Annotated in this window: 190 protein-coding genes, 1 tRNA gene and 3 pseudogenes; 95 read left to right on the forward strand and 99 right to left on the reverse strand. The window is 73.8% G+C overall.

Annotated features, from left to right (window positions below; translation table 11 throughout):
- Positions 1 to 168 precede the first annotated feature (168 nt).
- Positions 169 to 1089 (reverse strand): SDR family oxidoreductase, encoded by a 921-nt coding sequence (locus ABZ128_RS04420; protein WP_356845983.1) that lies wholly within the window; start codon positions 1087 to 1089, stop codon positions 169 to 171.
- Positions 1090 to 1355: 266 nt separating this feature from the next.
- Complete coding sequence (locus ABZ128_RS04425) at positions 1356 to 2600, reverse strand: hypothetical protein (RefSeq protein ID WP_356845984.1); 1245 nt, start codon at positions 2598 to 2600, stop codon at positions 1356 to 1358.
- Positions 2601 to 2809: 209 nt separating this feature from the next.
- Between ABZ128_RS04425 and ABZ128_RS04430 the strand changes: the two genes are divergently transcribed.
- The 6 genes from ABZ128_RS04430 (at position 2810) to ABZ128_RS04455 (ending at position 8124) form a co-directional block, all read left to right on the forward strand.
- Positions 2810 to 3892 carry an NADPH:quinone oxidoreductase family protein gene (locus ABZ128_RS04430; protein WP_356845985.1) on the forward strand — a complete coding sequence of 361 codons (1083 nt, stop codon included), beginning with the start codon at positions 2810 to 2812 and terminating at the stop codon, positions 3890 to 3892.
- Positions 3889 to 5085 (forward strand): acyl-CoA dehydrogenase family protein, encoded by a 1197-nt coding sequence (locus tag ABZ128_RS04435; protein ID WP_356845986.1) that lies wholly within the window; start codon positions 3889 to 3891, stop codon positions 5083 to 5085. Before ABZ128_RS04430 ends, ABZ128_RS04435 begins: the two co-directional genes overlap by 4 nt.
- Positions 5082 to 6206, forward strand: a complete 1125-nt coding sequence (locus tag ABZ128_RS04440) for an acyl-CoA dehydrogenase family protein (RefSeq protein ID WP_356845987.1) — start codon at positions 5082 to 5084, stop codon at positions 6204 to 6206. Before ABZ128_RS04435 ends, ABZ128_RS04440 begins: the two co-directional genes overlap by 4 nt.
- 68 nt (positions 6207 to 6274) lie before the next feature.
- Positions 6275 to 6811 carry a GNAT family N-acetyltransferase gene (locus tag ABZ128_RS04445; RefSeq protein ID WP_356845988.1) on the forward strand — a complete coding sequence of 179 codons (537 nt, stop codon included), beginning with the start codon at positions 6275 to 6277 and terminating at the stop codon, positions 6809 to 6811.
- Between the two features lie 59 nt (positions 6812 to 6870).
- On the forward strand, positions 6871 to 7236 hold the full coding sequence (locus ABZ128_RS04450; RefSeq protein ID WP_356845989.1) for a tyrosinase family oxidase copper chaperone: 366 nt from the start codon (positions 6871 to 6873) through the stop codon (positions 7234 to 7236).
- A 24-nt stretch (positions 7237 to 7260) separates the two neighbouring features.
- Entirely contained in the window at positions 7261 to 8124 is an 864-nt protein-coding gene (locus tag ABZ128_RS04455; protein WP_356845990.1) for a tyrosinase family protein, read from the forward strand.
- A 90-nt stretch (positions 8125 to 8214) separates the two neighbouring features.
- Here ABZ128_RS04455 and ABZ128_RS04460 read toward each other — a convergent pair whose 3' ends face one another.
- Complete coding sequence (locus ABZ128_RS04460) at positions 8215 to 8499, reverse strand: chaplin (RefSeq protein ID WP_356845991.1); 285 nt, start codon at positions 8497 to 8499, stop codon at positions 8215 to 8217.
- Between the two features lie 98 nt (positions 8500 to 8597).
- Positions 8598 to 8933 carry a hypothetical protein gene (locus ABZ128_RS04465; protein WP_356845992.1) on the reverse strand — a complete coding sequence of 112 codons (336 nt, stop codon included), beginning with the start codon at positions 8931 to 8933 and terminating at the stop codon, positions 8598 to 8600.
- Positions 8934 to 9079: 146 nt separating this feature from the next.
- Between ABZ128_RS04465 and ABZ128_RS04470 the strand changes: the two genes are divergently transcribed.
- Complete coding sequence (locus ABZ128_RS04470; RefSeq protein WP_356845993.1) at positions 9080 to 10531, forward strand: carboxylesterase family protein; 1452 nt, start codon at positions 9080 to 9082, stop codon at positions 10529 to 10531.
- Here the strand turns inward: ABZ128_RS04470 and ABZ128_RS04475 are convergent.
- Positions 10509 to 11744: an alpha/beta hydrolase-fold protein gene (locus ABZ128_RS04475; protein ID WP_356845994.1), complete on the reverse strand. Its 1236-nt coding sequence runs from the start codon at positions 11742 to 11744 to the stop codon at positions 10509 to 10511. The two genes, ABZ128_RS04470 and ABZ128_RS04475, sit on opposite strands and share 23 nt — an antisense overlap.
- Positions 11745 to 12009: 265 nt before the next feature.
- Here ABZ128_RS04475 and ABZ128_RS04480 point away from each other — a divergent pair, with 265 nt between their 5' ends.
- The 3 genes from ABZ128_RS04480 to ABZ128_RS04490 are packed head-to-tail and all read left to right on the forward strand — an operon-like array spanning position 12010 to position 15307.
- Positions 12010 to 12891, forward strand: coding sequence for an alkaline phosphatase family protein (locus ABZ128_RS04480; RefSeq protein ID WP_356845995.1), 882 nt, complete (start codon positions 12010 to 12012; stop codon positions 12889 to 12891).
- Positions 12892 to 12893: 2 nt separating this feature from the next.
- A complete protein-coding gene (locus tag ABZ128_RS04485; RefSeq protein ID WP_356845996.1) occupies positions 12894 to 14231 on the forward strand; it encodes an MFS transporter in 1338 nt (445 codons plus the stop codon).
- A gap of 47 nt (positions 14232 to 14278) precedes the next feature.
- Complete coding sequence (locus ABZ128_RS04490; RefSeq protein WP_356845997.1) at positions 14279 to 15307, forward strand: hypothetical protein; 1029 nt, start codon at positions 14279 to 14281, stop codon at positions 15305 to 15307.
- A gap of 62 nt (positions 15308 to 15369) precedes the next feature.
- On the opposite strand, the gene ABZ128_RS04495 is transcribed toward ABZ128_RS04490, so the two are convergent.
- Positions 15370 to 16056, reverse strand: coding sequence for a GNAT family protein (locus tag ABZ128_RS04495; RefSeq protein WP_356845998.1), 687 nt, complete (start codon positions 16054 to 16056; stop codon positions 15370 to 15372).
- A gap of 638 nt (positions 16057 to 16694) precedes the next feature.
- Between ABZ128_RS04495 and ABZ128_RS04500 the strand changes: the two genes are divergently transcribed.
- Positions 16695 to 17372 (forward strand): (2Fe-2S)-binding protein, encoded by a 678-nt coding sequence (locus tag ABZ128_RS04500; RefSeq protein WP_356845999.1) that lies wholly within the window; start codon positions 16695 to 16697, stop codon positions 17370 to 17372.
- Positions 17373 to 17472: 100 nt separating this feature from the next.
- On the opposite strand, the gene ABZ128_RS04505 is transcribed toward ABZ128_RS04500, so the two are convergent.
- Together ABZ128_RS04505 and ABZ128_RS04510 are read right to left on the reverse strand one after the other, a co-directional pair.
- Positions 17473 to 19269 (reverse strand): S8 family serine peptidase, encoded by a 1797-nt coding sequence (locus ABZ128_RS04505; protein ID WP_356846000.1) that lies wholly within the window; start codon positions 19267 to 19269, stop codon positions 17473 to 17475.
- 229 nt (positions 19270 to 19498) lie between these two features.
- Positions 19499 to 20857 carry a cation:dicarboxylase symporter family transporter gene (locus ABZ128_RS04510; protein ID WP_356846001.1) on the reverse strand — a complete coding sequence of 453 codons (1359 nt, stop codon included), beginning with the start codon at positions 20855 to 20857 and terminating at the stop codon, positions 19499 to 19501.
- 105 nt (positions 20858 to 20962) lie between these two features.
- On the opposite strand from ABZ128_RS04510, the gene ABZ128_RS04515 reads away from it, so the two are divergent.
- A complete protein-coding gene (locus tag ABZ128_RS04515; protein ID WP_356846002.1) occupies positions 20963 to 22567 on the forward strand; it encodes a sensor histidine kinase in 1605 nt (534 codons plus the stop codon).
- The gene (locus ABZ128_RS04520; RefSeq protein ID WP_356846003.1) at positions 22564 to 23304 is read left to right on the forward strand and encodes a response regulator; all 741 of its coding nucleotides are present in this window, start codon (positions 22564 to 22566) and stop codon (positions 23302 to 23304) included. Before ABZ128_RS04515 ends, ABZ128_RS04520 begins: the two co-directional genes overlap by 4 nt.
- On the opposite strand, the gene ABZ128_RS04525 is transcribed toward ABZ128_RS04520, so the two are convergent.
- Both ABZ128_RS04525 and ABZ128_RS04530 read right to left on the reverse strand, forming a co-directional pair.
- Positions 23256 to 24107 (reverse strand): tyrosinase family protein, encoded by an 852-nt coding sequence (locus ABZ128_RS04525; protein ID WP_356846004.1) that lies wholly within the window; start codon positions 24105 to 24107, stop codon positions 23256 to 23258. The genes ABZ128_RS04520 and ABZ128_RS04525 overlap by 49 nt on opposite strands.
- Positions 24104 to 24493, reverse strand: a complete 390-nt coding sequence (locus tag ABZ128_RS04530; protein ID WP_356846005.1) for a tyrosinase cofactor — start codon at positions 24491 to 24493, stop codon at positions 24104 to 24106. The genes ABZ128_RS04525 and ABZ128_RS04530 overlap by 4 nt, the downstream gene beginning before the upstream one ends.
- Positions 24494 to 24750: 257 nt before the next feature.
- On the opposite strand from ABZ128_RS04530, the gene ABZ128_RS04535 reads away from it, so the two are divergent.
- Positions 24751 to 26142 carry a glutamate decarboxylase gene (locus ABZ128_RS04535; protein ID WP_356846006.1) on the forward strand — a complete coding sequence of 464 codons (1392 nt, stop codon included), beginning with the start codon at positions 24751 to 24753 and terminating at the stop codon, positions 26140 to 26142.
- A 70-nt stretch (positions 26143 to 26212) separates the two neighbouring features.
- Here ABZ128_RS04535 and ABZ128_RS04540 read toward each other — a convergent pair whose 3' ends face one another.
- Positions 26213 to 26956 carry a DUF2182 domain-containing protein gene (locus tag ABZ128_RS04540; protein WP_356846188.1) on the reverse strand — a complete coding sequence of 248 codons (744 nt, stop codon included), beginning with the start codon at positions 26954 to 26956 and terminating at the stop codon, positions 26213 to 26215.
- A 245-nt stretch (positions 26957 to 27201) separates the two neighbouring features.
- Here ABZ128_RS04540 and ABZ128_RS04545 point away from each other — a divergent pair, with 245 nt between their 5' ends.
- Positions 27202 to 27852, forward strand: coding sequence for a DUF1326 domain-containing protein (locus tag ABZ128_RS04545; protein ID WP_356846007.1), 651 nt, complete (start codon positions 27202 to 27204; stop codon positions 27850 to 27852).
- 210 nt (positions 27853 to 28062) lie between these two features.
- Here ABZ128_RS04545 and ABZ128_RS04550 read toward each other — a convergent pair whose 3' ends face one another.
- The 4 genes from ABZ128_RS04550 to ABZ128_RS04565 all read right to left on the reverse strand — a co-directional run bounded on the left by ABZ128_RS04550 (position 28063) and on the right by ABZ128_RS04565 (position 34034).
- Positions 28063 to 30489: a Helicase associated domain protein gene (locus ABZ128_RS04550; protein WP_356846008.1), complete on the reverse strand. Its 2427-nt coding sequence runs from the start codon at positions 30487 to 30489 to the stop codon at positions 28063 to 28065.
- A gap of 120 nt (positions 30490 to 30609) precedes the next feature.
- Positions 30610 to 32400 carry a sigma-70 family RNA polymerase sigma factor gene (locus ABZ128_RS04555; RefSeq protein ID WP_356846009.1) on the reverse strand — a complete coding sequence of 597 codons (1791 nt, stop codon included), beginning with the start codon at positions 32398 to 32400 and terminating at the stop codon, positions 30610 to 30612.
- 411 nt (positions 32401 to 32811) lie between these two features.
- Entirely contained in the window at positions 32812 to 33498 is a 687-nt protein-coding gene (locus ABZ128_RS04560) for a hypothetical protein (protein WP_356846010.1), read from the reverse strand.
- The gene (locus ABZ128_RS04565) at positions 33456 to 34034 is read right to left on the reverse strand and encodes a serpin family protein (protein WP_356846011.1); all 579 of its coding nucleotides are present in this window, start codon (positions 34032 to 34034) and stop codon (positions 33456 to 33458) included. The genes ABZ128_RS04560 and ABZ128_RS04565 overlap by 43 nt, the downstream gene beginning before the upstream one ends.
- A 273-nt stretch (positions 34035 to 34307) precedes the next feature.
- Here ABZ128_RS04565 and ABZ128_RS04570 point away from each other — a divergent pair.
- Positions 34308 to 34381: transfer RNA gene (locus ABZ128_RS04570), tRNA-Trp, on the forward strand.
- 148 nt (positions 34382 to 34529) lie between these two features.
- Here the strand turns inward: ABZ128_RS04570 and ABZ128_RS04575 are convergent.
- The 7 genes from ABZ128_RS04575 to ABZ128_RS04605 form a co-directional block, all read right to left on the reverse strand.
- On the reverse strand, positions 34530 to 34688 hold the full coding sequence (locus ABZ128_RS04575) for a hypothetical protein (protein WP_356846012.1): 159 nt from the start codon (positions 34686 to 34688) through the stop codon (positions 34530 to 34532).
- Positions 34685 to 35242: a DinB family protein gene (locus ABZ128_RS04580; RefSeq protein WP_356846013.1), complete on the reverse strand. Its 558-nt coding sequence runs from the start codon at positions 35240 to 35242 to the stop codon at positions 34685 to 34687. The genes ABZ128_RS04575 and ABZ128_RS04580 overlap by 4 nt, the downstream gene beginning before the upstream one ends.
- A 130-nt stretch (positions 35243 to 35372) precedes the next feature.
- The gene (locus ABZ128_RS04585; protein ID WP_356846014.1) at positions 35373 to 35768 is read right to left on the reverse strand and encodes a VOC family protein; all 396 of its coding nucleotides are present in this window, start codon (positions 35766 to 35768) and stop codon (positions 35373 to 35375) included.
- Between the two features lie 150 nt (positions 35769 to 35918).
- The gene (locus ABZ128_RS04590) at positions 35919 to 37538 is read right to left on the reverse strand and encodes a N,N-dimethylformamidase beta subunit family domain-containing protein (RefSeq protein WP_356846015.1); all 1620 of its coding nucleotides are present in this window, start codon (positions 37536 to 37538) and stop codon (positions 35919 to 35921) included.
- 125 nt (positions 37539 to 37663) lie between these two features.
- Positions 37664 to 39544 (reverse strand): ABC transporter ATP-binding protein, encoded by a 1881-nt coding sequence (locus ABZ128_RS04595; protein ID WP_356846016.1) that lies wholly within the window; start codon positions 39542 to 39544, stop codon positions 37664 to 37666.
- A gap of 350 nt (positions 39545 to 39894) precedes the next feature.
- Positions 39895 to 40236, reverse strand: a complete 342-nt coding sequence (locus tag ABZ128_RS04600) for a hypothetical protein (RefSeq protein WP_356846017.1) — start codon at positions 40234 to 40236, stop codon at positions 39895 to 39897.
- Positions 40237 to 40363: 127 nt separating this feature from the next.
- On the reverse strand, positions 40364 to 40702 hold the full coding sequence (locus tag ABZ128_RS04605; RefSeq protein ID WP_356846018.1) for a hypothetical protein: 339 nt from the start codon (positions 40700 to 40702) through the stop codon (positions 40364 to 40366).
- A gap of 192 nt (positions 40703 to 40894) precedes the next feature.
- Here ABZ128_RS04605 and galT point away from each other — a divergent pair, with 192 nt between their 5' ends.
- The 3 genes from galT to ABZ128_RS04620 all read left to right on the forward strand — a co-directional run bounded on the left by galT (position 40895) and on the right by ABZ128_RS04620 (position 44128).
- On the forward strand, positions 40895 to 41935 hold the full coding sequence (gene galT, locus ABZ128_RS04610) for a galactose-1-phosphate uridylyltransferase (protein ID WP_356846019.1): 1041 nt from the start codon (positions 40895 to 40897) through the stop codon (positions 41933 to 41935).
- Positions 41932 to 43089, forward strand: coding sequence for a galactokinase (gene galK, locus ABZ128_RS04615; RefSeq protein WP_356846020.1), 1158 nt, complete (start codon positions 41932 to 41934; stop codon positions 43087 to 43089). The genes galT and galK overlap by 4 nt, the downstream gene beginning before the upstream one ends.
- A 91-nt stretch (positions 43090 to 43180) precedes the next feature.
- The gene (locus tag ABZ128_RS04620) at positions 43181 to 44128 is read left to right on the forward strand and encodes an aldo/keto reductase (protein WP_356846021.1); all 948 of its coding nucleotides are present in this window, start codon (positions 43181 to 43183) and stop codon (positions 44126 to 44128) included.
- Between the two features lie 55 nt (positions 44129 to 44183).
- On the opposite strand, the gene ABZ128_RS04625 is transcribed toward ABZ128_RS04620, so the two are convergent.
- The 3 genes from ABZ128_RS04625 to ABZ128_RS04635 form a co-directional block, all read right to left on the reverse strand.
- Entirely contained in the window at positions 44184 to 44915 is a 732-nt protein-coding gene (locus ABZ128_RS04625; RefSeq protein WP_356846022.1) for a carbonic anhydrase, read from the reverse strand.
- 153 nt (positions 44916 to 45068) lie between these two features.
- Positions 45069 to 45932 carry an ABC transporter permease subunit gene (locus tag ABZ128_RS04630; protein WP_356846023.1) on the reverse strand — a complete coding sequence of 288 codons (864 nt, stop codon included), beginning with the start codon at positions 45930 to 45932 and terminating at the stop codon, positions 45069 to 45071.
- Positions 45929 to 48664, reverse strand: coding sequence for an alpha/beta fold hydrolase (locus ABZ128_RS04635; protein WP_356846024.1), 2736 nt, complete (start codon positions 48662 to 48664; stop codon positions 45929 to 45931). The genes ABZ128_RS04630 and ABZ128_RS04635 overlap by 4 nt, the downstream gene beginning before the upstream one ends.
- Before the next feature lie 177 nt (positions 48665 to 48841).
- On the opposite strand from ABZ128_RS04635, the gene ABZ128_RS04640 reads away from it, so the two are divergent.
- From ABZ128_RS04640 to ABZ128_RS04660, 5 genes are all read left to right on the forward strand, one after another.
- Positions 48842 to 50389: an ATP-dependent DNA ligase gene (locus tag ABZ128_RS04640; protein ID WP_356846025.1), complete on the forward strand. Its 1548-nt coding sequence runs from the start codon at positions 48842 to 48844 to the stop codon at positions 50387 to 50389.
- Between the two features lie 57 nt (positions 50390 to 50446).
- Positions 50447 to 51118: an XRE family transcriptional regulator gene (locus ABZ128_RS04645; protein WP_356846026.1), complete on the forward strand. Its 672-nt coding sequence runs from the start codon at positions 50447 to 50449 to the stop codon at positions 51116 to 51118.
- A 24-nt stretch (positions 51119 to 51142) separates the two neighbouring features.
- Positions 51143 to 51259 carry a DUF6126 family protein gene (locus tag ABZ128_RS04650; RefSeq protein WP_356846189.1) on the forward strand — a complete coding sequence of 39 codons (117 nt, stop codon included), beginning with the start codon at positions 51143 to 51145 and terminating at the stop codon, positions 51257 to 51259.
- 66 nt (positions 51260 to 51325) lie between these two features.
- Positions 51326 to 52408 (forward strand): dihydrodipicolinate reductase, encoded by a 1083-nt coding sequence (locus tag ABZ128_RS04655; RefSeq protein WP_356846027.1) that lies wholly within the window; start codon positions 51326 to 51328, stop codon positions 52406 to 52408.
- A complete protein-coding gene (locus ABZ128_RS04660; RefSeq protein WP_356846028.1) occupies positions 52405 to 52884 on the forward strand; it encodes a carboxymuconolactone decarboxylase family protein in 480 nt (159 codons plus the stop codon). The genes ABZ128_RS04655 and ABZ128_RS04660 overlap by 4 nt, the downstream gene beginning before the upstream one ends.
- A gap of 97 nt (positions 52885 to 52981) precedes the next feature.
- Here the strand turns inward: ABZ128_RS04660 and ABZ128_RS04665 are convergent, their stop codons facing one another.
- The 3 genes from ABZ128_RS04665 to ABZ128_RS04675 form a co-directional block, all read right to left on the reverse strand.
- Positions 52982 to 54631, reverse strand: a complete 1650-nt coding sequence (locus tag ABZ128_RS04665; RefSeq protein ID WP_356846029.1) for a GMC oxidoreductase — start codon at positions 54629 to 54631, stop codon at positions 52982 to 52984.
- A gap of 91 nt (positions 54632 to 54722) precedes the next feature.
- Positions 54723 to 55349, reverse strand: a complete 627-nt coding sequence (locus tag ABZ128_RS04670) for a DUF6629 family protein (RefSeq protein WP_356846030.1) — start codon at positions 55347 to 55349, stop codon at positions 54723 to 54725.
- Between the two features lie 17 nt (positions 55350 to 55366).
- Positions 55367 to 56890 (reverse strand): MFS transporter, encoded by a 1524-nt coding sequence (locus ABZ128_RS04675; RefSeq protein WP_356846031.1) that lies wholly within the window; start codon positions 56888 to 56890, stop codon positions 55367 to 55369.
- A 175-nt stretch (positions 56891 to 57065) separates the two neighbouring features.
- On the opposite strand from ABZ128_RS04675, the gene ABZ128_RS04680 reads away from it, so the two are divergent.
- The 5 genes from ABZ128_RS04680 (at position 57066) to ABZ128_RS04700 (ending at position 63939) form a co-directional block, all read left to right on the forward strand.
- Positions 57066 to 60650, forward strand: coding sequence for a S8 family serine peptidase (locus tag ABZ128_RS04680; RefSeq protein ID WP_356846032.1), 3585 nt, complete (start codon positions 57066 to 57068; stop codon positions 60648 to 60650).
- A gap of 120 nt (positions 60651 to 60770) precedes the next feature.
- Positions 60771 to 61505 carry a hypothetical protein gene (locus ABZ128_RS04685; RefSeq protein WP_356846033.1) on the forward strand — a complete coding sequence of 245 codons (735 nt, stop codon included), beginning with the start codon at positions 60771 to 60773 and terminating at the stop codon, positions 61503 to 61505.
- Positions 61506 to 61615: 110 nt separating this feature from the next.
- Positions 61616 to 62878 (forward strand): cytochrome P450, encoded by a 1263-nt coding sequence (locus ABZ128_RS04690; protein ID WP_356846034.1) that lies wholly within the window; start codon positions 61616 to 61618, stop codon positions 62876 to 62878.
- Between the two features lie 39 nt (positions 62879 to 62917).
- Positions 62918 to 63697, forward strand: a complete 780-nt coding sequence (locus tag ABZ128_RS04695) for a hypothetical protein (RefSeq protein WP_356846035.1) — start codon at positions 62918 to 62920, stop codon at positions 63695 to 63697.
- Positions 63694 to 63939, forward strand: coding sequence for a hypothetical protein (locus tag ABZ128_RS04700; protein WP_356846036.1), 246 nt, complete (start codon positions 63694 to 63696; stop codon positions 63937 to 63939). Before ABZ128_RS04695 ends, ABZ128_RS04700 begins: the two co-directional genes overlap by 4 nt.
- 3 nt (positions 63940 to 63942) lie before the next feature.
- Here the strand turns inward: ABZ128_RS04700 and ABZ128_RS04705 are convergent, their stop codons facing one another.
- From ABZ128_RS04705 to ABZ128_RS04720, 4 genes and pseudogenes are all read right to left on the reverse strand, one after another.
- A complete protein-coding gene (locus ABZ128_RS04705; protein WP_356846190.1) occupies positions 63943 to 64437 on the reverse strand; it encodes a gluconokinase in 495 nt (164 codons plus the stop codon).
- Positions 64438 to 64457: 20 nt separating this feature from the next.
- A complete protein-coding gene (locus ABZ128_RS04710; RefSeq protein ID WP_356846037.1) occupies positions 64458 to 65555 on the reverse strand; it encodes a MerR family transcriptional regulator in 1098 nt (365 codons plus the stop codon).
- 47 nt (positions 65556 to 65602) lie between these two features.
- Positions 65603 to 65984: pseudogene (locus ABZ128_RS04715) on the reverse strand (VOC family protein).
- A 49-nt stretch (positions 65985 to 66033) separates the two neighbouring features.
- On the reverse strand, positions 66034 to 67950 hold the full coding sequence (locus ABZ128_RS04720; protein WP_356846038.1) for an ABC transporter ATP-binding protein: 1917 nt from the start codon (positions 67948 to 67950) through the stop codon (positions 66034 to 66036).
- A 241-nt stretch (positions 67951 to 68191) separates the two neighbouring features.
- On the opposite strand from ABZ128_RS04720, the gene ABZ128_RS04725 reads away from it, so the two are divergent.
- The 3 genes from ABZ128_RS04725 to ABZ128_RS04735 all read left to right on the forward strand — a co-directional run bounded on the left by ABZ128_RS04725 (position 68192) and on the right by ABZ128_RS04735 (position 72278).
- The gene (locus tag ABZ128_RS04725; protein ID WP_356846039.1) at positions 68192 to 68503 is read left to right on the forward strand and encodes a trypco2 family protein; all 312 of its coding nucleotides are present in this window, start codon (positions 68192 to 68194) and stop codon (positions 68501 to 68503) included.
- On the forward strand, positions 68493 to 71465 hold the full coding sequence (locus tag ABZ128_RS04730) for a trypsin-like peptidase domain-containing protein (protein ID WP_356846040.1): 2973 nt from the start codon (positions 68493 to 68495) through the stop codon (positions 71463 to 71465). Before ABZ128_RS04725 ends, ABZ128_RS04730 begins: the two co-directional genes overlap by 11 nt.
- 390 nt (positions 71466 to 71855) lie before the next feature.
- Entirely contained in the window at positions 71856 to 72278 is a 423-nt protein-coding gene (locus ABZ128_RS04735; protein ID WP_356846041.1) for a DUF350 domain-containing protein, read from the forward strand.
- A gap of 45 nt (positions 72279 to 72323) precedes the next feature.
- Here the strand turns inward: ABZ128_RS04735 and ABZ128_RS04740 are convergent, their stop codons facing one another.
- From ABZ128_RS04740 to ABZ128_RS04755, 4 genes are all read right to left on the reverse strand, one after another.
- Positions 72324 to 73541, reverse strand: coding sequence for an acyltransferase (locus tag ABZ128_RS04740; protein WP_356846042.1), 1218 nt, complete (start codon positions 73539 to 73541; stop codon positions 72324 to 72326).
- Entirely contained in the window at positions 73538 to 74578 is a 1041-nt protein-coding gene (locus tag ABZ128_RS04745; RefSeq protein WP_356846043.1) for an alpha/beta hydrolase, read from the reverse strand. Before ABZ128_RS04745 ends, ABZ128_RS04740 begins: the two co-directional genes overlap by 4 nt.
- 172 nt (positions 74579 to 74750) lie before the next feature.
- Positions 74751 to 75431 (reverse strand): response regulator transcription factor, encoded by a 681-nt coding sequence (locus tag ABZ128_RS04750; RefSeq protein WP_356846044.1) that lies wholly within the window; start codon positions 75429 to 75431, stop codon positions 74751 to 74753.
- Positions 75428 to 76738, reverse strand: a complete 1311-nt coding sequence (locus tag ABZ128_RS04755) for a sensor histidine kinase (RefSeq protein WP_356846045.1) — start codon at positions 76736 to 76738, stop codon at positions 75428 to 75430. Before ABZ128_RS04755 ends, ABZ128_RS04750 begins: the two co-directional genes overlap by 4 nt.
- 123 nt (positions 76739 to 76861) lie before the next feature.
- On the opposite strand from ABZ128_RS04755, the gene ABZ128_RS04760 reads away from it, so the two are divergent.
- Positions 76862 to 77806 (forward strand): AEC family transporter, encoded by a 945-nt coding sequence (locus ABZ128_RS04760; protein ID WP_356846046.1) that lies wholly within the window; start codon positions 76862 to 76864, stop codon positions 77804 to 77806.
- A 54-nt stretch (positions 77807 to 77860) separates the two neighbouring features.
- Positions 77861 to 78256 carry a hypothetical protein gene (locus ABZ128_RS04765; protein ID WP_356846047.1) on the forward strand — a complete coding sequence of 132 codons (396 nt, stop codon included), beginning with the start codon at positions 77861 to 77863 and terminating at the stop codon, positions 78254 to 78256.
- Here ABZ128_RS04765 and ABZ128_RS04770 read toward each other — a convergent pair.
- The 4 genes from ABZ128_RS04770 to ABZ128_RS04785 form a co-directional block, all read right to left on the reverse strand.
- A complete protein-coding gene (locus ABZ128_RS04770) occupies positions 78210 to 79130 on the reverse strand; it encodes a trypsin-like peptidase domain-containing protein (RefSeq protein ID WP_356846048.1) in 921 nt (306 codons plus the stop codon). The genes ABZ128_RS04765 and ABZ128_RS04770 overlap by 47 nt on opposite strands.
- 51 nt (positions 79131 to 79181) lie before the next feature.
- A complete protein-coding gene (locus ABZ128_RS04775) occupies positions 79182 to 80720 on the reverse strand; it encodes an FAD-binding oxidoreductase (RefSeq protein ID WP_356846049.1) in 1539 nt (512 codons plus the stop codon).
- 176 nt (positions 80721 to 80896) lie between these two features.
- The gene (locus ABZ128_RS04780; protein WP_356846050.1) at positions 80897 to 81547 is read right to left on the reverse strand and encodes a class I SAM-dependent methyltransferase; all 651 of its coding nucleotides are present in this window, start codon (positions 81545 to 81547) and stop codon (positions 80897 to 80899) included.
- A complete protein-coding gene (locus ABZ128_RS04785) occupies positions 81544 to 83121 on the reverse strand; it encodes an IucA/IucC family siderophore biosynthesis protein (protein ID WP_356846051.1) in 1578 nt (525 codons plus the stop codon). Before ABZ128_RS04785 ends, ABZ128_RS04780 begins: the two co-directional genes overlap by 4 nt.
- A 129-nt stretch (positions 83122 to 83250) precedes the next feature.
- On the opposite strand from ABZ128_RS04785, the gene ABZ128_RS04790 reads away from it, so the two are divergent.
- From ABZ128_RS04790 to ABZ128_RS04815, 6 genes are all read left to right on the forward strand, one after another.
- Positions 83251 to 84792: an IucA/IucC family protein gene (locus ABZ128_RS04790; RefSeq protein ID WP_356846052.1), complete on the forward strand. Its 1542-nt coding sequence runs from the start codon at positions 83251 to 83253 to the stop codon at positions 84790 to 84792.
- Between the two features lie 137 nt (positions 84793 to 84929).
- Positions 84930 to 85730 (forward strand): GntR family transcriptional regulator, encoded by an 801-nt coding sequence (locus ABZ128_RS04795; protein ID WP_356846053.1) that lies wholly within the window; start codon positions 84930 to 84932, stop codon positions 85728 to 85730.
- 143 nt (positions 85731 to 85873) lie between these two features.
- Positions 85874 to 86794 carry a SigB/SigF/SigG family RNA polymerase sigma factor gene (locus tag ABZ128_RS04800; protein WP_356846054.1) on the forward strand — a complete coding sequence of 307 codons (921 nt, stop codon included), beginning with the start codon at positions 85874 to 85876 and terminating at the stop codon, positions 86792 to 86794.
- Between the two features lie 190 nt (positions 86795 to 86984).
- Positions 86985 to 88037 carry a glycine betaine/L-proline ABC transporter ATP-binding protein gene (locus ABZ128_RS04805; RefSeq protein WP_356846055.1) on the forward strand — a complete coding sequence of 351 codons (1053 nt, stop codon included), beginning with the start codon at positions 86985 to 86987 and terminating at the stop codon, positions 88035 to 88037.
- Complete coding sequence (locus ABZ128_RS04810; RefSeq protein ID WP_356846056.1) at positions 88037 to 89833, forward strand: ABC transporter permease/substrate binding protein; 1797 nt, start codon at positions 88037 to 88039, stop codon at positions 89831 to 89833. Before ABZ128_RS04805 ends, ABZ128_RS04810 begins: the two co-directional genes overlap by 1 nt.
- Positions 89834 to 90114: 281 nt before the next feature.
- Positions 90115 to 90912 carry a maleylpyruvate isomerase family mycothiol-dependent enzyme gene (locus tag ABZ128_RS04815; RefSeq protein ID WP_356846057.1) on the forward strand — a complete coding sequence of 266 codons (798 nt, stop codon included), beginning with the start codon at positions 90115 to 90117 and terminating at the stop codon, positions 90910 to 90912.
- Positions 90913 to 91110: 198 nt separating this feature from the next.
- On the opposite strand, the gene ABZ128_RS04820 is transcribed toward ABZ128_RS04815, so the two are convergent.
- Entirely contained in the window at positions 91111 to 91512 is a 402-nt protein-coding gene (locus ABZ128_RS04820; RefSeq protein ID WP_356846058.1) for a hypothetical protein, read from the reverse strand.
- 170 nt (positions 91513 to 91682) lie between these two features.
- Between ABZ128_RS04820 and ABZ128_RS04825 the strand changes: the two genes are divergently transcribed.
- The 8 genes from ABZ128_RS04825 to ABZ128_RS04860 all read left to right on the forward strand — a co-directional run bounded on the left by ABZ128_RS04825 (position 91683) and on the right by ABZ128_RS04860 (position 103414).
- Positions 91683 to 92027 (forward strand): hypothetical protein, encoded by a 345-nt coding sequence (locus ABZ128_RS04825; RefSeq protein ID WP_356846059.1) that lies wholly within the window; start codon positions 91683 to 91685, stop codon positions 92025 to 92027.
- 4 nt (positions 92028 to 92031) lie between these two features.
- The gene (locus ABZ128_RS04830) at positions 92032 to 94860 is read left to right on the forward strand and encodes a substrate-binding domain-containing protein (protein WP_356846060.1); all 2829 of its coding nucleotides are present in this window, start codon (positions 92032 to 92034) and stop codon (positions 94858 to 94860) included.
- Complete coding sequence (locus ABZ128_RS04835; protein ID WP_356846061.1) at positions 94857 to 96284, forward strand: extracellular solute-binding protein; 1428 nt, start codon at positions 94857 to 94859, stop codon at positions 96282 to 96284. Before ABZ128_RS04830 ends, ABZ128_RS04835 begins: the two co-directional genes overlap by 4 nt.
- Positions 96285 to 96507: 223 nt before the next feature.
- Entirely contained in the window at positions 96508 to 99702 is a 3195-nt protein-coding gene (locus ABZ128_RS04840) for a TIM-barrel domain-containing protein (RefSeq protein ID WP_356846062.1), read from the forward strand.
- A 202-nt stretch (positions 99703 to 99904) separates the two neighbouring features.
- Complete coding sequence (locus ABZ128_RS04845) at positions 99905 to 100819, forward strand: LysR family transcriptional regulator (protein WP_356846063.1); 915 nt, start codon at positions 99905 to 99907, stop codon at positions 100817 to 100819.
- A gap of 76 nt (positions 100820 to 100895) precedes the next feature.
- Positions 100896 to 101138, forward strand: coding sequence for a DUF6158 family protein (locus ABZ128_RS04850; RefSeq protein ID WP_356846064.1), 243 nt, complete (start codon positions 100896 to 100898; stop codon positions 101136 to 101138).
- Positions 101139 to 101266: 128 nt separating this feature from the next.
- The gene (locus ABZ128_RS04855; RefSeq protein WP_356846065.1) at positions 101267 to 101836 is read left to right on the forward strand and encodes a TetR/AcrR family transcriptional regulator; all 570 of its coding nucleotides are present in this window, start codon (positions 101267 to 101269) and stop codon (positions 101834 to 101836) included.
- 12 nt (positions 101837 to 101848) lie between these two features.
- Positions 101849 to 103414, forward strand: coding sequence for an MFS transporter (locus ABZ128_RS04860; protein WP_356846066.1), 1566 nt, complete (start codon positions 101849 to 101851; stop codon positions 103412 to 103414).
- A gap of 42 nt (positions 103415 to 103456) precedes the next feature.
- On the opposite strand, the gene ABZ128_RS04865 is transcribed toward ABZ128_RS04860, so the two are convergent.
- The gene (locus ABZ128_RS04865; RefSeq protein WP_356846067.1) at positions 103457 to 104791 is read right to left on the reverse strand and encodes a tetratricopeptide repeat protein; all 1335 of its coding nucleotides are present in this window, start codon (positions 104789 to 104791) and stop codon (positions 103457 to 103459) included.
- Positions 104792 to 104932: 141 nt separating this feature from the next.
- Here ABZ128_RS04865 and ABZ128_RS04870 point away from each other — a divergent pair, with 141 nt between their 5' ends.
- Positions 104933 to 106294, forward strand: coding sequence for a M64 family metallopeptidase (locus tag ABZ128_RS04870; protein WP_356846068.1), 1362 nt, complete (start codon positions 104933 to 104935; stop codon positions 106292 to 106294).
- A 38-nt stretch (positions 106295 to 106332) separates the two neighbouring features.
- On the opposite strand, the gene ABZ128_RS04875 is transcribed toward ABZ128_RS04870, so the two are convergent.
- Complete coding sequence (locus ABZ128_RS04875) at positions 106333 to 107487, reverse strand: serine hydrolase domain-containing protein (RefSeq protein ID WP_356846069.1); 1155 nt, start codon at positions 107485 to 107487, stop codon at positions 106333 to 106335.
- Between the two features lie 173 nt (positions 107488 to 107660).
- Here ABZ128_RS04875 and ABZ128_RS04880 point away from each other — a divergent pair, with 173 nt between their 5' ends.
- Complete coding sequence (locus ABZ128_RS04880) at positions 107661 to 108731, forward strand: GNAT family N-acetyltransferase (RefSeq protein WP_356846070.1); 1071 nt, start codon at positions 107661 to 107663, stop codon at positions 108729 to 108731.
- A gap of 31 nt (positions 108732 to 108762) precedes the next feature.
- Here the strand turns inward: ABZ128_RS04880 and ABZ128_RS04885 are convergent, their stop codons facing one another.
- Positions 108763 to 109176: a peptidase inhibitor family I36 protein gene (locus tag ABZ128_RS04885; RefSeq protein ID WP_356846071.1), complete on the reverse strand. Its 414-nt coding sequence runs from the start codon at positions 109174 to 109176 to the stop codon at positions 108763 to 108765.
- Entirely contained in the window at positions 109169 to 110185 is a 1017-nt protein-coding gene (locus ABZ128_RS04890) for a hypothetical protein (RefSeq protein WP_356846072.1), read from the reverse strand. Before ABZ128_RS04890 ends, ABZ128_RS04885 begins: the two co-directional genes overlap by 8 nt.
- A gap of 217 nt (positions 110186 to 110402) precedes the next feature.
- On the opposite strand from ABZ128_RS04890, the gene ABZ128_RS04895 reads away from it, so the two are divergent.
- From ABZ128_RS04895 to ABZ128_RS04910, 4 genes are all read left to right on the forward strand, one after another.
- The gene (locus ABZ128_RS04895; RefSeq protein ID WP_356846073.1) at positions 110403 to 113285 is read left to right on the forward strand and encodes a hypothetical protein; all 2883 of its coding nucleotides are present in this window, start codon (positions 110403 to 110405) and stop codon (positions 113283 to 113285) included.
- 35 nt (positions 113286 to 113320) lie between these two features.
- Entirely contained in the window at positions 113321 to 114286 is a 966-nt protein-coding gene (locus ABZ128_RS04900; RefSeq protein WP_356846074.1) for a 2-oxoglutarate and iron-dependent oxygenase domain-containing protein, read from the forward strand.
- 108 nt (positions 114287 to 114394) lie between these two features.
- Positions 114395 to 115615 (forward strand): alpha/beta hydrolase, encoded by a 1221-nt coding sequence (locus ABZ128_RS04905; protein WP_356846075.1) that lies wholly within the window; start codon positions 114395 to 114397, stop codon positions 115613 to 115615.
- Between the two features lie 46 nt (positions 115616 to 115661).
- Positions 115662 to 116195, forward strand: a complete 534-nt coding sequence (locus ABZ128_RS04910) for a GNAT family N-acetyltransferase (RefSeq protein ID WP_356846076.1) — start codon at positions 115662 to 115664, stop codon at positions 116193 to 116195.
- Between the two features lie 48 nt (positions 116196 to 116243).
- On the opposite strand, the gene ABZ128_RS04915 is transcribed toward ABZ128_RS04910, so the two are convergent.
- Together ABZ128_RS04915 and ABZ128_RS04920 are read right to left on the reverse strand one after the other, a co-directional pair.
- Positions 116244 to 116537: a hypothetical protein gene (locus ABZ128_RS04915; protein WP_356846077.1), complete on the reverse strand. Its 294-nt coding sequence runs from the start codon at positions 116535 to 116537 to the stop codon at positions 116244 to 116246.
- Positions 116534 to 117259, reverse strand: a complete 726-nt coding sequence (locus tag ABZ128_RS04920) for an HNH endonuclease family protein (protein WP_356846078.1) — start codon at positions 117257 to 117259, stop codon at positions 116534 to 116536. The genes ABZ128_RS04915 and ABZ128_RS04920 overlap by 4 nt, the downstream gene beginning before the upstream one ends.
- 201 nt (positions 117260 to 117460) lie before the next feature.
- On the opposite strand from ABZ128_RS04920, the gene ABZ128_RS04925 reads away from it, so the two are divergent.
- The 5 genes from ABZ128_RS04925 (at position 117461) to ABZ128_RS04945 (ending at position 130329) form a co-directional block, all read left to right on the forward strand.
- Positions 117461 to 118330 (forward strand): DUF4132 domain-containing protein, encoded by an 870-nt coding sequence (locus tag ABZ128_RS04925; protein ID WP_356846079.1) that lies wholly within the window; start codon positions 117461 to 117463, stop codon positions 118328 to 118330.
- Positions 118327 to 123291, forward strand: a complete 4965-nt coding sequence (locus ABZ128_RS04930) for a DNA-binding protein (protein WP_356846080.1) — start codon at positions 118327 to 118329, stop codon at positions 123289 to 123291. Before ABZ128_RS04925 ends, ABZ128_RS04930 begins: the two co-directional genes overlap by 4 nt.
- Before the next feature lie 134 nt (positions 123292 to 123425).
- Positions 123426 to 124610, forward strand: coding sequence for an AAA family ATPase (locus ABZ128_RS04935; RefSeq protein ID WP_356846081.1), 1185 nt, complete (start codon positions 123426 to 123428; stop codon positions 124608 to 124610).
- A 56-nt stretch (positions 124611 to 124666) separates the two neighbouring features.
- Positions 124667 to 128362, forward strand: a complete 3696-nt coding sequence (locus ABZ128_RS04940; RefSeq protein WP_356846191.1) for a DUF5682 family protein — start codon at positions 124667 to 124669, stop codon at positions 128360 to 128362.
- Complete coding sequence (locus ABZ128_RS04945; RefSeq protein ID WP_356846082.1) at positions 128359 to 130329, forward strand: hypothetical protein; 1971 nt, start codon at positions 128359 to 128361, stop codon at positions 130327 to 130329. Before ABZ128_RS04940 ends, ABZ128_RS04945 begins: the two co-directional genes overlap by 4 nt.
- A 53-nt stretch (positions 130330 to 130382) precedes the next feature.
- Here ABZ128_RS04945 and ABZ128_RS04950 read toward each other — a convergent pair whose 3' ends face one another.
- Positions 130383 to 130940, reverse strand: a complete 558-nt coding sequence (locus ABZ128_RS04950) for a hypothetical protein (protein ID WP_356846083.1) — start codon at positions 130938 to 130940, stop codon at positions 130383 to 130385.
- Positions 130941 to 131018: 78 nt separating this feature from the next.
- Here ABZ128_RS04950 and ABZ128_RS04955 point away from each other — a divergent pair, with 78 nt between their 5' ends.
- Positions 131019 to 131741, forward strand: coding sequence for a hypothetical protein (locus tag ABZ128_RS04955; protein WP_356846084.1), 723 nt, complete (start codon positions 131019 to 131021; stop codon positions 131739 to 131741).
- A gap of 43 nt (positions 131742 to 131784) precedes the next feature.
- On the opposite strand, the gene ABZ128_RS04960 is transcribed toward ABZ128_RS04955, so the two are convergent.
- Positions 131785 to 133470 carry a carboxylesterase family protein gene (locus ABZ128_RS04960; protein WP_356846085.1) on the reverse strand — a complete coding sequence of 562 codons (1686 nt, stop codon included), beginning with the start codon at positions 133468 to 133470 and terminating at the stop codon, positions 131785 to 131787.
- 189 nt (positions 133471 to 133659) lie between these two features.
- Here ABZ128_RS04960 and ABZ128_RS04965 point away from each other — a divergent pair, with 189 nt between their 5' ends.
- Entirely contained in the window at positions 133660 to 134772 is a 1113-nt protein-coding gene (locus ABZ128_RS04965; protein ID WP_356846086.1) for an agmatine deiminase family protein, read from the forward strand.
- Here ABZ128_RS04965 and ABZ128_RS04970 read toward each other — a convergent pair.
- The 5 genes from ABZ128_RS04970 to ABZ128_RS04990 form a co-directional block, all read right to left on the reverse strand.
- On the reverse strand, positions 134769 to 135305 hold the full coding sequence (locus ABZ128_RS04970; protein ID WP_356846087.1) for a DinB family protein: 537 nt from the start codon (positions 135303 to 135305) through the stop codon (positions 134769 to 134771). The two genes, ABZ128_RS04965 and ABZ128_RS04970, sit on opposite strands and share 4 nt — an antisense overlap.
- Before the next feature lie 102 nt (positions 135306 to 135407).
- A complete protein-coding gene (locus ABZ128_RS04975) occupies positions 135408 to 135596 on the reverse strand; it encodes a DUF6381 family protein (RefSeq protein ID WP_356846088.1) in 189 nt (62 codons plus the stop codon).
- A gap of 214 nt (positions 135597 to 135810) precedes the next feature.
- On the reverse strand, positions 135811 to 136836 hold the full coding sequence (locus ABZ128_RS04980; RefSeq protein WP_356846089.1) for an NAD(P)/FAD-dependent oxidoreductase: 1026 nt from the start codon (positions 136834 to 136836) through the stop codon (positions 135811 to 135813).
- A complete protein-coding gene (locus ABZ128_RS04985) occupies positions 136833 to 137384 on the reverse strand; it encodes an isoprenylcysteine carboxylmethyltransferase family protein (protein ID WP_356846192.1) in 552 nt (183 codons plus the stop codon). The genes ABZ128_RS04980 and ABZ128_RS04985 overlap by 4 nt, the downstream gene beginning before the upstream one ends.
- A gap of 83 nt (positions 137385 to 137467) precedes the next feature.
- On the reverse strand, positions 137468 to 138529 hold the full coding sequence (locus ABZ128_RS04990) for a 3-oxoacyl-[acyl-carrier-protein] synthase III C-terminal domain-containing protein (RefSeq protein WP_356846090.1): 1062 nt from the start codon (positions 138527 to 138529) through the stop codon (positions 137468 to 137470).
- 89 nt (positions 138530 to 138618) lie between these two features.
- On the opposite strand from ABZ128_RS04990, the gene ABZ128_RS04995 reads away from it, so the two are divergent.
- Entirely contained in the window at positions 138619 to 139506 is an 888-nt protein-coding gene (locus tag ABZ128_RS04995) for a UbiA family prenyltransferase (protein WP_356846091.1), read from the forward strand.
- A 33-nt stretch (positions 139507 to 139539) separates the two neighbouring features.
- Here the strand turns inward: ABZ128_RS04995 and ABZ128_RS05000 are convergent, their stop codons facing one another.
- A complete protein-coding gene (locus tag ABZ128_RS05000) occupies positions 139540 to 140592 on the reverse strand; it encodes a PHP domain-containing protein (protein ID WP_356846092.1) in 1053 nt (350 codons plus the stop codon).
- A 189-nt stretch (positions 140593 to 140781) separates the two neighbouring features.
- Between ABZ128_RS05000 and ABZ128_RS05005 the strand changes: the two genes are divergently transcribed.
- From ABZ128_RS05005 to ABZ128_RS05020, 4 genes are all read left to right on the forward strand, one after another.
- Positions 140782 to 142143 (forward strand): FAD-dependent oxidoreductase, encoded by a 1362-nt coding sequence (locus ABZ128_RS05005; protein WP_356846093.1) that lies wholly within the window; start codon positions 140782 to 140784, stop codon positions 142141 to 142143.
- A 191-nt stretch (positions 142144 to 142334) separates the two neighbouring features.
- The gene (locus ABZ128_RS05010) at positions 142335 to 142997 is read left to right on the forward strand and encodes an NAD(P)-binding domain-containing protein (RefSeq protein ID WP_356846094.1); all 663 of its coding nucleotides are present in this window, start codon (positions 142335 to 142337) and stop codon (positions 142995 to 142997) included.
- A gap of 487 nt (positions 142998 to 143484) precedes the next feature.
- Positions 143485 to 144201: a hypothetical protein gene (locus tag ABZ128_RS05015; RefSeq protein WP_356846095.1), complete on the forward strand. Its 717-nt coding sequence runs from the start codon at positions 143485 to 143487 to the stop codon at positions 144199 to 144201.
- A gap of 53 nt (positions 144202 to 144254) precedes the next feature.
- Complete coding sequence (locus tag ABZ128_RS05020; RefSeq protein WP_356846096.1) at positions 144255 to 144830, forward strand: HutD family protein; 576 nt, start codon at positions 144255 to 144257, stop codon at positions 144828 to 144830.
- Here the strand turns inward: ABZ128_RS05020 and ABZ128_RS05025 are convergent.
- The 8 genes from ABZ128_RS05025 to ABZ128_RS05060 form a co-directional block, all read right to left on the reverse strand.
- Positions 144799 to 146265: a GH1 family beta-glucosidase gene (locus ABZ128_RS05025; RefSeq protein ID WP_356846097.1), complete on the reverse strand. Its 1467-nt coding sequence runs from the start codon at positions 146263 to 146265 to the stop codon at positions 144799 to 144801. The genes ABZ128_RS05020 and ABZ128_RS05025 overlap by 32 nt on opposite strands.
- 55 nt (positions 146266 to 146320) lie before the next feature.
- On the reverse strand, positions 146321 to 147157 hold the full coding sequence (locus ABZ128_RS05030) for a carbohydrate ABC transporter permease (RefSeq protein WP_356846098.1): 837 nt from the start codon (positions 147155 to 147157) through the stop codon (positions 146321 to 146323).
- Positions 147154 to 148038 carry a sugar ABC transporter permease gene (locus ABZ128_RS05035; RefSeq protein ID WP_356846099.1) on the reverse strand — a complete coding sequence of 295 codons (885 nt, stop codon included), beginning with the start codon at positions 148036 to 148038 and terminating at the stop codon, positions 147154 to 147156. Before ABZ128_RS05035 ends, ABZ128_RS05030 begins: the two co-directional genes overlap by 4 nt.
- A gap of 65 nt (positions 148039 to 148103) precedes the next feature.
- On the reverse strand, positions 148104 to 149402 hold the full coding sequence (locus tag ABZ128_RS05040) for an extracellular solute-binding protein (RefSeq protein WP_356846100.1): 1299 nt from the start codon (positions 149400 to 149402) through the stop codon (positions 148104 to 148106).
- A 216-nt stretch (positions 149403 to 149618) separates the two neighbouring features.
- Entirely contained in the window at positions 149619 to 150665 is a 1047-nt protein-coding gene (locus ABZ128_RS05045; RefSeq protein WP_356846101.1) for a LacI family DNA-binding transcriptional regulator, read from the reverse strand.
- A 106-nt stretch (positions 150666 to 150771) separates the two neighbouring features.
- Complete coding sequence (locus ABZ128_RS05050) at positions 150772 to 152199, reverse strand: glycoside hydrolase family 16 protein (protein ID WP_356846102.1); 1428 nt, start codon at positions 152197 to 152199, stop codon at positions 150772 to 150774.
- Positions 152200 to 152425: 226 nt separating this feature from the next.
- Complete coding sequence (locus tag ABZ128_RS05055; protein WP_356846103.1) at positions 152426 to 153817, reverse strand: hypothetical protein; 1392 nt, start codon at positions 153815 to 153817, stop codon at positions 152426 to 152428.
- A 146-nt stretch (positions 153818 to 153963) separates the two neighbouring features.
- Entirely contained in the window at positions 153964 to 154404 is a 441-nt protein-coding gene (locus ABZ128_RS05060; RefSeq protein ID WP_356846104.1) for a MarR family transcriptional regulator, read from the reverse strand.
- Positions 154405 to 154541: 137 nt separating this feature from the next.
- On the opposite strand from ABZ128_RS05060, the gene ABZ128_RS05065 reads away from it, so the two are divergent.
- Both ABZ128_RS05065 and ABZ128_RS05070 read left to right on the forward strand, forming a co-directional pair.
- Complete coding sequence (locus ABZ128_RS05065) at positions 154542 to 156029, forward strand: MFS transporter (RefSeq protein WP_356846105.1); 1488 nt, start codon at positions 154542 to 154544, stop codon at positions 156027 to 156029.
- A gap of 41 nt (positions 156030 to 156070) precedes the next feature.
- Positions 156071 to 156241: a hypothetical protein gene (locus ABZ128_RS05070; RefSeq protein WP_356846106.1), complete on the forward strand. Its 171-nt coding sequence runs from the start codon at positions 156071 to 156073 to the stop codon at positions 156239 to 156241.
- 14 nt (positions 156242 to 156255) lie between these two features.
- On the opposite strand, the gene ABZ128_RS05075 is transcribed toward ABZ128_RS05070, so the two are convergent.
- From ABZ128_RS05075 to ABZ128_RS05100, 6 genes are all read right to left on the reverse strand, one after another.
- A complete protein-coding gene (locus ABZ128_RS05075) occupies positions 156256 to 156405 on the reverse strand; it encodes a hypothetical protein (protein ID WP_356846107.1) in 150 nt (49 codons plus the stop codon).
- 267 nt (positions 156406 to 156672) lie between these two features.
- Positions 156673 to 157038, reverse strand: a complete 366-nt coding sequence (locus ABZ128_RS05080; protein WP_356846108.1) for a DUF6204 family protein — start codon at positions 157036 to 157038, stop codon at positions 156673 to 156675.
- Between the two features lie 433 nt (positions 157039 to 157471).
- Positions 157472 to 158353, reverse strand: coding sequence for a pirin family protein (locus tag ABZ128_RS05085; RefSeq protein ID WP_356846109.1), 882 nt, complete (start codon positions 158351 to 158353; stop codon positions 157472 to 157474).
- Positions 158354 to 158416: 63 nt separating this feature from the next.
- Positions 158417 to 159055 (reverse strand): hypothetical protein, encoded by a 639-nt coding sequence (locus ABZ128_RS05090; protein ID WP_356846110.1) that lies wholly within the window; start codon positions 159053 to 159055, stop codon positions 158417 to 158419.
- A 107-nt stretch (positions 159056 to 159162) separates the two neighbouring features.
- Positions 159163 to 161223, reverse strand: coding sequence for an RICIN domain-containing protein (locus tag ABZ128_RS05095; RefSeq protein WP_356846111.1), 2061 nt, complete (start codon positions 161221 to 161223; stop codon positions 159163 to 159165).
- A 262-nt stretch (positions 161224 to 161485) separates the two neighbouring features.
- Positions 161486 to 162373 carry an EamA family transporter gene (locus ABZ128_RS05100; RefSeq protein WP_356846112.1) on the reverse strand — a complete coding sequence of 296 codons (888 nt, stop codon included), beginning with the start codon at positions 162371 to 162373 and terminating at the stop codon, positions 161486 to 161488.
- A gap of 47 nt (positions 162374 to 162420) precedes the next feature.
- Here ABZ128_RS05100 and ABZ128_RS05105 point away from each other — a divergent pair, with 47 nt between their 5' ends.
- Positions 162421 to 162945, forward strand: a complete 525-nt coding sequence (locus tag ABZ128_RS05105; protein WP_356846113.1) for a MarR family transcriptional regulator — start codon at positions 162421 to 162423, stop codon at positions 162943 to 162945.
- Positions 162946 to 162963: 18 nt separating this feature from the next.
- On the opposite strand, the gene ABZ128_RS05110 is transcribed toward ABZ128_RS05105, so the two are convergent.
- Positions 162964 to 164838: a galactose oxidase-like domain-containing protein gene (locus ABZ128_RS05110; RefSeq protein ID WP_356846114.1), complete on the reverse strand. Its 1875-nt coding sequence runs from the start codon at positions 164836 to 164838 to the stop codon at positions 162964 to 162966.
- Positions 164839 to 165036: 198 nt separating this feature from the next.
- Here ABZ128_RS05110 and ABZ128_RS05115 point away from each other — a divergent pair, with 198 nt between their 5' ends.
- On the forward strand, positions 165037 to 165702 hold the full coding sequence (locus ABZ128_RS05115; protein WP_356846115.1) for a DUF4360 domain-containing protein: 666 nt from the start codon (positions 165037 to 165039) through the stop codon (positions 165700 to 165702).
- A 10-nt stretch (positions 165703 to 165712) separates the two neighbouring features.
- Here ABZ128_RS05115 and ABZ128_RS05120 read toward each other — a convergent pair whose 3' ends face one another.
- Entirely contained in the window at positions 165713 to 166741 is a 1029-nt protein-coding gene (locus ABZ128_RS05120; protein WP_356846116.1) for an AraC family transcriptional regulator, read from the reverse strand.
- 99 nt (positions 166742 to 166840) lie between these two features.
- Here ABZ128_RS05120 and ABZ128_RS05125 point away from each other — a divergent pair, with 99 nt between their 5' ends.
- Positions 166841 to 167746, forward strand: coding sequence for an MBL fold metallo-hydrolase (locus ABZ128_RS05125; RefSeq protein WP_356846117.1), 906 nt, complete (start codon positions 166841 to 166843; stop codon positions 167744 to 167746).
- Here the strand turns inward: ABZ128_RS05125 and ABZ128_RS05130 are convergent.
- Positions 167721 to 169709: a GAF domain-containing protein gene (locus ABZ128_RS05130; RefSeq protein WP_356846118.1), complete on the reverse strand. Its 1989-nt coding sequence runs from the start codon at positions 169707 to 169709 to the stop codon at positions 167721 to 167723. The genes ABZ128_RS05125 and ABZ128_RS05130 overlap by 26 nt on opposite strands.
- Positions 169710 to 169741: 32 nt before the next feature.
- Positions 169742 to 171109 (reverse strand): MFS transporter, encoded by a 1368-nt coding sequence (locus ABZ128_RS05135; protein WP_356846193.1) that lies wholly within the window; start codon positions 171107 to 171109, stop codon positions 169742 to 169744.
- 377 nt (positions 171110 to 171486) lie between these two features.
- Between ABZ128_RS05135 and ABZ128_RS05140 the strand changes: the two genes are divergently transcribed.
- From ABZ128_RS05140 to ABZ128_RS05150, 3 genes are all read left to right on the forward strand, one after another.
- A complete protein-coding gene (locus tag ABZ128_RS05140) occupies positions 171487 to 172500 on the forward strand; it encodes an SPFH domain-containing protein (RefSeq protein ID WP_356846119.1) in 1014 nt (337 codons plus the stop codon).
- Positions 172497 to 173393: a hypothetical protein gene (locus tag ABZ128_RS05145; RefSeq protein ID WP_356846120.1), complete on the forward strand. Its 897-nt coding sequence runs from the start codon at positions 172497 to 172499 to the stop codon at positions 173391 to 173393. Before ABZ128_RS05140 ends, ABZ128_RS05145 begins: the two co-directional genes overlap by 4 nt.
- Before the next feature lie 160 nt (positions 173394 to 173553).
- On the forward strand, positions 173554 to 174972 hold the full coding sequence (locus ABZ128_RS05150; RefSeq protein ID WP_356846121.1) for a cellulase family glycosylhydrolase: 1419 nt from the start codon (positions 173554 to 173556) through the stop codon (positions 174970 to 174972).
- Between the two features lie 13 nt (positions 174973 to 174985).
- Here the strand turns inward: ABZ128_RS05150 and ABZ128_RS05155 are convergent, their stop codons facing one another.
- Complete coding sequence (locus ABZ128_RS05155) at positions 174986 to 175804, reverse strand: SGNH/GDSL hydrolase family protein (protein WP_356846122.1); 819 nt, start codon at positions 175802 to 175804, stop codon at positions 174986 to 174988.
- Between the two features lie 5 nt (positions 175805 to 175809).
- A complete protein-coding gene (locus ABZ128_RS05160) occupies positions 175810 to 176274 on the reverse strand; it encodes a hypothetical protein (protein WP_356846123.1) in 465 nt (154 codons plus the stop codon).
- Between ABZ128_RS05160 and ABZ128_RS05165 the strand changes: the two genes are divergently transcribed.
- The 4 genes from ABZ128_RS05165 to ABZ128_RS05180 all read left to right on the forward strand — a co-directional run bounded on the left by ABZ128_RS05165 (position 176230) and on the right by ABZ128_RS05180 (position 178523).
- Positions 176230 to 176589: a hypothetical protein gene (locus ABZ128_RS05165; protein ID WP_356846124.1), complete on the forward strand. Its 360-nt coding sequence runs from the start codon at positions 176230 to 176232 to the stop codon at positions 176587 to 176589. The genes ABZ128_RS05160 and ABZ128_RS05165 overlap by 45 nt on opposite strands.
- 231 nt (positions 176590 to 176820) lie before the next feature.
- The gene (locus ABZ128_RS05170) at positions 176821 to 177570 is read left to right on the forward strand and encodes an NADP-dependent oxidoreductase (RefSeq protein ID WP_356846125.1); all 750 of its coding nucleotides are present in this window, start codon (positions 176821 to 176823) and stop codon (positions 177568 to 177570) included.
- Positions 177525 to 177755, forward strand: a complete 231-nt coding sequence (locus ABZ128_RS05175) for a zinc-binding dehydrogenase (RefSeq protein WP_356846126.1) — start codon at positions 177525 to 177527, stop codon at positions 177753 to 177755. Before ABZ128_RS05170 ends, ABZ128_RS05175 begins: the two co-directional genes overlap by 46 nt.
- A 162-nt stretch (positions 177756 to 177917) precedes the next feature.
- The gene (locus ABZ128_RS05180; protein WP_356846127.1) at positions 177918 to 178523 is read left to right on the forward strand and encodes a GPP34 family phosphoprotein; all 606 of its coding nucleotides are present in this window, start codon (positions 177918 to 177920) and stop codon (positions 178521 to 178523) included.
- A 340-nt stretch (positions 178524 to 178863) separates the two neighbouring features.
- On the opposite strand, the gene ABZ128_RS05185 is transcribed toward ABZ128_RS05180, so the two are convergent.
- The 3 genes and pseudogenes from ABZ128_RS05185 to ABZ128_RS05195 form a co-directional block, all read right to left on the reverse strand.
- Positions 178864 to 179043 carry a hypothetical protein gene (locus ABZ128_RS05185; RefSeq protein ID WP_356846195.1) on the reverse strand — a complete coding sequence of 60 codons (180 nt, stop codon included), beginning with the start codon at positions 179041 to 179043 and terminating at the stop codon, positions 178864 to 178866.
- 98 nt (positions 179044 to 179141) lie between these two features.
- Positions 179142 to 179240: pseudogene (locus ABZ128_RS05190) on the reverse strand (NADP-dependent oxidoreductase); the annotation flags it as partial.
- Positions 179212 to 179547 carry a nitroreductase/quinone reductase family protein gene (locus tag ABZ128_RS05195; RefSeq protein WP_356846128.1) on the reverse strand — a complete coding sequence of 112 codons (336 nt, stop codon included), beginning with the start codon at positions 179545 to 179547 and terminating at the stop codon, positions 179212 to 179214. The pseudogene ABZ128_RS05190 and the gene ABZ128_RS05195, both read right to left, overlap by 29 nt.
- A gap of 364 nt (positions 179548 to 179911) precedes the next feature.
- On the opposite strand from ABZ128_RS05195, the gene ABZ128_RS05200 reads away from it, so the two are divergent.
- The gene (locus ABZ128_RS05200) at positions 179912 to 181744 is read left to right on the forward strand and encodes a glycoside hydrolase family 15 protein (RefSeq protein WP_356846129.1); all 1833 of its coding nucleotides are present in this window, start codon (positions 179912 to 179914) and stop codon (positions 181742 to 181744) included.
- On the opposite strand, the gene ABZ128_RS05205 is transcribed toward ABZ128_RS05200, so the two are convergent.
- Positions 181633 to 182421: a hypothetical protein gene (locus tag ABZ128_RS05205; RefSeq protein ID WP_356846130.1), complete on the reverse strand. Its 789-nt coding sequence runs from the start codon at positions 182419 to 182421 to the stop codon at positions 181633 to 181635. The genes ABZ128_RS05200 and ABZ128_RS05205 overlap by 112 nt on opposite strands.
- 8 nt (positions 182422 to 182429) lie before the next feature.
- Here ABZ128_RS05205 and ABZ128_RS05210 point away from each other — a divergent pair.
- The 5 genes and pseudogenes from ABZ128_RS05210 to ABZ128_RS05230 form a co-directional block, all read left to right on the forward strand.
- Positions 182430 to 183188: pseudogene (locus ABZ128_RS05210) on the forward strand (bacterial transcriptional activator domain-containing protein); the annotation flags it as partial.
- A gap of 574 nt (positions 183189 to 183762) precedes the next feature.
- Positions 183763 to 185880 carry a hypothetical protein gene (locus tag ABZ128_RS05215; protein WP_356846196.1) on the forward strand — a complete coding sequence of 706 codons (2118 nt, stop codon included), beginning with the start codon at positions 183763 to 183765 and terminating at the stop codon, positions 185878 to 185880.
- A gap of 352 nt (positions 185881 to 186232) precedes the next feature.
- Complete coding sequence (locus tag ABZ128_RS05220) at positions 186233 to 186709, forward strand: cupin domain-containing protein (RefSeq protein WP_356846131.1); 477 nt, start codon at positions 186233 to 186235, stop codon at positions 186707 to 186709.
- 655 nt (positions 186710 to 187364) lie between these two features.
- On the forward strand, positions 187365 to 188627 hold the full coding sequence (locus ABZ128_RS05225) for an NACHT domain-containing protein (protein ID WP_356846132.1): 1263 nt from the start codon (positions 187365 to 187367) through the stop codon (positions 188625 to 188627).
- A 13-nt stretch (positions 188628 to 188640) separates the two neighbouring features.
- Positions 188641 to 190761 carry a hypothetical protein gene (locus tag ABZ128_RS05230; RefSeq protein WP_356846133.1) on the forward strand — a complete coding sequence of 707 codons (2121 nt, stop codon included), beginning with the start codon at positions 188641 to 188643 and terminating at the stop codon, positions 190759 to 190761.
- A 231-nt stretch (positions 190762 to 190992) separates the two neighbouring features.
- Here the strand turns inward: ABZ128_RS05230 and ABZ128_RS05235 are convergent, their stop codons facing one another.
- Positions 190993 to 191214, reverse strand: coding sequence for a helix-turn-helix transcriptional regulator (locus ABZ128_RS05235; RefSeq protein WP_048579793.1), 222 nt, complete (start codon positions 191212 to 191214; stop codon positions 190993 to 190995).
- Positions 191214 to 191699 (reverse strand): DUF2975 domain-containing protein, encoded by a 486-nt coding sequence (locus tag ABZ128_RS05240; protein WP_356846134.1) that lies wholly within the window; start codon positions 191697 to 191699, stop codon positions 191214 to 191216. Before ABZ128_RS05240 ends, ABZ128_RS05235 begins: the two co-directional genes overlap by 1 nt.
- A 141-nt stretch (positions 191700 to 191840) precedes the next feature.
- Here ABZ128_RS05240 and ABZ128_RS05245 point away from each other — a divergent pair, with 141 nt between their 5' ends.
- Positions 191841 to 192473 carry a class I SAM-dependent methyltransferase gene (locus ABZ128_RS05245; RefSeq protein ID WP_356846135.1) on the forward strand — a complete coding sequence of 211 codons (633 nt, stop codon included), beginning with the start codon at positions 191841 to 191843 and terminating at the stop codon, positions 192471 to 192473.
- Between the two features lie 265 nt (positions 192474 to 192738).
- On the opposite strand, the gene ABZ128_RS05250 is transcribed toward ABZ128_RS05245, so the two are convergent.
- Positions 192739 to 193044 carry a hypothetical protein gene (locus tag ABZ128_RS05250; RefSeq protein ID WP_356846136.1) on the reverse strand — a complete coding sequence of 102 codons (306 nt, stop codon included), beginning with the start codon at positions 193042 to 193044 and terminating at the stop codon, positions 192739 to 192741.
- A gap of 688 nt (positions 193045 to 193732) precedes the next feature.
- Between ABZ128_RS05250 and ABZ128_RS05255 the strand changes: the two genes are divergently transcribed.
- Complete coding sequence (locus ABZ128_RS05255) at positions 193733 to 194899, forward strand: hypothetical protein (RefSeq protein WP_356846137.1); 1167 nt, start codon at positions 193733 to 193735, stop codon at positions 194897 to 194899.
- A 73-nt stretch (positions 194900 to 194972) separates the two neighbouring features.
- Here ABZ128_RS05255 and ABZ128_RS05260 read toward each other — a convergent pair whose 3' ends face one another.
- The 3 genes from ABZ128_RS05260 to ABZ128_RS05270 all read right to left on the reverse strand — a co-directional run bounded on the left by ABZ128_RS05260 (position 194973) and on the right by ABZ128_RS05270 (position 197078).
- Positions 194973 to 196226, reverse strand: a complete 1254-nt coding sequence (locus ABZ128_RS05260) for a serine hydrolase domain-containing protein (RefSeq protein WP_356846138.1) — start codon at positions 196224 to 196226, stop codon at positions 194973 to 194975.
- A 63-nt stretch (positions 196227 to 196289) separates the two neighbouring features.
- Positions 196290 to 196526, reverse strand: coding sequence for a hypothetical protein (locus tag ABZ128_RS05265; RefSeq protein ID WP_356846139.1), 237 nt, complete (start codon positions 196524 to 196526; stop codon positions 196290 to 196292).
- Positions 196527 to 196673: 147 nt separating this feature from the next.
- Positions 196674 to 197078: a hypothetical protein gene (locus ABZ128_RS05270; protein WP_356846140.1), complete on the reverse strand. Its 405-nt coding sequence runs from the start codon at positions 197076 to 197078 to the stop codon at positions 196674 to 196676.
- Positions 197079 to 197248: 170 nt separating this feature from the next.
- Here ABZ128_RS05270 and sigJ point away from each other — a divergent pair, with 170 nt between their 5' ends.
- Complete coding sequence (sigJ, locus tag ABZ128_RS05275) at positions 197249 to 198202, forward strand: RNA polymerase sigma factor SigJ (protein WP_356846141.1); 954 nt, start codon at positions 197249 to 197251, stop codon at positions 198200 to 198202.
- Positions 198203 to 198220: 18 nt separating this feature from the next.
- Here the strand turns inward: sigJ and ABZ128_RS05280 are convergent, their stop codons facing one another.
- The 5 genes from ABZ128_RS05280 to ABZ128_RS05300 form a co-directional block, all read right to left on the reverse strand.
- Positions 198221 to 198574, reverse strand: a complete 354-nt coding sequence (locus ABZ128_RS05280; protein ID WP_356846142.1) for a UBP-type zinc finger domain-containing protein — start codon at positions 198572 to 198574, stop codon at positions 198221 to 198223.
- Complete coding sequence (locus tag ABZ128_RS05285) at positions 198571 to 200130, reverse strand: ATP-binding protein (RefSeq protein WP_356846143.1); 1560 nt, start codon at positions 200128 to 200130, stop codon at positions 198571 to 198573. Before ABZ128_RS05285 ends, ABZ128_RS05280 begins: the two co-directional genes overlap by 4 nt.
- Positions 200127 to 201803: an FAD-dependent oxidoreductase gene (locus ABZ128_RS05290; protein WP_356846144.1), complete on the reverse strand. Its 1677-nt coding sequence runs from the start codon at positions 201801 to 201803 to the stop codon at positions 200127 to 200129. The genes ABZ128_RS05285 and ABZ128_RS05290 overlap by 4 nt, the downstream gene beginning before the upstream one ends.
- A gap of 179 nt (positions 201804 to 201982) precedes the next feature.
- On the reverse strand, positions 201983 to 203545 hold the full coding sequence (locus ABZ128_RS05295; RefSeq protein ID WP_356846145.1) for a DUF4139 domain-containing protein: 1563 nt from the start codon (positions 203543 to 203545) through the stop codon (positions 201983 to 201985).
- Positions 203546 to 203551: 6 nt separating this feature from the next.
- Positions 203552 to 205624 carry a DUF4139 domain-containing protein gene (locus ABZ128_RS05300; protein ID WP_356846146.1) on the reverse strand — a complete coding sequence of 691 codons (2073 nt, stop codon included), beginning with the start codon at positions 205622 to 205624 and terminating at the stop codon, positions 203552 to 203554.
- 106 nt (positions 205625 to 205730) lie between these two features.
- Here ABZ128_RS05300 and ABZ128_RS05305 point away from each other — a divergent pair, with 106 nt between their 5' ends.
- Entirely contained in the window at positions 205731 to 206084 is a 354-nt protein-coding gene (locus tag ABZ128_RS05305) for an MmcQ/YjbR family DNA-binding protein (protein ID WP_356846147.1), read from the forward strand.
- Between the two features lie 247 nt (positions 206085 to 206331).
- Here ABZ128_RS05305 and ABZ128_RS05310 read toward each other — a convergent pair whose 3' ends face one another.
- From ABZ128_RS05310 to ABZ128_RS05340, 7 genes are all read right to left on the reverse strand, one after another.
- Positions 206332 to 206943, reverse strand: a complete 612-nt coding sequence (locus ABZ128_RS05310) for a TetR/AcrR family transcriptional regulator (RefSeq protein ID WP_356846148.1) — start codon at positions 206941 to 206943, stop codon at positions 206332 to 206334.
- Positions 206944 to 207093: 150 nt separating this feature from the next.
- Positions 207094 to 208266, reverse strand: coding sequence for an acyl-CoA dehydrogenase family protein (locus tag ABZ128_RS05315; RefSeq protein WP_356846149.1), 1173 nt, complete (start codon positions 208264 to 208266; stop codon positions 207094 to 207096).
- A 78-nt stretch (positions 208267 to 208344) separates the two neighbouring features.
- Positions 208345 to 209517 (reverse strand): acyl-CoA dehydrogenase family protein, encoded by a 1173-nt coding sequence (locus ABZ128_RS05320; RefSeq protein WP_356846150.1) that lies wholly within the window; start codon positions 209515 to 209517, stop codon positions 208345 to 208347.
- A 57-nt stretch (positions 209518 to 209574) separates the two neighbouring features.
- The gene (locus ABZ128_RS05325) at positions 209575 to 211653 is read right to left on the reverse strand and encodes an acetate--CoA ligase family protein (protein ID WP_356846151.1); all 2079 of its coding nucleotides are present in this window, start codon (positions 211651 to 211653) and stop codon (positions 209575 to 209577) included.
- Position 211654: 1 nt separating this feature from the next.
- Entirely contained in the window at positions 211655 to 211846 is a 192-nt protein-coding gene (locus ABZ128_RS05330) for a ferredoxin (protein WP_356846152.1), read from the reverse strand.
- Positions 211847 to 211856: 10 nt separating this feature from the next.
- A complete protein-coding gene (locus tag ABZ128_RS05335; protein WP_356846153.1) occupies positions 211857 to 213194 on the reverse strand; it encodes an NADH-ubiquinone oxidoreductase-F iron-sulfur binding region domain-containing protein in 1338 nt (445 codons plus the stop codon).
- Positions 213191 to 213610 carry a hypothetical protein gene (locus ABZ128_RS05340; protein ID WP_356846154.1) on the reverse strand — a complete coding sequence of 140 codons (420 nt, stop codon included), beginning with the start codon at positions 213608 to 213610 and terminating at the stop codon, positions 213191 to 213193. Before ABZ128_RS05340 ends, ABZ128_RS05335 begins: the two co-directional genes overlap by 4 nt.
- 442 nt (positions 213611 to 214052) lie before the next feature.
- On the opposite strand from ABZ128_RS05340, the gene ABZ128_RS05345 reads away from it, so the two are divergent.
- From ABZ128_RS05345 to ABZ128_RS05375, 7 genes are all read left to right on the forward strand, one after another.
- Positions 214053 to 215213: an aromatic ring-hydroxylating dioxygenase subunit alpha gene (locus ABZ128_RS05345; RefSeq protein WP_356846155.1), complete on the forward strand. Its 1161-nt coding sequence runs from the start codon at positions 214053 to 214055 to the stop codon at positions 215211 to 215213.
- 184 nt (positions 215214 to 215397) lie between these two features.
- Positions 215398 to 216537 carry a spermidine/putrescine ABC transporter substrate-binding protein gene (locus tag ABZ128_RS05350; RefSeq protein ID WP_356846156.1) on the forward strand — a complete coding sequence of 380 codons (1140 nt, stop codon included), beginning with the start codon at positions 215398 to 215400 and terminating at the stop codon, positions 216535 to 216537.
- The gene (locus ABZ128_RS05355) at positions 216537 to 217403 is read left to right on the forward strand and encodes an ABC transporter permease (protein WP_356846157.1); all 867 of its coding nucleotides are present in this window, start codon (positions 216537 to 216539) and stop codon (positions 217401 to 217403) included. Before ABZ128_RS05350 ends, ABZ128_RS05355 begins: the two co-directional genes overlap by 1 nt.
- A complete protein-coding gene (locus tag ABZ128_RS05360; RefSeq protein ID WP_356846158.1) occupies positions 217400 to 218248 on the forward strand; it encodes an ABC transporter permease in 849 nt (282 codons plus the stop codon). Before ABZ128_RS05355 ends, ABZ128_RS05360 begins: the two co-directional genes overlap by 4 nt.
- A complete protein-coding gene (locus ABZ128_RS05365; RefSeq protein WP_356846159.1) occupies positions 218245 to 219336 on the forward strand; it encodes an ABC transporter ATP-binding protein in 1092 nt (363 codons plus the stop codon). The genes ABZ128_RS05360 and ABZ128_RS05365 overlap by 4 nt, the downstream gene beginning before the upstream one ends.
- 34 nt (positions 219337 to 219370) lie before the next feature.
- Complete coding sequence (locus ABZ128_RS05370; protein ID WP_356846160.1) at positions 219371 to 220687, forward strand: NAD(P)/FAD-dependent oxidoreductase; 1317 nt, start codon at positions 219371 to 219373, stop codon at positions 220685 to 220687.
- Entirely contained in the window at positions 220680 to 222083 is a 1404-nt protein-coding gene (locus ABZ128_RS05375) for an aminobutyraldehyde dehydrogenase (RefSeq protein ID WP_356846161.1), read from the forward strand. The genes ABZ128_RS05370 and ABZ128_RS05375 overlap by 8 nt, the downstream gene beginning before the upstream one ends.
- A gap of 53 nt (positions 222084 to 222136) precedes the next feature.
- Here the strand turns inward: ABZ128_RS05375 and ABZ128_RS05380 are convergent, their stop codons facing one another.
- Positions 222137 to 225043: an NHLP bacteriocin export ABC transporter permease/ATPase subunit gene (locus ABZ128_RS05380; protein WP_356846162.1), complete on the reverse strand. Its 2907-nt coding sequence runs from the start codon at positions 225041 to 225043 to the stop codon at positions 222137 to 222139.
- Between the two features lies 1 nt (position 225044).
- Positions 225045 to 227162, reverse strand: a complete 2118-nt coding sequence (locus ABZ128_RS05385) for an NHLP family bacteriocin export ABC transporter peptidase/permease/ATPase subunit (RefSeq protein WP_356846194.1) — start codon at positions 227160 to 227162, stop codon at positions 225045 to 225047.
- Between the last annotated feature and the right edge of the window lie 83 nt (positions 227163 to 227245).

Here is a 227245-nt window from a genome sequence, read left to right on the forward strand (position 1 = left end):
GGGCCGGGCGGTCAGGGGTGGCCGAAGGCCATCGCGAAGCGACGCGAACGAAGAGAGCGCCCTTGACGGCCCGGCCCACCCCGGAAGGACAGTGGACTGACGGGACGCCCCCGAACTCCACCGACCCCGGACGCGGGTTCCCCGACCCCCGATCCGCTCGCGCGGGATTCACGGCGCGAACGGCCCACGCCCCAATTGCTCCCGCAGCGGGGTGACCTCCGGGCTGACCAGGGAGCGGCGCTGCCAGTTCGCGCCGTCCACCACCAGGGTGTGGCCCGTGACAAAGCGGGCGTACGGGGAGGCCAGGAAGGTCGCCGCCCAGCCGAGCTCACGGGGAACACCGACCCGCAGGGCGGGCTGGCGGGCGTCCCGGCCGCCGGGCGCCGCCCGGTCGAGGCCGCCGCGGATGTCCCCGGTCATATCGGCGTGCGGGAACAGGCCGGGGACGAGCCCGTTGATCTGGATGCCGTACGGACCCCACTCCACGGCGAGCGTCTCCACCAGGTTCTTCACCCCAGCCTTCGCCGCGGCGCTGTGGGCGAATCCGGGCCCGCCCGTCCAGGCGTAGGAGGCGCCGATGTTCACGATCGACCCGGGGGTGCCGGCCGCCAGATGGCGGCGGCCGAACTCGCGGGTCATGAACCAGGTGCCGGTCAGGGTGGTGTCGACGACGGCCCGCCAGGCGTTGGGGGACAAGTCCTCCGCCGGACAGGGGAAATTGGCGGCCGCATTGTTGACCAGCACGTCCGGCGTCCCGAGCGCCACCTCCGCCGCGTCGAAGACCTCCGCCACCCGCTCAGGGTCCCGGATGTCACAGACGGCGGCCGACACCCGGCCCGCGCCCGGAACGGCCGCCAGCTCGTCCCGGGCCGCCGCCAGCAGTTCGGGCCGCCGTCCGGCGATGACCAGGTCCGCGCCGAGCCGTGCGAACTCGGCGGCTATGGCCTTGCCGAGCCCGGTACCCCCGCCGGTCACGAGGACCACCTGCCCGGCGTACGTACCGGCGGGCAGGGCGGCGGCACCGGGCGGCGGCGGCGCGGGCAGACCCGGCGAGGGATGCCGCGCAGGACGGTGCGAGGGGTTCTCCATGGGCCCATCGATAGCGTGCGGGCGCTCAGATCACCATGCCCGTGCGGCGGCGCCCGCCCCACAGCGAGGCAAGGCCGCACGGCAACGCACCAGATCCCACCAGATCCGCACGGCAACCCACCAGATCCGCACCGCAACCCACCACATCCCCACCCGGACCCACCAGATCCGCACCGCAACCCACCACATCCCCACCCGGACCCACCAGATCCCCACCGCAACCCACCACATCCCCACCGCACTCAGCCGAGGCCCCCACCTCAGCCCTACCCCTTCGGCACGTAAGCCTGCTTGCTCGCGCACGCCCACACGACGGCGCTGGTCTTCGCGGCCTCCCAGTCGAAGAAAGTGCCGCCCACCCGGTCGTCGTCCGAGGCCGCGAAGGCCTCGCTGCGCGAGTCCGGACTCGTCCCGGCGGGGTGCGGGAGGGCCATCGGGGCGCCCTTGCCCGGCCAGTACGCGGCACGCAGGAAGTTGGGGTAGCCGTCCACGAACGTGACGGCCGACCCGACGGTCACGTTCGTGGTCGGACTGACGGCGTCGAGCGTGAGGTGCTCGTAGCCCGCGACCCGGCCGGGATCGTTCGGGAGGGCGTCGTACGGCTTCTGCCAGACGGCCGGCTTGCGCTCCTGCCAGTCGCGGTAGCTGCGGTCCTCGTGCCCGACGACCCGGCCCCGGTCGTCGATGCCGGCCGCATCGGTGGCGACCGTCCAGTCGTTCTCGGTCCACACCGGCAGGCTGTACGGCGGGTACCCGCCCCCCGCGGGCCAGACCACCGGGAAGCTCTTGCTCCAGACGCCGTCGGCATCCTCATAAGAAGTGCGAGCCGTTCCGACGATGTCGCCGCGCTTGTTGATCCCGTCGACGGAGGCGATCCGTGTGCTCGGGTGCGCGTCCGCGGGCACGGGCAGCTCGCGCACCACCGTCCCGTTCAGCCATTCCTTGGCGACACCGCCCTCCATGCCCACGTATCGGCCCGCGTCGTTCACGTCCGCCACATAGCTGGAGCCGGAACCGAAACCGGAACCCGAACCGAAACCGGAACCCGAACCGAAACCGGAACCCGAACCGAAACCCGAACCGGAACCCGAACCGAAACCCGAACCGAAACCCGAACCGGCCCCGCCGCCGACCAGCCGAACCGCCGCCGCGCCCTGCTGGTAGGTGAAGGCGACGGCGCTGTCGAAGTCGTTGGTGCGCCGCAGTGCACCCACCATCAGGCCCTTGACGTTCACGGCCGCGACCCAGCCGGACGCGAAGCCCTCCGGCAGCGGGACGGCGTGGACTTCGCGGTCGGCGGTCCAGTACACGGGCACCCCCGCGCTCTCGCCGGCCACCAGACCGCCGGCTCCGAAGGCGCGTACGGACCCGCCCGCCGCGGATCCCCCCAGGGCGGGCAGCCTGACGATGTCGGGCGTACAGGCGCTCTCGGCGGCCACGGCCGGTCCCGCGGCCGTGATCAGGCCCGCGAGGACGACGCCGGCCACGGCCGCGGACGTGCTTCTCATCATCTTGTGCTCCCCCGTACAGCTGCTGTTCCCCGTTGTGCCATGCCATGCCGACGCTCGCCATGACACGTGCACGCCACATCCTGCCTGCTCCACCCCACCAAGGAGGCTGAATTCCCCCCGGTAACGGTTCCCCCGCACCCAAGCGACTGCTTAGTATGCCCGCGGAGCATGGTTAGCGCGGTTCCCCTCGACGGCGGCTGGAGGCCCCGATGCAGGCATGGCGAGTACACACCCCAGGCGAGCCCCGAGAGGCGATGCGTCTCGAAGAGGTCCCCGAACCCGTGCCCGGCGAGGGCGAGGTGAGGCTCAAGGTGCTCGCCGCGAACGTCAACTTCCCCGACGCCCTGCTCGTGCGCGGGCAGTACCAGATCCGCCCGCCGCTGCCCTTCACCCCCGGCGTGGAGATCTGCGGCGAGACCGACGACGGCCGCCGCGTCATCGCCAACCCGAGCCTGCCCCACGGCGGCTTCGCCGAGTACGTCACCGCGCCCGCGCGTGCCCTGCTCCCCGCCCCCGAGAGCCTCGACGACGCCCAGGCGGCCGCCCTCCACATCGGCTACCAGACGGGCTGGTTCGGCCTGCACCGCCGCGCCCGGCTCCAGCCCGGCGAGACCCTCCTCGTGCACGCCGCGGCCGGCGGTGTCGGCAGCGCCGCGGTCCAGCTCGGCAAGGCCGCCGGCGCCACCGTCATCGGCGTCGTCGGGGGCAAGGCGAAGGCGCGCACCGCCGAGGAGCTCGGCTGCGACCTGGTGATCGACCGGACGGGCGAGGACCTGGTCGCCCGGGTCAAGGAGTTCACCGGCGGGCGCGGGGCCGACGTGGTCTACGACCCGGTCGGCGGCGACGCCTACACCGCCTCCGCCAAGTGCGTGGCCTTCGAGGGCCGCATCGTGGTCGTCGGCTTCGCGAGCGGCACCATCCCCACCCCCGCCCTCAACCACGCCCTGGTCAAGAACTACGCGATCCTCGGCCTGCACTGGGGCCTCTACGCCGCCAAGGACCCGGCCGCGATCCTCGCCTGCCACACCGAACTCACCCGCCTCGCCGCCCAGGGCGCCATCACACCCCTGGTCAGCGAACGCGTCCCGCTCGCGGCGGCCGCCGATGCCGTGCAGCGCCTCGCCGACGGCAGCACCACCGGCCGGCTGGTGGTCGTACCGTCCCTGAACCCAGACGCCTCCACCGGCCCCACCACCTCCACCACCTCCACCGGCCCCACCCCCTCCACCGGCCCCACCCCCTCCACCGGCCCCACCACCCCCTCCACCAGCCCCACCGGAGCCGCCCGATGACCGCCCCCACCACCGCCGACGCACTGCGCCTGCGCGTACGCGACCTGCTCGCCGCCCACCCGCCCGCGGCCACCGGCCGCACGGACTTCCTGTGCGCCCGCTTCGACGCCGGCCTCGCCTGGGTCCACTACCCGCAGGGCCTCGGCGGACTCGGCGCGCCCCGCTCCCTCCAGGCCGTCGTCGACGCCGAACTGGAGGCGGCCGGGGCCCCCGACAACGACCCGCGCCGGATCGGCATCGGCCTCGGCATGGCCGCGCCCACGATCCTCGCCTACGGGACCGAGGAGCAGAAGCGGCGTTTCCTGCGCCCCCTGTGGGTCGGCGAGGAGGTCTGGTGCCAGCTGTTCAGCGAGCCGGGCGCCGGTTCCGACCTCGCCGCGCTCGCCACCCGGGCCGTCCTCGACGAGTCCGCCGGCGAATGGGTCGTGGACGGCCAGAAGGTGTGGACCTCCAGCGCCCACACCGCCCGCTGGGCCATCCTGATCGCCCGCACCGACCCCGCCCTGCCCAAGCACCGCGGCATCACCTACTTCCTGTGCGACATGCACGCCCCCGGCGTCGAGGTCCGGCCGCTGCGCCAGATCACCGGCGAGGCCGAGTTCAACGAGGTCTTCCTGACCGGCGTCCGGATCCCCGACCGCCACCGCCTCGGCGCCGTGGGCCAGGGCTGGGAGGTCGCCCGCACCACCCTCATGAACGAGCGGGTCTCCATCGGCGGGATGCGGATCCCCCGCGAGGGCGGCATGATCGCCCCTGTCGCCGCGGCCTGGCGCGAGCGCCCCGCGCTGCGGACCCACGCCCTGCACCAGCGCCTGCTGGAGCTGTGGGTCGAGGCCGAGGTCGCCCGGCTCACCGGCGAACGGCTGCGCCAGCAGCTCGCCGCCGGGCAGCCCGGCCCCGAGGGATCGGGGATGAAGCTCACCTTCGCCCGGCTCAACCAGGAGATCAGCGGCCTGGAGGTGGAACTCCTCGGCGAGGAGGGTCTGCTGTACGAGGACTGGACGATGCGCCGGCCCGAGCTGGTCGACTTCACCGGCCGGGACGCCGGCTACCGCTACCTGCGCGCCAAGGGCAACAGCATCGAGGGCGGCACCAGCGAAATCCTCCTCAACATCGTCGCCGAACGCGTCCTCGGCCTGCCCGCCGAACCGCGCGACGACAAGGACCTCCCCTGGAAGGACCTGGCCCGATGACGTTCCCGCGCGAAGGCTACGACCTGCTGTACTCGCAGACCGAGGAGGAACTCCGGTCCGCCGTACGGGCCCTGCTCGCCGACCGGTGCCCGCCGTCGGCCGTGCTGGCCGGGGCCGAGAGCGGCCGCCCGCACGACCCCGGTCTCTGGCACACCCTCGCCGCGGAGATCGGCACCGCCGGACTGCTCGTGCCGGAGAAGTTCGGCGGGCAGGGCGCGGGCCACCGCGAGGCGGCCGTGGTCCTGGAGGAGCTGGGGCGGGCCGTGGCGCCGGTCCCGTACCTGACGAGCGCGGTGCTCGCGGCGGAGATCCTGCTCGGCTGCGATCCGGCCGGCTCCGCCCCGACGGCCGCCCTGCTGCGGGAGCTGGCCTCCGGACGGCAGGTGTGCGTACCGGCCGTGCCGCTGACACTGGCGCCCGGCGCCCCGCTGCCGGCCGCCGTCCGGGACACTGGGGGAGGGCGGCTGACCGGCACCGTCACCTCGGTGGCGGACGCGGTGGCCGCCGACGTCCTGCTCGTGCTCGCGGACACCGGCCTGTACGCCGTCCCGGCCGCCGCCGTGTCCCTCACGCCGCTGGTCCCGCTGGACCTGACCCGGCCGCTCGCCACCGTCACGCTGGACGGGGCCGCCGGGACCCGGCTCGCCGACCCGGCCACCGCTCGCGCGGCCGTGGCCGGGGCCCTGCTGTCCGGGGCCGGACTGCTGGCCGGCGAACAACTGGGGCTCGCCGAATGGTGCCTGACCCAGACGGTGGCCCACGTCCGGGGCCGCCACCAGTTCAACCGGCCCGTCGGCTCCTTCCAGGCCCTCAAGCACCGGCTCGCCCGGCTCTGGCTGGACGTGGCCTCCGCTCGGGCGGCGGCCCGCGCCGCGGCCGACGCCCTCGCCACCGGCGCTCCGGACGCCCCGCTCACGGTGGCCGTCGCCCAGGCCCACTGCTCGGGCGTCGCGGTCCGCGCCGCCGAGGAGTGCGTACAGCTGCACGGCGGCATCGGCATGACCTGGGAGCACCCGGCGCACCTGTACCTCAAGCGGGCCAAGGCCGACTCCCTGGCCCTGGGCACCTCCGGCCACCACCGCGCCCTGGTGGCCGACTTCGCGGAACTCCCCGCGCCCTGAGGCCCCGCCGGGGCCGGGGCGCCGCCCCCGGCCCCGGCGGGCGCGCGGCGGGTCCTTATCCTCGGGGGATGGCTCCCGTCATCACCCGGCTCGACACCGCCGGGCTCACCCTGCACCGCGACGAGCTGGCCGACCTCCTTCTCGCGGTGGTACGCGGCGGTTCCTCGCTCGGCTTCCTCGCCGACCTCGGTCACCGCCAGGCCGCCTCCTGGTGGGACTCCCTGCGCCCCGCCGTCGAGGACGGCTCGCTCGCACTCTGGATCTCCCGCCCCGCCGACGGCGCCCCGCTCGACGGCACGGTGAGCTGGCGGCGGGAGTCCAAGCCCAACGGCCGCCACCGCGCCGAGCTGCGCAAGCTCATGGTCCACCCCGCGGCACGCGGCCGCGGCACGGCCCGCGCCCTGCTCGCCGAGGCCGAGGCGGCGGCCGCCCGGGCCGGAGTGCTGCTGCTGTTCCTCGACACCGAGACCGGGAGCGGCGCCGAGCGCGTCTACCGCTCCGCGGGCTGGACCGAAGCCGGCACCATCCCCGACTTCGCCGCCGACCCGGCAGGCCGCCTGCACCCCACCACGCTCTTCTACAAGCACCCCGCCCGGCCGGTGTGACCTCGCCCGCCGCGCTGCGTTAGACCCCGTAGCGCGGACCACCGAGCGAGGGAGACCGCATGTACGCAGCACCCGCCGCCGCACCACTCAGCCGCCGCACGCTCCTGCGCACGGCCTTCACCGCCGCGGTGTTCGCCGGCACCGCCGCGGCCCTGGCCCCCGTGCTGCGCGCCCGGCGGCCCCGGCAGACGGTCACGCCCGCGCCGCTGACCGAGGAGACGTACCGCGGCCGGCACATCGCCGTCCACGCCGCCGAGGTCCGCATCGACGGCCGCCCCCTGCACGTGATGCGGCGCGCGGACGGCAGCTACCTGAGCGGGATCAACCACTTCCAGTCCTTCGAGACCCCGCTGGAGCTCGCCCGCGCCGCCGTCGACGAACTCGGCACCAACCAGCTGGCGCTCGCGGTCCCGCACCACGGCTGACGGACGGAACGGGAGGAGCCCCGCATGTACACCCGGCAGAACCAGAAGGACCTGACCACCGCGCAGAAGAAGCGGTTCACGGCGGCCGTGCTGGAGCTCAAGCGCAACGGCGCGTACGACGACCTGGTCCGCACCCACGACAAGTACTTCGTCCCCGACCGGGACCGCAAGCTGCGCGTCGGGCACATGTCGCCGTCGTTCTTCCCCTGGCACCGGCGCTACCTGCTTGAATTCGAGCGGCTGCTCCAGGGCGTCGACCCGGGCGTCTCGGTCCCGTACTGGGACTGGACCACCGACAACAGCCCCGTCTCCTCCCTGTGGGCCGACGACTTCCTGGGTGGCACCGGCCGCGCCGACGACCGCCAGGTGATGACCGGCCCCTTCGCCTACGAGAAGGGCAACTGGGTGATCACGGTGGGCTTCACGGCGGAGCGGTTCCTCACCCGGAACCTCGGCCGCCCCCAGAACCCCATCACACTGCCCACCGCGGCCGAACTGCAGTGGGCGCTCGACGATCCGACGTACGACACCTCGCCGTGGGACTCCACGGCCGCAGCCGGTGGCTTCCGCAACAAGCTGGAGGGCTGGGCCGCCCCCAAGAGCGAACGCTGGCGCAACCACAACAAGGTGCACCAGTGGATCGGCGGGCACATGACGGGCGGTACGGCGCCCAACGACCCGGCGTTCTGGCTGCACCACGCCTTCGTGGACCTCGTCTGGGACCGCTGGCAGCTCAAGCACCCGGATTCCGGCTATCTGCCCGCCGCCCCGCTGCCTCCGGGCGACCTCCAGCGCAGGCGGGTGATCGCCCTCGACGAGCCGATGCCGCCGTGGAACCTCACCCCGCGCGACATGCTCAGCCACGAGGGCGTCTACCGCTACGAGTGAGTCCGCCACCGTGACCGGTCCGGGCGCACGGGAAGGGCCCCCGCGCTACGGCGGGGGCCCTCGGCCTGGGTCAGGTCAGGCGGGCTGGGATCAGCCGCCGTAGCCGCCCTTGTCCTCGGTGTGGTGCTCGCCGCCCGACTCGTTGATGCAGGTGTTGCCGAACGCGGGGTTCAGCAGGCCGATCACGCTCACGGAGTTGCCGCAGACGTTGATCGGGATGTGCACCGGAACCTGAACGACGTTGCCCGACAGGACACCGGGGGAGCCGACCGCCGCACCGTGCGCTCCGGCATCGGCGACGGCCAGCCCGGCACCGGCGGCCAGGGCGCTACCGGCGGCAGCGGTGACGGCGACTGCCTTCGCGATACGCGACATCAAGATCTCCTCGTGAGATGTGGGGCGCCGCAGCAGTACGTGCGGCATTTGACATGGCATACAACGCAGCGGAGGCCAAGGGGTCACGGGCGCTGCGCCTACCTGGTGACGGAAAACCGCACGGACGCGAAATAGGGCCGGATCTGGCCCACCCGGCCCGGCTCCAGGACCGCCAACGGGCGGCCCGAGCAGTCCGGCTCCCGGTAGAACGTGGCCGTGCCGCGGGTGGAGTTCGTGGCCGCCCGGGAGCCGCCGCCCAGGGCGCGGACGCAGCCCTTCGGGGCGGTCAGCCCGTGGACCTGGTCGTCCTGGCCGACGTACTGGAAATCGGGCCCCGCGGCCTGCGCCGTTCCGGCGGCCGCGAGCAGGAAGAAGGGGACCGAGCAGGCCCGGACGAGGCTCCGGGCGCCGGGGTGGTTACGCATGGATCGCATGCCCGCCCAACCCGGCCCGACCCCGGCCGGGTCACGCCTTGTCACCCGTTCGAGGCGTGTGCGACCGTGCGGGGGAGGTGGGACGCACCACGCGGAACATCTGATGCACCTGTTCCACGGCAGGCACCGTTTCCATGAAGGGCGCGATGAGCACAGCAGGCAGCAGCGGCCGGCCCCGGGTCCGCACCGGGCAGGGCGTGGTCGAGGGACGCACCGGACCGGAAGGGGTCGCCGCCTTCCGGGGCATCCCGTACGCGGCGGCACCGGTCGGAGCCCTCCGCTTCGCCGCCCCCGCGGCCCCGGCCGCCTGGGACGGCGTACGCGATGCCGGTGCGTTCGGGCCCACCGCGCCCAAGGCCGCCTACCCCAGGACCTTCGCCGCGCTGCTGAGCGACCCGGAGATCCCCGGCGAGGACTGCCTCAACCTCAACGTGTGGACGCCCCAGCCGGCCGCCGGAGCCGGGCTGCCGGTCATGGTGTGGCTCCACGGCGGGGCGCTGACCCGCGGCTCCTCGGCCGTGCCCGTCTACGACGGATCCGCCTTCGCCCGCGACGGCGTGGTGTTCGTCTCTCTCAACTACCGCCTCGGCGTCCTCGGCTACGGACTCTTCCCCGACGCCCCCGCCAACCGCGGCCTGCTCGACCAGATGGCCGCCCTCAGGTGGGTCCGCGAGAACATCACGGCCTTCGGCGGGGACCCGGCCCGCGTCACGGTCTTCGGTGAGTCGGCGGGCGCCATCAGCGTCGGCGCCCTGCTCGCCGCCCCCGGCGCCGCCGGGCTGTTCGCGCAGGCCGCCCTGCAGAGCGGCGCGCCCGAGGTGCTGCCGCCCGACCATGTGCGCACCATGGTCCGGCGGATGGCCTCCCTGCTCAAGGTGCCCGCGACCGCGGAGGCCTTCGCCGCCGTGCCCCTGCCCGACCTGATCGCCGCCCAGCGGGCGGTCCTGCGCCGTTCCGGAGCGCTGCTCGGCGGCCCCGCCTTCGGTCTCGTCATCGATCCCGACACCCTTCCCGAGGAGCCGCTCGAAGCGGCCGCGCGGGGCCGCGTACCGCTGCTGATGGGCTGGACCACCGAGGAGTACCGGCTCTGGTTCGCCCCGACCGGCCTGATGCGGCTGCTGGACCGGTTCGGTCCGCTCGCGGTGGCGCTGGCCCGGGTCCGGACCGGCAAGGACCGGGCCGCCGTACGGGCGCTGCGCGCCGCCCTGCCCGGGGCGGGCCCGGCCGAGCTCGCGGGCCAGCTGCTGACCGACCGGCTGCTGCGGGATCCGCTGCGCCGGCTCGCCGGGGCGCGGACGGCCCCGAGCTTCCTCTACGAGTTCGGCTGGCCCTCCGGCGTGCCGGGCCTGGGCGCCTGCCACGCCCTGGAGCTGGGCTTCGTGTTCGACACGCTGCACGTGCCGGAGGCCCACTGGCTGGCCGGGCCCGAGGCCCCGCAGGAGCTGGCGGACCGGATGCACGCGGCCTGGGTGCGTTTCGCCGTGACCGGGGAGCCCGGCTGGGAGCCCTGGGACGGCTGCGGCCCGCCGATGGTGTTCGGCGGGCCGCAGGACCAGGAGGCGTTCGGGCCGGTGGTTACTCCACCGGTCCTTCCATGACCTTGCTGATGAACTGGATCGGGCCCTCGCCCATGTTCGGCACGTAGGTCTTGGCGTTGTGCTGGCCGCCCGGGATGACCCTCAGGCTGGTGTGGATCGGCCCCTTGCCGTAGGTGGCGATGAACTTCTGCACGTCGGGCAGGGTCTTCTTGTTGCTCTCGTTGTCGCCGACCTGGAAGGCGAGGTAGACGTCCGGGCTGCCCTTCTTGTCGATCAGGGCCTTCGCCAGCAGCTCGGGGTTGTTCTCGGCCTTCTCCTTCTCGTGCCCCTTCCACAGGGGGGAGTCCGGGACGACGTCCGGGCCGGAGCAGATGGCGGCCTTGAACTTGTCCGGGTGCTGGAGGACGGCCTTCAGGCTGGCGAAGCCGCCGGTGGAGGAGCCCATGTAGGCCCAGCCGTCACGGGACTTGACGGTGCGGAAGTTGGCCTTCATCAGGTCCGGGACGTCCTCGGTCAGCCAGGTGCCCATCTTGGGCTGGCCGGGGATGTCGGAGCCGTCCCAGTAGATGCCCTTGTCGTCCGGGGCCGGGTTCAGCACCGGCATGGCGAGGATGAAGGGCTTGCTCTTGCCCTCGGTGTACCACTTGCTGATGCTGGTCTGGAGGCCCAGGTCGGTGCCCATCCAGTAGTTGCTGGGGTAGCCGGCTCCGCCCGGCAGGGCTATGAGGACCGGGAAGCCGCTCTTGGCGAACTTGGGGTCGTTGTACTCCTTGGGCGCCCACACCCAGACTTTGCCCTTGAAGCCGGACTTCTTGCCGTCCAGCGTGGTGACGGCCACGTGCGTGCCGTCGGCCAGGGTCATGGAGTTCTTGAACTCGGCCTTGGGGCCGGTCGGCATCAGTGCCTTGGAGTTGGCCGGCGGCTTCGCCGCGCCGCCGCCGTCCCCGCCCGTCTTGGCCCCGGCGGCGGGCTGGCCGAAGGTGACGTCCTTGCCCTTGTCGGTGAAGGGGGGTATCTCGAAGTGGTACATCACGCCGGCGGCGATGCCCGCGAGGGCCAGCACGGTGACACCCGCGATGAGCCAGCGACGTCCCCGGCGCCGCCGTGGTTCGGGTTCGGGTTCCGGCTCGCCGTACGGCGGGTGGGGCTGGCCGTACGGCGGGTACGGGTCCTGGGGTTCGTACGTCTGTGCGTACGAAGTGCCGTAGGGCTGCTGCTGGTACTGCCCTTCCGACCGGTACGGCTGGTGCTGTCCGTCGGGTGAGTACGACATGTGCGGTGGCTCTCCGGCTGGTGCTGCCCCGGGCGGGGGCGGGGTGGTCGCTATATGTTCGAAGGATGAGCCTACGTGGTCCGGGGTTCCCTTTTTTTCCAGCTCTTGGGTTGCTCTGGGGCAGGCCGTTGCCGAACACCTGGACGGCTACCGGAGTTCCCGCTCCGTTCGCCGTCTGTCCCTGGCCCATGCACATGCCCCTGGGTATGGTGCGTCCGCGCCGCCACCAGACCCCCTCTGCCCGGAGGTATCCCCCGTGTTTGGCATGACCTTTTCATGGTCCCGCCGCAAGACCGCCCTTGCCACCGCCTTCGGCGTCACCGCCGCCGGCACGGCCCTGTGGGCCGGTATCGGCGCCGCCCAGCCTGCACACGCAGCCGGGCTCCCGGCCCCCGACCACGTCGTCGTCGTGGTCTTCGAGAACCACGCCTACAGCCAGGTCATCGGCAGCTCCAGCGCCCCGTACATCAACTCCCTCAAGACCGGCGGAGCCAACCTCACGCAGTCGTACGGCGTCACGCACCCCAGCCAGCCCAACTACCTCCAGCTGTTCTCCGGCTCCCACCAGGGTGTCACCGACGACAGCTGTTACACCCCGGGCTTCAGCTCCGCGCCCAACCTCGCCTCCGAGCTCATAGCCGCGGGCAAGAGCTGGGCCAGCTACAACGAGACCCTCCCCAGCCAGGGCTCCACCACCTGCAGCAGCGGCAAGTACGCCCGCAAGCACAACCCCTGGTTCGCGTTCTCCAACGTGCCGACCAGCAGCGCCAAGACCATGACCCAGTTCCCCACGGACTACACCACCCTCCCCAAGGTGTCCTTCGTCGTCCCGAACCTGTGCAGCGACATGCACGACTGCTCCGTCGGCACCGGTGACACCTGGCTCAAGAACAACCTCAAGGCCTACGCGGACTGGGCCAAGACGCACAACAGCCTCCTCGTCGTCACCTTCGACGAGGACAACCGGCTCTCCGGCAACAAGATCCCGACCGTGTTCTACGGCCAGTCCGTCACCCCCGGCAGCACCTCGGCCACCACGTACAACCACTACGACGTGCTGCGCACCCTGGAGGGCCTGGCCGGCCTGACCACCCATGCCGGGAACGCCGCCACCGCCAAGGACATCACGGGTATCTGGACGTCCTGACCATGTACGTTGCGGACAGTCGCGGCACCCCCGCGCCCGCCGTGACCCCCGAGCAGCAGGCCGTCGCCCCGGGCACCAGCCCGGGGCGGCGCGCCGCGCTCGCCCCCACGGTGCTCGCCTTCGGCACGGTCAGCCTGATCACCGACGTCTCCTCCGAGATGGTCACGGCCGTGCTCCCGCTCTACCTCGTCGCCGGTCTCGGCCTGACCCCGCTCGGCTTCGGGCTGCTCGACGGGCTCTACAACGGCGTCAGCGCCCTCGTCCGGCTCACCGGCGGCCACCTCGGCGACCGCTTCGGCCGCCACAAGGCCCTCGCCGGCCTCGGCTACGGCCTCTCCGCCCTGTGCAAACCGCTGCTGCTGCTCGTGCACACGCTGCCCGCCATCGGGGCCGTCCTCGCCCTGGACCGCACGGGCAAGGGCCTGCGCACGGCTCCGCGCGACGCGCTGATCTCACTGGCGGCGGCACCCGAGGAGCGCGGCCGGGCGTTCGGCGTGCACCGGGCCATGGACACCGCGGGCGCCCTCATCGGGCCGGTCCTCGCCTTCCTGATCCTGCGGGCCGCCGCCGACGGCTACGACGCCGTCTTCACGGTCAGCGCCTGCGTCGCAGCCCTCGGCGTGCTCGTCCTCGTCCTCTTCGTGCCCGGCCGACGCACCAGGCGCCCCGGAGCAACCCCCGCCGAACCGGTCTCCCTCAAGGCCTCCCTCGGGCTGCTGGGCCGCCGAGACCTGCGCCGGATCGGACTGTGCGCGCTGCTGCTGGGCCTGTGCACCGTCAGCGACGGCTTCGTCTTCCTGCTGCTGCAGCACGCCACCGGACTCGCCGACCGCTGGTTCGCCCTGCTGCCGCTGGGCACCGCGGGCGCCTTCTTCCTGCTCGCGCTGCCGCTGGGCCGGCTCGCCGACCGGATCGGCCGCTGGCGCGTCTTCCTCGGCGGCCACCTCGCCCTGCTCCTCGCGTACGGGCTCCTGCTCACCGGCGGGACACCGCACGGTGTGGATGCCGCCCTGCCGTACGCCGTGCTCCTGCTGCACGGCGGTTTCTACGCCGCCACCGACGGCGTCCTGATGGCCGCGGCCGCCGGAGCCGTGCCCGAGGAGCACCGCGGCGGCGGGCTCGCCCTCGTCCAGACCGGCCAGGCCCTCGCCCGGTTCGCCGCCTCGCTGGGCTTCGGCGCCGCCTGGACCGTGTGGGGCGCCCGGCCCGCCCTGGCCGTCGCCGCCGTACTCCTCGCCGGGGCCGCCGCCGTGTGCGCCCGGCTGCGTCCCGTGGAAGCCGGACCCGGAGCCGGGGCCGAGGCGGAGGAACCCGCCGCCGGTCCGGCTTCCGGCGCCTGACCGCCTCTCCCACCCCCACCCCCGGCCCCGCTCCCCGAAAGGCCCCGATGACCGTCCAACGCCGGATCCTGATCCTCGTCTGCTCCGTCGTCCTGCTCGCCGCCGTGGGGGTGCTCGCCGTCGTCCGGGCCTCCTCCCGGGCCGACCAGAAGGACCAGACCCAGGCCGGCGGCCCGCAGGTCACCCGGGGCGAGGTGTCCCTGGCCCCGGCGGACGGCGGCCGGCGCATCGTGTTCCGGAACATGGCGTGGGGCCCGCACCGCGACGAGCTCGCCACCGTCCCCGCCGACGCGCCCGCGGGCCCCCGTACCGCCTCCGGGGTGAGCTGCCTGCGCTTCCACTCGGCGGCCGGCACCGGGATCTGCCTCCAGGCCGACAAGGGCGGTGTCCAGGAGAGCTACCGGGCCGTGGTCCTCGACTCCCGGCTGCGGCAGGTCTCCGCGCATCCGCTGGCCGGCATCCCCACCCGGGCCCGGGTCTCGCCCGGCGGCCACCTGGTCGCCTGGACGGTCTTCGTCGGCGGGGACTCGTACGCCGGGACGAACTTCTCCACCCGTACCTCCCTGCTCGACCTGCGCACCGGCAGGCTCGACGCCTCCCTGGAGGACTTCGCCATCCGCAAGGACGGCAAGGCGTACCGCAATGCCGACGTGAACTTCTGGGGCGTGACCTTCGCCGCCGACGAGCGGACCTTCTACGCGACGCTCGCCACCGGCGGCCAGACCCACCTGGTCCGCGGCGACCTCGCCGAACGCACCGTGACCACGCTCCGCGAGAACGTGGAATGCCCGTCGCTGTCCCCCGACGGGACCCGGCTCGTCTTCAAGAAGCGGGTGCCCGGCCTGCCGGCCGACGCCCCGTGGCGGCTCTACGTCCTGGACCTCGCCTCCCTGCAGGAGACCCCGCTCGCGGAGGCGCGCAGCGTGGACGACCAGGTGGTGTGGACCGACGACCGGACCGTCGTCTACTCCCTGCCCGGCGACTTCGGCGCCGACCTGTACCGGGTGCCGGCCGACGGAAGCGGCGAGCCCGTCACGCTCATGGCCTCGGCCCTCGCCCCGGCCTTCCTCGGCTGACGCCGGAGGGGAAGGACCGGGGCGGAGCCGCCGAGGGGGCCGTTACGCCGTTTGCAGGACCGTTACGCCGGGATCAGCGTCTTGCGGCGGCGCTTGCGCGGCGCCCCCGCGGACAGCCTCAGCTCGATGATCGACCGTACGGCCGGCCACTCCTCGTCGAGGATCGAGTAGAAGGCGGTGCTGCGCACGGCGCCGTCGAGCCCCCGGGAATGGGCCCGGCGGACCCCCTCGCAGGTGAACCCGAGCTTTTCCATCGCCGCACGCGAGCGCACGTTGCGGGCGTCGGCACGCAGCGAGATGCGGCGCACGCCCCAGGTCTCGAAGGCGTGGCGGAGCAAGAGGAGCTTCGCCTCGGTGTTGATGCCGGTTCCCTGGGCGCCCGGGGACAGCCAGGTATTGCCGATCTCGGCGGCATCGGGGATCGCCGTCGCCGGATCACCGAAGGGGACGCCCGTGACGGCGGGCCACACCAGAGGTCCCTGCCAGTAATCGAGTTCGAGGAAGCGGGTCGAACCGACGACCCGGCCGTCGGTGGCTCTGACCACCGCGAAGGAGAGCGATCGACCCGCCGCCTGGTCGGCGAGGGCGCGGTCGATGTACTCGTGGGACGCCTGCACCCCATGGGGTACGGGGGTGAAGGCGTAAGTCGTACGATCCTCGGCCCCGGCCACGGCCAAGGCCTCGGTGTGGTGGGGGGCGAGGGGCTCCAGCCGCACGGTGCGGCCGGCGAGGAGTACGGGTACGGGCACGGAGCCTTCGGTCCTTCTGGGCGGTGGGGTGGTTGCACAGTGTGCGCTCCTGACGTCACCCCCCGCGCAAAACGCGGGTGAAAGGCAACGGGCTGTCAGGTGAACGCGAGTGGCTCAATGTAGCCCCTAAATGTGCTCTCATGAACCCCCAAAATGGCAACGCCGCGGCCATGTTTTCCGATGACGTCGATCCCCGGATCCCGGGGCCCGTAATCCTGATCCACGGACAACCGTTCTTGTGCCGCGAAAACCGCTCTGACCTGCGAAGATGCAGGGGGCGTCCGGTGCGGCCGGACGGCGGTGGGCCCGGCCGCCGCGGGGGCCTCGCCGAGGCCCTCCGGGGCCGTCCCCGCGCCGCGCTCGCGCCCGCCCCGCGGGCAGGGCCGCGCAGCTGCCCGCCGGGCCCTGCCCGCAGGGGGAAGTGGCCCGCCCGACCGGTCCCCGAACGGACCAGTGCGCTGGGCCATCCGACTGGTCGGACCACCGGGTGGCGGTACGGATCCTGCCCCACTGCGTGTGATCGCCTTCTGCTCCACCCGCGTGGCCGGCCTCACACCCGCCCGCACCGGCCGGTACCAGGGATTCCTCGGGGCCGGGGTCCGTGGGGGGATCTGCAGCCGCCTGAGATCATCGTGCCCATGGACATGGACGACGTACTGCGGCGCCTGGCGGCCGTGGGGCCGTTCTTCGAGGTGCCGTACGGCCCGCAGCCGCCCGGGGAGGGGTTCCGGCCCCTGACCCGGCTGTACGGGGAGCAACTCGGGGAGTACGTCGGCGAGGTGGGTCGGCGGATCGGCAGCGGGAGCGGGCGGGTGGCGGCGTCGACCGCGCAGTTCGGGATCGCCTCGCGGCTGTGGTCGCTCGGGCTGGGCTGCGCCGCGCTGGCCGGGCGGGTGCCGGACCTCGCGGCGGACCGGGTGTGGTGGCGGATGCCGGCCGGGGGCTCGCTCCAGCTGTGGCTTCCCTCCCCGGGGGACGGGGCCCTGCCCGCCGAGGAGCTCGGCGCGAGCGTGCTGGGCCACCTCGCGGTCCTCGACGCGGCACTGCGGGAGCGGTTCGGGGTATCGCCCAGGGTCCTGCGCGGGAACACCGCGTCGGGGCTGGTGGGCGCCTTGCGGGTGCTGATCGACCGGGTGCCCGGCGGGGCGGCGGTGGACCTCGCGGCCGCCCTGCTGGCCGAGGGCGGGGCGCTCGGCGGAGCCGGTACCTTCCTGCACGAGGAGGGCCTGGGGGTGGCTTTCGTACGGCGCAGCTGCTGCCTCTACTACAAGGTGCCGGGCGGCGGCTTCTGCGGGGACTGCGTCCTGCGCCGGTGAAACCCGCCCCCGGGTGCATCCGGCGGGGCCGCGGGGCCCGAAGGACGCAGGAGAGCCCCCGCTCCGTCGGCGGAGCGGGGGCTCGTGTGCTGCGGCGCGACTAGAACGTGAGGTTCCAGGCGTCGATCTTGCCGGTGTCGGCGTTCGCGTTGTCGTTCACGCGGAGCTTCCAGAGGCCGTTCGCCACCTCGGAGGAGGCGTTGACGGTGAAGGTCTGGATGATGTTGTCGGTGCCGCCGCCTGCCCGGTTGCTCAGGGTGTAGACGGAGCCGTCCGGGGCCACCAGGTCGACCTTCAGGTCCCCGATGTAGGTGTGCTTGATGTCCACGCCCACCTTGAGGGTCGCGGGCGCGTTGCCGCTCACCCCGCTGACCGTGATGGGGCTCTCCACGGTGGCGTTGTCGTTGATGGCGAAGTCACCGAGGTTCTCGAAGTACTTGCCGGGCGGCGGGGTGGAACCGACCGCCTTCAGCGCGTCGACCTGGCCCTCGCCGAAGAAGGCGTTGTTCGCCGTGGTGCCGGTGCAGCGGCTGTCCGAGGGGCAGGCGATGTCGTTGGCCTGGGTGGCCAGCTTGTCGCGGATCTGCGCCGGGGTGATGCCGGGGTTGGTGCTGGCGATGAGCGCGGCGACGCCCACGACGTGCGGGGTGGCCATCGAGGTGCCGCTCTTGGAGCCGTACGTGCCGCCCGGCAGCGTGGAGTACACGTTGCTGCCCGGCGCCGCTACGTCGATGACGCCCTGGCCGTAGTTGGAGAAGGAGGCCTTGGTGACGCCGGTGCCGTTCGCCGCGACCGTGACCACGCCCGGCAGCTCGGTCGGGATGTCCAGGCAGGCGTTGGTGATGGTGCGGGTGACCGGCGTCGAGTCGTTCGGGCTCGCGGAGTCGGTCGTCTTGTGGGCGAGGTCGTAGTCCTCGTTGCCCGCGGCGGCGATCTGGAGCGAGCCCTTGCTCTCCGCGTACTGCTGGGCGCGCTTGACGCCCTCGATGATGGCGGCCTGGTCGATGTTGTCCGGGCAGTTGAACTGCCACGGGTCCGTGTAGTAGCTGTTGTTGGTGACCTTGAAGCCGTGGTCACCGGCCCACACGAAACCGCAGATGGTGTTCTCGGCGAAGAAGAACGAGTTCCCCGGCTCGGCGACGCGGACCGCGGAGATCTTCACGCCCGGGGCCACGCCGATGACGCCCTTGCCGTTCTTGGCCGCCGCGATGGTGCCCGCGACGTGCGTGCCGTGGGTGTCCACGTCCCGCCAGGCGCCCGCACGGGTGTCGGGCTTTCCGTAGGCGCAGGAGACGGAGTCGGCCGCATTGAAGTTCGGCGCCAGGTCCTGGTGCTGGTCGTCGACGCCGGTGTCGAGGATGCCGACCTTGACGGAGGAGGAGCCGGTGGTGACGGCCCACGCCTGGTCCGCCTTGATCTGGCTCATGTCGGCGCGGACGGGCTCGCCCGCGGGGGTGCTTGCCTGGCTCGGGTTGGCGGGCAGCGCCGGGTTGTAGGCGTCGGCCGGTACGTCCGAGGTGCGGGTCGCCCCGACCTGCTGGACGCCGCTGACCCCGCGCATGGTGGCGGCGAAGCCGGCCGAGGCGGAGTGGGCGACGATCACGCCGATGGAGTCGAAGTTCGAGAAGACCGTGCCGCCGTTGGCGGCGATGGCCGAGCGCACCGCAGAGCTGTCACCGGGGGCGGTGATCACCAGGTAGGCACGGGTGCCGGCAACCCAGGTCGCACTCTGGGAAGTCGGCGCCGCGGCCGGGGCCATGGCACGGGCGGACGGGGCGGAGGGGCCGACCGGAGCCGTGCCGGCGAGAGCGGCCGGGGCGCCGAAGGCCAGTGCGGCGCCGAGGGTGGCGGCCAGTACGAGCGTACGTCGAGGTCGGCTGGATATGTGGGGTATCAATGCGTCCTCCGAAGACGGCCCGGCGGTGCGGGTGGCACCGGTCGGGCCGTACGAAACGAGTGGTGGACGCAAGATGTCAGACGCGTGCCCGGGTACGGAAGTACCTTTTACAGCAGGACACTTTGCAAGACGGTGGCTGAAAATCGCCCATGGGTACGGGTGTGTGGGCCGACCGGGCTGGGCACCGTGGGGGCGAGCCCTGCCCGGTCGGCCCTTCGGGGCGTCCCGGTCAGGCCGGTACGCCGTCCTTGGCGCCGGCCGGCTGGCCCGGCACGGGGGCCGCGGGCTCGGCGGCGTGGGGGTCGTCGACCAGACTGGCCTCGTCGAACTCCAGCCTCCCGGCCAGGACTTCGGTGGCGCGCCCGCGGTCGAACTCCTTCGTCCAGGTGCCGATGAGGACCGTCGCCACCGCGTTGCCCGCGAAGTTCGTCAGGGCCCGGGCCTCGCTCATGAAGCGGTCGATGCCCACGATCAGCCCGACGCCGTCGACGAGTTCCGGCCGGTGCGTCTGCAGGCCGCCCGCCAGCGTCGCGAGGCCGGCCCCGGTGACCCCGGCCGCGCCCTTCGAAGCCACGATCATGAACAGCAGCAGGGAGATCTGCTCGCCCAGGGCGAGCGGCTTGCCCATCGCCTCCGCGATGAACAGCGAGGACATCGTCAGGTAGATCGCGGTCCCGTCCAGGTTGAACGAGTAGCCCGTCGGCACCGTGATGCCGACGACCGGCTTGGCCACGCCCAGGTGTTCCATCTTCGCGATCAGCCGCGGCAGCGCCGACTCCGAGGAGGAGGTCGACAGGATCAGCAGGAACTCCCGGCCCAGATAGCGCAGCAGCGAGAAGACGCTGATCCCCGCGCACACCCGCAGCAGGGTCCCCAGGACGACGAACACGAACAGCAGGCAGGTCGTGTAGAAGCCGATCATGATGACGGCCAGGGACTTCAGGGCGTCGATGCCGGTCGCACCGACCACCGCCGCGATGGCCCCGAACGCGCCCACCGGCGCCGCCCACATGATCATCGCGAGGACCCGGAACACCAGTGTCTGCACGTGTCCGATCCCGCGCAGCAGCGGCTCGCCCGCCGCGCCCATCGCCTGGATCGCGAACCCGCACAGCAGCGCCACGAGCAGGGTCTGCAGCACCTGTCCGCCGGTGAAGGCGGACACCAGGGTGGTCGGGATGATCCCCAGCAGGAAGTCCGGTGTGCTCTGCGCGGCGCCCGCCTTGGCCTGGGCCTCACCTGCGTGGCGCGCCGCCTCCGTGAGGTGCAGGCCGCTGCCGGGCTCCAGCAGGTTCCCCACGAGCAGGCCGATCGCCAGCGCCACCGTGGACATGATCATGAAGTAGCCGAGGGCGAGACCGCCCACCGCACCCACCTTGGCGGCCTTGCGCACCGACCCGATGCCCAGCACGATCGTGCAGAAGATCACGGGCGAGATCATCATCTTGATGAGGTTCACGAAGCCGGTGCCCAGCGGCTTGAGCTCCACGGCCGCGCCGGGCGCGGCGAAGCCGACGGCGATGCCGAGCAGCACCGCGGCGATCACCGCGATGTAGAGATAGTGGGTCTTGTCGGCTCTGGCGGCCACGTCGCCTCCTGGTGGTGATTGCGTTCCGGGAGACCATCGCCCACCGCTGTGACCCCGGTCACCCTTGCGTTCATTGAGTTCACGGCGGAAGGCAGACTGAGCGGCATGTTCCGCTTCCTCCGGCCGCCGCGCAGCCTCGCCGGCCAGCTGTTCGCCATGCAGGTGCTGCTGGTCGCCGTCGTCGTCGCCGGCTGCGCTGTCTTCGCGTACGCCTCGGCCCGCGGCCAGGCGGAGGAGGCGGCCCGGCGCCAGGCGGGGTCCGTGGCCCGCGCCGTCGCCGACTCCCCGTCCGTCATCGGGGCCGTACGCGCCGCCGGCCCGGCCGGCAGCCCCTCGTCCGCGCTCCAGCCCTACGCCGAGCGGGTCCGGGTCGACTCCGGGGTGGACTTCGTGACGATCATGGCCCCGGACGGGCGGCGCTGGACCCACCCCGACCCGCGGCGCATCGGCGAACCCTTCATGGGCAACACCGCCCGGGCCCTGCGCGGCGAGACCTTCAGCGAGACCTACACCGGCACCCTCGGACCCTCGATCCGGGTGGTCACCCCGCTCCTGGACCAGGGCCGGATCGTCGGCATGGTCAGCGCCGGCATCACCGTCCGCGCGATCAGCGCCCGGCTCGCCGAGCAGCTCACCGCCCTCGCCTGGGTCGCGGCCGGGGCCCTGGCCCTCGGCGGCGTCGGCACGTACGTCGTCAACGCACGGCTGCGGCGGCACACCCACGGCATGAACGCGGCCGAGCTCAGCCGGATGTACGACTACCACCAGGCGGCCCTCCACGGGGTCCGCGAGGGGCTGCTCCTGCTCGACGGACAGCGCAGGATCACCCTGGTCAACGACGCCGGACGGGAACTGCTCGGGGTCCACGGGGAGATCAGGGGCACCGGGGTCGCCGACCTCGGGCTGCCCGCACCGCTCACCGGCGCCCTGCTGGCCGACCGGCCCCGGGTCGACGAGGTCCACCTGACCGCCGACCGGGTCCTGGTGGTCAACAGCGCACCGGTGGCGGGCGGCGGCCGCCGCGGCACCGTCGTGACCCTGCGCGACCACACCGAACTCCAGTCGCTGACCGGCGAGCTGGACCAGGAGCGCGGGTTCACCCGGGCGCTGCGCTCCCAGGCCCACGAGGCCGCGAACCGGCTGCACACCGTGGTCTCCCTCATCGAGCTCGGCCGGGCGGACGAGGCCGTGGAATTCGCCACCGCCGAACTGGAGCTGGCCCAGGCGCTCACCGACGAGGTGGTCACCGCCGTGGGGGAACCGGTCCTGGTGGCCCTGCTGCTCGGAAAGGCCGCCCAGGCCCACGAGCGGGGCGTCCAGCTGGTGGTCACTCCCGACAGCCGGGCCGCCGTCGGGCGGACCGCCGCGCTCCCGGCCCGGGACCTCGTCACCGTCCTCGGCAACCTCCTGGACAACGCGGTCGACGCCGTGACGGGGGTGCCGGGCGCCAGGATCGCCGTCACGGTCCGGCCCGACGAGGACGGGCTGCTGCTGCGCGTCACCGACAACGGCCCCGGTCTGCCCGAGGGCGCTGCGGCCGACGTGTTCCGGCGCGGCTGGTCGGGCAAGGGTGAAGGGCGCGGCCTCGGCCTCGCCCTGGTCCGGCAGGTGGCCCACCGGCACGGAGGCAGCGCGGAGGCCGCCGAAGTGCCGGGCGGAGGCGCTCAGTTCACCGTACGACTGCCCACGGGAAGGGAGCCGAAGGCGTGAGCGGGCCGCGCGGGCACGGAGCGGGCGGCCCGGAGGCCGCCGAGGTACGGGTGCTGGTGGTCGAGGACGATCCGGTCGCCGCCGACGCGCACGCCCTGTACGTGGGTCGGGTGCCCGGTTTCACGGCCGTGGGCGCCGTCCACTCCCTCGCGGAGGCCACCCGGGTCCTGGAGCGGACCCCGGTCGACCTGCTGCTGCTAGACCTCGGCCTGCCCGACGGCCACGGGTTGCGCTTCGCGCGCCGGCTCCGGGCCTCCGGGCATCCCGTCGACGTGATCGTCGTGACCTCGGCGCGGGACCTGGCCGTGGTCCGCGAGAGCGTCTCGCTCGGCGTCGTCCAGTACGTACTGAAACCCTTCGCCTTCCCCACGCTGCGCGAACGGCTGCTGCGCTACGCCGAGTTCCGCGCGACGGCCGGGGAGGCGGCCGGTCAGGACGACGTGGACCGGGCCCTGGCCGCCCTGCGTGCCCCGAGCCCCGCCGAGCTGCCCAAAGGCCTCAGCGCGCCGACCCTGGAGCGGGTCGCCGCGCTGCTGCGGGCGGCGCCCGAGGGTCTGACCGCCGCCGGGGCGGCCGAGGCGGCCGGGACCTCGCGGATCACCGCCCGGCGCTATCTGGAGTACCTGGTGGACACCGGACGCGCGGACCGCACCCCCCGCTACGGCCAGGTCGGCCGCCCCGAACTGCACTACCGCTGGCTGGCGGCGGCCGCTGCCGGCTCGGTGTCGAAGGTGTAGAACTTCCGGTGGTCGAGCATGTCGGCCGGGGTCACGTCGTTCCAGGGCCGCATGGTGTCGTGCAGGTCCACGACGTTCGCGGTGCCGGCGGCGGGCAGGTAGGGCGACTGCGGGTGCCGGGCCTGCCACTCGGCCCACAGCTTGTCGACGTAGGCGTGGTGCATCCAGAACACCGGGTCGTTGGGGGAGACCCCGGTGGCCATCTGGCCGCCGACCCAGACGTGCACCCGGTTGTGCAGGTTGGCGCCGCGCCAGCCCTCCAGGTGGTTGCGGAAGCCGTTCGAAGAGCTGTTCCAGGGCGCCGCGTCGTAGACCGGCATGTTCAGCACGGCGTCGACCTCGGCCTTGGTGGGCAGCTCGGCCGCGCCGGTGCCGAGGGCGCGCCGCAGGTAGCCGCGTCCGTCCACGCGTACGGCTATGTTCCACTTGCCGGCGGCGTACGCGAACGGCCCGTCGAGGACCTGCCCGTCCCGGGCGCGTCCGGTGCCGCCGAGGAAGTCCGCGGCCCAGAGGGAGGAGCGGGTGGTGCGGTCGACCGTCCAGTCCCAGTACGGAAGCGAAACCTTCGCATCCACTTTCTGCAGCTGCGCCTCGAATTCGAGCAGAAACCGGCGGTGCCAGGGCAGGAAGGAGGGGGAGCGGTGGCCGACCCGGTCGCCGGCGTCGGTGTCCGCCATGATGAAGCCGTTGTGGGTGGTGACGAACCGGTCGTAGACGCCGGTGCGCTTGAGTTCGAGCAGTGCGTTGGTGAAGGCGCGCTTCTCCTCGGGGGTGAGCGCGGCCTGGTTCTTGCGGACGGTCATGCCGTGCCTCCCGCGGGCGCGAGCGGGAGGAGCGCGGCGCCCTGGAGCTCGCGTACGGCGGCGCGGGCGAGGGACGCGGGGTCGGAGAACGTCTCGTAGTGGTTGACCACGCTGATCCAGGTGCCGTCGGCGTTGCGCATCACGTGCAGTTCGCGGCCGTCTATCCGTACGGTCGGCAGGCCGGGGGAGTGGTGGCCGCCGTGGTGGCCGCCCCCGCCCGGGGTGATCTGGATGCGCCGGCCCTGGTAGACCTCGTCGACCGTGCCGGAGGCCGAGGGGGCGCGGGAGTCGGCGGCGGCCGCGTGCGCGGTGACGCCGGCGAGGCCGAGGGCGGTGAGTGCGCCGGCGGTGGTGCCCATGGCCTGCCGGCGAGTGATCTTGTTCATGGCCCGAAGAGGTATCAGCAGCCCCTGAACCCCGAGCCGTTATCCGGACATCTGCGGATAAGTTGCACATAGAACCAGTTGGTCAGATCTTCCCGTCCGAGCCGATTCCAGCGGTCCGGACGGGAAGATCTGTGGGGATCATCTTACTGGACAGTAATTTTTTCTGTCGGGGTGGCGCCCTATGGAGGGGATCACATCGCAGAGTCGGCCGGAACCTGAAGCCGGATTTACCGCTATCCGTCACCTATAGTCCGGATATGCCGCTCCATGAGACGAAGCACGCCCGCACCCGCGACGCCGACACGGACGTGTTCACGTCCGCCCTGAGCAGCCAGGTCCTCCCCAAGTACCGGATGCCCGAGGACCAGTCGTCCTCGCAGGCGGTCTACGAGCTGCTCCACAACGAGCTCCTCCTCGACGGCAACGCAGCCCAGAACCTGGCCACTTTCTGCACCACCTGGTCCGACGACGGCGTCCGCCGCCTCATGGCCGAATGCCTCGACAAGAACATGATCGACAAGGACGAGTACCCGCAGACCGCCGAGATCGAGGCCCGCTGCGTCAACATCCTGGCCGACCTGTGGCACGCGCCGGCGGGCGCCCCGGCCACCGGCTGCTCCACCACCGGCTCCAGCGAGGCCGCCATGCTCGGCGGCCTCGCCCTCAAGTGGCGCTGGCGTGCCCGCCGCCACGCCCAGGGCCTGCCCGCGGACCGGCCCAACCTGGTGTGCGGACCGGTCCAGGTCTGCTGGGAGAAGTTCGCCCGGTACTTCGACGTCGAGCTGCGCCAAGTCCCCCTGGAGGAGGGCGCCACCGGCCTGCGCCCCCACCAACTCGGCAGCCACGTCGACGAGAACACCATCGGCGTCGTCGCCATCCTCGGTGTCACCTACACCTGCGACTACGAACCCGTCGCCGACCTCGCCGCCGAACTCGACCTGATCCAGAGCGCGCACGGCTGGGACGTCCCGATCCACGTGGACGCGGCCAGCGGCGGCTTCGTCGCCCCCTTCCTCCACCCCGACGTGATGTGGGACTTCCGGCTGCCGCGGGTCGCCTCGATCAACACCTCCGGCCACAAGTACGGGCTCGCCCCGCTCGGCGTCGGCTGGATCGTCTGGCGCACCGCCGACCTGCTGCCGCCCGAACTCGTCTTCCACGTGGACTACCTGGGCGGCGACATGCCGACCTTCGCCCTCAACTTCTCGCGCCCCGGCGGCGAGGTCATCGCCCAGTACTATCTGTTCCTGCGCCTCGGCCGCAGCGGCTACCGGCGCGTCCAGCAGTCCTGCGCCGACACCGCCCGCCACCTGGCCGCCGCCATCGCCGCGATGGGCCCCTTCACCCTCCTGTACGACGGCCAAGGCGCCCTCCCCGCCGTCTGCTACCGGCTCACCGACCCGGCCGCGGCGGGCTTCAGCCTCTACGACCTCTCCGACCGGCTCCGGATGCGCGGCTGGCAGGTGCCCTCGTACCCGCTGCCCGCCGACCGCGCCGACACGGTCGTCCAGCGCGTGCTCGTCCGGCACGGGGTGACCCGCGACCAGATCGCCCTGCTGGCCGCGGACGTGCGCCGGGCCGTGGACCACCTGACGGCCAACCCCCAGCCCCTCCCGGCCACCGCACCCCGCTCGGGCTTCCACCACTAGGGCCGTGTCGTGTGGATCAGGCCGGATCGGCCCGCGGCGCCGCTCGCCCGCCCGATCCGGAAGACACGGCCTACGGCCCGGGCATCCCCATGTCCGTCATCGGGGTCTGTGCCGGTTCCAGGCCGGGCAGGAGCCAGCTCTGGAACGGGGCCAGGACGGCGAGGACCAGGAAGGCGATGCCGACCGCCGTCGAGACGACCGGGCCCAGGCGCCAGAGTTTCTCCACGAAGATCACGACGGCCACCGCCGCCATCGCCGCGATGTTCATGACGCCGAGCGGAACGAGGACGATCATCAGCCCCCAGCAGCAGCCGACGCAGTACAGGCCGTGGTGCAGTCCCACCCGCAGGTCACGGGCCCGGGGGCGGAAGCCCGCGTAGCGGACGAGCTGGCCCATGGGACTGCGGCAGTGGCGCAGGCAGACGTCCTTGAGCGGCCCGAGCTGCTGGAGCCCGGCGAGCAGGAAGGCCGCGGCGCCGATCCAGCGGCCGGCGGTGGGGTGGCGGTCCACCAGGGGCCCGGTCGCGGCGAGGATCCCGTACGTGACCAGGCCGAAGGCCGTCCAGGCCAGCAGGTAGCCGGCCACGAACTGGGCCGTCCGGGCGGCGCGGGCCGGTCCCGTCGACCGGCGGCCGATGGCCCGTGCCCAGGTCAGGGCCACCGGCGCCACGGACGGGAACATCATGGCGGTCATCATGACCAGCCAGAAGACCAGGAAGAGCGCGATGCCCAGGCCCATGGTGCCCGGCTCCGCGCCCATGCCGCGGGCCTGGTCCACGACCAGGACCCAGGCGAGCACCGCGAGGAGCACCATCAGGGACCAGGCCAGGGCCAGCTCCCGTACCGACAGCAGGTTCGCCGGCCGCAGGGGCGGGGGGTAGGCCTTCGGGTCGAGGCGTCGCACGGTTCCAGCACAGCACAGCGCCCGGACAGGGGCACGCGTTACCCGGCACGGGGGACAATGGGGGGACGAGACCTGTGCGACCGGGCGCGTGCCGGTGAGGGCCCACAGGGGCTTCGCCGACCTCGTCCCGCGCTGGGGCACGAGGAGGCGGTCAGATGTCCGAGACGACAGCGGCGGTTCCGAAGTGGCACGTCGCCGGGGACTGGTTCGACACCTGCAAGTGCAACGTGCCGTGCCCGTGCTCCTTCGCGCAGCCGCCCACCTTTGGTGAGTGCGACGGCGTCCTGGCCTGGCACATCCGCGAAGGGCGCTACGGGGACGTGAGGCTCGACGGCCTCAACGTGCTGATGCTCGGGTCGTTCACCGGCAACCTGTGGGACGAGCACACCGACGCCTACGGGGCGGTGTTCCTCGACGAGCGTGCCGACGACGCCCAGCGCGAGGCCCTCATGATGATCTTCGGTGGTCAGGCGGGCAGCTGGCCGGCCGAGATGATGACGATGTTCGGCGCCGAGGTGCGGGGCATGGACTACGCCCCCGTCGAGATCGAGGTCGCGGCCGACCTGTCCGGCTGGCGGGCCACCGTGCCCGGACGGGTCGAGGCGAGTGCCGAGGCGCTCACCGGCACCACGACGCCGGAGGGCGCGCGCTGCCAGTCGACCAACCTGCCGGGATGCGAGACCGGGCCCGGCCAGACCGCGACCTGGGGCCGCTCGACCGCGGACCGGGCCGACGCCTTCGGCTTCCAGTGGAGCCGGGAAGGGCAGTCGAGCAAGCACATCACCTTCGACTGGACCGGCCCGTGACGCGGTGACCCGGTGAGCCCGCGGTCGCGGTGACCCGCGCCCCCGCGACTTCTGTCCTTCGGCGCAGCGTCCCTGTTGTCGGGCCCCGGCTGCGACGACCCCTCAGCTGCGTGCGGCGGCCCGTTCCGCAGCCGGTTGGGGCCCCCTTCCAGGAGCCGAAGCGTCCGGGCAGGGCCGTCCACGGCGTGCCGGTGCGGTGCTGCGGCGGCCTCAGGGCCGGGGGGTGGACCACTGCATGTCGAGGGCGGTCAGGGCCGCCACCCGGTCCTCCGTCAGCAGGCCCGCCCGGGCGCGCTGGTTGGCGATCCACGAACCCAGCCGGAAGTCCTGGCCGCCGACCCGCTCCACGTGCGTGCGCGGCACCCGCAGATGGCCCTCGCGGGCGCGGAACTCCCGGGCCGCCTCCAGGTGCGCCGCCCACTTCTCGGCCTGGCTGCGCCGCGGCGGCGGGAGTTCCGGCCCCGTCGCCGGGGTCACCCCGAGGGTGTGCTCCAGCAGCCAGCGCTGCGCCCAGGTCAGCCGCTCCCAGGCCGACCGCTGGGCCCGTACCCACACCCCCAGGTCCTCACCCTGGACGACCACCTCGCCCCGGACCAGCGGCAGCCGGCCGCCCGCATCCAGGTGGACCCGCGTCAGGTGGAAGGCCCGCTGCCAGGAGATGTCCCACGCCGGACACCACGACGCGTCGACGGCCTCCAGCGCCTCCCGGCGCTCCTGAGACAACGCCCCCGGCCCCACGCGGCGGGCCGCCGCCCGCTGGTTCTTCACCCAGACGCCGACCGGCGCGCCGCGCCAGGTGGCGTCCACCGGGGGCAGCAGGTGCCCGTGCTCGGCCGCCCAGCCGCGGGCCGCCGCCAGACCCTCCTCGAAGGCCACGTCGAAGTGGCTCCACACCATCCCGAGCGCATCCAGCTGCGCGACCCGCTCCCGGCCGAGCGCACCCCGCCGGTGCGTACGCCGCGCGTCCGCGATCCACTGCCCGAGCGGGAACCCGGCCAGAGCCGGCGGCCACGCCGGATCACCGGCCGGCACCTTGAAGCCGTAGGGCACCTTCAGGTCCCCGGCCGCCTCCGCGTAGAGCCGGGCCGCCTCAACCCCCCGCCGCCAGTTCCCGTGCTCGGGATGCAGCACGCGCAGCCGGATGAAGGCGGCCAGCAGCGCCGGATCCCGCGGAGTGGAGAAGCTCAGCAGCGACTCGACCGCGGACCGGGACGCCGCGGCCTCCACCGGCTCCGAGGGCCGCCCCGGCACCTGCGGCTGCGCCAGCGCCTCCACCAGCCGGGTGTCGTGGGCCCGCAACGCCTCCAGGAGCCGCGCCAGGTCCCCGTACGCCCGGGAGGTCAGCATCGTCTGCGGGCCCTCGCCCGGCCCCAGCAGGACCGGCACCACCAGTGAGGCGACCTTGCCCTCGCCGGGCCGGATCCGCAGCGCCCGCCCCACCGCCTGTACGAGGTCGGGCATGGACCCCCGCACGTCGGCCCAGAAGACGGAGTCGCACTCCTTGGTGTCCACGCCCTCGCCGAGGACCCGGACGCTCCCGAGGAAGGCCTTCTCCGCTCCCCGGTCCGCGGCGAACGCCTCCAGCACCTGCCGCCGGTGCGCCGCCGAGTGCTGCCCGCACAGCCAGTCCGCCCGGACGGTACGGGGATACCCCGGCCGCCTGCCGCTGCCCGACGCCCTCAGCCGCTCCGCCACCGCCGGCAGTCCGGCAGCGAAGGCCTCGGCCTCCCGGGTCAGGTGATGGAACACCAGAGTCCGCCGGAAGCCCTGTTCGGCCGAGGCCTTCACCAGGGCCGCCTGCAGCGCCGCCAGCCGCGCCCCGCGCACCGCGTCCGAGCGGCCGTCCCGGCCCAGCAGCACGGCCGCCTGGAACGCAGGGTCGGTGACGTCCACGCAGACGACCCGGTACGGGGCGCAGATGCCCCGGTCGATGGCCTCGGCGAGGGTCAGGGTGTGGCAGCGGGCGCCGAACGGGCCCTGCGGGTCGTCCTCCATCGACGCGACGAGCTCGCCCCGCCCCGGCGAAGCCGAGCCCCCGGCGCCGCCCCCCTCGCCCTCCTCGGCGTCCTGCCAGACCCGGGGCGTGGCGGTCATGTAGAGCCGTCGCACGGAGGGGATACGGGCGTTGTCGTGCACCACCGCCCAGGGTTTGCCGAGCCGCCCGGAGGTGCGGTGCGCCTCGTCGACCACGATCAGGTCCCAGCCGGGCAGCCCGGCGAGGTGCGCGCGCTCGATGGTGCCGAGGCCGAGGGAGGCGTACGTGGCGTACACCGTCACCCGTTCCCCGGCACGGCCGCCCCGGGAGGCCAGTTCCGCCGGATCGGTGGTGGTGGGCAGGCCAGCCTCCTCGGGGCGCAGCGAGCACACGGCGAGGGAACGGCCGGTGCGGCCGCCCTCCCGCCAGGCCGTCACCGTCTGGACGAGCAGGTCCAGCGAGGGCACCAGGACCAGCACCCGGGCCGCCCGCAGCTCCTCGGCGGAGCGCACGGCGACGAGGGACTTGCCCGCACCGGTCGCCATGACCACCTGGGTGCGCAGCCCGGCTCCCGGCACCCGGCCGCCGGCGGGCAGCTGCAGGGCCCGCACCACGGCGTCGACCGCCTCCCGCTGGTGCGGACGCAGTTCCATCCTCGGCATGCGCGCCACCCCGCCCACTCTGATCTGCCCGTTCGGCTCCAGGTCCTATCTTGCCCTTTTCTTTGAAGCAACCGTGCAAGCACGCCCGGGGAGGCACGGACAGTCGAAAGCCCGGCGGAGCTACATGCGGGCCCCGAAGTTCTGCGTCCACCAGGGGCCGCCGGGCCCCTGGTGCATGCCCACGCCGATGTCCTTGAAGGAGCAGTTGAGGATGTTGGCCCGGTGGCCGGGGCTCTTCATCCACGCGTCCATCACGGAGGCCGCCGTCTGCTGGCCCTTCGCGATGTTCTCCCCGTACGTGGACCAGCGGTATCCGGCGGCGGTCGTCCGCTTGCCCGGGTCGGCGCCGTCGGGGTTGGTGTGGGAGAAGAAGTCCCGGTTCGCCATGTCGTCGGAGTGCCCCTGGGCGGCGGAGCGCAGCTGCGGGTCCTCCTTGAGGGGGCCACAGCCGGCCGCGGCGCGCTCGTCGTTGACCAGGGCGATGACCTGGCCCGCGATCCCCTGCGGGGCGGGTGCCGGAGCGGGCGCGGAAGTGCGCGGCGAGGCCGTCTTCGAGGGGGTCGGCGTCGGACTCGGGCTGGGGCTCTCGGCGGACGGGCTCGGGGAGGCCGACGCCGACGGGGAGGGCGAGGGGGACGGCGGGGCGGAGTCCGAGGGCGAGGCGCTCGCGGACTCGGGCGCCGACAGCGCGGCCAGCGGGGAGGGCGCGGCGCCCTCCGCCTCGGTATCGGCCGAACCGGGGAAACCGCCCAGGTAGGCGAGCCCGCCACCCGCGACGCAGGCGGCGATCACCGCACCGCCGATGGCCCGCCGGCGGCTGCGGCGGCGCTTGCGCAGTACGCTGCGGCCGCCGCCGGGGGTGCCGGCCGCGGCGCCGCCCTGTGCTGAGACGGTCGGGGTGAGCTGCGTCGCGTGGTCCGCGGACTGGCCGGGTATCGGAGAGCCGGAGCTCGGGCCCGCGGCCGTGCCGGGTATCGGGGCCGTGTCCCCGCCGCCGTCGAACCCGTACGCGCCCGCGCCACCGTCGAATCCGTACGCCCCTGCGCCGCCGTCGGGCCCGTATGCAGCCGCCGCGCCGCCGTCGGTCCCGTACGCCGCGCCCGCGGGGACGAAACCGCCCGCCGCCGCCGACCGTACGCCTGCCAGCAGCGCCGCCGACACCGGCACCAGGGCGAGGCCGGCGAGCAGTCCCTCCGCCGGGAGCAGGCCGTTCCACAGGCCCGCGCAGCGCAGGCACTCCCGCGCGTGCCGGGCTATTCGCTTGCGCCACAGCGTCGACGCCACCCCGTCCCAGCCGGCCGTCACCGTCCTCAGCGCCTCGCACGGCGGCTGGGCCTCCAGCGCCCGCTCCACCACCCGGGCGGACTCCAGCTGCGCCTTCATCCGCTGCACCCGCACCGCCGTGTGCTGCGGGGAGAGTTCGAGGGCCGAGGCCATCTCGGCGCGGGTCAGCTCACCGGCGCACTCCAGCCACCACAGCGACAGCAGCGCCCGGTCCTCGGGCTCCAGCCAGCGGGTGGCGCGGGCGGTTTCCCGCCGCTGGCCCTCCAACTGGAGCCGTACGACGGTCAGGTCCACGAAGTCGGCGCCGGGATCGGCCAGCTCCCAGGCGGCTTCCAGGCCGCTCTCACCGGGGGCGCTGTGCCGGGCCTGCCAGTGCGCACGCACCCGGTTCATGGCGATCGCGACCAGCCAGGACCGGAAGCTCTCGTCCGAGCGCAGGCCGCCCAGCCCGTCGAGCGCGCGGAGCATCGTGTCCTGCACCACGTCGTCCACGTCGCAGGACCCGTTCAGGGCCCGCCCGACGATGTTGTAGACGAGCGGCAGATAGGTGCCGACGAGCTCGTCCTGCGCGCGGGGATCGCCCGCGCGGGCCGCTGCCACCAGCGCTGCCGTGTGCTCAGTAGTCATGTGATGTTCCCTGTCCGTACCGGCCGTCGATGATGCCCAATACCTGGGAGACCGTCGAGCGCGGCCCTGATAACACTTATCGCGGAAATCCGGAGGACGAGTTCGCGGCCGGTGCGCAACGGGGCCGTACGGACGCGTCCACCCGGGTGGTGCCGCCTCGGCGCCGCAAGCATCGCATCCGCCCGGACAGCGCCGTCCGGCGCCCTCCGGGGCCGCTGCAGGAGGGAGCAGGAGCCTGCGCTGCCGCGCGGACCCCAGGGCCTACGACTCGGCCCCGCGCGCGGGATCGAGTCGGGCGAGCGCGGTGGCGCGGACACCGCCGACCGGGTGTCCCGGAGCGACGGGAACAGCAGGGCACGCCGACGGAGCGGACGGCACCTCGGCCGCGGCCCGCCGCGGCTGGACGCCCGGTCAGTCGTGGTCCGGGGAGTCGTACGCGAGGGGCTCCGTGACCCAGCCCGCGGCGAGCACGAGCCGGGAGGTGCGGTGCACGGCGAGGAAGCCGAACGGGCGGTGGAATCGGACGCAGACCCGCCGTGTGCGGTACGGCAGGCAGGGCACACCAGCCGCGGCGAAAGCGACTGCGTTCACCGCGGCGGCTTCGAAGCCCTCCGCGTGGAAGCGGGCCAGCGCCGATTGCCGGGCCGAGCCCAGGGTCAGGGGCACGGAGCTGATCCCCGGGAAGTGGTCCCCGTCCGGGGCGGAGGCGGCGCGCAGGCCGAACAGCCGCGCATGCCGGAGGAGATCGTGCTCGCCGCGTACGTCGAACGCCACCGTCCGGACGTCGAGGCGGGGTTCGCGGGTGGCCGACGGGACGGTCTGGACGGTCAGTCCCGGGCCCGGCTCCCCCTCGGGAAGCCGGCTTGCGCCCGTCGCGGTGATCTGCCGGGTGACGGCCGAGATCCCCGCGGTGAGGACGTCGCCCGGAGCTGCGGCCGGCTCGCCCAGCACGAGCCGGACATCGACCCCGCCGTCCCCGACCACCTCCAGCAGGGTCACCGGCCCGGCTGCTCCCTGCGCCACGCCGACCCGGTCCAGGAGCGAGGTGCTGCGGCTCAGCCCGAGCACCGTCCGCCCGGCCCACGGCCCTCCGTCCACCTCGTCCGGCTGGGCCCAGAAGGGTCCGGCTGGGCCCAGAAGGGCTGGATCCACTTCAGCCGGAGCGCGAGCGCCGAGGCCAGGACCAGCTGGACGGCAGCGGGCCCGGAGGGCAGCGCGACCCGCATCCGCTCGATCAGGCCGCCGGTCCGCTCCGCCGCCCACGCGTCCAGCGCCTCGCGGTCGGTGTCCGCCTGCCCGGTCAGCACCCCGCGCGCGCCCGCCGGCAGGGCGTCAGTCCAGCTTGCACACAGCGGGAGATCCGCGCGCGCCCACAGTCCCGTGGCCGCCTGCATGCCCGGTATGCCGGCCAGCCCGGTCAGCAGTTCGCGGGCCGTCTCCGCGGCGGAGTCGGCGGATGTGCCGAGGGCCTCGGCGAGTTCGGTGCGGGCGGGACCGGCCGCACCGTCGGCGAGGAGGGCGAGCAGGGGCCAGACCCCGGCAGCGGTGAGGGCGGTGCCGTGTTCGCGGCCGACCGCATGCCCGGCCCACCGGGCGGTGAGCCGGTTGACCGCCCGTACCGTCGTGTTCTTCATGGCGCGGAGCGTACGGGACCGGGCGTGACGTCGAGCCGCTCGGGACCGCGGTCAACTGTCCACCGTCCCCTACCTCCTGTCTCGGACCGTGGACGCCATCGCACTGGCCGCAGCGGCCCCCACCGCGGCTCGGCGCGGCCCTGACCAGCGGAAACGGGGCGCTCACCGAGGCCGTCGGCCTCCGGCGCCCCCGTGCGGGCAGAAGTTCACTCCACTTGATCCACAAAACAAGTGGATCTCGGGGCCGCGCCATGACATGGTTGGTCTCACCGAAGGGGTGTAGCTCAGCTGGTCAGAGCGCTGGTCTCCAAAACCAGATGCCGCAGGTTCAAATCCTGCCGCCCCTGCAAACAAGAGCAGTACGAACACCCCGAACGCCCGGGCGAGAGTCGACTCCCGCCCGGGCGTTCGGCGTTTGGTCCCCGAAGGGCGCGGCCGTCGGCTGCTCCGCGGTGACGGCGGTGTCCGTTTCAGCGGGCCCGGGCGAGGAAGAGGTCAGCCCGTACCGGAACGCACGCAGGTCGGTGAAGGCGCCCGCTGCTCGACGGCCGCGTCGTAGAGTTCGGCCACCTCCCCGAACACCTGGGCACGTGCCATGTCGACCTGGCCCGGCGCGGTCGTGCGCCTTCCCCCGGCCGGGCCGGCTTCCGTCACTGGCCCACCCTTCCGTCGACGCACTCGCGCAGCAGGTCGGCGTGTCCGCAGTGGCGGGCGTACTCGTCGATCCTGTGCACCATCAGCTCCCGGATCGCGATCCGCTCCCCGCCCACCCGCTCCCCCAGGTCCGGGTGCCCGGCCAGTGCGGCGTCGGTGGCGAGCTGCTCGCGTTCCAGATCGGCGTACGCGGCGTCGACCACGGCCTGTTCGGCGACCGCTCCGGCGAAGTCCGCGTCCTTCTCGCCGTACAGCGTCGGCAACGGGTCGCCTTCGGTGATCCAGTTGCGCCAGTCGCGTTCCACCTCGGCGAGGTGCCGGAGCAGGCCGAGCAGCGACATCGTCGACGGCGGAACCGACCGCCGGGCCAACTGCTCCGGATCCAGGTCCTCGCACTTCATCCGCAAGGTGATGCGGTAGTTCGTCAGGAAGTCCAGCAGGGTCGCCCGTTCCCCGTCCGGACTGTCCTCGTTGTTGCGCGGATCGTCGGCAGGATCGGCCCACATGTCGGGGTAGACGGTCGCCCGGGTCCATCGCGCGGGTTCATCGCTCATGCGTTGCATGGTGGTCTGCGCCAGCCCGGGTCCGCTACCGAGTTCTCACGGGCCCCGGGTGCCCGCGGGGGAGGCGTGCGTACGCCGTCGGGCCCTCCCCCGGCGGGGAGCGGGCCCGACGGCGCGTGCCTCAGCCGGCGTTCTCCGTGTACCCGTACGGACGGGTGATGATCTCCATCCCGTGTCCCGACGGGTCCCGGAAGTACAGTCCGCGGCCGCCGTCGTTGTGGTTGATCTCGCCCGGGTGCTTCATGTACGGGTCGGCGAAGTACGGGATCCCCGCCGATCGGATCTTCTCGAACGACACGTCGAACTCCTCCTCGGAGACGAGGAACGCGTAGTGCTGCACCGCGATGGACCCGGCCGGTGCGGTCGCGAAGTCCAGGGTGACGTCATTGCCGGTGGACACCGGGATGAAGGGGCCCCACTCGGCCCCGACCTCCAGGCCGAGGATGTGCGCCAGGAATTCGGCGGACTCCCGCTTGTCGAGGGAGTGGACGATCGTGTGGTTGAGCTGGACTGACATGGGTGAATGCCTCCGCAAGGCACCTCACGGGCACCTCCATGCCTCACCCGGCCGGTGACCGGCACGCGATGCCGTGATCACGATCCTAGGCGCCCGTTCCGGGAGGAGTCCACCGTGTTCCGGCCATCCGGCACCGGTCGGGCGCCGCCGTCACGAACCCCCGTACACCGCCTTGACGTTGTCCTGCGCGGGATGCGTCCGACCCGCCGGACCTGCCGCGAAGACCCGCAGCATGTTCTCCGTCACGCGCGTGGTGAGCGCTCCCGACCGCGCGTCCAGCCCGTGGTTGGCCCCGCTGCGGCCGTCGCCGGTGGCGTCCAGGGCCTCCACCCACCGCATCGTCCCGGTGGCGAACACGCCCGCGCCGCTCGGCGCCGTGTAGTACGCCGTGTCCTGGTGGCTCGGCCGGCCTTCGCACACCACGGGGGAGTGGGCCAGGATCTCGATCGGCCGGGGCGTCGGGAAACCGGTGTTGACCTTGTCGTACTCCACCCCCACCAGGTGCGGGAACTGGTCGCCGGCCTTCACTCCGGTCCCTTCGAACAGCCAGTGCCCCGGATGCGTCACCACGTAGGGGGCGTCCACCGGGTACCCGTCGTAGATCACGCCGAGCAGCGAGCTCTCGGGGTCGGCCCCGGGGGCCGAGCGGAAGTCGACGGTGGCCGGCCCGCCCCGTTTGAACCCCGGGTCCTGGTCGTAGGAGGACTTGTAGCAGACCACGGTGCGGTCCGGCCCGAGGTCGGAGGACTCCAGGCGGATCCTGCGGAAGCAGCAGTTGGCGCCGAGGATCGCGAGGTTGGTCCCGGCGTCCCGGGCCGCCGTGAAGTGGGCCCGCTGCTCGGGCGACCAGTACTCGTCGTGGCCGAGGGACAGCACCGCGGCGGCCCCTTCCAGCAGCCGCTTCTCGCGCGCCACGTCGGTGGTCGTCGCGTAGGCCAGCGGTATGCCGAGCCGTTCGGCGAGCGCCAGCAGCGGCGCCTCGTACACCAGGAACAGCCCCGCGCCGTCGTCGTACTCGTACGGCCGGTCGAAGGTCACGGCGAGGGACCGCGAGGCGTAGCCGCCGCTCGGGCCGTCGTAGCTGCCGTAACCGCCCCACCGGTTGTACGCCTGCCAGGTCGCCACCGCGTTCACCACGACCGTGCGTCCCGCCGTGGCCGCCGACCGGACGGTGACGGGCACGAACCGCTGCCCCTCGCCGCCCTGCGCGTCGAGCCGCAGCAGGTAGCAGCCCTCCGGCCAGCCCTTGGTGTCGATCGTGGCCGTACGGGGCCACCGGGTGCGGACCATGCGCGTCGCCGGGTCCACGGTGTGCTCGGGCTGCCGGACGCCGGGCAGCGCCTCGGAGCGCCACACCAGCCGGGCGCGGGCGCCGCCGTACCAGCCCATCCGGTAGGCGGAGACCGTGAACCGGGGCGCGGTGGTGGACACGTGCAGCCCGAACGGCTCGCCGGGCAGGACGCTGACCCGGTCGGCGAAGCCCTCGATGGCCCGCGCGGGCCCGGCCTTGGTGACGTGCCAGTCGGCGTTCCCGGGACGGGCGTTCTCGGCCTTGACGTCGAAGGCGCCCGGCCCGGTCGTCTTCCCTGCGGAGCCACTGGGGGCGGGGCCCTTCCCGGCTCCCCCCAGATCCGCCCGGCCGGCCCCGCCCGGGCGCGCGCAGCCGCCCACGGCTCCCAGCCCGGCTGCGGTGGCCGCCCCCGTCGCGATGGCGAGGAAGCGCCGCCTGCCCGCCCCTTCGCCGTCCCCGGCTATGTGCTCCTGATCCATGGAGGGCACGTTATGTCACCCTTCAGGCCCCCTCGCTGCCGGGTTCGGGCAGGCCGTCCCACCGGCTCCGCCGGACCGGTGCACGGCGGGGCGCGCCGGCGCCCGCGCCGTGCGGCGGACCCCGCCTAGCGGTCCTGGGAGAGGCGGACCAGTTCGGCGAAGGGGCCGCCCCGGCGGACGAGTTCCTCGTAGGTGCCCTGTTCGGCGATCCGGCCGGCGTCGAGGACGATGACGCGGTCGGCCAGGCGGCAGTTCTCCATGCGGTGGGTGACGATCACCGTGATGCGGTCGTCCTTCATGGCGCGCAGCCCGGAGAAGACCATGTGCTCGCCGCGCGGGTCCATGGCGGACGTCGGCTCGTCCATGACCAGCAGGCCGGGCTTGCGGTGGAAGGCCCGCGCGCAGGCGATCCGCTGCCACTGGCCGCCGGAGGGCTCGTGGCCGCCCCACAGGGAGCGGGCCAGCAGCGTGTCCAGGCCCTGCGGGAAGGCGGCGACGGCGTCCTTCAGGCCGACGGCGGCGAGGGCGTCCCAGACGGCGTCCTCGCCGCGGGGGTCGGACTGCCCGAGCGTGACGTTCTCGCGGGCCGAGAAGGGCCACCACCCGTAGGACTGGGTGACCAGGCCGACGTGCCGCCACGCGGAGCGCTGGTCGGCGTCGGAGGTCGGCACGCCGTCCCAGGTGACCGTGCCGGTGGTGGGAGTGGTGAGGCTGGTCAGGAGGCGGATGAAGGTGGACTTGCCCGCGCCGTTCTCGCCGACGAGGGCGACGACCTCGCCGCGGTGGAGGGTGAGGTCGACCGGACCGAGCGCGGGGTCGTCCTTGCCCGGGTAGGTGTACGTGGCCGCCTCAAGGCGGATCTTGCCCGGGGCCTCCAGCTCCTGCGGGCCGCGCGGCCCGGACTGCTCGGCGGCCTGGCGGATGAAGGTGGCGTAGTCGCCGAGGTAGAGGGCGTGCTGGAACATGGCGGCGCCGTACACCACGAGCTGCGACAGCGCGGCGGTGGAGGTGCGCATGGCGACGATGGCGGTGCCGGCGGCGCCGAGTGCCAGGTAACCGCCGATCACGAGGGCGCCGAGACAGGCCCACGTCAGGACGGTGAAGAGGCCGGAGACGACCGCGGCGGTGAGGTGGACGGCCAGGTAGCGGGGAGCGGAGCCCACCATGGTGGAGTCGATGCGTGCGCAGACGGCGGCGTACCAGTGGTGGGCGTACGGGCGCATGCTGTTGCCGCGCAGCTCGTCCGCGAGCTTGGGGGTGGTGAGGTGCCAGCGCATCATGTGGCGGATGTTGCGGGAGGCGATCGTCTCGTTGTGGAGACGGTAGTCGAGGCGGGCGGCGAAGACTGAGCCCAGGCCGCGGGGGATGACCGACAGCAGGAGCAGGGGCAGCAGCACGGGGTGGACGACGGACAGGACCGACGCGACGGCGACCATGTCGATCAGGCCGCCGGTGAGGCCGAGCGCGTCCTGCAGCAGCATCGCGGAGCGGGCGGATCCGGTTTCGGCGGCCTCCGAGCGCTCGGTGAAGTCGGGGGCGTCGTAGGCGGACAGCTCGACGTCCATGTGGGCGTCGACCATCGCCAGGTCGGCGATGGTCGACATACCCGGGTTCAGGCGCCGGGCGGCACTCCCCGAAGCGAGGGAGGCCAGCGCCCCCAGGGCCGCCATCGCCGCTGCGGCGGCGAGCGGCCAGGCGGCGCCCGTGACGCGCTCTTCGACGGTGCCGTCGGCGAGCAGCGGGCCCATGGCCCGGGAGACGGCCGTGAGAGCGGCGGCCGTGCAGATGCCGCCGAGCACCTGGGCGCAGACGAGCCAGACGAACGCGGTCCGGTTCACCGCCCAGGCCAGCCGGGCGGTCTGGGCGAGCGCGGCCGGCACCCGGCGGGCCATGTCGGCCAGCGAGAGCTGCTCCATGGACTTGTTGTGCTGTCCCCAGGTGTACGTGAACTCCGGGGGCGCGGGCAGGACAGCGGCTTTCGGTTCCTCGGCTTGTTTCCGGGCCACGGTGTTCCTCCTCCAACTCGTCGGTGAGGGAAGTCGCTCCGCTCCCTCGGACGACGGCATGGCGAGGAAACCCCAGCCTCCGGGTGCGGAGGCGGGGGGCGGGTGCGCCGGGGGAGCGGAGCAGTGAGTACACAGCAGCCCGGAGGGTGGAGCAGCGCGATCCGGCCGACCTGGCGGGGGTGGGGGCGCCGGTGTGCCGACGGGGCGGGTCGGGGTCCGGCCGCAGCGCGGGGGAGGCGATTGGCCGGAACCGGCCGGTGGCAGGGGCGCCCGCCGGAAACCGCTTGCGGGGGCGGGGTCGGCCCGGCTGCGCCCGCGGGGCGGCCCGGATCCGCTGCGGGTCCGCGGCCTCAGTCCGAAGGCTGCTCGACGACGCTGGTGCCGCTGCCCTCCTGGGACTCCCACGTCCACGTCTCCTCCAGGCGGAGCCGGCCGTCGGGGAGTTCCCTCACCAGCGAGGTGCAGTGCCCGGAGGCGGTGGTGCCGTCGCGTCGGAGCTGGACGTAGCGGAAGTCGAGCCCGTCGCCCGAGCGGGTTCCGACCAGGTGGCCCCTGACCACGTCCCCGCCGGAGTACTCGGCCCAGATCCGGTCCTCCTGCTCGTGGTACACGAACCGGGTCTCCCGGCCGACCTGGCCCGGCGCCTGGTCGGCGACCGGGACGAAGACGAGGCCGTCGAGCGAGCGCGCCATGGATGACTCCTGGGGGAACCGGGCCGGGCCAGGACCGCCCGGCGACACGTACGAGGTGCCTCCTCACCCTAAGCGGCAGGCCCAGGACGGCCGGCGGCCGGTGCCGAAGCCGGTGAACGAGGCGCCGTCAGGGCTCGAACGGGGTGTCGCTCCACCGGAACCGTGCCTCGTCGCCGTCGATGTGCAGCAGGAACTCTGCGACCGGACCGGTCGGAGAGACCAGGGTGAGCCGCCGGGCGATCGAATCGTGGACCTCGTCGAACCGCTCGAAGTCCTCCTGCGCGAGTACGGCGCGGGCCTCGTCGAACCAGGGCTTGAACACCGCGAAAGCCGGCTGCGGGGTGAAACGACCGCTCAACCACGGGAAGTCGAACCCCTCGATCGCGATCTCGCCCACGAGCTCCCGCCCGTCTTCCTGCCCCCACCGTCGTTCCAGCCGCCATACCCGGCCGTCTTCACGTTCCATGCGCCCCGCCCCTTGCGTCTCCGGCACCTGTGGGCCCCTGCGTGGAAGGGCCGGCCGCCCTGGTGAAGCCCAGGTCCTCCGTCAAGGTAGCGCCGGCCGGGCCCCCGCGACGCCCGGGGGCGGGCCGACCGCCCCGCCCGGCGTCCACACCCGCCAGTGACCCGGGCCGCTCCGGTGAGAGAAGCTCTCCCCGTGAAGCGAACGAGCACCCGCCTGGCCGACGGCCGCGAGATCCTCTACTACGACACCGACGACGGAGCGGCCCGCGCCGTCCCCGACACCCGCCCCCTCGAAGCCTGCGCCACCGCCTCCGAGGTGCGCCGCGACCCCCTGCTCGGCGACGCCGTGGTCATCGCCTCCCACCGCCAGGGCCGCACCCACCTGCCGCCGGCCGACGCCTGCCCGCTCTGCCCCTCGACCGAGGGCCGGTCGGGCGAGGTCCCGGCGCCCGACTACGAGGTCGTCGTCTTCGAGAACCGCTTCCCCTCCCTCGCAGGGGACACCGGCCGCTGCGAGGTCATCTGCTTCACTCCCGACCACCGGACCTCCTTCGCCGAGCTCGACGAGGAGCGCGCCGCGCTGGTGCTGGCCGCCTGGACCGACCGCACCGCCGAACTCTCCGCCCGCGCGGGCGTCCGGCAGGTCTACTGCTTCGAGAACCGGGGCGCCGAGATCGGGGTCACCCTCAGCCACCCGCACGGCCAGATCTACGCCTTCCCCTTCGTCACCCCGCGCACCACCCGCATGCTCGCCACCGTCGCCGCCCACCGCGCGGCCACCGGCGGCAACCTCTTCGACGAGGTGCTCGCCGCCGAGCGGGCCGAGGGCACCCGCGTCGTCCTCGAAGCCGAGCACTGGACCGCCTTCGTGCCCTACGCCGCGCGCTGGCCGTACGAGGTGCACCTCTACCCGCACCGCCGGGCGGCCGACCTGACCGCCCTGGACGGCCCGGCCCGCGCCGAGTTCCCCCGCGTCTACCTGGAACTGCTGCGCCGCTTCGACCGGCTCTTCGGGCGGCCCGACCCCACCCCGTACGTCTCCGCCTGGCACCAGGCGCCGACCACGGGCGAGGGCCGGGCCGACTTCGCGCTCCACCTGGAGCTCTTCACCGTCCGCCGCACCGCCGACAAGCTCAAGTACCTGGCGGGGACCGAATCCGGGATGGAGGCCTACATGAACGACGTGCGGCCCGAGGACGCGGCCGCGCGGCTGCGGGAGGTGGCGAGCCGGTGAGCGGGACGGCCCAGGGGTTCAGGGAGCTGTATGGGTACCCGCCCGAAGGGGTCTGGGCGGCGCCCGGCCGGGTCAACCTGATCGGCGAGCACACCGACTACAACGACGGCTTCGCCCTGCCCTTCGCCCTCCCGCAGCGCACCGAGGCGGCCGCCGCCCGGCGCACCGACGGGATGCTCAGGCTCCACTCCGCCGACACCCCGTCCGGCGTGGTGACCCTCGACCCCGCCCGGCTCGACCCCGCGCACCCGCCGAAGGGCTCCGACAGCTGGGCCGCGTACCCGGCCGGCGTCCTGTGGGCCCTGCGGGAGGCCGGCCTTCCGGTCGGCGGCGCCGACCTGCACGTACGGTCCGAGGTGCCGACGGGCGCCGGGCTGTCCTCCTCCGCCGCCCTGGAGGTGGCCACCGCCCTGGCCCTCACCGACCTGTACGGGATCCCGCTCGGCCGCCCCGAACTGGCCGCGCTGGCCCGCCGCGCCGAGAACGCCTACGTCGGCGTGCCGTGCGGGGTGATGGACCAGATGGCCTCGGCGTGCGCCACCGACGGCCACGCCCTCCACCTGGACACCCGCAGTCTCCGGCAGGACCACATTCCCTTCGACTGCGCGGCCGCGGGGCTGCGCCTGCTGGTGATCGACACCCGGGTCAAGCACGACCTGGCCGACGGGGCGTATGCCGAGCGCCGTGCCTCCTGCCACGGGGCGGCCGCCGCCCTGGGCCTGCCCGCGCTGCGCGACCTCCCCTACGGTGAGCTGGAGCAGGCGCTCGCCCGCCTGCCGGACCCCGTCGCCCGCAGCCGGGTCCGGCACGTCGTCACCGAGAACGAACGCGTCGTGCGGGTCGAGGAGTTGCTGCGGGCCGGGCGGCTGCGCGAGACGGGACCGCTGCTGACCGAGGGACACCGCTCGCTCCGCGAGGACTACGCGGTCTCCTGCCCGGAGCTCGACCTCGCGGTGGCCACCGCGAACGCGGCGGGCGCGTACGGGGCGCGGATGACCGGCGGAGGTTTCGGCGGCTCCGCACTGGCCCTCGTCGACGCGGAGGCCGAGCCGGTGGTGACGCGGGCGGTGACGGAGGCCTTCGCCCGCGCGGGGTACGGGCCACCGCGGATCACGGCGGCCGCACCCTCCGCCGGCGCGGCCCGGATCCTGTGAACGGAGGCGGAGCGGTGCCTAGACCGGCGCCCGGTTCATCGTGATCCGGGCGCCCGCCGTGGTCCGGACGAGTGTGGAGGGCACCCCCGGCATGCACCATCTCCCCCTGGGCCGTTCAGGACTCCGGGTCTCCGCCGTCGGTCTCGGCTGCAACAACTTCGGCGGCCGCCTCGACGCCCGGGCCACCCGCGCCGTCGTCGACGCCGCCCTCGACGCGGGGGTCACCCTGTTCGACACCGCCGACATCTACGGCGGTCGCGGCGGCTCCGAGCGGCACCTCGGCCAGGCCCTCAAGGGCCGCCGCGACCAGGTGGTCCTCGCCACCAAGTTCGGTTTCGCGGGCATGGACATGGAGTACGGGCCCGCGGCCGGCTCCCGGGGCGGGCGCGCCTACATCCGGCGCGCCGTGGAGGAGTCCCTGCGCCGCCTGGACACCGATCACATCGACCTCTACCAGCTGCACAGCCCCGATCCCGCCACCCCGGTGGCCGAGACCCTGGCCGCGCTCACCGAGCTCGTCGCCGAGGGCAAGGTCCGCTACATCGGGCACTCCAACTTCAGCGCCTGGCAGCTCGCCGAGGCCGCGCACGTCGCCCGGGAGACCGGCGCCGCCCCCTTCGTCTCGGCCCAGAACGAATGGTCGCTGCTGGAGCGCTCGGCGGAGGCGGAGCTGCTCCCGGCCGCCCGGCACTACGGGGTCGGCGTGCTGCCGTACTTCCCCCTCGCCAACGGCCTGCTGACCGGCAAGATCCGCCGGGGAGCGCCGGTCCCGCCCGGCTCCCGCCTCGAAGGACGCCCCGCGTACCTCACCGAGGAGCGGCTCGACACCGTCGAAGCGCTGGCCGCCCTCGCCGGCCGGCACGGCCGCACCGTCCTCGAACTCGCCATCGGCTGGCTCCTGGCCCAGCCCGGGTGCGCCTCGGTGATCGCGGGCGCCACCTCCGCCGAGCAGGTACGGGCCAACGCCGCCGTCGCCGGCCGGCCGCTGGAGCCGGAACTGCTGGCGGAGATCGACGTGATCGCGCAGGCGCGGGGCTGAGCGCTCGGCGGGGCCGGGTGCGCGTCCGAGCTGAACGCCCCTCGGAGCTGAACGCTCAGGCGGGCGAACCCGTGAGGACCTCCACCTTGCCCGTGTCCAGCGAGTAGTAGGCACCGACGACGGCCAGGGCGCCCTTCTTCACGAGGGGCCCCAGGTCGGCATTGGCCCGCAGATCGTCCGCGGTCACCTTGACCTGGTGGTGGATCATGGTGTCGACGGGGTCGGCGCCCGGGTTCTCGGCCGTCAGCTCGTAGGCGGGCACCAGCGCCTTTGCGATGGCCTGCAGGTTGCCGGGCAACGTCGTGCCGCCCTTCAGCGCCTTGTACGCGGCCTCGATGGCCCCGCAGCGCTGGTGTCCGAGCACCACGACCAGCGGGGTGCCGCCGGTCATGGGCCCGTACTCGACGGAGCCGGTCACCACCGGGCCGACCACCTGCCCGCCCGTGCGCAGGACGTACAGGTCCCCGAGCCCGGTGTCGAAGATGAGCTCGGGCGCCACCCGGGAGTCGATGCACGAGAGCACCACCCCGAAGGGGTCCTGCGCCTCGGCGACCAGTTCCCGCCGCTCGGGATCCCGGTCGGGGTGTTCGAGGTCGCCGCTCACCCAGCGCCCGTTGCCGTCCATCAGCCGGGTGAACGCGGCCCGGGGTGTGGCGGGCCGCGGCGGGGGAGCCGCGGTCGCCACCTTCGCGGTCCTCGGGGACGAACATCCCGAGAGGGCGGCGGCGGTGGCCGCGAGGCCGCCCGTCAGCACGGCCCTGCGGGCCGGAAGTCCTGCTCTGTCCATCGCTGGTGCCCCTCGGTGCCGCGCCGGCGCGTCCGTACGTCGTGACGACCGCGATTGTCCGGCGTGCCCGGGCGATCGGACGGCAGGCGCACGACTAGGGGGACCCCATTGCCACGGACGGCCGACGCCCGGGCCTGCGGCCGGCGGGGCGGGTCAGGACACGATGTCCTTGCGGGAGAAGCCCCGGAACGCGAGTGCGAACAGCACCAGCGCGTACGACACCGACACCGCCGCGCCCTTGACCATCCCGGCCCACTCCAGCTGCGGCTGCAGAGCGTCCGCCCAGGCGAACTGCCAGTGCGCGGGCAGGAACTCCCGCCAGGACCCGAGCGCGGTCACCGCGTCCAGCACGTTGCCGACGATCGTCAGGCCGACCGCCCCGCCCACCGCGCCCAGCGGCGCGTCCGTCCGCGTGGAGAGCCAGAACGCCAGCCCGGCCGTCACCAGCTGCGATACGAAGACGAACGCCACCACCAGCGCGAGCCGCGGCAGGGCCTCCCCGGCCGGAAGCGCGCCGCCGGCCGGGAGTTTCAGCGGCCCCCACCCGTACGCCGCCGTCCCCGCCGCCAGCGCCACCACCGGCAGCAGCACCATCGCCGCCAGGCTGAAGCCGAGCGCCACCACCAGCTTGCTCCACAGCAGCCGCGCCCGGGGCACGGGAGAGGCGAGCAGGTAGCGCAGCGAGGACCAGCTCGCCTCGGAGGCGACCGTGTCCCCGCAGAACAGCGCCACCGGCACCACCAGCAGGAAGCCGGCCGACACGAACAGGCAGGTGGCGGCGAAGTTCGCCCCCGAGGCCGTCGCCGTGTCGATGAGGGTGATCCGGCCGTCCCCGCCGCCCCGGCCGCCGTCCTGGCCGCCGCCCACCGCGAACGCGATGACCATCACGAACGGGAGCGCGGCGAGCACCCCGCCCATGACCAGCGTCCGCCGCCTGCGCCACTGCCGCCGCGCCTCCACGCGCAGCGGCAGGGTGGCGCCGGGCCGGTACCCGGGAGCCGTGTCCAGGGCCGTCATGCCGCACCTCCGATCAGGGTCAGGAACGCGTCCTCCAGCCGCCGGTGCGGCCCCACCGCCGCCACCGGCACCTCCAGCCGCACGAGTTCGGCGATCAGCCCGGCCGGCGTGGCACCGTCCAGCCGTACGAGCAGCCCGTCATCGGCGGCCGCGACGGAGGCGACCCCCTCCAGGGCCGCCACCTTGCCGACGACGCCCTCGTCCACCGGTCCGGCCAGCGACACGAGCAGGGTGTCCCCGCCGCCCGTGATCTCGGCGACCTCGCCGGCCTGCACCAGCCGCCCCCGGTCCATGACCACCAGGTGCGTACAGGACTGTTCCACCTCCGACAGCAGGTGGCTGGAGACGATCACGGTCCGGCCGCCGGCCGCGTACCGGATCATCACGTCCCGCATCTCACGGATCTGCGGCGGGTCCAGACCGTTCGTCGGCTCGTCGAGGATCAGCAGGTCCGGCAGGCCGAGCATGGCCTGCGCGATCGCGAGCCGCTGGCGCATGCCCTGCGAGTACGTGCGCACCGCGCGCTCCAGCGCGTCGCCGAGCCCGGCGATCTCCAGGGCCTCCGCCAGGTGCGCGTCCTCGGCCGGGCGGCCGGTCGCCTGCCAGTAGAGCTCCAGATTGGCCCGGCCCGACAGGTGCGGCAGGAAACCGGCCCCCTCGACGAACGCCCCGACCCGCGACAGCACCGGCGCCCCCGCCCGCACCGGGTGCCCGAACACCCGGATCTCCCCGGCGTCCGGTGAGATCAGCCCCATCAGCATCCGCAGGGTGGTCGTCTTCCCCGCGCCGTTCGGCCCGAGCAGCCCGAGCACCTGCCCCCGTTCCACCCGGAACGAGAGGTCCCGCACCGCGTACCGGTCCTGGGCCCTCGCGTAACGCTTCGTCAGTCCCGTGATCTCCAGCGGTACGCCGGCCAGAGCCGGGTCGGGCTGTGGTCCCCGCCCCCGCGGCCCCGCGTCCTTGCGGCCCGTCCGCCGCAGGCCCAGCAGCGCCGCGGCGAGCGCCGCCGCGCCGAGCGGCAGCCACCAGGTCCACGCGGGCAGCCCCGCGGGGGCCGTCCGCACCCCCTCGGCCACCGGAACGGCGAGCGGGCCCTGTACCGCCACCGTGTAGGTGGCCGGAGCGGCCGGGGTCGCGTAGCCGAGGTCGGTGGCGGCGACGACGAGCCGCAGCCGGTGCCCGGCCTCCACCGCGTGGTCGACGGCGGGCAGCCGCAGCCGCACCGTCGTGCCCTGCCCGGCGTTCTCCACCCGTACCGGGGCGACCAGTTGGCTCGGCAGTACCGCCTGGCGCCCGTCCGGCCCCACGTCGTACACCTTGCCGAACAGGACGGCCGAGCCGTCCGCGGCCGTCGAGCCCACCTTCAGGGTGACGGTCGGGGTCCCCGTGATCCGTACCTCCCCGGTCAGCGGCTCCGACTCGAACCGGGCGTGCTGCCCGGGGAAGTCCAGCGAGAGCCCCGCCCCGAAGGCGGCGAGCTGCCCGCCGATCCCGGGCAGCGAGGACATCGCGGGCGGAGCGCCGCCCGCCGGGTTCGCGAAGCTCTGCTCCCGGCCGGTCAGGGCGAACTCCCGGGGGCCGGCCGTCAGACCGGGATAGGCGTCGCCGCTCGCGCCGCGCAGCCGGACCGCCCCGTCGGTGGAGTCGATGCCGCCGGAGCGCGAGACGCGGAAGGCCGGGCCGGTGCCGGCGCCCTCGTCACCCTTGAGGTAGCGGTCGAACCAGGCCGCAACCCGCCGCTCGATGCGGGCGGACTCGCGCAGGCCGCCGTCGTGGCCGCCCGACGCCCAGTCCACCGAGACCGGGGCGCCGTTCGCCGCGACGGCCTTCGCCATGGCGTCGGCCTGGTCCAGCGGGAAGAGCGAGTCGTCCTGGCCCTGGACGACGAGGGTCGGCACCTTGATCTGCTCCGCCACCGCCGAGGGGCTGCGCCGCTCCAGCAGGGCCCGGGCCTCGGCGTCGGGCTTCCCGGCCGCCGCGACCCGCTCGTACATGGCGCACAGCTCGGGCTGGAAGCGGCCGCAGCCCGGGGCCGCCGGTGCCCGGGGCGGCGCCCCGGCCGACCCGGCGTCCGGCGCCGCCATGGCCGCCGAACCGGTGGTGAAGAAGAGGCCGGACCACAGCTTCTTGAAGACGCCCTGCGGGAAGAGGGAGTCCGCGAGGTTCCAGTACGTGATCTGCGGGGCGATGGCGTCCACCCGCCGGTCGTATCCGGCGGCGAGCAGCGAGGCCGCCCCGCCGTACGAGGCGCCGGCCACCCCGACGCGCGGGTCGCCCTCCGCGTCGAGCCGTACCTCGGGGCGGTCCGCGAGCCAGTCGACGAGCCGGGAGACGTCCTTGACCTCGTACTCCGGGTCGTTCAGCCCGATCTGACCGCCCGAACGGCCGAAGCCGCGCGCCGACCAGGTCAGCACGGCGTACCCGTCCCGGGCCAGCCGCTCCGCCTGTGCGCGGACGTCGTCCTTGCTGCCGCCGAACCCGTGCCCGAGGAGTACGGCGGGACGATTGCGCCCTCCTGCGGAGCCCGAGGTGAAGTACGAGGTGTCGATCCCCGCGCCGGGCATCGGGAGGACCTGGTCCCGGCGGTGCACGGCGGGGCCGTCCGCGGCCCCGGCGGCCGTCCACGTCCCGGCCCCGGCGACCACGGCCAGCGCGGCGGCGCCCGCGAGCAGGCGGGTCCGGTGCCGCCGGGGCGGGCCGGGCTTCGGCAGTCGGAGCAGTCGGAGCTTCATACGGGAACCCTAAACGCCGGGTCCCCGCCTCCTGAGCGCCTCCAGGGGGACCCGGGCACCTCCTCCAGGACTACTCCGGCGGCGCCGCCGTACCGCGCCTGCGGTATCCGCCCGGACCCGTCCCCGGACCCGTCCGCCCGACCTGCGCCCGGCGCCGGGCGGCGGGAGGATGGCGGCATGCTGTTGGCCGAGGTCGCACGCGTGTCCCGGGAGGTCGCCGAGACCTCCGCCCGCTCCCGCAAGACCGCCCTGCTCGCCGAGCTCTTCGCCGCCGCGCCGCCCGACGAGGCCGGGCTCGTGATCGCGTACCTCTCAGGGCGCCTCCCGCAGGGCCGTCCCGGCATCGGCTGGCGCACGCTCAGCCGGGACGTCGAACCCGCCGGGCAGCCCACCCTCGGCGTCCGGGACGTCGACGCGGCGGTGACCGAACTCGCGGCCGTCGCGGGGGCAGGCGCCCAGGCCGCCCGGCAGCGGATCGTGGACGCCCTGTTCGCCGCCGCCACCGCGCCCGAACAGCGGTTCCTGCGCAGCCTGCTCTCGGGGGAGGTACGCCAGGGTGCGCTGGACGCGGTCGCCCTGGAGGCGGTGGCCGCGGCAGCCGGAGTACCCGCCACCGGACTGCGCCGGGCCGTGATGCTGGACGGCTCGCTGCCCCGGGTGGCGGCGGCGGTGCTGGCCCGGGGCGCGGAGGCACTGCGCGGGATCACCCTGCGGGTCGGGCAGCCCGTGCAGCCCATGCTGGCGAACACCGCCCGGTCGGTCGCCGCGGGCCTGGCCGCGCTCGGCCCCTGCGCCGTGGAGGAGAAGCTCGACGGGATCCGGGTCCAGGTGCACCGGGACGGGGACGACGTACGGGTCTACACCCGCTCCCTGGACGAGATCACCGACCGCCTGCCGGAGGTGGCGGAACTGGCGCGGACGTTCGCGGGGGAGCGGTTCATCCTCGACGGCGAGGTGATCGGCCACACGCCGGACGGCCGGCCGGTGCCCTTCCAGGAGATCGCGAGCCGGGTCGGCTCCCGCCTCGACGTCGCCGCCGCCCGGCAGGTCCTGCCTGCCGCCGCGTACTTCTTCGACGTGCTGGCCGTCGGCGAGGGAGCGGTCCTCGACCTGCCCCTGCGCGAACGGTACGCGGAACTCGCCGCGCTCGTGCCGCAGTCCGCGCGGGTCCGCCGGCTGGCGGTCGAGGACCCGGCGGCGCAGGAGGCCGAAGCCGAGGAGTTCCTCGCCGAGAGCCTGCGCCGCGGCCACGAGGGGGTCATGGTCAAGGCGCTCGACTCGGTGTACGCGGCCGGCCGGCGCGGCAGGAACTGGCTCAAGGTCAAACCGGTGCACACCCTGGACCTGGTGGTGCTCGCCGTCGAACGCGGCCACGGCCGGCGCACCGGGCTGCTGTCGAACCTGCACCTCGGAGCGCGCGCCGCGGACGGCACCTTCGCCATGCTCGGCAAGACCTTCAAGGGGCTCACCGACGAGATGCTGCGCTGGCAGACCGAACGGCTGGGGGAGCTCGCGGTGGAGGACGACGGCTTCACCGTGCGGGTGCGGCCCGAACTGGTCGTGGAGATCGCCTACGACGGGCTCCAGCGCTCCCCGCGCTACCCGGCCGGAGTCGCGCTGCGCTTCGCCCGCGTGCTGCGCCACCGCCCGGACAAGAGCGCGGCCGAAGCGGACACGGTGGAGACGGTGCTGGGCCAGGGCGGCGGCCCGTCCGATCCCGGATAGTTTGCCTCAGAGGCAAGATGGGTTGCCTGGCAGGCAAGACTCTGGCTGAATCGGGGTATGACACCCGGTCCTGACCCCGGTCCCGAGGGTCCCGACGCCCCGGCCGAGCCCGACGGCGTCCCCGACGAGCTGCCCGCCGTGGCCCCCCAACTGCGCGAACTGCGCCGCCGCGCCGGACTCACCCTGGAGGCCGCCGCCGCGCGGGCCCGGCTCTCGCCCGCCCACCTGTCCCGTCTGGAGACCGGCCGGCGCCAGCCGTCGCTGCCGCTGCTGCTCGGGCTCGCCCGCACCTACGGTACGACGGTCTCCGAGCTGCTCGGCGAGACCCCCGCCGTCGCCGACCCCGTCGTACGGGCCGGCGGTCCGGGCGCCCGGGAGGCCGGCGGCTGGACGTACTGGCAGGCCGGCGGTTCCGGCCGCGGCATGCAGGCCCTGCGGGTGCACGTGCCCCACGGCCGCCCCCAGGGCGAGCTGGTCCGCGTCCATCCCGGTGAGGAGTGGCTCTACGTGCTCAAGGGGCGGCTGCGGCTGCACCTGGGAGAGAGCGAATACCTGCTGGAGCCCGGGGACAGCGCCCATTTCGACTCACTCACCCCCCACCGGATCGGCGCGGCCACCGCGGCCGGGGCCGACCTGCTGTTCGTCCACACGCTGCTGCAGGCCGGTCTCGCCGGTCTCTGCCTCGGCGGCGGCACCGGCACCGGCACCGGCCCGGCCGCCCGCCCCTGACAGCCAAGGAGTTCTTCCGTGCACATGCAGTCCAAGTTCCCCCGCGGCCTGGTGATCCGGCTGATCGCGTACTTGTTCGTCGGCCACCTCTTCGCCTTCTTCGTGTACCTGCTGTTCGTCCTCGGCGCCCGGAACCAGTGACGCGGGCGGGGGAAGTTTCACCCCGCGGCTCTAGGAACCTGCAGGTCCTGTCGCTACCCTCCGCGCATGATTCCCACGGTTGTCTGGGGTACCGGCAACGTCGGCCGTCTGGCCATCCGTGCCGTAGCCGCCCATCCGGCGCTGGAACTGACCGGCGTCATCGTGCACGATCCGGACAAGGTCGGCCGTGATGCGGGCCGACTCGGCCAACTCGACCACGATGTGGGGGTCCTGGCCACCGACGACGCCGAAGCGGTGCTGAGCGCGCGCCCGCGGGCCGTCGTGTACGCGGCGTCCGGGGACGTCCGCCCCGACGCGGCCCTCGCCGACATCACCCGGGCGGTCCGGGCCGGGGCGGTCGTCGTCAGTCCCGCGCTGTACCCCCTCTACGACCACCGCAACGCCCCGCCGGAGTTCCGCGACCCGGTCGCGGCCGCCGTCGCCGAGGGCGGCGGCTCGCTGTTCGCCTCCGGCGTCGACCCCGGCTGGGGCAACGACGTACTGCCGCTGCTGCTCAGCGGACTGGGCACCACCGTCGACGCCATCCGCTGCCAGGAGATATTCGACTACTCCACCTACGACCAGCCGGACTCGGTCCGCCTCCTCGTCGGCATGGGGCAGCCCATGGAATACGAACCGATGATGCTCCTGCCGTCCGTCCCGTCCATGGTGTGGGGTGGTCAGATCCGGATGATGGCCCGGGCCCTCGGCGCCGAACTCGACGAGATCCGCGAGACGGTGGAGCGCCGCGCGCTCGACACCACCGTGCACACCCGCACCATGGGCGTCTTCGAGGCCGGGACCCAGGGCGCGATCCGCTTCGAGGTGCAGGGCATCGTCGGGGGCGAGCCGCGCATCGTCATCGAGCACGTCACCCGCATCCACGCCTCCTGCGCCCCCGACTGGCCGTCACCGCCCGACGGCGGCGACGGCGCGCACCGCGTGATCATCGAGGGTCGCCCGCACATCGAGGTCACCGTCGAGGCCGTGGACGAGGGCGAGAACCGCTCCGCGGGCGGCAACGCCACCGCGGTCGGCCGGCTCGTCGGCGCCATCGACTGGCTGGCGGAGGCCCCGCCGGGCCTGTACGACGCCCTCGACGTGCCCCTGCGCCCCGCCATCGGCAAACTCGGAAGGAAACCGTCATGAGGATCGACATTCCCGAGGGGCAGCACCCGATCGAGTACGTGTGGGGCGACATGGTCCCCGGGATCGGGATGGCCGCCGCGAACTTCTCGTTGTCCGTCTACGCGCACACCACCCTGGGGCTGCGCGAGTTCGAGGCGGCACGGCTGCGCGTGGCGCAGATCAACGGCTGTGTGTTCTGCCTGGACTGGCGCACGGAGCGGGACGGGGAGAAGGTCGAGGAGGAGTTCTCCGACGCCGTCACCGAGTGGCGCACCACGGACCGCTTCGACGAGCGGACCCGGCTGGCCGCCGAGTACGCGGAGCGCTACACCCTCGACCACCACAACCTCGACGACGCGTTCTGGGACCGGATGACCGCCCACTACAGCCAGTTGGAGATCGTGGAGCTGACGATGAGCATCGGCTCGTGGCTGGCCTTCGGCCGGCTGAACCACGTGCTCGGCCTCGACAGCGTGTGCGTGCTGCCGAGCCACTGAGCGGGATCGCCGGCGACGCTGCGGCAAGGGTTCCGGGGCCGGTCGGTGCGTTCCGACGGCCCCGGCTGCTGTGCGGTTCGCCGCGCCACTGCCACGGCTACAGGTCAGTGGCGATGATCTTCTCGATATTGCGTTCGGCGAGTGCGGTGATGGTGACGAACGGGTTCACGCTGGTGTTCCCGGGGATCAGCGCGCCGTCTATCACGTAGAGGCCGCTGTAGCCGTGCAGGCGGCCGTGGTTGTCGGTGGCCTTGCCGAGGACGGCGCCGCCGAGCGGGTGGTAGGTGAGGTGGTCGCCCCAGATCTTGTTGGTGCCGAAGAGGTCGGTGCGGTAGATCGTGCCCTCCTTCGCGTTGATCTTGTCGAAGATGGTCTTCGCCATGTCGATGGAGGGCTGCTTCCACGCGGTCTGCCAGTTCAGCTCGACGGCGCCCGAGGCCGCGTTGTACGTGAACTCGGCCCGGTGGGGGTTCTTGGTGATGGACAGGTAGAAGGAGGCGTACGTCTCGATGCCGGTCGGGAGCGGTGCCACCTCGGCGAACGCGCCTCCCGCGTCCCAGTTGTCGATGCCGCCGCAGGGGATCGAGGCCTGGACCTTCCCCGTCGGGTCCCACATGTGGTTGGCCCGCCCGCACATGACGTTGCCGTTGTCGCCCCAGCCCTTGCCGATCTCGCCGTTCAGGGCGGGCAGCGCGCCGGTGGCCTTGAGCCGTACGAGCAGCTTGCTGGTGCCGACGCTGCCCGCGGCGAAGAACACCTTGTCCGCGGTCACCGACTTGGTGGCCGTGGTGGTCCCCGAGGTGTCGATCTGGTCGATGACGACCGTGTAGCCGCCCGCCGCCGCGGGCCTGACCGAAGTGACCTTGTGCAGGGGGGAGATGGTGACCCGGCCGGTGGCCCTGGCCTGGGCCAGGTAGGTCTTCTGGAGGGACTTCTTGCCGTGGTTGTTGCCGTAGAGGATCTCTCCGGCCACCGCGGACTTGGGGACCGCTCCGGCCGCCTCCTGCTTCATGTAGTCCCAGTCGTACACGTCGGGGACGAAGACGAACGGGAAGCCGGAGCGCTGCGCGTGCTTGCGGCCGACCCGGGCGAACTGGTAGCAGTCGACGGTGTCGAACCAGGCCGGGTCGACGAGCCCCACGCCGAGCCCGGCGTTGGCGCGCGGATAGTAGGTGGCGTACATCTCCTCGGCGTCCACCGTCGGCAGGACGGCGGCGAAGTTCGCCCGTCTCGGAGTGACGGCCATCCCGCCGTTGACGAGGGAACCGCCGCCGACGCCGCGGCCCTGGTAGACGATGATGCCGCCCATCTCCTCCGCGTCCAGGATCCCGGTGTAGCGCGGGACGTCCTTGTCGATCGGGAAGCCGAGGAAGTTGCTCAGCGGCTGCTTGGTCCTGGTCCGCAGCCAGTACGCCCGCTGGTCCGGGCTGGTGGTGTTGCAGAAGATCTTGCCGTCGGAGCCGGGGGTGTCCCAGGCCATGCCCATCTCGACCATGTGCACGTCCACGCCCGCCTGGGCGAGCCGGAGTGCGGCGACGGATCCGCCGTAGCCGGTGCCGATCACCAGGGCGGGTACGCGCGCGCCGTTCTCGATCGGGCCCGCCGCCGGGGCGGTGGCCGCCCGCGCGGGGCCGGCCGTGACCGTGCCGGCGAGCACGGCGGCCCCGGCAATGGAACTCGTTCTTGCCATGAATCCACGACGGGAGATTCCCTTGGGGCCGTTTTCGTGCAGGGCTTTGTCACTCATGTGACGTTCCTCACTCTCGGCGGAATGGGAACGAGTTCTACTGCTGCCCGCATGTGAAGTCACTACATACGTCTAGGTAACTTCCGGCCGGTCACGTCACAGGAGGACGGCCCTGCGGACGCCGTACCCAACCCAGTACGAGCAGGGACGCGACCGCCGCGAAGGCGCACCACGTGGAGGCGAATTCCAGCCGCCACAGCGCTGAGCAGGCCAATGCCCCGACGGCCAGCACACGGCCGAGGAGCCGCAGGCGCCGGTCGCGGGCGAGCAGCAGCGCGCCCAGGGTGGCGGCCAGGTAGCCCGCGAGCACCAGCGGCGTCCACGGAACATTCACGCCGTAGCCGACGGTGTGACCCCGGATCTCGGCGCTCGCGGTCCCGCTCGCGAGGCGGTGCGCGAGCACCGCCGCGGTGGCGAGACCGACGGCGGCGACGGCCCACAGCCGGCGGGGAGCACCCGGCCCGGAGGCGAGCAGCACCCCGAGCGGCACCCACCCGGCCAGGACCGGCAGGGCGATCACCGCCCAGGCGGTGGTGGCCGCACCCCGACCGCCGCCCCCGTGCCACACGGCGGCCTCCACCAGCTGGTGCACCCCGAGCAGGACCGGCAGGGCCGCGAGCGGCAGATCGCGGGGGCGGCGTACGCGCGCCACGCAGACGACGCCGAGCGCGGTGACGGCCGTACCCGCCACCAGATCGGCCGTGGCGCTCCAGCACATGGCGCTGCTCCGCCGGCCTACCGCGCGCCGGGACCGGGTTCGCCCGGGGGCGCGGCGTCTTCCCCCGCCGCCCCTTGCGGGTGCTCCAAGGGCGGAGCGTTCGTCGCGCAGTACGTGTGGCACTGCGGGTGGCACGCCCCGGGCGCGGGCCGGCGCACCGTGGCCCAGGCCAGGCCGGCGCCGAACACCAGGATTCCGGCGCACCAGACCATGGCCCACCCGAAGGCGTCGTCGAACAGGTCGGCCGAGAGGTACGCGTCGCGGCCCATCCCGGCCAGCAGCGGCAGCGCCGCCACCGCCAGCAGGCCGGCGGCCCGTGCGGCCGCGTTGTTGATGCCGCTCGCCAGCCCCGCCCGCCCCGGGTCCACCGAGGCCAGCACGGTCGCCGTCAGGGGCGCCACCAGCGTCACCAGGCCCATGCCCATCACGGACATGGCCGGCAGGACGTCCCGTACGTACGAGGCCCCCGGGCCGACGCGCAGCGTCAGCAGCATCCCGCCCGCGCACAGCAGCGGCCCCACCGTGAGCGGGATCCGCGGCCCGATCCGTTCCCCGAGGGCGCCGGACCGGGCCGACAGCAGCAGCATCAGGACGGTCGTCGGCAGCAGGGCCGCGCCCGCGGCCAGCGCCGAGTACCCGGAGACCACCTGGAGCTGGAGCACCACGAGGAAGAAGAAGCCGCCGAGCGCCGCGTACACGCACAAGGTGACCAGGTTGACGGCGGTGAACAGGCGGGAGGCGAAGATGGAGGGCGGGATCATCGGATCGGCCCGGCGCCGCTCGACCCGGACGAACACCCCGGCCAGCAGGACACCGCCGACCGCCGCGCACACCACGGGCACGGTGGCGGAGCGGGCCTCGATCAGGGCGTAGGTCAGCAGGGCGAGAGCCGCGGCCCCCAAGGCGGCGCCGGCCACGTCGAACCGCCCGTGGGCCTGCGGGTCGCGGGACTCCGGTACGTGCCGCAGGGCGACGGGCACGCACACCGCGGCCAGCGGCACGTTCAGCAGGAACACCCACCGCCAGCCCGGCCCATCCACCAGCCAGCCGCCGAGGAACGGCCCCACGGCCGCGCCCACGCCGCCGAACCCCGACCACAGGCCGACGGCCCGCGCCCGGTCCTCGGACCGGATCGAGGCCTGGATCAGTGCGAGCGACCCGGGGGTCAGCAGGGCGCCGCCGATGCCCTGCAGGGCCCGTGCGGCGATCAGCACCCCGGAGTTCGGGGCGATCCCGCACAGCAGGGAGCCGGCCGCGAACCACACCACCCCGACCACGAAGACCCTGCGCCGCCCGAACCGGTCCCCGAGCGCCCCGCCGACCAGGATCAGCCCGGCGAGGGTGACCAGATAGGCGTTGACCGTCCACTGGAGCGCGGCCATGTCGGCGCCGAGGTCCCGCCCGATCCGGGGGAGCGCCACGTTGACCACGGTGGAGTCCAGCAGCGCCATGCTCGACCCGAGGACGGTGGTCAGCAGGATCCAGCGCCCCCGGGCCGACGCGAGCGGGACGGCGGGCTCGCCGGGCACGGGACGGGTCATGACTTCAGGCTCGCCCGCCCGGCCCGGAAGGGCCACCCCGGGGCCGGCGCACTACGGCTCATTTGGCCCTCTTGTTGTGCCCATGACGACTCCTTCACCATGACCGCGCACGTCACGCACGTCCTGTCCGCACACCCTGCACATGCCCCGCACCCGGCGTACGAGGAGACCACACGTGGCCGCACGCAACAGACGACGACCCTCCCGCTCCTTACGGCCCTTGCGCGCGGCGCTCGCCGCCCTCACCACGGCCCTGCTGCTGCCGCTCGGCGCGGGTGTGGCGGCGGCCGCGCCGGAGCCCGGCCCCGCCCCCACCGCCGCCGAGCGCAAGATCGAGCCGAAACTCCGAGCCCAGCTCGACGCGTCCGCCAAGGCCGTCTTCTGGGTCTACCTCGACAGCGCCGCCGACCTCGGCGCGGCGGCCCGGCAGCAGACCCGCGCCGCCAAGGCCGAAACGGTCCTGCGGACCAAGAAGGAGCACGCCGCACGCACCCAGGCCGGTCTGATCAAGGCCCTGGACGGGGCGAACGCCGAGTACACCTCGTACTGGATCGTCAACGCCGTCCGCGTCGTCGGCAGCGAGAAGCTCGCCGGCACCCTCGCCCAGCGCCCCGAGGTCTCCCGGATCGACGCCGACGACAAGGTCGAACTCCCCAAGCCCGCCGAGGGCAAGCGGGAGCAGACCGGCGCCGACGCCGTCGAGTGGAACATCGACCGGATCAAGGCCCCCCAGGTATGGGACCAGTTCGGCGTCCGCGGCGAGGGCATCGTCGTCGCCAACATCGACAGCGGCGTCGACTACACCCACCCGGCCGTGAGCCGCCAGTACCGGGGCAGGAACGCCGACGGGTCCTACGACCACAACCACAACTGGTTCGACCCGGCCGGCGTCTGCGCCGCCGCGGCCCCCTGCGACAACAACGACCACGGCACCCACACCATGGGCACGATGGTCGGCGACGACGGCGGCGCCAACAAGACGGGCGTCGCGCCCGGCGCCCGGTGGATCGCCGCCAAGGGCTGCGAGACCAACTCCTGCTCCGAGGCCTCCCTCCTCGCGTCCGGCCAGTGGATCGTCGCCCCCACCGACCTGGCCGGGCAGAACCCGCGCCCCGACCTCGCCCCGCACATCGTGAACAACTCCTGGGGCAGTTCCACCCACGACACCTGGTACCAGCAGGTCGTCGACACCTGGCGCGCCGCCGGGATCTTCCCGGCCTTCTCCAACGGAAACGCCGGCCCCGGCTGCGCCACCAGCGGCTCGCCCGGCGACTACCCGAGCTCCTACAGCTCCGGCGCCTTCGACGTCAACGGCGCCATCGCCTCCTTCTCCTCCCGCGGGGCGGGCCCGGGCGGCATCGTCAAGCCGAATATCGCCGCCCCCGGCGTGAACGTCCGCTCCTCCGTCCCCGGCGGCGGGTACGAGGCCTTCTCCGGCACCTCCATGGCCTCCCCGCACACGGCCGCCACCGTGGCGCTCCTGTGGTCGGCCGCGCCCGCCCTCGAAGGCGACGTCGCGCAGACCGAAGCCCTGCTGGGGGGCACCGCCCAGGACACCGACAACGGCCAGTGCGGCGGCAGCGCCGCCGACAACAACGTCTTCGGCGAGGGCAAGCTCGACGCACTCGCCGCCGTGTCGGGCGCCCCGCGCGGCGCGGTCGGCGCGCTCGGCGGCACGGTCCGCTCCGGCGGAACCCCCGTCGCCGGCGCCCAGGTCACCGCCACCGGACCGATCTCCCGTACGACGACCACCGCGGCCGACGGCAGCTACGCCTTCCGCTCCCTCTCGGTGGGCGCGTACACGCTGACCGCCGCCAAATTCGGCTACGGCCAGGAGACGGCCGCCGCGACGGTGAGCGAGAACGCCACCGCCACCGGCGACTTCACCCTCACCCAGGCCCCCTCCGGAAAGGTGACCGGCACCGTATCCTCCGCCGCCGGACCCGCCGCGGGCGCCACCGTCACCGTCACCGGCACACCCGTGACCGCGACCGCCGACGCGCAGGGCCGCTTCGAGGTCACCCTGCCGCACGGCGCCTACGAAGTACGGGCGGCCCACGCCTCCCGCTGCCTCACCGGCGGCAGCGCCCAGGTCACCGTCGCGGGCGACGCCACCGTCGCCGTCACCCTGCCCGAGCGCACCGACGGGTACGGCTACGCCTGCGCCGCCACCGGCGCCGCCCCGTACCCCGCCGGGGACCGGCAGCTCGCGCTGACCGGCGACAACACCACCGAACGCGTCGACCTGCCCTTCCCGCTGCCGCTGTACGGGAAGACCTACGGGCAGGCCTGGATCGGGACGAACGGCACGGTCAGCTTCGGCGGCGCCCACACCGGCGACATCAACGGCGCCCTGCCGAGCGCGGCCACCCCGAACGCGGCCCTCTACCCCTTCTGGGACGACCTGGTCGTCGGCGCCCCCGGCAGCGGCTCGGGCGTCTTCACCGCCGTCACCGGCACCGCCCCGCACCGGCAGTACGTCATCGAGTGGCGCGCGGTGGCCCACTGGTCGGCGCAGGGCGACACGTTCTCGTTCTCCGCGGCGATCGGCGAGGACGGCACGGTGACGTACGCCTACAAGGGGACGGGCGGGACCGGCATCAAGGGCGGCTCCTCGGCCACGATCGGCGTGGAGAACGCGACCGGCACGGACGCCTTCGCCTACTCCTTCAACACCGCCGTCCTCAGCGACGGGCTGACCGTCTCCTTCCGCACCACCAGGAGCGGAGTGGTCGCGGGCCGGGTGCTCGACGCGAACGACGGCAAGGGCGTCGCGGGCGCCACCGTCACGGTCGGCACGGGCGACACCGCCGTGGCGGCGACCACGGCGGCGGACGGCGGCTACGTCGTCCAAAGTCCGGCCGGCGCCCGCACGGTGTCGCTGACCGCCCCCTCGTACGAGTCCGCGCAGCTGGCGGTCGACGTCGCACCGGCCGCCGTCACCGTGGCCGACCGGGCGCTGCGCACGGGCAAGGTCACGGCGTCCAGGAACGCGCTGGAGGTGGTCCTCCCGGCGGACCAGAAGCGCGCCCGCACCCTCGACCTCACCAACCCGGGCCTGGGCACGGACTTCACGGTGTCCGAGGACGCGGCCTGGCTGACGGCCACCCCCGGCACGGGGAACCTCCCCACCGGCGGGAAGAGCGCGCTCACGCTGAACGTGGACGCGGCGGGCCTGACCCCCGGCACGGTCCTGACGGCCGATCTGAGGATCACCTCGGCGAGCGGGCGGACACCGGTGCTCAAGGTGACGGTCAAGATCGTGGTCCCCCGCTACCAGGTCGCCCTCGACGCGGGCTCCGCCTCCCCGTCCACGGACACCCTGGGCGACGGCTGGTCCGCGGACCGGAAGTACACCGCCGGCTCCTACGGCTACCAGGGCAGCTCCTCGGTGGAGTCCACCGGCCGCACGATCGCGGGCACGGACGACCAGCGGCTGTTCCGCAGCGCCCGCGAGGGCATGTACGCCTACCGCTTCGACAACGTCCCGAACGGCACGTACACCGTGGAGCTCGGCTTCGCGGAGCTGTCCTCGACCAAACCGAACAAGCGCGTCTTCGACGTCCTGGCCGAGGGCGCACAGGTCCTGCCCTCCCTGGACATCGCCTACGAGACGGGCACGTACGCCGCGCTGACCCGCACCTACACGGTCACGGTCACGGACGGGGCGCTCGACCTCCGCTTCGTGACGCACACCGGCTTCGGCAAACCGCTGCTGAACAGCCTCCGGGTGACCGACCGCCCCGACCGGACCACCTGACCGACCCCTGACCGGACCCGCTGACCGCAGCGTCGGGGCCGGGGCATTCGAGTGGCCCCGGTCCCGGCGCGCGGCGGGGTGGGCCCGGCGGGCGGCACGAGGCGGTTAGCGTCGGGAACCATGACGCTGGAGAGCGGCCGGGCCGACCGGATCGAGGCCGTACTGCGGTCCGCGGACCCCGGCGCGGTATGGGCCGTCGGGGGCCCGGAGGGGATCCGCGCCGGGCCGGGGAACCGCACGGACGGGGCCATGCCCTTCGACGTCGGCGCGCTGACCGCGGTCCTCGCGCTGTGGCCCGTGATCGGCAGCCTCGTCGCCGAGGAGACCCTGCGCCTGCACACCCCCCTCACCGCCTACGGGGCCGAAGCCGCCTGCGGCGCCGCCGGCACCACCGCCCACCACCTGCTCACCCGTACCGGCGGCCCCGCCGACCACACCGCCGCCCTCACCCGCCTCGCCGAACACCTCGGCGGCACCCCCCTCGCCGAACTCGCCGCCACCCGGATCTGGCACCCCCTCGGCATGACCGGCACCCGCTTCGCCGGCGCCGCCCTGCACGCACCCCTCGCCGACCTCGTGCGCTTCCTGAGCCACCTCCTCTCCCCGGCCGACCACCCCGTCACCCGCGCCTGGACCGCCGAGTCCCTGCGCATCCGCACCGGCGAACTCACGCCCGCCCGCGGCCTCCTGTGGCACCCCGCCCCGCAGGGCGTCTGGTACCACGGCGACTCCTCCCGCGTCTGGGTCTCGCCCCGCCTGCGCCGCTGGGCGCTCCTGCTGCCGACCACCCGCCCCCCGGGCCCCCTGCGCACCGCCTTCCGCGAGGCGGCCTTCGCCTGCACGGCCGCTTCCTGAACGGGCGCCCGACCCGGTTGGGCCGTTCCCGCAGGGCGCTCGCCGCGGGGCCGACGTACGGTGAGCTGGAAGTCACCGACCGTTGGTCCCGGCTGCGCGGAGGGATACGGATGCGCACGCTTCACGAGGCCGCCCTCGGCGTACTCAGACGCCCCGGCGGGCACGGCCGCGAGCCGTCCCGGGCCGGGCCCGCAGTCACGGCCGGTCCCCGCGCGTCGGGGGCGGCACGGGCCGGCCGCGCCGAAACCGTACGGTTCGCCGCCGCACGCGCCCTCCCCCTCCTCGGCCGCGGCTTCGCCGGCCCCCGGCCGGTGTTCTCTCCGGACACCCTGCGCTCCCTGCGCGCCCGCCACGGCGGAGCCCCCGTCCTCGTCCGCGGGCTGACCGGGAACGTGCTCGTCCTCCTCGACCCGCAGGAGCTGCGGCAGTTCTACGCCGAACCCGCCGGTGCGGGAGCCGGGCCGGTCCCGCCCGTGTGCCCGACCCTCCAGGCCGTCCTCGTGGAGGAGGCCCGGCGGCTGAGCGTCGACGCAGTCCTCGACCTCGGACGGGTACGGGAGGCCGTGGCCCGGACCGCCCGCCGGATCGCACTCGGTGACCGGGCCGGGGCAGCCGAGGAGCCCGTCGCCCGGCCGGGTCCGCTGCGGCGGCGGGACCGGGCACGGGCGGCCCTGGCCGATGTGCACGATCTGCCCGCCCGGGCCGCCCGGCGGCTCGCCGCGCCGGGCGCCGCCGGTGCGGTCGGCCCCGCCGCCGCCCGGGTCGGCCCGTCTCCTGCGGGCACGGCCGGGGCAGGTGCCGCGGTCGCGGACGCTGCGGGCCGTTGCTGGGTGCGGGCCATGGACGCCATCCCCGCGACCCTGCTGCGCACCCTGCTCCTGCTCGGCAGCCACCCCGCGGAGCAGGACGCCGCGGCGGCCGAAGCCGCCGCGGGCGGCGCCCCGGGCGAACTGCCCCGGCTGCGTGCCTGCGTCCAGGAGACCCTGCGCCTGTACCCGGCGGTGCCCGACCTGATCCGGGTCACCCGCACGGAGACCGAGTGGCGGGGGGTGCGCCACCCCGCGGGCACCGCGGTCCTGCTGCCCGCCCACTTCCACCAGCGCGACCCCGCGCACGTGCCCGCCGCGCACGTCTTCGTACCCGGCCGGTGGAAGAGCCCGGACGCCGACCAGGACCTCCGGATGTCCCCCTTCGGACACGGCCCCGGCCGCTGCCCGGGTGACCGGCTCGGACTGCTCGTCACCACCGCCCTGTGCGCCGAGATCCTGCGCCGCACGCGCATCCGTGCCGTCCGGCCGGTGCTGGACCCGCCGGGACCACTGCCGACGGCACTGGACCCGCGCGGGATCCGGCTCGCCCTCAGCCGCCGCTGACGCCGCTCCCGTCCCCACTACCGCCCCGCGAGGATTCCCATGTCCGACGCCGCGACCTCCCCGTCCGCCGACCCGGACGTCGAACTGCTGGACGCCTTGTGCCGCGAGCTCGCCGAGGCCGCCGACGCCGTCGGCGAAGCCGCCCGCTACGCCTCGCGGCTGGCCCTCGGGCCCGGCCTGCGGACCCACCGGGGCCGCCACGGCCGCAGCCGCCCTCCCGGCCGCCGACCGGCCTGGCGCACCCTGCTGCGCCTCCTCACCGATCCCGCCGGCCTGGGCTGGGCCCCCCGCGGCCGGGGCGTGGCGCGGGCCGGGTGGCTCGCGGGGGTGCTCACGGGCCGGGAGAACCTGGCCGTCAGCCTCGCCGTCTGCGGGCTGAAGGCCAGGATCCGGGCAGCGCGCGCGGACCACCCCGAACTGCTGGACGACCCCGAGGCGGCGGCCATCCTCAGGGCGGTCGAGCAGGACGGACAGGCCGCGGCCGCCCGCCTGTTCCGCAAGGTCCTGCGGGAGCGGGGCACCGAGCGCGCCTTCGCGCTGCTGGCGTCCTCCTTCGCCGACCTGCTGGCCTGGAACGCGCTGACGGACACGAACCCCTTCAACGACCATGCGGGCTGGCAGGTGGCCACCGGCCGGGCCATGACCGCGGAGCCGCTCCTCGGCCTCGGCGCCGCCCTGCGGTCCCTCTTCGACCGGGACCGCGGCACCGGCGGGCACACGATCCCCGCCCGCACCGCCGGGCACTCCGGATGCGTCCACACCATGGGCCTCATCGGCACCGGCGGCATCCTCCTCGTCCAGCCGTGGCGGAACCGGTGAGCCCCGCGCCCCGGCTGCGTCCGCGCCCGCCGGACCCGTCCCTCGGCCTGCGCACCCACAGCGCCGTCCTGCGCGCCCACGCGGAACGGCTGCGCGCGGCCGCCGAGGAGCTGGGCGGCCGGGCCCCGCAGGGCGACGCCCTGCGGGCCGAGGTCAACGCCCTCGCCGACCGCTGCACGACCGCCGCGAACGGCTTCGCCCTGGCGGCGGCGCAACTGGAAGCGGGCCGCCGGCGGCGCTGACGGTCACTCCCGCGCGGGGGGCAGCGCCGCCAGTGCGGCCAGGGCCCGTGCGGTGATCTCCTGCGGGGATCCGGACACGTCGACGACGATCCCGCGTTCGTCCTCCTGGAGCGGCTCCAGCGCGGCGAACTGCGAATCCAGCAGCGCAGCGGGCATGAAGTGGCCCGTCCGCGCGGCCATGCGCCGTTGGATCAGCGGGCGTTCCCCGGACAGGTGGACGAACACCGCGCCGGGCGCGGCGGCGCGCAGCCGGTCCCGGTAGGCGCGCCGCAGCGCGGAACAGGCCACGACCGCGCCCTGCCGGTCCGGCCGCGCCCGGATCCAGTCGCCGATGGCATCCAGCCACGGCCGGCGGTCGGCGTCGTCCAGGGGGATCCCGGCGGTCATCTTGGCGACGTTGGCCGCCGGATGGAAGGTGTCACCCTCTGCGTAGGGAACGCCGAGCGCCTGCGCGAGCAGGCGTCCCACGGTCGTCTTGCCCGTACCGGACACCCCCATCACCACCGCCACCCGCCCCGTCACCGCACGCCCCCGGACACGGCGGCCGGGGCGACGGGCATGACCAGTGTGGTGAAGCTGCCCTGGTCGGCCGAGCGGACCAGGACCGGGCGGCCCGGTTCCCGGGTGATCTCCAGCAGGACGTCCGGGCCGACGGCCGCGTGCAGGGCCGGCCCGAGCACGGCGGGGTCGAAGGCGGCCCGGACCGGTTCGGCCTCCTCCCGTACGGCGGCCAGTGCGGCGGTCGCCCCGTCCGGCGTGCCCACCAGGAGCCGGTCGCGGCCCAGCTCCACCGCCACGGCGGGGGCGTCACCGCAGGCGTCGAGCGCAGCGAGCAGGGCCGTGCGGTCCACGGCGACCCGGTGCACCGGGCCGTCCAGGCCCGCGAGCATGTCCCGGTAGGCGGGGAAGTCGCCCTCGGCCACGGGTACTTCCCGCGTACCGCCCGGGGAGCGGGCCACGAGCGGCGCGCCGGGCGGACCCGCGGTCAGGGTCACCGCGGCGGACCGGGCCGCCCAGGCGCCGAGCGAGGCCAGCGCGTCCGCCTCGATCAGGAGCCGGCCCGCCGGTCCGTTCACGGCCGACGGACGCAGGGTGCGCAGGCAGAACCGGTAGCGGTCGGTGGCCACGAACCGGATCTCCTCCTCCTCGAACTCCACCAGGACGCAGCCCAGAACGGGATGCGCGGGATCCCGCCCGGCGGCCGGCGCCACCTGACGGGCCGCGCTCGCCAACTCCGGCCCGCCGACGGTGATCCCGGTGGCCGTCGGCCCGCCGGACAGCCCGCCCAGCACCGCCCCGAGCGCCGCGTCGGCGGCCCGTCCGTGCTCGCGGACCGCCGCCCGGTGCCGCTCCAGCACCTCCCGGGCCCGTCCGGGGGGCCCGTCGAGCACGGCGACCACGTCCACCAGCGCCAGCCCGGCCGCGCGCAGGTCGCGCAGCAGGGCCGCCCTCGGCTCCTGGGCGGCGGTGTAGGAGCGGTAGCCGGTGCGCGGGTCCACGTGCGCGGGCAGCAGCACGCGGCAGTCGTCGTAGAAGCGCAGGGCGCTCGGCGCGAGCGCGACCCTTCGGGCGAACGCGCTGATGCTCATCAGGTCGGGCGGGGTGTCGTCGTCCATGGCGCCGATTGTCGGCTTTCACCCCGCTTGAAGGTCAACCGTGCCGATCAGCCACCGGCCGCCGTGCGGGGCGTGGTCTGCTGGACCGACCAGCGGTTGCCGTCCGGATCGGTGAAGTACACGAACGAGCCCCAGGGCATGTCCTGGATCCCGCTCACCTCGACGCCCCGGCCGCGCAGGTCCGCATGGGCCTCCTCGATGTCGGTGACGACGACCTGGAGGTTGTCCAGGGAGCCCGGGGCCATCCGGGTGAGGCCCCGGCCCAGCGCGATGGAGCAGGCCGACCCCGGCGGGGGTCAGCTGCACGAAGCGGAGGTCCTCGCTCACGGTGACGTCGTGATCGGCGTGGAAGCCGACCCGCTCGTAGAAGGCCTTGGCCCGGTCGACATCGGTGACGGGGACGGTGACCAGTTCCAGTTTGATGTCCATCGGCTGCTCCACGGTCGGCGGCTGCCCGGCGCGCGCGGGCCTGTCGGCATCATGCGCCCGCAGCCGGGACCGCGCCGTCCGGCGCGGCGTCGGCCGCCGCCTCCTCGGCCGCCGCGAACTGGGTCCGGTACAGCTCCTCGTAGCGCCCGCCCGCGGCCAGCAGCTCGGGGTGCGTCCCGCGTTCCACGATCCGGCCGTCCTCGACCACCAGGATCAGATCGGCCGCCTGCACGGTCGACAGCCGGTGCGCGATCACCACCGCGGTGCGCCCCGCCAGCGCCTCGCCGAGGGCCTCCTGCACCGCCGCCTCCGAGGTGGAGTCCAGGTGCGCGGTGGCCTCGTCCAGGATCACCACCCGCTGCCGGGCCAGCAGCAGCCGGGCGATGGTCAGCCGCTGCCGCTCGCCGCCCGACAGGCGGTATCCGCGTTCGCCGACGACGGTGTCCAGCCCGTCGGGCAGCGAGGCGACCAGCCCGTCCAGCCGGGCCCGGCGCAGGGCCTCCCAGAGCTCCTCCTCCGTCGCGCCGGGCCGCGCCAGCAGCAGGTTCGCCCGTACCGACTCGTGGAAGAGGTGCCCGTCCTGGGTGACCATGCCGAGCGTCTCGCGGATCGAGTCGGCCGTGAGCTCGCGTACGTCGATCCCGCCCAGCCGGACCGCGCCCGCGTCGGCGTCGTACAGCCGCGGCAGCAGCTGGGCGATGGTCGACTTGCCGGCGCCGGAGGAGCCGACCAGCGCGATCATCCGGCCGGGTTCGGCGCGGAACGACACCTCGTGCAGTACCTGCGTGCCGCCCCGGGCGTCAAGGGTCGCGACCTCCTCCAGGGAGGCGAGCGAGACCTTGTCCGGAGAGGGGTAGCCGAAGGAGACCCGGTCGAACTCCACCGCCACCGGCCCGTCCGGCACCCGCCGGGCATCCGGCCGCTCCTCGATCAGCGGCTTGAGGTCGAGGATCTCGAAGACCCGCTCGAAGCTCACCAGGGCGCTCATCACCTCGACCCGGGCGCCGGCGAGCGCCGTCAGCGGCGCGTACAACCGGGTCAGCAGCAGCGCGAGGGCCACCACGTTCCCGGCGTCCAGGGTCCCGCGCAGCGCGTAGTACCCGCCCAGCCCGTAGACGAGCGCGAGGGCGAGGGCCGAGACCAGGGTGAGCGCGGTGATGAACGCCGACTGGGCCATCGCCGTACGGATGCCGATGTCGCGCACCCGGGCGGCGCGGGCCGCGAACTCCGCCGACTCGTCCGCGGGGCGCCCGAAGAGCTTGACCAGGGTGGCGCCGGGCGCGGAGAAGCGCTCGGTCATCTGCGTTCCCATGGAGGCGTTGAGTACGGACGCCTCCCGCTGCATCGCGGCCATCCGCGCTCCCATCCGGCGGGCCGGCAGCACGAACACCGGCAGCAGGACGAGGGCCAGCAGGGTGATCTGCCAGGAGATGCCGAGCATCACCGCCAGCGTCAGCAGCAGGGTGACCGTGTTCGCGACGACCCCCGACAGCGTGTTGCTGAACGCCCGCTGCGCGCCGATCACGTCGTTGTTCAGACGGCTGACCAGCGCCCCGGTCCGGGTGCGGGTGAAGAAGGCGACCGGCATCCGCTGCACGTGGTCGAAGACGGCGGTCCGCAGGTCCAGGATCAGCCCTTCGCCGAGGGTGGCGGAAAGCTTGCGGGTGAGCAGCCCGAGCCCGGCCTCCACGACCGCGATCAACGCGATGAGCAGGGCGAGCCGCGTGACCACGGAACCGTCCCGGCCGTCCACGATCGCCGTCACGACCCGGCTTGCGAGGACCGGGGTGGCCACCGCGAGCAGCGCGGTCACCACGCTCAGCAGGAGGAACAGCGTCAGCCCGCGGCGGTGCGGGCGGGCGAAGCCGGCGACCCGGCGCAGGCTCGCCCGGGAGACCGGCCGCCGGTCCTGCTGGGCGTTGATCGCGCTGTGCAGCGATGTCCAAGCGGTGACTTCCATGTCCATGGTCCGAACGCTAGGACCTCGACCGGGGTTGAGGTCAATGGCCGGTCGGGGGCCGAGTGGTCCGGGTCCGCGCCGTCGGCGGGGTGCCCTCCCCGGCGGATGGTGCAGGGACCGGAGCCCGGGCGCCCCGACCGGCCGGCCGGCGACGGCGGGAGCGGCCGGTCCTCCAGATGGATGCGCGATGATGTTGCCTACTATCGTGGGTAGTTGACGTACGGATCCGGTCTGGGGGGCCTTGCCTGTGAACGATGCGGTCGAGTTGGCGGACATGATCACGCAGTTGCGCCGTGAGCTGAGCCGGGCGATGTCCGACGGCGAGGACTCCGACCTGAAGTTCAAGGCGGAGCGCGTGGAACTGGAACTGACCGTGGGAGTGGAGCGGACCCGTGAACCGGGCGTGAAGGTGAGGTTCTGGGTGTTCGACGCCGGCGCCTCGGCGAAGCGCTCGGCCACGGTCACGCAGAAGCTCACGCTGACGCTCCAGCCCGTACGGGCGGACGCGCCGGAGCAGATGGCCCTGATCTCCGGGGACGAGCTGCTCGGTGAGGACTGACGCGCCCGCCGGGCGCGGCGGACTGGACCCGCACCGCATCGCCGAGGTCATCGTCACCACCTCCGCCGGAGGCGGGCGGCGCGGCTCGGGGTACCGGGTCGGTGAGGCGGTGGTGCTGACCGCCTTCCACGTGGTGGCCGGGGCCTCGGCGGTGCGGGTGCGTTTCGACGCCGACCGGCCGGGACAGTGGGCCGCCGAGGCGGAGCTCGCCTGGTCGGATCCGGCCACCGACGTGGCGGTGCTGACCTTCACACCCCCGGCGGGCGCCACGCCCGTTCCGCCCGCGCGGTTCGGCCGCATCGGCGACGACCGCCACGCCGTCATCGACGTCCACGCCGCCGGCTTCCCCCTCTGGAAGCGCCGGCGCGGCGCCGACGGCAGGCAGTTCCGGGAACTGCACCAGGCCGACGGGACCGTGGCGGCCTTGTCCAACCTGCGCACCGGCACCCTGGAGATCACCGTGCCGGTGGCGGCCGCGGACCCCGACCCCGCCGTATCGCCGTGGTCCGGCATGTCCGGGGCCGCCGTGTGGGCCGGGCCGTACCTCGTCGGGGTGGTCGCCGAACACCACCGCGGAGAAGGGCTGGGCCGGCTGACCGCGGTCCGCGTCGACCACACGCTGCACGGGGTCTGCGAAGCCCGGCGGGCGGAGCTGGCCGCGCTCCTGGCGATCCCCGACCCGGCGGCGCTGCCGGACGTGGGCGCCGGGCCGCCCGGCCCTCACGAGCCGCCCCCGCCGGCCACGTCGAAGGTCATCGGGCTGCCGGTCGCACACGGACTGGAGCTGTTCAAGGACCGGGCCGAGGCCCGGGACCTGATCGGCCGCCACCTCGCCGACCCCGCCATCCGCATGGTGACCGTCACGGGCCGCCGCGGCATCGGCAAGAGCGCCGTCGCCGCCAAGGTCATGGAGATGCTGGAACGCGGCGAGTGGCCGGGACACGCGAAGGCGCCGCTTCCGGCGGGCCTCGTCAACCTGAGCACCCGCACCTCCGGGGTCTCCCTCGAACGCCTCTACTTCGACTGCGCCCGCGCCCTCGGCCCCGCACACGAAGCACGGCTGCTGGAGGTCTGGGCCGCCGACCGGCCCGTCCCGGACAAGATCGGCGAACTGTTCGCCGCGATGGGGGACCGGCTCTTCGTCCTCCTGGTCGACAACCTGGAGGACCGGCTCCTGGACGACGGCCGGCTCGACGACGAGGAGCTCGACGCCTTCTTCGACTGCCTCTTCAGGGCGCGGGCCACACCGCGGCTGCTGATCACCTCACAGCTGCCGCTGCGACTCCCGCCCGAGCTGCGCCGGTTCACCGCCGAGGTCGAGCTGTCCGACGGGCTGCCGCCCGCCGAGTCCGTCGCGCTGCTGCGCGAACTCGACCAGGACGGCAGCCTCGGAGTGGCGCAGCTGTCGGACGAGCAGCTGCTCCGGGCGGCGGTCCGTGTCCACGGGGTGCCGCGCGCACTGGAGCTGCTGGTGGGCGCGATGGCCGACGACACGCTGATGCTGCCGACCCTGGAGGACGTGCTGGAGGACTTCACCCTGCGCGGTGACGTGGTCGCCGGCCTCGCCCAGGACCGCCACCGGCGCCTGGACGCCGACAGCCGCAGCGTGCTGAACGTCCTCGCGGTGCTGCGCACCCCCGTCCCGCGGGAGGCGGTCGAGTGGATCACCGGGGGCCCCGCTCCCGCCCTCGATGTGGCGGCCGCCCTGTCCCGCCTGCTGAGGATGCGCATGGTGTCCGTGGACCGGGGAACCCGCACGTATGCGCTGCACCCGATGGACGCCGACCTCGCGTACGGCGCCCTTCCCGACGAAGGGGCGCTGGGGCGGAGGGCGTTGGAGCTGCGGGCGGCCGAGTGGTACGCGCGGACCGCCCCGCCGCGCCGCGACTGGCGCACGCTGGACGACATACAGGCGCACCGGCGGGCGTTCGACCACCGGGTGCGGGCCGGGGACATGGACGGTGCCGCGCTGGTCCTCGGCGCCATCGGGGAATGGATGGTCTGGCACGGCTCCGTGCTCGCGGCGATCTCGATGCACCTGACTCTGGAGGAACAAGTGACCGACGACCGGGCACGTCTCGCCCATCTCATCGGCTTCGGGCACGCCCGGTTGAGCGGCGGCCCGCTGCCGCACGCCCTCGAACTCTTCACGGAGGCCGCCGAGGTGGCCGAGCGCCTCGAAGACCGCCGGGTGCTCCAGGAAGCCATGTTCGGCCTCGGCGACGCGCACCGGCAGCTGGGCCGCCTGAAGGACGCCACGGGCCCGCTGACCCGGGCCGGCGAGCTGGCCCGGCAGAACGGCGACGCCGAAGCCGAGGCCCACGCCGTCCTCAGCCTCAGCCTCGCCCACAGCACCCTCGGCGACGGCGAAGCCGCCCTGGCGGGCGCCGACCGGCTGGGCGAACTCGCCGCTGCCTCGGGGGACCGGCTCACCGAGGCCCGTTCCTGGAACGCCCGGTTCACGGCCCTGCTCACCCTGGGCCGCTGGGAGGAGACCATCGCGGCGGCCGGCGAGGCCGTACGCGCCTACGCCGCCGCGGGCGTCCCGGAGGCGACGGACTACGCACTGAACGCCCAGGGCGTGGCCTTGCTCGCCCTGGGCCGGCCCGAGGAGGCCCTGGCCTTCCTGGCGGAGGCGCTGACCGCGGCCTCGGGCATGGAGAACCCGCGGACCGAGGGCGTCTGCCTCTACAACACCGCCTGGGCGCACTGGACCCTCGGCCGGTACGGGCAGGCGGCCGAGACGGCCGAGCGCGCGGCCGCCTCCCTGGACCGCGCCGGGGCCGCCGAGGCCGCGGCGGCGCAGGCGCTCGCCGAAGCGGCCCGGGCCAGGGCGGTGCCCGCCCCCCGTGATGCCGCCGACGCCCTCGACCGGGCCGCGCAGGGCGCCGGCCGCAATGTGGAGATGGTCCGTCCGGCCTGGCTCACCGCGCAGGCGCAGCACCTGCGCGAGAACGCCTGAGGGCGTCCGCCGCACTCACCTGCCGGCGGGCCCCCACCGACAACGGCGCTCCCGGCTCCAGGGCCGGGTGCGGCCGCCCCACGCCCCGCCCCGTCGCGCTCCACGAACAGCGGTCCCAGCCGTCCCCGGGGCGGCGCCGGTTCGCCTGCGCGGACCTCCGCTTCGGGGGCATGCGGCCAGGAACGCCGCCCCCTGCCCCGGCACGCCGTGGAGCCCGGCGCCGGCGCGCTCAGCCCACGTGCCTCCGCGGCCCGCGCCGTACCCGGCGCGGCCAGGCCACGGCCTGTGCCGTCCTGCGGACTCCCCATGGTCCGCCGGGATGTCGTGCGATAGATTCGGCCATCCTGACGACACGCCCCGTTGCCACCCGAAGCGGAGACAGCCTTCCCCATGAGCGACATCCTGAGCGGACTCGGCCGCACCAGCGCCTACGGCGCCCTCGGCCTGGTCCTGCTGATCCTCGGCATCGTCCTGGTGGACGTGCTGACCCCGGGGAAGCTGCCGAAGCAGATCTGGGAGGAGCGCAACCGGAACGCGGCCGTGATGCTCAGCTCCGCGCTCCTCGGTGTCGGCGGGATCGTCTTCACCTCGATCTGGACGACGTACGAGGACTTCGGCAAGGGCCTGCTGTCCACCGCGGCGTTCGGCCTCCTGGGCCTGGTCCTGATGGCCGTGGCCTTCCTCGTCCTGGACCTGGTGACCCCCGGCCGGCTCGGCGCCATCGTCGTCGACCCGGAGCCCCACCCGGCGGTCTGGGTCACCGCCTCGTGCAACCTGGCGGTGGCCGCCATCGTGGCCGCCTCCATCGCCTGACCCGCCGGGCGGCAGCAGCCGCCACGCCGGGCCCGGCGCGGCCCGTCACGCCAGGCCCAGCGCGAACACCGCGAACCCTGCGGCCAGCAGCCCCGCGGCCGTCCGCCGCAGGGCGGTGACCCGGGTCCACGGCTCCTCGAACCGTCGCGCGTACCGGGCGATGAGCACCAACAGCGCGGCGAACACCGGCATCCAGGCCACTCGGGCGGCGATCCAGCCGAGGCTGTCCGGAGCCGTCGTCAGCCCGGCCACCGCGCCCGCGAACGAACCGGGCACCGCCGCCGCCAGCATGGCGCTCTGGTGCCAGCACAGGACGGTCATGGCGCACAGGTTGACCACGACCACCGGAGCCCACAGCGCCGGCCGGGACAGCAGCCGCGCCAGCCGGTCCCGCAGCAGGATCGCCGCCCCCGACTGGGCGGCGGCCAGGGCCAGGACGAGCAGCGACGGCGGGTGCGAGTTGGTGCGCGCGGCGCCCGGCACGCCCACCACGGACACCGGGTAGTGGAAGAGCAGCAGCAGCGCCGCGAACAGGACCGTCCCGCCCGCCAGCAGCAGCCGCGCACCGCGCCGGCCGATCCGCCCCTCGCCCCAGGACACGCCGAGCTGATAGGCGAAGAGCCAGCCCGGCAGGATGTTCAGCAGCGCGAGCCAGGACGGTACGGAGTCCGCGAGCGGCCCGTAGCGCAGCAGGTCCACCACCGCCACGAAGCCGATCAGGGGAGCCGCCGCCCAGCCGCCGAGACGGCGCGCCGCCCGCACGCAGTACGGGGTCAGCGCGGTGACCACCGCGTACACGCCCACGAACCACAGCGGTTGGACCACCAGCGTCGCCCCGGTCCGCAGCGTGGTCTCGGGCACCCCCGCCGCGTACAGCACCGGCGCGGCCAGCGCCCACACCGCGGTGACGCCGAGCACCGGCCGCCCCAGCCGGGCGATCCTCCCCTTCAGCCAGGCGTCGGCGGAGCCCTTCCTGCGGTGGTACGAGAGCACCGAGGCGTAGCCGCCGACCAGGAAGAAGATGCCGAGCATCTGCAGGATCCAGCCGGCGGGCGCCAGAGCACCGAACGACGACAGCGGGCTCGCGTTGTGCAGTGCGCCCTGCCCGTCCAGGGTGAACCCGCCGAGCAGCCAGTGCCCCGTCGGCACGGCCAGCAACGCGAGGGCGCGCAGCCCGTCGACGGCCCGGTCGCGGTGCGCGGGGGTCTGCAGGTCGATCCGCTCGGCCGTCCGCCTCAGCCGGGTCAGGGCCGGCCGGCTCATCGGACCTCTCCCTTCGCCAGGGCGGTGAAGGCCGCCAGGGACTGGGTGCCGGGAGCGAAGTAGCCGGTGTGCCCCCGGACATCGGCGGCCGGCACCCTCCGCGCGCCGAAGGCGGGGGAGGCCGGGTCCGTGCCGTGGCCGATCCCGGCGAACTCCACGTTCGGTACGTCCGCGATCCAATCGGAGGGGCCGCGCGCCGCCCAGACCCTGGCGCGGGTGTGCAGAGCGGCGGCGCTGTCCGCGCGCATGCCGGGGGAGCCCAGGACGACGAGGTCGGTGGCGTCGGTGTGCCGGGCCGCCAGCCCGCAGACCACCGACCCGTAGCTGTGGCAGAACAGCACCGGATCGGGCGCGCCGACCGCGTCCAGCCCCTCGGTGAACCGGGCCAGCCGGACCGCGCCCGCCTGAGCGAGCCGCCCGCCCGCCGCATCCAGGCCCACCCCGACCGGTGTGGTGTAGCCGGTCCACGCCACCACGGCGGTGTCCGCGCCGGCCGCGGCCCGCAGCGAACGCGCCATCCCGGCCGGGCCGGTGTGGGCGGTGCGCGATGCGTCGTGGCCGGTGGCGTCGCTGTCGGTACCCGGCACGATCACCGACACGTGCGCCGCCCGCTCCAGGTCCCCGAACACCTCGGCGACCTGCCCGCGTCCCCGCGGATCGAAGGCGAGGATCTGCCGCCCCGGCGAGGCCAGCGAGGCGTAGCGCGCCTCACCGGTCGCGAGGATCGCCTGCCGGTTGGCCTCGTACCGCAGGGCGACCGGTGCCCCGTCCAGATGGCCCACCACCAGCGGATGGCGGCGCAGCAGGTCCCGCTGTCGCGCCCCGTCCAGCCCGGCGAAGAACCGTGCCACCTCGTGCGGGCTCGCGCCCGCCGGATCGGGCAGTGCCGGGCCGGAGGTGTCGGCCCGCCAGGCGGCGGTCCCGGGCGGCGGGCCGGTGACCTCCTGCCGGCTGTCGCCGGCTGCCCAGCCCGCGGTGCCCGCGCCCACGGTCACCGCCAGCGCGGCCGCGACCAGGGTCCTTCCGAAGCGGCGCATGCCCCTTCTCCTCTCCTCGTGACGAGGAGGAAGGTAGGAGGGGGGTGCCGGACCGTACGTCGGACCGTGGTGCCAAGTCCGGTGTCATACCCGGGTAGGGGGTGGAGGAGACGGTCCGCGTCTCCCCGCCCCGAAGACGGACACCAGATCTCTGGCAGGGCGGGGGAGGGGTTCAGGCGCTGTCGCCGGGCCGCACCAGCCCCGCCTCGTACGCGAAGATCACCGCCTGCGCCCGGTCGCGCAGGTCCAGCTTGGCCAGCACCCGCCCGATGTGCGTCTTGACGGTCTGCTCGGCCACCACCAGGTGCCCGGCGATCTCCTGGTTCGACAGCCCCCGCGCGATCAGCTCCAGCACCTCTGTCTCCCGCGGGGTCAACCCGTTCAGCCGCAGCGCCGGGTCCTTGCGCGGGGCCGGGCGCTGCTGGACGAAGTCCGCGATCAGACGCCGGGTCACCGAGGGCGCGAGCAGCGCCTCGCCCGAGGCCACCACGCGGACCGCCGCGATCAGATCGGCCGGCGGGGCGTCCTTCAGCAGGAACCCGGAGGCCCCGGCGCGCAGCGCCTCGTACACGTAGTCGTCGATGTCGAAGGTGGTCAGCATCAGCACCTTCGGGCGGTGGACCACGCCCGGCGGGGGGTCGAGGATCTCCCGGGCCGCGGCGAGCCCGTCCATCTCCGGCATCCGTACGTCCATCAGGACCACGTCCGGGTGGACCGAGCGGGCCACCGCGACGCCCTCGCGGCCGTCGGGGGCCTCACCCACCACGTCGATGTCGGCCTGCGCCGACAGCAGCGCGGCGAACCCCGCCCGCACCATGGCCTGGTCGTCGACGATGATCACGCGGATGGTCAACTGGCGTCCTCGTCCGGAGCGTTCAGGGGCAGGCGGGCGGCGACCCGGAAGCCGCCGTCGGGCAGCGGACCGGTGTCCAGTGTCCCGCCGGTCAACCGTACGCGCTCGCGCATGCCGACCAGGCCGTGCCCCGTCCCCGTGCTCTCCAGTGCCACCACGGCCTCCGGGGCGGGCCCGTTGACCACCAGCACCAGCAGCACCTCCTGCGCGTCCTCGGCGGACCGGCTCACCGAGACCCGCGTCGGCGCACCCGGGGCGTGCCGCACCACGTTGGCGAGGGCCTCCTGCACGATCCGGTACGCCGAGAGGTCCACCGCGGGCGGCACCGCCTCCGCCGCGCCGGCGGGCATCGACAGCTCCACCGGCTGACCGGCCCGTACGGTCGTCTCGACCAGCTGCTGGAGCCGTACCAGCCCGGGCTGCGGGGCCCGCTCGCCGTCCGGCCCGTCCCCGCGCAGCACCGTCAGCAGCCGCCGCATCTCGCCCAGGGACTCGCGGGCACTGGCCGCGATGGCGGCGAACTCCTCCTGCACCGGCTCCGGCATCCCCGGCAGCCGGTACGGCGCCGAATCGGCCTGCACGGTGATCACCGACATGTGGTGGGCCACCACGTCGTGCAACTCCCGGGCGATCCGGGCGCGTTCCTCCAGCAGGGTGCGCCGGGCCCGCTCGGCCTCGCTGATGCCCTCCTGCTCGGCGATCCGCCGCTGGGCCTCGCCGAGCCCGCGCAGGGCGCCCGTGAGGGCGAGGACGGTGCCGCCGAGGACGAACAGCAGGGCGATCGTGTCGGTCACCCCGGCGGGCCGGTAGAAGCCGAGCGCCACCCCGACGCCGCCGCCCACCAGCCACACCGCGACGAGCGTGCGGACGGACTCCCGCAGGCCGAGGCAGACCATCAGCACCAGGTAGCCCACGATGGCCATCGGGGTCCAGGGCCAGGCCTGCCCGGCCACCCCGCCGGCATCGATCAGCAGCACCGCCCCGAGCGTGTCCGCGGCGAGGACCAGCCCCCAGGCGGCCAGCGGCCGGGTCACGGCCAGCAGCAGCGGCACGGCCTGCGCGACGCCCAGCGCGCCGGCCCACCCTCCGCCGAGCCGGTACTGGGAGACCAGCACCGTGATCGTCACCGGCACCAGCGTCGCCACGCAGACGGCGGCGAGCAGGTACGGCAGTCCGCGCTGCCAGGCCCTGGGAGCCTGCGCCAGCAGCGGCTCGGCCGACCCGGGGGGCGTGCGCAGGGCCACGGCGAACCGGGTCAGGGCGCGGGGCGCCCGCGCGGCGGCGGGAGTACGGACGGGGTCGCTCATGACCGGACAGACTAGGTCCTCCGGCGCCGGTGCGACCTGGTGCGGCGGGGTCGGAGCCACAGGCCGGGGCGGCGCCGGGGGCGGGTAGGCTGCACGCAGTCGATCACGGGGGAGCCGGTACGCATGGGCTTGGCAGCCGCACTCGAAAAGCTGGTGCCGGTGTTGCTGGCCTTCGGGGCCGGCGCGCTGCTCGCCCGCCGGAAGATCATCCCCGCCGAGGCCTCGAAGGTCTTCGCCGACTACGCCTTCCTCTTCGCGGTCCCCTGCTACCTGTTCGGCAACATCTACGCCAGCGACCTCGGCGCCCTCTTCGACTGGCGGGCCATCGGCGGCTATGCCGCGGCCGCCGCCCTCGCGGTGCTCGCCGTCGCCCTCGCCGCCGCGGCCTACGGCGTGCGCGAGCCGCGGGCCGTGGCGCTGCGCGTGATGGCCGGTGTCCAGGTGAACACGGCCTACTTCGCCGTCCCCGTCTTCATCACCTTCTTCGGGACGGCCGCGCCGATCTTCCCCGTGCTGCTCTTCCAGGTGTGCGTGCTGTCCCTCGTCGTCATCGCCATCATGGAGCTCGGCCGGACCGGCCCCGCCGCCGGCGGCCCCGGGCAGCGGCTCGCGCGGGCCGTCGGCGCCTCGCTGGTGACCCCGCTGGTCCTCGCCTGCAATGCCGGGATCCTGCTCAACCTGCTGTCGGTGCACCTGCCGAAGGTGCTACTCGACGGGGCCGCCTTCGTCGGCGACAGCGCCTCGCCCGTCGCACTGTTCGCCCTCGGCCTGCACCTCGGCGGCCAGGGTCTGGACGTCCGGGGCACCAGCCGCGAGGAGCTGGCCCTCGTCGCCTTCAAGTGCCTCGGCTTCCCGCTGCTGACCTGGGCGGTGTGCGGGGCGCTCTTCGGGGTCGGCGGCCACTGGCTCACCTACCTCGTCCTGATCGCCGCGATGCCCACCCCGCAGAACCTGTTCATCTTCGCCCAGCGCTACGACGTCGGCGTCGACCTCTCCGCCTCGCTGGTGATCAAGAGCTCGGTGGTCTCGCTCCTGCTGCTCCCGCTGTGGCTCCAGGCCGTGGTCTGACGATCGCCGGCGCCCGCGTCCGTTCCCCGGCGCGGGCCCGCTCGTTGACGAGGCATGGAGCTGCTGCCGATCATCGCGGCGCCGGGCGTCGGTGAACGGGCCGACGCCGCGGCCGATGCCGCCTGCCACCTGTACGACGCCGTCGCCCCCTGGCGCGGCGGCGGGCCCGGCGGCTGGAGCCGCGGCGCGGCCGAGGACGCCGCGGAGACCATCGAGACCACCGCGCACGCGCTGGCCCACATCCACCCGCGCGCCGCGCTCATCCTCGCCCCCGTCCACACGGCCCTCGCGGACCTGCGGCGTCAGCTCGCGCTGGCAGCCGCCGACCCGCTGAGCGCCGACGGCCTGGTGCAGACGCCGCGCACGGTCGGCAACCCGCGCCGGACCCGGCGGGTCCCGGTGCTCACCCCGCCCCCGCCCCGGCAACAGCCGTCTCGTACAGCGCCTTGACCTCCTGGCCGAAGTAGGAGCTGTACGAGGTGTCGGCGGTGTCCCCGCCGGTCTTCCAGCCGCCGATCACCCCCACCACGTCACCGGTCTCGGTGTCCTTGTCGTAGCGGGTCAGGAACGGGCCGCCGCTGGTCCCGCCGGGGTACCCGGTGCAGTCGATCCGCAGGAACGACCCGGGGATGCCCGGATCGGTGCTGGTGAACCTGGTCGTACGGTTCACGCACAGCCGCGGGCGCGCGGCGGACGCCGGGTAGCCGATCAGCGACACCCGCGGGTGCGCGTAGCCGGCGCCGGTGACCAGGCGGTTGCCGCCGACCACGTCCTCCACCGGGAAGCCGTCCGCATCCGGCCCGACCTGCGCGAAGGCCACGTCGAGGGTCGCCCCCTTGTCGGGGCCCAGGCTCTTGTACCGGGGGTCGATCCACACCTTGGAGCGCCCGGCGTTGTCGCGCACCACCGGGAACATGCCGTACGGCTGGGGGGTCTGCGCCGTGTAGAGCGGTACGAAGGCCACCTGGCGGGCATCGGTTCCGAGCAGGCAGTGCGCGGCGCTGAGCACCAGGTTGCGGCCGGGCGAGGCGACGACGCTGGCCGTGCAGAAGTACGCGCCGCCGCCCTTCATCACGAACATCCGGCCCACGACCGGGATCCCGTCGAAGTCCTGGCCGGTGCCGGGGTCGGTGGCGGCCGCCGGCGACCCCGGGGTCATCGGCGCCGCGGAGGCCATGCGGTCCGCCGTCCAGAAGGATTCCGCCTCCCGTGCGGACCACCGGCCCGGGCCCGGCAGGGCGCTGCCCGCCTCGGCCTCGGGCAGCGGGCCGCCGGGCAGCAACAGGGCGGCCGTTGCCGCGGCCACCGTCAACACACGTCGCATTCGGGCTCCTCTGAATCGCCTGCACCGCATCGCCTGCATCGTCTGCATCGCCTAGATCGCCTGGGGGAAGCGGAACAGCCGGTCCGGGTCGTGGAGACGACGGATCCCTTCGAGGCGGGGCAGGTTCGGCCCGTAGTACGCCTCGCGCCAGGTGGACAGCTTCGGGTCGGAGTAGTTCTGGTACGCGCTGCCGCTCGCCCAGGGGCGCAGGTCCTGCCAGAGCCCGTCGAGCCAGGCCTGGTGCCGGGACACCTCGGAGGGCGGGGCGGCCGCGGGCCAGTAGGCGAGGTACTGGGCGAGGAAGGCGCTGTCCCGGTGCACGAAGGCGGTGGCGCCGGCCGGGACCCGGTTGACCGCCCCGCCGCAGACCCCGTCGAACTGCACGACCCCCACACCGCCGCGCGGCGCCGCCTGCGCGTACCGCCCCAGCGCCGCCAGGACCGCGTCGACGGCTGCGTCCGGCAGCCCCGGGCCGGCCCAGAAGTCCGAGCGGGCGGCGTACGCGTCGCGGCCGAGCCGCCCCTGCGGATCATGGCCGGGCAGCGATCCGGGCAGGCGGCACTGGGCCGCGGTCAGCTCCGGGCAGCCCGCCATGGCCCGTACGGTCTCCCCGTAGCCGCGTACGAGCGTCCAGTCGTCCCGGGGCTCCGTGCCGACGAGGCCGGACAGCCGGGACAGCTGCCGGTCCAGCTCGCCGCGCCCGTCGAGGCAGACCACCCGCAGGGCCGGGGCCGGCACCGGCCCGCCGTCGACGGTGAACTCCACCTGGCTCCAGAAAGGTTCCGGCAGGTCGGTCAGCCAGCGTTGCCAGCCGCGCAGCACCGCCCGGGATGCGGCGGCGGACCAGTGGAGTTCGGCGAAGGCGGCGTCGGCGACCGGGTGGGTACGGAAACGGAACCCGGTGACGATCCCGAAGTTCCCGCCCCCGCCCCCGCGCAGGGCCCAGTACAGGCCGGGGTCCCGGTCGGCGTCCACCTCGCGCACCGAGCCGTCGGCGGTGACCACGGTCGCGGCGGTGAGCCGGTCCGAGGTGGTGCCGTACGCCCGGGAGGCCAGGCCCAGTCCGCCGCCGAGGGTCAGTCCGGCGATCCCGACCGAGGGGCACAACCCGGTCGGGATGCCCAGTCCGCGGGCGGCGAGGGCCGCGGCAACGTCCCCGAGCCGGGCCCCCGCGCCGATCCGCACCCCGGGCGCGGACCCGGCGCCGTCGAGCGCCACCTGCGCCATCGCACCGACGTCCACGACGAGCCCGCCGGCGCAGGTCGACCAGCCGGCGTAGCCGTGGCCACCGCCGCGCGGCACCACCGGGACGGCCGAGCGGCGGGCGAAGTCCAGGCAGACGGCGACGTCTCCGGCGTGCGCGGGATAGGCCACCGCACCCGGCGCGACGGTGTCGAAACGGGGCTGGAACAACCGCCGGGCCTCGGCGTAGTCCGGGTCACCCGGCCGTACCACCCGCCCGTCGAGTGCGCGCGCCAGCGCCCCGAAGTCCGGCCCCGACGGGGAGGGCCGCGCGGGCGCCGCCGTACCCACGGCGGCGAGGACGGCGGCGGCCGCGCTCCCCAGGACGCGGCGGCGGTGGAGGCTCATTCCTCCTTCCTGCCATCGCCCGCGCCGATCGCGGCGAAGGCGGGCCCACGGCGTTGGCGTTGCCCCCCGAACGGCCCAGGGCCCACCGGCCCCGCAGGAGCCCCGGCCGCCGCCGCACGGTGAAGCGGCAGCGCCCGGGACCCCCGCCGTCCGAGGTCCGAGGCGGGGACGGAGCCTCAGGCCCTGCGGGCCAGCAGGAAGCCCTGGGCGCCCTTCTCGTCGCCCTCGGGCCGGCGCACCAGGCGGGCCACCTCGGTGAGACCGGCCCCGGCCAGCTGTCCGGCGACCAGATCCGGCGGGGTCCAGTACACGTCGAGGTCGACCGGGTGCCCGTACGCGTGCTCCAGCCGGATCCGCCCGTCACCGGCCTTGAAGGCGACCAGCGCATGGCCGCCCGGCGCGCGCACCCGCCCGAACTCGGCGAATACCGCAGGCAGTTCCCCCGGCGAGGTGTGCACCGTGGAGTACCAGGCCAGGACCCCGCCGAGCACCCCGTCGGCCACGTCCAGCGCCGTCATCGAGCCCACCTCGAAGCGCAGCCCCGGATACGTCCGCCGGGCCACCGCGATCATCGCCGGGGACAGGTCGACGCCGAACGCCCGCAAGCCGAGCCCGTCCAGATGCGCCGTCACGCGCCCCGGACCACAGCCGGCGTCCGCGACCGCCCGGCCCCCGCCGCCGTCCTCACTGCGCACGCATGCGGCGAAGGCGGCCAGCATGGCCCGGTCCAGCGGCTTGCTGCCCAGCTCGGCCCCGAGCAGCCGGGCGTAGTCGACGGCGACGGCGTCGTAGGACGCCCGTACGGAGTTCAGGTACGAGGTCGTCATGCTCCCGGAGCGTAGTGCGCTCCACCGTACGACTCGGCCACGGCCAGCGGATTGTCCAGCTCCGTCCACTGGTCGCCGGGGGTCCCGGGGCTCAGCCGCATCAGCGTCAGGGCCTTGGTGGGCAGCGGCGCGCCCAGCAGCGCGTGGGTGTCGGCGGTGGCCGGCAGGCCGGCGGCCGCGGACAGGTCCTCGCCGAAGGCCGCCGCCGAGCCGGCCGTGGCGCCGAGGGCGCCCGTCAGCAGGGAACCGAACAGCTTGCGCCGCAGCGCCGTCTCGTCGTCGGTGATCAGCCGTCCGGAGAGAGGCGGCACCGGCAGCCCGTGCCGGGCCAGCCGGGCCGGGCTGATCCGGATGTCGGCGAGATCCCGGTAGACCAGCCGCAGCGGAGTCCCGGTGGGGGAGAGCACCACGAGGAGGTTCTGACCGTGCGCCTCCAGCGCCACCCCCAGGTCGAGCACCTGAAGGCACACCCCGAGGGCGAGCCGCGCGAACTCGGCGCGCCAGGGCGCCGAACGCGCGTACGCCGTCCCGGCCAGGGCCGCCACCGGCAGGACCCGCTCGCCCGCCGCCGCATCCGCGTACCGCTCGGGAGGCTCGCGGAGGACCGCCGCGAGGTCGGGGCTGTGTGCGGTGGCGGCGCCCAGGGTGCGCGTGATGTGCAGCCGCCCGTCGAGCCGTTCGCACAGGGTCTGTGCGAAGGCGGAGACCGCGGCGGCCGTCTCGACGGAGTAGGGGGAGATGTCGCGCACGGAGGAGGTCAGCCGGGTGCTCAGCGCCGTCTTCACGTGCGCGTCCGCCACGGGGCCGCCGCCGGCTGCCGGGGCCAGGGTCCGCAGCGACATCAGCGGGTGCGCCGGGAAGCCGTCGCGGACCGCACCCCGCGCCGGATCCGCCTGGGCGAGGACGTGCTCCGCCTGCCACGGGTGCACCGGGAGCAGCAGCCGCGGGCCGTCCCGCAGCGCGTCCGGCCACGCGCCCGTGACCAGGCACTCCCCGGCCGGTACGGCGAGCAGCCCGAGCCCGACCAGCGGCCGGTGCTCGGGTGCGTACGCCAGCTGCTCGGCCACCGAGAAACCGGGCCGGGACCGGCAGTTGGGGTGGTACGGATGCCCGTCGACCAGCCGCTGCTCCCACTCCCACACCGCGGCGGGCTCGGCCGGCGGCCCGGCAGGCCGGCCCGCCCGGGACAGCGCCAGCGAGGCGGTGCTGTCGTCGAGCTCGGCGGCGAAGGCCTCCCCGTGGGGCACCCCCAGTGCGCTGACCAGGCGTGCGGCCTGCCGGTACGCCCTGCCGTCGAGCAGTACTTCCGACACGTACGGCCCGGTGGCGTACGGATCCGGCAGCGGGCCCTCCAGCCGCCCGCCCCCGGCCAGCACGACCACCAGCCCGTCGGACCCCCGTTCGCGGCGCACGATCCACGGCAGCGGTTCGACGGCGAGCGCCCGCCACAGGCGGGTCAGCACGGCGGCCCGGGCACCGTCGAGCGCCGCGAGGTACGCGTCGCCGAGGGCGGGGCGCACCTCGGCCAGTGCGGCCGAGACGGCCTCCTCGGCGGGGGAGGCGGGGAAGTTCATGCTGGGGTGCAGGGCCCTGCTCCTCTCACGGACGACGTGATGATCACGTCATCATCGCGGATACCCGGGTATTCGCGGATACTGAAGATCACTGCCGGTGGTACGCCCCGCGAACCTCCGGCGCACTGGATGGACCGAATGGAATCCGTGGACCTCAACGCCGCAGCCGACGCGTACGCCGCCGCCCCCCTGCTCAACTGCCTGCTCCGGGAGGCGGCCGACCCGCAGGGCGGCGACGTCCACCGGTTGCGCGGCAGCGGGCGGCTGCTGCGGGTGGGCGGCGGGCGCCGCCCCGCGCACGGCGAACTGCGCACGGCGGGGGGCTGGCACCGGCTCAGCCACACCGAACTGGTCAAACTCACCGCCGACGAGCTGCTCCAGTACACGGGCCTGCCGAACGACGAACTCCCCGTCGAGATCGCCGACAGCCGTGAGGCCGTCGCCGCCCTGCTGGCCGCCCGTGCGGGGGCGCATCCACCGCAAGACCCGTACATCCGCTCCGAACAGTCCCTGGTCATGGGCCACCCCTACCACCCGGCGCCCAAGGCGCGCGGCGGCGCACCGGCCGCGAGCTGGCTCCCGTACGCCCCGGAGGCGCACGCCCGCTTCCCGCTCGTCTTCCTCGGACTGCGCGAGGACCAGGTGGCCGAGGAGGGCGGGGCGCCCGCCGCCGAGGCGGTCGACGCCCTGGCCGGACTGCTCGACGGGCCGCGCCCGCCCGCCGGCTACCGGCTGCTGCCGGCGCATCCCTGGCAGCTGGAGCTGGTGGGAGGCTCGCCCGCCGTACGCGAGGCCTTCGCGGACGGGCGGCTGCTGCGGCTGGGCGCCGGCCGGCTGCCGGCCTGGCCGACCGCCTCGATCAGGACGCTGTACGTACCCGGCGCGGACACCGACCTCTTCGTGAAGTTCAGCCTGGACGTGCGGATCACCAATGACGTGCGCCGGCTGTGGCGGCACGACCTGCGGAAGCTGCGGGCCACGGACGCCGCGACCGGGGCCGGCTTCGCGGGGCTGCGCGAGACCGGGTCGAACGCGGCCTGGCTCGCCGACCGGGGTTACCGTACGGCCGCCTTCGCCTTCGAGGAACTCGCCGTCCTGGTCCGCGACGGCCTGCACGCGCAGCTGGAGCCCGGGGCCACCGCCCTGCTGGCCGCCTCGCTCGCGGAGGGGCGGGCGGACGGCCCGCTCGCGCGGACCGCTGATCCGGCCGGCTGGTGGCGGGCGTACCTGCGCCATGTCGTCCCGCCGGTCCTGGACCTGTTCGCCCGCCGGGGCGTCGTACTGGAGGCCCACCTGCAGAACACCCTGGTCGCGGTCGACGCCCAGGGCATGCCGGTGCAGGCCCTGTTCCGTGACGCGGAGGGGGTGAAACTGCCGCACGACATGGAGCGGCGGGCCGCCTGGCAGCGGCTCGTCTACTGCCTGGTGGTCAACCACCTGGCGGAGGTGGCGGGAGCGCTGGCCGAGGAGCACCCGACGGCAGCCGGCCTGGTGTGGCCGGCGGTGCGCGAGGAGTTCCTCCGGTACGACGCCGCCCACGGCCTGCCCGAGATCGCGGAGCTGCTCGCGTCGCCGACCCTCCCGGCCAAGACGAACCTGCTGCTGCGGTGGACGCGGGCGGACGGGGCCGATGCCCGCTACCTCCCGCTGCCCAACCCGCTGCGGAGCTGAGGGGGGGAGTAGGTCCGGAGGGCGGGATTCGGCCAAGCTGGTCCGGGTTCCGTACACGCGCCCACGACAGGTATAGACCAATGCTACGTTGGTCGGGCAGACCGCGCAGTCCTTGACCACCCGTCAGAGGAGAAGCCATGCCCTCCCCTTCACGGAGCGGCGGCCCCGCCGCCCTGCCCAAGTACCAGCGGATCGCGGCGGAGCTGCGGCGCGAACTGGAGAGCGCCGCCGCACGGGGGGCCGCCGGCCGGCTGCCGTCCGAACGGAACCTGGCCGCCCGCTACGGGGTCAACCGCCAGACGGTGCGCGCCGCCCTCCAGCAGTTGCGCGAGGACGGCCTGATCGTCACCGAACGCCGCGGCACCCGTCCGGCGTCGGCCGGGGCCGCACCGGCGGCCCGCGCGCAGCCCGCGCCGCAGGAGCAGGGGTGGGGCCGGGTGCAGGGGCCGGGGCGGGAGGAGGGCCGCACGCGGTCCGGAAGTTGGCTCACCCTGGTGACCGTGCCGCCCTCGCTCGCCGCGCTGCTCGGGATGCGCGGGGGCGAGCGCACCCTCGTCCACCACCACCGCGAGCGCGGTCCGGCCGGCCAGACGCTGCGGCACGCCGTCACCTACCTGTGCCCGGACGCGGTCGCCGGTACCGCCGAACTGGCCGCGTACCTCGACCGCCCGGCGGCCCGGGACGAGGACCTCGGCCCGCTGCACCGCTGGCTGGAGCGCACCGCCGAGGAGGGCAGGGTCGCCGAGACCCTCACCATGACCCGCAGGACGCACCCGCCGGCCGCCGCCGCGTCCTGCGGCCTGTCCGTCCGCCGCACCCTGCACGACCACGGCGGAAGGCTGCTCGCCGTGACGGACCTGGTCTTCCCGACCTGGGACCGGCTGACCTTCCACCGGGACGAGCGCGACCGCATCGGAACCGGATTCCGCGTCAGCTGACCGCAGCCGCCCCAGAAGTGACACGTATCACATGGGGGCAATCCTGTGCATTTGGCATTTCTTGACGTACAAGCGGAAAGGGACCATCCTCTACGGCAGTCAAGGTCACGCGCCGCAAGCCGAAAGCCCAAGGAGCGAACCCCATGCACGCCCCTGCCCCGTCCTCCACCGCCGAAACCGTCGCGGCCGTCCCCCTTCCCCGCCGCGGCGCCGCAGCCGCCCGGATCGCGGACCTGCCCCGGATCGAGGAGCCCAGGGAGGTGGCCCCCGCGGATGCGAGGGAGTTGTCGAGGGTCTTCTTCGAGAGGCTGAGCCGGCTCGCCGAGGGAACCCCCGAGCACCAGTACGTCCGCAACGCGCTCATCGAGATGAACGCCTCACTCGTCCAGTACGCCGTGCGCCGCTTCCGCATCCGGGGTGACGCGGGCGACATCGAGGACATCGTCCAGGTCGGCACCATCGGCCTGATCAAGGCGATCGACCGGTTCGACCCGGCCCGCGAAACCGAATTCGCCACCCTCGCCATGCCGTACATCACGGGCGAGATCAAACGGCACTTCCGCGACACCTCCTGGGCCGTCCGCGTCCCGCGCCGGCTCCAGGAGCTGCGCATCGACATAGCCAGGGCGAAGGAGGAGCTGACCACCACCCTCGACCGGGCACCCACGGTCGCCGACCTCGCCGAGCACCTCTCCCTCTCCGAGGACGAGGTCGTCGAGGGGCTCGTCGCCGCCAACGGCCACACCAGCGGCTCCCTGGACGCACCGCAGCCCGAACACGGCGGGGACGCGGGCGACGGCCACACCCTCGCCGACGTGATGGGTGCCGAGGAGCCCGCCCTGGAGCGCGTCGAGGACATCCAGACCCTCGCACCGCTGCTGGAGCAGCTCAGCGGGCGCGAGCGCCGCATGCTCCAGATGCGCTTCGGGGAGGAGCTCACCCAGGCACAGATCGGCGAGGCCCTCGGAATCTCCCAGATGCAGGTCTCCCGGCTGCTGAGCCGGCTCCTCGCCCACCTCCGCAGCTCCATGCTGGACGACCCGGAGCCGGCGCAGCAGGCCTGAGGGTGCCCGGCGTGAGGTGGGTCACCTCGGCGTTTACCCCCGGAGGGGTCGGGCAGCCGCGCAACCGGAGCGGACCCTTCCGCCCGGTCGCGGTGCGGCCGGGCCCCGGGGCGGGCGGATCCCGCACCGCTCCACGGCCCGCCCGGCCCACCGGAGCGGGCCGTTCTCCGGTACGACCCGCGAGGTGTATGTGTCCACGCTCCAGGCCGAACACGTGTACAAGGTGTTCGGAAGACGACCCGGCGCTGCGGTGCGCGCGCTCCGCAGCGGCACCGGCCGCGACGAGCTGCGCGCCGACGGCACGACGGCCGCCGTGATCGACGCCTCGTTCCGCGTCGAACCCGGCGAGATCTTCGTCGTCATGGGTCTGTCGGGATCGGGCAAGTCCACGCTGCTGCGCATGCTGAACGGACTGCTGGAGCCCACCGCGGGACGCATCCTCTTCGACGGACAGGACCTCACCGGCCTCTCCCGGCGTGAGCTCCGCCACGTCCGGTCCCGGAAGATCAGCATGGTCTTCCAGCACTTCGCCCTCTTCCCGCACCGCAGCGTCCTGGAGAACGCCGCCTACGGGCTGGAGGTGCAGGGCGTCGACCGCGCCGAGCGCGAACGCCGCGCCGCCGAGTCCCTTGAGCTGTGCGGGCTCGCCGGCTGGGAGAAGTCCTGGCCCGACGAACTCTCCGGCGGCATGCAGCAGCGCGTCGGCCTCGCCCGGGCCCTGGCCACCGACGCCGACCTCCTCCTGATGGACGAGTCCTTCAGCGCCCTGGACCCGCTGATCCGCCGCGACATGCAGGACCAGCTGCTGGAACTCCAGCAGCGGCTCAAGAAGACGATCGTCTTCATCACGCACGACCTCAACGAGGCCATGCGGCTCGGCGACGGCATCGCGGTCATGCGCGACGGCCGCATCGTGCAGCAGGGCAGCGCCGAGGACATCCTCACCCGGCCCGCCGACGACTACGTCGCCTCCTTCGTCCAGGACGTCGACCGCTCCCGCGTCCTGACGGCCGACGCCGTCATGACCGACCCCGTCGCCGGCAGCTGCGCCTGCGGCTGCCCGAGCGTCACCGCCGACACCCCGCTCGCCGACCTGTGCGCGGTCAGCGCCCGCGTCCCGCACCCCGTCACCGTCACCGACGGGGCCGGTGTCGTCGTGGGCTCCGTACCGCAGGACCGCCTCGTCGCCTTCATCGGCGACGAACAGCGGGAACCGGTGCGCTGCGCGGAGGTGGCCGCCTGATGCCCCGCCTGCACCTCGGCGCCTGGGTCGACTCCGGCGTCGACTTCCTCCAGCGCCACCTCTCCTGGCTGTTCGACGCCATCAGCGCGCTCGTCACCGGCCTGTACGACGGCATCCACGCCGTCCTGTCCGCACCGGCGCCCCTGCTCTTCGCCGGGATCCTCGCCGTCGGCGCCTGGTGGCTGCGCGGCCTGCTCGCCGCGCTCCTCGCCTTCGCGGGCTTCGCGCTGGTCGACTCCGTCGGCCTGTGGGGCGAGGCCATGTCCACCCTTTCCCTGGTCCTGGTCGCCACCCTGGTCACCCTGGTCATCGCGGTCCCGCTGGGCATCTGGGCCTCCCGTTCGGACCGGGTCAGTGCGGTGCTGCGGCCCGTACTGGACTTCATGCAGACCATGCCCGCGATGGTCTACCTCATTCCCGGCATCATCTTCTTCGGGGTGGGAGTGGTGCCCGGCATCATCGCCACCATCATCTTCTCGCTGCCGCCGGGCGTGCGGATGACCGAGCTCGGCATCCGCCAGGTCGATTCCGAACTCGTCGAGGCCGCCGACGCCTTCGGCACCACCCCGCGCAACACCCTCGTACGCGTCCAGCTGCCGCTCGCCCTGCCCACGATCATGGCGGGCATCAACCAGGTCATCATGCTCGGCCTGTCCATGGTGGTCATCGCCGGCATGGTGGGCGGTGGCGGCCTCGGCGGGGCCGTCTACCGGGCCATCGGCAACGTGGACATCGGCCTCGGCTTCGAGGCGGGCATCTCCATCGTCATCCTCGCCATGTACCTGGACCGGATGACCGGGGCGCTGGGCCGTCAGGTCTCCCCACTCGGCCGCCGGGCCCTCGCCAAGGCGCGGAGCGCCGCGAACGGCGTCGCGAAACTGTGGGGCCACCGCCCGCAGCCGGCCCACGCCGTCACCGCGGCCGTGGTCCTCGCCCTCGTCGCGGGCGGCCTGAACACCTTCGGCGGCTCCGGCCGCCCGGCCGCCGCGGCCGGCGACGGCATCGGCAAGGGCCGCACGGTCAGCATCGGCTACATCCCCTGGGACGAGGGCATCGCCTCCACCTACCTGTGGAAGGAGCTCCTGGAGCGCCGCGGCTTCCGGGTCGAGGCCCGGCAGCTGGAGCTCGGCGCCCTGTTCACCGGGCTCGCCGGCGGCCAGGTCGACCTCCAGACCGACGCCTGGCTGCCCGGCACGCAGGCCCAGTACTGGGAGAAGTACGGCAACAGGCTGGAGGACCTCGGCTCCTGGTACGGCCCGACCTCCCTGGAGCTGTCCGTGCCCTCCTACGTGAAGGACGTCCACTCGCTCGCCGACCTCAAGGGCAAGGGCGACCGGTTCAAGGGCCGGATCATCGGCATCGAGCCCAGCGCGGGCGAGATGGCCGTCCTGAAGGACAAGCTCCTGAAGGAGTACGGTCTCGACGGCGAGTACCAGGTCGTCGACGGGTCGACCCCCGGCATGCTCGCCGAACTGAAGCGGGCCTACGACAAGAAGGAACCGGTGGCGGTCACGCTCTGGTCCCCGCACTGGGCGTACGCCTCGTACGACCTGAGGAAGCTGGAGGACCCCCGGGGCGTCTGGGGCAAGGGCGACGGCATCCACACCGTGGCCCGCAAGGGATTCGCCGAGGACGAGCCCGAAGTCGCCCGGTGGCTGCGCTCGTTCAAGCTGACCGAGGCCCAGCTGACCGGCCTGGAGGCGAAGATCCAGGAAACGGGCAAGGGCAAGGAGCAGCAGGCGGTGCGCGCCTGGCTCGCCGAGAACCCCGAGGTCGCCGAGGCGGCCGCCGCGTAGGGGCGCGGACCGGCCGCGAAGGCGCCGGGGCGCGCCGGGACGGTACCCACGTCCCGGCGCGCCCCGGCGCCGTGGCGGCGGACGGCGGGTGGCTCAGCGGACCGGGACCGGGTCCGGGGCACTGGTCGACGCGGGGCGCGTCCGGGACGTGGCGATCCGCCCGCAGTCGGCGGACTGGGCGCACCGGAGGACGTCACGTCGCCGAGGTGCCCGGCCGCGCGGCGAGGCCAGAGCGTGAAAATCGCTGTCCGATCACCGGAGCACGGTGATAGACATCCGGCGTGCAAAAGAATCTTGAGTTCCCTGACCTGCTGCGACTGATCGATGAACGGTCGACCGCCTTCCGTGCCGCGGTCGCCGCCGCGCCCAGTCTCGACGCACAGGTGCCGACCTGCCCCGAGTGGACGCTGTTCGATCTGGTGAAGCACCTGGGTGGGGGAGACCGTTTCTGGGCCGCCATCGTCGGCGCGGGGCCTGCCGACGCTCCCCCGGCCGGGGCCACCGCTGCGCGCGCCGCCCTGGAAGTGCCGCGGGAGCGCGAGGCCCTGCTGGCCTGGCTGGCCGCGTCGACGCAGCTTCTGCTGAACGCCCTGCGCGAGGCGGGCCCGGACGCCGGCTGCTGGGCGTGGTGGAGTGCCCTGCAGACGCCGCGGACCTCCGGCGGAGTCGCCCGGCACCGGGTCCAGGAGAGCGCGGTGCACACCTACGACGCCCGGCTCGCCGCGGGCGCCCCGCAGCCGCTGCCGGCCGAGGTCGCCCTCGACGGTGTCGAGGAGTTCCTGTTCACCTGCGTCGCGACGCCGAGTGCCTGGCCGCACAAGCCCACGGCCTTCGACTTCCACACCGCCGAGGGCCGCTCCTGGCGCCTCACGGTCGACGGCGACGGCGCACGCTCCACCCGCATCCCCGCGCCCACTGCCGCGACCGGCGAGGACTCCGACGCAGCCGGCGTCACCGTCCATGGCACGGCCAGTGAGTTGGTCCTCTACTTGTACGACCGTATCCCCGCCCACTCCTTGCATGTTGACGGTGACGCAGGGCTGCTCGACCTGCTCCGCGCCTGGGAGCCGGAGGAGTAGGACGCAGCGGGGGCGGTTGGCCGCGCATCGACCTGGTAGGACACGACTCTTCGCCGGTCCGGCCAACCCGAGCGGTCGGCCGCCGGGCCGGAGAGCGGCCCTATCGGCGGGGCCGGGTCGGGTCGACCCGGGCCCGCACGCGCAGGGTCGTGATGTTCTCCGGGTGTTCCAACGCCTGCGAAGGCGCCGGATTTTTCTTCAGGCGGGCGATCTGCCCGTCTCTGGGGTCGACGATCTCCCCGGCATCCTGGAGGGCCGCGCCTTTGCGCCGGTTGGAGAAGGGACCAGCCCTGTACGCGGCGCGTATTGCATCGGCCGCTCGAACTGGCCGGTGGTCTGCAGGACTTCGCCGGCACCTCGAACGAGGCGTGCGTGGCCGGCCGCAACCGCGCTTGCGGCCGCCTTCCCCGTCGCCGGGTCCACGTGCTCGGGATACCGCTCCTCGTACGCCTGTATCAGCGAGACGAGGAGGTCGAACGAGGCGTCGTCGAGCGGTGATTCGCCGGAGCCGTAGTACGCGGCCGCCGCCCTGATGGCCGTGCCGATCGCGTCGGCGTACTCGTCACGGGTGGCCAGCGCAGGAGCGGTGGTGATCGTCATGCCCCGATCGTCGCGCACGGGTCTGACAACGAGGACCCGGCCGACCGCGGGGGCAGTCCCGCACCGGGCAACCGGCATCCCCCGTCAATCGGCGGTGCGGTGATGACCAAGGGGTCCCCCGTAACCCACGTCACATGTCATGATGCTGAGTTGTTGCTAAGGGGGAGGCCATGGCGAACACCGCCATCCGCGTGCGCCTGATGCAGGGCGCGAGCGAGAGCGACATCAGGGCGCTCAAGGCGTGGCTGGAGCGTGAGCGGAAGCTCGAAGGGCTCAGGGACAGCGGCGTGCTGGAGGTGCAGGAACGGGCGGGGGCGCAGGACGGGTCCGCCAGCCCGATGGGGGCCGGGCTGGAGATCATGCTGGTGCTGCTCGGAGCCGTCACGCCGAAGCTGTTCGAGGAGGTGTTCGAGCAGGTCAAGAGCGGGGTACGGGCGTGGCAGGAGAACCGCCGCGCCGTGGAACGCGGCGAGCCCCCGGAGGCCGAGATCACGGCGGACAGCGACGGGAGATAGCCCGGTGGCGCGCTTCGACCCGCGGGGAAAGGTGAACCGGGCGCTGCTCGTCGGAGTCCCCGCGTACGACTTCAAACAGCCCGATCACCCCACCGGGGTGTCCGGGGACCTCAAGGCGGTCGAGCACAACCTCGTCGGACTGGAGCGTTCGCTCCATGAGGGCGGGGTGTTCGGGGAGGACGGGATCACCGTCAGCCGGCCGCGCACCGTGGACGAATTCGACCAGCAGCTGCACCGGGCCGTCGACGCGGCCGACGGGCTGCTCCTGCTCTACTTCTCCGGCCACGGAGCCGTGCCCAGCACGGGTGACGAGCTGTGGCTGCTGATGCGACGGGCCAGGATCGTGCCGGGAGCCGAGGCGGTGTTCCTGGGGGCCGCACCGTGGAAGAGCGTCCTGGCCGTGCTGTCCGGCGCCAGGGCCGAGCGCGTGGTCGTCATCCTCGACTGCTGCTACGCGGGTAACGCCTCGGCGGCCTGGGACGCCCTCGGCACCGCCCAGCGCCGGCGGATCTCGCTGCTGATGAGCGTGCAGGCCAACAACCGCATCGACGCGGGCGGTGACGACACGCCCACGCCGTTCACCGCACACCTCGTGCGCTTCCTGGGCGACGGCTTGGGGGGAGAGGGCGGCGAGGTCGGCTTCGACGACCTCGCCGCCCGGCTCAAGGGCCACATGTCCACGCACTACAAGACGCTGCGCGAGCCGCCCGAGGACTGGGAGCCGCAGAGCCGCTCGGCCACCTCGGGCGACGACGTACTGCTCGCCGTCCCTCCCTTGCGCCCGCCGGATGCTCGTCCGCTCCCCGTCGAGCCGGACTTGGTGGGCTGTGGAGGGACCGGGGGGCGACCGGCGGGAGGGGCGGGCGGCTTACAGAACCCGAAGGGCGGGGCTCCGGAGGGCGGGCCCGCCGACGGGAGCGCCGACGGGAGCGTCGGCGTGCCGGACGGAGGCAGCGAATCCGGCGTGCCGGACGGGGGCAGCGGGTCCGGCGCACCGGACGGGGGCAGCGGACCCGGCGCACTCGGTCGGCTCGGCGCACTCCTCGGTGTCAGCAGGCTCCGCCCCCTCACCGGCCGCAGACTGGCGGCCGTCATCGGCGTCCCCGTGGCGATCGCCGGCCTCGTCGCCACCGGCGTCGTCGCCCTCGACGGCGAGGACCGGCCCCCCTGCACGCCGCCGCTGGAACTCCGGCTGCTCACCGACCCCGACCTGGAAGCCACCGTCCGCAAGGCCACGGAGGCCTACCTCACGTCGGACGAGAACAGGACCGGCAACGGGTGCAGGCGCAGCGGCATCACCGTCTACAGTGCCGGCGCCGCCTCGGTCATCTCCGCGTTCAGCCGGCAGTCCGACCCCTGGCAGCGGCCGACGGGCGACGAAAACAACCCGCAGCGCGACATCGGCCCCCAGCCGGACATCTGGATCCCGGCCTCGCCCGCGAGCGTCGAGCGGGCCCGTCCCGCCTCCAGCGAGCGGGTCTACGCCGAAATGACGGCCGACCCGGAGCCCTTCGCGTACTCACCGGTCGTGCTCGCCGTCCCGCAGAACATGGCGGCGGAGCCCCTCGCCGACCGGGTCGGAAGTCTCGCCGCCCTGACGGACGCGCTCAAGAACCGCGCGCCGAAGGCCGAAATGCGGCGCCCCGACCCGGAGAACACCGACTCCGGCCTGCTCGCGACGGTCGGCCTGTACGGTACGGGCCAGCGCAATCCGGCCGCCGCGGAACACGGCGTGGCCCAGCCGGGACCCCCGTCGCGCACCGGCGGGGAGCTGCTGTGCACCCTCCCCGACGACGAGGCGGTGGACGACCGCACCGCCGCCCTGGTGCCGGAGTTCCTGCTCCGCACGGCAGTGGGCTGCCACAGTACGACGCGGGCCCGGCGGATGGCCGCGTACCCCGTCGACGTCCCGGGCCTGAGCCCGACGTTCGTACGGGTGCGCTGGCTCGGCGCCGACGCCGACAAGGCCGCCCGGGACACCGAGGCGGAGCGGTTCCGCGTCTGGCTGACCGGCAGGGAGGCAGCCGGGAAGGGCGCGGCGAAGAAGGCCGCGCCGGCGGCCGGCGGCGGACTCGCCGTCTTCGGCAACGACGGCTTCCGCACCGCCTCGGGAGCACACCCGCCGCTCGGTACCCCCGCGGGCGTCTCCTTCGGCGACTTCGGAGCGCTGGAGAACCCCGGCCTGCTCGCCGGTCCCGCCGCCCCCGCCGCGATGACCGCGGCGCTGAAGGGCTACCGGGAGGCCAACGGGCCGGGCCGGGTGCTCTTCCTGCTGGACTCCTCCGGTTCGATGGGAGCGCTGTGGGAAGGACCCGGCGGCGCCCCCGGCATCATCGGCCAGTCCCTCGCCGGGCTCGGCGGAAGCGACGAGTACGGCATCTGGGCGGTCGCCGCCGAGCCCGCGAGCGGCCTCCCGTACAGCGAGGTGCTGGCGTTCGGCACGCACCCGCGCGAGGAAGCACAACGGGCCCTGGCCGCCGCCCGGGTCAAGGACCAGGAAGCCGACCCGTACCGGGCGCTGGTCGCAGCCGTGGAGGACATGAAGCGGCACAGGCCCGACGACCGCCGTCCGCAGCTGATCGTCTACCTCACGGACGACGAGGACAACAACCGGATGACCGAGGACGGCCGGCTGAACGGTCTGCTGCGCTCCCTGGGGGAAGCGAAGATCCCGGTCGTCATGGCCTCGCTGGACAGCGGGGGCTGCGACAAGGGCAAACCGGACGAGGCGGTTTCCGAGGCGAGCGGCGGCCGCTGCCTGGACACCAAGGGCGATCTCGTCGCCCGGCTGCGGGACGAGGTCGCCAGGACCGGAACGGGGGACGAAGGATGAGGCACGGCCACCGACGGCGCGGCGCGTGCGCCCTGCTGCTCTTCGTGCTGCTCGCCGCCGGGTGCGACGCCGGCGGCGAGCAGGGCTCCGGCGGAGCCGGAGGCGGGCACTCCGCGGCTGCCGGCGCCGTCGACCCCCCCGGTGACATCGTGCTGGCCAGCGGCCGGGACGTGACCGGCAAGGGCGGCGTCCGCCAGGAGCTGATCGACAAGTGGAACCGGCAGCAGGAGGGCAAGGGCTCCGGCTACCGGGCCCGCCTGGTCGAGCTGCCCGGTTCGGCGGACCAGCAGCGCAGCCAGCTCCTCGGTGCGCTGCAGTCGGGCAGCGCCGAGTACGACGTGGTCAACCTCGACGTGACCTGGGTACCGGAGTTCGCCGCCGCGGACCTCGTCCAGCCGCTGCCCGGCGAACTGGTGGACGCCGATGTCATCCCGTCCGTCGCCGACACCGCGCGCTGGAGGGACCGCGTGTACGCCGTCCCCTTCAACAGCGACGTCGGACTGCTCTTCTACCGCCGCGACTACCTGAAGAGCGCGGGCGTCACGGAGACCGACCTCGGCAAGGGCACCAGCTGGCCGGTCGTCCAGAAGCTGATCGGCGACCTCGGCGCGCCGGGAAGGAAACCCTCCGACACCTACGAGAAGGGCTGGACCGCACAGCTCGACGCCTCGTACGAGGGCCTGACCGTCAACGGAGTCGAGGCCTTCGCCTCCGCGACCGACGGCTTCGCCGTGACCGACAAGGAAGGCCGCTACGCCGGTTCCCTGGACGCACTGAAGGCGGGGGTGGGCGAGCTGCGCAACCGCACCCAGGCCGCCTACACCCTGCCGGAGGCCGTCCGGTCCGACGAGGCGGACACGCTCACCGACTTCGCGGCCGGCCGCACCGCCTTCCTCCGCCACTGGCCGTACGCCTACCGCACGCTCCACCAGTCCTTCCCCGAGGAGAAGCTGGGCGTGGCCCCGCTGCCCGGCCGGGCGGTGCTCGGCGGCCAGAACCTGGCCCTGGCACGGGGGTCACAGCGCCCCAACGCCGCCCGGGAGCTCGTCAAGTTCCTCACCGGCAAGGAGAGCGAGCGCTGTCTGCTCGACGCGGGGTTCGCAGCCACCAGGCGCTCCGCGTACGAGGTCGACGACCTGCGCTGCGTGCGGACGAATCCGTCCGGGCAGCCCGCCGCGGCTCCCACGAGCGAGCGCACCGACAAGATGCCCCGGGACGCGTACGGCCGACCCGGCTACGCCCGCGGCATCCTGCTGCCCGCACTGGAGAAGGCCGTCCAGCGACCGCGCACGCCCCTCTACGGCGCCTTCACCCAGACCTTCACGGCCCAGCTGGCCCGCCTGCAGGGCGACGACCCGCCCTCGGACGCACAACTGGCCACGGACCTGGCCACAGCCTTGAAGAAGGCCCTGCCGCCCAAGTAGCCGCCGCCGGCGTCCCGGACCGCCCGGGACGCCGACGAGTCCGTTTCCGGCCACTTCCCCCGCCGGGGGGCGGGACCGTCGCGTCCTCTGAGACATGTTCAAAGCTGCTTGTTTGCAGACGACTTCGAGCATCTTCCTTCAAGTGATCTCCACGGGCCGCTATCTTGCCAGGCGCATGCCAAAGCGGTGTGTCCGCGATCCGGACCGCACGAGGAGCTGCCCCATGAGACTGATCAGCATCCGCCGGAGCCCGCACCGGCGCCGACGCGTCCCGGTGGCCGCGTTGCTCGCCGGCGCCCTCGCCGTGGCGGGACTGGCGGCGGCCGGGCCGGTGGCCTCCCCGGCCGCGGCGGCGCCCGCCCCTGCCACCGCAGGCAACGTCACCGGCTTCACCCAGGCCGGGAACACCTTCACCGTCACCGCGTCCAGCGGAGCCAAGGCCCGCGTGGTCGTGGCCCGCGCCGACATCTTCCGGCTCTGGCTCTCGCCCGACGGGGCCTTCACCGACGACCCGGCCGGCCGCGACCTCGCCCCCACCACCGACTTCGGCCCCGTCAGCGCCGCCTTCAGCGACGCGGGCGCGTACTACCGCATCACCACCGGCGCCCTCTCCATCCGCGTCAACAAGTCCCCCCTGCAGTTCTCCGTCTACCGGGCCGACAACGCCACCCTCGTCTGGCAGGAGACCCAGCCCACCTCCTGGACCGGCACCCGCACCACCCAGTACCTGGCCCGCGGCGCCGACGAGCAGTTCTACGGCACCGGCCTGCGCCTGGGCGAATGGGCACTGCGCGGCAAGACCGTCCCCGTGGCCGTGGACAACAAGTGGCGCGAGAACAACAACGCCAGCCCGGCCCCCTTCTACATGTCCACCAACGGCTACGGCGTCATGCGCAACACCTGGGCCCCCGGCTCGTACGGGTTCAACGCCCCGACCACCCTCGCGCACGACGAGAAGCGCTTCGACGCCTGGTACTTCACCGGCGACTCCCTCAAATCCGTCCTCGACGCCTACACCGATGTGAGCGGCAAACCCTTCATGGCCCCCCTGTGGGGCCTGGAACTGGGCAATGCGGACTGCTTCAACGCCTCCAACCCCGACTACCAGGGCGACCACGCCCGGCTGCGCCACCAGACCACCCCGGACGTGGCCGGCTACGCCGCCGACGCCCGGGCCGCCGACATGCCCTCGGGCTGGTTCCTGCCCAACGACGGCTACGGCTGCGGCTACACCGCCCCCCTGAAGTCGACGGTCGACGCCCTCAAGGCCAAGGGTTTCCAGACGGGCCTGTGGACTTCCACCGGCCTCACCGACATCGCCACCGAAGTGGGCACCGCCGGCACCCGCGGGGTGAAGACCGACGTGGCCTGGATCGGCGGTGGCTACAAGACCGCCTTCACCGGCGTGCAGCAGGCGGTCGACGGCATCGAGAAGAACTCCGACGCCCGCCGGTACGTGTGGACCGTCGACGGCTGGGCCGGCACCCAGCGCAACGCCGTCGTCTGGACCGGTGACACCAATGGCACCTGGGACGACATGCGCTGGCACGTCCCCGCGATCACCGGCGCGGGCCTGTCCGCCCTCAACTACGCCTCCGGGGACGTCGACGGCATCTTCGGCGGCAGCCCCAAGACGTACACCCGCGACCTCCAGTGGAAGGCCTTCACCCCGGCCTTCATGACCATGTCCGGCTGGGGGGCGACCAACCCGTCCGCGGGCTACCAGGACAAGCAGCCCTGGCGCTTCGCCGAGCCGTACCTGTCCATCAACCGCAAGTACCTCCAGCTGAAGATGCGCCTCATGCCGTACCTGTACACGATGAGCCGCATCGCCCACGAGAGCGGCGTGCCGAGCACCCGCGCCATGGTCCTGGAGTACCCGGACGACCCGGTGGCCCGCGGCAACCTCACCAGCGGCCAGTTCCTGGCCGGTGACTCCTTCCTCGTCGCGCCGGTGGTCTCCGACACCTCCGTCCGCGACGGCATCTACCTGCCCGCCGGTACCTGGACGGACTACTGGAGCGGAAAGACGTACGCCGGTCCGGGCTGGCTGAACGGCTACCAGGCCCCGCTCGACACCCTGCCCCTGTTCGTCAAGGGAGGGGCGATCGTGCCGATGTGGCCGCAGATGAACTACACGGGGGAGAAGCCCGTCTCCACCCTCACCTACGACATCCACCCGCGCGGCGCCTCCTCCTTCAGCCTCTACGAGGACGACGGCCTGACCCGTGCCCACCAGACGGGTGCCTACGCCCGGCAGCAGGTGGACGTCACCGCCCCGGCCGCCGGCTCAGGCTCCGTCACGGTCTCCGTCGGCGCCCCCACCGGCACCTACACCGGCAAACCGGCCGCCCGGCGCTACGAGTTCACCCTCCACGTCGCGTCGGTGCCCAGCGCCGTCACCCTGGACGGCGGCGGCCTCACCCGCCAGACCTCCAAGGCCGCCTACGACGCGGCCGCCAGTGGATGGTTCTTCGATGCCGCCGACCGCGGCGGGATCCTGTGGGTGAAGTCCGGTACGCAGGCGGGCGCCTTCGGCATCACGGCCACCGGCACCTCCGTCCCCGCGGCCGGTCCCGTCCCCGCCGGCTCCGCCCCCGTCTCCCAGGCGGGCTGGTCCCTGGTCTCCGCCGACAGCGAGGAGACCGCCGCCGAGAACGGCGCCGCCGTGCGCGCCTTCGACGGCGACCCCGCCACCTTCTGGCACACCGCCTGGTCCGCCACCACCCCGGCCCCGCTCCCGCACGAGATCCAGATCGACCTCGGCGCCCGCTACGCCGTGGACGGCCTCGGCTACCTGCCCCGCCAGGACGGCGGGGTCAACGGCCGGATCGGCGGCTACGAGGTCTACGTCTCCGACACCACCACCGACTGGGGCGCACCGGTGGCGAGCGGCACCTTCGCCGACACCGCGGCCGCCAAGACCGTGTCCACGGCGGCGAAGACCGGCCGCTACCTCCGCCTGAAAGCCCTGACCGAAGCCGGCGGCCGCGGCCCCTGGACCAGCGCGGCCGAGATCACCCTCACCGGTCGGCCCGCCCCGCTCCCGGCCGACGCCGGCCTCGTCAACGCCGCCTCCGCCACCTGCATGGACCTGCCCCACAGCGCCACCACCCCGGGCACCCGACCCACCCTCTACACCTGCCACGGCGGACCGAACCAGCGCTGGACCCTCCAGGGCGACGGCCGCGTCACCGGTCTCGGCGGGGTCTGCCTCGACGCTACGAGCGCCTCCCGCATCACCGTCCAGACCTGCGCCGGCGCCACCGGGCAGCTCTGGCAGCAGGGCCCCGACGGCAGCCTCCGTACGCTCGGCCAATGCCTCGCCCCGGTCGGCTCCGGCACCGCCAACGGCACCGAACTCACCCGCGCCGCCTGCGACGGCAGCCCGGCCCAACGCTGGACCTTCACCCCCTGAGCCGGGCGGCCGGGAGTTCCCCGGCCCCCGTCCCGATCGGCAGGGCGGGTCGGCACCCGCCCTGCCGTGCGCCGGTGTTCCGGACCGTGGCGCACGGCAGGGACGGGTTGCCGCCCTGGGCCCTGCGAAGATCATCGGCCACCCCCACACCCAAGTCAATCCGCCGGATTCCTATCAACTCCCAAGGGATAGCTTGGGTCTCATGACTCTCGACGATCTCCGCGTCTTCGTGGCCGTCTGCCGTGCGGGCAGCCTCAGCGCCGTCGCCCGCGACGTGGGCTGTACCCAGTCGGCCGTCAGCCAGCACGTGCGGCGGCTGGAGAAGCAGACGGGTGCGGTCCTGCTCGAACGCCACGCCAGGGGCGTCGTCCCCACCGAGGCCGGCCGGATCCTGCAGGCGGCCGCCGCCGACGGCATCGCCGGCCTGGACGGTGCACTGCGCCGCCTGGACGACCTCGTGCGCGGGGACGGCGGCTCCGTACGCATCACAACCGGGGCGACGACCGTGCGCCACTTCATGTCCGAGGCGGTGGTGGGCTTCCGTCGCACCCACCCCCGGGTCAGCCTGGAGTTCCAGACCGAGAACTCCAGCCGCAGCTGCTTCGACGCCCTCGCCGCCGACGACCTGGACCTGGCCTGGATCACCATCGGCGCACCGGTCCGCGGCATCGAGCAGCGCCCCGTCATGGAACTGCCCTGGGTGCTGGCGGTCGGCGCCGACGACCCCCTCGCCGCCCGGTCCCGGATCGAGCCGGCCGATCTGCGCGGGATCCGGCACATCCGGCTGCCGGAGAACTCCGCCTCCCGCGCCCACCTCGACGCCGCCCTGGCCGAGGCGGGCGTCCGGGTGCGCTCCGACACCAGCGTGGCCGACTGGGACACCGCCCTCCTGCTCGCCGAACTGGGACTCGGCCACGCCGTGGTGCCCGCGCTGCCCGGCTGGCGGGTGCCCGGCTCCGACGGCCCGCTGCGCCTCGTCCCGATCCCCGCCCTGCCGCCCCTGGCGGTCGGCTGGGCCGTCCGCCGCTGGGCCGCACTGGCCCCGCTCGCCCGGGTCTTCGCCGACGAGGTGACCCGTACCTGCACGGCCCGGGCCGCAGCCGACCGGCGGCGCTGACGAAAGGGCCCGGGAAGGGGATGATGGAGTGACCGGGCCCCAGGGCGAAGGCGGGGGAGGAGGAGGTGTACCGGCCATGGCGCAGCACGAGGGCGGTCCGTCGGCACGTGACCTGGAGGATGGCAGGCTGCTCAAGGAGCTGGAGGCCATCCACCGCACCCGCCACGAGACCCTGCTGCACGGATCGGACGAAGCGCTGGTCACCCATACCCAGCGGATGAACGAGCTGGAACACGAATACGTCCGCAGGCACCCGGGGCGCGCCCAGACCGCGGCGCGCACCCGCTCGGGCGCCCGGGCCCGCACCGGCGAGGACTGAGGACCCGGCCGACGCTCCTTCCACGACTCGAAGAGGCGAGGCAGCCCGATGAGGTGAGCCTTGGGTGAGCCTTTTTTGCTTCGGATGATACAAATCTGTATCGTCTGAGGCGAAGGAGGCTCATTGTGATGCGGGAAGAAGAACTGCTGGACAGCGCCGCGCGCGTCCTGGCCGGCGACCACAGCGCCTCGATGGTGCAGATCGCCGCCGGCATCGGCACCAGCCGGGCCACCCTGAGCCGGCGCTACGCGACCCGCGAGGCCCTGCTCAAGGCCGTGGCCGTCCGCGCGATCCACGTCGTCGACGCCTGCCTGACCCCGGCGGATCTGCCGCAGACCGCCGACGGCGCGGCGTTCGACGCGGCCCTGGAACAACTGGTCCGCGACCTGATGCCCGCCGCGCACCTCTACGGGTTCACCTCGCGGGACGCCACCGTCCTCGCCGACCCGGAGTTCCGGGCCGGCGTGGACCGCCAGGACCGGCGCGCCCTCGGCTTCATCGCCCTCGGCCAGCGGCTCGGACGGCTGCGCACCGACATGCCGCCGTACTGGATCTGGTACTCGCTGTGGGGACTGCTCGACGCCGCGGCCGAGGGCGTGCGCGACGGCCACCTCGCGCCCCGCGAGACCGGCCGCCTGGTCCTCCAGTCCTTCCTCGGCGGCACGCGACCCGCATCCGGCCCCGCCACCATCCCCTGAACGGAAACCCCCATGCCCGCCGCCCACGCCCACGCACCCGGCAACGCCGACACGGCGATACGCACGGCGCCGGACCCCCGCCGGTGGATCGTCCTCACGATCCTCTCCGGCAGCCTCCTGCTCATCTCCATGGACACCACGATCCTCAACGTGGCGTTCCCCTCCCTCGTCGGCGACCTCCGGCCCGGAGCCGTCCAACAGCTGTGGATCATCGACGTCTACGCGCTCGTCCTGTCCGGGCTGCTCGTCACCGCCGGGGCCCTCGGCGACCGCTGGGGCCGCAAGCGCGTGCTGCTGGCGGGCTTCGGCATCTTCTCCCTCGCCTCGCTGATCGCGGTGCTGTCCACCGAGGCCTGGCACGTGATCGCCGCCCGCGCCCTGCTCGGCGCCGGCGGCGCGGCGATCATGCCGGCCACGCTGTCGATCCTGCGCAGCGTCTTCACCGACGCCAAGGAGCGCGCCTTCGCCCTCGCCGTCTGGGCGGCCGTCTTCGGCGGCGGCATGGCCTTCGGCCCGGTCGTCGGCGGACTGCTGGTCCAGAGCCACGGCTGGCACTCCGCGTTCCTGCTGAACCTCCCCGTCGCCGCCCTCATCGTCGCGGCCGGCCTGCGCTACCTCCCCGAGTCCCGCTCCCCGCACGCCACCGGTGCGTGGGACTGGTGGGGCGTCGGCCAGTCGATCGTCGGCATGCTCGCCCTCGCCGGCGGAATCAAGGAGCTCGGCAAGGCCGGCGTCACCGACCCGCTGCCCTGGGCCCTGCTCGCCGTGGCCGCCCTCGCGCTGACCGTCTTCGTACGCCGCCAGCTGCGGGTGCCGAACCCGCTGCTCCAGGTGCGGCTGTTCACCGAGCCCGCCTTCAGCGTCGCGGCCACCGCCATCTTCCTGCCCATGGTGGGGATGGGCGCGATCCTCTTCCTCGTCACCCAGTGGTTCCAGTACGGCCAGGGCTACTCGCCGCTCGCCGCCGGACTGCGCCTGCTGCCCGCACCGCTCGCCCTCATCTGCGCCTCGATGGCGGCGCCCGCGCTGATGCAGCGCTTCGCGATCCGCCACGTGCTCGGCGCCGGACTGGTCCTCCTGGCCGCGGGCACGGCCCTGCCCTGGACCCTCCAGCAGTACGCCCCGCTCGGCTACCCGGAGTTCGCCGCGGCCCTGACCGTGATGGGCCTCGGCGCCGGCATCGCGACCACCGTCGCCTCGGTCACGCTGATCTCGGCCGCGCCCGCGGCCGCGGCCTCCAGCGCCGCCGCCATCGAGGAGACCTGCTACGAGCTCGGCTCGGCCATGGGCGTCGCCGTCCTCGGCAGCACCGCCGCCGCCCTGTACCGCGTCAACCTGCCCGCCCTGCCCCTGGACGCCTCCGCCGGCGCGGCGGCCCGCGAGTCCGTCGGCGCCGCCGCCCACCTCGCCGAACAGCTCGGCGGCGCAGCGGGCCGGACCCTGATCGAGGCGGCCTCGCACGCCTACACCCTCGCCATCACACCGGCGTTCCTGCTCGCGGGAGGCCTCGCGATCGCCGCGGCGGCCACGACCTGGACGCTGATCCCGCGCGACCTGCGGCCCACCGAGAACCACTGACCGGGCCGGGGCCCGCACGGGCGGGCCGGCTGACCCGCGGGGTCAGCGCCGCGGGGGAGCGGCGGGCGCCGGGCCCAGCGTGGTCGTACCCGGGGCGGCCCGGTGCCCCAGCCCCGTCCGGTACGCGTCCAGCGCGGCCTCGATCCGTCCGGTACGGCGCAGCAGGTCGCCCAGCAGCCGGCACAGGTCCGCGAGATCGCCCGTCGCCCCGCTGCGTTCCAGCAGGGTGAGCGCCTGCACGTAGTGCTGCTCCGCGGCTTCGGTCTCGCCGCGCTCCTCGGCCATCAGCCCGAGGAGCCGGTGGGCGCCGCCCGCGTGCACGGCGCCGTGGCTGTCCCCCAGCTCCAGCAGCCCCGACAGCAGCTCGGCCGCCTCCTCGCACCGCCCGAGACGGCGCAGCACGTCGGCGAGTTCGACCTCGACCTGCGCCGTGTAGAGGGCGGCCCGCCGCGCGGCGAGCATGTCCCGCGCCGTCCGCAGCTCCGCCTCCGCCGCGGCCAGGTCGCCGTTCTGGGCTTGTACGTACCCGCGCATCCAGTGGCAGTGCGCCAGATCGGTACGCAGCCGCAGCTGCCGGTAGATCGCCTGCGCCTTGGCGAGGGAGGCGTCCGCGTCGGCCGGGCGGCCCGCCGTGAGGAAGGTGCGCGCCACCTGCCGGTGCATGCCCGCCACCAGCGCCGGATCCTCGACCCGCGGAGCCAGTGACAGGGCGATCTCGGCGGCGTGCGCGGCCCGGGCGTGCGCCCCCATGTCCGTGTACGGCCCGATCACCGCCGCGTACAGCAGCACCAGCGCCTCGGGATCGGCGAGCCCGCTCGCGTTCAGTTCGTCGATGGTCGATTCCAGCAGGTAACAGGCGTACCGGAGCTCCCCGGCGAGGAGGTGCGCGACGGCCCGGCCGCGGATCGGGCGGGCCCGGCGCGGCAGCGGCTCGGCGGCGAGCAGACGCTCGGCTGCCTCGAAACGGTCCTTCGCCTCCGCGAGTTCGCCGGATTCCAGCGCGCATTCGCCCAGCCCCAGGAGGGCCTCGGCCCGCTCGGGATCCAGGCCGAGCCGTTCCGCCTCCGCCAGGAGCGGCCGGTAGCGGGCGGCGGCCTCCTCGGCGTCGCCCGTGGCCAGGGTCTGCTGGGCGTCGGTGAGGCCGAGCCGCAGTTCGGTGGCCAGGTGCGCGGGCCGCCCGGTGGCCAGTTCCTCGTACGAGGTGCCGAGCCGGCCCGCGAGGAAGCGCAGGGCCCTCTCGGAGGGCCGGACCTTCCCCGACTCCAGTGTGGAGATGTACGCGGACGTGTACGCGGGCTCGGCCAACGACCGCTGCGTCAACCCGCGTTCGGCACGCATCCGGGCAACCCTGCGACCGATCACGGCCGGTTCGTCCATGAAGACCCCCTGACTGGCTCGAACTCCCCAAGTATTCAGGGGTGGCAGGCCATTGCGCACGCCCTGCGCGGCCCCTAATTTAAGCAGCTGGTTCAGCCGAGTTAACAGATCGCTTAACTTCCTTCCCCGGAGGGGGACTTCATGGACTCAGCCCTGCGCCAGGCACTGCGCGCAGCCGCCACCGCTGCCTGCGCGGCCGCCGTCCTGCTCGCCGCCGCCCCGGCCGGTCCCGCGGCCGCCGCGCCGCTGCCCGCACCGGCGTCCCCGTCCGCGACCGCCGAGGTGGAGATACCCGGGCCGCAGGACGGCAGCGCCGCCGGATCCGGCCACACCCGCGTCCCGGCCGAGGGACGCGCGAGGAGCGCACCCCGGCTGTCCGGCGCGGAGCGGGCCTCCGACGGGAAGGTCGCCAAGCTGGTCGACAACGGCCCGACCGCCGACCGCCTCGACATCGTCGTCGTAGGCGACGGGTACACCGCCGCGGAACTCGACCGCTTCCACTCCGACGCGCAGGCCAAATGGGCGGAGCTGTCCGCGGTCGAGCCGTACGCCACCTACCGGAACCTGTTCAACGTCTGGACGGTCGACGCCGTCTCCGCCGTGTCCGGAGTCTCCGGGGACCCCACCCCCGACACGGTCCGCGACACCGCGCTCGGCTCCTACTTCTGGTGCGAGGACATCGAGCGGCTGCTCTGCATCGACCAGCCGAAGGTGGACGCCTACGTCGAGAAGGCGCCCGCGGCCGACCTCGTCCTGGTCCTCGCCAACAGCACCAAGTACGGCGGCGCCGGCTACAACGAGCCCAGCCCCACCCTCGGCTACGAGGGCATCTCGACCGCCTCGGCGGGCAACGCGAAGTCCGGCCAGGTGGCCATCCACGAGACGGGCCACTCGCTCGGCAAGCTCGCCGACGAGTACTTCTACCCCGGCACCCCCGGCTACGAGAAGTACGAGGGCCCCGAGCCCGGCGAGTCCAACAGCTCCACCCTGACCGCCGACCGGATGGCCGATGCGCAGTCCAAGTGGTACCGCTGGCTCGGCGCCCCGTCACCCGACGGCGGCACCGTCGGCGCCTACGAGGGCGGCGGCTACTACGTCACCGGACTGTACCGGCCCACCGACGCCTCGCTCATGCGGGTGCTCGGCAAACCCTTCAACCTGCCCGGCGTCGAGTCGATGATCGGCGGCTTCTACCAGCACGCCCGGCCGCTCACCCCGCTCACCCCGACCGACCGGACGCTGCGGCTGCGCCACACGGCCCAGGTGGCCGTACCCCGGCTGGCCGGGGCGGACGGACGGCAGCTGGACGTGCGCTGGTACCTGGACGGCCGGGAGCTGAAACGCTTCGCCGGCCGCACCGAGGTCGCCGTGGCCGAACTGTGGCTGCTCGACCTGCGCACGCACAAGCTGTCCGTCACGGCCGAGGACCGCACGGCCTCCGTCCGCGACCCGAAGATCGCCCGCACCCTGCGGGCGACCGCCGACTGGAAGGTCCGCCTGTAGCGGGGCCGAGACGGGCGGCGGGCGGTACGCGGCCCGGGTCAGACCCCGGCCGCGTACCGCCAGAACGCGCGCATCACCTCGGGCGCGGTCGGGCCGCCCAGCTGCACCTGGGTCAGCAGAACGGAGGCGGTGCCGGTGGCGGGGACGATGTGGGCCGCCGTCCCGGTGCCGCCCATCCAGCCGTAACGCCCCGGCACGTTCCAGGGATCACGGGACGTGACGTCCACCGCACCACCGAAACCCCACCCCTGGCCCTCCAGGAACAGTTCACCGGCCGCGCGCTGGTCGGCGGTCAGGCAGTTCGTGGTCATCAGCCGGACCGACTCCGCGGAGAGCAGCCGGGTCCGGCCGCCGTCGACGGCGCCCTCGGCGAGCAGCATCCGGGCGAAGGCGTACCAGTCCGCGGCCGTCGAGACCAGGCCGCCGGCCCCGGAGGGGAAGGCGGGCAGGCTGCTCCACTGCCCGTCGGGGGCGTCGAGCAGCTCCAGGCCGTCCTCACCGGCGCGGTAGTAGCCGGTGAACCGGCCCAGATCGGCGGCCGGTACGGAGAACCCCGTGTCCGGCATGCCGAGCGGCTCGAAGATCCGCTCCGCGAGGAACGCGGGCAGGGACTGCCCCGAGGCCCGGGCGATCAGCACGCCCTGGATGTCGGAGGTGGTGTTGTACAGCCAGGCCTCGCCCGGCTGGTGCAGCAGCGGGATCTGCGACAGCTTCTTCATCCACGTGTCGGGGGCGGCGACGTGCTGCGGCTGCGGGGGCCCCTGGAGCAGCTCGCTGAACAGCAGCTGCACCGCGGGCAGGGAGAAGTCGGCCGGGAACCCGTACCCGGCGCGCGAGCTCAGCAGGTCGGACACGGTGATCGGGCGGTCCACGGGCAGCACGTCGTCGACCGCACTCGCCGGCGTGCGGACCACGACCGGCGACGCCAGCTCCGGCAGCCACGGCGCGATCTCGTCGTCCAGGGCCAGCAGCCCCTCCTCGACCAGCATCATCACCGCCGCCGCGATGACCGGCTTGGTGAGCGAGGCGATACGGAAGATCGAATCCGGGACCATCGGAGCCGTGCCCTCACGGTCGGCCGACCCGACCGCCTCGATCTCCACCCGGCCGCCGCGGGCCACCAGGCCCACCGCCCCGGGCAGCGCTCCGCCGTCCACGTACGGCTCCAGGATGTCGCGCAGGCTGCTGCTCATCACTCCACCTTTCCCGATGTGCGGCCGACCGGGCCGCCTCCTGGAATGCAGACTCCCGCGGCGGCCGCACATCATCGGTCGGACGCGCGGAGCCGGCCCGGATCCCGGCCGCCGGATCCCGCGACAGCGGCAATCCGTTCGCCCCGCGGGCACGCGCGTCCTAGGGTCTCCCCATGACGATCATGGGACCGCAGTCCATAGACCTCGCCACCGCCTCCAGCGCCCGGGCCCTGCGCGCCGTGGCGCACCTCGACTGGTCCGCTGCGGCCGCCGGCCTGGAGTGGAGCTGTCACGACACCGCCGTCCACATGGCGCGGGCGTTCACGCGCTACGGTGCCCAGCTGACCACCCGGGCCGCCGGTGCCTTCGTCCCCGTCGAGGTCACGGCCGCCCCCGGCACCGGCCCCGAGGGGCTGATCGAGGTGCTGGAGGCCACCGCGGGTCTCCTCTCCGCCGCCCTGTCCGCGGCCCGGCCGGGCGACCGCGCCTGGCATCCCTACGGCACCGTCGGCCCGGACGGCTTCGCCGCGGTGGGCGTCCTGGAGATGCTGGTGCACACCCACGACATCCTCGGCGGCCTCGGCGTCCGGGACCAGGAGCCCGATGCGTCCCTGTGCGCGCAGGTCCTCGACCGGCTCTTCCCGCAGGTGCCCCGCGGGATCGCGGGGCCCTGGCGGACGCTGCTGTGGGCGACGGGCCGCGGCGAACTCCCGGGCCTGCCCGCCCAGCGCGTCTGGCGCTGGTACGGCGAGCCCGTCCCGGCCGGCCGCGTCCTGCTCTGCGAGCTCTCCCCGGACGTCGCCGCGGACCTCCGCGACGGCGGCACGGGCGGCTTCGCCTGGACCGGGGACGGCCCCGGCGAGGGCACCCGGGTCGCCGCGGGGATGGCCGTCACGGCGTACGAGTCGGGGGCGTACCGCCCGGGCTGGGGACCGTACGCCATCGTCCGTGCGGACGACCGCCGCGCGATCGGCGGCATCGGCTTCCACGGCGCCCCGGACGCCGAGGGCAACGCGGAGGTCGGCTACGACCTCGTCCCCTCGGCCCGCGGCGCGGGCTTCGTCACCGATGCCCTGGCCGGCCTGGCCGCCTGGGCGTTCGCGCAGCCCGGCCTGAGCACACTGCACGCCACGGTCGACGAGGGCAACGCGCCGTCCCACGGGGTCCTCGCCCGGGTCGGCTTCGAACGGACCGGCGCCGCGGACGGCCTCGTCCGCTACGTCCTGCAGGCCCCCCGGGCGTGACGCCCGGGGGACCGGGACAGGGGAGCGGCGGTCAGTAGCCGCAGGCGGTGACCCACTTGTGGGAGGAGATGCGGTCGTTCCACTCCCACGGGATGTTGCCCGCCCCGCCGTTGGGGGCACAGGTCGAGGCGCCGCCGTAGTTGATGTTCTCGTACACGCGCACGTCGCCGAAGGAACCGGCGTAGCCGTTGTTCCACCAGGACGAGGCGCGGTCGTTCATGTTGAAGCCGCCGCCCGCGCCGCAGGTGCGCCAGTCGTTGTCGTTGCCGCTCCACCCGCAGGAGTGGCCGCCGCGGTTGGTGTCCTCCCACACCCAGTAGTTGCCGTCGGCGGCCACGCCGGAGGCATCGGCCGTGGCGGCGTTCGCCGCGGTCAGGGTGGCGGGGGCGGTCAGCAGCGGCAGGGCGAGCGCGCCGGCCAGCAGCATCGTGCGGAACTTACGCATGGGACCCTCCAGAGGTCTCGGTCTTCCCCGGTTCGGGTGAAGACGGTGGTGTGAGCAGTGACGGTGATGCGGAAGGAGCCGGTGGTGCGATGCGCCGCGCCATCGGCAGCGCGGCGTTCTGGAACCTCCACCGCTCGGCGAGCTCCTGCCGGTGCTGCGCGCGGAGCTGTTCGCCGTAGGTGCGGTCCAGAGCACGGGAGACCTGCGCCAGCGGTGTGCCGGTCGCGCAGGTCGCTTCGGTGACGGCGAGGGCGATTTCTGCCGCGTCCGCCTCCTGCGCCGGCAGGCTCTCGGCGTAGTGGGCCGCCGCCTGCCGCGAGTCGTCGGGGGTGGCGTACGGCCGGCCCGCCGCGCGCATGCACGCGGCCCACCGGCCCACCGCATCCGCGTACCGCCGGTCCTCGCGTACGCGCGCTTCCCGGACGGGAAGCAGGTTCATGGTGACGACCTTGACGCGGAACCAGCCCTTCAGGTCCCCGTAGAGGGCGCGCTCGGCGTCCGCGATACAGCCCTCGGCGGAGGCGGTGATCGTCATCCCGGTGGGCGCCTGCACCGAGAGCCCCACGGGGGAGGCACCCATCAGTGCGGTACGGGCGGCCGCCCGCTCGGACGGCGACAACCCCTGGAACCACCGCTGGTTCGGGTCGGATCGGCGCGCCTCGGCCCTGCGGCGCTCCTCCCGGCTGCCGTAACCGTGGGCGCGGGCCCACGCGACGTCGTCCACCCCGTACGGGAACGACCGCGCGCCCTCGCCCGAGGCCCCGGTGACCTCCGTGACCTCGTACGGGAAACCCCGCGCGCCCATGCACCTGCTGATCAGGACCTGCTCGGCCCGGGCCAGTACCCGGAGGTCCTCGGGGCCCGGCTCGCCGGACGGGCCGGCCGGGGCGGGCCGCGGCGGCGGGCCGCCGCCCGTGACGGCTCCGCATCCGCCCAGCAGCAGGGCCGCGGCCAGGCCGGCGGCCGCGGCGGTGACTGCGGTCGCGGCGGTTGCACGGTGACGCCTCATCGATGCGGTCCCTCCTCTCGCTGTCGTTCCGGCTCGCCCGCCCTGGTGACGGGCACGAACACAGGTCTAGCCGCCGTCCGTTGTTCGGCGCCGGGCCGGTGGCAGTGAACAAACAATTGCTGAACAATCCACCCCAGAGGGCAGAAAACTGCCCAGGTGGGGAAGCCACGGTGGGAAGCCCGGACGGGGAAGGCCCTAGCGGGCAGAGGGGAGCGGGATGGCCCGCAAGGAGCGTCCGCTGGAGGGAGCCGACGGACCGCTGCTGCGGTTCGCCGCGGCCCTGCGCCGCTTACGCCACGAGGCGGGGTCCCCGCCGTACCGGGATCTGGCGCACCGCGCCCACTACTCGGTGGCCACCCTGTCCGGCGCCGCGTCCGGGCGACGGCTGCCCAGCCTGGACGTCACGCTGTCGTACGTACGCGCCTGCGGCGGCGACCCCCGGGAGTGGGAGCAGCGCTGGCACGCCGTGGCCGTGGAACTGCGCGCCGTACCGCCCGACGGCACCCCGCACGCCCCGCCGGACCCGCGGGAGCAACCCTGCCCGGAGGACCTGCCCGGGCCGCACGGCGTTCCGTACGTCGGTCTCGCGGCCTTCCGGACCGAGGACGCCGACCTGTTCTTCGGCCGCGAGCGTCTCGTCGAGGACCTCCTGGCCACCCTGGCCCGGCAGCGGGCCGTGGCCCTCGTCGGCGCGTCCGGAGCCGGCAAGTCCTCCCTCCTGCACGCCGGACTGCTGCCGCGCCTGACCAGGGACGCACCGCACCGCACGGTGCGGGTGCTCACCCCGGGACCGCACCCGCAGGAACGTCTGGACAAGGCACTCGCCGCCCACCGGGGGGTGGAGCCGGGATCCGGGCCGGGCGAACTGGTCCTCGTCGTCGACCAGTTCGAGGAGGTCTTCACCGTCTGCGCCGACGCCGACGAGCGGGCCCGCTTCATCACCGCCCTCGTCGAGGAGGCGCAGCGGCCCGGATCCGGCTGCCGGGTCGTCCTCGGGGTGCGCGCCGACTTCTACGCCCACTGCACGCGCCACCCCGCCCTCGTCGCGGTCCTGCGCGACGCCCAGGTCGTCGTCGGACCGATGAGCGCCGCCGAACTGCGGCGCGCCGTCGTCGAACCCGCCCGGCGGGCCGGCCTGACCGTGGAAGGAGCGCTCCAGGCCACCCTCGTGGCCCATGCCCACGGGCAGGTCGGGGTCCTGCCCCTGCTGTCCCACGCGCTGCTGGAGACCTGGCGCAGGCGGCGCGGCGCCGCCCTGACCCTGGACGGCTTCCGTGCGGCCGGCGGATTCGAGGGAGCCCTCGCCCAGTCCGCGGAAAGCCTCTACTCCTCCCTCACCGGGCGCCAGCAGCAGCTGGCCCGGCGCACCTTCGTCCACCTCATCGCCCTCGGCGAGGGCACCGAGGACACGAAACGGCCCGTCTCCCGCGGGGAACTGGGCCAGGACGCCGACACCGCGACCGTGCTGGCCCGGGCCGCAGCGCTGCGGCTGCTCACCCTCGACGACGGACGGGTCGAGCTGACCCACGAGGCGCTCATCCGGGCCTGGCCGCGGCTGCGGGGCTGGCTGGCCGACGACCGCGAGCAGTTGCGGCTGCACCGCCAGCTCACCGACGCCGCCCGCGCCTGGGAGACCCTCGGACGGGACCCCGGCGCCCTCTACCGCGGAGCCCGGCTCGCCCTCGCCCGCGACCTCGTGACCAGCCACGGGATCGGACTCACCCCCGCGGAACAGGCCTTCGTCGACGCCGGAACCGCAGCCGAGGCCGCCGCCGGGAACTCGGCCCGGCGGCGGGCCCGGCGCCTGCGCTCCCTCGTCGCCCTGCTGGCCGTGCTCGTGGTGGTCGCGGTGGTGGCCACCGCCAACGCCCTGCGGGCCGAGGGCGAGGTCACCCGCCAGCGCAACGACGCCGTCGCCCAGAACCTCGCCGACAGGGCGACGGACCTCACCGACACCGATCCGGGGCTCGCGGTCCAGCTGGCCCTGACCGCCTACCGCCTCTCGTCGACCGCCAGGACGCGCGACGCTCTGGTGAGCACCCTGATGACCTCCGTCGCGGCCCACTCCAAGGAGGTCCTGGCCGTCGCCTACCGCCCCGACGGACGCCAACTGGCGACGGCGAGCGGCGACCACACCGCCAGGCTGTGGCGCGTGCACGGCACCGACCGGCCCGTCGCCGAAGCCACCCTCAGCGGCCACGGGGACGACGTCCGGGCCGTGGCCTACCGTCCGGACGGCCGCCTGCTGGCCACCGGGTCCGCCGACGGGAGCGTCCGCGTGTGGGACACGGCGACGCCCTCCGGGCCCGCCGTGCTCGCCTCGCTCACCGGTCAGGGAGGAGACGTACGCTCCCTCGCCTACAGCCCCGACGGCCGTACGCTCGCCACCTCCGGCAGCGACGGCAGCGTCGGGCTCTGGGACGTCGCCGACCCCGCGGCTCCCGCCCTGCTCACGCGGATCACCGGACACCGCGACGCCGTCCGTGCGGTGACCTTCGCCCCGGACGGCCGCACGGTGGCCACCGCCGGCGAGGACGGGGCCGTGCGGCTGACCGGCGTCACGGACCCGCGCCGACCGGAGCCGCTGGCCGTCATGGAGGGCCAGGACACCGGCGTCTTCTCCGTGGCCTTCAGCCCCGACGGCCGTACGCTCGCCTCCGGCAGCGGCGGGCACACCCCGGTGCGGCTGTGGGGCCTCGCCGACCTGCGCCACCCGGTGCTGCTCGCCGCGCTCTCCGGCCACACCGACGTGGTCGGCTCGGTGGCGTTCAGCCCCGACGGGCGCACCCTCGCCAGCGCCGCTGACGACCGTACGGTCCGGGTGTGGAGCGTGGAGCGGCCCGCGCGCCCGGGCCCGCTGGCCACGCTGACCGGCCACGTCACCGCGGTGAGCTCGGTGGCCTTCAGCCCCGACGGCGCCGTGCTGGCCTCCGGGGGTTTCGACGCCTCCCTCCGGCTCGCCGGGACCGACCTGGACCGGGTCATCGCCGGCGCCTGCGCGCACACCGGTCCCCGCATCACCCGCGCCCAGTGGTCCGCCCACCTGCCCTACATGGCGTATTCACCGCCGTGCAGCGGTCTGGAAGGCTGGGTCCCGTAGCGGATGTGCGACACCGGATCGGAAGGCGGCTCGCCGTGTCCAGTTCCCAGGTTCCCGTGATCGACCTCGGGCCGTGGCGGTCCGGCGACCCCGCCGTGCGGGCCGGGATCGCCGCGCGCGTCGACGAGGCCCTGCAAGCGGCCGGCTTCCTGCTGGTCACCGGGCACGGCGTGGACCCGGGGCTGCCCGCACGGATCCGTGCCGCCGCCCGCGCGTTCTTCCACCTCCCGGCGAAGACCAAGGAGTCCTACGCGGTGGCGGTCGGCGGCCGCGGGTGGCTCGGGCCGGGCGCCGAGGCCAACAGCCACGCGGAGGGCACGGCGTCACCGCCCGACCTGAAGGAGTCCTGGTCGTGCGCGGCGGAGGACCCCACCGGGATCGCCTCGGTCGACGCCGAGTGGTTCCGCCCCAACGCCTGGCCGGCCGAGGTGCCCGCCCTGCAGCCGCTGGTGGCCGAGTACGTCTCCCGGATGCGGGCCCTCTCCGACGAGCTGCTGGAGCTCCTCGCCACCGCCCTCGGGCTGTCCGCGGACCACTTCACCCGCCACACCGCTCACCCCACCTGGGGGTTCAACCTCAACTGGTACCCCGGCACCGAGACCCTCGGCCCGCCCCTGCCGGGCCAGTTCCGGATCGGCCCGCACACGGACTTCGGCACGGTCACGCTCCTCGACCGGGAACCGGGGGCCGGGGGGCTCCAGATCCACACCGAGGCCGACGGCTGGCAGGACGCCCCGTACGACCCGGCCGCGCTCACCGTGAACATCGGCGACCTGATGGCCCGCTGGACCGGCGACCGCTGGCGCGCGGGCCGCCACCGCGTCCTGCCGCCGCCCGCCGACGCACCGGCCGAGGAACTGGTCTCGCTGGTCTACTTCTACGAGTGCGATCCGCACACCCGGGTGGAGTCACTGCCCGCGCCGGTCGGCCGGGTACGGCACGAGCCCGTCGACTCCCACACCTACCTGCGGGCGAAGCTGGACGCGATCAGCGTCCCGTGAGGTCCGACTCAGGGGGGACGGCGGGCCGGCCCGCCCCTTCTCGCGTATGACGGTGCGTCCGCCCGTGCGGTGATGTGCCGTCAGCTGCGGCTGCCTAGCTTCGACCCCATGAGACGAAGCCGAAGCCGAAGCCAAAGCCGAAGCCGGACCGCCCCGCCGGCATCCGTCGCGTCCGTCGCCCTGTTCGCCCTGCTCCTTCCCCTGCCGCTCGCGGCCGCCGGCCCGGCCGCGGCCGCCGCCGCGCCCGCCTCCACGCCGCCGCCCGCCTCCGCGCCGCAGGCCGTGGTACCGCAGCTCCCGGCTCCGACCGGCCGTTTCGCCGTCGGCCAGGAGACCCTGCACCTGGTGGACCGCAGCCGGACCGACCCCTGGGCCGGAACCGGCCCGCGGGAGCTGATGGTGACCCTGCGCTATCCGGCGCACCGGGACACCGGCGGGCCCGTACGCCCGTACCTCACCGAGGAGGAGGCCCGGCTGCTGCTGGTGGACCGGGGGCTCGACCAGGCCGTCCCGGTGGAGAGCCTGGCCGGTACGAAGGCCTTCGCCCGGACCGGTGCCCGCCCCGTGGCCGGCCGCCACCCGCTGATCGTCCTCTCACCCGGTTTCAGCGTCCCACGGGCCACCCTCACCGCCCTCGCCGAGGAGCTGGCCTCGCGCGGGTACGTGGTGGCGGCCGTGGACCACGCCTACGAGAGCGCCGGCACCGCCTTCCCGGGCGGCCGGGTGCTGACCTGCCTGGCCTGCGAGAAGGTCACGGACGACGAGGGAAGGCGGCTGGTGGCCGGGACGCGGTCCCGGGACGTGTCCTTCCTGCTGGACCGTCTCACCGGACGCCACCCCGCGTGGCGGCACGCGGGCCTGATCGACCCCGGCCGGATCGCGATGGCGGGCCACTCCATCGGCGGTGCCTCGGCCGCCGTCGCGATGGCCGCCGACCCGCGGATCCGCGCCGGGATCAACATGGACGGCGGCATGCCCACGGTTCTCCCCTACGGCGGCCTGGGCGGCCGGCCCTTCCTGCTGCTGGGGTCGCAGGACAGCCGGCCCGGCGGTGCGGCGAGCGGCTGGGAGGCGAACTGGGCCCGGCTGGACGGCTGGAAGCGCTGGATCACCTTCGACGGCTCGGACCACTTCAGTTTCACCGACTGGCCCACCATGAGCGACCAGCTCGGCCTGCCCGCCCCCTCACCGCTGCCCGGAGCCCGCTCCGTCGACCTCACCCGCCGCTACGTCACGGCCTTCTTCGACCAGCACCTGCGGGGCATCCCGCAGCCGCTGCTCGACGGCCCGGCGGCCGGCACCCCGGAGGTGCGCTTCCACACCCCGTGAGGGAGCCGATTACCGCTGGTCGGCCCCGTTCGGCAGGATGGGGTCCATGACCGAGATCCGCACCCCCCGACTCCTCCTCCGCCGCTGGACCGACGACGACGTCGTCCCCCTGTCGGAGATCAACGCCGACCCGGAGGTGATGCGCTGGATCGGCGACGGCTCCACGCTCGACCCGGAGCAGACCGCCGACGAAATCGAGCGCTGGGAAGAGGAATGGGACGAGGAGGGCTTCGGCGTCTTCGCCGTCGAACTGCTCGCCTCGGGGGAGCTGATCGGGGCGGTGGGGCTGTCGGTGCCGGAGTTCCTGCCGGAAGTGCTGCCGGCCGTCGGCATCAGCTGGCGGCTCGGCCGGCCGTTCTGGGGCCAGGGCTACGCCTCCGAGGCCGCCCACGCCACCTTGGAGTTCGCGCTCCAGGACCGCGGGCTGGACCGGGTGGTCGCGATCAACCGCGCGGGCAACGAGGAGTCGGAGAACGTGATCCGCAAGCTCGGCATGGTGTCCGAGCGCGAGACGACCGACCCGGAACTCGGCCACCTGCTCCAGATCCACGGCATCGACCTCACGGAGTACGAGGCCTGACCGGCCCCCCGCCCCCAGGTCCGACCGCCCCGGCCGGCCCTGCGGGGATCAGCCGGGCGGCGGGGTGCGGGGGGCCTGCGCCGCACCGCCCGCACGGACTGCCGCCAGCGCGGCCGCGTGTACGGCGGCGGGGCGGCCGTGGTGCGGGACGGGGCTGCCCGTGAGGGTGTACCACTCCTCCGCGTCGGTGTACTGGATCCCGATCCGGACCAGGCCGCCCGCCGCCACCGTGGTCCGCACGGTCAGCGGTCCGGTGATCACCCCGACCTCGTCGGTCATGGCCCCGCCGGGCCCGGCGGGCACCTCGTCCTGCCATTGCACCTGCTGCTGCCGTTCCGTCATGCGGCGCAACTGTCCAGCATCTTCGTCAGCATCTTCTTCTCCGCTTCCGTCACCGTCAGGCCGTACGTGGACTTCACGGTCGTCCAGGCCCGTCCGTACTGGCACCAGCTCGACGGGTCCGGCGGCTGCCACAGGTCCGGGCTCTGATCGCCCTTCGACCGGTTGGAGGCCGCGGTCACCGACAGCAGCTGGGGGTGGGTCAGGTCGTTCGCGAACGCCTTGCGCTTGGCCGCGTCCCAGGCGGCCGCGCCCGAGCGCCACCCCTCGGCGAGCGGCACGATGTGGTCGATGTCCATCTTCGACGCGTCGGTGACCGTGGCGCCGTCGTACAGGCTCTTCCACGTCCCCGATACGGCCCGGCACTCGCCGTCGCGCGTCACGCCGGTGCCGTCCCGCTTGAGGACCACCTCGCGGGTGTCGCACTTGTCGCCCTGCTCGGCCCAGTGCGTGAACTTCGCCCGGCTGTAGCCGGCCATCGTCCCGGGCGCCGCCACCTTCAGCGCCGCCAACTGCGTCCGGGCCACGGCCGCACTGACCATTCCGGGCAGTACGTCCCCGCCGGCGGGCCCGGCACCACCGCCCGGCACCGCCGGACCGGACGGCGGCGGCGCCGACGCCTTCGGGTCCGCGCCCGAGGGAGCACCGGTACCGGAGCACCCGGCCGCGGCCAGCAGCGCCGAAGCCGCCAGAACCGCACCCCACACCCGTATCTGACGTTCCATGGCCCCACCCCGAACAGCCGGCTCCGCACCCTGTCGCCCGAAAGACTACCCAGAACCGGACATTCAACCGGCGGGCCACCCCTGGGCGGGCGTTGTCAGTGCGCCTCGCTAGTCTCCCGGCATACCGCAGCTCAGAGGGGCCTTCCCGCCCCGGTCGATGCTGCGCGGAACCGGATCGGGCAGGCGGAGGGGCACGCACTGATGGCATGGCTGGCGGCGGGCGAGGGGTACGAGATCGCCCTGGTGGAAGGGAAGGTGGCGGCGAGGTCCGCCACCGGCCGCTCGGCGGGACGGCAGTTGAAGACCCTGCCCAAGGCGCTGCGCGACCACCCGGAGGTGGACCGGCTGCGCAGGCTCGCCGCCTGGCTCGACCGGCACGAACAGGCCTGCGTGGAACAGGTGGACGCGTGGATGGTGTCCTCGCTGCCGGTGCCGACCGCACTGCTCGCCCGGGTGTGGCCGGACGAGGCCTGGCAGCGCGCGCTGCGCGACATCGCCGTCGTCGGCGAGGACCCGGACGAGGCCGGTTTCCTGCGGGACGCCGGCGACTCCGGGGAGCTGAAGGTGGTCAACCTCGACGGCGAGACCGTACGGCTCTCCCCGCGCACGGTGACCCTGCCGCACCCGGTGCTGCTGCCCGACCTGGAGGACGTACGGGACTTCGCGGCCGAACTCGGCATCGTGCAGCGCGTCGAGCAGATCCACCGGCCCACCTGGCACAAGCCCGAGGGGCTCGCGGCCACCGCCACCGAGGTGCGCGACTACGCGGGCGGGAAGTTCCCGAACCGCTTCAGCCTGGCCGCCCGGGCGACCGGCCTCGGTTACCGCGTGTCCGGAGGCTACGCCACCTGCAAGGTCCGCGACACCGGCCGCGGCGTGGAGGCGGCGGTGTGGATCGGCGAGCCGTACTACGACGACGACTCGACCACCGGTGCCCTGAGCTGGCACGACGAGGAGGGCCGGGCGGTACGCCTGGCGGAAGTCGGACCGGTGGCCTGGTCCGAGGGCATGCGGATGGCCGCGGCGCTGTACGCCGGGCGCACGATCGAAGAGGGCGGGGACGCACGATGAGCACCACCGACACCACCGGCACCACGGCCGCGACCGAGGCCGAACTGCTCCTCACGGCGGGCGCAGTGCTGCCCGTCGGCACCCCCGGCGCCGGCCCCTCCGCCGTGGACCTCACCGCCCGCACCTACCGCCACCCCGCCCTCGGCGACGACCGCGTCGTCGTCCGGCTGGCCGCCGCCGAACTGGGCCCGGCCGAGGACCTGGCCGCCGGGTTCCTGGGCCTCGTCCTCGACGAGGGCGAGCCGCCCGTCGTCGGCCTCGGCCGGCGCCAGGCCCTCGGCTTCCCCGAATGGGTGCTCGTCCACCACCCCGAGGACGGCCACCACGCCCTCGCCGTCGTCCCCGAGCTCGACCGGGCCGCCCGCCAGGCCAAGACCAAGCCGAAGGCGGCCCTCGACGCCTGCCACGAACTGGCCGGCCGGCTCGCCGCCGCGGTGCCGCACTTCCTGCCCGTCTTCTACGAGCAGGCCGCCCGGCTCTTCCTCGCCGTCGAGAACACCACGTACGCCGCCCAGATGTTCGGCCGCGCCCGCAGCAGCGAGGCCCAGCACGGCCTGGCCGTCGACGAGGACCGCCTCGACGCCGTCTTCCTCGAATTCGCCCTGGTCGGCGCGCTCCCGGTGAAGGTCCTCACCGGCTACGCCAAGGAACTCTCCGCCCGCGTGAGCCCCGACGAGGCCTACACCCGCTTCCGCCGCCTGTGCGTGCGCCGCACCGCCGGCGGCCTGCCGCCCTCCGCGCAGGCCGCGACCGAACTGCGCCGCCTGGCCCGCGCCGCCGGCCTGTCCGGCAGCGAGGCCGAGCAGGACTACCTCGCCGAACTGCTGCCGCTGCCCGCCACGCTGCGCGCCGCGTACGGCTGGTGGAAGGCCCACCGCACCGCGCTGATCGCCCTGGCCCGCCGCGTGCCGGCCGTCCGCGGCACCCTCCTCGAACTGATGCCGCCCGCCGGCGGCGACGGCGAACTGTCCGACCTGTGGCTGGACGTCCTGGAGCAGTCCGGCGCCACCGCCGGGCTCATCGACGCCGGCCTGCCCGCCGAGCAGCGGTGCGCGGACGGCACGGCCGGCTGGCTGGAGCGCTACCACAGCGCCCGCCACAGCGGCTGGGGCCGGCGCCTCACCCCGCCCGCCCTGCTCGGCCTCGTCGCCCGCGCCGCCGACCGGCTGCGCACCGAACTGGCCGCGCCCGGCCGCACCGAGGGCCTGCGCATCGGCGGCGAGGACGTGAACCTGCTCGACCTGCTGCTCTCCCTCGGCATCCCGGTCGCCGACCCCGACGAGGACCCCGCGACCACGGGCCCCCACCGCCGGCCGCAGCTCAACCTGGCCTCCTGGGCCTCTTCCGAGGAGAAGGCCCGGCGCGACCTCCTCGCCCTCGCGGCCGACCAGCGGTTCGTACCCTCGTTCCGGCGCGCGGCCGACTCCTTCGGCGACGCCGGCTCCGGAGCGGACGTGATGCGCCGGCTCGCCGCCTCGCCCGGCGGCCGCCCCCTGCTCACGGCATGGATGCAGGAAGTCGCCCGCAACTCCACTTCCTCGGGCCTGCCCGCCTTCCCCGCCGCCATCCAGCGGCTGACCTGGCTGCCCGCCGAGGCACTCGAACTCGCCCGCGACGAGGTCGCCGCAGCGGCCGCCGCCGACCTCGGCGAGATCCTCGCCCGGACCCTGCGCGGAGGCCTCTTCGAGGAGTTCGCCTGGCCCGCGTTCGAGGAGGCCCTCGTCGAGCTCGCGGACCGCAAAGCCCTGCGCCGCGGGAACCTGACCGTCGTCGAGGCCTGGCCGTACCTCATCGTCGCCAACTCCCTCCAGGTCCGCGTCATCGACGCCGACTCCACGGTGCTCACCCACGACCTGCGCGCGCCGGCCGACGGCTCGCACGGGTACGGATTCCACTACGTCGACGGCGCCCTGCTCGTCTTCTGGACCTCCTGGCCCTCCGGCGAGACCCAGGGCTACTGGCACACGGCGCCGCACCACGTCTTCTCGCTCGGCTCCTACCGCACCCGCTGGTCGATGCGCTCCGACCACATCAGCCTGCCCCTGCCCGGGGGCGGCCGCGCCACGGGCGGCGGCGTCCTGCACGCGGGGGACACCGCTCTCCCCGCCGAGCAGGCCCTGCTGTCCGACGGCACCTCGTACTGGGTGTGGCAGCGCCGCGAGCAGGACCAGGACGCCGGCTGGCGCGAGTACGCCCCGGCCGACGGCGCGCGCGGCCGGCACTCCCAGCCCGCCTTCCTCGCCGACGCGCTGCGCGCCCACCCCTCGAACGCGTTCCTCTCCGCCCGCTCCTGCTGGCTGCGGCCCGCCCCCACCGTGGACGGCTCGGCCCTCGCCGCGCCCGTCGACGGGCTCCTCGGCTGGCGCGTCGTACGCCTCCCCGGCCAGGGCTGGGAGGGCTGCGACACCGCCGGACGCACCGTCCGCACGCCCGAGGGCAGCGAGATGCCCGTCGCGGCCCTCGCCTTCCCCGGCGACGACCGGCCGCGCGCGCTGAGCCGGCGCTGGCGCGAGCTCCTCATCAGCGACCCGGACGGCGTCGTCACCGCCCAGACCCGCGGCGACCACCGCAGCAACCAGGACTTCGCCACCGGCAGCGTCGACCTCCCGCCGCTCGCCTTCTGGTACGCCCTGCGGCCCCGCGACCCGGACGGCTCCGCCGCCCTGCGCACCGCCGACCGCGACACCGTCGCCGCCCTGCTGGAGGCCGCCGCGCAGGCGGAGAAGGCCTCCGACCTGCCCGGCCTGGTCACCGCGGCCCTGCCGCAGGTCACCGCGGAGCCGCTGGTCGGCGGCATCGTCGAGGTCCTGCGCTTCGCCCTGGCCCAGCAGGAGGCCCTCGACGGCATCGCCGCCCGCCTCGACCCCGGCACGGGCGCGGCCGGCGCTGCCGACGAGCAGCAGGGACCCCTCGACGCGCTCATCGCGACCGGGCTGTCCGGCATCGTCGGCCCCGGCTACTACCACTGGGGCACCGACAACGACGTCACCCACCGCTTCCTGGCCCGCCTCGCCGAGGCGTGCGCCGACACCGCCGCCGTCGCGGTGCCCGGCCGGCTGCACTTCGACATGCCCGCACTGGAGTACTCCGCCCTGCCCTTCACCCCGCTGCTCGACGAGCCGGCCGCGGTCGCCTACCGGGCCGTCGGGCCCGGCACCACCGAGGAGGAGCGGGCCGCGCTGTGCACCGTGCTCGCCCAGGTGGACGCCCTCGGCCTCGCCTCCGCGCAGGGCTCCGCCGACCGCTGGCGGCGTGTCGTGGTCCACCTCGACCACCCCCACCTGCGCACCCCCGACGGCATCGACCGCCACCCCGGCCACCGCAGCCTGCTCCCGCTCGGCGGGGGCGCCGTCCTCGCCCGCACCGAGGACAGCCTCACCGTGCCGGACGGCCACGATTTCGGGGCGCTGCTGTACGACCCCACCGGGGCCTTCGCCGTTCCCGGCCCGTACACCGTCCGCACACAGGCCCCCCTCGGCGACCGCGAACGCGGCCCCGGCTGGCTCAAGGCCTTCCTGACCGAGGCCGCCGAGCGCGGCCCCGCACCGCTGCGCCTCGAAGCCGCCGACGAGTTCGCCCGCCTGACCGGCGTCTCCGCCACCGCGGCCCGGCTGCTGCTGGCCGGCCTGCCGAACATCGACAGCTGGGAACACCACTTCCTGCCGGCCGCGCTGCGCACCGCCCTCGATGTCAAGGCCGCCGACGCCAAGCACGCCCGCACCGAACTCAAGGCGCTCGACATCGAGGTCCGGCGCGCCGTGGTCGCCGCGCTGCTGCCCGCCGACCCGGCGCGGCTGTGGACCGAGGGCCCGGACGTGGCCGCGGCCGCGGAGGTGTGGAACCGGCGCGTGGGCCGCCGCACGCCCGTTCCCGAGTGGCTGCTCGCCGAGGCCACGCGCGCCCTGGGCACCTTCTGGGCCGTACACCAGGCACTCCCGGCCGTCCTCGACCCCGCCGCCTCCAGCGCGCTGGGCACCGACGTCGAGTGGAGGGTCCACGAGGGCCGCATCGAGCGCTGCACGCCCGGCGGTGAGGCGCTCACCGGGCCCATCCTGAACGGCGCGCTGTCGCTGACGGCCTGGCTGGCCCACCGGCTGCCCGCCGGCGACCCCGTACGCGCCGCCCTGCCGCCGGTGCTCACCGCCATACGGCAGCGGCTGGCCGCGCCCGGGCTCCTCCTCGCCCTGGGGCACTGCGCGGGGCTGGGCGCCTTCCGCGCTGCCGCCGGCACCCCGACGGAGACGGGCGAGGGCCACGAGCGCTACGGTGCGGTCGTCCTGGCCAAGGACCACTGGCCGGTGCTGCGCACCGCCCTGCTCGACTCCACCGGCTCCGACCCGTACCTGCCGGTGCTGCGCGGCACCGACCAGCGGCCCTCCGCCGTCGAGACGGCCCTGCGCCTCGCCCACCTCCCGGGCTTCGCCGCACTGCTGGCGGATCCGGGCGCCCCGGCCGCCGGCGCGGTGGACGAGGACGGCACCTGGTGGCCGCAGGACCCGGGCCTCTCGGTACCGGAGCTGGTCGCCGAGGTGTCCCAGGCCCACGGACTCGGCCAGGACGCCGCCACGGTCTACCTGATGCTGCTCGCCATGCCCGACCCCACCGACCGCAACGTGGCGCGCTGGACCGGCTGGAAGCCCGCCCGGCTGAAAGCCGCCCGCGCCGAACTGGCCGCCACCGAGCTGGTGGTGTCGGCGAGCCGGACCCGGGCCGGACGCTCCCTGTTCCTGCCCGGCGGCTGGACCGAGACGGCCTCCCCGACCGTGCCGCTGGAGTCCTGGAAGCTGCCCATGTTCGACGCCCTCGCCCCGGGCGGATCGCCGGTGCTGGGCGTCCTGGTGCCGGGTGAACCGGCCGCGGACCTCTACCGGCGGGCCTGGCAGCGGGTCCGGGAGGGCGACGTACCGCGCTTCGAGGAACTGAAGGTCAAGCGCACCCGCCCCAGGGCGGGCCGCCGCTGACACCCCCGCGCCTCGGCCGGCGCTGGGCCGGCCCTTGGGCGGCCGGCGCCCCCCCGGCCGTGGGGCGCCCGCTCGCGGCGGACGCCCCACGGCCCCCTCCCTCCTGCTTCCGGAAAACCCGAGAGGACCCTCCCATGACCCTCACCGACCAGGCCGCCGGGCCGTCGGCCACCGCGGCGGCTACGGCGCCGCCCCGGCAGATCCTGCCCGCCGAGGAGCGCCACGCGGCCGAACTCGCCTTCCTCGCCGCCCAGGACACCGGTCCCCGGCCGCCCGGCTGGGCGCTCACCCCGCGCGCCGTCGTCACCTTCGTCTGCGGCAGCGACGGCGAGGAGCTCGCCCTGCCCAAGCGCCGCGCCGGGCTCCCCGCCAAGCTGGCCATCGCCCCCAAGTTCGTCGGCGAACGCGCCCTCGTAGAGCGCTGCGTCGTCACCCTCGCCGGAGACCGCGGACTGCTGCTGACCGGTGAACCCGGAACCGCCAAGTCGATGCTGTCCGAACTGCTGGCCGCCGCCGTCTGCGGCACCAGCTCCCTCACCGTGCAGGGCACCGCCGGTACGACGGAGGACGCCTTCCGCTACGGCTGGAACTATGCCCTGCTGCTCGCCCAGGGACCCAGCCGGCAGGCCCTCGTCGACTCCCCGGTGCTCTCCGCCATGCGGACCGGACGGGTCGTGCGCGTCGAGGAGATCACCCGCTGCCTGCCGGAGGTGCAGGACGCGCTGGTGTCGATCCTGTCCGACCGGCGCGTCAGCGTGCCCGAACTGACCGCCACCGAGGACGCCGTGGTCTCGGCGGCCCCCGGGTTCACGGTCATCGCCACCGCCAACCTGCGCGACCGCGGCGTCTCCGAGATGTCCGCCGCCCTCAAGCGGCGCTTCAACTTCGAGACGGTCGCGCCGATCGCGGACGCGGACGCGGAGGCGACCCTGATCCGCCGCCAGGCCGTGGCCGCCGTACAGCGGGCGGGCGCCGCGTTCGGAGTCGACGACGCCGTGCTCGACGCGCTCGTCACCGTCTTCCGGGACCTGCGCTCGGGGCGCTCCGCGGAGGGCTGGGACGTGGAACGCCCCGGCACGGTCATGTCCACCGCCGAAGCCGTCCAGGTGGCCGCCTCCCTGGGGGTCGCCGCGGCCTACCTGCCGGGCGGCGACGTCCTGGACCTGCTGCCGGGGCACCTGCTGGGTGTGGTCCGCAAGGACGACCCGGCCGACCACGGCCGCCTGCTGGGGTACTGGGACGGCCCCGTCCGCCGCCGCGCCGAGGACGGCTCGGCGATGTGGCGCCGCCTGTGGGACCTGCGCGGGAGCCTGCGATGAGGGCGTCCCGCCCGGCCGCGGCGTCCGCCCGCGCGCTCCCGGCCTCCGCCTCGGGGATGCGGGCCGTCACCGGGGCGACGGAGGCCGGCGCGGACGCGGGGGCCGGTCCGCGGGCCGTGGTGGACGCGCTCGCCGCGTCGCGCGAACCGTACCTGCTGGGAGTGCGCCACCACAGCCCCGCACTGGCCGCGGTGGTCCCGGCGCTGCTGGACGCGTCCGGGGCGGAGGTCGTCTGCGTCGAGCTCCCGGCCGACTTCCAGCCGTGGCTGGAGCACCTGGCCGACCCGGAGACCACGGCTCCCGTCGCCCTGGCCGGCACGGGCGTGGACGGGCGCCTGGCGTTCTACCCGTTCGCCGACTTCTCCCCGGAGCTGGCGGCGATCCGCTGGGCGCGGGCGCGCGGCGTGGAGGTCCGCTGCTGCGACCTCCCGCTGTCGGCCCCGGCCTGGACGGACCCCTCTGCGGCCCTGCCCCCGGACCCGCCCGGGTCCCCGCGGCCCCGGGACCCGGGCGCGGACCCGGCCCGCGCGGACGCGGAGTCGGCGGCGGACCCGGCGGCCGCGGCCTCGCCCCGGGGGCGGCGGCCCTTCGCCGAGGCCCTCGCCGCAGCCGGTACCGGCCGCGACGGCGAAGACCTGTGGGACCGGGCGGTCGAGGTCCTGGCGCCCGGCTGCACCCCCGAGGCCGTCCGCCGCGCAGCCCTCGGCGTCGGCTGGGCGCTGCGCCAGGACGCCACCGTCCCCGCCACGGACCTGGCCCGCGAAGCCCGCATGCGCGCGGTCATCAGCGCCGCCGGCGCCGGAGGCCGCCGGGTGGCGGCGGTGGTCGGCGCCTTCCACGCCCCGGCCCTGACCGGCCCCGCACCCCTGCCCCCCGGCTCCGGCACGGCCGCCGTACCGCTCGCGCAGGCCGGCGGGGCGGGCGCGGCGGAGACCGGCGGGGCGGGTGACGCGGAGGGCGGCGAGGCAGGCGCGGCCGTGGTGACCTCGTTCGTGCCCTACTCCTTCGACCTGCTCGACTCCCGGTCCGGTTACCCCGCCGGCATCCGCGACCCGCTCTGGCAGCAGGCCGTCCTGGAAGCCGGCGGTGACCCCCGGAAGCTGCGCGAGGCGGCGTCCGCCGCCGTCGTCGGGATCTGCCGGGAGCTGCGCCGGGCCGGGCACACCGCCGGGACCGGGGAGGCCGCGGAGACCCTGCGGCTCGCCTGCGACCTGGCCGCCTTGCGGGGGCTGCCCGCCCCCGGCCGGGGCGAGCTCCTCGAAGCGGTGTCCACGGTGCTCGGCCAGGGCGAACCACTGGGCCGGGGCCGCGCGTTGGCCCGCGCCCTCGAAGCCGTGCTCGTCGGCACCGCCCGCGGCCGGACCAGCCCCCACGCCCCCCGCTCCGGACTCGGCCCCTCCGTCGAGGCGGAGCTCGCGGAGCTGCGACTGCCCGGCCCCGAGGACCCGGCCGCGCGCGAGGTCCGCCTCGACCCGCTGCGGTCCGCCCTCGACGGACGCCGCGAGGTGCTCCTGCAGCGCCTGCTCGTCTGCGGCTCCTCGTACGCGGAGCCCCTCGCCGTGGCCGCCACCGGCGACGGCACCGCCCTCGGCACCAAGTGGCGCCTGACCTGGACGCCGTCCGTGCCCGCCCGTCTCGACCTCGCAGGCGTCCGCGGGGTCACCGCCGCCCAGGCCGCCGCCGGGACCCTCCGGGACACCGCCCGGCGGGCCGCCGCCGACGGCGGTCCGACCCCGGCGCAGATCCTCACCGGCCTGGCCGCCGCCGCGCGGTGCGATCTGCCCGAACTGGTCGACGTACGGCTGGAGGAGGCCGCAGCCGTCCTCCCGCACACGGCCACCCTGCCCGAACTACTGGAGTCCCTCGACCTGTTGGAGGCACTGGCCCGCGGCCACCTGCCCGGCACCGGCGACGTCTCCCGCACCGCCGCCACCGTACTCGCCGGTGAACTGCTCGAAGCCGCCGTACGGTCCCTGCCCGGTCTGGCCGGCAGCGAGGACCCCGCCGACGCACGCGCCCTCGTGGCCCTGGCCGACCGCGCCGCCGGCCGCCACCTGGGCCTGCGCATGGACACCGCCCTGGCCGAACTGGCCGTCCAGGCCTCGCCGCTGGTGCAGGGCGCCGCCCTGGCCGTACGGGTCCTCCTCGACCTCGACCCGGCCGACGGGCTCGGCGACCGCGCCGCCGGCTGGATCGACAGCGCCTGCACCCCGGACGGCCGCCGCGCCCTGACCCGCCGGCTCGGGGGCGTCCTGGTCGCCGCAGGGCCCCTGCTGGCATCATCCGAGGCCGCCCTCACCCCCGTCCTCGACCGGGTCGACACCCTCGCCGACCAGGAGTTCCTGGACCGGCTCCCGGCCCTGCGCGGCGGCTTCGACGCCCTCGCGCCCGCCGCCCGTGACCGGCTGCTCGACACCGTCACCGAACGGCTCGGCGACCGCGTCGACCTGTCCCTCGACGCGCCCCCGGCCCTGCTCGCGCTCTGGGCCGCCGCGGACGCCGCCGGTACCGCCGCCGTCAAGGCACTTCCGCTGCCACCGCGCGGTACCCCGCCCCCGCCGCGGGACTCCGAACCGGCGGCCGGCGCCTCGACCGGACCCGCCCCCGTACCGGAGGACCGCAGGCTCGCACCCGCCGACCGCTGGCGGCTGCTGCTCGGCCGCCGCCGGGACCAACTGCCCCCGGGCGCCCGGCGTTACGCCCACGCCCTGGACGAGCTGTACGGCACCGGCCGCGGCGAGGGCTCCACCGACCTCGACGCCGGCCCGGGAGGCGCCACCGGACCGGGAGGCGGCCGGGAGGCCTCCTTCCCCACGGCCCGCGAATGGGCAAGGGAACTGGAGTCCCTCTTCGGGGCCGACGTACGCGAGGAGGTGCTGGCCGAGGCGGCCGACGCCGGCCGCGCCGACGTACTGACCCAGCTCGACCCCCAGGCCGTACGTCCCTCCGTGGAGCTGCTGAGCTCCGTGCTCTCCCGCGCCGGGGGCATGCCCGAGGCCCAGCTCGCCCGACTGCGGCCCCTGGTGCGGCGGCTCGTCGACGAACTCTCCAGGGAGCTGGCCACCCGGCTCCGCCCGGCGCTCTCCGGCCTCACCACCCCGCGCCCCACCCGCCGCCCCGGCGGCCGGCTGGACCTGGCGCGGACCCTGCGGGCCAACCTCGCCCACACCCGCCGCCTCGCCGACGGCAAGGCGGTCGTCGTCCCCGAACGGCCCGTCTTCAGCACGCGCGTGAGCCGGGAGGCGGACTGGCGGCTGATCCTCGTCGTGGACGTGTCCGGTTCGATGGAGGCCTCCGTCATCTGGTCGGCCCTCACGGCGGCCGTACTCGGCGGCGTACCCACCCTGTCCACCCACTTCCTCGCCTTCTCCACCCAGGTGGTGGACCTGACCGACCGGGTCGAGGACCCCCTCTCGCTCCTGCTGGAGGTGCGGGTCGGCGGCGGTACCCACATCGCCGCGGGTCTGGCCCACGCCCGCTCACTGATCACCGTCCCGAGCCGCACCCTCGTCGTCGTGGTCAGCGACTTCGAGGAGGGCGGCCCGATCGGCGGCCTCCTCGGAGAGGTCCGCGCCCTGGCCGCCTCCGGAGCCCATCTGCTGGGCTGCGCCGCGCTCGACGACTCCGGTACGCCGCGGTACTCCGTCCCCGTCGCGCGCCGGCTCGTCGCCGCCGGGATGCCGGTGGCCGCGCTCAGCCCCCTTGCCCTCGCCCGCTGGGTGGGCGACCGCCTCCGTGGAGAAGCCCGTTGAGCACCGACCACCTGCCGCAGCCGCAGCTGCCGCCCGTCGCCCCCGAGGTCCTCGCCGAAGCCGTGGAGAGCCTCACCGCCCGGCTGAGGAAGAAGCTCGACACCGCGATCGAGGGCTGCGCCGACGGTGCCGGGGCGGGGCCCGACGGCAGCGTCACCGTACGCTTCGGCGAGGACGCCCTCGTCACCCTGCGGCCGGGTCCGGACGGCACGGTCGCCGCCGCCGAACAGGCGGTGTGCAGCTGCCTGCTGGCGCCCCGCTGCCTCCACCGCACGGCGGTCCTCGCCGCCTCCCCTCTCGCCGCCCCCACCGCCGGGCCGGACCCCGCACCGGCGCCGGCGCCCGGCCCCGGCCCCGCCCCGGCTCCCGCCCGGGCCGAGGACGCCGATGCGCAGACCGGCCCGGCGGACCGCGCCGGGTGCGCACCGGCCTCGGCCACGGCATCCGGGCCCGGCGGGACGGGCCAGGGGGCTCCGGCCGGCGACCCGGAGGTGGCGACCGCGCTCAGTGGTGCGCAGCTGCGGGCTGCGGGCGGGCTGTGGCAGGCGGCGGCCGAGGCCCTTGCCGCGGGCGTCACCGCCGGTGGTGCGGTGGTGCAGGCCGAGCTGCTGCGGGCCGGCCACACCGCCCGCCTGGCAGGGCTGCCGCGGGCCGAGGCCGCCGCGCTCCGGGTCGTACGGGGGCTGCGCGCGGCCCGCGAGCGCAGCGGCGGCCACCGGCTCGCCGACCTCACCGTCGCCTTCCGCGAACTCCTTCACATCGCCGGGCTGTTGGCCTCCGGCGCGACCGGACCGGAACTGACCGGCACCGCCCGCCGCGCCTACCGCCCGGGCGGCAGCCTGCGCGTGTACGGCCTGTGCCGCGAGCCGGTGCTCTCCGCCACCGGATACGGGGGAGTGGTCACCCACCTCATGGGCCCCGACGGCAGCGCCTACTCGGTCTCCGACGTGCGCCCGGGCGGCCTGGTACGCGCCCGGGGCGCGGGCTCCGCCCCGGTCGCGCTCGGCGGTGCCACCCTCGACCACGAGGGCCTCTCCCGCGGGGGCCTGCGCATCGCCGGAGCCACCGTCTCCTCCGACGGCCGCCTCGGCGCCGGACGCGGGGTGCAGGCGACCCCGCTGCGCGGAGTCCCGTGGACCGGGGAACCGGCCGCCACCCTGTTCGCCCGCCCGGCGGCGGAGGCGGTGGCCGCCCAGCTCGCCGGCCCGGACCGTGATGCGCCCCCGGACGCGGAGGCCGGGTCCCGGCTCCTGGGCTGCGAGGTGCGGGTCGTGGGCGCCGACGGCGAGGACCTCCTGGTCCGCGAGACCCGGGAGGGCGCCCCGCTGCTCCGGCTGCGCGCCGCCCACCCCCACCCGGAGCTCCCGCACACGGACAACCTGCGCCGGCTCGCCGCCCGCCCCGGGCTGGTGATCCGCGTCCTGGGCCGGCCCGACCTGAACCGGGCCGCGACCCTGCGCCCGCTGGCGGTCGGCCCGGCGCCCGGCGCGGAGTACACCCTGCGGCTGCCCGAGGAGTGGCTCGGCCGCGCCGACCTCGGCTACGACCGGCTCCAGGGCAGCCACTTCCCGCCCGCCCCCGCCGCTTGCGACCCGGTGGCCCCCGGCCCGGCGGGCACCGCCGCGGACGGCCCGGACCCGCTGGCGGACTCCCCGCTGTGGCGGGTACGCCGCCTGCTCGAAACCGGGGTCGCGGGCGGCCGCCGGGCCGTCGCCGAAGCGGCCCGCGGAGCCGAGCCGCTCGCCGCGAACGGCCCGCTGCGCCGGGCCGGGTTCACCGCGGCGGCGGAGTCGGCCGCCGCCCTCGCCGCCGAGGCGGACCACCGCCCCCGCGACGCCTTCGGCCGCCTGACCGACCCCTCGGCCGACGACTACGCCTGGGCCTGGCTGGCCGCGGCGACGCACCTGGCCGCGGCCGGGCGTTCGCTCGTCGCCGCGTCCTGGAAGGAGGCCCTGCCGTCGACGTAGCGCCGGACCCGCGACGGCAGGCCGCCCTCCTCCCCCCCCGGAGGCCGCGCGGCTTACCGGCGCTGTCGTGCCGCCAGGACCGGGGAGGTGTCCGGACCGCCGGCCTCGCGCAGCCATGCGTCGAGAACGGTGAAGTCGGCGTCCGTGAGACCGAATGCGGGGTCGATCCGGTGGAGCAGGGCCCGGCCCGGGTGGTGGCCGGCCACCCATGCCCGGTCGGCGTCGGTGATCTCGTCGTCCACCCAGGCGAACGGGCGCCCCGCCGCCCGCTCGACGAGGGTGCGGGTCTTCCAGTGGGGCCCGCCCACGTGCCCGTCCCCGTCCTCCGCGGTCTCGGCCCAGGACACCACCGGCAGCTCCGGCAGCCGGGCCCGGGGCCCGACCCACTCGTTCGCGTCGTCGCCCCAGGTCGTCGCCCACACCAGCGTGCACGGCAGCGCCGACAGCCGCGGTCCGAGGGAGGGGTCGATCCGGGCGAGCAGCGGATTCGCGGAGTGCTCCCCGTACGTCGGGTAGCCGTACGGCCGTTGCTCCCGCGTCGCCCCGAAGGGGATGAGCGGGCCGTCGACATCGAGGAAGAGGAGCGGCCGCGGCCGTCCGGTACCGGTCATCCTCCTCACGGTAGTCGTTGCCCTGGCGTGGAACCGTGGCGGCCCCGATCACCTCTTCATGGTCGAGGGGGAGGGACCATGTCGAAGAAGGCCGCATCCGAGTCCACGTTCATGTCCGGGTCCGCGGTCCGCAGGGCGGTGGCGGCGGGGCTGCTGTGCGCCGTGCTGGCGGCCTGCGGGACCCGGCACGCGGGCGAGGCCGCCGCACCGCCGTCCCCGGTGCCCGCGCACGAGCCGTGCGGCCTGGACCTGGACCTGACCACCGACGACGACGGCGCCGGCAACGCGGGCCCGCCGACGGACGAGGAGACGGGCTACGCGGGCCCGCCCACCGACCAGGAGACCGGTTACGCGGGCCCGCCCACCGACCAGGAGACGGGTTACGCCGGCCCGCCCACCGACCAGGAGACGGGCTACGCCGGCCCGCCCACCGACCAGGACACCGCAGCGCCGGATCCGAGCACCACCGACCCGGACGTGACCAACGGCGCGGGCCCGTGCGGTGGCGCCGGATGGTTCGACATGACCCGCGATTTCAACGCCTACTACGCCGAGCACCGTACGCCCCAGGACCGGCTCCTGCCCGCGCAGGCCGTCCAGCAGGCGAAGGTCCGTACGGCCGGGGGAGCCGGCGAGGCGGTGGTGACCTTCCGGACCGGCTCCGTCGGCAAGGGGCTGGGGGAGGACGCCCGCCGGGTGGCCCAGGTGTTCGCGGCATGGCGGCAGCAGGTCTACGGGGACAAGGGCACGGTGTCGGTCCGGACGACCGGGGGCGAGGTCGTCACCACCGCGCCCTGGTGACCGGAGCGCTCCCACGCCGGGGACCGCACCGGCATCGCCCGACTCACGGCCACTGCGCGTCCCACAGGTCGCACCGGTGCTCGGCTCGTGCATCCACGGTGCGGATCCCGCCGGCCCCGGGCGCCAGGGCCAGCACGGTCCGGCCGGGGCCGAAGCGCGGCCACACGGGTGCCCCGGCCGCCCGCGGCACACCGCTGCGGGCGAAGGCGGTCCAATAGCCGGCCATCCGGTCCGACAACCCCTGCTGCGGCCCCGTCAGCGAGACGCCCATGCTGAACAGGTAGGGCAGTTCGAAGCCGTGCGCGGCCCCGTACGGGAGGCCCTCCACCTCCGGCAGCCCGGTGAAGTTCGGCGCGTCCCGGTCACTGAACCGGTAGGCGTACGTCGGCACGTGCCGCGCCAGCGCGCGGCCGTCCCGCAGCGCGGGGCAGGTGAACGAGGCGTCGGACAGCACGGCGGCGAAGGCCAGCGCAGGCGTCGGGTACGCCCGCGCGGGGTAGCGCGCGGCGATGGCGCGGGCGGCCGGCGCGCCGAAGGACCGCTCCAGCCGGTCCAGGTAGCCGGCCTCGTCGCCCACGGGGAAGACGGCCAGGGTCTGGCCCAGGAAGATCCGCATCTCGTCCTGATTGGTGCCCGTGACCACCGGTACCCGGTGGAAGCGGCCCTGCTCCAGGGCCCGGCGCGGTTCCACCGGCAGCAGGGTGGTGCCGTAGGAGACGAGGGAGAAGTCCTGCATCAGCTCGGGGGTCGCGAGCCGTGCCGGGTCCAGCTCGCGCAGGCAGTCCAGTACGGCGGACGGTTCCGCCCGGCCGCAGCCGAGCCGGTCCGCGGCGGCGACCCCCTTCTCGACCGTGCGCTGCTCGGGCACGAAGGGCTCGTACCTGCCCAGGGTGGGGAGCAGCGACCAGGGCGGCATGGTGGTCGAGCACGAGCCGCTCTGCAGGACCGCCCGCTGGAAGAGGCCGCCCGAGGCCGGTGAGGTCAGGTGCGCGCAGACGCTGAGCCCGCCCGCCGATTCGCCGAACAGCGTGACGTCGTACGGGTCGCCTCCGAAGCCGGACGCGTTCGCCCGCACCCAGCGCAGGGCCGCCTGCTGGTCGGCCAGGGCGAAATCGGGTGCCCCGCCGAGGCCCGGATGCCCGAACAGGCCGAAGACGCCGAGCCGGTAGTTGACCGTGACGACCACCGCGTCACCCTGGACGGCGAGCTGCTCCGGGCGGTAGAGGTCGCCGGCGCCGTGGGCGAAACCGCCGCCGTGGAACCAGACCAGGACGGGCCGGCGCCGCTGCCCGTCCGGCGCCGGTGCGCGCGCGGGCGCCGGGCCGGGCGCGGTGACATTGAGGTACAGGCAGTCCTCCGAGCCGGTCGGACCGCCCGGTCCGACCGGGGGCAGTTGCACGCACCGGGGGCCTGGCGCGCCGGCGTCGCGTACGCCGGTCCAGGGCGCCTCGGGCTCCGGCAGCCGCCAGCGCAGCGGGCCGGTCGGCGGTGCGGCGTACGGGATGCCCTCGAAGGTCCGGTGTCCGCCGTGGTCCCGGCCGCGTACCGGTCCGCGATCGGTGGCGACCACGGGGCCGCCCGCCGCCGTGGCCACGGGGCCGTCCACTGCTGCGGTCAGGGGGCGGTCCGCCGCCGCGGCCGCGGGGCCTGCGCCGAGGGCGGTGGCCGGCCAGAGCGCGAGCAGGCACAGCGCCGTGACCCCGCGCCGGACCAGATCCACCGGAGCCATGTTGACGTCCTTTCACCGGGCACGGCCTGTCGAATTCCGCGGCGAGGTTACCCCCGCGCAGGGGCTTCCCAAGCGTGGCGTGGCGCGTTATGGTCCCCGCAACCCGATACCTAACGACGTTAGATTTATGGGCCCTCCCCGCCGGCGGCGCCAGACGGACGCCACCGGCCTCACCCGAGGAGTCATGTCATGAACCTGCCGCGAATGTCCCGGCGTGCCTTCGGTGCCGCCGCCCTCTCCGCCGCGGCCGTCCCCCTGCTGGGCGGCCGCGCGTTCGCCACCCCCGCCGAGGACCCGCACCACGCGCCCGCCGAATGGGAGCCGCACTCCGGCTGCGTCATGGCCTGGCCCTGGGACAAGACGGTCGGCTGGGGCGGGCTGCTCGGCAGCGTCCAGGCCGAGATCGCCGGCATCGCCAAGGCCATCGCCCGCTACGAGACCGTCACCATGGTCGCGGAACCGGGCAAGGCGGCGCAGGCCCGAGCCCAGTGCGGCAGCACGGTGACGGTCACCGAGTACCCGGTCAACGACTGCTGGACCCGCGACACCGGACCGGTCTTCGCCGTGAACGCCGCCAAGACCCACCGCATCGGGCTGGACTTCGGCTTCAACGGCTGGGGCAACAAGTACCCCTTCGACAAGGACGACTTCCTGCCGGTGGGCGTTTGCAGCTACCTGGGCGACACCCGCAAGCCGGTCGACATGGTCCTGGAGGGCGGCTCCGTCATCACCGACGGGCAGGGCACCCTGATCACCACCGAGGAATGCCTGCTCAACCCCAACCGCAACCCCGGCATGACCCGCGCCCAGATCGAGTCCACGCTGCTCGCCGCGTACGGGGCGACCAAGCTGATCTGGCTCCCGTACGGCCTCGCCAACGACACCATCACCAACGGCCACGTCGACCTCGTCGCCGCCTACCTCGGCCCCGCCAAGGTGCTGCTGCACACCCAGCCCGACCCGGCCAGCCCCAACCACGCCCGGATGGCGGCGAACAAGGCGGTGCTCGACGCCGCGACCGACGCGTGCGGGCGGCCCTTCACCGTGGTGGAGATGCAGCACCAGCCGCACTTCCGCCACAACGGCCTGCTGGTGGAGACCTTCAGCTACACGAACTACTACCTGACGAGCGGCAGCGTCGTCGTCCCCACCTCGGGCGAACCGGCCGACTCCCTCGCCCTCGCCCAGTTCGCGACGCTCTTCCCCGGCCGGGAGGTGGTCGGCACCGCGGCGCGCACCCTGGCCTGGGGCGGCGGCGGCGTCCACTGCGTCACCCAGCACGTCCCGCGGGTGAACGGCTAGCGCTCGGCCTGACCCCCGGCCCGCTGACGGCGTTCCAGCGCGCCGCGTACGAAGGCCGCCTGGCCGGCGTGCTGGAGGTCGTCGGCCAGGACGCTGACCAGGCGCACGCCCAGGGTCACTGGCGGATCCCAGCGCTCGTCGACGACACGGTTCAAGTCGGCGGCCGACAGGCCCCGCAGGAAGCCGAGGCTCTGCTCGTGGACCGCGTCGAAGTACCCCAGCAGCAGCTCGCCCGAGTCCACCCGGACCGAGCCGGCCTGCCGCGGAGTCTGGCCGAAACCGGTGGCGTCGGCGGGCAGGGGCAGGGCGAACCGGGTCACCCAGTCCTGGGCGTGCCACACCTGTTCCAGACCCGACGCGTCCGCCACGTGGTCGTCCTGCACCCGGGTCAGGTGCCACACCAGCCAGGTGATCGAGTTGGCCGCCGCGTCGGTCCGTGCGTTCAACTCCTCGGCCGAGAGCCCCTCGACCACCTCGTGCACGACCTCCCGGATCCGCCCGTACCCGTCGGCCAAGACCTCCGTCGCCTTCATCCACCGTCCCCAGACGTGCTCGCGTTCACCTGTGCGTACGGCATCGGCCGGGGCCGGCGGCCACCGGCCGATGCGTGCTGTGCGGGACCCGAGGGGACCGCACTACATGGGATCCATACCCCGGTCGTCGATCTTGCTCTCCTGCTTGCTCTGCTCCTCCAGGCGCCGGGCCTTCTCCTGGAGCCTCCGGCGCTCTTCCGGGTCGGTGGAGCGCTCGGCGGCCCGGTTCAACTCCTGCGCCTTCTCGCGCAACTGCCGGGAACGGCCCTGCGAATCGCCTGTGATGCTCATGCTCACTCCTTGGAGTGTGGGGAAGACGGGCGGTACCAGCGAAACAGCAGCGCCGCGAGCGCGCATCTCGAACGGTCACCGGGCGTGACGGCGGCCGGGAGCTCCCCCGTCCGGCCGCCCCGGATGGCGCAGCGGTGCGGGCTGCGGCTGAATACGACCAGCGTGCGGTGTGCGCCGGCTCCGGTCCCCGCTGGCCTCCCGCGCCCCGCCGCGGCTACGCGAGCAGGTTCACCGCCTGCGTGAACAGCCACGGCATGCGGGCGGCCGCGGGCACGATCCGCCCCGCGAGGCGGGGGTGTTGGCGCGCCCAGAGCAGGGAGGCGGTGAGCGCGCGGTAGCTGCGGGAGAGGTCCCGCCAGGCCCGTTCGTACGCCTGCGGCCGGCCGGCCCGCACGCAGCGGACCAGTTCGCCCGCGGCGGTCAGGGCCAGGGTGAGCCCCTCACCGGTCAGCGCGTCGACGTACCCGGCGGCGTCCCCGACGAACAGCACGCGCCCCGCCACCCGTGCCCGGGCCCGCTGCCGCAGGGGTCCGGCCCCGCGCACCGGCGTCCGGGCAGCGGCGGGCAGCCGTGCCGCCAACAGCGGGAAGCGGCCGAGCTGTTCCCCGAAGGGCGCGCGGTCCGCGGTGAGGACGGCCACGCCGACCCGGTCGGGCCCCAGCGGGGTCACGTACGCCTCGCACCGCTGCGACCAGTGCACCTCGACCAGCTCGCTCCACGGTTCCACCGCGTAGTGGCGCCGCAGCCCGTAGCGGGCGGGCCGCCCGGGCACGTGGGGCACCGACAGGCCCAGTCCCCGCCGGACCGGGGAGTGCAGTCCGTCGGCGGCGACGAGGTAGCGGGCACTCAGCCCGGCGGCGCCGACCCGGTCCCCGTCCTGGCGGACCTCCCCGACGCGCTGGGCGAGCACCCGTACGCCCAGCCGGGTGGCGCGGTCGGCCAGCGCCTCCTGCAGGACCGTACGGCGGACGCCGAGGCCGGGGCCGGCGCGGAACCGCCCCTCCGCGTGCCGGCCGGTCACCCCGTCCAGGTAGCGGATGCCGTGGAACGGCCGGCCGGGCACGCAGACGCCCAGCTCCGCCAGACGGCGCACCGCCCCCGGCATCAGCCCTTCCCCGCACGCCTTGTCGATGGGGGTGGGGCGGGGCTCCAGGACCACCACCTCCATTCCGGCCAGCGCTCCGTGCACGGCCGTGGCCAGCCCGGCCGGGCCGCCCCCGACCACCAGCAGGTCGATCACGGGGCGCCGTCCCCGGCCGGCACGGCGGCGCGGTGCGCCGGCGCCGTTCCGGCGAGGGCGGCCTCCTCGCAGCGCACGCGCACCCTCAAGAGCAGCAGGTTCAGCACGCCGAAGCCGAGCGCCGTCACCCACGCCGTGTGGACCAACGGCAGCGCCACGCCCTCCGCCACCACGGCGGCGTAGTTGGGATGGCGCAGGAAGCGGTACGGGCCCGCCGTCACCAGCGGCAGCCCCGGCACCACCAGCACCCGGGTGTTCCAGCGCGGGCCGAGGGTGGCGATGCACCACCAGCGCAGCCCCTGGGCCGCCACGGCCAGGGCGAGCGCGGGCCAGCCCAGCGCGGGCAGGAACGGGCGCGTCGCGGCGAGCGGTTCGACCACGCAGCCGAGCAGCAGCGCGGTGTGCAGGGCCACCATGGGCGGATAGTGGCCCCGGCCGTACTCGCGGGCGCCGCGGGCCAGGCTCCAGGCCGCGTTGCGGCGGGCGACGGCGAGCTCGGCGAGCCGCTCGGCGGCGACGAGCCCGACCAGCAGCAGGTACGGGGTCAGGGTCGCGGGCGCCGACACGGCCAGGGGCAGCGGGGCGGGCACGGCGGCGACGCCGGGCACGGCCGGCGGGAAGGGCATCGGACTCACCAGCGCAGCAGGACGAGTTCGCAGGCGAAGCCCGGCCCGAAGGCGACCATCAGCCCCACCGCGCCGGGCGCGGGCGGACCCGCCTCCTGGATCCCGCTCAGGACGTGCAGGACGGAGGCCGAGGACAGGTTGCCCGCGGACGCCAGCGAGCGGCGGCTCGGGCCGAAGGCCGAGCCGGGCAGGGAGAGCGCGTCGGCCAGTACGTCGAGGATCTTCGGGCCGCCGGGATGAACGATCCAGGCGTCCACGTCCGAGGGCTTGAGGTCGTGTCCGGCGAGGAAGCCCTCGACGTCACCGGCCACGTGCAACCTGACCAGGTCGGGCAGTTCCCGCCCCAGCACCATCCGGAACCCCCAGTGGCCGATGTCCCAGCCCAGCAGGCCCTCGGTACCGGGATAGAGGTGGCTGCGGGCGGCTACGACCGAGGGGCCGGGGCCCGTGCGGTGCAGCGGATGGCCCCGGCCCACCGCCAGCAGGGCGCCGGCCCCGTCGCCGAAGAGGGCGCCGGCCACGAGGTTCGCGGTCGACGTGTCGGCGGGCTGGAGGGTGAGGGAGCACAGCTCGGTGGAGAGCAGCAGCGCCGCGTGGTCCGGACGTCCCGTCAGGTGGTCGTGCAGGTGGGCGAGGCCCGCGGCGCCGCCCGCGCAGCCGAGCCCGAACAGCGGCACGCGTTTCACGTCCGGGCGCAGCCCCGCGCGGGCGGCGAGGCGGGCCTCCAGCGAGGGCGTCGCGAGCCCGGTCACCGTCGTCGACATCACCAGGTCGACCTCGTGCGCCGCCATTGCGGCCGAGGCCAGCACGGATTCCACGGCGCGGACGCCGAGTTCCCCGGCCGTCCCGAGGAAGACGGCGTTCGCCGCCCCGAAGTCGTTCGCCGGCCCGTACCGGTCCAGCGGAAGGGCCAGGTGGCGGGCCTCGACACCCACCGATGCGTGGAGACGCTGCAGACGGGCCGCATCGGCCTGTGACGGCATGAAACGGGCGAGCGCCGCGGTGATCTCGCACTGGGGGTAGCGGTGGGGCGGGAACACACTGCTCACTGCCATGACACGGGTCATTGCCCCAACATAGGGAATAACTGACATTTGCCAAGGAATCCCGCGAATCGGGCGCGGCGTCGTCCTCGGCCGGGGCTTAGCGTGATGCCGTGCAGCAGACCCCCACCGCCGCACGGCCCGCAGACGGCGGGCGGCCCGCCCCCGCAGGGGCGCGGCCGGCCGCCGCCGTCGCCCTGCTCAAGGCCTGCCACCCGCTGCCCACGGCCGCCGTGACCCTCTTCACCGCCGCCCTGGCCGCCGCCGTCGGCCGGGACCTGCCCGGGGCCGTGTTCACGGTGGCCGCCGTGGCCGCGGGACAGCTCTCGGTCGGCTGGTGCAACGACCGGGTCGACCTGCGGCGGGACGTGGCGACCGGCCGGAGGGACAAGCCGCTGGTCGCGGGGGCGGTGCGCCCCGGCGTGGTGACGGCCGCCGCGCTCACCGCCCTGCTGCTCTGCGTGCCGCTGTCGCTGGCCGCGGGCGTCCCGGCCGGCTGCGCGCACCTGTGCGGGGTGGCCGCCGCCTGGGCGTACAACCTCCGGCTCAAGAGCACCGCCTGGTCCTGGTTCCCGTACGCCCTCGCCTTCGGACTGCTCCCGGCCTTCGTCACGCTGGGCCTGCCCGGCACGCCCTGGCCGCCGGCCTGGCTCACCGCCGCGGCCGCCCTGCTCGGTGCGGGGGCGCACGTCGCCAACGTGCTGCCCGATTTCGACGACGACCTGGCGACGGGCGTGGCGGGGCTGCCGCACCGGCTCGGTCCGCGGCGCGCGGCCGCCGTGGGGGGACTGCTGGTCCTCGGCTCCACCGCGGCCCTGGTGCTGGGGCCGCCGGGCCGCGTCGGCCCGTACGGCTGGGCGCTGCTGGCCCTGACGGCCGCGGGGGTGCTGGGCACGAGCGGCCGCCGCGGCCGGGTGCCGTTCCTGGCCGTACTGGCGGTCGCCGCCGCCGACGTGACCCTGCTGCTGGTCCGCGGGGCGGGACTCTTCCCGCCGGTCTGAGGGCCGGTCGCGGGGCCGGCCGGCCGGGCCCGGTCAGGCCGCTGCCGCGGCGGAGGGCGGGCGGCGGGTGCGGGTCCAGGTGAGGAGGTCGTCCAGCGGCCAGGTGTTGACGATGCGTTCGACCGGCACTCCGCATTCCGCGGCCCGTTCGCAGCCGTTCAGCTGCCAGTCCAGCTGACCGGGGGCGTGCGCGTCCGTGTCGACGGCGAACAGCGTGCCCGTCTCGACCGCGAGCCGCAGCAGCCGCCGGGGCGGGTCCAGGCGCTCGGGGCGGCTGTTGATCTCCACCGCTGTCCCGGACTCCGCGCACGCGGCGAAGACCGCCTCGGCGTCGAACTGCGACTCTGGGCGGCCCCGCCCGGTCACCAGCCGGCCCGTGCAGTGGCCGAGGACGTCCATCAGCGGATTGCGCACGGCCTTCAGCAGCCGCCTCGTCATCGCGGGCGCCTCCATCCGCAGCTTCGAGTGGACGGAGGCGACGACCACGTCCAGCCGGTCCAGCAGCTCCGGCTCCTGGTCGAGGGTGCCGTCGAGCAGGATGTCGCACTCGATGCCGGTGAGCAGCCGGAAGGGCGCCCACGTCTCGTTCAGCTCGGCCACCACGTCCAGCTGCTCGCGCAGCCGCTCCGCGGAGAGCCCCCGGGCGACGGTCAGGGTCGGCGAATGGTCGGTGAGCACCGCCCACTCGTGGCCCAGCCCGGCCGCGGCGCGCCCCATGGCCTCGATCGGGCTGCCGCCGTCGGACCACTCGGAGTGCAGGTGGCAGTCCCCGCGCAGGGCCGCCCGCAGCGCCCGGGCGCCCGGGGTGGCCGGGGGGCCCTCGGGGTGCGCGGCGACCTCGTCCTCAAGCTTCTGCAGGTACGAGGGGACGGCCCCGGCGAGCGCCTCCCGGACGACCTGGCCGGTCTTGGGGCCGATGCCCTTCACCGTCTCCAGAGATCCGGCCGCGACCCGCTGCGCCACCTCGTCCTCTCCCATGCGGACCAGGGCGGCCGCCGCCGTACGGAAGGCCTGCACGCGGTAGGTGGGCGCCCGGCCGCGCTCCAGCAGGAAGGCGATCCGATCCAGCGCCGCCACCGGGTCCATGGGGGCACCTCCTCGTACCGGCGGTCCGGACAGCCACCCCACCAGTGTGCCGGGAGACCCCAAGGATGTCCTGAGGAAGTCATAAGTTCGGCTTATGGGGTCATAAGCCGGTCCCGGGTGCTCGGTTAGGGTGCCCTTAGCTTAGGGTTCCCCTTGATCCAGCTTTTTGTCGGTCGAAGGGAACTTGTCATGCCTCGCCCCCTGCGGGTAGCAATCGTCGGTGCCGGCCCCGCCGGAATCTACGCCGCCGATGCGCTGCTGAAGTCCGAGGCCGCCGCCGAACCGGGCGTCTCCATCGACCTCTTCGAGCGGATGCCCGCCCCCTTCGGCCTGATCCGGTACGGCGTCGCCCCCGACCACCCGCGGATCAAGGGCATCATCACCGCCCTCCACCAGGTGCTCGACAAGCCGCAGGTCCGCCTCTTCGGCAACGTGGACTACCCGAACGACATCAGCCTCGACGAGCTGCACGCCTTCTACGACGCCGTCGTCTTCTCCACCGGCGCGACCGCCGACCGCGCCCTCGCCATCCCGGGGGTGGACCTCCGGGGCTCCTACGGCGCCGCCGACTTCGTCTCCTGGTACGACGGCCACCCCGACGTCCCGCGCACCTGGCCGCTGGAGGCGGAGAAGGTCGCCGTCCTCGGCGTCGGCAACGTCGCCCTCGACGTCGCCCGCATCCTCGCGAAGACGGCCGACGAACTGCTGCCGACGGAGATCCCGCCGAACGTGTACGAGGGCCTGAAGGCCAACAAGGCCCTCGAAGTGCACGTCTTCGGCCGCCGCGGCCCCGCGCAGGCCAAGTTCAGTCCCATGGAGCTGCGCGAGCTGGACCACTCGCCGAACATCGAGGTCATCGTCAACCCCGAGGACATCGACTACGACGAGGGCTCGATCGCCACCCGCCGCGCCAACAAGCAGGCCGACATGGTCGCCAAGACCCTGGAAAACTGGGCGATACGGGACATCGGCGGGCGGCCGCACAAGCTGTTCCTGCACTTCTTCGAGTCGCCCGTCGAGGTGCTCGGCGAGGACGGCGAGGTCGTCGGCCTGCGCACCGAGCGCACCGAACTCGACGGCACCGGAAACGTCAAGGGCACCGGGCGGTTCACCGACTGGGACGTCCAGTCGGTCTACCGGGCGGTGGGCTACCTCTCGGACGAACTGCCCAAGCTGCCCTGGGACGTGGACTCCGGCACCGTCCCGGACGAGGGCGGCCGGGTGATGCAGGGCGGCGAGCACCTGCAGTCGACGTACGTCACCGGCTGGATCCGGCGCGGCCCGATCGGACTGATCGGCCACACCAAGGGCGACGCCAACGAGACGGTCGCGAACCTCCTCGCCGACCACGCGGGCGGGCGCCTGCAGACGCCGGATGCGCCCGAGCCGGAGGCCGTCGACGCCTTCCTCGCCGAGCGGAACGTCCGCTACACGACGTGGGAGGGCTGGTACCGGCTCGACGCGGCGGAGAAGGCGCTGGGCGAACCCCAGGGGCGCGAGCGCGTGAAGATCGTCGAGCGCGAGGACATGCTCGACGCGAGCGGAGCCTGATCCCCGCCGGCCGGGTCCGGCCCCCGCCCACCGCGGGGCGGGACCCGGCCGGAACGGCCGTGCGGCGGGCCGCTCGTACGGGGGACGGGCCGGCCGGGGCGGAATGCCGGGCGGCGCCGGGCGGTTCGGACCGACACGGCACCACGCGCAACCGCGCGACAACCGGCCGCCCTGCACGCACGGGAGAGCTCATGAAGATCGGCATCATCGGCGCAGGCAACATCGGCGGCAACCTCACCCGCCGCCTCACCGCCCTCGGGCACGAGGTCCGCGTGGCCAACTCCCGGGGCCCCGAGACCCTGGCCGACCTGGCCGCGGAGACCGGCGCGACCCCGGTCACGGCCGCCGAGGCCGCCCGGGGCGCCGAGGTCGTCGTGGTCAGCGTCCCCCTGAAGAACGTACCGGACCTGCCCCCGGGCCTCTTCGACGGGGCGGCGAAGGACGTCGTCGTCATCGAGACCGGCAACTACTACCCGAAGCGGCGCGACGGCCGGATCGCCGGCATCGAGGACGAGGGCCTGACCGAGAGCCGCTGGACCGAGCAGCAGCTCGGACACCCCGTGGTCAAGGCCTTCAACGGCACCTACGCCCAGGACCTCCTCGACCGTCCGCGGCCGGCCGGGGACCCGGACCGGATGGCCCTCCCGGTGGCCGGCGACGACGCGGCGGCCAAGGAGACCGTCCGGGCCCTCATCGACGAGCTCGGCTTCGACTCCGTCGACGCGGGCGGACTCGACGACTCCTGGCGCCAGCAGCCCGGTACCCCCGTCTACGGGCTGAGGGCGGGCACGACCGAGGTCGCCAAGGCCCTCACCGAAGCCTCCCCGGTCCGCCAGGAGGACTTCAAGGCCTGACACCCCAGAGGCGCAGCCCCGCCCGCCAGCGCCCCGGCCCCGTGCGTGATCCACGGGCCCAGGCCCGGGAAGTCGGCCCGGCTGTCCCGGTGTCAGGCTGTCCGGCCCCGCGCACGGCCCGACGGCCTGGTCCTGCGCGTCCAGCCTCCGGGTCCTGGCCTGTGCACCTTGGCCCCGTGCCCGCCCCGCGCAGCCGGATCCCGTCCGGGCCCGGTCGTGCGCAGAGCCCTGGCCTGTCCCTGCCGGTGCGGGGTCCCGGGCACGGCCCTGCGCCATCCGGCACCCGGGTGGGGCCCGCGTGTGCCCGGGCTTGTCCCTGCCCCCGGGTGCGGTCCTGCCCACGCGGGCGTCCGCGTCCGGGCCGGGTGGTCGGCCCTGGGGGCCGGTCGGCGGGAACCGTGACCGAAGTGTCATCCCCACGGGGCAGCCCCGTGGGGGTCGCCCTGTTACGGTCCTGGCCTCACGGGAGCCGTAGGAGGGCACCACCATGCACGTCAGACCCCGTCTGCTCATCGCCTCGGCGGTGCTGGCGGCCGGCCTCACCGCCTGCACCGGGCAGCCGCACCCCAAGGCCGCGCCGGCCTCTCCCGTGTCGGCGCCCACCGGCACGCCTTCCGTCTCCGGTGCGCCCGCGCCGACCGCCTCGGCCTCCGCGGCGGCCTCCGCCTCCGCCCCCGTGCCGGCGCAGGCGCCCTCCACGGCCGCGGCCCGGACCCCGGCCGCGCCGGTGGCCGCCGCCGCGCAGGCGACGCGGCCGGCGCTGTCCCTGGACACCGCGGGCGGCCGGCTGAACCTCGTACGGGGCGGCCCCGCCCAGGAGTTCACGGTCACCCTGCGCGGCGGCACCGCGCAGGCCCATCGGCACCTGCTGGTGGCCTTCCAGATGGAGCCGCTCCCCGGCGCCCCCGGCGACCTGCCCGCACCCGCCGACCCGTACGTCCTGGAGCGGCGCGACCCCGCGACCGGCAGCTGGCGCCGCGTGGACCTGCGCATCGCCACCGACGTCCTGCCCACCGACCTCTACGAGGGCGGTACCGCCCTCGCCCAGGGCGCCGTCCGCACCGAGCGCTACCGGCTGCGCGCCACCGTCACCGGTCCGACCGGCAGCACCCCGCTCATGGTGTACGCGGTCGACACCGACCTCGCCGGGGGCGGCCCCGCCGCCCGCGCCTCGCTCGCGCACACCACGCGCCGCCTCGTCTGATCGCCCGGGCCCGCTCGATAGGCTTCCGCCGGACGTGAGAGAAGGGAACGGACGTGCGGGTGCTGCGAGCGGGTGCGCGGGAGGCCGTGCCGTGGAAGAACGGCGGGGGAGTCACCCGGGAGATCGCCGCCTGGCCCGAGGGCGCCGGAACGGGTGACTTCGCCTGGCGGGTGAGCCTGGCCGAGGTGGCCGCCGACGGGCCGTTCTCCGCGTTCCTCGGCGTCGAGCGCACCCTCACCCTGGCCGAGGGCGCCGGCATGCACCTCACCGTGGGCGGGACCGCCCGCACCGTCACCGAACGCTTCGCCCCGCGGGACTTCCCCGGCGACGTCCCGACCGGCTGCCGGCTGGTCGACGGCCCCGTCGTCAACTTCAACGTGATGTACCGCCGCGGCAGTGCCCGCGCGGACACGGCCGTCGTCCGCGGCGTGCTCGCGCTGGGCGCCGCACCCCGCGAAACCCTGCTGGTGGTCGCCCTGCGCGGCCCGGCGGAGCTCGACGCGGGCGCCGGGCCGCTCACCCTCGGCCCGTACGACGCGGCGCTGCTCACCCCCGGGTCCGGCTGCCGCCTCCGTACCGCCGGGCACGCGGCCGTGGTCAGGCTGGTGGCAGAGCACCCCGTGCAATGACCCCGGCGTACCAGCGGCCGCTGTCCTTCACGGTGCGCCGCTGCGTCGCGAAGTCCACGTGGACGAGGCCGAACCGCTTGCTGTAGCCGTGCGCCCACTCGAAGTTGTCCAGCAGCGACCACACGAAGTACCCCCGCACGTCCGCCCCGTCGGCTATCGCCCGGTGCACCGCGGCCAGATGGCCGTGCAGGTACGCGATCCGGTCCGGGTCGTGCACCTCGCCCTCGGGGTCGGCGTAGTCGGCGTAGGCCGCGCCGTTCTCGGTGACCAGCAGCGGCACCCCCGGCAGCTCGTCGCGCAGCCGCGTCAGCAGCTCGTACAGTCCGCCCGCGTCCACCGGCCAGTCCATGGCCGTCCGCGGCCCCCGCGCGGGCAGCAGGCGTACGTACGGCTCCGCCCCCACCCACGGCGAGGGCTCTGCGGGGCCCGGCGCCCGCGGTGAGGGCGCGGGCTCCGCGGCCGGGGCGGCGACCAGCGTGGGGGAGTAGTAGTTGATCCCGAGCCAGTCGACCGGCGCGGCGGCCGCGGCCAGATCGCCGTCCCGGACGAACGACCAGTCGGTGAGCCCGGCCGTGTCCCGGACCAGGTCCTCCGGCAGACGCCCGTGGAAGACCGGGTCGAGGAAGATCCGGTTCCCGACGGCGTCGATGCGCCGGGCCGCGTCCAGATCGGCCGCGGAGCCCGTCAGCGGGCGCACCGCGTGCAGGTTCAGCGTCAGCGAGACCGCTCCCGGGCGCGGCAGGACCGCGCGCAGGGCCGCCGCCCCCAGGCCGTGCGCGAGGTTCAGGTGGTGGGCGGCCCGCAGGGCGGCGACCGGCTCGGTACGGCCCGGTGCGTGGACGCCGGACGCGTACCCGAGGAAGGCCGTGCACCAGGGCTCGTTCAAGGTGGTCCAGTCGTGCACCCGGTCCCCGAGCGCCGCTCCCACGATGCCCGCGTACTCGGCGAAGCGTTCGGCGGTCTCGCGCCGGGGCCAGCCTCCGAGCTCCTCCAACTCCTGCGGCAGGTCCCAGTGGTAGAGGGTGGCGACCGGCCGGATCCCGGCCCCGAGCAGCGCGTCGACGAGCCGCTGGTAGAAGTCCAGCCCCCGCTGGAGCGCCGGGCCCCGGCCGGTGGGCTGGATCCGCGGCCAGGCCACCGAGAAGCGGTAGTCGCTCACCCCGAGCCGTTTCAGCAGGGCCACGTCCTCGGGCACCCGGTGGTAGTGGTCGGCCGCGATGGCCCCGGTGTCGCCGTTGAGCACGTTGCCCGGGATCCGGCTGAAGGTGTCCCAGACGGAGGGGCCGCGGCCGTCCGCCGAGACGGCCCCCTCGATCTGGTAGGCGGCGGTGGCGGCGCCCCAGCGGAACCCGGCGGGAAAGCGCAGGGCCGTACCGGTCCGGGCATCCGCGTGCGCATCCGTATCGGCAGGCGCGAACGCGTCGGCAGTGGTCATGGAAGGACTCCTGGAGGCAGAGAAGGGGAGAGGAGGGTCCGGGCCGGCGTCGTCGTCAGCCCTTGACCGCGCCCTGCATGATGCCGCCGACGATCTGGCGGCCCAGTACGGCGAACACCAGCAGCACCGGCAGGGTGCCGAGCAGCGTGCCGGCCATGATCACGGACTGGTCGTGGACGTAGCCGCCGCCCAGCTGGCGCAGCGCGACCTGCACGGTCGGCTCCTGGGAGGAGAGCGCGACGATCGGCCAGAAGAAGTCGTTCCAGGCCGTCATGAACGTCAGCAGCCCCAGGACGGCCATGCCCGGGCGGGCGATCGGCACCACGACCGACCAGAAGATCCGGGCGTACGAAGCCCCGTCCACCCGGGCCGCCTCGATCAGCTCGTCCGGCAGCGACTGCGCCAGGAACTGCCGCATGAAGAACACGCCGAACGCCGAGACCAGTCCGGGCAGGACCACCGCCTGGAGCTGGTTCACCCAGTGCAGTTCGACGATCAGCATGAAGAGCGGGATCACCCCGAGCTGCGGCGGGATCATCATGGAGGCGACGACGGCACCGAGCAGCAGCCCGCGTCCGCGGAACCGCAGTTTGGCGAAGGCGAAACCGGCGAGCGTGGAGCACAGCACCGTGCCCACGGTGATCGACGCCGAGACGATCAGCGAGTTGACCAGCGCCTTGCCGATCGCCGCCTCGTCCAGCACCGCCTGGAGGTGTTCCAGAAGACGCGGGCCGGGCAGCAGCGCGGGCACCGGCCGCGCCAGCTCGGCGTTCGAACGGCTCGCGGCCACCAGCGTCCAGTACAGCGGGAAGGCCGAGACCAGCACCGCGAGGGCCAAGGCCGCGTAGGCGATCCTCCCGCCGCGCCGGGCGGCCCGGGCAGAAGTGCTCATCGCCAGGCCTCCTGACCCGAACGGCGGCGCGCGGCCAGGGCGTTGACCCCGACCAGCAGCGCGATCAGCAGGAACATCACCCAGGCGATGGCCGCGGCCCGCCCCAGGTGGAAGAAGCCCCAGCCCTGCTCGTACATGTACAGGCCCAGGGTCTGGTACTGGTGTGAGATGCCGCCGGACATGGAGCCCTCGAAGAGGAGCGGCTCGCCGAAGAGCTGGGTGGCTCCGATCGTGGAGACGACCGAGGTGAAGACGATCGTGGGGCGCAGCCCCGGCAGGGTCACGTGGAGGAACTGCCGCCAGGACGAGGCACCGTCGACCTCCGCGGCCTCGTACCGCTCCCGCGGGATCGACTGCATCCCCGCCAGGTAGATCAGTGCGTTGTAGCCGGTCCAACGCCACACGACGATGGACGACACCGCGATCTGCGAGGCCGCCGTGCCGGTCTGCCAGTCCACCGGGTCGACGCCGGCCAGTGCGAGCACCTGGTTGACCAGGCCGAAGTCACGTCCGAAGAGCTGCGCGAAGACCAGGGAGGCGGCGGCGACCGATGTCGCGTACGGCAGCAGCAGTGCGGTGCGGAAGAACGTCAGCGCGCGGAGCCGGGAGTTGAGGAGGTGCGCCAGGCCCAGGGCCATCAGCAGCTGGGGGACCGTGGACAGGAGGCCGATGGTGAAGGTGTTGCGCAGCGCCGTCCAGAAGAACGGGTCGCCGAGCAGCGCGGTGTAGTTGTCGAGGCCGCGCCACTCCAGCTCACCGGGGGTCTGCAGCTCGACGCGGTAGAGGGAGACGTACGCCGTGTAGAGCAGCGGGAAGATCCCGAACGCGGCGAACAGGGTGAAGAAAGGGGCGAGGAAGGCGTAGGGGGACCTGGCGCTCACGGGTGCGGTCCTTCGGGGTCGGGGCGGACGGGCCGGGCCGCGTGGGCCCGGGCGGTTGCGGTGGCTCAGCCGAGGGCGTTCTTGACGGCCTTCTTCGCGTTCGCCCAGGCGGTGTCCGGCGCGGTGCCCTTGCGTTCGACCTCGCTCAGCGCGTTGTTGATCTGGTCGGCGACGTCCTTGTCGTGGACGCCGAGCACCTGGACGGGAGACTGCCGGGCCGCCTCGCCGAAGATCTGCCCGATCGGGGCGTCGGAGAAGTACGGGTCCCTGGCGTCCGCGATCTGCGCGATGGCCCGGGTGCCGGAGGGGAAATTGCCCTGCTTGCGGAAGACCTTGGCCTGCTGCTCGGGCGCCGTGAGCCACTTGACCAGCTCGTACGCCTCCTTCTTGTGCGGGGCGGCCCTGGGCACGGCCAGGTAGGAGCCGCCCCAGTTGCCCGCACCACCGGGCAGCTTCACCACGTCCCACTTGCCCTTGCCCGCCTCACCGGCCTGGCCCTTGATGTAGCCGAGCATCCAGGCGGGGCAGGGCAGCGTGGCGAAGGAGCCCGAGGAGAACGCCTGGTTCCACGGGGGCGACCACTGGTCCAGCTTGGCGCTGAGTCCTTCGGCGGCAGCCTTGACGGAGGCGTCCCAGGCGGCCTTCACCGCGGGGCTGTTCTCGTAGACGAGGGAGCCGGAGGCGTCGTAGTAGCGCTCTTTCTGCTGACCGACCATGACCGCGTTGAGGCTGCCCACGCTGTCCAGCCAGGCGCTCCCGGCGGGTGCCTTCTGCCGGTACTGGCGGCCGAGTTCGAGGTAGCCGTCCCAGGTGGCCCAGCGGGCGGCCAGCTCGCCGCGGTCGGTGGGCAGGCCCGCGGCCTCGAACAGGTCGCGGCGGTAACACATGGCCTCGGGGCCGACGTCGGTGCCGAGTGCCAGTACCTTGCCGTCCTTGGTGGTCGCCGCCGACCAGGTGGCGGGGGCGAACTCGTCCTTGAGCGCGCCGGCTCCGTAGGCGGCCAGGTCGGTGAACCTGTCGGCCTGCTTTTGGGTGACGGAGGCGATGCGCCCGACTTCCACGGCCTGGACGTCGGCCAGTCCGCCGCCGCCCGCGAGCCGGGTCTGGAGCGACTTCCAGTAGTCCTGCTCGTCCTCGGTGTCGGTCTGCTTGATCTTGATTCCGGGGTGCAGCTGCTCGTACTCGGCGTAGAGCCCGCTCTCCTGGTAGCCGAACGCGCCGAACAGGTCGACGGTGAGCGTGAGGGGGCCGCCCGCGTCCCCGGCGCTCTCCGGGCCGGCACCGCAGGCGGCGAGGAGCGTACCGGCGAGGGCGGCGGCGCCGAGGCGGAGGGCGGCTCTGCCGGTGGTCCGGGGGATGGGCATGGGGGGCCTCCTTGGCCGAAACGGATTGAGAGCGCTCTCAGAACGCGCTTGGAGCGTGCACCCACTGCCATGACCCCGTCAAGGGTACGGAGCCGACGGCACGGGTGAAGTCGCGGCGCGGACGGGCGCGTTGAAGACAGGGCGGGGCGCTCGTCAGGCCGGGCCGAGACGCTCGTCGGGGCCGGTCTGCGGCGCTCGTCGCCCCCGGGGCGCCGGTCAGGCCGAGGCGCGCCGCACCAGCGAGGTCGCCGTGATCACCGAGGCGGGAAGGGCGCGGCCTTCCTGGCGGCCGGTGTCGAGGATGCGCAGCAGCAGGCGGGCCATCATGCGACCCATCCCCTCGATGTCCTGACGGACCGTCGTGAGCGGTGGATCGGCGGTCTCCGCCACCGGCTCCGCGTCGTCGAACCCGACCAGGGCCACGTCCCCGGGCACGGAGAGGCCGCGCTCGCGCAGTACCCGCAACGCCCCCGTCGCCATCAGGTCGTTGCCGGCGAACACCGCATCGAGCCGTGGGCAGCGCTCCAGCAGCTCCGCCATCGCGCGGGCCCCGCCCGCCACGGTGAAGTCGCCCTCGGCGATCAGCGCGGGATCGGCGTCGAGCAGGACGTCCCGGTAGCCGTCGAGCCGGTCCACGGCCGAGGTCTGGTCGAGCGGGCCGGCGATGTGCGCCACCTGCTGCCGCCCCTGGTCCAGGAGGTACCGTACGGCCTCGCGGGCCCCGCCGCGGTTGTCGGCGTCGACGTACGCGACCGCGCCGCTCCCGGCGGCCCCGGCGGTCCAGCCCGGACGGCCGCCGTAGACGGTGGGCATGCCGATCCGGCGGGTGATCGCGGGCAGCGGGTCTTCGGCGTGCAGGGAGAAGGCGAGCGCGCCGTCCACGTGGCCGCCCGCCAGATAGCGCTCGATGCGGTCGTAGTCCCCCCGGTCCTCCACCAGCAGCAGCACCAACTGTGTGTCGTGTGCGGTGAGTTCCTTGCTGATACCGCGGAGCTGGCGGGAGAAGAAGGGGTCGGAGAAGATCCGGACCTCCGGCTCGGCGATGATCACCGCGACGGCTCCGGTACGCCTCGTGACCAGCGTCCGGGCCGCCGGGTTGGGCACGTAGCCGAGCTCCCGGACGGCCTCCCGGACCTTGTCCGCCAGGTGCGGGCGGACGCCGTCACCCCCGTTGACGACCCGCGACACGGTGGCCCGGGACACCCCGGCGCGCTCCGCCACGGCCTCCAGCGTCGGGCGTGGACCGGGAAGCTGTTCGGGCACGGGCCCTCCTCCTGCGTGTGCGGGGGCGGTCGCCTCACCGGACAGCAGGGTAACCCCTGCCGCCGGGAGCCTGAGAGCGCTCCCGGCGACTGGGTGCCGCACGGTCTCAGTGGCCGAAGCCGAACCAGTTGACGTTCACGTAGTCGGCGCCCTGGCCGCTGGTGAAGGTCAGGTACACGTCGTGCCTGCCGGTGACGGGGCCGATGTTCGCCGGTACGGTCCGCCAGCTCTGCCAGCCCCCGGTGCCGGCGACCGAGAAACTGCCGACCGGCGCACTCGTGCGGCTGTCCAGCCGGACCTCGACGAGCCCGCTGACCCCGTCGGGCGCACCGCTCGCCACGCGTCCGTAGAACTGCCGGGCCGCCGTGGAACCGAAGTCCACGCCCTTGAAGAGGGCCCAGTCGCCATGGGCGGCGGAGCCGAGGTTCCGGCCGCCCCCGGTGTCGGTGGTGGTCTCCTCCACCAGGCCGCCCTGGGCGTCGTACGACTCCGCCTCGATCCTGGCGTACGCGTCACGGCTGCCGGACGGCGGCGGGCTGGTGGGCGGGGTGGTGGGCGTCGTCGGGGGCGGGGTCGTGCCCCCGGGCGAGGTGTGTACGGAGACGTAGTCGACCACCATGGGGTGTCCGGGCTCGGTGCCGGCGTCGGGGCCGCCGCCGAAGGCGTCCGGGAAGCCGCCGCCCATCGCGACGTTCAGGATGAGGAAGTAGCCGTGGTTCGTGGCACTGGTCCAGGTGGCGGCGTCCACCTGATCGGCGCGTACGGTGTGGAACACGGCCCCGTCCAGGGAGAACCGCATCTGCTCCACGGAGGTGGAGCGGTCCCACTCGACCGCGTAGGTGTGGAACCCGCCCTGGCAGGTGGTGCCGGCGCACGCGCGCTGGCCGCCTATGCCGGACGTCTCGTTGCACGGGCCGCCCGGCGTGGTCCCGCAGTGCATGGTGGCCCACTCGTTGTTGAGGCCCTGGACGTTCTCCATGATGTCGAGCTCACCGATACCGGGCCAGTTCCACCAGTTGCCGCGGTACGGGGCGCCGAGCATCCAGAACGCCGGCCAGTACCCCTTGGCGGCGGCCCCCGTGACGTCCGGCATCCGGATCCGGGCCTCGGTGCGCAGCTTTCCGCCCGCGGGGGGCTGGAAGTCGGCGCGCCGGGTCTCGATGCGCCCGGAGGTCCAGTTCCCGGCGGCGTCCCGGCGGGGGGTGATCCGCAGGTTGCCCGCGCCGTCGAGGCTGACGTTCTCTGTGCTCGCGGTCATCGTCTCGACCTCGCCCGTACCGAAGTGGGCGGGGCCGCCGGGGTAGCCGGTCCCGGTCGTGTACTGCCAGTCGGCGGTGTTCACGCCGGAGCCGGCGGGCCCGTCGAAATCGTCCAGGAACACCTGGGTCCACCCCGGCGCGGGCGGGGGAGCGGCGGCGTTCGCGGGCAGGGAGACCGTGGCGGCCGCCGCCGCGACGGCCACGGCCATGGTGCTCAGTACGGCGAGGAGGGACCGCCGGGCGGCCGACGGTGTTCTACGGGGTGTCTGACGCATGCGTGACCTCTCTGAGGCGCCGCGAGGCGCAGTGCGGGGGGAGGCGCCACCGTGCGAGCCAGACTGAGAGCGCTCTCAGGTCGCGCCGCTGGACACTGTGCTCCGCGCCACCACCGCCGTCAAGACATGGAACCGGCAAAGCCCTTCCCGCCGGGGTGAGTTCATTCCTCGAAACCTGGCCCGCGCGGCGGCGTGCCACTGCTGTCGTGGGCGTGACAGCGCCACCTCAGAAGGGCGGCTCCGCGGAGTAGCCATCCTCACGGAGAGGGACGGATGCGGTCCTTGCCTCGGCGGCTCGCTGTCCGGCGGCCCGCTGCTCGGCCACTGTGGGGTGGAGGACCATGGCCTCGGCCGCCCGTCCTTGCCGGACCAGGACCTCGAACAGTTCCTCACGCGCCTCGACCGTGCCGAGGTCGCGCAGTTCGGCGGCGGCAGCAGCGAGACGGCCGGCGGTGGCGAGGAGGCCGGCCCTGACGATGTGGGGGTCGGTCCACGGATCCGGGTGGGCTTCGACCACGGCGGTCGCTTCCTCGGCACGGCCCAGACCGGCAAGAGCGAAGGCCTGCCACCTGTGCTGGAACTCTTCGTGGCGGTGGTGGGGCACGGTGAGGGGGTGCTCCAAGAGGTGGAGCAGTTCCTCGGGCCGGTCGAGCAGGGCGTGGACGAGAGGTGCGAGGAGGTTGGAGCAGTCGTACCAGCTGAAGCCGGGTTCGGCCACGGTGATCGCGTCGTCCAGCCGGCCGTCCCGCAACAAGGCCGAGGAGAGCCAGGCCCGGTACCCGACCCAGTCGTCTGCGGCGATGGCCTCACGCATCACCCTCTCCGCCTCCCCGGCCCGGCCGCGGTCTCGGAGCGCGTCGGCGTAGATGTCCAGCGCGGCGTGCGCATCCCGGCCGGTGGCCAGCTCGCGGAGCTCTCCGAGCCGACCATGGCGGCCCAGCAGTTCGGCGTAGGCGGTGAGGGTGTTCTGGGCGAGGAAGCGGCGCCCGGCCACGTCCGCGCCGAGGATCCGGATCGCCTCGTCGGCGCGGCCTGCACGTTCCAGCACCCTGGCCTGGAGCTCCTGAGCGCCGGAGCAGGAGTGATCCCACCTGCCCTCGCCGCAGGCTCGTCGTGCGGCTTCGGCGTGCGGGGCGATCAGCTCCAGGACCCGTTCGTCACGGTTCCGGCCTTCGGTGATCTCCACCAGGAATGACCGGATCCACGACGCGCCGAGGTGCGGTATGAGCAGTTCGATGGCCTCGTCGACGCGCCCTGCCCCGGCGAGCAGTTCGGCGAAGTCACGGCACACGTGCTGCGAGGTGCGACCCTCCTCGTCCGGGCGGACCAGGTCCAGGGCCTCGTCCGTCCGGCCCGCCCGCAGCAGAAGGTCCGCCTTCGCCCAGAGGGCTGTCCGCCATCCGGTCGCGACGAACGGCTCCAGCACCTCCAGCGCCCGCGCGAACTCGCCCGACCGGCCCAGCTCCCGTGCCGCGCGCTCCGCGCAGAACCACTCGCCGCGCTCCTCTGCCGCCCGGATCACCAGATCCAGGTGGCCGTGCTCCATGAGGAGATCCACTTTCCGGGGTGGAACACCGCCGTAGTTGCCCGCCTGCCATGAAAGATCATCTGTGTTCACGGCCGGAAGCGTAGAAGTAGCCGCTGACATGCCGCCGAGGAGCGGTCGATCGCTCGGCTCGGCTTGCGGCGGGGCAGCGGCCTCCGTCCCCCCGGTCCCGGGCCGACGCATGACGTGTGACGACGGCTTCCGGGGCGGCCGAGGCGTCAGGCGTCCTTCTCCATGGTGGGGCGCAGCCGCTCCAGAAGGGCGTAGAGGGTCGCGCTCTCGGTCGCGTCGAGGATGTCGAGCGCGCCGTGCGTGGCCTGCATCTCCTCGCGCACCTGGCGGATGATCTCGCGGCCCGCGTCCGTCGCCACGACGTTCTTGACGCGCCGGTCCGCCGGGTCGGGCTCGCGGCGCACCAGCTCGCGCGCCTCCAGCCGGTCCACGATCCCGGTGACGTTCGATGCGTCACACACGAGGAGCGTGGCGAGGCCGCGCATCGGGAGGGGGCCCTTGAGCTGGGCGAGGACCCTGGCCTGGGTGGAGGTGAGGCCGTAGTGGGCCGCCGCGGCCGCGAAATCGCGCCACTGGGCGGTGCCGATGGCGGCCAGCAGCTCCAGGAGCTGGAGCTTGGTGGGGGTGTGGGGGGTGGTGGCGCTCATGCCGGGGAGCCTACCCAGATTGGTTGACATTATCAATTGTTTACTTGACCACCTTAAGTATTCCCGGCTACCTTCTGAGAAGTACTTGATGACATCAAACATCTGCGATCTGAAGCACTAAGAAGGTCCTGCCAGACATGAGCACCGCCGCCCCCACCCCCGCCGATGCCAGGAACAGGAACGAGACGGTCATCGTCTTCGCCCTGAGCCTTGCCGCCATGGTCGTGTCGATGATGCAGACCCTGCCGGTCCCGATCCTGGGCCTCATCCGCGCCGACCTCGGCACCTCGACCGCCAACGTCAGCTGGGTCACCACCGCCACCCTGCTGTCCGCCGCCGTCTTCACCCCGCTGCTCGGCCGCTTCGGCGACCAGCACGGCAAGAAGCCGACGCTGGTGGCCGTCCTCGGCGTCATGGTGGCGGGCTCCGTCATCGCCGCCCTCGCGAGCTCGCTGCCGCTGCTGATCCTGGGCCGCGTGCTCCAGGGCGCCGCCACCGCGATCTTCCCGCTGGCCCTGTCGGTGCTGCGCGAGGAAGTCCGCCCGCAGAAGCTTCCCGGCGCGATGGCCCTGGTCAGCGGCACCCTCGCCTTCGGCAGCGGTCTCGCTCTGGTCGCCACCGGCCTGCTCACCTCCGGTGACGGCGCCGACTACCGCAACGCCTTCTGGATGGCGACCGGCTTCGCCACCCTCGCCCTGCTCGCGGTCGCCTTCCTGGTCCCCGCCACCCGGCACAAGACCGGCGGCCGTACCGACTTCCTCGGCGCGCTCACCCTCGGCATCACCCTCCTGCTGCTCCTGCTGCCCATCTCGCAGGGCCACGAATGGGGCTGGACCTCCGGCCGCACGCTGGGCAGCTTCGCCGGCGCCGCCGTCATGACCGTCGTCTGGGTCTTCACGGAGCTCAAGGTCAGCGAGCCGCTCGTCGACATGCGGATGTTCGTCCACCGCCCGGTCCTCATGGCCAACCTGGCCGGCATCCTCGTCGGCTTCGGCATGTTCGCGAACTTCCTGGGCGTCTCCTACCTCGTCCAGATGCCCGAGGCCCTCACCGGCTACGGCTTCGACGCCTCCATCCTGCGCGCCTCCGTCCAGTTCCTGCTGCCCGGCGCCATCGTCTCGCTGCTCGCGTCCCCGGTCGGCGGACAGCTGGTCCGCCACCGCGGCCCGCGCATCGCCCTCGCCCTGGCCGCGGGGCTGGGCGCGGCCGGCTTCGGCTGGCTGGCGCTCGACCACGCCCACACCTTCTCGGTGATCGGCGCGGGCGTCGTCGTCGGCGCGGCCGTCAGCTTCGGCTACGCGGCCATGCCCGCCGTCATCATGGCGAGCGTCCCGCACCACCAGAGCGGCATCGCCAACGGCATCAACTCGATCTCCCGCTCCACGGGCAGCGCGATCGGCAGCGCCATCGTCACCACGATCCTGGCCTCGAAGACGATCGAGCACCTGCCGGCCGGAGTTCCGGCCCTGCCCGCCGAGTCCGGTTTCACCCTCACCTTCGGGATCGGCGCGGTGGCCTTCGCCCTGGTCGCCGTCATCAGCTGGCTCGGCCTGCGCGGCGGCCAGGCACCCCGCACGGTCGAGGTGAACCGCCCCGCCGCCGAGAAGGTGTCGGAACCGGCCTGAACCGTCTGACCTCGTCCTTCCAGGGGCGGCACCCTTCCGGGGTGCCGCCCCTCGTCGTACGTGGTGTCCTGGCCCCAGGACGGGAGCAGCAGATGATCGCCTTCGCGGAGAAGATGGTGCCGGTCGCGGCGAACCTGGGCTGGCCCGCCGACGCAGCCATGCCCAAGCTCCAGCAGGTGCACCACTACTGGCTCCCGGGAGCCGGCACCTGACCGGCCCGTACTGGTCACACGTGGACGGGGAACGCCGACTGGAACGCCAGGCGGCGGTCCGCATCCGCGCCGAGGCGGGCGAGCAGGTCGTCGAGCGCCAGGTACTCCTCCCAGGGCTCCCGCCCCGTGGCCCCGGCGAGCGGCCAGGGCAGGTGCGAAGCCATGACGCAGCAGCAGGTCGCGGCCGGCCGCCTCGTGCGCCGAGCCGGGTCCGGTGAGCTCCTCCGGGTGCAAGGCCTTGCCGATGTCATGCGTCGCCGCACCGAAGAGGACGGCTTCCCGGTCGACGGCCAGAGCCGGGCAGCGGACCCGCACCCAGTGGGCCAGTTCGACCGCGGGTCGTGGACCGTACGCCCATGCGCCGCCAAGCGGGGCGGGGCTCCCAGGGAACGCAACAACTGCGCCACCTCGGACGGCAGCGGCGCGGAAGGTCAGTTCTCGGCGCGGGCCGCCGCCTTGCGCTGGCGCTTGCTCAGGGGGGCCAGGGAGAGGTCCTGGGCCTGCGAGCTGAGGCGCTTGAAGCCGTAACCGCGCTCCGTCAGCCAGCTCTCCGCCGCGAGTTCGGCACGCGCCGTCGCATCGAGGATGTCCTCCTCGGCCTCGCCCGAGTCGAGGAAGCGGAAAGCGAAGAACGGCCGGGCCGTCAGGTCCGCGTCGTACGTGAGGTGGCCCTCGGCGGTGAAGGTCGCGTGGAGCATGTCGTGCTGCGCTGCGTCCGCGGCCAGTTCGGCACGCTGCGCTTCGGTCAGGGCGTCGAAGGAGCCGCGGACGGTGATCCGGAAGGTGCGGGTACTCATCCCGGCAGGGTAGATCGGGCGAAACCGGCGCGCACCGGGTTTTCCCGCGCCCCGGTCGTCCCCGCCCGCCTTACGCATCTGCATCTGCCGGAACACATCCGACGTACGCACCGGCGCGTTCGGCCCCGGGGGAGCGGGCAACGGCGGCCCCCGCTGCACGGCGGCAACGGCGGCGGGCTCGAAGGCGAGCCGGGCGGCCAGGGCGGCGGCCCCGGCGGGAACGGCGGCCGGGGAGGCAACGGCGGTGGCGGCGGAAGCGGCTGCGCGGCGTCGTCCGCATCCGCGGTCTCCCTGCTCAGCGGTGTCCGGCACGGCGACGGCAAGGCCGTCGTCGCTCTGCACCGGCCCCGGCGGCCGGCAGACCGGACCGGTCACCGTACGGGCGGGCGGGGCGCCGGCCGTGACGGGGGCCGGTGGAACTGAACGCCGACCGCTAGAGATCGATGTGGCCCATCAGGCCGCGCTGGTAGTCCAGCTGGGCCTGGCGGATCTCGGCGGCGGTGTTCATGACGAAGGGACCGCTGCGGGCGACGGGTTCGCCGATCGGCTCACCGGCGAGCACCAGCACCTCGGCGGCCCCGTCCGGAGCCTCGACCGTGAAGCGCTCCGCATCCCGGCCGAGGATCGCGAGGTGGCCGTCGGGGAGCTGCGCGTCAGGGGTGGCCGCGGTGCCGGACAGCACGTACAGCATGGCGTTGTGCCCGCTCGGAACGGTGAACTCGGCGCGGCCGCCCGCCGCGAGACGGGCGTGCACGACGAGGACCGGGGTGTGGGTCTCGAAGGGGCCGCGCACCCCGTGGGTGCTGCCGGTGATCACGGTGAGCCGGGCGCCGCCGTCCTCGGTCGTCACGGTGGGAATGTCCGCAGGGGAGCCGTACTGCACCCGCGGCGGGGTCGCCTTGAGGCGGGCCGGCAGGTTGACCCAGATCTGCAGCAGGTGCTGCGGTCCGCCCTCGGCGAGCAGCTCGGGGGTCGGGCGGGCGAGGTGGACCAGACCCGAACCGGCGGTGAGCCACTGGACCTCGCCGGCGTCCATGACGCGCTTGTGGCCCTCGGAGTCGATGTCCTCCATGGCGCCCTCGATGACGTACTGGATCGTCTCGAACCCGCGGTGCGGGTGCGGCGGCGCGCCCTTGGCCTCGCCCGGGCCGAGGACGTGCGGGCCAACCTGGTCGACCATCAGGAAGGGGTCGACCAGGGGCAGTTCCGGCTGCGGGAAGGGGCGGCGGACCGGGAAGCCCTCACCCTCGTACGTGTGGAAGGGACGGACGACGCGGAGGGTGGAGCGCACGGCGGCGGCGGTGGTGATGTCCATGCACCGAATGAACGGCACGGCGGATTCCGCTGTCAACGCACGCCCGTTTGGTTGTCAGGTCCGTCAGCGCCTGCGGGCCCGGGCCCGCCGCAGCAGCACACCGGCCGCGGCGCCCGCGAGGGCGATCACCGCCACCCCGGCGGTCGTCCACCACACCGTACGGTCCTGCCCGCCCTTGCCGTCGGCCGGTGAGGCGGACGGCGCCGGGATCTGGGGCTGGGCCGCGGACGGTGCCACGGGCGTGGTGGCGGAGGCCGACGGCACGGTCGGCGCCGACGGAGCCGCGGACGGAGCGGCGGACGGGACCGGATCGGTCACCGGTACGGCCACCTCGCGCTCACCGTGCCCGAGGGAGGGGAAGCCCACGTCCACGGTGACCTTCCAGGTGCCGGGCGGGAGCGCCTCGGCGGTGCTCCAGCCCGTACGGGTGCCGGCATCGCGGACCAGCCGCCAGGGGCCCATCGACCGGGAGCCGTCGATGCTGGCCGCGTTCACGGTGGCGGCGACCGCCTCCTCGATGGCGTCGCCGTCGTTCTCCCAGGTGATCTCGGTGGTGACACGGCCCTCCCGCTGTCCGGTCACGACGACCTTGACGGTGTCGCCGTGGGCCTGGGCGGGGGTGGGCACGGCCAGCGCCCGGACGAGGAACAGGAACAGGAACCCGAGCCCGGTCAGGGCGGAGAAAACGTGTCGTGTGCGCATCGGTGCGGTGCTCCTGGTGCGTGGGATGCGGTGGAAACGTACGTGCGTGGGGGGCTGGAGCGACGCCGGCGGGCGGCCGCGCGGGGCGGCCGTCCGCCGGCGTCGGATCAGACCTTCTGGACCGTCCACGCCTGGGTGGGCCGGCCGTCGGCGCGCTGCAGGTCGAGCAGCCAGTCGCCGTAGTACGGGCGGTTGCTCACCGTCAGGGCGTAGCCGCCGCTCGGGTCGGTGACGGTCACCGTGCCGCCGCGGGAGGACACCTTCCAATGCTGGGTGCCGCTGCCGCCGCACGGCTGCTGGGCGATCCACATGCCCGCGGCCGGGGCTCCGCCGGTCTGCAGGCACTTGCCGGAGACGGCGGACCGGATGCGGACCAGCCCGTTCCCCGCGTCGTCGAACAGCCACTGCTGCTGGGCGTAGCCGTTGGCCCGCGCTCCGACGAGCACCGTTCCGTCGGCGGAGCGGCCGCCCCACAGCTCGGCGGCCATGCCGGTGCTGCCGTTGCCGAGGGTGTAGCGGGTGCCGGGCGTGGTGGTGCCGCCTCCGGCAGCCGTCGTACGGAACGAGGTGGCCTTGCCGGGGCCGCTGTCACGGCCGGCGCCGTCGCGGACGGACACGGAGACCTTGTACTCGGTACCGGGCTGGAGGTTGTAGATGCGCACCGCCTGCGACTGGACCCAGGTCAGGTGCTTTCCGTTGAGCAGGACCTGGTACCACGCCGCGCCGTCGACCTTGGACCAGCTCACCACGACGGAGGTGGCCTGGATCTGGGCGGCCTTGACCGCCGGGCCGCCCGTGGGCTGCTTGGTGGGCGACGGGGTCGGCTTCGGCGTGGGCTTGGGGTTCGGGTCGGGGTTCGTCCCGTCACCGCCGTTCGCCCGCATCAGGAACTGGTTGTCGGCGACGTTCCAGTGCGTGGCCAGGTAGCTGCCCGCCTTGGGGCTGGTGTGGAAGTAGTCGTCGTGGTTGCAGTCCAGGATGTTCTCGGCGGCCTGGTTGTTGCACACGTAGCGCATCTGCGGGTAGTACGGGGTGTCCGAGTAGCACATGACGTCGTACTCGTCCGTGCAGTGCGCGCCACGGCTGGTGTTGGGGGCGCTGTTGTTCACCGCACCCAGGTTGTGGCCGAGTTCGTGCGCCGCCGTGTGGCCGCCCCAGCAACCCGAGTCCGTGCGGCCGTAGGAGGGGCCGAAGTTGCTCTGGTTGTTCTGTCCGGGCCGCTCGTCACCGGCGAAGGTGCCGATGCCGCAGTAGACCTGGGTGTCCGCGAAGATCATGTACTTGCGGTCGCGGCGGTCGAGGCCCTTGCCCGCGAGCGCGTTGTTGGTCGCGCTGAACTCGGACAGGGCGGAGGCCGGAAGCTCGATGTTGAGCACGGTCGGCGTGCAGTCCGCGGCCGTCACGTAGCGGATGTGGCGGACCCCGCCGGTCTCCTGGGCGCTCGTCGAGTAGATGAGGTCGGCGTCGGCCGCCCACTTGCGGAACGAGGCGAGGTACTCGGAGTACCGGTCGCGGTCGGGGCCGTGGACGTACACGACCTGCACGCGGTTGCCGGTGCTGCCGTCGCCGTCGCACTGGACGGTCTGGCCCGCGGGCCCGGCGGCGACGGCCTGGCCGCCGGAGGACTGGGCGGGCGCCGGGGCGGCGGAGGGGGCGGACTTGGCGGACCGGGCGTCGGCGGCGGGCGCGTCCTGAGGACGCCCGCTGCCTCCGGCCGCGGCCTGGTCACCGGAGTCGGGCTTCGCAGGGTCGGCCGCCGCCGCAGTCGTCTTGACGGCCGGGGCGACCTCCGCCTTGATGTCGACGCCCTTCGGCGGGGCGTCGGGGCCGTGGGTGCAGAGTCCGGCCTCCGTGCGGTAGACGCCGATGCAGCGGTCGCCCTTCGGCGCGGCCTTGAGGCCGTCGAAGACCATGCCGCGCGCGGTGTCGTTGGCGGGCTCTCCCACGATCGGCGCCGGTTCCTGGTCCCGGGCCGGTGCGGCGGCCGGTACGAGGGTGTCCGCGGCCGCTTCGGCCTGTGCGGGGGTCCCTGCCTGCGCGTCCTCACCCAGTCCGGAGTACGCGAGGCCTCCCGCGATCACCGCCGCCGTGGCCATGGCGGCGGTGAGAAGTATCAACCGTCTGGGCTTGCGCCGGTGTTCGCGCTTCTTCCTGCGGTGTCTGGTCATGCGCACCTCAAATCCTTGGTCGGAGGAGTGGGTGCGCAGGAGCCTGCCAGATGAGCGCGGTGGAGAATTCGGACAAACGGGAATGACCCTTGAGATATCTGACTGTTACCTTCGGGTTCGATTTGATGAACAGTCAATTCCCTTTGTCTCAAGGGCAGTTACGCGCGTAGTGGCTTAATGGTCCAGTCCTTTTAAGGGATCTCGTTATCAAATCGAAATAACGGGTACCGCCTTGTTGACGGTAATTCAGTCAGGGATTCACCTAATTACTACCTGCTGAATTCCCACCGTCACGAGCCGTGAGGAATCGTCCCCTCCGGCCGACGAGGATGCCCGCCAGGGTCAGCAGGAGCCCGCAGAACTGCCGTGCGGTGAGCGCCTCTCCGGCGAGCGCGGTGCCCAACAGGACGCCCGTCACCGGGTTGAGGAGCCCGAGCAGGCCGACCGTCGCGGCCGGCAGCCGGCGCAGGCCGGTGAACCAGGCCGCGAAGGCGAGGGCGGTCGCCACGACGCTCACGTAACCGAATCCGAGCAGCGCCGGCCCGTCGGCCGCCGCCGGCACCCCCTCCGCGGCGACGGCGAACGGCAGCAGCGCCAGGCCGCCGCCGAGCAGTTGCCATGCGGTCGACGCGAGGACGTCGACCTCCTCGTTCCACCGCTTGGCGAGGATGTAGCCGAGGGAGGACATGGCCATGGCCCCCACGGAAGCCAGCACGCCGAGCGGGTCGGCGGCCACGCGCCCGGAGAGCAGCATCAGGCAGACGCCCGCCACCCCGATGCACGCCCCGGCCAGATGGCGCGGCGTCGGCCGCTCGGCCACGACCGCCCACGCGATCAGCATCATCGCCAGGGGCGCCGTGGCCATGACGGTGGAGGCGGTGCTGGTCGGCAGGCGCTGTGCGGCCACGTACACCAGCGCGAAGAAGCCGCCCGTGTTGAGGACGCCCAGCAGCAGGGCCCTCCACCACCAGGCGCCGCGCGGCAGTCCGGGGCGGGCCGCGAGGAGCAGCAGGCCGGCGGGCAGCGCCCGCAGCGCGGCCCCGTACAGCGGCTGGCCCGGGGGTAGGAACTCGCGCGTGACGAAGTAGTTCGTCCCCCAGGCCACCGGCGCCACCGCCGTGACCAGCGACCATCGAAAATTAGCTTCCATGGAAGATATAATAGCTTCCGCGGAAGGTACATGGCTAAGGTGGGGCCGTGAAGGAACAGCCACCCGCAGACCACGTCGCCCGCATCCAGGCCGAATGGGCCCGCGAGCGTCCCGACCTCGACGTGAGCCCCCAGGGGGTGATCGGCCGGCTGCACCGCCTCGGCCTGCTGCTGACGGAACGCCTCTGCCTCGTCTACCGCCGCTACGGGCTGAGTGAGGGGGAGTTCGACGTCCTGGCCACCCTGCGCCGTACGGGCGAGCCCTTCGAACGGGCGCCCGGCGAACTCGCGGCGCACACGATGGTGACGACCGGGGCGATGACCAAGCGGATCGACCGTCTCGAACGCGACGGCCTGGTCACCCGCCGCCGCTCGGCCGAGGACGGCCGGGGCCGCGTCGTCGCCCTCACCCCGGCGGGCCGGGAGCTGATCGACCGCGCCTTCGCCGAGCACATGGAGAACGAGCGGAGCCTGCTCGCCGGGCTGAGCCCGCAGGACGCGGCCCGGCTGGAATCCCTCCTCACCGCCTGGCTGGCCCGGATGGAGCCCCCGCCCCCCGCCCCCGGCCCGTGAGCGCAGCCCCGGCCCGGGTCAGCGCGGGCCCAGCTTGACCCACTTGGCCGTGCTCGGGATCCCCTTCCCGTCGAGCAGGAACAGCATGTAATGGCCGGGCGGGGCATCGGCTGCGCCCGGCGGGGTCCGCAAGGTGACGGCCTTGCCCCGCACCGCCGTGATCGGGAGCTCCAGGTGGCGCTGACTGGTGTTCACGGCATGGGTGACGGTCGTGGGCGCCAGCAGGACGGCCCGCTTGACCTTCGCCGCCGTCGAACTGGAGACCTCGAAGGCCTTGCCGTAGCCGAGCGTTCCGGTCGGCACCCGGTCGAGCGCGGGCCGGGCGCCCCGGTGGAGGTACGCGGGCTCGTACAGCTCGATGCTGCCGTCCATCCCGTCCTTGATGTCGGGGTCGTTGGCGATCTGCTGGAGCTCGTCACCGGTGATCATGATCCGGCCGTCCGGCAGCACCAGGGCGTTGGAGTGGTAGCCGCGCGGCAGCCGCTGGGCCGGCCCGAGCCGCCAGCGGCCCTTGATGTCGCGCAGTTCGATCTGCCGGTACTTGAGATCGGCCCGTGGGTTGAACGGCCCGTGCCCGTAATCCCTCGTGTCCAGCGCTCCGTTGACCGTCAGCAGCGTGGCGTCCGGCAGGATCAGCGTGTCGTCCTGCGTACGGCCGAAGGCGCGCGGCGCCTCGGTGGTCCAACGGCCCCGCGACAGTTTGTACGTGTGGGGGTCGCGCGGGTCCCCGCCGAGGACCAGGACGGAGTCGGGTCCGCGGAAGCCGGCCGGCAGCGGCACCGCCGAGCCGTAGCCGCGGAAGTCCGCCGGCCGCCGCGGCAGGTCCTTCCGCGTCTCCTTCACCGGGTCGAAGACCCACTGCTGGTCGGCGTCCCGCCCGAGCCCGTAGATCATCCCGTCGCGCAGGGAGAACAGGTGCGGGTAGTCGTTGCGGAACGGCGCGTCGCTGCGCAGCCGTTCGACGTCGAGGTCGACCGGGATGTCGTACGAGAGCCAGGGCACGGGACGGCGCAGCGCGGGGAAGCGCTCCACCACCGGGGTGGGGGTGCCCGTACCGCGTTCGGACTGGCCGGACATGATGATCTGGCGCCCGTCCGCGCCGGTCACCACCGAGGGGTACCAGCGGCCGACGGACATGTCCTTGTTGCGGAACCACGTCTCGGTCCACGGGTCGAAGACGAAGGACAGCTTGGCGCCGCTGCCGCCCTTGCCGCCGGTGTTGCCGCCGAACACCCCGACCATGCCGTTGGGCAGGAAGGCGTGTCCGGCGCAGAAGAACGGCGCGGGGCGCGGGGCGTACGTCCCGTCCGGCATCAGGACGGTCGGCGGCTCGACGTTCTTGAACGCCCGTGGCCCGGTGCCCCGGGACGGGTCCCACAGGTAGGCGCGGCCCGCGTTGGTCCGGCCGATCCGGTCGGTGGGGCCGGTCTCCTTGGTGGGATCGACCTCCACCCGCTCGAAGGAGAAGAGCAGGACCTTGCCGGTCGGGAGCAGCGCCGCGTGGACGCCGAAGTCGGGGGAGGGGAAGTACTCCGTGAACCGGCCGTACGCGGCCGCCGTGAAGCGGGCGTTGGCCTTGCGCTGCGAGGCCCGGAGCGAGTTGAGGCTCGCCGTCCGCCTCGACTGCGGATACCCCCCGGTGCCGGCCACCGCCTGCCGCCGCTGCGCGTGCGCGCGGGCGTGCTCCTGGCCGATCACGGCGGCCTCGTCGGGCTGCGGCGCGGCGGCCCGGGCCGCGGCGGTCGGGGCGCCCCCGTCGTCCGTGTGGTGGTGCGCCGGTCTTCGGGCGAGGGCGGAAGCGGGCACGGGGGCCGGCAGGGCCGAGGCCCCCAGAACGGCCGCCACCGTGCACAGGGTGAGTGCGGTGGACCGCTGTGCGAACCGACCCGGCATGAGCCCTCCTCCGTCAGCGAGACGCTCATAGTAGGAGAATCTGCTCAAAATTCTTGTACGTGGCGAGGGTGGGGAGGGCCATTCGGCGGGCCGGACCGCAGTGATGAATCGTTTCTGCGGTGAAGCGGGCCCTCCGAGCGGGTGAGACGGCGCACCCGGTACCGCCCCGCCGTGGCCCCGGAGCGCTTCCATGACGGGGTGATCAAGACACTTCGCGCCGCACTGACGGCCGTCGCCGTGACCGGAAGCCTCCTCACGCTGTCCCCCTCTGCCGGGGCGACGGCCACCCCCGTGGCCGCGCCGCCGACCGAGCGGGTCACCGTCGACGTCGCCACGGTGAACGGTTCGGGCTGCCGTCCCGGCACCGCCACCGTCGCCGTGGCCCCCGACAACACCGCCTTCACCGTCACCTACAGCGAGTACCTGGCCTCGGCCGGCGGCGCCAGCACCGCTGTCGCAGGACGCAAGAACTGTCAGCTCGCCCTGGACGTGCACGTCCCGCAGGGCTACACCTACGCGGTCGCCCAGGTCGACTACCGCGGCTACGCCAAACTGGAGGAGGGCGCGATCGGCACGCAGAAGGCCAGCTACTACTTCCAGGGCATGAGCGCCACGGCATCCCGGACCCACAAGTTCACCGGGGCGCTCGACGACAACTGGCAGGTCACCGACACCGCCGGGGTGGAGGCCCTGGTCTTCGCGCCCTGCGGCGCCCAGCGCAACTTCAACATCAACACGGAACTGCGGGCCGAGGTGGGCGACTCCGACCCCGCGAAGACCAGCTACATGGCCGTCGACTCGACGGACGGCACGATCAACACCGTCTACCACTTCGCCTGGAAGAAGTGCACCGTACGCCGCTGAGCCGGCCGGATCAGGTGCGCCCCGTCGCCCGGGCGCGATAGCGCCCGGGCGTGGTGCCGAACTCCCGGCTGAACGCGTGAGAGAACGCGTACGGCGTGCCGTAGCCGACCCGTCGGGCGACGGCGGCCAGCGGGTCGGGGGTGTCACGCAGCAGGGTGGCGGCGTAGGTCAGCCGCCACCACGTGAGGTACGCCATCGGCGGGCGCCCCACCAGGGCGGTGAACCGGCGGGCCAGGGTCGGACGCGAGACTCCCGCCGCGGCGGCCAGCCGGTCGGTGGTCCAGGGGGCGGCGGGATCCGAGTGCAGCGCCCGCAGGGCGGCGGCCGCCACCGGGTCGCCCAGTACGGCGGACCAGGCTCCGGTCGACCCCTCCGCCATCCAGGACCGGATCATGTAGACGAGCAGCAGGTCCAGCAGGCTGGGCACCGCCATGCAGGAGCCCGGCCGCTGCTCGCCCAGCTCGCCGCCCAGCAGGTCGATGGCCGCGCGGAGTTCGGGGTGGGAGCCGACCCGGTTCGGCAGGTGGACCACCTCGGGCAGCTCCCGCATGAGCGGGTGGACGCGGCTGCGGTCGAGCCGGTACTTCCCGCACAGCAGCTCCACCCCGCCACCGGCGGCCGGCCGGGCCGGGGTACCGAGCGGCCCCGCCGACTGCGGGCGGGACGCGTCCGTCCCCGGACCGGAGGGCGCCGGACCGGAGGGTGCCGGACCGGCGGGGCGAGGGTCGAACAGCGCCTGACCGGAGGGCCGCGGATCGAAGAGCACCGCGCGCTCCACCGTCGCCGCATTGGCGGGGGAGTCCGCGATCACGTGCCCGGTGCCGTGCGGCAGCAGCACCGCGTCACCCGCGCCCAGCACGACCGCGTCGCCGGGGCCGCCTCCGTCCGGCAGCATCCAGCAACTGCCCTCCAGTACCACGTGGAAGCCCGCGCCGTCGTACGGGGCGAACCGCCTGCACCAGCTGCCGCCGACGTGCACCCGCTGGGAGGAGGGCTGCCCGATCCGTACGGCCGAGATCGCGTCGCTCACGACATCCATCCCGTCAGCCTATCCACGGGATCGCCCATGAGCGTCTCGCGTATTCCCCTGAGCCGCAGGCGCATTGAGCCGCTCAGCCGCCCCGCCTACGGTCGAGGCATGAACACGAACGAGAGCAGGCAGGGCATCGTGCTCGGCGAGGTGGAGATCAGCCGGGTCGTGGAGTGGCAGGGCGCGTTCGTCCCGGCGCGCACCCTCGTGCCGGACGCCCCGGCCGAGGTGTGGAAGGACAACGAGGCCTGGCTCGCGCCGGACCACTGGGAGCCGGGCGGTGACCGCGCGGTCCTCGCGCTCCAGACCTGGATCGTGCGCAGCGCCGGACGGACCATCCTGGTCGACACGGGGGTGGGCAACGGACGAGAGCGGCCCGGCTCGCCCTGGTTCCACCAGCGCCAGGGCGACTTCCTCGGCGATCTGGCCCGGGCCGGGGTTCAGCCGCAGGACGTCGACATCGTCGTCAACACCCATGTCCACGGCGATCACGTCGGATGGAACACCGTCGCCGCGGACGGGGACTGGGTCCCGGCCTTCCCCAACGCCCAGTACCTCATCCCGGCCGCGGACGACGCGTACTTCGGACCGGACAACGGCTACGGGAAGGGCCTGCGGGAGGACGACCGGCTGATCTACGAGGACAGCATCGCGCCCGTCCACCGGGCCGGGCAGGCCGTCCTGTGGGACGGGGTCCACCGCATTGACGAGCACCTCACCCTGGAGTCCGCGCCGGGACACACCCCCGGCTCCTCCGTCCTGCGGCTGCGGTCCGGCGGCGAGCGGGCGGTGTTCACCGGTGACCTGCTGCACAGCCCGGTGCAGATCCTCGAACCCGCCTGCAACAGCTGTTTCTGCCTGGACGCCGGGGGAGCCGCCGCCAGCCGCCGCAGGATCCTGGAACGCGCCAGCGACGAAGGTGAGTTGCTGATCCCGGCGCACTTCGCAGGGCCGGGTGCGGTGGAAGTCCGGCGCGCCGGGGGCGGATTCACCGCAGGACGGTGGATCCCCTAGCGTCGGGCGCAACCGGCCGGGTGCCTGTCACCCGCAGGACCCGCAGCGCCAACTGGATCTCCAGCGCCCCCGCCGGGCCGTTCCAGTCCGCCCCCAGGATCCGGCCGATCCGGTCCAGGCGCTGGACCACGGTGTTGACGTGCACGTGCAGAGCGTCCTTGGTCCTGGTCAGACTGGTCCCCTGGGCGAAGTACGCCTCCAGGGTGCGCACCAGCTCGGTGCCGCGCTGCGCGTCGTACTCCAGGACGGGCCCCAGCACCCTGTCGACGTACGCGCCCACGTCCGCCCCGTCGCCGAGGAGCAGGCCGAGGAACCCGAGGTCGCCCAGGCCGGCGCCGCAGCCGGTGTGGCCGAGCGCGTGCAGGGCTTCGAGGCAGCGCACGGCCTCGGCGTACGCGCCAGGCAGTTCCGCCGGGCCGGCGGCCGGGCCGGCGCAGCCGGCGGTCACCGGGCCGCCCACGGCCTGCCCCAGCTCCGCGGCGAGCGCCCGGGCCAGTACGCCGGGCGTCCCGGTGGGGGCGAGGAGCACGACGCGGCCCTGGTGCACCCCGGCGAGCCCGTTGCGCGTGTGCGCCCGGCGGGCGGTCTCCGTCGCCAGCCGCGACCGCAGGCCCGGATCGCAGTCCATGACCACGAGGGCGTGCGGGCGGGTGAGGTCGACGCCCAGCTTGCGCGCCCGCAGGAGCCGGCTGCCGGTGTCGCGGGCGCTGCCGGGCTGTTCGGGCGCCAGCAGGTCGCCGAGGAGTTCACCGCGTACCCGGTCCTCGGCGTGCGCGATGGAGCGGCGCAGCAGCAGCAGCAACGCCGTCACCAGCCCGGCCCGTTCGAAGAGCCGCCGCTCGCTGTCGGTGAGGTCGGCCCGGCCGGCGAGGGTCAGGCTGCCGAGGGGCTCCGGCCCGGCGAGTACCGCGCAGACCCACAGCCCGTCCACGCAGACCGCCTGCCCGTCCGCGCGCGAGGCGGCGAGGCCCCGGGGCGGTGGCGGCCCGGCCGGCTCGCGGGCGGAAGGCGACTGCGGGTCCGCGGGGACCCGGGCCAGTTCCGCGCCGTCGGCGTCGTGGACGGCCAGGGCGCCGCCGAGCAGGGCGGCGACCTCCCGCGCCACGTCGCCCACTTCGCCCCCGCGCAGGACGAGGCGGGTCAGCCGGTCGTGGGTCTCGGCGGCGAGCCGCATCGCCTCGCTCTGGGCGCGGGCGGTCTCGGTGGCGGCGCCCAGTTCGACCAGGGCGGCGCGGGTCTCCTCCAGCAGCCGGGCGCTGTCGATGGCGACGGCGGCGTGGTCGGCGAGCGAGGACAGCAGGGCGACCGCGTCGGGCGCGAAGTCCCGGACCGCCCGGTCGGCGGCGTACAGCACCCCGATCACCCGGGTGCCCACCCGCAGCGGCACCCCGAGGATGCCGCGCAGGCCCTCCTCGCGTACCCCGTGGTCGATGGCCGGGGTGTGCCGGAAGCGGTCGTCCGCCCGGTAGTCCGCGCTGGCGTACGGGCGGGCGGTCTGCGCGACCAGCCCGCCGAGCCCCTCGCCCATCCCGAGCCGCAGCTGCTGGAACGCGGCGGAGACGGAGCCGTCGGTGACGCGCATGAACGTGTCACCGGCGACCGGGTCGTTGAGGGTCAGGTAGGTGACGTCCGTGCCCAGCAGCATGCGGGCCCGGTGCACGATGGCCCGAAGTACGGCGTCGAGGTCCCGCAGCGCCGCGAGGTCGCCGGCCGTGTCGAACAGCGCGGTCAGCTCCGCCTCGCGCCGCCGGTGCTGGTCGAGCGTGCGGCGGACGTCCAGCGCCACCCGGGTCGCCTCTTCCACCAGGGCCTGCTCGGCCGGGCCCGCCCCGGCCGTACGGGCCTGCGCGGCGGGCCGGGTGAACTGCTCGACGGCCGCGCCGCTGCGCAGCAGTTCGAGCAGTTCCCGCAGGGCGTGCACCGCCGGCCCGGCTGCGGGGTCCTTCTCGGGCTCCGAGGTCATGGCGGCATTCTCCCGTGGCGGGCCCGGCCGGATCAGACGGGGTCCGGGGTGGTCTCCGCGGGCAGCCGGCCCGTACGGCCGGGCGCGGAGGCGGTCGGCCCCGTACCGGCCAGGTCGCGGCCGCGGGTCTCCCGGGCGAGGAGGACGGTGAGGGTGGTGACCAGGGCGGCAGCGCACAGGTACAGGGACACCGGGACGGAGGAGTCGTAGTCCTTCAACAGCTCGACGGCGATGACGGGCGCCGGCGCCCCGGCGAAGACCGAGGCGAGCTGTGAGCCCATCGAGGCTCCGGAGTAACGGACTCCGGTGTCGAACATCTCGGAGATGAAGGCGGCCTGCGGCCCGTACATCGCACCGTGCAGCAGCAGACCGGCGGTGACGGCCGCGGTGATGACGGGGAACGACTCCGAGTCGACCAGCGCGAAGAACCCGAAGGCCCACAGGGCCATGCCGACCGAGCCGATCAGCGTCACCGGGCGACGGCCGATCCGGTCCGAGAGCGCACCCCAGGCCGGGATGGCGAGGAAGTGGACCGCCGAGCCGATCAGCACGGCGTTCAGGGCGGTGCTCTTGGGCAGGCCCAGGTGGGTGGTGACGTAGACGAGGAGGAAGGAGGTGAGGACGTAGTACGAGATGTTCTCGCCGAACCGGGTCCCCATGGCGGTCAGCACCTGCAGCCGGCTCCTGCGCAGCACCTGCACGACGGGCGCCTTCTCCCGTACCCCGCGGGCCGCCTCGGCGCGGGCCCTGGCCTGCGCGGCGAGGAAGACGGGGGACTCCGACACGGAGAGCCGGATCCACAGGCCGACGACCACCAGCACCCCCGACAGCAGGAACGGGATCCGCCAGCCCCACGCCAGGAACGCGGCGTCCGACTGCACGGCGGCGAGCACCGCGAGCACGCCGGTGGCCAGCAGGTTCCCGCCGGGAGCCCCCGACTGCGGCCACGAGGCCCAGAATCCGCGGTGCCGGTCACCCCCGTGCTCGGACACGATGAGCACGGCCCCGCCCCACTCGCCGCCGAGCGCGAAGCCCTGCACGAGCCGCAGCAGGGTGAGCAGGACGGGCGCGCCGACACCCACGGCGGCGTAGGTGGGCAGCAACCCCATGGCGAAGGTCGCCCCGCCCATCATGAGGAGACTGACCACGAGCAGCTTCTTGCGCCCGACCTTGTCCCCGAAGTGCCCGAACACCACCCCGCCCAGCGGCCGGGCGAGGAACCCGATGGCGTACGTGATGAACGCGATGAGGGTACCGGTCAGCGGATCGGTGGTCGGAAAGAACAGCTTGTTGAACACCAGCGCCGCGGCGGTGCCGTAGAGGAAGAAGTCGTACCACTCGATGGTGGTCCCGATGAGGCTGGCGGCGACGATGCGCTTGATGCTGCCGGGGGAGGCCATGAACACCACTTCCAGGGGGTCTGCGGGGACGATCGGTGTCGCCACAACGTAGAAGTCCCCGGGCCGGCCACATATGTGGCGGGCCATCACAATCAGGCCGTACCCTGTGTGCCCCGCCACCACACTGCCGGCGAACGCGGTCTTCCCGGCTCCCACGGGCGACGGCCACAGGACCTGCCCCCAATTCCCTCGGCGTGGCGAGATATCCCAGCGCACCCCGGATTCCTCGCATGACGCGGTTCTCTGCCGACTCCGTGATCGCGACATCCCCGGGCTCCGATGGCGCGGTGGCACCTGGGCCTCGTCTTTTCGTCCTCTTGACGATATGTGAGCCGGTCGCTTATCGTCATGATGACGAATTCAAGGGGGTTCCCACCATGGCCGACATCACCCGTCGCTTCGGCTGGCGTCACCTGCGCTCCGCGCCCACCACCCACATCCGCCACCACAAGCGCGGCCGCCTCGTCCACGACGGCCGTGGGCTCAGCTTCTGGTACCGGTCGCTGTCGGCAGCGCTGTCCGAAGTGCCCGTCGACGACCGGGAGCTGGCCATGGCGTTCCACGCCCGTACGGCCGACTTCCAGGACGTCACCGTGCAGGCCACCGTCACCTACCGGATCAGCGACCCGGCCGCGGCGGCGGACCGGCTCGATTTCTCCGTGGACCCGGACAGCGGCAGCTGGCGCGGCGCGCCCCTGGAGCAGATCTCCACCCTCCTCACCGAGACCGCGCAGCAGCACACGCTGGACGTGCTGGCCCGGACCCCGCTGGCCGTGGCCCTGGTGGACGGCGTCGCCTCCGTACGACAGAGCGTCGCCGCCGGTCTCGCCGCCGAGCCCCGGCTCCCGGACACCGGCATCGACGTGGTGGCCGTACGCGTCGTCGCGATCCGGCCCGAGGCCGAGGTGGAGCGCGCCCTGCGCACACCGGCCCGCGAGCAGATCCAGCAGGAGGCGGACCGGGCCACCTACGAACGGCGGGCCGTCGCCGTCGAGCGGGAGCGTGCGATCGCCGAGAACGAGCTGGCCAGTCAGATCGAACTGGCCCGGCGCGAGGAGCAGCTGATCGAGCAGCGGGGCGTCAACTCCCGTCGCGAGGCGGAGGAGAAGGCGGCGGCCGACAGCGTACGGACCGAGGCCGAGGCGGCGCGCAAGGTCCGTTTGGCCCGGGCGGACGCCGCAGCGGTGCGCGAGACCGGGTCGGCACGGGCCGAGGCCCAGGCTTCCTGGCTGCAGGTGCACGACGAGGCCGGCGCGGGCACGCTGTACGCCCTGGCGGCGACCCGGCTGGCGGAGAACCTGCCGCGCGTCGAGAGCATCACGCTCACTCCGGACGTCCTCACCGGCCTCCTTGGCAGGCTCGGGCGCCCGGACACCGGGGCGGACACGTGAGCCTGGCACCTCGGGCGGTGCTCGTGCACCGCAGGACCGAGTACGAGGAGCTGGTCGACCGGCACGGGACGCACGGGCAGGCGGCGTTCTTCCTCTCCAGCCGGGGCCGCTCGATCGACGACGTGGTCGGCCGCCACAACCGGACCCGGCAGGCGCTGCGCGAGGTGGCGGCAGCGGTGCCGCTCACCTGGCGCCGCTCCCAGGTGGAACGGGCGGACCTGGACCGCTTTCTGTTCGCGCCGGAGGACGTGGTGGTCGTGGTCGGGCAGGACGGCCTGGTCGCCAACACCGCGAAGTACCTCGCCGGACAGCCCGTGGTCGGCATCGACACCGACCCGGGACGCAACCCCGGAGTCCTGGTCCGTCACCGCTGCACCGACACGGCTGCCCTCCTGCGCGCCGCAGTCGGCGGGGGGCCGACGGAAGACCTGACCATGGTCGAGGCCGTCGCCGACGACACCCAGCGCCTCCTCGCGCTGAACGAGATCTACCTGGGCTCGCCCGGCCACCAGACGGCCCGCTACCGCCTGGGCCGCGACGGCGAAGAAGGTCCGGGCGAGGCCCAGGCGTCCTCCGGGGTACTCGTCGGCACCGGCACCGGCGCCACCGGCTGGCTGCGCTCCCTGTGGCTGGAACGCGGCAGCACGACGCAGCTGCCCGCACCGTCGGACCGCCGACTCCTGTGGTTCGTCCGCGAAGCCTGGCCGTCGCCCGCGACCGGAACCTCGATGGTCGGCGGCCATCTGGACCAGCGGGAGGGGCTGTGGCTGACGGTCGAGTCGGACCGGATCGTGGTCTTCGGCGACGGCATGGAGGCGGATGCCCTGCAGCTGACCTGGGGTCAGAGCGTACGACTGGGCATCGCGGCGACAGCGCTGCGCCTGCTGGCGTGAGCACCCCGCCCGGCCGGCCTCGTGGCAGGGAGGGTCCGCGCAGCAGCACATCCCCTCAACAACTCCGGGGAAATGATGGGAACTTGCCTGACTGGTCAGTAACATCCGACCGACACGTGACACATCGTCAGAGACGCTACCCCCCGAAAGGGTCTCCTGCATGCGCCGGACCTCCCGCTTCGCCCCCGTCGCCCTCGGCGTGGCAGCCCTCCTGCTCGGCGTCCTCCCCGCGCAGGCCCAGGCCCACCCCGACCGCGTCCCCGACCGCGTCACCATTGGGGACCGCACTTTCACCACCGACGGCCAGGGCCGCGCGCTGCAATGGCGCGGCTTCAACCTCGCCGACAAGAGCAGCCGGGGCGCCGACGCGTTCGCCGACATCCACGAGAGCGACCTGAAGGACATGGCCGCCCGGGGGTTCAACCTCGCGCGCCTGGCGTTCTTCTGGGACGACCTCGAACCGACGCCCGGACACTACGACCGCGGTTACCTCGCCAAGATGCGCCGCATCCTCGACTGGGCCGATCGCTACCACGTCAAGGTCGTACTCGACGCCCACCAGGACGTATACGGACCGCACTTCGGCTCCCGCGGGGTGCCCGCCTGGGCCACGCGCGACGAGGGCCTGCCGTTCCGGCCGATTCCCGAGGACTGGTTCTCCGAGTACTTCGAGCCGTCCGTACAGGCCGCCTTCGACCACCTGTACAAGGACACCGACCTCCGCACCGCGCACGCCCGCATGTGGACGACGGTCGCCTCCGCCCTGGGCGGGCACCCCGCGCTGCTCGGCTACGACCTGATGAACGAGCCGTTCGCGCGGTTCCTCGAGGGCGAAGACCTCCCTGCCGCCGCGGCCCGCTTCGAGGCCGGCGAGCTCACCGAGATGTGGAACCGCCTCGTGCGGGCGGTCCGTCTCGTCGACCAGAAGTCGTGGGTGTTCGTCGAACCCACCGTCATCGTCGGTCTCGGCGTCCCCACCCGGATGGGGCCCATCGACGACCCGCACGCCGGGTACGCGCCGCACTTCTACGAGACCGCGATGGAGACCGGCGGTGACTACGACCCCGATGGCACCTTCATCCCGGCCTACGAGGCCGCGATCAGCGACTATCCGACCCGGCACCGCATGCCGGTGCTCGTCGGCGAGTGGGGCGGCAACCCGTACGTTCCGCACGCGAGCCGGTTCGTCACCGACATGACGGCCTCCCTGGACCGCTTCTCCAGCGGCTGGACGTGGTGGCAGTGGTGCCGGGGCGGCGGCTACTGCTTCCTCGACCAGACGGGCGCGGTGAAGCCCAACGCCCGGCTGCTCGTCCAGCCCTACGCGCGGGCCGTCGCGGGAGACCCGCTCGGCTTCGAGTACGACCCCGCCGCGCGCACCTACACCCTCACCTTCCGCACCCGCGACAACGCCGCCGGACCCACCGAGATCACCGTGCCGAAGGACACCTACCCGAACGGCTACCGCGTCACGGTCCAGGGCCGCAACGCCAAGTGGGACGGCCACGGCCAGACCGTCAACGTGAGCACCCACGGGAGGAGCGGAACCACGTACCAGGTCACGATCAGCCCGAGGTAGCCCACCGGCGCGGTCACGGCGGGCCCGGTTCCGTCGCGAGCGCGTCCAGCACCGCCGCCGCGACGTGGTGGTGACCGGCCGGGGTGAGGTGGACGCCGTCCTCCTCCCAGTGGCCGTGCGCGGCGGCCCGGGTGTCGATCGTGACCTCGGGCTCGGCGAGCAGGAGTTCCGCGACGGCGTCGAGGTCCGCCCCGGCCCAGCCGAGACCGGCCCGCCGGAAGTGGACGTACTCCGCGACCCGCCCGGGATCGACGCCGGTCGGGGTGAGCCAGACCCACCGGGCCCCGGTCCGCCGGACCGTCAGGTCGCGCAGGTCCCGCAGGGTGCGGCGGGTCTCGGCGGCGGAGATCAGCGGGACCCCGTCCAGCCGCTGGACGTCGTTCGACCCCAGCATGCACAGCACCCAGTCGGGCCGCTGGAACGCGAGTGCCGGGAGGTTCGCCAGGGCCTGGGTCGTCGTACTGCCTGTCACGGCCGGGTTCGTGCAGCGCACGCCGTCCGGAAGCAGGTGCCGCAGGATCTCGAACCAGGACAGCCGGTCGGCCGTGGTGCTCTCCCCCACGGCCACGACGTGCTCGCCCGGCCGGAACGGCAGGCCGGCCAGGCGTGCCGCCGCTCCCGGTTCGGCCGCGAGTGCGGCGGCGGCCGCCCGGTTCCGCGCCTCGAAGCGGTCCAGGAGCGCCCGGTAGCCGGCCGGGTCGAGCCCGAACAGGGCTCCGAGCGCGGCCTCGTCGGGCGCGGGGCCGAGATGGCGCAGGACCTTCTCGGGCTGGTGGAAGCGGAGCATGCGTTCCGCCGGGTCGTGCGCGGCGGCAGTGGTGGCACTCGTCATGGCGGTCAGCCCTCCGTACGGACGCGGCGGCGCGGCAGCAGGAACCCGGCCGCGATCAGCCACAGGAGGCCGGCGAACCGGGCGACCGGCAGCAGCAGGGCGGCCCCGTCGGCCAGCAGGACCAGCGTGGACAGTTCGGCGACCGCCGCGACGGCCAGTCCCGCCACGGCGAGGGCGCGCGGGAGCAAGCCGGCGAGCAGCCCCGGTACGGCGATCCCGGCGACCAGCAGCCCCAGCAGGACGACGTGGCCGGGGCCGCCGAGCCCGAAGGCCCGGTACTGCAGGGCCCGGACGACGTCGCCGTGCCCCGCGACCTCGGGCCGGGACAGCACCCAGGTGACCAGTCCGGAGCAGGCGAGGAAGGCCGAGGCGAGGACGCCTCCGGCGAGCGCGATGGTGGCGCCGGGGGCGCGTACGCCGAGCTTGTGCAGCCGCGCCGAGACGGTCGCGGCGTAGATCGCGAGCGGCACCGATGCCGCGAACTGCAGGGCTCCGGACAGGCGTACCGCGTCGGTGTCGTCGCACTGATCGACGGCCTGGAGGGCAAGGACCTCGTCGAACGGCGGCGCAGCGCCGAGGACCGCCGCAACTACGAGCTCCACCTCACGGCGGAGGGCAGACGCACCCTCGGCGCGGTCTCCCGCGCAGCCGCGGCCCACGAGGACGCCCTGCTCGCCGCCCTCGACCCGGAGCAGCGCACGCACCTGCTCGGCCTGCTCGAGCGCGTCGCGGCCGAACAGGAACTGACCCCCGGAGTCCACCCCGGCTACCGCACCCGCGGCTGAAGTCCGGCCTGCATCGGCCGGGGCAGGGGTGGAGAACTGCGCCGAACGTGTCGCGCGCGGCGGCAGTGCGGACAGCCTCGACCCGCGAGCGGGCCCGGTGCCGTAGAAACGGACGGCGTGCCGTCTTCAGGCCCACGGTCCTGAGGCGTCGGCAGACAGTGACCGCCTCTGCCCGTGCCGTGCGGCGCCGTCGGTACGGCTCCGGTACGGCCCCAGCTCAGGGAACCGCCCGTGAAAGCCCTCGTCGCCACCGACTACCAACCGCTCGACCGCCTGACCATCGCCGAGCTGCCGAAGCCGGCCGCGGGACCGGACGAGGTCGTGGTCAAGGTCGAAGCGGCTGCACTGAACCCGCTCGATCTCATGCTGGTCACAGGGGCGGCGAAGGACCTCTTTCCGGCCGAGCACCCGCTGATCGTCGGGATGGACGTCGCCGGAACCGTGGTGGAGGCCGGGGCCGGCGTCAGCGGGTACGCGCCCGGCGACCGGGTGCTCGGGTTCGTCGGACAGGCGGGTTCCGTGGCGGAGTACACCGTGGCCACGCCGGGTCCGCGGCTGGCCCATCGGCCGCAGAAGCTGGACGCCGTCCACGCGGCGGCCATTCCCGAGTCCGGCATGACCGCGGTGTGCCTGCTGCGGGCGGTCGGGCTGACCGAGGGTGAGAGCGTGCTGGTGATCGGTGCCACCGGCGGAATCGGTCTGTACGCCGTACAGCTCGCGCACGCGCTCGGAGCCCGCGTGATCGCCACGGCCACCGCCCAGGACGCGGACTACATCCGCGAGCTCGGTGCCGCGGACACCGTCGACTACCGGCAGTCCGACGTGGTCGAAGAGACGCTGAAGCTGGTGCCGGACGGAGTCGACGTGGTCGTCGACCTGGTCAACCGCGGTGAGGGGCTGGCGCCGGCGCCCGGGCGGCCAGGTCCGGTGGCAGGGTGGTGTCCCCGCTGTTCGGCCCGGACGACCTGGGCCGCGGCGTGACCCCGGTCTACATCGGCTCGTTCGTCCCGGAACCGGGAGATCTGGAGGATCTCGCGAACCGGGCCGCGGACGGCGGTCTGCGCGTCGAGATCGGTGCCCGCTACGCGTTCGGCGATGCGGTGCAGGCGGTGGCCGACTTCGCCGGCAAGCACATCCGGGGCAAGGTCGTCATCACCGTCCCCTGAGGTCGAGAGCTGCCGTACGGTCACCCTCGGGACCTCGGCCGGCCGCGCCTGCGGCCGGACGGCCGATCAGCCCAGGGGCGACACTTGCCCCGCACCTGCATCGACCCGCACCGTCGCCGACAGCGACGGGAAGCTGTTCGGCCGACCACGAGGGAGCCCTTCATGACCACGGCGCAAGACCTGTTCATCGTCGCCCTGGAGGCTCCGCCCGAGCGCCCTGTGGGACAGGGTGACCTGTCCCTGGCCCTGGCCGGTGCCGAACTGATCGATCTCATCGCGGCGGAAGCCGTCACCCTGGACGACGACCTCATCCTCCCCGGCCCGCAGCCTGCGCTGGACGACCAACTGCTCGGGGCGGCAGCGTCGGCGCTCGGGCGACAGGAGCCGTACGAGCGCGTCGACGACTGGCTGTGGCGCAGGGGCCGCGACCTGTCCGCGGCCTATCAGAGGGTGTTCGAGGAGGACGGCCTGCTGTCCCCGGCGCGGCGCGGATACCTGCCGTTCGGGGCCGGGCACCTGGAACTCGTCGACTCACCGGCCCGGCAGCGGGCGCGCAGGCGCTGGGAGGAGGACGAACCCGTCCTCCGGGCCCTGGCCGTGGCCGTCGGCATCCGCGGCGGACCCTCCGAGGACGCTCCCGGCCCGGACGGCGAGGCGGTGACCACCGTGCTGGCCGCCGTCAACGATGCCGTGCTGGAACTGGAGGCTGTGCGCCAGCGGCGGTCCATCGAGAACGCGGCCTTCGCCAACGTCTGGCGGGCCCCCTGAGTTCTGCCCCCGAGCGGCGGAGTCAACGGCGTGGTTCGGCGAAGCCGTAGTCCGAGGCGCGCCGCCAGACCTCGACCGGCGACAGGACGGCGTCGAACTTCAGGGTTCCGGCAGGCCTGGGCGATCAGGGTGCGCCGGTTGGCGATGACGGGGGCTGCGAGGCCGACGGCCTTCCAGGGCCAGGTCTTCCTTCTCGGCTGCGTGGGTGCGCAGCACCCCAGTACCCCCGCGGGCATGGCGCCGAAGCGGTCCGAGGTGCGACCGGTCGCCTGGCGTTGGCATGGACCGGCCAGGGTCGGAGGACGATCTTGCCGTGGGTGTGACGGCGTTCGAGCTCGGTCTACGCCTCGCGGACCTGATCCAGCGGGTACACCCTTGCGATGGGGACCTGGAGGAGCCCGTCGGGGACGGCGTGCACCGCTCGCCACGCGGTTGAGCCGACCACGTACAGGCTGCCGGCGACCTCCCAGGACACGTTCTCCGGCTTGTGGGTGAGGTCGCCGACCTCGACCAGGACCACCTCGGCCTGGGACGCCCTCTTGTTGCTGAACCCGAGTACTCGTCGCCCGGTGAGAATCCGTCGACTCGGGAGCCGACTTCCTCGATGACCCCGGCGAGGTCGCTGCCCTGCCCGGAAGGGAACGTCGACGGGAACATCTGCGTCCGTGCCCCTGTGCGGATGACCGCCTCACTCGGGTTGATGCCTGCCGCTCTCACGCGGCACGAGCACCTGCCCGTCCCCGGGTGCGGGGCGTTCCATCTCCTCGACCCGCAGCACGTCGGTCAGGTTGCGGTACCAGTCCGGATTGGCGGGTGCTCCGCCCTTGGTCGCGAAGACGTAGATCACGTCCGGCTCCGTGTCGTGGGGGAGGTACATCGTGGGGCTGACGTACTCCCGTCCGCTCTTGCGGCCGACGTGGTGCAGGAGGACCAGTGGAGCGCCCTCGAAGACTCCGCCGACCTTTCCCTCGTTCGCCCGGAACTCCGCGATGTTCTTCGCGTTCCAGTCGAGCGCCTCGGTCATGTCGAACTCCTGTCGTTCGCGTCCTCGGTCGGTGTGCCCGGGGGCTGCACCGGTGAGGTGTGTTTCGCGGGTGCTTCCACGGTTCGCACCAAGGGTTACCGCGTGGCAGGTGAGGAGGCGTCGTCGGAATGAGGTGATTCGTAGGTCGGTACCGAGAGGGTCTGTGAGTCCGGGGCGGCGAGCGTGTCCGCGGTCGTTGCCAGGAGGAGCTCCAGGCCGGTGGATTGCCCGGACCGGAATCAGCTATTCGAACAAGTGTTTGAGGTGGTGCTTCGAGTCTCCGTCATGAGATTCGGGGCGAACTACCATTAAGGGGGCTTTTTGAGCCCGCACCTGCCCGTGGCCCAATGGTAGGGAGGCCGGCATGGAGTTCGGGAACGGATCCGGGGGAGTGGACGGCTCGCGCTGTCTGCCGATCTCCGAGCATGGTCTGATCGGTGATCTCCGGACCGCCGCGCTCGTGGGGACGAACGGCACGATCGACTGGTACTGCTGCCCTCGTTTCGACGCACCGAGCGTGTTCGCGTCGATCCTCGACGCCGACCGGGGCGGGTCGTGGGAGCTGGCCGCCGACGTGCCGGCACGGACGCGGCAGTTCTACTTCCCCGACACCAATGTGCTGATCACGCGGTTCTACGCCGCCGACGGGGTGGCGGAGATCCAGGACTTCATGCCGGTCTTCGACGAATCCCGCGAGGCATCCCGGCACCGGCTGATCCGGCGGGTGATCTGCGTCCGGGGCACCCTGCCGTTCCGGGCCCGGGTCGCGCCCCGCTTCGGCTACGGCGCCGAAACGCACACCGTACGCGTGCAGGCCCACGAAGCAGTCTTTGAGTCCTCTTCCCTGTCGGTGGCGCTGTCCTCCACCGCTCCGCTGGAAGCCGACGGCAAGGACGTCACGTCGCACTTCAAACTCCTCGAAGGCGAGTCCGCGGTGTTCGCCTTCGACCGGATCACCGATGACGTCCGCCCGCAGGCATGTCCGCGCGCCGAGGCCGAGGCGCAGTTCGAGGCGACGGTCCGGTTCTGGAGCCGCTGGCTGAGCCGCTCGCGCTACCGCGGCCGCTGGCGGGAGATGGTCAACCGGTCCGCGCTGACGCTGAAGCTCCTCACCTACGTGCCGACGGGTGCGATCGTCGCCGCCCCGACGACGAGCCTGCCCGAACGGGTCGGCGGTGAGCGCAACTGGGACTACCGGTACGTGTGGGTCCGCGACGCCGCCTTCTGCGTCTACGCGATGCTCCGCCTGGGCTTCACCTCGGAGGCAGAGGCATTCATGGGCTTCCTGTCCGAGCGGTGCATCGAGCCGCGAGCCGGCCCCGCCGGTCCGCTGCAGATCATGTACGGCATCGACGGCCGGAAGGACCTGCCCGAATCCGAGCTGCTCCACCTCGAAGGGCACCTGGGCTCCACCCCGGTGCGGGTGGGGAACGCCGCCACCGGTCAGCTCCAACTGGACATCTACGGCGCGATGATCGACTCCGTCTACCTGTACGACAAGTGGGGCAAGCCCATCAGCAGCGACCACTGGGACGAGGTCGGCGCCGTGGTCGACTGGCTCTGCGAGAACTGGGAGCAGCCCGACGAGGGCGTCTGGGAGACCCGGGGCGGCCGGAGGCACTTCGTCTACTCGCGGCTGATGTGCTGGGTGGCGATCGAACGGGCGATCCGCATGGCCAACCGGCGCGGCCTGCCCGCCGATCTCGCCCGCTGGCAGCAGAGCCGGGACGCGATCTACCGGCAGATCATGAGCCAGGGCTGGTCGGCCGAACGCGGTGCGTTCGTCCAGGGGCTGGGCAGTGACGTGCTCGATGCCTCGGTGCTGATGATGCCGATGGCCAAGTTCATCGCGCCCACCGACCCCAAGTGGCTCTCCACCCTCGACGCGCTGACCGCGGACCTGGTCTCCGACTCGCTGGTCTACCGCTACGACCCGCAGGCCAGCCCCGACGGCCTGCACGGATCGGAGGGCACGTTCTCGATCTGCTCCTTCTGGTACGTCGAGGCGCTCACCCGCGCCGGACGCCTGGAGGAAGCCCGGCTGGCCTTCGAGAAGATGCTCACCTACGCCAACCACGTGGGCCTCTACGCCGAGGAGATCGGCCGGAGCGGAGAGCAACTCGGCAACTTCCCCCAGGCGTTCACCCACCTCTCGCTGATCAGTGCCGCCTTCAACCTCGACCGCGCCCTCGGCTGAGCACACGACGGGAAGGTCGCCGTCGAGCGACGCAGCCGGGCGCGCCATGCGCGGCTGTGGGGCTGGCGTGCGAACAGCATGCGCCAGTGGTCCTCGGCTCCTTGGGGCCCGGTCATGATCTCGTCAGAGCATGCGGCGTGGCCGCGGACGACGATCTGCGGGGCGGAGTCGAGTCCGCTGCCCGTCGGGTCGGAGAAGAGCAGCGCGACCCGGCCGTCCCTGCGGATGTTGAACGCCTTCTGCGCGAACGCGAGGGGCTGCGTACCTCCGTGGAGAGGGGCGCGCAGGGCCCGGCAGGCGGCGGCGTACTGGCGCCGGCCGAAGGCCCGCCACAGCAGGCGGCCGATCAGGGGCGCCTTGTCCAGGAAGTAGGCACGCTCCTGCGGGTCGGCGTCTTCGAGGAGCGACCCCAGGGCCGGCATGAGTTTGTCCTTGGGGACGGTCTCCAGTCCGCGGCGGCCCGCCGCGTCCCACTCGGCGACCGACAAGTAATGCTCCACCAGGGGCAGGACCAGCCGTTCCTCGTCGTCAAGATGCTCCAGGAGCGCGGCGCGGTGCTCTTCCAGGGCCCTTGCCAGTTCCTTCGCGGCCGTCCGGTCGGCGGTCCGCTGCCAGCCGGGCGCTTGGGCGGTGACCTCGGTCAGGCTCCGGTCGATGCGGGCGTGCTGCTCCTCCACGCACGACGATGTCCGTGCCGGCGGCGACGGCGTCGGCACGCTCGCGCAAGAGCGGCCAGATCGTCTCGTCCTCGACCGTGTGGTGGTGGTGCAAGCCGGTGACGTACTCGGTCAGGTGTGCGCCGACTTGGCGGGTGCGCGCAGTCCTCCCCTTGGGAGCCCCACGGCAGCGTGCCGTGCTGGCCCGGCTGCTGGTCGCCCGCGGCAGCCGTGGTCTCGGTCGACCGGCTCGCCGAGGACCTGTGGCGCGGCACCCCGCCCGCCAAGGCCCTCGTCTCCCTGCACACCTATGTGTCCAACCTGCGCCGACTGCTGGAACCGGAGCGACCGCCCCGCGCCCCCGCGCGCCTGCTTGTCACCTCCGTGTGCCGGGGTACGCCCTTCGGCTGCCGGGTGAAGCGGTGGACGCCTGGCACTTCGAGGCTCGGCTGGAGCAGGCCCGGAAGGCTCCGGCACCACAGGCGCGGGAACTGCTGGCCGACGCATTGGCCTGCTGGCGGGGGCCGGCATTCCAGAAAAACGCCGATGAGGAGTGGGCGGCGCCGGAAGTGGCCCGGCTGACCGAGCTGTTGGCGGACGCCCGTGAGCTCGCTGCCGCAGCCGACCTGCGTACCGGGTCCCCCACCGAGGCGGCACGGGCGGCCGCCGACCTGGTGGCGGGGCAGCCGCTGCGGGAGGAAGGGTGGCGGTTGCTCGCGCTCGCCCAGTGGGCGTGCGGGCGGCAGGCGGACGCATTGACCACGCTACGTCGGGCCAGGTCCGTCATGCGGGAGGAATTGGGCTGCGATCCCACCCCCGTGTTGCGCAGCGTGGAGCGGGCCATCCTGGAGCAGCGTCTGGACGTCCTGCGGGCCGAGACGTCAACGGCCCCCGGAACGTCCGTCCCGTCCTCCACGTCCCGTGCGGTCGCCATGAACAGTGCCCCTGCCGGCGGAGCGCAGGCGCCGACGCCCGGCGCCGACGCGGGGAGGCTGTTCCTCGGCCGGGAGGAGGAGCTGCGCACCGCCGAGGCCGCCGCGGACGCCGCACCGGCGAGGCCGGCGCCGGTAAATCGGCCTTCCTCAGCCGGCTCGCCGACCGGTTGGCGAGCGACGGCTGGACGGTGGTGGTGGGGCGCTGCCCCGCATACGAAGGGGCGCCGCCCGCCTGGGCCTGGGTCGAGGTGCTGGGCGCGCTCGCCCGCCGGGCCGAGCCCGCGACCCCGGCCGAGCTGGCCGTCCTGCTGCACGAGCCGGCGCAGCGCCCGTCGCCACCCGCGACGAAGCCACGGCCGGCCGCTTCCGCATACACCGGGCGTTCACCGCCTGGCTGTCCGCCGCGGCTGCCGAGCGGCCGCTCGCCGTGCTGCTGGAGGACCTTCACCGGGCCGACGCGGAGACGCTGGCGCTTCTGGAGGCAGCGGGCGCGGTCGCGGGCGTTCCCCTCCTCACCGTCGCCTGCTACAGGCCTTCCGAGGTGGGCGATCGGCTGGCGAAGACGCTCGCCCAGCTCGCCCCGCGCCCGCCGCACCGGATCGCGCTGGGCGGGCTACCGTCTGACGCCGTGGCCACCGTCGTCACGGGTATGCGTACCACTGTGGCCCCGGCCACCCTGGACGCGATCGCCGCACGTACCGGAGGCAACCCGTTCTACGTGTGGGAGAGCGCACGGCTCTTGGACGGTGAAGGCGAACTCGTCGCCCTGTCGGAGGTCCCCCAAGGTGTCCGGGACGTCCTGCGTCGCCGGCTGGCGCTCCTGCCCGATGCCGCGCTCGCCACCATGCGCCTGGTGTCCGTCATGGGCACGGAGGCCGATGCGGCCCTGCTGGTGGAGGCGGCCGACGCGGACGAGGAGACGGTCCTGGCAGGACTCGATGCCGCGCTCGCGGCCGACCTTCTCACCGAACCGGGTCCGGGCAGGGTCGGTTTCGTGCACGCCCTGGTACGGGACACGGTCTCCACCGATCTGACCGGCGTGCGCCGGGCCCGGCTGCACGATCGCGTCGCCGCGGTCCTGCGCCGCCACCGCCCCGACGACCTGGCGGCGCTGGCCCACCACTTCGCCCGCTCCGGCCGGGCCGCCAACGCCCCGCTGGCTGTGGACTACGCCCTGCGAGCGGCCGAGCTGGCCGAGCAGAGGTACGCGCACGACGCGGCCGTCGGACTGCTCGCGCAGGCCATCGACGTGCACACGGCGGCCGCCGCCGACCCGCACGCGGCACCGGACGCGACCGTCAGCCTGCTGGTGCGCCTGCTCGGCGCCCAGATCCGGGCCGGCGCCACCGACGCGGCCCGGCACACCCGGCAGCGGGCCGTGGAACTGGCGGTGCGGGCCCGCCGCGACGACCTGGTCGCCGCCGTCTACGGAGCCTGGACCGAGCCCTCCCCCTGGCGCAGCCGGCTGGAAGGACTCTTCGACCGGACGGCGCTCGCCCGGCTGGAGCGGCCGGCCGGGGACCGCTCGCTGGACGAGGAGACCCGGGCCAGGGTGCTCCAGGTGTTGGCGGACGCGGTGGCAGGCGAGGACACCACGCGCGCCCGGGCCGCGGCCGACGCGCAGCTGGCGCTGGCCCGTACCTCCGGAGAGCCGAAACTGTTGGCCGCCGCCCTGATGACCTCCGCCAGACTGCTTCCCCACGAACACCACCACGAGGACCGGGACCCCCTCGTCGCCCGGCTGCGGCTCCTGGCCTCCGAGCACGACCTGCCCGCGTACCGGTGGGTCTGCGAGCACCTCGATGCCATGACGGCCGCCGGCCGCAACGACCCGGCGGGCGTCGACCGGCACACCAGCGAGGGACTGCACCTCGCCGACCGGTACGAGATGCTGTGGGCGCGCGGCATCAACGCCACCACCCAGGCCATGCTCGCCGCGATCGCGGGGCGGTTCACCGAGGCGGAGGAACGCTACGCCCAAGCCGACGAGCCGTTCCGCCGGGTGGGGGCGCACCACGCGAACGGGCCGCGCACGTGGGGCCTGTGCACGATCCGGTTCACCCGGGGGCGGACGGCGGACATCGAGCGAAGTGTCCGGGAGGTGCACGAGGCGGTCGGCGCGCCGGTGTCCGTGGCGCACGCCCTCCTTCTGGCCCGTCAGGGGCGGCTGGACGAGGCACGCGGAATCTCCTTCCCCACCGCGCCGGTGACAGACCATTTGTACGGAATCGAACTGGACTACCGGAGTGAACTGGCGCTCCTGTGCAGCGACTTGGACACCGCCGGCCTGCTGGTCCGGCATCTGCTCCCGCTCCGGAACCAGTTCGGGGGCGCGGCAGGCGCCGCCTACGCCTCCCGGCCGCTGGCCCACCCGCTGGGAGACCTGTACCGCCTGCTCGGTGAGGAGACGGCGGCCGCCGAGGCATACGCCCGCGCCGAGCGTGTCGCGCTGGCGTGGCACTCGCCGCACCATGCGGCAGCCGCCCGCCGCGCCGCCGCGGAACTGACGACATCGCTCGGGCGCCACCGCTCCTTCGCGCTCTAGGTGTGCGTCTGTTGGAGCTTGGTTACATCCGGGGCCGGGTCTTCTGCTTGAGGCGTTCACAGGGTGTCCGGCCGCCGACAGGCTCCCGCTCCACTTCGACGCCGAGCCGCCGTGCGTGCACGAGGTGATGACCGGGGTGGACCTGCCCGCCCGGACCGTCGACTCCTGCCCGGCCCTCGCCCGGCTGTGCGGCTAGGGCGCGGCTCCGCCCCCCCGCGTCCTGGGGCCCGCTGACCGCCCGGCGCGAGTGTCACTGGCGTCGGGCCATAACACCGCGGTGAGTCTGAAAGGGTTGGCCCGGCGCAAAACCTGCGCCCGAACGCGTACTACCTCCACCGACCGGGAGAGAAGCATGACCATCAAGGACATCGGGCCCGAACCTCAGAGTTTCGACCTCGAGCAGGCCACGCTGGAGAACACCGACTACCGCTCGGTCGCTTGGTCCGGGAAGTACCTCCAGCTGACCCTCATGTCGATCCCGGTGGGGGAGGACATCGGCCTGGAGGCACATCCAGGGACCGACCAGTTCCTCCGCCTCGACGCGGGCCGCGGCCGCGTTCAGATGGGCAGCGCGAAGGACCGCCTCGACTTCGACCAGGAGGTCGAAGACGGCTGGGCGGTCTTCGTGCCCGCCGGCACGTGGCACAACATCACCAACACCGGCGACGAGCCCATGCAGCTCTACGCCGTCTATGCCCCGGTCCACCACGCCCCGGGCAAGATCCAAGCAACCTTCGCCGACGCGGAAAGTGACGAGGACTCGGGCAACGACGAACCCCCGACCTGGTCGGTCCAGCCCACCCACCACGCCGCGGACAAGCACGCCTGACCACCAGCCGGGGGGTCCAGGAAAACAACCAGCCCCAGGTCGCTGACCTGGGGCTTTGTATGGAGCTGATGCCGGATCCGTACCGACTTCCGGCACACGATGCCACGGCGCATACGACGGTCTTGTACTCACGCCCACCGGGCGGGGCAGTAGCCCTCCCCAGGAATCACCGGACGAGAATTTGCGGTGCTGGTTCTGTGCTGACCTCCGCGGCTCATTGAGGGGAACCTCCCAGGTCATAGCCTCGACCGGATGAGTCGTACCACTCGACGGTGGTCCCGACGAGACTGGCGGCCACGACTCCCTTGATGTTCCCGGGGCGGGCTGACGGTGTGGCACAGGCGGCCATGAGTACCGCTTCCGGACGGAGGTGGGGACGTTTCCGTGTCGCCGCACCATAGGAACGCCCAGGTCAGCGGCACATGTGGCCCGTCACCCCACTTGCCGCCGGACACATGTGGAACCCGCCCATGTCTCCGGTCAGGTCACCTCGCGGAACCGACGGCAGTGTCTCCGGTTGCGCGGCAGGCCTGACCGTGTGCCTGCTGGAAGGGGAGGAGTCCGAACGGCACCGCATCCGGCAGGCCCGGGCAGGAGGCCGGAGCGAGGTACCGGGACTCCGGGAGGGATTGACGGACATTGGCGGAGATGCGTCGTGAGCTGGCTGCTCGGCACCGGCTTCCTGCTCGGCACCATGGTCGGCACGGACCTCGTCCAACGGCTCGCGCACCACCCACCAGACGTGCCGAATCCGCCGAACACTTTCCTTGGAACCCTGATGAATCAAGTCATCCGGCATCCCGAAGGACGGTTCCGGCCGCCACCCGAGCCCCTCCCGATCCGAGGGAAGCGCCTCTTTTCCCGGATGTGGGCCTACTTTCTCCGGACGTCACGGGTCTGGCGAGTCCGGAGGGAAACGCACCGCCGTGTTGCCGCCAGTGGTAGATGGCGGGGAAAGTGGTGGGCGCGACGGACGCCCGGGACCTATGTCAAGGTCTTTTCCTGGACAGGAACCATAATCTTTCTGGCGTGGCTCGGTATGGCCGTCTCTGTCATTGCCGAGGGCAGGCGTGGACGCGTCGAGCACCTATGCCATAACACGACTCAGTCCTGTAGCGCCGTCATCAGCTTCGTCACTCCCTTCCTCGCCCTTGCCCTCAGTACGACCGTCTTCCTGGTGGTGCGGCGCTGGAAGACCATCCGGCCGATCACTCGTATCGCCAAGACCAATCCGCGGCACTTGGTGCCGACTGCCGGGACGATAGTCGACGAGGTCGTCGGCCGGGACGAGCTCTGCTCGGTGCTGGCCCAGGCTTTGCGTGACCGCCGCCGCCGCCGACCGTACATACTCGTCGGCGGGGTCGGCAGCGGAAAGACGGCGGTGCTCGTACAACTGACGCAGATGCTGGCGGAGCAAGGAGCCGTCCCCATCCCGGTTCACCTTCGACGGGCCGACCTCGACGGCCACGATCTGAACCTCAGCGAGCTGGCCAAGAGGCGCTTCTGCGAAGAAGTGGACCCCGGAGTGATATCTCGGGCACAGGCGGAGCGGATGTGGCGGCAGATCCGCATGGAGGACAAAGCCGTGGTCGTCGCGGACGGGCTGGAGGAAGCCTTCTGTGACGACGACAAGGAACCGAACCGTGACAGCGTCATACGTCGGGCCATTCGATTGGCCGAAAGGCAGAGACTGCCGCTGGTCATCGCCTCGCGGCCGCATGCCGCGCTCGAGAGCACCAAAGCGGCCGTCATCGATCTCGAGCCGCTCAGCGAGGAGGCCGCACTCACCTATCTGGCGCACCAGGACCCAGGAGTGGACGGTCGACGACTCGACTGGATCGTCGAGACGGCCGCGGTCGCGGAGTCGCCGCTGTATCTATCTCCGCGCCGAGTTCGACATCTCCCCGAAGCAGCGTGAGAAAACCGTCTCCGTGATCTCGGCGCTGGCTTGCGTGGGCCTGTTCAATGACCGACTGGAGGTCAGGTTCGACGAATTGATCGGATGGTCCGGAGAGGGCAAGGGTGGCGCTAAGGAGCCGGTGATCCCCTATCCGGCCATCCTGGGTGAACTGAGGGAACGTGTCACAGATTTGCCCAATGATGAGGAGGAGGCTTGCTGGCGCACCGCACTGTCACGCTTTGGTGCGTGCGGTGAACAACTTGGTCTGGTCGAGGCCTACAGCCACAAGGTCAGATTTCCTCACAGCATCCTGCAGTCCTATCTGGCATCCGGTTTCCTGCAAGCTGTCCAGGAAAACTCCGTCGAGACCCTTGCGAAGGCGCTGGAAGATCCCGGACGTGAACTTCTCATCGCCTTGATCATGCGATCGCGCCGCGAACCCGCCGCGCAAGCGGACACTGTCCGTCTGCTGCTCGACGCGGCTGAACGACGGAGGGACGACAAGGCGATCGACCTCTACGCCGCAGTGCTGGAGATCGACACCGGAGAACTCGGCGATTCGGCACATCCGGACATCGCCAAGAGGATCAGGGAACGATGGTGCGAACTCACGGAGGGCGACCCCAGGACACTCGACGAAGCCAAGTTGAGGCTCGTGCACCGATTCGGTGAGGCGGCCCGCCGGCTTGATCGTGCGCTGAAGGAGGAAGAAAGCCACGGGAATTGGGAGAAGCCTGCCTACGGCGATTTCATGCGGATCAGTTGGATCGAGCAAAGTTATCCTGTCCGGCTGGCCATCGCCCAGGAGATCGGCGCGGGCAGTGACCATGCGTTCGACGCGCTGCGGGAGCTCTTTCCCTGGCCTGAGAAGAAGAACGTTCCGGATACCGACAAGTACGATCCCTGGGAGCAGTACAAGCTGGCCATGGCCGAGCTTGAGTACGAGGAAGGCGCGCAACGCGAGAAGAAGATTGGGCTCCCCGGTGTGTCCGACCTGCAGGAGGCGTACAAGAACAGGACTGCGGTCGAGATCTGGCGGGAGTTCGTCACGAGGGCATGGCTGGTCCCCATGGTCGTGGGTTCCGTGGGCAGCGACCGGCGGAGCCAGGCCCAAGAGCGGATGAAGCTCTGGCTGCAGCACCTCCTTGCCAACCCTGCGACAGGGCGGGCGGATCTTCCGATCTCCTTGGAAATCGCGCTCGCGCAGGGCTTCAAGAACGCGGCGAATCGCAGAAGGCGGCACCCCGCCACCTCCAATGAGGCCCGGGAGTTCCTGATCGAGCGGGCGGAGTTCATGCTCGCCCGCGCGCGTTACTGGTACTCCCAGCTCACCTTGATCCATGCGTTGTGCCTGTGGGAGCTGCCTGATGGCACCGACGTTGAACCGGACGGAACAATGCGCGGCAGCCGGGCTGGCACCGACCCGGTACGGGCGGTGGAACGCTGGCTGGGCATAGCCGGCAGTGAGCAGGCTCCCGGCGACCGGCCCGCTGACGAGCTGGCGGCCGAAGGAGGAAAGCGGCTTCATCCCTTCGTCGCCGAGGCGGGAGACCTCGCGGCCCTTGCCCTGGAGACCCGGCACCCGGAGCGGTTCATCTGGATCGACGAGAAAGGCACCTCGGCCAACATCGGATCGAGCACGGCCGATCCGGAGGTCCATCGAAGGCACAACCTCTGGATCCCGCCCTCCGTGGGGTGGAGCACCCTGCACCCGCGGGCGCAGCAGCTCCTCGCCGACGTCATGCTCCTGCTCAACCTCACCGAGGGCGACGGACTCAAGGCGGACGACGCAAGGCTGCACCGTACGAACCGCACGGTGCTTCCGCCGTGCCTGACGATGGACCGTGGTGTGCTCCAACCCGAGCGCACGGTGGGCATGCCGGGGACGGCCGAGCCCGGGACGGGCTGCCTGCGCAACTGCAAGTTCGAGCTGTGCCCGTACCCTCCGAGGGGAGGACGGCCCGGCTCCGAATTCCGGGAGCCCTTCTGCAGGCAGCAGCAGGCGCTGCTCGGTAAGGTCACCTTGAGGCGCAGACAGGCAAGCTGGCAGGGCATGACGGTACATGAGCTCAAGGCGTTCTGGAGGGCGATGGCGGAGCGAACCCGCACCCCGTCGACGGCTCCGCAAGCGCGTCCAAAGCGCCCACGCTGACCCGCCGCCGGCCCCGAGGGCAAGAAGAAGCGAGTCGTACAGATCCTCAACGACGTCTACCGGGTCCAGTGTGCCGAAAGTACCCGCTCGGCAGCACCCTGGCATGCGGCACGATGGGGGTGCGGGGTGGAGGCCTACATGGCGCGCCGCTCATGAGTTGGGGCACAGAGTCACCGATCAGACCGCGGGATTCGATGTGGGGCGGCACGTGTGGTGGCGGGCCGCATCACGTCATCCGCCCGCGGCGTCCTCGGTCTCCCAGCGCAGCAGGTCGCCCGGCTGGCATTCGAGCACCTCGCAGAGCGCGGCGAGCGTCGCGAAGCGCACCGCCTTGGCGCGGCCGTTCTTGAGTACCGCCAGGTTGGCGGGCGTGATGCCCACGCGGTCCGCGAGCTCGCCCACGGACATCTTCCGCCTGGCCAGCATCACGTCGATGTCCACGGCGATCGGCATCAGATCACCTCGTCCAACTCGGCCTGCATCTGCGCGGCTTCGGCGTCGCGCGCGACGGCCTGGGCGAGCAGCATCCGCAGCACGAGCACGATGAGCGCGACCCCCAGGATGGCCAGGCCGATCCCGCCCATGATGAGGGTGACGCCGGGGTCTTCCCGCTGGCCCGGCGCGTTGAGGACCGTGACCGCGAACCACAGGACCGCGGCCGCCACGATCGCGCCGATCACGGCGTCCACGTACCGGAAGGCGGCGTGGGAGAACACGGTTCCGCGCCGCACCATCGCCACCAGCCGCCAAACGCAGACGAGCGCGACCTGCGCCGACGCCATGCCGAGGAACACGATCACGCGCAGCGGGGTCAGCGGGAGCGAGCCGTCCTCCGGGTCGGTGAACAACGCCCACACCATCATCGTCTGCACGAACACGGTGCCGACGAGCACCACCACGAGCACGGCGCGCAGCGCGCCGACTGTCAGTTTTCCCACGGCCCATCCTTCCATCGACTTACGATGGGAATCTATCGAATCTCGATAGGTCGGGCAAGGGGTGGTATGCCTCGGCAGCGCGATCATGCGCACCAGTCGGCCCGAACGGCGCCCATGGGCGCGTCTGTTAGCTTCTCTCCCGTGGTGGAACACCAGGACGAGACCAGGGCGGCCTATGACGGGATCGTCGAGCTGTACGCGTCGATGTTCGCTGACCGGAGGCTGGAGACGCAGCCGTTCGCGCGGGCCGTGATCACCACCTTCGCCGAGCTGGTGCGGGGGGCGGGAAACCTGCGAGCAGCCGACGTCGGGTGCGGGCCGGGGCATCTGACCGCCATGCTGCACGACCTGGGGCTGGACGCCTTCGGGCTCGACCTCTCCCCGGGCATGGTCGACCACGCCCGGCGGGCCCATCCTGCGCTGCGGTTCGACGAGGCGCGGATGGAGGCCCTGCCGGTCGAGGACTGCGCGCTCGGCGGCGTGCTGGCCCACTACTCGATGATCCACACCCCGCCCGGGGAACTGCCGGCGCTGCTCGCCGAGCAGGCGCGTGTCCTGGCGCCCGGGGGCCTGCTCCTGGTCTCGTTCTTCGCGACCGACGGACCGGAGCCGGTGCGCTTCGACCACAAGGTGACACCCGCCTACAGCTGGCCGGTGGACCGTTTCGCCGAGTTGCTGGCCGGTGCCGGGCTCGTCCCGTTCGCCCGCCTGCTCCACGACCCGGCCTCCGAGCGGGGCTTCCTCGACGCCCACCTGCTGGCCCGCCGCCCGTAGGCCGTTTCCTTCGGATCACCTCGCTGACCAGATGAAGACGGCGGCGAGGTGGAGTCGGGCGAGGTGGGTGGTGGCGGTCTTGTCATCCCGAGTGGCGAGGCCGCGCCACTGCTTGAGCCCCGGATCCCGCGTCGCAAGGACGGCGGGACCCGGCGCGGTGCCGGGTCCCGCCGACGGTCTCACGCGCGCGCGTCACGAGTGCACGGTCCGCGATCGCCACCGGTCTGCACTCGATCGATGCACTCACTGGGCCCGGGTCCGACGGCTACTTCTTCCAGTCGACCGAGGTGGCCATGAGCGCGTACTGGCCGCACTCGCCGCCGAACGCCCAGTGCCCGCGGCCGACCCACTTGCCGTAGATGACCTTGCCGTTGCCGCACTCGGTCGTGGCGCGCGCCTGGCCGGAAGTGACGGTGCAGGAGGCAGTCCACTTGTGGGTGTTCGACTGCCAGTTCTCGCAGTGGTACCCGGGGCCTGCGGCGCTTGCCATTCCCGGAAGGGCGACGACCATCCCGCCGGCGAACACCGCCGTGGCCACGGCGGCGCCGATGCGGCGTACTGCGTGCTTCATTCTTCTTCCCCGATGCTGCCCGCTGAAGACGCCACGTACGGGACGCAGCGAGCGAAACCTCCCGTACCGGCGGGTAAGGGTATGAGACGCCATGATCATTTAACAAGTTGAGGAAGGGCAGGGACGCCTGTCCGGAATGGCTCGGGCGTCCGCGGGCACGCGGATACGCCCGTACTCACTGCGCGGATACGGCCCAGCGTGGCCCCTTGTTCCTCTTCCGGCATGACGAGCATCCTGGCGCGCGTGCGAGGGTCGCAACGAGGAATCGGCGGTGCGGCGTTGCCCGTGCGGGAACTCGGCCTGCTCCGGTGAGCCGAACCTGGCGGCCGCGGCGTATGGGGAGGTGCATGGTTGCCGTCTCGGCGCGCCGGCTGGTGGGCGTGTCGCGCGGGCCGATGGCCGTACTCCCGCTGACCCGCGCGTGATCCATACGGTCTCGCTATGGGTGCTGCCGCGGTCGGCCACCCCCTCACCACTTCGGCGACGGCCTCCCGGCAGGGTGGAACCGTTGGTCGTGCCCTGGGGATTCCGGTACGAAATCGGGACGTTGTCGTCACGTCACCAGGCTGGACCTCGTGGCCGCGAACTGGCTCAGTAGGAGCAGCCTCGTCGTCATGGCCGTGTCCGTGGCAGCGGGACCCGCACCGACCACTCGTCTCGGCATGTGACCGAAGGGGGATGTCGCGCCATGAGCGACGGTAGAGGTGAGCAGGAAGCGTCCCGTCCGGAGAACGACGCGGCGGGCGACGCACACGCGGAGGGCATGGACTCGCCCGCGACCGAGCACCTGGGCGGCGAGCACGCGTCAAGCGCGTCCCACGGGCCCGTCCCGGGCGCCGACGGCGGCTTCACCGACCCGACTTTGGCCCAGGACGGCATCATCGTCCAGGGAGGGCACGGGGCTCCGGACACGGCCGGCCCGGCGCGGGCCATTGGCCCAAAGCAGGATGACCCCCGGGCCATTGGCCCGAAGCAGGACGACCCCCGGGCGATCGGTCCGAAGCAGGACGACCCCCGCGCCATCGGCCCCAGCGGTGACGGGATCATCGTGCAGGGCGGGATCATCGTTCAGGGCGGGCGGGGTGTCGGTGGGGGCGATGGTGACCCCCGGGCCATCGGGCCGAAGCAGGACGATCCCCGGGCGGTCGGCCACGGCATCATCGTCCAGGGCGGCCGTACCGGACATCCGGACAAGAAGTCGCGTCAGAAGCGTGCCAAGAAGAAGATGAAGACCATGGCGCTGATCATCGGCGGCGTCATGGTGGTGGCCGTCGGCGGGGCGGTCGTGGGCCGGCAGTTGGGCCATGACCCGGCGACCCTGCCGCAGGCGGTGGCCTCGCCCACCGGTGTCGCACCGGCCGGCCTGCCCGGCGCCCCCGCCCCTTCGGCCTCCTCCGACAGCAGCAGCCCGGCACCCGTACCCGGCGGGAGCGCCCCGCCCGCCGGGACGGACTCACCGACGCCGGTCGCCGCCAACCCGCCCGCCCGCACCGGCAGCAGCCCCGCGCCGGCCCGGACGGTGCAGCCGACCCAGCCGAAGCCGTCGAGCACGCCCGCTCCGGCCGCCGCGCCGGTGCTGACGCTGCGTCCGACCAGCGTCCAGGAGTACTGCGCGAACGGCGAGTGGCCGAACACCCTGGTGGTCCGCAACAGCGGAGGCGGCAACCTGAACTGGTCGGCCGGCCGGCTTCCCGCCGGGGTCACGCTCAGCCAGGGCAGTGGCTCCCTCGCCGCCGGCACCTCGCAGGTGATCACGCTGGGCGGCCGGACCGAGCAGCTGCCCGCGAACGGCCGCTTCACGATCGGCTTCTCCGGCAACGGCGGCAGCGCCGCAGTGACGGTCACCTGCGCCTGAAGTCGTGCCCTTCCTGTTCTGGCTGATCGTGATCTGGTGGATCGTGCTGATCTGACGCCCGGCGGCGTGGCCCTCAGCTGCTCCGGGGGACGAGGGGCTTGCGGCCGGGGTACACGTGGCCGGGGGTCACGACGTTGGTGACCGCCTGGCCGAGGAACGCGCTGGGCTCCTTGCCCTCCGTCAGCACGTCGGTGTTGAGGAGGATGACCATGGTCGCCTGTCCCTCGGGCAGGTACACGACCAGACTCTCGTACCCCGGGAGGGAGCCGTCGTGGCCGATCCAGCCGTTGACGTCGAAGATGCCCAGGCCGTAGCCGGCCCCCGGGATGCCTGTCGGGGTGGTCTTCAGGCGCTCGGCCTGGGTCGCGGGCTTCAGCAGCGTTCCGGTGGCGACGGTACGGGCCCAGCTGCGCAGGTCCTGGAGGTCGGAGATGACGGCTCCCGCGGCCCAGCCCCAGGACGGGTTCATGGCGGTGGAGTCCTCGACCTTGCCGGACGTCGTCTGGGCGGTGTAGCCGTGGGCGTGCGGCTCGGGGAACTCGGCGCCGGTCGGGAAGAACGTGTGGTGCAGGCCGGCCGGCTCCAGGACCTGCTCCTTCAGGATCTCCTGGAACGGCCGGCCGGTGACCTTCTCCATCGCCAGACCGAGCAGGATGATGTTGGTGTTGGAGTACTCGAACTTCGCGCCCGACTCGAACTGCACCGGATGCCTGAAGGAGTAGTCCAGCAACTGCTGCGGCGTGAAGGGCTTGGCGGGCATGGTGTCGAGCAGCCTGTTGAAGGCCTCGTCGTTGGCGTAGTTGTACAACCCGCTGCGCATGCCCGCCAGTTGGCGCAGGGTGATGCGGTCGCCGTTCGGAACACCGCTGACGTAGCTGCCGATCGCGTCGTCCAGGCGCATCTTCCCCTGGTCGACCAGCCGCAGGAGGGCGGTGACCGTGAAGGTCTTGGTCTCACTGCCGATGCGCATGTAGAGATCGGTGGTCATGGGCGCGCCGGACGCCTTGTCGGCCACCCCGAACGCCTTCACGTAACTGCCCTTGCCCGGGGCCCACAACCCCACGATCACGCCCGGCACCTGCGTCGTGCGCATGGCGTCCCGTACGGCGTCGTCCAGCTCCGCCGCGACGGCGGGGGTGAGTTCCCGGAACGTCCCCGTGCCGTCGGTGTCCGGTGAGGGGGCCGTGGCGAGGGACTGCCCCGAGGGGGCCGCCCCGTATGCGGAGCCCGTTCCGTACGCGGAGCCCGCTGCGGCCGGTGCGAGGAGCGCACTTGCTGCGGCAGCGGCCACGCAGACCCGGCGCAGCCGGATTCCGGTTCGTTCCACGGCCTGCCCTCCTGTCGTCGGAAGACCCAGGGCAACATCACCAGCCTAGGCGGTACCGGTCCTTCATGCCGCCTCCACCCAGGCGTGGTCCCTGGCCGCACGGCGCAGGTCCACGAGGTCGGCGTACGAGTGGCCGGGCTCCGTCCAGTACGGGTGGGCGTAGAGCCGGCGCAGGCCTTCGATCAGCTGGTGCCGCAGGTCGGTGGTGTGGCCGCCGGGCGGCTGTGCGAGAGCGGTGTAGGTCCGGATGACGTGGACCTGGGTGAGCAGAAGATCGTCGGGGAAAGCTGTTCGCGCCATGGCTCGATTAGGCCACCTGTTCGATTTTGCGCGCAAGTCGATCCCGGCCCCGGGGCGCCGGCACATGTGTGCGGGTGGGTCCCCCTGGCGGAGCCTCGGATCCGCTCCGCCGTGGCCACCGGGACCGAGGGCGAGAACACCTGCCCGTCACCGGGTGCCGGAGTGATCCGGCCGACGAGCGGCGGACAGCGCCGGGGCCAGCGCCAGCACGCTCAGGCCGAACATCAAGGCGCCCAGGGGCACGTGGAGGGCGGGCCTGTGCGCGATGCCCAGCACCACCTGCACCGAGGCGAGTACGAGGAAACCCGACGCGTGGACGATGGGGCGGGCCGATCCGCCGCCGGGCCGCCATGCCAGGACCGCCGCGAGCACGTACAGCATCGATGCGCCGTACATCACGCGGGCTCCGACGCCGTGGAGCGTCTCGCCGTAGGACGTGGACAGCAGCAGTCCGGCGGTGACCGCCTGGAAGAAGATGGCCAGGGTCTGCAGGGCTATCGAGACCTGCAGGAACGTCGAGCTGCGGTGTCCTGCCGTCGTCTGGGCGGTCATGGCGCGGTCCCCTCTTCTGCCTCGCGGCGGTGCATCGGTACGGTGTCGGTACTCCGACGACGTGGGTCCGTGAAATGTGAGGTGAAGGGCCAACCTCACCATCCCGTACGGCATTTCGTCGAAGCAGCCAGAGCGCAGCCGGACGACAAGGACCAGGGAGCGTCGCGACCATGAACATCCCGACCGACACAGGGCACGACCGGGCCGAGCCCGGGCTGAGCGAGGTCGTCGGCGAACGGCGGCATCTGATCAACCTGGCCTACCGGCTGCTCGGTTCGCTGGCCGAGGCCGAGGACGCCGTCCAGGAGACGTACGCCCGCTGGTACGCGATGCCGCGCCAACGCCGGCAGGCCGTCGAGTCGCCCGGCGCCTGGCTGACGACGGTCACCACCCGGGTCTGCCTGGACCTGCTCGGCTCGGCGCGGGTCCGCCGCGAGCGCTACGTGGGCGCGTGGATACCCGAGCCCCTGCCCGACCGTACGGAGTGGATCAGCGGGCGGGCGGGCGCCGGCCGGGCCGAGCCGGCCGACCCCGCCGACCGGGTCACCCTGGACGAGTCGGTGAACATGGCCTTCCTGGTCGTCCTGGAGGCGATGACGCCGGCCGAACGCGTGGCGTTCATCCTGCACGACGTCTTCCGGTACCCCTTCGCCGAGGTCGCCGACATCGTCGGCCGTTCGCCGGCGGCCTGCCGGCAGCTGGCGTCCTCGGCCCGGCGGCGTATGCGCTCCGCGCAGGCCCCGGCGGTTCCGGCGGCCAGGCAGGCCGGTCTGGTGCGGAACTTCAAAGCGGCGTGGGAGGCCAAGGACATCAAGGCCCTCGTCGGCCTCCTCGACCCCGACGCCACGATGACCGCCGACGGCGGCGGGCTGGTCGGCGCCGTCCTGCGCCCGGTCGAGGGCAGCGAGCGCATCGCCCGGTACCTGGTCCACATCGCCGACAAGGCCCCCGGGATGACGCTGCTGGAGCGGACGGTCAACGGCCGGCCGGGGCTCGTCGCCCAACAAGCGGGCCTCACCGTCACCGTGGCGGCCTTCGACCTCGACGGCGGCCGCATCACCCGCATCTGGGCGGTCCGCAACCCGGAGAAGCTCCGTCCGTGGACGGAGCACGGACCGTCCTGACCCCCCGCCCCGAGGCGTTCAGCGGTGCAGCCGGCTCGCCCAGTCCTGCGGGACCCGGCCGGCCGGTCCCGGCGCCGGCTGGTCCGCCGGGTGGCCGCCCGGCGGCGTCAGCTCGGGCCCCGACTCGTAGAGCGCGTTCGTGCCGTAGTCCCAGAACCACTCCTCGCCCGGCTCGAAGCTCTGGACCAGGGGATGACCGGTGGACTTCCAGTGGGCGGTGGCGTGCTGGGCCGGCGAGGAGTCGCAGCAGCCGATGTGGCCGCACTGGGCGCAGCGCCGCAGGTGGAACCACCAGCCGCCCGCCGCGTCGCACTCGACGCAGCCGGTGCCGCTGGGCGGGACGTTCGGATCGATTCCCTTGATGCCGGTCATACGGGCTCCTCGGCGGACTCGGTTCCGGTGGTGGTATCGGCGGTGGTCTCGGGGGTGGTTCCGTCGGTGGTTCCGGTGGTGCTCGCAGGGGTGGTCTCGGGGCCGGTCTCCGTCCTGCTTCCGGGGTCCGGGGCGGTCAGCGGCAGCAGCACCTGGAACCGGGTGTCGCCCGGCACGGACTCGACCTGGAGGCTGCCGTGGTGCTTGTTGACGACGATGCGCCAGGAGATGTCGAGACCGAGACCGGTGCCCTCGCCCACCGGCTTGGTGGTGAAGAACGGATCGAAGATGCGGCTGCGGATGTCCGCCGGGACGCCGGGCCCGGTGTCGCGGAACTCCACCAGCAGCCGGTCCCCCTCCCGCGCCGTGCGGACCGTCAGCGTGCCGTCGCCCCCGGTGCTCCCGATGGCGGACACGGCGTTGTCGATGAGGTTGGTCCACACCTGGTTGAGCTCCGCCGGGTAGGCGGGCACGTCCGGTACCGAGCGGTCGTATTCCTTGACCACCCGCACCCGGGGGCCGATCTTGCCGGACAGCATCAGCAGGGTGCTGTCGAGGAGTTCGTGGACGTCGACGACCCGGTGCGGGGCGCGGTCGAGCTGCGAGTACTGCTTGGCCGCGTCCACGAGGTGGGAGATGCGGGTGGTGGAGTCGTCGATCTCGTCCATCAGCAGCTCGGTCTCGACCGTGTAGTTGAGCCAGCCGATGGCTCCCGGCAGGATGTCCTCGGCCACGGCCGCCGCGACCTGCTCCAGCCAGTCCGTGTCCAGCCCGGCCTGAACGAAGGCCGGTGCGACCCGCCATCCCTCCGGGATGCCGTGGTCGTCGAGCCAGTCGGCGAGCTCGTCCTCCCGGTCGGAGGCCTCCAGCGGGCTCAACACCGGTGCCTTGGCAATGCGTTCGGCGGTGCGCTCCTGTATGTCGATGAGGCCGGCGAGCGCCTCGCGGGAATAGGGGCCCTGCGCGATGACGGCCAGCTTGTGCCGCATCTTGCCGACCCGTTCCCGCAGCATCGCGGTGGCGCGGACGGCAGCCGCGGCCGGGTTGTTGAGCTCGTGCGTGAGACCGGCCGACAACGAGCCCAGCGCGAGGAGCCGTTCCCGCTGTCCGATGGCCCGCTGGGTGTTCTTCGAACCGAAGAACAGCCCCTCCAGCAGGTGCGCCGCCATGGGGAACCATTCCCGCATGATGTCCGCGAACGACTGCGCCGGCAGCACGAAGAACCGCGTCGGCTCGGTCACCCGCATGGAGTTGTTGTACGTCTGCGGCACCCGGTCACCCAGGTAGGCCTGCATGGCCCCGGCGTACACGCCGCGCTGCGAGGTGCGGCTCACCTCGACGTCGTCGCCGCCGACCCGGCGGGACAGTACGACGGTGCCCTCGATCATCACGAAGAAGCAGGTGGCCGGATCGCCCTCGGTGTACACCGGTCCGGCCTCGAACCGCTCCACCCGCCCCTCCGCGCACAGCCGCCCGAGCTGCTCCGGGGAGAGCTCCTCGAACAGGAACAGCGAGCCGATCTCCTGCGGGCTGCAGGGCATGACCTGCCCGCTCATGACTGCTCCAGGTACCGGTGGACGAGCATCACGGCCATGGCTCCCTCTCCGACGGCGGACGCGACGCGCTTCGCGGACTGGGCGCGCGCGTCGCCCGCCACGAACACGCCGGGAACATTGGTCTCCAGGTGGTACGGCGGCCGGTCCAGCTCCCACTCGGCAGGCGGCCGCCCGTCGGGCGTGAGGTCCGGCCCGGCCAGGATGAAGCCGTGCTCGTCGCGCAGCACCGTGCCGTCAAGCCAGTCGGTCAGCGGGGCCGCGCCGATGAAGACGAACATCCACTGGGCGTCGACGCGTTCGCTCGCACCGCTCACCACGTCCCGCAGCGTCAGCTGCTCCAGGTGCTCCTCTCCGTGCGCCGCCTCGACGACGGTCCGGGTCCGCACCGTGATGTTCGGCGCCTCCTCGATCTGCTGGATCAGGTAGTGCGACATCGATGCCGCCAGGGACTCCCCGCGTACCAGCAGGGTCACCGACTTCGCGCCCCGCGCCAGGTACATCGCCGCCTGCCCGGCGGAGTTGGCCCCGCCCACGATGTACACGTCCTGCCCCAGGCAGGCGGACGCCTCGGTGAGCGAGGAGCCGTAGTACACCCCGCAGCCGGTCAGGTGGTCGCAGCCCGGTGCCGGGAGCTGCCGGTACGAGACCCCCGTCGCCAGGATGACGCTGTGCGCGGCGACCGCCGAGCCGTCGGAGAAGCGGACGATCCGCGCCGCGCCGCTGACCTCCAGCCCCGTGACCTCGCGCGCCGTGAGGATCTCCGCGCCGAACTTGCCCGCCTGGCGGCGCGCGCGTTCCGTCAGCTGCGCACCCGACACGCCGTCCGGGAAGCCGAGGTAGTTCTCGATGCGGGAGCTCTGGCCGGCCTGCCCGCCGGTCGCCGACCGCTCGACCAGTACGGTCCGCAGCCCCTCGGAGGCCCCGTACACGGCAGAGCCGAGCCCGGCCGGGCCGCCGCCGATGACGACGAGGTCGTAGAAGTCGGCGGCCGGCGTCGTCGCGAGCCCCACCCGGGCGGCGAGTTCGGGCGCCTCCGGTTCGATCAGCACGGTGCCGCCCGGCGTGATCACCAGGGGCAGCCGTTCACCGTCCGCCCCGGCCGCCTCCAGCAGTCGCCGTCCCTCGGGCTCGTCGGAGGAGTACCAGCGGTACGGCACCTGGTTGCGGGCCAGGAAGTCCCGTACGTGCGAGGAGCGCGCCGACCAGCGGTGTCCGACCACCTTGGTGGCCGGTACCGGCCGGTAGTCGCTGGAGCGCCAGGCGGTGAGCAGATCGTCCAGGACCGGGTAGAGCTTCTCCTCCGGCGGGTCCCAGGGCTTGAGCAGATAGTGGTCGAGGTCGACGACGTTGATCGCGTCGATGGCCGCGTTGGTGTCGGCGTACGCGGTCAGCAGCACGCGCCGCGCGCCCGGGTACACGTGGAGGGCCTGTTCGAGGAACTCGATGCCGTTCATCTGCGGCATGCGGTAGTCGGCCAGGATCACCGCCACCAGGTCGCCCCGCAGCTTCAGCTCGCGCAGCGCCTCCAGCGCGGACTCGCCCGACTCGGCCCGCACGATCCGGTACCCGGCGCCGTAGTGGCGCCGCAGGTCACGGGCGATGGCGCGGGAGACCCCCGGGTCGTCGTCCACGGTCAGGATGACGGTCCGCGCTGTGTCGGCGGGCTGTGCCATACGTCTCCACCCCGAGTGCTCTGGGCGGGCACGGCGAGGCGCCCGCGCCGGTTCCCGCCCATCGTATGTTCGATCGCCGGGGACCGCTCCAGGTCATGGGGACCGTGCGCCGCGGGTACGCGCCCGGTCGCTCCTGGTCAACGGGCAGAGCACTTCCGGCCGGCCGGGGAGCGCAGCCCTCAGAGGCCGACGACCTTGCCGCTCGCCGACAGCTCGTAGACCAGGGTGACGGTGCGCCGGCCGCCCGGCGGGAGCCTGACGTCCCAGCGGACGATGCCCTCTGCGTCGACCGCGTCTGGTGCCGGGGAGCAGGCGTCCTTGCGCAGGCGTACCTCCACCGCCGAGACCTCCGAGACCGGGATCCGCTCCCGGAGGACGACCACCCGTTCCCCCTGCTCGCCGGGGGCGGAGAACCGGGACAGGTGGAGCCGGACCGTCCGCGTGACCACGGTCCGCTGGGTGATTCCGGCGGACTCACGGGACTCCTCGGCCTTGCGCACCACCCGGTGGTCGTCGCAGCTGCCGAAGGCGAGCTCCACCGGGGCGCCGGGAGCGGTGAAGTCCAGCGTTCCGCGGCCGCTGAAACCGCTGCCGCGGACCAGGTCCACGGGACCGGCGAGCAGCGCGTGGCCGGACAGGTTGTCGAACCGCACGACCTCGGTGACCAGCGGGGACAGCTCGGGCGAGCAGGCGTACTCGTTTCCGGCCGCCGCGGTGAAGGCGGAGAGCGGCACCCGGTGCGCGCGGCCGTCTCCGGGCACGGAGACGGCCGCGGGGGAGCGCAGCACCCGCGCCTCGCCGCCGTCGTCCACCCCCGGCAGGCCGAGCACCGGCGCCGGCCCGAGGTCCCCGATCTCCTCCTCGCGCAGCTCGACGTCGACGGTGCGCCGCTCCGCGGCGGAGCGGTCCGCGAGCATCAGCCGGTCCTCGACCAGCCGTGGGGCCTCGGTGGCCAGCGCCGACCGGGCGGTCGACAACGTCAGCCGTACGTCGGACCAGTCCTCGCCGGTGCGCTGCCAGACCATCGCGTCGGTCTCCAGCGTCAGGGCGTCCCCGTCGAGCACGGCCCGGTAGGCGGGCCGCCACAGCGCACAGGGCGTGAGGTGGCTCAGGCGCAGCCGGGCCGGCCCGGCCACGGCGGATTCCACGGTCAGCTCGATGTGGCCGACCAGCTCGGCGGGCTCCTCCTCGGAGAGGTCCATGGCCCGCCGGGCCTCGGCGAGTTCCACGGCGATCGTGTCCAGCCGGGCCTGCGCGACGCGGAGTTCCTCGCCGTACGCGTCTCGTTCCCCGTCCACCCGGTCCAGTTCACGGGCCCACCGGGGCCCTTCCGTCTCGCCGGAGCCGGCGCCTTCACCGATGTCCCTCAGCAGATCGGCGGCGAGGCGGCCCAGCAGGTCGAGGCGGGAGTGCAGCCGGTCGCGCCGCCGCCCCAGGGCGAGCTGCTCCTCTTCGAGGGTGCGCAGGCGGCGGCGCAGGGCGGAGTCCTCGCCGGGGGACGGCAGCGGCCCGCGCGGCGTCCAGCTGCGGACCAGCCGTACGTCGAGCACGGTCGTGGCGTGCTCGGCGGTGAGCTCGGCATGGAGCGTACGGTCGACGGCCAGCGCACTGACCGGTCCGAGACGCAGCCGCCGGACACCGGCCTCCAGGTCGAGCTCGGTGACGCGCTCGACGTGGGCGCGGTCCTCCAGACAGGTGACGGCGGTGACGGGGAGGGCGATCGGCTTCGGGGCCGTGGACATGGTGTGTCAGCTCCTGCGGTTGCCGCCGACCAGGGCCTTGCCGGCCGGGATGCGGATCTCGTGGCCGCCGTCGAGGGCGGCGGTGCCGCCGGCGGGCAGGTCCACCCGCCGGATGCGGGTGCCCGCGGCATGGTGCTCGGGGCCCGCACCGTCGTCGGGCGCCGTCCAGCCGGCCCGTTCCACGATCCGGATGTCCGGGTCGGAGGTGACCGGCACCCGCTCGCGGACCTCGACGGTGACGGGCTTCGCGAGCCGGTTGGCCAGCTCCACGCGGACGCGGTGGTCCAGCACGGTGATGTTGTTGCGCAGGCCCGAGGTCGACTCGTGGAGGCTCGTACGACGGGTGACCCGGATGCCCTCGGCCGGCCCGAGCCCCACCCGGCGGACACCGCCGGGGGCGAGCGTGGGCAGTGCGGTGGTCAGCAGGAAGTCGTCGTCGACGGTGACCTCCACCGGGCCGGCGAGCAGGGCCTGGTCGGTGGCGTTGGAGAGCACCAGCTCGGCGTACACGGTCTGCTCCACGGACGGCACGCAGAGGTACTCGGTGCGCACGACGACCGGCAGCTCCGCCACCGTGACGGTGTGCCAGGTGCCGTCCGACGGGATGTCGGCCCGGGCGGCGGCGTCGAAGCGGTGGTCGAACGAACCCGCCGACTCGCGCGGCCGCACGGCGTGTCCGGGCAGCGGCAGCCCGGCCACCGCCTCGGCGCGGCGCCGGTACTCGGCCGCCACCGCGTCGGAGGGGGACTCGGGGAACAGCCGGCCCCTGCGCCCGCCGTGCTCGTCGGGGCCGCACAGGACGAGGGCGGCGTAGTCGAGCTCGGCGCCGCTCGGCTGCGGCGGACCGGCCGGCGGGGGCGGGGGAGGGGGCGGTACGGCCGCTCCGGGAGCCGCGGGCGCCATGGGGGCGGGAGCGCCCGCGAAGGACCCGCCGCCGGTACGCGGCCTGCCGGCCGGTCGCGCCGGGGCCGGCTGCGCGAGGGGGGCGGCCGGCGCCCCGCCGAACAGCTGCGGAGGCGGGGGGTACGGACCGCCGGGCGCCGACGGCGCTGCGGGCGGCCCGCCGTAGCCCTGCGGTGCTGGCGGGGGCGCAGGTGCCGGCGGCGGTACGGGAGCGGACGGGGAGCCAGCCCGGACCGGCGCGGGCGGGGCCGGGCGGGGCGCGGCCGCCTCGTACCCGGTGAACAGATCGGCGAGCCCGGCCGGAGGCTCGCGCCAGCCGGTGGGCGCCGGGGCGGGCTGACGGCGGCCGATCCGGACCGAACGGAGCCTCGGGAGGTCGGTGCGGCGCCGGAGGTCGGCGGTGGCGAGGGCGATGCGTACGCCGGTCCAGTCCTCGCCGGTGCACTGGGCGACGGAGGCGCGCATCACCAGACGGCCGGTGTCCTCGCCCTGACAGTGGGTGAGACGGTAGGCCGGCACCCAGACGGCGCCCGGCACCCCGTACTCCAGCTCCAGCTCCAGCTCGGCGTCCGCGGCGCCGTCGAGGGTCACAACCGCCGAGACCGTGGTCTGCACGTGCGCGGCCGGGGCGTCGGTGGAGGCGCGGGCGAGCCGGTCCGCGGCGACGGTGAGCTCGTGCTCGACACGGCGCAGGGCCTCCTCCAGCTCGGCCAGGCGGGCGTGCAGTCCCGTCAGCCGCTCGTCGACGAACTCGGCGAGCTCCAGCCACGCGTCCACCGGGGTGCGCCGGTGCGGGTCCTCGCGACGGCGGGCCGGCGGTACCGGATGCAGGGCCCTGACCTCGTCGATCAGGCCCAACTGCCGGTCCCTGCGCCCCTGCGCCGCCGCGTACTCCTCGCGCAGCCGCTCGACCTCACCCCGCAAACCGTCGGGTGCGCGGCCGGCGAGCGGCTCGGCCTCCACCTCCACCCGGGCCTCGGTGACGCGCACGCCGGGGGCGCCGAGGACACGGGCCCGCAGGGAGCCGGGGTCCAGCGAGCGGGGCAGTCCGGTCACCCGCACCCGGCCGTCCGGCGGAACGCTGCCCCGGACCAGGCGGCGGCAGACCGCGCCCTGTGCGTACACCACGACCGAATCGAGGGTCGACCTCCACCTCGGTGCCGTCCCAGCCGTCATGCGCCCCGCCCCCCACCGCCGCGTCCGTGCTGAGGGAAGCCTACGCCCGGGCGGCCGGCGCGTCCGCGTCGAGTCCCGATGTCAGAGGGCTGTCGTCGGTCGGGGGGTGAGCACGTCCGACGAAGTCCGCGCAATCGCCCTCGCCCTGCCGCAGACCACCGAGAAGGAGGCCTGGGCCATGCCCACCTTCCGGGTCGGCGGGAAGATGTTCCTGACCCTCCCCGACGACCAGACGTCGATGGCCGTCCGCTGCCCCAAGGAGGAGCGTGACGAGCTGGTCCTTGCCGAGCCCGGGAAGTTCTGGATCGCGGGCCACGAGGCGTCCTTCGCCTGGGTACGGGTGCGCCTGGCCGCGCTCGACGACGCGGACGAGCTCCGTGCGATCGTCGTCGACTCCTGGCGCCAGGCGGCTCCGCCCGGGCTGCTCAAGGACCACCCCGATCTCGTGCCGCCGGCTTAGTCCCGGGACGAGGACCCTTGGCCGAGCCGCCGACCCGGGCATGAGGCCGTCGTACAGCACACCCGGGAGGAACCCCATGGAATTCGCCCCGCGGCAGTCCACCAGCAAGTCGCCGGCCGACTGGTTCACCGGCGACGTGTGCTGGGACGTCGTCCACGCCGGGCAGGCGCCGTCCCGGACGCGCGTCAACACGGTACGGCCGCCCCCGCACCACCGGCCACTGACCGGCCCTCGTCGCAAGCCTTCGTCAGACCTGCGGGAAGTCCGGGGGGACGCCGAGAGCGGGGGCGATGGTCTGCCAGATCGTCGCCTGGGCCGTCGTGAGGTCGACCCGGGGGTCCGCCAGCATCAGGCGGATGCCGAGACCGTCACACAGGGCCAGGACCAGGGTGCTGACCGCGGCCACGTCGCAGTCGGTGAACTCGCCGGAGGCGATGCCCCGCTCCACGGCGCCGCCGACCCACGCGTGGAGCTGGTCGTACAGGTCGACGGCCAGCTCACGGGCCGCCTGGTCGCGCCCTGCGCGGACCCACAGCTCCTGCCAGAGCTTCCAGTCCTGGCGGAGCTCCGCGTCCGTCGGCAGCATGCTGCGCAGGATGCGCGCCAGGACGACCGAGGCGGGGACCGAGTCGGCGTCCCCGTCGACGTCCGTGCCGGTCTGCGCGAAGGAGTGCGTCATCGCCTCGGCGAAGAGCTTCTCGCGGGTGTCGAAGTGGTAGTGCAGGAGGGCTTTCGAGACGCCGGCGTGCTCGGCGACCTTGCGCATGCTGACGTTCTCGAACCCGATGTCGGCGATCACTTCACACGCGGCCGTGAGGATTCGCTCACGCGTCTCCAGTGCGCGCTCGGCCTTGGTCACGTCGGCTACTCCCCGTGTCGATCGGGCCGGCTGCCGGGCCCGCCGGTCCATCATCCCTGTCCATCGCCTTCCCGGGCCCCGCGGACGAGTGGAAGCCCCGCCCCGCGGGTCCCGGTACCCGGTCGTACGTCGGCCGCCGGGGCCGCCGGTTCACACGGCGGACGGCATGGCCAGAACCCCCGTGCCGCGCTTGACCAGTTCCCCCGCGATGATCAGGCGCTGGATCTCGGAGGTGCCCTCCCAGATGCGGTCGACGCGCAGCTCGCGGTAGAGGCGCTCGACGGGGTAGGAGCGGTCGTAGCCGCGGCCGCCGAAGATCTGCAGGCATCGGTCGACGACCCGCCCGGAGGCCTCGCTCGCCGCCAGCTTGGCGATGGCCGCCTTGGCGTGCAGCGTCTTGCGGTCGGCCCGGCCCTCGTCGGCCTCCCAGGCGACCTGGTGGGTGTAGGCGCGGTTGACGGCGATGTCGACGGCGCAGTCGGCGAGCATGCCCTGGACGAGCTGGAAGTCGGCGAGGGGGGAGCCGAACTGGCGGCGCTCCACCGCCCAGTCGCGCGCCAGCTCCAGGGCCCGCTCCGCGGCGCCGATCGTCCGGGCGGCGATCATCAGCCGCTCCTCGGTGAACCAGGAGCGGGTGATGTCGTAGCCGTTGCCCACCTCCCCCAGTACGGCGTCCCCGGGAACGTGCACGTCGGTGAAGGTGAACTCGGGGTGCTCGTAGACGAAGGTGTGCATCCAGCGCGGTACGCGGGTCATCTCGACCCCCGGGGTGTCCTTGTCGACCAGGAACAGAGTCGGCGCCCCCTCCTCCCCGGCCGCGGCCAGCACGATCATGAAGTCCGCGTGGTCGCCGACCGTGACGAACCACTTCTCGCCGTTCAGCACCCAGCCGTCGGCGGTCCGCCTCGCCGTGGTCCTGATGCCCTGCGGGTCGGAGCCGGCCTCCGGCTCGCTCACCGCGTAGCAGTCGCGGCGCCGGCCCCGGATGACGGGCACGAGGTACCGCTCGCGCTGCTCGGGCGTGCAGAAGGACAGGGCGTTGGCCGGCCGCCACACCATGTCCCACAGCGCGCCGGTGAGCCGGCCGAGTTCCGCCTGCACCGTGACCTGCTCCAGGATGCTCAGGCCGGCGCCGCCCCACTCCACCGGCATGTTGACGGCCTGCAGGCCGCTGTCGAGTACGGCGTCGCGGATCTCGGTGTGCGCCTGCGGGGGCAGACCGTTGTTCTCCTCGCAGTCGAGCTCGTACTTCATGATGAACTCGGTGAGGGCGCGCGCCGCGTTCCTGAGCTCTTCCTGACGGGCGGTGAGACGGAAGTCCATGTCTGTCGGTCCTCTGGATCGTGGTGGAGTGCGGGAGTGCGGGAGTGCGGAAGTACGCGGGCTGCGGAGTGGCGGTGGTCAGGAAGCGGGCAGCGCGAGGACCCGGGTGCCGCGCTTGACGAGCTCGTTGGCGATGATCAGGCGCTGGATCTCGGAGGTGCCCTCCCAGATGCGGTCGACGCGCAGCTCCCGGTACATCCGCTCGACGGGGTACGAGCGGTCGTAGCCGCGACCGCCGAAGACCTGCACGCACCGGTCGATGACCCGTCCGGCGGCCTCGCTGGCCGCGAGCTTCGCCGTCGACGCCTTGGCGTGCAGGGTCTTGGGGTCGGTGTCCGGCCGGTCTGCCTCCCAGGCGACCTGGTGGGTGTACGCGCGGTTGACGGCGATGTCGACGGCGCAGTCGGCGAGCATCCCCTGGACGAGCTGGAAGTCGGCGAGGGGCGAGCCGAACTGCCGGCGCTCCACCGCCCATCCGCGGGCGAGCTCCAGGGCCCGCTCCGCCGCCCCCACGGTCCGGGCGGCGATCATCAGCCGCTCGTCGGTGAACCACTGCTTCGTCAGCTCGTAGCCGTTGCCGACACCGCCCAGGACGTCCTCGTCGGGGACGAAGACATCGGTGAAGGTGAACTCGGGGTGCCCGTTCACGGCGGAGTGCATGAACCGCGGGACCCGCGTCATCTCCACCCCCGGCGCCTGCTTGTCCACGAAGAACAGCGTCGCGGCCCGCTCCGGGCCCGCATCCGCCTGCACCAGCAGGAAGTCGGCGATGTCGCCGCACGTCACGAACCACTTCTCGCCGTTCAAAAGCCAGCCGCCCCGGGTCCGGGTCGCCGTACTGGTGCACGAACCCGGATCGGAGCCCGCGCCGGGTTCCGTCACCGCGAACGCGTCGAACCGCTCGCCCCGGATGACCGGCAGCAGGTACTTCTCCCGCTGCTCCTCGGTGCCGTACGCCAGCACGTTCGCGGGCCGCCAGGGTATGTCCCACAGGCAGTTGGTGACCTTGCCGAACTCCTCCTCGACGATGACCTGGTCCAGCAGTGACAGGCCGGCCCCGCCCCACTCGGCGGGCATGTTGATGGCGTAGACGCCCGCGTCGACGGCGGCGCGGGTCAGTTCGCGGACCGTCTCGGCGGGCAGCGGGCCGCCCGCCTCCTCGGACCGGTCCTCGTACCGCATCAGGAGCCGGGAGTAGGCGGCGGCGCGGGCCTTGAGGTCGGCCTGCTCGGGTGTGTAGCGGAAGTCCACGGTGTCCTCCGGGGCGCAGGGGTACGTCGGGCAGGGGCCTTAGGGGCGGCCGGGCGGTCAGCCCGGGACGGCGCGTGCGTCCAGGGCCAGGGCGCCGTCCGGACGCACCAGCAGGGGATTGACCTCGAACTCGGCGATCTCCGGATGCGCGGCGGCGACGGTGGTGATCCGCTCGATGACGGCGGCCGCGGCGCCCACGTCCACGGCCGGCCGGCCGCGCACGCCGTCGAGCAGCGCGGCGCTGCGCAGTCCGCGCAGCAGTGCCTCGGCGCGCCGGGCCGGTACGGGCGCGAGCGCGAAGGCGACGTCGCGCAGGGTCTCGGTGAGGACCCCGCCCAGCCCGACCACGGCCACCGGCCCGAACCGGGGGTCGCGGTGCACCCCCACGATCAGCTCGACGCCGTCCGAGAGGTCGGCCATCGCCTCGACCGAGTAGGAGGGCGCGCCCAGCCGGTCGTGCATGTCCCGGTAGGCGGCGAGGAGCGCCTCCCGGTCCGCGAGGCGGAGCGCGACCCCGCCCGCGTCCGACTTGTGCAGGACGTGCAGGGCCTTCAGTACGTACGGGCCGTCGAACCCGGCGGCGGCGCCGAGCAGCCCGGCCTCGTCGGTGACCTCCCGGGCGGGCGGGAACGGCACACCGGCGGCGCCGAGCAGCGCGCGCACCCCGTGGTAGCCCGCGTCCCGCAGCGGCTCGGCGGCCGGCGGAAGAGCGGGGACCCGGGGGACCCCGGCCGGGCCGGCATCCCCCCGCCCGGTCATCGCGGCCAGCGCGCGGGCGGCGTCCTCGGTGGCGGCGAACACCGGTATCCCGGCCCCGGCCAGCACCCGGCAGCTCGGCGACTGCGGGTACATCGACTGGACGACCAGCGGCTTCGGCGCGGCGGCGAGGTGCGCGACGATCTTCTCGGCGGCCCGCGTCTCCCCCTCCGCGAGCACCAAGCCGCCGGCCGGACCGCCGCCCAGGCCGCCGTCGGAGGCGGCGTAACCGCCGAAGTACCCCGTCATCAGGACGGCGTCGACCTCGTCCGCGGCGAGCAGTTCCGCGACGGTGGCGGCGTACGAGAGGGGGTCCTGCTCGCCCATCCCGGCCAGGTCGACCGGGTTGCCGACCGCGGACTGCGCCCACAGCGCGGTCCGCAGCCCGTCCTGCACCGGCGCGCCGAGTTCCGGGACGGCGAGGCCGGCGTCCTCGGCCGCGTCGGCCGCGACGGCGCCGTGGCCGCCGCCGTCGGTGAGGACCGCGGTACGGCGGCCGCCGGTGCGCGGCCCCGCGCCGAGCGCGGCCAGTACGACGGTCATCTCCCGCGGCGTGCGGACCAGTTCCACGCCTGCGTCGCGGCAGGCTGCGGCCACCACGTCGGCGGAGGTGGTGAGCGCCCCGGTGTGCGACCGGGCGCTGCGGGCGGAGGCGGTGCCCCGGCCGGCGGTGAGCAGGACCACCGGTTTTCCCGCCGCGGCGGCGGCCCGCGCGAAGGCCCGGCCGTCGCCGAAGTCCTCGGCGTACACGGCGATCGCCGTGGTGGCCTCGTGGCGGGCGCAGTCCTCGACGAGGTCGACGAGGGTGACGTCGGCCTGGTTGCCCAGGGAGACGAAGCGGGAGAAGCCCAGGCCGTGCGGTGCGGCGCGGAGTTGGAGTTCGAGGGCGAGGTTGCCGCTCTGGCTCAGCAGGGCGACACTGCCGGGCGCGAAGCGGTCCGAGGCGAGGTACAGCTCGGTGGTGTTGTCGGCGATGCCCAGGCAGTTGGGTCCGACGAGGACGGCCCCGGCGGCCCGGACGCGCGCGGCGACCGCCCGCTGCCGGGCCAGTCCCGCCGGGCCGGCCTCCGCGAAGCCCGCGGTGATGCCGACGATGGCTTTCGCCCCGCAGGCCAGGGCGTCGTCCACGGCGGCCTCGAAACCGGCGCCGGGGACGGAGATCACCACCAGTTCGACGGGCTCGCCGATCGCGGCGAGGGAGGTGGCCGCCGTCCGGCCGAGGACGGTGCCGCCGCGCCGGTTCACCAGGTGCACGGGCCGCCGGCCGTCGGCGCGCAGGGCCTGCGAGGCCACCGCGTGCCCGTACTTCGCCGGGTCGTCGCTGGCCCCGATGACGGCGACGGAGCCGGGGTCGAAGAGCGCGGTCAGATCGCGTCCCATGTCATCCCTCCACGCGGAGGGCGGAGTTGGGGCAGCTTTCGGCGCAGGCCCGGGCCGTTTCCTCCGCGCCGGCCGGGACGGCGACGGCGACGACCTTCGCGTAGCCCCACTCGTCCAGTTCGACGAGGTCGGGTGCGTGTTCCTGGCACAGGCCGTAGCCCTGGCAGCGGGTGGAGTCCAACAGGAGTTTCACGGCGTTCCTTTCAGGCGGGCGACGGGGTGGAGCCCCCGGCCGCGGCCCCGGACGTGACCGCGTCCGGGGCTCCGGGGAGGGGTGCCCGGGCGACCTCCGGTACGGCAACGGCCGGCAGTCGGCGGCCGGCCGCGGGCGGCGGTCCGCCCGCGCAGGCCGGGCACGGCGCCGCGAGGTGGGAGCGGACGAGTCCGGGAAAGGTGCGCAGCAGGCTGCCGGCGGTGCCCGCGGCCGCATCGAGCAGACCGCACGCTCCGCGCCCGGGCAGACCCTGCGACCAGCGGTGCAGGTGCGCAAGGGTGTCGGGGCCGGCCGTTCCCGCCGCGAGTGCGTCCAGGGCGCCGCCGACCGCGGCCGTGCCCGCCGTGCAGACGCCGCACTGGCGTGCGCTCTCCGCGGCGAGGTGAGCGACGGCGAGGGCCGCGGTGGCCACCGGGCAGGTGCCGGGGGCGAGGAAGTGGATCGCTCCGCAGCCCAGCGCGGTGCCCGCCGCGGCGAGGGCGTCGGGGTCGAGGGCGAGCCCCAGGGCGCGGGCGTCGACGAGTCCGCCGAACAGCCCGCCCATCAGGGCCCCGGTCGCGTCCGCAGAGCCGTGGGCCACCGCCAGGGTGCGCAGCGGGACTCCGTACGGCACCTCGGTGAGCACCGGGGCCGCGGACCCGCCGGACAGCGTCACCAGCGTGGTGCGGGCGATCCGCCGGCGCAGGTCCGGGCGTGCGGCGGTGAGGGCGATCCGGGCGAGGGTCTCGACGTTGGCGACCAGGGTCGGTGCGCCGGCGACGCCCTGCTCGAAGGGGCGGGGCGGTTTGGCGGTGGGCAGGGCCGGTCCGCCGTTGATCCGGCGGACCGCCGCGGACTCCTCGCCCGCGACGTAGGTGCGGGGGGTCTCGACGACCTGGACGGGCAGGTGCGGCTGCTGTTCGGCGAGAGCCCGGCGTACGCGCGCCGCCGCCTCCGGGTCCGAGAGGTAGACGTAGCCGCGTACGGCACCGGTGATCCGGGCGGCGCGGGCCAGGCCGTCGAGGACCAGGTGGGGCCGGGCCCGCAGCAGCCAGCGGTCCTTGACCGAACCCGGTTCGCCCTCCTCGCCGTTGGCCACCACCACCGGGAGCCCGCCGCGTTCACCCACGGCGCGCAGCTTGACGGCGGCCGGGAAGCCGGCCCCGCCGCGACCGCGCAGTCCGGAGGCGGCGAGGTGGTGCAGCAGCTCGTCGGGGCCGTCGGCGGCACCGGCGTAGCCGCCGGCGGCCCGGTACGCCTCGGCGCTCTCCTCGCGGTCCGGGGCCGGGCCGAGGACGGAGCCCGGCGAGCCGGGCGGCAGGGCCGTCAGGAAGCGGATCGTGGTCATCGGCGGTCTCCTGTGCCGGGGTGGGCGGTGCGCGCCGCCGGGTCGGTCCGCAGGGCCCGTACGGCGCCTTCGAGGGCGGTACGGTCCCGGGCGGTGCGGCCGTATCCCGGTCCGGGGAGGCCGATGAGCATGCGGTGGTGGTCGAGGACCACCTCGGCGGCGAGCAGGGCCGCTGCGCGGTCGCGCGGCCGTAGCCCGTCGGCTCCGCCGGCCCTGGCGGCCACGGCGGTCACCAGCTCGGTGACCTCGGCGAGGTAGCGGAGCCAGGTGTGCCGGCTGCCCCGCAGGACCAGGCGTTCCACCCGGCGCCGCTCGGCGGCCGCCGACGAGGCGCGCAGCGCGGCGACCGCCACGGGCAGTTCCCGCTCCGGTTCGGGGGTGAGCCCGAGCCAGTCCAGACGCGGACGACCGCTCATGCGTGCCTCCGGGAGGGATGGGGGTGTGGTGATCCGTGCCGTTAGGGAGTCACCCGCCGTCACCCGTGCCGTCATCCGCGCCGCGTGCAGCGGCGAGCGGGGGAGCGGAGTGGGAAGGGGGGTGCGGGGGGGTGGGGCCCGGGCAGGTGCCCGGGGCCGGGCCGGCCGGCTGTGCCCGGGTCCTGGAGCAGGACGGGGCGGAAGAACGCCGGAGGGCGACAGGCAGCACGCTCACTGACCGATCGGTCAGCCGCTCATCACGCTAGCTGACCGATCGGTCAGCGTACAAGTCTTGACCCCGCGGAAATGAGCCAGCAGGCTGACTGTCCAATCGGTCAGCGTGGTTCCGGCGTCCGTCCGGACCACCCTGCCGCAGCTGGGTTCGCCTCGACACCTATCGCAGACACCGATCGCCGCACAGCCGGCCCGGAGGAGTCATCCGATGCAGTCCAGAGCCCCCGATCCCCCCCTCGACGCGCCCGGTCAGGACCTTCCCGGCCCCGCACTGTCGGCCCGCTACTACACCGACCCCGCGATTGCCGCCGCCGAGACGCGGCACGTCTTCGCCGCGTCCTGGCAGCTCGTCTGCCACGAATCCGACCTGCCGGCCCCGGGAGCCCGGCTCGCCGCCACGGTCGCGGACCGGGAGGTCGTGGTGGTCCGCACCGAGGACGGCGCCCTGGCCGCCCACCTCAACGTCTGCCGCCACCGCGGTACGCGCCTGGTCAGCGCTCCCGAACCGGCCGGCAAGGCGATCCGCTGCCCCTACCACGGCTGGACGTACCGACTCGACGGAAGCCTGGTCGGTGCCCCGGAGGCGCGGCAGATCCCGTGCCTGGACAAACCCGCGCTCGGGCTGTTCCCCGCCCGCGTCGAGTCCTTCCTCGGCTTCGTCTTCGTCAGCCTCGACCCCGACGCCGTGCCGTTGGCGAAGCAGTGCTCGGGGCTCGCCGAGGCGGTCGGCCACTACGCCGACGCCGATCTGGTCCCGGTGGGCCGCGCCCGGATCCACGACCTGGCCGGCGCCGAGATCCAGGAGGCCAACTGGAAGGTGGCGGTGGACAACTACCTGGAGGGGTACCACGTCCCGGTGGCCCACCCCGGGCTGATGCGGCTGCTCGACTACCAGGGCTACACCTGCACGATCGAGGATTCCTACGCGCTGTTCACCTCGCCGCTGCGGGACAAGCCGTCCTCGAACTGGGCCGAGCGCCTCTACCAGCGCATCGCCGCCCCCATGCCCGGCCTCGGCGAGTCGGACCGCCGGGTCTGGCGGTACGCGGTGATCTACCCCAACACCCTGATCGACTTCTACCCCGACCACGTACTGGCCTGGACCGCGATTCCGACGGCGGTGGACCGCGTGGCCGTCCCCGGCGCGTTCTACACCCGTCGCGGGACCGGACTGCGCACCCGGCTGGCCCGGCGCCTGAACATCCACATCGGCTGGATCACCAACGACGAGGACGCCGAGCTGGTCGCCCGCGTCCAGAAGGGGCTCTCCACCCCCGGGTTCGAGCCCGGGCCCCTCTCCCGCCGCGAGTCGGCGGTCGGCTGGTTCGCCGGCCGCATCCGGGCCGACCTGGCCGCCGCCGGGCAGTGACCCCGCTCCGGCCGACCCGCCCTGCTGATCCGCTCCGGCCGACCTGCCCCGCTGGTCCGCCCCTGCTGACCCGCCCCTGCCGAAGGTCCTGCTGAAGGTTCTGCTGAAGCTGCTGCCGCCGCAGCGCTCCCTCCACCCCCTGCCGCCCCGCCGTCCCCCTGCGGCCCCTACGGAGAGGACCCCCATGTCCCCCGAGGAACTTCCCCCGACCAGACGCTCCTTCCTCCGCGCGGCCACCGCCGGCACCGCCGCGTTCCTCGGCCTCACCGCCGCCGGCTGCGGATTCGCCCCCGGCGACGACCCGGCCGGCCGGGCCACCGCCGAAGCGCCGATCGACGTCAAGGTCGACGGCGACCTCGTCTACTTCAACTGGGCCGACTTCGTCGACCCGGCCGTCTTCGAAGGCTTCGAGAAGGAGTACGGCGTCAAGGTCGTCCAGTCGAACTTCGACTCCATGGAGGGCATGGCCGCCAAACTCAACGCCGGCAACCGCTACGACATCGTCTTCCCCACCGCGAAATGGGCGCAGCGCCTCGCCACCGGGGGCCGGCTGCGCCGGATCGACCACTCCCGGCTGAAGAACGCCGAGGCCGTCTTCGGCGGTTACGGCTACTTCGCCGACCCCTGGTACGACCCCGGCTCCGCCCACACCGTCCCCTTCACCATGTACAAGACCGGCATCGGCTGGCGCAGGGACCGCCTCGGCGACCTCACCGGCTCCTGGGACGATCTGTGGAACGAGCAGGCCAAGGGCAAGGTGTTCGTGCTCGACGACCGCGACGAGGTGCTCGGCCTGGGCGCGCTCAAGCTCGGCCTCGGCCTCACCACCGGCGATCCCGGCGAACTCGCACGCGTCACCGACACCCTCCACACCCTCCGCCCCCGCCTGCGCGGCTTCTCCAGCGACAGCTACAACAACCTGCTCAACGGCAACGCCGACATGACCCAGGCCTGGAGCGGGGACATGGCCGCCATGCTCGCGCAGGCCGAGGACCCCGCCGTCTTCGGCTTCGAGGTCGCCCGCCAGGGCGCCCCCGTCAACTCCGACTGCTACGCCATCCCCGCCAACGCCCAGCACCCCGGCACCGCCATGCTCTTCATCGACTACATGCTCCGCCCGGAGAACGTGAAGAAGAACATCGCGTACATCGGCTACCCGATGCCCGTGCGCGGCACCGAGGACACCTACTCCGCGCTCGTCGAGCCGTTCCCCCAGTGCCTGGTGACGGCGGACGACCTCAAGGCCGACCTCTTCTTCCGCAACGGCACCGCCAGGGGCGAGCAGGCCCGCGACGCCGCCTGGACCGCAGTGAAGGCCGGCTGATGAGGCGGAGCGAGCGGTCCGGGGCGCGGCTGTGGACCTGGTTCCTGCTCCCCGGCACCCTGTGGATGACCGGCTTCCTGCTCGCCTCCCTCCTCCTCGTGGCCACCCTCGCGCTGGGCAGCACCGACCCGCTCGGCAACCCGCGCTTCGGTCTCCACTTCGACAACCTCGCCGCGCTGGCCGATCCGGCCTACAGCACCGTCCTGCTGCGCTCCCTCGGCTACGCACTGATCACCTGTGTGATCTGCCTGGCCGTGGCCTACCCGGTCGCCTACACCCTCGCGCTGCACGGCGGCCGCTTCAAGAACCTGCTGATCGCCGCCATCGTCGTCCCGTTCTTCGCCAACTACCTGGTACGGATGTACGGCTGGTCCGTCGTCCTCTCCGACGACGGACCGCTGCTGAAGGCCCTGCGCGCCATCGGCGTCGCGGACGGCGGCACCAGGATCCTCCAGACCGGGGCGGGCGTCGTCGCGGGACTCGTCTACGGATTCGTCGTGTTCATGATCATCCCGTTGTACGCGGCCCTGGAGCGCATGGACACCTCGCTCATCGAGGCCGGACGCGACCTCTACGGCGGCCCCCTGCGGACCTTCCTCTTCGTCACCGTGCCCGCAACCCGGCAGGGCGCGGCGGCCGGCTGCGTCCTCGTCTTCCTGCCCGCCATGGGCGATTTCGTCAGCGCCCAGCTCATGGGAGGCCCCGACCAGATCATGATCGGCAACCTGATCCAGGACAAGTTCTTCCAGGGCCAGAACTGGCCGCTCGGCTCGGCCCTCACCATGCTGCTGATGGCGGTGCTGTTCCTCGGGCTGCTGGGCTACCTGCGGCGCACCCGCAAGGACGAGGCGGAGGCGGCCCGATGACCCGCACCGGGCCGGGCCGGCGGCGCTCCCGCCGCCGTGTCGAGCGGCGGCCCCGCTTCGCCATCGCCGTCACCGTCGTCTTCTTCGCCCTCCTCTACCTCCCGGTCGGCGTCGTCGTCCTGTTCTCCTTCAACTCGCAGAAGTCCCTCACCGTCTTCCAGCACGTCAGCCTCCGCTGGTACGAGGCGTTCCTGCACGACGGCGCGCTCCTGGACTCGCTCGGCATGAGCCTGCGCGTGTCCCTGGCCGCCATGGCCGGCTCGCTCCTCCTCGGCGTCGCCCTGGCGCTGGGCCTGGTCCGCAGCCGGGGCCGCCTCGGTTCCTTCGCCGGCCTGGTCATGCTCCTGCCGCTGATCACCCCGGAGATCGTCACCGGTGTCGCGGCGATGCTCCTCTTCAAAGGCCTGGGCATCACCCTGTCCACCGCCACCATGACCCTCGCCGAGATCACCTTCTCCATCTCCTACGTGACGGTCATCCTGCGTTCGCGCATCGCCGCCCTCAACCCGGAGGTCGAAGAGGCCGCGATGGACCTCGGCGCCACCCGCCGGCAGGCACTGCGCCTGGTGACCCTGCCCGCGCTGCTCCCGAGCATCCTCGCCTCCGCGGTGCTGGTCTTCGCCCTCGTCTTCGACGACTTCGTCCTCGCCTACTTCACCACCGGCGTCGATCCGCAGCCGCTGTCCGTCCGCATCTACTCGGCGATCCGCTTCGGCGTGCAGCCCACCATCAACGCCGTCGGCACCCTGATGCTGGCCGGGTCCATCGCACTCATCGCCCTCGCGCTCGCCATCCCGCGCCTGTTCGGCCGCCGCGGCGGCCTCGATCTGCTCTCCGGGAAGTGACCACCGTGCACCCGAACCCCGCCGTCCGGCTCGACCGGGTCAGCAAGCAGTACGCCGCGTCCACCACCGGCACCTACGCCGTCGACGGGGTCACCCTCGACATCGACCCCGGCGCGTTCTTCTCCCTCCTCGGCCCGTCCGGCTGCGGCAAGACCACCCTGCTGCGCATGATCGGCGGCTTCACCGACCCCACCCACGGCAGCGTCCTGCTCGACGGCGAGGACGTCACCGGCCTGCCGCCCGACAAGCGCAACGTCAACACCGTCTTCCAGAGCTATGCACTCTTCGACCACCTCTCCCTCGCCGACAACGTGGCCTTCGGCCTCAAGCGCAAGGGCGTCGCCCGCGCCGAGATCCGCCGGCGGGTCACCGACATGCTGGACCTCGTACAGCTCGGCGCACTGGCCTCCCGCAAGCCCCCCACCCTCTCCGGCGGCCAGCGCCAGCGCGTCGCCCTCGCCCGCGCCCTGGTCAACCGCCCCCAGGTCCTGCTGCTGGACGAGCCGCTCGCCGCCCTCGACCTCACACTCCGCCGCCGGATGCAGGTCGAGCTCAAACAGATCCAGCGCGAGGTCGGCATCACCTTCGTCTTCGTCACCCACGACCAGGACGAGGCGCTGACCATGTCGGACCGCCTCGCCGTCATGAACGAGGGCCGCGTCGAGCAGTGCGGCACCCCGGAGGACGTCTACGAGCGCCCGACGAGCACCTTCACGGCCTCCTTCATGGGCACCTCCAACCTCGTCCCCGGCACCTACCGGGCCGGCGAGGTCGTCCTCGACAAGGGCCCCGCCCTGCCCGTGGGCCCCCGCCCCGCCGTCCCCGACGGCAGCCGGGTGAACCTCTCCATCCGCCCCGAGAAGATCTGGCTCTCCGACTTCGAACCCGGCATGGCCCGGGCCACCGGAGTCGTCCGGGAGACCGTCTACTCCGGCGCGACCACCACCTACCTCATCGAACTGGCCCCCGGCGTCACGGTGTCCGTACTGGAGCAGAACACCGACCGCTCCCGCATGGAGGACCGCTGGAGCGGCGGCGAGCGGGTCGAGATCGGCTGGAAGCCCGAACACTGCCTGGTCCTCGACTGACCCCGCCCCTGGCACCGACCGGAGGAACACCCCCATGAACCATGACGTCATCGTGCTCGGCGCCGGACTCGCCGGTCTCGCCGCCGCACGCGACCTCGCCGCGGGCGGGGCCGACGTCCTCGTCGTCGAGGCCCGGGACCGGGTCGGCGGACGCGTGGAGCAGACCGGACTCGCCGACGGGCGGCTCGTCCAGCTCGGCGGCGAGGTCGTCGGCCGGGCGCACACCGCCTACACCGCCCTGGCCGCGGAACTGGACCTCACCCTCGTCCCCAGCTACGTCGCCGAGCCGGGCGCCCTCGCCCGGGCCACCCCCGAAGGCGTCCGCGCCGGCGACCCGCCCCACTGGTTCGGCCCCGGCGACGACGCCGTCCACCGGCAGGCCACCGCCGCCTTCGCCTCCCTCGCCCGGACCGTCGACCCCGGCGATCCGTGGTCCCACCCCGACGCCGCGGCCCTCGACCGGCTCTCCGTCGGCGCCTGGCTGCGCTCCCGGGGGGCGACCGCGGCCGTCGTACGCCTCTGGGAGATCGGCCGGCTCGCCCTCGCCGACGGTTCCTGCGAACGCACCTCGCTGCTCGCCGCCCTGCGCAAGCACGCCGCCGTGCCCGGCCCCGTCCCGTACGACTACGAGGCGTGGGAGGGCCTGCGCGTCGCCGAGGGGTCGGCCACGGTGGCCCTGCGCATGGCCGAGGGCCTCGCCGGGCGCATCCGTACGGGGGCGCCGGTCGAAGCCGTCGCCGTCCGCGGCCCCCGCGGCTGCTCCGTACGCCTGGCGGGCGGCGAAACCCTCACCGCGGGGGCCGTGGTCAGCGCCCTCCCCGCGGGCCCGCTCCGCTCCGTCGCCGTCACCGGCGTCCGTGACGAGCGCCTCGCCTCGCTGCACCGCCAACGCCACGCCCTCGCCGCCAAGTTCGTCGCCGTGTACGACGCACCTTTCTGGCGCGAGCGCGGCCTCAGCGGGCTCTCCGAATGCGAGGGCGTCCTCGGCAGCACCTGGCCGCAGAGCGAGGGCATCCTCTCCGCCCTGGTCCCGCCGGAACGCTACGGCGTCCTCCTCGCGGCCCCCGCCGCGCTGCGCACCCCCGAACTGCTCGCCGAGATCGCCCGCCTGTACGGCGACGAGGCGCACCACCCGCTCGCCACGTACCTGCGGCTGTGGGGCACCGACCCGTGGACCCAGGGGTACGTCACCCAGTGGACGCCCGGCGACGTCATGGCCGTCGGCCCCCTGCACGGCACCCACGAACCCCCCTTCTACGTCTGCGGATCCGACCAGTGGGTGGCCGGGTACATGGAGGGCGCCGTACGCACCGGACGCGACGCCGCCCGGGAGGCGCTGAGCCGTGGCTGACACCCTCCACAACCACATCGGCGGCACCGACCGCCCCGCCGCCTCGGGCGCGACCACGGCACTGGTCGCCCCCGCCACCGGCCTGGTCCACGGCCACGCCCCCCGCTCCGGCCGCGCCGACACGGACGCCGCGTGCGTGGCGGCGGCAGCGGCCTTCGCCACCTGGTCGACCACGACCCCCGCCACCCGGCAACGGGCCCTGCTCGGCATCGCCGACGCGATCGAGGCGTACGCGGACGAGCTGACGGCCGCCGAGACGGCGGACACGGGCAAGCCGCCGGAGCGGTTCCGGAACGAGGAACTGCCCGCGATCACCGACACCGTGCGGTTCTTCGCCGGAGCCGCCCGCAACCTGCCGGGAGCGGCCGCGGCCGAGTACACCGAGGGCCGCACCTCCCTGCTGCGCCGCGAGCCGGTCGGCGTCTGCGCCCAGATCACCCCCTGGAACTACCCCCTGATGATGGCGGCCTGGAAGATCGCGCCCGCCCTCGCCGCCGGGAACACCGCCGTCCTCAAACCTGCGGACACCACCCCCTCCTCGTCCGTCCTCCTGGCCCGGATCGCCGCCGCGCACCTCCCGCCGGGCGTGCTCAACGTCGTCTGCGGCGACCGCGACACCGGCCGGGCGCTCACCGCCCACCCCGACGTCGCCCTGATCGCGCTGACCGGCAGCGTACGGGCCGGCCAGGAGCTCGCGGCGGCCGCGGCGGCCGGCCTCAAGCGGGTCCACCTGGAGCTCGGCGGCAACGCCCCCGTCATCGTCCACGAGGACGCGGACATCGACGCCACCGCCGCGGCGCTCGCCGAAGTCGCCTACTACAACGCCGGCCAGGACTGCACCGCGCCCACCCGGCTCCTGGTCCACCACCGGGTGCACGACGCCTTCCTCGCCGCCTTCACCGCCGCTGCCGCCTCGCCCCCGAACCGCGGGGCCGCCTTCGGTCCCCTCAACAGCGCGGCCCGGCTCGCCTCGGTCCAGGCCCTGCTGGGGCGGCTGCCCGCGCACGCCGGGATCACCACCGGCGGCACCCGGCTCCCGCGCCCCGGTTTCTTCCACGCGCCCACCGTCGTCGCGGGCGTCCGCCAGGAAGACGAGATCGTGCAGGAGGAGGTCTTCGGGCCCGTCGTGACCGTGCAGCCCTTCACCGACGAGGCCGAGGCGCTGCACCTGGCCAACGGCGTCCGCTTCGGCCTCGCGGCGAGCGTGTGGACCAGGGACCACGACCGCGCCATGCGCGCGACGCGGGCCCTGCACACCGGCATCGTCTGGGTCAACACGCACGGCACCACGGTCTCCGAGATGCCCCACGGCGGGGTCAAGCACTCCGGCTACGGCAGCGACCTCTCGCTGTCCGGCCTGCTGGACTACACCCAGGTCAAACACGTCATGCTGTGACGCCCCGTACGACGCCGGCGCAACCCGGCACGGCCGCGGCGGCCTGCGCCGCCTCAGCCGATCTGGCGGCGGACCAGCTCGTGGAAGAGGCCGCCCGTGTCGGCGAGCAGTTCCGCGGGCGGCCCCTGCTGGACGATCCGGCCGTCCGCCATGACGATCACCCGGTCGGCGTCCATGACGGTGGACAGCCGGTGGGCGATCACGATGCGGGTGCAGCGCAGGGCCCGGGTGGACTCGATCACCACGTGCTGGGCTTCGTTGTCCAGTGCGCTGGTGGCCTCGTCCAGGAAGACGATGCCCGGCTTGCGGATGAGGGCCTGGGCGATCATCAGCCGCTGGCGCTGACCGCCCGAGACGGTGCCGCCGCCGTCGGACAGCATCGTGTGCAGGCCCATGGGCATGGCCTTGACGTCCTCGGCCAGGCCGGCCATCGCGGCGGCCTCCCACACCTCCTCCGGCGTGTACGTCTCCGCGCCGCTGATGCAGTCGAGGATCGAACCCGAGAAGGGCTGCGCGTTCTGCAGGACCACCCCGCACTGGCGGCGGACGGCCGCCTGGTCGAGGGCCGCCAGGTCCTGGCCGTCGTAGAGCACACTGCCGGCGGACGGCTCGTCGAAGCCGATGAGCAGCCGCAGCAGGGTGGACTTCCCGCAGCCGCTGGCGCCGACGATCGCCACGAACTCACCCGCTGCCACCCGGAACGACACGTCGTCGAGGACGAGCGGGCCGTCGTCCGCGTACCGGTAGGACAGGCCCTTCGCCTCCAGGGACCCGCTCAGCACACCCGGCTGCGCACGGGACCCGCGGACCTCCGGGGCCGCATGGAGAATCGGTTTGATCTGCTCGAACATCGGCTGCACCGCGGCGGCCGAGAGGAGCACGCCCGTCAACTGGGTGACGGCGGACAGCATCATCGTCACGGCGGTGCTGAAGGTGAGGAACTCACCGGCGGACATGCTGCCCCTGGCCGGACCGGCCAGCAGCATGAACATCACGAGCGTGCACAGCGGCAGACAGACCGCGTTGAGGACCGTCACGACGTTCTTGAGCCGGCCGATGCGCTGCTGCAGCTCACGGGTGCGGGCGAACTCCCTGGCCCACGCGGCGTAGGCGAAGCTCTCGGCCGCCGCCACGCGCAGCTTGGGCAGCCCGCGCAGGGTCTGGAACGCCTGGTTGTCCAGCCTGTGGCCGAGCGTGATCAACTGCCGCTGGTAGCGCAGCTGCCACAGCCCCAGGCCCAGGAAGACCGCGGCGACCACGATCAGCATGGCGAGCGCCGCCATCGCCAGCGGCACGCTGTAGACGAGCAGCAGGACGAGGTTCATCAAGGCGACGGTGCTCGCCTGCACGGACACCGAGCCGATGCCGGACAGCAGGCTGCGGATGGAGCTGATGCCCAGGGCCGCGCCCGCCAGTTCGCCGGTGGAGCGGCCGGCGAAGAAGGTCACCGGCAGCCGCAGCAGCCGGTCCCACACCGCCGGCTGCAAGGCGGCCTCGACCCGGCCCTCCATGCGCAGGATGGCGAGGTTCTGCAGCAGCAGGAAGGCCGCCGAGACGACGCTGCTCGCGATGAGGGCCAGGGCGGTCTGGACGATGAGGCCGTTCTCGGCGCGCGGCACGTACGCACCGAGCACCTTGCCCGTCGCGATGGGGACGAGCGCGCCCAGGCCCACCGCGACCAGCCCGCCCAGGAGGAGGCTGCGCCACTCCTTCCCGGTACCGCGCACGCTGAAGCGCAACAGCCGCAGCAGGCCCGGAGCACCGTCGGGCAGCGGACGGTAGAACATGACGGCACGCGGTTCGAGGGCGGCCTCGTTGTCCTTGTCCACGCGCTCGCGGGTGCCTGAGGCGGGGTCGACGGCCTCGTATCCGCCGCGCCGCCACAGCAGGGCCACCGGCGTCCCGTCCGCCTCGCGCAGACCCACCAGGGGCCCGCTGTCCTCCCGCCACCAGCGCCCGCCCAGCTTGACGGTGCGGGTCCGGATGCGCGAGGCGAGCGCGATGCGTTCGACGGGATCGACCCGCCCGGAGGCGGCGGCGCCCACCTCACCCCGTTCGGACAGCGCGATCCCGGCTTCCGCGGCCACCAGGCGGCACACGGCGAACACCGCGTCGTCGCTCGCGCCGCGCCGGGGCCGCCGGCCGGAGCGGCCGATGGACGCCAGCAGGGCGCGGTCCGCCTGGGTGCGGGCGGCCTCCCCGGCCTCGATACCGGCCGCCGTACGGTCCTCGTGGGCGCGCTCCAGCTGCTCGATCCAGTCGTCCAGGGCGTACAGCAGCCGGTACTGCTGGTCGACCATGCCCTGCCAGACCGCTGCGTCGAGGAGGAGGGCGCCGGCGGTGTCGTACCCCTCGTACCCCTCGTACGCGGCGCCGTACTGCACGCTGCCCGGAGGGATCGGCATCCACAGGATGTCGTCGTCGTCGGCCCCGCCCCGGCCGGTGGTCGCCCGGCTCTCCAGCGGTGCCTGGTAGAGCACGCGCAGGCCGCGGCCGATGCCGAGCGTGAAGGCGTACTCCAGGGGACTCAGGGAGGCGGCGGCGCCGTACTGCCCGGCGTACTCCCCGCCCGTCCACGGCTCGCCGGGCCACTGCTCCCCGGCCCACTGGTTTGCGTACGGCGGGCGGTGCAGCTCGCGCAGCTCGATGCGGTGCAGCCGGCAGCCGTGCAGGGGCCGGCCGACCAGGGTGTGCCCGGGGCCCTCGGCCGGCCCCAGCAGCAGGGTGCCCGCCCCGAGCCGGCCCAGGAAGTGCCAGTTCCCCGCCTGCGCGGCGTCGACGGCGAACAGGTCCAGCTCGCCCTCCACGACGAGCCACAGCACGAGGGGGCCCTCCAGGGACAGGCTGCGCACGCCCGTGCAGTCGACGGCCGAGCCCAGTGCGCCGAGGGCCGACACGACCGGGTCGGGGGCCGGTCCGGGCCGGGTGCCGGTGGCCGTTGCGGGGTGCGGGAACGTCACCTCAGTGCTCCTTGACCAGTTGGGCGTACGCGCCCTGCGCGGCGAGCAGGTGCTCGTGCCGCCCGCGTTCGACGACGGTGCCGCGGTCGAGCACGACGATCTCGTCGCTGTCGCGCACGGTGCTCAGCCGGTGGGCGATGACCACGCAGGCGCACCCGCGCCGCCGCAGGCTGTCCATGACGATCTGTTCGGTCGCCGCGTCCAGGGCGCTGGTCACCTCGTCGAGGACCAGGACGCTGGGGCGGCGCACCAGCGCCCGGGCGATCTCCAGGCGCTGGCGCTGGCCGCCGGAGAAGTTGCGGCCGTCCTGCTCGACCCGGCTGTGGATGCCGCCGGGGCGGCGCGCGACCACCTCGTACACGGCGGCGTCCTCCAGCGCGGCGACGACGGCCTCGTCCGGTACGGAGGGGTCCCACAGCGCGACGTTGTCGCGCACGGTGCCCTCGAAGAGGAAGACGTCCTGGTCGACGAAGGACACGGAGGCCGCCAGCGCGCCGCGCGGGATGTCCGCGAGGCGCATCCCGTCGATGCGGATGGTGCCTTCCCAGGGGGTGTAGAGGCCGGATATCAGCCGGGAGACGGTGGACTTGCCGCTGCCCGAGCCGCCGACGAGCGCGACCTGCTGCCCGGGACCCACCGAGAGGGAGAAGTCCTTCAGCAGCGGGGTGTCCAGGGGGCTGTAGCCGAAGGTGATGCCGTCGAGCTCCACATGGCCCTTGAGGCGGCGGGTGCCGGCCGGGGGCTCGCGCCGCGAGTAGAGCGGATCCACGGGGAAGTCCTCGACGTCCTTGAGGCGGGCGACGTCGGCCGCGAAGTCCTGGATCCGCCCGGCCACGCCGTTCAGCCGGGTGATGGGCGCGGTGAAGCTCGTCACCAGGGCCTGGAAGGCCACCAGCAGACCGACCGACAGGTGCCCCTCCACGGCCCGCAGTCCGCCGATCATGAGGATCAGGGCGCTGTTCAGCGCGGCCAGCGTGGGAGCGGTGATCGCCAGCCACGCACTGGGCACGCCGAGCCGCTGCTGCACGTCGAGGGTGACCGCGTGGCGGCCGGCCCAGCGCCGGAAGAAGCCGTTCTCCCCGCCGGTGGCCTTCATCGTCTCGATGAGCTGGAGACCGCTGTAGGAGGTGTTGGTGAGCCGGGCGTTCTCGGCGCGCAGCTTCTGCGTGCCGGTGGCCCGTACGTGGACCGCGATCCGCATCGCCACCACGTTGAGCAGCGCGATGCCGATGCCGACGAGGGTGAGTTGCGGGTCGTACGTCCACAGCAGCACCGCGTAGAGGACGACGACCACCGCGTCCACCCCGGCGGCGGCGAGGTCCCTGGCCAGCGTCTCGGCGACGGCGTCGTTGGACTGCAGGCGCTGGACCAGGTCGGCGGGGTTGCGCTGGGAGAAGAAGGCCACGGGAAGCCTGAGCAGGTGCCGCAGGAAGCGGGCACTGCCCAGGGTGGAGGAGATGATGCGCCCCCGCAGCAGGTTGGCCTGCTGCAGTGCGGTGAGCACCGCCGTGAGCACCAGGGCCGCCGCCATCGACGCGAAGAGCACGCCGAGCAGGGACGTCTGTTCCCCGATCAGGAACATGTCGATGTACGTACGGCTCAGCGCGGGCACCGCCGCGCCGACGACCACCAGCAGCAGGCTGGAGAGCACGGCCGCGAGCATGGTGCCCGAGGTGCCCCGCAACCGGGCCGGGACACCGCCCATGACGCCGGGCTTGCGACCGGTGCGGCGGAAGCCGGCGTCGGGCTCGAAGGTGAGCACGACGCCGGTGAAGCTGGTGTCGAACTCGTCCATGGGCACGAAACGCCGGCCCTTGGCCGGGTCGTTGATGCAGGCGCCCCTGCGGCCGAAGCGCCGGCCCATCCCCTCGTAGACGACGTAGTGGTTGAACTCCCAGAAGAGGATGGCCGGGGGGCGCATCCCGGCGAGCGCGGCCAGGTCCATCTGCATGCCCTTGGCCGCCAGCCGGTATCCGCGGGCCGCCTTGAGGATGTTGCCGGCGCGGGACCCGTCGCGGGAGACGCCGCAGGCGATGCGCAGCTCTTCCAGCGGGACGAAGCGGCCGTGGTGGCCGAGGACCATGGCCAGCGCGGCGGCTCCGCACTCCACGGCCTCCATCTGCAGGACGGAGGGGGTGCGGACACGGCGGGGCGTGCGGCCCTTGGGAGCGGGCGCGGGCCGCCGGCGCGAGGCGCGGCGCC

Origin of the sequence: Streptomyces sp. NPDC006326 (assembly GCF_040612915.1) — a bacterium.
In the GTDB taxonomy this organism is placed as follows: Bacteria; Actinomycetota; Actinomycetes; order Streptomycetales; family Streptomycetaceae; genus Streptomyces.

Coding starts and splice junctions, on each gene's coding strand:
- ABZ128_RS05030 (WP_356846098.1), bottom strand. CDS start 147,157: ATGAGCACTTCTGCCCGGGCCGCCCGGCGCGGCGGGAGGATCGCCTAC.
- ABZ128_RS05180 (WP_356846127.1), top strand. CDS start 177,918: ATGACCACGGCGCAAGACCTGTTCATCGTCGCCCTGGAGGCTCCGCCC.
- ABZ128_RS05265 (WP_356846139.1), bottom strand. CDS start 196,526: ATGGCGCGAACAGCTTTCCCCGACGATCTTCTGCTCACCCAGGTCCAC.
- ABZ128_RS04450 (WP_356845989.1), top strand. CDS start 6,871: ATGTACGCAGCACCCGCCGCCGCACCACTCAGCCGCCGCACGCTCCTG.
- ABZ128_RS05015 (WP_356846095.1), top strand. CDS start 143,485: ATGCACGTCAGACCCCGTCTGCTCATCGCCTCGGCGGTGCTGGCGGCC.
- ABZ128_RS04420 (WP_356845983.1), bottom strand. CDS start 1,089: ATGGAGAACCCCTCGCACCGTCCTGCGCGGCATCCCTCGCCGGGTCTG.
- ABZ128_RS04770 (WP_356846048.1), bottom strand. CDS start 79,130: ATGCGACGTGTGTTGACGGTGGCCGCGGCAACGGCCGCCCTGTTGCTG.
- ABZ128_RS04965 (WP_356846086.1), top strand. CDS start 133,660: ATGAACCTGCCGCGAATGTCCCGGCGTGCCTTCGGTGCCGCCGCCCTC.
- ABZ128_RS04635 (WP_356846024.1), bottom strand. CDS start 48,664: ATGAAGCTCCGACTGCTCCGACTGCCGAAGCCCGGCCCGCCCCGGCGG.
- sigJ (WP_356846141.1), top strand. CDS start 197,249: ATGAACATCCCGACCGACACAGGGCACGACCGGGCCGAGCCCGGGCTG.
- ABZ128_RS04550 (WP_356846008.1), bottom strand. CDS start 30,489: ATGCCGAGGATGGAACTGCGTCCGCACCAGCGGGAGGCGGTCGACGCC.
- ABZ128_RS05350 (WP_356846156.1), top strand. CDS start 215,398: ATGTCCCCCGAGGAACTTCCCCCGACCAGACGCTCCTTCCTCCGCGCG.
- ABZ128_RS04775 (WP_356846049.1), bottom strand. CDS start 80,720: ATGAGCCTCCACCGCCGCCGCGTCCTGGGGAGCGCGGCCGCCGCCGTC.
- ABZ128_RS05200 (WP_356846129.1), top strand. CDS start 179,912: ATGGAGTTCGGGAACGGATCCGGGGGAGTGGACGGCTCGCGCTGTCTG.
- ABZ128_RS04590 (WP_356846015.1), bottom strand. CDS start 37,538: ATGGATCAGGAGCACATAGCCGGGGACGGCGAAGGGGCGGGCAGGCGG.
- ABZ128_RS05300 (WP_356846146.1), bottom strand. CDS start 205,624: ATGACGGCTGGGACGGCACCGAGGTGGAGGTCGACCCTCGATTCGGTC.
- ABZ128_RS04845 (WP_356846063.1), top strand. CDS start 99,905: ATGACTCTCGACGATCTCCGCGTCTTCGTGGCCGTCTGCCGTGCGGGC.
- ABZ128_RS04975 (WP_356846088.1), bottom strand. CDS start 135,596: ATGAGCATCACAGGCGATTCGCAGGGCCGTTCCCGGCAGTTGCGCGAG.
- ABZ128_RS04515 (WP_356846002.1), top strand. CDS start 20,963: ATGTTCCGCTTCCTCCGGCCGCCGCGCAGCCTCGCCGGCCAGCTGTTC.
- ABZ128_RS05090 (WP_356846110.1), bottom strand. CDS start 159,055: ATGCGCACACGACACGTTTTCTCCGCCCTGACCGGGCTCGGGTTCCTG.
- ABZ128_RS05235 (WP_048579793.1), bottom strand. CDS start 191,214: ATGCCGATCGCCGTGGACATCGACGTGATGCTGGCCAGGCGGAAGATG.
- ABZ128_RS05345 (WP_356846155.1), top strand. CDS start 214,053: ATGCAGTCCAGAGCCCCCGATCCCCCCCTCGACGCGCCCGGTCAGGAC.
- ABZ128_RS04500 (WP_356845999.1), top strand. CDS start 16,695: ATGGACATGGACGACGTACTGCGGCGCCTGGCGGCCGTGGGGCCGTTC.
- ABZ128_RS04865 (WP_356846067.1), bottom strand. CDS start 104,791: ATGGACGAACCGGCCGTGATCGGTCGCAGGGTTGCCCGGATGCGTGCC.
- ABZ128_RS04740 (WP_356846042.1), bottom strand. CDS start 73,541: ATGAGCCGGCCGGCCCTGACCCGGCTGAGGCGGACGGCCGAGCGGATC.
- ABZ128_RS04735 (WP_356846041.1), top strand. CDS start 71,856: ATGAGCGACATCCTGAGCGGACTCGGCCGCACCAGCGCCTACGGCGCC.
- ABZ128_RS04940 (WP_356846191.1), top strand. CDS start 124,667: ATGCGGGCCGTCACCGGGGCGACGGAGGCCGGCGCGGACGCGGGGGCC.
- ABZ128_RS04960 (WP_356846085.1), bottom strand. CDS start 133,470: ATGGCTCCGGTGGATCTGGTCCGGCGCGGGGTCACGGCGCTGTGCCTG.
- ABZ128_RS04790 (WP_356846052.1), top strand. CDS start 83,251: ATGGACCGAATGGAATCCGTGGACCTCAACGCCGCAGCCGACGCGTAC.
- ABZ128_RS05060 (WP_356846104.1), bottom strand. CDS start 154,404: ATGAGCGCCACCACCCCCCACACCCCCACCAAGCTCCAGCTCCTGGAG.
- ABZ128_RS04625 (WP_356846022.1), bottom strand. CDS start 44,915: ATGGACAGAGCAGGACTTCCGGCCCGCAGGGCCGTGCTGACGGGCGGC.
- ABZ128_RS04545 (WP_356846007.1), top strand. CDS start 27,202: ATGTCCGAGACGACAGCGGCGGTTCCGAAGTGGCACGTCGCCGGGGAC.
- ABZ128_RS05000 (WP_356846092.1), bottom strand. CDS start 140,592: ATGGACCCGGTGGCGGCGCTGGATCGGATCGCCTTCCTGCTGGAGCGC.
- ABZ128_RS05010 (WP_356846094.1), top strand. CDS start 142,335: ATGAAGATCGGCATCATCGGCGCAGGCAACATCGGCGGCAACCTCACC.
- ABZ128_RS05025 (WP_356846097.1), bottom strand. CDS start 146,265: ATGACCACTGCCGACGCGTTCGCGCCTGCCGATACGGATGCGCACGCG.
- ABZ128_RS05005 (WP_356846093.1), top strand. CDS start 140,782: ATGCCTCGCCCCCTGCGGGTAGCAATCGTCGGTGCCGGCCCCGCCGGA.
- ABZ128_RS05385 (WP_356846194.1), bottom strand. CDS start 227,162: ATGGAGGCCGTGGAGTGCGGAGCCGCCGCGCTGGCCATGGTCCTCGGC.
- ABZ128_RS04710 (WP_356846037.1), bottom strand. CDS start 65,555: ATGGACGACGACACCCCGCCCGACCTGATGAGCATCAGCGCGTTCGCC.
- ABZ128_RS04760 (WP_356846046.1), top strand. CDS start 76,862: ATGGGCTTGGCAGCCGCACTCGAAAAGCTGGTGCCGGTGTTGCTGGCC.
- ABZ128_RS05150 (WP_356846121.1), top strand. CDS start 173,554: ATGCGCCGGACCTCCCGCTTCGCCCCCGTCGCCCTCGGCGTGGCAGCC.
- ABZ128_RS05285 (WP_356846143.1), bottom strand. CDS start 200,130: ATGAGCGGGCAGGTCATGCCCTGCAGCCCGCAGGAGATCGGCTCGCTG.
- ABZ128_RS04950 (WP_356846083.1), bottom strand. CDS start 130,940: ATGACCGGTACCGGACGGCCGCGGCCGCTCCTCTTCCTCGATGTCGAC.
- ABZ128_RS04630 (WP_356846023.1), bottom strand. CDS start 45,932: ATGACGGCCCTGGACACGGCTCCCGGGTACCGGCCCGGCGCCACCCTG.
- ABZ128_RS04855 (WP_356846065.1), top strand. CDS start 101,267: ATGCGGGAAGAAGAACTGCTGGACAGCGCCGCGCGCGTCCTGGCCGGC.
- ABZ128_RS04745 (WP_356846043.1), bottom strand. CDS start 74,578: ATGCGCCGCTTCGGAAGGACCCTGGTCGCGGCCGCGCTGGCGGTGACC.
- ABZ128_RS04705 (WP_356846190.1), bottom strand. CDS start 64,437: ATGGGGGTGTCCGGTACGGGCAAGACGACCGTGGGACGCCTGCTCGCG.
- ABZ128_RS04765 (WP_356846047.1), top strand. CDS start 77,861: ATGGAGCTGCTGCCGATCATCGCGGCGCCGGGCGTCGGTGAACGGGCC.
- ABZ128_RS04465 (WP_356845992.1), bottom strand. CDS start 8,933: ATGCGATCCATGCGTAACCACCCCGGCGCCCGGAGCCTCGTCCGGGCC.
- ABZ128_RS05270 (WP_356846140.1), bottom strand. CDS start 197,078: ATGACCGCCCAGACGACGGCAGGACACCGCAGCTCGACGTTCCTGCAG.
- ABZ128_RS05125 (WP_356846117.1), top strand. CDS start 166,841: ATGAACACGAACGAGAGCAGGCAGGGCATCGTGCTCGGCGAGGTGGAG.
- ABZ128_RS05140 (WP_356846119.1), top strand. CDS start 171,487: ATGGCCGACATCACCCGTCGCTTCGGCTGGCGTCACCTGCGCTCCGCG.
- ABZ128_RS04915 (WP_356846077.1), bottom strand. CDS start 116,537: ATGACGGAACGGCAGCAGCAGGTGCAATGGCAGGACGAGGTGCCCGCC.
- ABZ128_RS04565 (WP_356846011.1), bottom strand. CDS start 34,034: ATGAAGAACACGACGGTACGGGCGGTCAACCGGCTCACCGCCCGGTGG.
- ABZ128_RS05355 (WP_356846157.1), top strand. CDS start 216,537: ATGAGGCGGAGCGAGCGGTCCGGGGCGCGGCTGTGGACCTGGTTCCTG.
- ABZ128_RS04435 (WP_356845986.1), top strand. CDS start 3,889: ATGACCGCCCCCACCACCGCCGACGCACTGCGCCTGCGCGTACGCGAC.
- ABZ128_RS04655 (WP_356846027.1), top strand. CDS start 51,326: ATGATTCCCACGGTTGTCTGGGGTACCGGCAACGTCGGCCGTCTGGCC.
- ABZ128_RS05110 (WP_356846114.1), bottom strand. CDS start 164,838: ATGCCGGGTCGGTTCGCACAGCGGTCCACCGCACTCACCCTGTGCACG.
- ABZ128_RS05050 (WP_356846102.1), bottom strand. CDS start 152,199: ATGCGTCAGACACCCCGTAGAACACCGTCGGCCGCCCGGCGGTCCCTC.
- ABZ128_RS05370 (WP_356846160.1), top strand. CDS start 219,371: ATGAACCATGACGTCATCGTGCTCGGCGCCGGACTCGCCGGTCTCGCC.
- ABZ128_RS04860 (WP_356846066.1), top strand. CDS start 101,849: ATGCCCGCCGCCCACGCCCACGCACCCGGCAACGCCGACACGGCGATA.
- ABZ128_RS04955 (WP_356846084.1), top strand. CDS start 131,019: ATGTCGAAGAAGGCCGCATCCGAGTCCACGTTCATGTCCGGGTCCGCG.
- ABZ128_RS05250 (WP_356846136.1), bottom strand. CDS start 193,044: ATGAAGCACGCAGTACGCCGCATCGGCGCCGCCGTGGCCACGGCGGTG.
- ABZ128_RS05360 (WP_356846158.1), top strand. CDS start 217,400: ATGACCCGCACCGGGCCGGGCCGGCGGCGCTCCCGCCGCCGTGTCGAG.
- ABZ128_RS04835 (WP_356846061.1), top strand. CDS start 94,857: ATGAGGCACGGCCACCGACGGCGCGGCGCGTGCGCCCTGCTGCTCTTC.
- ABZ128_RS04600 (WP_356846017.1), bottom strand. CDS start 40,236: ATGGCGCGCTCGCTCGACGGCCTCGTCTTCGTCCCGGTCGCCGACCAG.
- ABZ128_RS04755 (WP_356846045.1), bottom strand. CDS start 76,738: ATGAGCGACCCCGTCCGTACTCCCGCCGCCGCGCGGGCGCCCCGCGCC.
- ABZ128_RS04875 (WP_356846069.1), bottom strand. CDS start 107,487: ATGAGCAGCAGCCTGCGCGACATCCTGGAGCCGTACGTGGACGGCGGA.
- ABZ128_RS04690 (WP_356846034.1), top strand. CDS start 61,616: ATGCGCACGCTTCACGAGGCCGCCCTCGGCGTACTCAGACGCCCCGGC.
- ABZ128_RS04475 (WP_356845994.1), bottom strand. CDS start 11,744: ATGTCGTACTCACCCGACGGACAGCACCAGCCGTACCGGTCGGAAGGG.
- ABZ128_RS04440 (WP_356845987.1), top strand. CDS start 5,082: ATGACGTTCCCGCGCGAAGGCTACGACCTGCTGTACTCGCAGACCGAG.
- ABZ128_RS04620 (WP_356846021.1), top strand. CDS start 43,181: ATGCACCATCTCCCCCTGGGCCGTTCAGGACTCCGGGTCTCCGCCGTC.
- ABZ128_RS04660 (WP_356846028.1), top strand. CDS start 52,405: ATGAGGATCGACATTCCCGAGGGGCAGCACCCGATCGAGTACGTGTGG.
- ABZ128_RS05135 (WP_356846193.1), bottom strand. CDS start 171,109: ATGGCCTCCCCCGGCAGCATCAAGCGCATCGTCGCCGCCAGCCTCATC.
- ABZ128_RS04670 (WP_356846030.1), bottom strand. CDS start 55,349: ATGTGCTGGAGCGCCACGGCCGATCTGGTGGCGGGTACGGCCGTCACC.
- ABZ128_RS04820 (WP_356846058.1), bottom strand. CDS start 91,512: ATGACGATCACCACCGCTCCTGCGCTGGCCACCCGTGACGAGTACGCC.
- ABZ128_RS04470 (WP_356845993.1), top strand. CDS start 9,080: ATGAGCACAGCAGGCAGCAGCGGCCGGCCCCGGGTCCGCACCGGGCAG.
- ABZ128_RS04605 (WP_356846018.1), bottom strand. CDS start 40,702: ATGGAACGTGAAGACGGCCGGGTATGGCGGCTGGAACGACGGTGGGGG.
- ABZ128_RS05085 (WP_356846109.1), bottom strand. CDS start 158,353: ATGGACATCACCACCGCCGCCGCCGTGCGCTCCACCCTCCGCGTCGTC.
- ABZ128_RS04905 (WP_356846075.1), top strand. CDS start 114,395: ATGAGACGAAGCCGAAGCCGAAGCCAAAGCCGAAGCCGGACCGCCCCG.
- ABZ128_RS04455 (WP_356845990.1), top strand. CDS start 7,261: ATGTACACCCGGCAGAACCAGAAGGACCTGACCACCGCGCAGAAGAAG.
- ABZ128_RS05195 (WP_356846128.1), bottom strand. CDS start 179,547: ATGACCGAGGCGCTCGACTGGAACGCGAAGAACATCGCGGAGTTCCGG.
- ABZ128_RS04445 (WP_356845988.1), top strand. CDS start 6,275: ATGGCTCCCGTCATCACCCGGCTCGACACCGCCGGGCTCACCCTGCAC.
- ABZ128_RS04430 (WP_356845985.1), top strand. CDS start 2,810: ATGCAGGCATGGCGAGTACACACCCCAGGCGAGCCCCGAGAGGCGATG.
- ABZ128_RS05295 (WP_356846145.1), bottom strand. CDS start 203,545: ATGTCCACGGCCCCGAAGCCGATCGCCCTCCCCGTCACCGCCGTCACC.
- ABZ128_RS05075 (WP_356846107.1), bottom strand. CDS start 156,405: ATGGCTTCGCACCTGCCCTGGCCGCTCGCCGGGGCCACGGGGCGGGAG.
- ABZ128_RS05095 (WP_356846111.1), bottom strand. CDS start 161,223: ATGACCAGACACCGCAGGAAGAAGCGCGAACACCGGCGCAAGCCCAGA.
- ABZ128_RS05335 (WP_356846153.1), bottom strand. CDS start 213,194: ATGACCACGATCCGCTTCCTGACGGCCCTGCCGCCCGGCTCGCCGGGC.
- ABZ128_RS04480 (WP_356845995.1), top strand. CDS start 12,010: ATGACCTTTTCATGGTCCCGCCGCAAGACCGCCCTTGCCACCGCCTTC.
- ABZ128_RS05065 (WP_356846105.1), top strand. CDS start 154,542: ATGAGCACCGCCGCCCCCACCCCCGCCGATGCCAGGAACAGGAACGAG.
- ABZ128_RS04685 (WP_356846033.1), top strand. CDS start 60,771: ATGACGCTGGAGAGCGGCCGGGCCGACCGGATCGAGGCCGTACTGCGG.
- ABZ128_RS04720 (WP_356846038.1), bottom strand. CDS start 67,950: ATGGACATGGAAGTCACCGCTTGGACATCGCTGCACAGCGCGATCAAC.
- ABZ128_RS05315 (WP_356846149.1), bottom strand. CDS start 208,266: ATGGACTTCCGTCTCACCGCCCGTCAGGAAGAGCTCAGGAACGCGGCG.
- ABZ128_RS04780 (WP_356846050.1), bottom strand. CDS start 81,547: ATGACGACCTCGTACCTGAACTCCGTACGGGCGTCCTACGACGCCGTC.
- ABZ128_RS04555 (WP_356846009.1), bottom strand. CDS start 32,400: ATGACTACTGAGCACACGGCAGCGCTGGTGGCAGCGGCCCGCGCGGGC.
- ABZ128_RS05120 (WP_356846116.1), bottom strand. CDS start 166,741: ATGGATGTCGTGAGCGACGCGATCTCGGCCGTACGGATCGGGCAGCCC.
- ABZ128_RS04795 (WP_356846053.1), top strand. CDS start 84,930: ATGCCCTCCCCTTCACGGAGCGGCGGCCCCGCCGCCCTGCCCAAGTAC.
- ABZ128_RS04810 (WP_356846056.1), top strand. CDS start 88,037: ATGCCCCGCCTGCACCTCGGCGCCTGGGTCGACTCCGGCGTCGACTTC.
- ABZ128_RS04910 (WP_356846076.1), top strand. CDS start 115,662: ATGACCGAGATCCGCACCCCCCGACTCCTCCTCCGCCGCTGGACCGAC.
- ABZ128_RS04675 (WP_356846031.1), bottom strand. CDS start 56,890: ATGACCCGTCCCGTGCCCGGCGAGCCCGCCGTCCCGCTCGCGTCGGCC.
- ABZ128_RS04585 (WP_356846014.1), bottom strand. CDS start 35,768: ATGTCAGTCCAGCTCAACCACACGATCGTCCACTCCCTCGACAAGCGG.
- ABZ128_RS04880 (WP_356846070.1), top strand. CDS start 107,661: ATGACGATCATGGGACCGCAGTCCATAGACCTCGCCACCGCCTCCAGC.
- ABZ128_RS04485 (WP_356845996.1), top strand. CDS start 12,894: ATGTACGTTGCGGACAGTCGCGGCACCCCCGCGCCCGCCGTGACCCCC.
- ABZ128_RS04800 (WP_356846054.1), top strand. CDS start 85,874: ATGCACGCCCCTGCCCCGTCCTCCACCGCCGAAACCGTCGCGGCCGTC.
- ABZ128_RS04645 (WP_356846026.1), top strand. CDS start 50,447: ATGACACCCGGTCCTGACCCCGGTCCCGAGGGTCCCGACGCCCCGGCC.
- ABZ128_RS05325 (WP_356846151.1), bottom strand. CDS start 211,653: ATGGGACGCGATCTGACCGCGCTCTTCGACCCCGGCTCCGTCGCCGTC.
- ABZ128_RS04530 (WP_356846005.1), bottom strand. CDS start 24,493: ATGAACAAGATCACTCGCCGGCAGGCCATGGGCACCACCGCCGGCGCA.
- ABZ128_RS05040 (WP_356846100.1), bottom strand. CDS start 149,402: ATGCCCATCCCCCGGACCACCGGCAGAGCCGCCCTCCGCCTCGGCGCC.
- ABZ128_RS04540 (WP_356846188.1), bottom strand. CDS start 26,956: ATGGTGCTCCTCGCGGTGCTCGCCTGGGTCCTGGTCGTGGACCAGGCC.
- ABZ128_RS04935 (WP_356846081.1), top strand. CDS start 123,426: ATGACCCTCACCGACCAGGCCGCCGGGCCGTCGGCCACCGCGGCGGCT.
- ABZ128_RS04490 (WP_356845997.1), top strand. CDS start 14,279: ATGACCGTCCAACGCCGGATCCTGATCCTCGTCTGCTCCGTCGTCCTG.
- ABZ128_RS04525 (WP_356846004.1), bottom strand. CDS start 24,107: ATGACCGTCCGCAAGAACCAGGCCGCGCTCACCCCCGAGGAGAAGCGC.
- ABZ128_RS04990 (WP_356846090.1), bottom strand. CDS start 138,529: ATGACCCGTGTCATGGCAGTGAGCAGTGTGTTCCCGCCCCACCGCTAC.
- ABZ128_RS04665 (WP_356846029.1), bottom strand. CDS start 54,631: ATGAGTGACAAAGCCCTGCACGAAAACGGCCCCAAGGGAATCTCCCGT.
- ABZ128_RS04785 (WP_356846051.1), bottom strand. CDS start 83,121: ATGAACTTCCCCGCCTCCCCCGCCGAGGAGGCCGTCTCGGCCGCACTG.
- ABZ128_RS05100 (WP_356846112.1), bottom strand. CDS start 162,373: ATGGAAGCTAATTTTCGATGGTCGCTGGTCACGGCGGTGGCGCCGGTG.
- ABZ128_RS05280 (WP_356846142.1), bottom strand. CDS start 198,574: ATGACCGGCATCAAGGGAATCGATCCGAACGTCCCGCCCAGCGGCACC.
- ABZ128_RS05290 (WP_356846144.1), bottom strand. CDS start 201,803: ATGGCACAGCCCGCCGACACAGCGCGGACCGTCATCCTGACCGTGGAC.
- ABZ128_RS05080 (WP_356846108.1), bottom strand. CDS start 157,038: ATGAGTACCCGCACCTTCCGGATCACCGTCCGCGGCTCCTTCGACGCC.
- ABZ128_RS04890 (WP_356846072.1), bottom strand. CDS start 110,185: ATGAGGCGTCACCGTGCAACCGCCGCGACCGCAGTCACCGCCGCGGCC.
- ABZ128_RS04840 (WP_356846062.1), top strand. CDS start 96,508: ATGAGACTGATCAGCATCCGCCGGAGCCCGCACCGGCGCCGACGCGTC.
- ABZ128_RS05220 (WP_356846131.1), top strand. CDS start 186,233: ATGACCATCAAGGACATCGGGCCCGAACCTCAGAGTTTCGACCTCGAG.
- ABZ128_RS04895 (WP_356846073.1), top strand. CDS start 110,403: ATGGCCCGCAAGGAGCGTCCGCTGGAGGGAGCCGACGGACCGCTGCTG.
- ABZ128_RS05255 (WP_356846137.1), top strand. CDS start 193,733: ATGAGCGACGGTAGAGGTGAGCAGGAAGCGTCCCGTCCGGAGAACGAC.
- ABZ128_RS04650 (WP_356846189.1), top strand. CDS start 51,143: ATGCAGTCCAAGTTCCCCCGCGGCCTGGTGATCCGGCTGATCGCGTAC.
- ABZ128_RS04580 (WP_356846013.1), bottom strand. CDS start 35,242: ATGAGCGATGAACCCGCGCGATGGACCCGGGCGACCGTCTACCCCGAC.
- ABZ128_RS04695 (WP_356846035.1), top strand. CDS start 62,918: ATGTCCGACGCCGCGACCTCCCCGTCCGCCGACCCGGACGTCGAACTG.
- ABZ128_RS05340 (WP_356846154.1), bottom strand. CDS start 213,610: ATGAGCGGTCGTCCGCGTCTGGACTGGCTCGGGCTCACCCCCGAACCG.
- ABZ128_RS04535 (WP_356846006.1), top strand. CDS start 24,751: ATGCCGCTCCATGAGACGAAGCACGCCCGCACCCGCGACGCCGACACG.
- ABZ128_RS04460 (WP_356845991.1), bottom strand. CDS start 8,499: ATGTCGCGTATCGCGAAGGCAGTCGCCGTCACCGCTGCCGCCGGTAGC.
- ABZ128_RS04850 (WP_356846064.1), top strand. CDS start 100,896: ATGGCGCAGCACGAGGGCGGTCCGTCGGCACGTGACCTGGAGGATGGC.
- ABZ128_RS04425 (WP_356845984.1), bottom strand. CDS start 2,600: ATGATGAGAAGCACGTCCGCGGCCGTGGCCGGCGTCGTCCTCGCGGGC.
- ABZ128_RS04870 (WP_356846068.1), top strand. CDS start 104,933: ATGGACTCAGCCCTGCGCCAGGCACTGCGCGCAGCCGCCACCGCTGCC.
- ABZ128_RS04825 (WP_356846059.1), top strand. CDS start 91,683: ATGGCGAACACCGCCATCCGCGTGCGCCTGATGCAGGGCGCGAGCGAG.
- ABZ128_RS04640 (WP_356846025.1), top strand. CDS start 48,842: ATGCTGTTGGCCGAGGTCGCACGCGTGTCCCGGGAGGTCGCCGAGACC.
- ABZ128_RS04885 (WP_356846071.1), bottom strand. CDS start 109,176: ATGCGTAAGTTCCGCACGATGCTGCTGGCCGGCGCGCTCGCCCTGCCG.
- ABZ128_RS05155 (WP_356846122.1), bottom strand. CDS start 175,804: ATGACGAGTGCCACCACTGCCGCCGCGCACGACCCGGCGGAACGCATG.
- ABZ128_RS04970 (WP_356846087.1), bottom strand. CDS start 135,305: ATGAAGGCGACGGAGGTCTTGGCCGACGGGTACGGGCGGATCCGGGAG.
- ABZ128_RS04930 (WP_356846080.1), top strand. CDS start 118,327: ATGAGCACCACCGACACCACCGGCACCACGGCCGCGACCGAGGCCGAA.
- ABZ128_RS05130 (WP_356846118.1), bottom strand. CDS start 169,709: ATGACCTCGGAGCCCGAGAAGGACCCCGCAGCCGGGCCGGCGGTGCAC.
- ABZ128_RS04925 (WP_356846079.1), top strand. CDS start 117,461: ATGGCATGGCTGGCGGCGGGCGAGGGGTACGAGATCGCCCTGGTGGAA.
- ABZ128_RS04920 (WP_356846078.1), bottom strand. CDS start 117,259: ATGGAACGTCAGATACGGGTGTGGGGTGCGGTTCTGGCGGCTTCGGCG.